Annotated in this window: 211 protein-coding genes and 22 pseudogenes (1 of these 233 running past the window's edge); 130 read left to right on the plus strand and 103 right to left on the minus strand. The window is 58.9% G+C overall.

Annotation, left to right across the window (positions count from 1 at the left end):
- The first annotated feature begins 339 nt into the window (after positions 1 to 339).
- The 7 genes from WI754_RS25375 to WI754_RS25405 all read left to right on the plus strand — a co-directional run bounded on the left by WI754_RS25375 (position 340) and on the right by WI754_RS25405 (position 6,081).
- Complete coding sequence (locus tag WI754_RS25375; RefSeq protein WP_341486778.1) at positions 340 to 636, plus strand: hypothetical protein; 297 nt, start codon at positions 340 to 342, stop codon at positions 634 to 636.
- Between the two features lie 165 nt (positions 637 to 801).
- The gene (locus WI754_RS25380; RefSeq protein WP_341486779.1) at positions 802 to 939 is read left to right on the plus strand and encodes a hypothetical protein; all 138 of its coding nucleotides are present in this window, start codon (positions 802 to 804) and stop codon (positions 937 to 939) included.
- A gap of 103 nt (positions 940 to 1,042) precedes the next feature.
- Entirely contained in the window at positions 1,043 to 1,879 is an 837-nt protein-coding gene (locus WI754_RS25385) for a metallophosphoesterase (protein ID WP_341486780.1), read from the plus strand.
- Complete coding sequence (locus WI754_RS25390) at positions 1,876 to 3,039, plus strand: ABC transporter ATP-binding protein (RefSeq protein ID WP_341486781.1); 1,164 nt, start codon at positions 1,876 to 1,878, stop codon at positions 3,037 to 3,039. The genes WI754_RS25385 and WI754_RS25390 overlap by 4 nt, the downstream gene beginning before the upstream one ends.
- The gene (locus WI754_RS25395; RefSeq protein WP_341486782.1) at positions 3,032 to 3,946 is read left to right on the plus strand and encodes a sugar ABC transporter permease; all 915 of its coding nucleotides are present in this window, start codon (positions 3,032 to 3,034) and stop codon (positions 3,944 to 3,946) included. The genes WI754_RS25390 and WI754_RS25395 overlap by 8 nt, the downstream gene beginning before the upstream one ends.
- Complete coding sequence (locus WI754_RS25400; RefSeq protein ID WP_341486783.1) at positions 3,943 to 4,776, plus strand: carbohydrate ABC transporter permease; 834 nt, start codon at positions 3,943 to 3,945, stop codon at positions 4,774 to 4,776. Before WI754_RS25395 ends, WI754_RS25400 begins: the two co-directional genes overlap by 4 nt.
- A gap of 39 nt (positions 4,777 to 4,815) precedes the next feature.
- Positions 4,816 to 6,081, plus strand: a complete 1,266-nt coding sequence (locus WI754_RS25405; protein ID WP_341486784.1) for an ABC transporter substrate-binding protein — start codon at positions 4,816 to 4,818, stop codon at positions 6,079 to 6,081.
- Between the two features lie 63 nt (positions 6,082 to 6,144).
- On the opposite strand, the gene WI754_RS25410 is transcribed toward WI754_RS25405, so the two are convergent.
- Positions 6,145 to 7,137 (minus strand): substrate-binding domain-containing protein, encoded by a 993-nt coding sequence (locus tag WI754_RS25410; RefSeq protein WP_341486785.1) that lies wholly within the window; start codon positions 7,135 to 7,137, stop codon positions 6,145 to 6,147.
- A gap of 423 nt (positions 7,138 to 7,560) precedes the next feature.
- Between WI754_RS25410 and WI754_RS25415 the strand changes: the two genes are divergently transcribed.
- Entirely contained in the window at positions 7,561 to 8,760 is a 1,200-nt protein-coding gene (locus WI754_RS25415) for an NAD-dependent formate dehydrogenase (protein ID WP_341486786.1), read from the plus strand.
- A 461-nt stretch (positions 8,761 to 9,221) separates the two neighbouring features.
- Positions 9,222 to 9,581: an SPW repeat protein gene (locus WI754_RS25420; RefSeq protein ID WP_341486787.1), complete on the plus strand. Its 360-nt coding sequence runs from the start codon at positions 9,222 to 9,224 to the stop codon at positions 9,579 to 9,581.
- Positions 9,582 to 9,925: 344 nt separating this feature from the next.
- Here the strand turns inward: WI754_RS25420 and WI754_RS25425 are convergent.
- Both WI754_RS25425 and WI754_RS25430 read right to left on the minus strand, forming a co-directional pair.
- Positions 9,926 to 10,333: pseudogene (locus WI754_RS25425) on the minus strand (PIN domain-containing protein).
- A complete protein-coding gene (locus WI754_RS25430) occupies positions 10,330 to 10,584 on the minus strand; it encodes a plasmid stabilization protein (protein WP_341486788.1) in 255 nt (84 codons plus the stop codon). The pseudogene WI754_RS25425 and the gene WI754_RS25430 overlap by 4 nt, the downstream one beginning before the upstream one ends.
- Before the next feature lie 181 nt (positions 10,585 to 10,765).
- Here WI754_RS25430 and WI754_RS25435 point away from each other — a divergent pair, with 181 nt between their 5' ends.
- From WI754_RS25435 to WI754_RS25495, 13 genes and pseudogenes are all read left to right on the plus strand, one after another.
- On the plus strand, positions 10,766 to 11,188 hold the full coding sequence (locus WI754_RS25435; protein ID WP_341486789.1) for a transposase: 423 nt from the start codon (positions 10,766 to 10,768) through the stop codon (positions 11,186 to 11,188).
- Positions 11,185 to 11,532: pseudogene (gene tnpB, locus WI754_RS25440) on the plus strand (IS66 family insertion sequence element accessory protein TnpB). Before WI754_RS25435 ends, tnpB (WI754_RS25440) begins: the two are co-directional and overlap by 4 nt.
- Before the next feature lie 160 nt (positions 11,533 to 11,692).
- Positions 11,693 to 13,984 (plus strand): SEL1-like repeat protein, encoded by a 2,292-nt coding sequence (locus WI754_RS25445; RefSeq protein ID WP_341486790.1) that lies wholly within the window; start codon positions 11,693 to 11,695, stop codon positions 13,982 to 13,984.
- Between the two features lie 370 nt (positions 13,985 to 14,354).
- Positions 14,355 to 14,951 (plus strand): DNA polymerase III subunit epsilon, encoded by a 597-nt coding sequence (locus WI754_RS25450; RefSeq protein WP_349437943.1) that lies wholly within the window; start codon positions 14,355 to 14,357, stop codon positions 14,949 to 14,951.
- A 65-nt stretch (positions 14,952 to 15,016) separates the two neighbouring features.
- Positions 15,017 to 15,679, plus strand: a complete 663-nt coding sequence (locus WI754_RS25455; RefSeq protein WP_341488005.1) for an acylneuraminate cytidylyltransferase family protein — start codon at positions 15,017 to 15,019, stop codon at positions 15,677 to 15,679.
- Complete coding sequence (locus WI754_RS25460) at positions 15,676 to 16,653, plus strand: phosphoglycerate dehydrogenase (RefSeq protein WP_341486792.1); 978 nt, start codon at positions 15,676 to 15,678, stop codon at positions 16,651 to 16,653. The genes WI754_RS25455 and WI754_RS25460 overlap by 4 nt, the downstream gene beginning before the upstream one ends.
- Positions 16,654 to 16,939: 286 nt before the next feature.
- Positions 16,940 to 18,058 (plus strand): GDP-mannose 4,6-dehydratase, encoded by a 1,119-nt coding sequence (gmd, locus tag WI754_RS25465; protein WP_341486793.1) that lies wholly within the window; start codon positions 16,940 to 16,942, stop codon positions 18,056 to 18,058.
- Between the two features lies 1 nt (position 18,059).
- Positions 18,060 to 19,004 carry a GDP-L-fucose synthase gene (locus WI754_RS25470; RefSeq protein ID WP_341486794.1) on the plus strand — a complete coding sequence of 315 codons (945 nt, stop codon included), beginning with the start codon at positions 18,060 to 18,062 and terminating at the stop codon, positions 19,002 to 19,004.
- 2 nt (positions 19,005 to 19,006) lie between these two features.
- The gene (locus tag WI754_RS25475) at positions 19,007 to 19,960 is read left to right on the plus strand and encodes a glycosyltransferase family 2 protein (RefSeq protein ID WP_341486795.1); all 954 of its coding nucleotides are present in this window, start codon (positions 19,007 to 19,009) and stop codon (positions 19,958 to 19,960) included.
- Positions 19,961 to 20,200: 240 nt separating this feature from the next.
- Positions 20,201 to 21,493: a hypothetical protein gene (locus WI754_RS25480; RefSeq protein WP_341486796.1), complete on the plus strand. Its 1,293-nt coding sequence runs from the start codon at positions 20,201 to 20,203 to the stop codon at positions 21,491 to 21,493.
- Positions 21,490 to 22,272, plus strand: a complete 783-nt coding sequence (locus WI754_RS25485) for a glycosyltransferase (RefSeq protein ID WP_341486797.1) — start codon at positions 21,490 to 21,492, stop codon at positions 22,270 to 22,272. The genes WI754_RS25480 and WI754_RS25485 overlap by 4 nt, the downstream gene beginning before the upstream one ends.
- Positions 22,269 to 23,360, plus strand: coding sequence for a hypothetical protein (locus WI754_RS25490; RefSeq protein ID WP_341486798.1), 1,092 nt, complete (start codon positions 22,269 to 22,271; stop codon positions 23,358 to 23,360). The genes WI754_RS25485 and WI754_RS25490 overlap by 4 nt, the downstream gene beginning before the upstream one ends.
- A gap of 41 nt (positions 23,361 to 23,401) precedes the next feature.
- Positions 23,402 to 24,526 carry an O-antigen ligase family protein gene (locus WI754_RS25495; protein WP_349437944.1) on the plus strand — a complete coding sequence of 375 codons (1,125 nt, stop codon included), beginning with the start codon at positions 23,402 to 23,404 and terminating at the stop codon, positions 24,524 to 24,526.
- 743 nt (positions 24,527 to 25,269) lie between these two features.
- On the opposite strand, the pseudogene WI754_RS25500 reads toward WI754_RS25495, so the two are convergent.
- A pseudogene (locus tag WI754_RS25500) lies at positions 25,270 to 25,424 on the minus strand (integrase core domain-containing protein); the annotation flags it as partial.
- 390 nt (positions 25,425 to 25,814) lie between these two features.
- On the opposite strand from WI754_RS25500, the gene WI754_RS25505 reads away from it, so the two are divergent.
- From WI754_RS25505 to WI754_RS25555, 11 genes and pseudogenes are all read left to right on the plus strand, one after another.
- Complete coding sequence (locus WI754_RS25505; protein ID WP_341486800.1) at positions 25,815 to 26,273, plus strand: transposase; 459 nt, start codon at positions 25,815 to 25,817, stop codon at positions 26,271 to 26,273.
- Positions 26,254 to 26,574: an IS66 family insertion sequence element accessory protein TnpB gene (gene tnpB / locus WI754_RS25510; RefSeq protein ID WP_341486801.1), complete on the plus strand. Its 321-nt coding sequence runs from the start codon at positions 26,254 to 26,256 to the stop codon at positions 26,572 to 26,574. Before WI754_RS25505 ends, tnpB (WI754_RS25510) begins: the two co-directional genes overlap by 20 nt.
- A gap of 357 nt (positions 26,575 to 26,931) precedes the next feature.
- Positions 26,932 to 29,019 (plus strand): recombinase family protein, encoded by a 2,088-nt coding sequence (locus WI754_RS25515; protein ID WP_341486802.1) that lies wholly within the window; start codon positions 26,932 to 26,934, stop codon positions 29,017 to 29,019.
- A gap of 108 nt (positions 29,020 to 29,127) precedes the next feature.
- Positions 29,128 to 30,837 carry an IS66 family transposase gene (locus tag WI754_RS25520; RefSeq protein WP_341486803.1) on the plus strand — a complete coding sequence of 570 codons (1,710 nt, stop codon included), beginning with the start codon at positions 29,128 to 29,130 and terminating at the stop codon, positions 30,835 to 30,837.
- A gap of 22 nt (positions 30,838 to 30,859) precedes the next feature.
- On the plus strand, positions 30,860 to 31,114 hold the full coding sequence (locus tag WI754_RS25525; protein ID WP_341486804.1) for a hypothetical protein: 255 nt from the start codon (positions 30,860 to 30,862) through the stop codon (positions 31,112 to 31,114).
- A gap of 74 nt (positions 31,115 to 31,188) precedes the next feature.
- Positions 31,189 to 31,511 (plus strand): annotated as a pseudogene (locus WI754_RS25530) (transposase); the annotation flags it as partial.
- 217 nt (positions 31,512 to 31,728) lie between these two features.
- Positions 31,729 to 32,091, plus strand: a complete 363-nt coding sequence (locus tag WI754_RS25535; RefSeq protein ID WP_349437945.1) for a transposase — start codon at positions 31,729 to 31,731, stop codon at positions 32,089 to 32,091.
- Complete coding sequence (gene tnpB / locus WI754_RS25540; protein ID WP_018240454.1) at positions 32,088 to 32,435, plus strand: IS66 family insertion sequence element accessory protein TnpB; 348 nt, start codon at positions 32,088 to 32,090, stop codon at positions 32,433 to 32,435. The genes WI754_RS25535 and tnpB (WI754_RS25540) overlap by 4 nt, the downstream gene beginning before the upstream one ends.
- Before the next feature lie 72 nt (positions 32,436 to 32,507).
- Entirely contained in the window at positions 32,508 to 34,073 is a 1,566-nt protein-coding gene (locus WI754_RS25545; protein WP_341486806.1) for an IS66 family transposase, read from the plus strand.
- Positions 34,073 to 34,378 carry a hypothetical protein gene (locus WI754_RS25550; protein WP_341486807.1) on the plus strand — a complete coding sequence of 102 codons (306 nt, stop codon included), beginning with the start codon at positions 34,073 to 34,075 and terminating at the stop codon, positions 34,376 to 34,378. The genes WI754_RS25545 and WI754_RS25550 overlap by 1 nt, the downstream gene beginning before the upstream one ends.
- 48 nt (positions 34,379 to 34,426) lie before the next feature.
- Positions 34,427 to 34,755: pseudogene (locus tag WI754_RS25555) on the plus strand (transposase); the annotation flags it as partial.
- A gap of 1,625 nt (positions 34,756 to 36,380) precedes the next feature.
- On the opposite strand, the gene WI754_RS25560 reads toward WI754_RS25555, so the two are convergent.
- A complete protein-coding gene (locus WI754_RS25560) occupies positions 36,381 to 36,548 on the minus strand; it encodes a hypothetical protein (protein ID WP_349437946.1) in 168 nt (55 codons plus the stop codon).
- 61 nt (positions 36,549 to 36,609) lie between these two features.
- A complete protein-coding gene (locus WI754_RS25565; protein ID WP_349437947.1) occupies positions 36,610 to 36,909 on the minus strand; it encodes a hypothetical protein in 300 nt (99 codons plus the stop codon).
- Between the two features lie 744 nt (positions 36,910 to 37,653).
- Here WI754_RS25565 and WI754_RS25570 point away from each other — a divergent pair.
- From WI754_RS25570 to WI754_RS25600, 7 genes and pseudogenes are all read left to right on the plus strand, one after another.
- Positions 37,654 to 38,004, plus strand: a pseudogene (locus tag WI754_RS25570) (IS21 family transposase); the annotation flags it as partial.
- Positions 38,005 to 38,434: 430 nt separating this feature from the next.
- Positions 38,435 to 38,938: a transglutaminase-like cysteine peptidase gene (locus WI754_RS25575; protein ID WP_341486810.1), complete on the plus strand. Its 504-nt coding sequence runs from the start codon at positions 38,435 to 38,437 to the stop codon at positions 38,936 to 38,938.
- A 333-nt stretch (positions 38,939 to 39,271) separates the two neighbouring features.
- Positions 39,272 to 39,886 carry a type IV toxin-antitoxin system AbiEi family antitoxin domain-containing protein gene (locus WI754_RS25580; protein WP_341486812.1) on the plus strand — a complete coding sequence of 205 codons (615 nt, stop codon included), beginning with the start codon at positions 39,272 to 39,274 and terminating at the stop codon, positions 39,884 to 39,886.
- Positions 39,883 to 40,794: a nucleotidyl transferase AbiEii/AbiGii toxin family protein gene (locus WI754_RS25585; RefSeq protein WP_341486813.1), complete on the plus strand. Its 912-nt coding sequence runs from the start codon at positions 39,883 to 39,885 to the stop codon at positions 40,792 to 40,794. The genes WI754_RS25580 and WI754_RS25585 overlap by 4 nt, the downstream gene beginning before the upstream one ends.
- Positions 40,795 to 41,220: 426 nt before the next feature.
- The gene (locus tag WI754_RS25590; protein WP_341486814.1) at positions 41,221 to 41,418 is read left to right on the plus strand and encodes a hypothetical protein; all 198 of its coding nucleotides are present in this window, start codon (positions 41,221 to 41,223) and stop codon (positions 41,416 to 41,418) included.
- Between the two features lie 251 nt (positions 41,419 to 41,669).
- Positions 41,670 to 42,002 (plus strand): annotated as a pseudogene (locus WI754_RS25595) (IS21 family transposase); the annotation flags it as partial.
- Positions 42,003 to 42,733: 731 nt separating this feature from the next.
- Positions 42,734 to 42,970, plus strand: a complete 237-nt coding sequence (locus tag WI754_RS25600; protein WP_341486815.1) for a hypothetical protein — start codon at positions 42,734 to 42,736, stop codon at positions 42,968 to 42,970.
- 532 nt (positions 42,971 to 43,502) lie between these two features.
- Here the strand turns inward: WI754_RS25600 and WI754_RS25605 are convergent.
- Positions 43,503 to 44,162: an RES family NAD+ phosphorylase gene (locus tag WI754_RS25605; protein WP_341486817.1), complete on the minus strand. Its 660-nt coding sequence runs from the start codon at positions 44,160 to 44,162 to the stop codon at positions 43,503 to 43,505.
- A complete protein-coding gene (locus WI754_RS25610; RefSeq protein WP_349437948.1) occupies positions 44,137 to 44,964 on the minus strand; it encodes a hypothetical protein in 828 nt (275 codons plus the stop codon). Before WI754_RS25610 ends, WI754_RS25605 begins: the two co-directional genes overlap by 26 nt.
- A 380-nt stretch (positions 44,965 to 45,344) precedes the next feature.
- Here WI754_RS25610 and WI754_RS25615 point away from each other — a divergent pair, with 380 nt between their 5' ends.
- The 6 genes from WI754_RS25615 (at position 45,345) to WI754_RS25640 (ending at position 51,277) form a co-directional block, all read left to right on the plus strand.
- Positions 45,345 to 46,235 (plus strand): AraC family transcriptional regulator, encoded by an 891-nt coding sequence (locus WI754_RS25615; protein WP_341486819.1) that lies wholly within the window; start codon positions 45,345 to 45,347, stop codon positions 46,233 to 46,235.
- Between the two features lie 268 nt (positions 46,236 to 46,503).
- Positions 46,504 to 46,917, plus strand: coding sequence for a heme-binding protein (locus WI754_RS25620; RefSeq protein WP_341486820.1), 414 nt, complete (start codon positions 46,504 to 46,506; stop codon positions 46,915 to 46,917).
- 43 nt (positions 46,918 to 46,960) lie between these two features.
- Positions 46,961 to 47,764, plus strand: coding sequence for an SDR family oxidoreductase (locus WI754_RS25625; protein WP_341486821.1), 804 nt, complete (start codon positions 46,961 to 46,963; stop codon positions 47,762 to 47,764).
- A gap of 105 nt (positions 47,765 to 47,869) precedes the next feature.
- Positions 47,870 to 48,370, plus strand: a complete 501-nt coding sequence (locus WI754_RS25630; RefSeq protein WP_341486822.1) for a nuclear transport factor 2 family protein — start codon at positions 47,870 to 47,872, stop codon at positions 48,368 to 48,370.
- A 69-nt stretch (positions 48,371 to 48,439) separates the two neighbouring features.
- Positions 48,440 to 49,279 (plus strand): oxidoreductase, encoded by an 840-nt coding sequence (locus WI754_RS25635; protein WP_341488006.1) that lies wholly within the window; start codon positions 48,440 to 48,442, stop codon positions 49,277 to 49,279.
- A gap of 156 nt (positions 49,280 to 49,435) precedes the next feature.
- On the plus strand, positions 49,436 to 51,277 hold the full coding sequence (locus WI754_RS25640) for a monovalent cation:proton antiporter-2 (CPA2) family protein (protein ID WP_341486823.1): 1,842 nt from the start codon (positions 49,436 to 49,438) through the stop codon (positions 51,275 to 51,277).
- A 125-nt stretch (positions 51,278 to 51,402) separates the two neighbouring features.
- Here WI754_RS25640 and WI754_RS25645 read toward each other — a convergent pair whose 3' ends face one another.
- Entirely contained in the window at positions 51,403 to 53,415 is a 2,013-nt protein-coding gene (locus WI754_RS25645; RefSeq protein WP_341486824.1) for a BTAD domain-containing putative transcriptional regulator, read from the minus strand.
- Between the two features lie 175 nt (positions 53,416 to 53,590).
- Here WI754_RS25645 and WI754_RS25650 point away from each other — a divergent pair, with 175 nt between their 5' ends.
- The 3 genes from WI754_RS25650 (at position 53,591) to WI754_RS25660 (ending at position 55,323) form a co-directional block, all read left to right on the plus strand.
- Positions 53,591 to 53,833, plus strand: coding sequence for a DUF1127 domain-containing protein (locus WI754_RS25650; RefSeq protein WP_341486825.1), 243 nt, complete (start codon positions 53,591 to 53,593; stop codon positions 53,831 to 53,833).
- A 414-nt stretch (positions 53,834 to 54,247) separates the two neighbouring features.
- The gene (locus tag WI754_RS25655) at positions 54,248 to 54,484 is read left to right on the plus strand and encodes a hypothetical protein (RefSeq protein ID WP_341486826.1); all 237 of its coding nucleotides are present in this window, start codon (positions 54,248 to 54,250) and stop codon (positions 54,482 to 54,484) included.
- A 32-nt stretch (positions 54,485 to 54,516) separates the two neighbouring features.
- Positions 54,517 to 55,323 (plus strand): DUF3800 domain-containing protein, encoded by an 807-nt coding sequence (locus WI754_RS25660; RefSeq protein ID WP_341486827.1) that lies wholly within the window; start codon positions 54,517 to 54,519, stop codon positions 55,321 to 55,323.
- A 654-nt stretch (positions 55,324 to 55,977) separates the two neighbouring features.
- Here WI754_RS25660 and greA read toward each other — a convergent pair.
- The 4 genes from greA to WI754_RS25680 form a co-directional block, all read right to left on the minus strand.
- Positions 55,978 to 56,460 carry a transcription elongation factor GreA gene (gene greA, locus WI754_RS25665; protein ID WP_341486828.1) on the minus strand — a complete coding sequence of 161 codons (483 nt, stop codon included), beginning with the start codon at positions 56,458 to 56,460 and terminating at the stop codon, positions 55,978 to 55,980.
- Positions 56,461 to 56,808: 348 nt separating this feature from the next.
- A complete protein-coding gene (locus WI754_RS25670) occupies positions 56,809 to 57,279 on the minus strand; it encodes a cupin domain-containing protein (RefSeq protein WP_341486829.1) in 471 nt (156 codons plus the stop codon).
- 1,239 nt (positions 57,280 to 58,518) lie between these two features.
- A complete protein-coding gene (locus WI754_RS25675; protein WP_341486830.1) occupies positions 58,519 to 59,484 on the minus strand; it encodes a phytanoyl-CoA dioxygenase family protein in 966 nt (321 codons plus the stop codon).
- A 196-nt stretch (positions 59,485 to 59,680) separates the two neighbouring features.
- The gene (locus WI754_RS25680; protein ID WP_341486831.1) at positions 59,681 to 61,831 is read right to left on the minus strand and encodes a mechanosensitive ion channel family protein; all 2,151 of its coding nucleotides are present in this window, start codon (positions 61,829 to 61,831) and stop codon (positions 59,681 to 59,683) included.
- Between the two features lie 240 nt (positions 61,832 to 62,071).
- Here WI754_RS25680 and WI754_RS25685 point away from each other — a divergent pair.
- Positions 62,072 to 62,305 (plus strand): annotated as a pseudogene (locus tag WI754_RS25685) (LysR family transcriptional regulator); the annotation flags it as partial.
- Positions 62,306 to 62,633: 328 nt separating this feature from the next.
- On the opposite strand, the pseudogene WI754_RS25690 reads toward WI754_RS25685, so the two are convergent.
- A pseudogene (locus WI754_RS25690) lies at positions 62,634 to 62,899 on the minus strand (ISNCY family transposase); the annotation flags it as partial.
- A 373-nt stretch (positions 62,900 to 63,272) separates the two neighbouring features.
- Here WI754_RS25690 and WI754_RS25695 point away from each other — a divergent pair.
- The 3 genes from WI754_RS25695 to WI754_RS25705 are packed head-to-tail and all read left to right on the plus strand — an operon-like array spanning position 63,273 to position 66,598.
- A complete protein-coding gene (locus tag WI754_RS25695) occupies positions 63,273 to 64,631 on the plus strand; it encodes an LLM class flavin-dependent oxidoreductase (protein ID WP_341486832.1) in 1,359 nt (452 codons plus the stop codon).
- A gap of 4 nt (positions 64,632 to 64,635) precedes the next feature.
- Positions 64,636 to 65,163: a flavin reductase family protein gene (locus WI754_RS25700; protein WP_341486833.1), complete on the plus strand. Its 528-nt coding sequence runs from the start codon at positions 64,636 to 64,638 to the stop codon at positions 65,161 to 65,163.
- Between the two features lie 19 nt (positions 65,164 to 65,182).
- Positions 65,183 to 66,598, plus strand: a complete 1,416-nt coding sequence (locus WI754_RS25705) for an FAD-binding oxidoreductase (RefSeq protein WP_341486834.1) — start codon at positions 65,183 to 65,185, stop codon at positions 66,596 to 66,598.
- Positions 66,599 to 66,678: 80 nt separating this feature from the next.
- Here the strand turns inward: WI754_RS25705 and WI754_RS25710 are convergent, their stop codons facing one another.
- The 4 genes from WI754_RS25710 to WI754_RS25725 all read right to left on the minus strand — a co-directional run bounded on the left by WI754_RS25710 (position 66,679) and on the right by WI754_RS25725 (position 69,705).
- The gene (locus WI754_RS25710) at positions 66,679 to 67,470 is read right to left on the minus strand and encodes an amino acid ABC transporter ATP-binding protein (RefSeq protein WP_341486835.1); all 792 of its coding nucleotides are present in this window, start codon (positions 67,468 to 67,470) and stop codon (positions 66,679 to 66,681) included.
- Positions 67,467 to 68,135, minus strand: a complete 669-nt coding sequence (locus WI754_RS25715) for an amino acid ABC transporter permease (protein WP_341486836.1) — start codon at positions 68,133 to 68,135, stop codon at positions 67,467 to 67,469. The genes WI754_RS25710 and WI754_RS25715 overlap by 4 nt, the downstream gene beginning before the upstream one ends.
- Positions 68,132 to 68,773: an amino acid ABC transporter permease gene (locus WI754_RS25720; protein WP_341486837.1), complete on the minus strand. Its 642-nt coding sequence runs from the start codon at positions 68,771 to 68,773 to the stop codon at positions 68,132 to 68,134. The genes WI754_RS25715 and WI754_RS25720 overlap by 4 nt, the downstream gene beginning before the upstream one ends.
- A gap of 98 nt (positions 68,774 to 68,871) precedes the next feature.
- Positions 68,872 to 69,705, minus strand: a complete 834-nt coding sequence (locus tag WI754_RS25725; RefSeq protein WP_341486838.1) for a transporter substrate-binding domain-containing protein — start codon at positions 69,703 to 69,705, stop codon at positions 68,872 to 68,874.
- Between the two features lie 250 nt (positions 69,706 to 69,955).
- Between WI754_RS25725 and hutC the strand changes: the two genes are divergently transcribed.
- Entirely contained in the window at positions 69,956 to 70,669 is a 714-nt protein-coding gene (hutC, locus tag WI754_RS25730) for a histidine utilization repressor (protein WP_341486839.1), read from the plus strand.
- Positions 70,670 to 71,165: 496 nt separating this feature from the next.
- Here hutC and WI754_RS25735 read toward each other — a convergent pair whose 3' ends face one another.
- From WI754_RS25735 to WI754_RS25755, 5 genes and pseudogenes are all read right to left on the minus strand, one after another.
- Entirely contained in the window at positions 71,166 to 71,603 is a 438-nt protein-coding gene (locus WI754_RS25735; RefSeq protein WP_341486840.1) for a type II toxin-antitoxin system VapC family toxin, read from the minus strand.
- Positions 71,600 to 71,902: a hypothetical protein gene (locus WI754_RS25740; RefSeq protein WP_341486841.1), complete on the minus strand. Its 303-nt coding sequence runs from the start codon at positions 71,900 to 71,902 to the stop codon at positions 71,600 to 71,602. The genes WI754_RS25735 and WI754_RS25740 overlap by 4 nt, the downstream gene beginning before the upstream one ends.
- A gap of 368 nt (positions 71,903 to 72,270) precedes the next feature.
- Positions 72,271 to 72,482 (minus strand): annotated as a pseudogene (locus WI754_RS25745) (hypothetical protein); the annotation flags it as partial.
- Positions 72,460 to 72,858, minus strand: coding sequence for a DUF983 domain-containing protein (locus tag WI754_RS25750; RefSeq protein ID WP_341486842.1), 399 nt, complete (start codon positions 72,856 to 72,858; stop codon positions 72,460 to 72,462). The gene WI754_RS25750 and the pseudogene WI754_RS25745, both read right to left, overlap by 23 nt.
- A gap of 142 nt (positions 72,859 to 73,000) precedes the next feature.
- The gene (locus WI754_RS25755; RefSeq protein ID WP_341486843.1) at positions 73,001 to 74,404 is read right to left on the minus strand and encodes a PLP-dependent aminotransferase family protein; all 1,404 of its coding nucleotides are present in this window, start codon (positions 74,402 to 74,404) and stop codon (positions 73,001 to 73,003) included.
- Between the two features lie 379 nt (positions 74,405 to 74,783).
- On the opposite strand from WI754_RS25755, the gene WI754_RS25760 reads away from it, so the two are divergent.
- Genes WI754_RS25760 through WI754_RS25800 form a run of 9 tightly spaced genes read left to right on the plus strand, consistent with a single transcriptional unit; the run spans position 74,784 to position 82,512 of the window.
- Complete coding sequence (locus tag WI754_RS25760) at positions 74,784 to 75,266, plus strand: MSMEG_0572/Sll0783 family nitrogen starvation response protein (RefSeq protein ID WP_341486844.1); 483 nt, start codon at positions 74,784 to 74,786, stop codon at positions 75,264 to 75,266.
- Positions 75,267 to 75,324: 58 nt separating this feature from the next.
- Complete coding sequence (locus WI754_RS25765) at positions 75,325 to 76,368, plus strand: Nit6803 family nitrilase (protein WP_341486845.1); 1,044 nt, start codon at positions 75,325 to 75,327, stop codon at positions 76,366 to 76,368.
- Positions 76,301 to 77,413 carry an MSMEG_0568 family radical SAM protein gene (locus WI754_RS25770; RefSeq protein WP_341486846.1) on the plus strand — a complete coding sequence of 371 codons (1,113 nt, stop codon included), beginning with the start codon at positions 76,301 to 76,303 and terminating at the stop codon, positions 77,411 to 77,413. Before WI754_RS25765 ends, WI754_RS25770 begins: the two co-directional genes overlap by 68 nt.
- Positions 77,410 to 77,952: an MSMEG_0567/Sll0786 family nitrogen starvation N-acetyltransferase gene (locus tag WI754_RS25775; protein ID WP_341486847.1), complete on the plus strand. Its 543-nt coding sequence runs from the start codon at positions 77,410 to 77,412 to the stop codon at positions 77,950 to 77,952. Before WI754_RS25770 ends, WI754_RS25775 begins: the two co-directional genes overlap by 4 nt.
- A gap of 2 nt (positions 77,953 to 77,954) precedes the next feature.
- Complete coding sequence (locus WI754_RS25780) at positions 77,955 to 78,929, plus strand: sll0787 family AIR synthase-like protein (protein WP_341488007.1); 975 nt, start codon at positions 77,955 to 77,957, stop codon at positions 78,927 to 78,929.
- On the plus strand, positions 78,926 to 80,083 hold the full coding sequence (locus tag WI754_RS25785) for an MSMEG_0565 family glycosyltransferase (RefSeq protein ID WP_341486848.1): 1,158 nt from the start codon (positions 78,926 to 78,928) through the stop codon (positions 80,081 to 80,083). Before WI754_RS25780 ends, WI754_RS25785 begins: the two co-directional genes overlap by 4 nt.
- Positions 80,076 to 80,363, plus strand: coding sequence for an MSMEG_0570 family nitrogen starvation response protein (locus WI754_RS25790; protein ID WP_341486849.1), 288 nt, complete (start codon positions 80,076 to 80,078; stop codon positions 80,361 to 80,363). Before WI754_RS25785 ends, WI754_RS25790 begins: the two co-directional genes overlap by 8 nt.
- An 11-nt stretch (positions 80,364 to 80,374) precedes the next feature.
- Positions 80,375 to 81,649 carry an MSMEG_0569 family flavin-dependent oxidoreductase gene (locus tag WI754_RS25795; protein ID WP_341486850.1) on the plus strand — a complete coding sequence of 425 codons (1,275 nt, stop codon included), beginning with the start codon at positions 80,375 to 80,377 and terminating at the stop codon, positions 81,647 to 81,649.
- A 2-nt stretch (positions 81,650 to 81,651) separates the two neighbouring features.
- Positions 81,652 to 82,512 (plus strand): Pnap_2097 family protein, encoded by an 861-nt coding sequence (locus WI754_RS25800; RefSeq protein ID WP_341486851.1) that lies wholly within the window; start codon positions 81,652 to 81,654, stop codon positions 82,510 to 82,512.
- An 8-nt stretch (positions 82,513 to 82,520) separates the two neighbouring features.
- Here the strand turns inward: WI754_RS25800 and WI754_RS25805 are convergent, their stop codons facing one another.
- From WI754_RS25805 to WI754_RS25820, 4 genes and pseudogenes are all read right to left on the minus strand, one after another.
- On the minus strand, positions 82,521 to 82,772 hold the full coding sequence (locus WI754_RS25805) for a hypothetical protein (RefSeq protein WP_341486852.1): 252 nt from the start codon (positions 82,770 to 82,772) through the stop codon (positions 82,521 to 82,523).
- A pseudogene (locus tag WI754_RS25810) lies at positions 82,769 to 82,933 on the minus strand (transcriptional regulator); the annotation flags it as partial. The pseudogene WI754_RS25810 and the gene WI754_RS25805, both read right to left, overlap by 4 nt.
- Before the next feature lie 29 nt (positions 82,934 to 82,962).
- Complete coding sequence (locus WI754_RS25815; protein WP_341486853.1) at positions 82,963 to 83,982, minus strand: helix-turn-helix transcriptional regulator; 1,020 nt, start codon at positions 83,980 to 83,982, stop codon at positions 82,963 to 82,965.
- Between the two features lie 252 nt (positions 83,983 to 84,234).
- On the minus strand, positions 84,235 to 84,825 hold the full coding sequence (locus WI754_RS25820) for a TetR/AcrR family transcriptional regulator (protein WP_341486854.1): 591 nt from the start codon (positions 84,823 to 84,825) through the stop codon (positions 84,235 to 84,237).
- 385 nt (positions 84,826 to 85,210) lie between these two features.
- Between WI754_RS25820 and WI754_RS25825 the strand changes: the two genes are divergently transcribed.
- Entirely contained in the window at positions 85,211 to 85,618 is a 408-nt protein-coding gene (locus WI754_RS25825) for a hypothetical protein (protein WP_349437950.1), read from the plus strand.
- Between the two features lie 338 nt (positions 85,619 to 85,956).
- On the opposite strand, the gene WI754_RS25830 is transcribed toward WI754_RS25825, so the two are convergent.
- Both WI754_RS25830 and WI754_RS25835 read right to left on the minus strand, forming a co-directional pair.
- Entirely contained in the window at positions 85,957 to 86,199 is a 243-nt protein-coding gene (locus WI754_RS25830; protein WP_341486855.1) for a hypothetical protein, read from the minus strand.
- Positions 86,200 to 86,507: 308 nt separating this feature from the next.
- Positions 86,508 to 87,227: a GntR family transcriptional regulator gene (locus tag WI754_RS25835; protein ID WP_341486856.1), complete on the minus strand. Its 720-nt coding sequence runs from the start codon at positions 87,225 to 87,227 to the stop codon at positions 86,508 to 86,510.
- Positions 87,228 to 87,685: 458 nt separating this feature from the next.
- On the opposite strand from WI754_RS25835, the gene WI754_RS25840 reads away from it, so the two are divergent.
- The 10 genes from WI754_RS25840 to WI754_RS25885 all read left to right on the plus strand — a co-directional run bounded on the left by WI754_RS25840 (position 87,686) and on the right by WI754_RS25885 (position 98,016).
- Positions 87,686 to 88,375: a GntR family transcriptional regulator gene (locus WI754_RS25840; RefSeq protein WP_341486857.1), complete on the plus strand. Its 690-nt coding sequence runs from the start codon at positions 87,686 to 87,688 to the stop codon at positions 88,373 to 88,375.
- A gap of 17 nt (positions 88,376 to 88,392) precedes the next feature.
- Positions 88,393 to 89,304, plus strand: coding sequence for a dihydrodipicolinate synthase family protein (locus WI754_RS25845; protein WP_341486858.1), 912 nt, complete (start codon positions 88,393 to 88,395; stop codon positions 89,302 to 89,304).
- The gene (locus WI754_RS25850) at positions 89,297 to 90,814 is read left to right on the plus strand and encodes an aldehyde dehydrogenase (protein WP_341486859.1); all 1,518 of its coding nucleotides are present in this window, start codon (positions 89,297 to 89,299) and stop codon (positions 90,812 to 90,814) included. Before WI754_RS25845 ends, WI754_RS25850 begins: the two co-directional genes overlap by 8 nt.
- Positions 90,811 to 92,157: an FAD-binding oxidoreductase gene (locus WI754_RS25855; RefSeq protein WP_341486860.1), complete on the plus strand. Its 1,347-nt coding sequence runs from the start codon at positions 90,811 to 90,813 to the stop codon at positions 92,155 to 92,157. The genes WI754_RS25850 and WI754_RS25855 overlap by 4 nt, the downstream gene beginning before the upstream one ends.
- 78 nt (positions 92,158 to 92,235) lie before the next feature.
- Positions 92,236 to 93,087 carry a glycine betaine ABC transporter substrate-binding protein gene (locus tag WI754_RS25860; protein WP_341486861.1) on the plus strand — a complete coding sequence of 284 codons (852 nt, stop codon included), beginning with the start codon at positions 92,236 to 92,238 and terminating at the stop codon, positions 93,085 to 93,087.
- Positions 93,088 to 93,180: 93 nt separating this feature from the next.
- On the plus strand, positions 93,181 to 94,272 hold the full coding sequence (locus WI754_RS25865) for a glycine betaine/L-proline ABC transporter ATP-binding protein (protein WP_341486862.1): 1,092 nt from the start codon (positions 93,181 to 93,183) through the stop codon (positions 94,270 to 94,272).
- Positions 94,273 to 94,285: 13 nt separating this feature from the next.
- Positions 94,286 to 95,131 carry an ABC transporter permease subunit gene (locus WI754_RS25870; protein WP_341486863.1) on the plus strand — a complete coding sequence of 282 codons (846 nt, stop codon included), beginning with the start codon at positions 94,286 to 94,288 and terminating at the stop codon, positions 95,129 to 95,131.
- Positions 95,131 to 95,976 (plus strand): ABC transporter permease subunit, encoded by an 846-nt coding sequence (locus WI754_RS25875; RefSeq protein ID WP_341486864.1) that lies wholly within the window; start codon positions 95,131 to 95,133, stop codon positions 95,974 to 95,976. The genes WI754_RS25870 and WI754_RS25875 overlap by 1 nt, the downstream gene beginning before the upstream one ends.
- 28 nt (positions 95,977 to 96,004) lie before the next feature.
- A complete protein-coding gene (locus tag WI754_RS25880) occupies positions 96,005 to 97,003 on the plus strand; it encodes a 4-hydroxyproline epimerase (RefSeq protein WP_341486865.1) in 999 nt (332 codons plus the stop codon).
- A gap of 23 nt (positions 97,004 to 97,026) precedes the next feature.
- On the plus strand, positions 97,027 to 98,016 hold the full coding sequence (locus WI754_RS25885) for a GlxA family transcriptional regulator (protein ID WP_341486866.1): 990 nt from the start codon (positions 97,027 to 97,029) through the stop codon (positions 98,014 to 98,016).
- Between the two features lie 427 nt (positions 98,017 to 98,443).
- On the opposite strand, the gene WI754_RS25890 is transcribed toward WI754_RS25885, so the two are convergent.
- Both WI754_RS25890 and WI754_RS25895 read right to left on the minus strand, forming a co-directional pair.
- Positions 98,444 to 98,608: a hypothetical protein gene (locus tag WI754_RS25890; protein WP_341486867.1), complete on the minus strand. Its 165-nt coding sequence runs from the start codon at positions 98,606 to 98,608 to the stop codon at positions 98,444 to 98,446.
- Between the two features lie 73 nt (positions 98,609 to 98,681).
- Complete coding sequence (locus WI754_RS25895) at positions 98,682 to 99,422, minus strand: Hint domain-containing protein (RefSeq protein ID WP_349438068.1); 741 nt, start codon at positions 99,420 to 99,422, stop codon at positions 98,682 to 98,684.
- 243 nt (positions 99,423 to 99,665) lie between these two features.
- Between WI754_RS25895 and WI754_RS25900 the strand changes: the two genes are divergently transcribed.
- On the plus strand, positions 99,666 to 100,211 hold the full coding sequence (locus WI754_RS25900) for a hypothetical protein (RefSeq protein ID WP_341486869.1): 546 nt from the start codon (positions 99,666 to 99,668) through the stop codon (positions 100,209 to 100,211).
- A 438-nt stretch (positions 100,212 to 100,649) separates the two neighbouring features.
- Here WI754_RS25900 and WI754_RS25905 read toward each other — a convergent pair whose 3' ends face one another.
- The 6 genes from WI754_RS25905 to WI754_RS25930 form a co-directional block, all read right to left on the minus strand.
- The gene (locus WI754_RS25905; RefSeq protein WP_341486870.1) at positions 100,650 to 100,916 is read right to left on the minus strand and encodes a hypothetical protein; all 267 of its coding nucleotides are present in this window, start codon (positions 100,914 to 100,916) and stop codon (positions 100,650 to 100,652) included.
- Positions 100,913 to 101,188 (minus strand): hypothetical protein, encoded by a 276-nt coding sequence (locus WI754_RS25910; RefSeq protein WP_341486871.1) that lies wholly within the window; start codon positions 101,186 to 101,188, stop codon positions 100,913 to 100,915. The genes WI754_RS25905 and WI754_RS25910 overlap by 4 nt, the downstream gene beginning before the upstream one ends.
- A 286-nt stretch (positions 101,189 to 101,474) precedes the next feature.
- Positions 101,475 to 102,203, minus strand: coding sequence for an SOS response-associated peptidase (locus WI754_RS25915; protein ID WP_341486872.1), 729 nt, complete (start codon positions 102,201 to 102,203; stop codon positions 101,475 to 101,477).
- Between the two features lie 13 nt (positions 102,204 to 102,216).
- Positions 102,217 to 102,927: a hypothetical protein gene (locus WI754_RS25920; RefSeq protein WP_341486873.1), complete on the minus strand. Its 711-nt coding sequence runs from the start codon at positions 102,925 to 102,927 to the stop codon at positions 102,217 to 102,219.
- Positions 102,928 to 102,933: 6 nt separating this feature from the next.
- On the minus strand, positions 102,934 to 103,149 hold the full coding sequence (locus tag WI754_RS25925) for a hypothetical protein (protein WP_341488008.1): 216 nt from the start codon (positions 103,147 to 103,149) through the stop codon (positions 102,934 to 102,936).
- Between the two features lie 367 nt (positions 103,150 to 103,516).
- Complete coding sequence (locus WI754_RS25930; RefSeq protein ID WP_341486874.1) at positions 103,517 to 103,954, minus strand: Lrp/AsnC family transcriptional regulator; 438 nt, start codon at positions 103,952 to 103,954, stop codon at positions 103,517 to 103,519.
- Positions 103,955 to 104,101: 147 nt separating this feature from the next.
- Between WI754_RS25930 and WI754_RS25935 the strand changes: the two genes are divergently transcribed.
- The 4 genes from WI754_RS25935 (at position 104,102) to WI754_RS25950 (ending at position 108,200) form a co-directional block, all read left to right on the plus strand.
- Positions 104,102 to 105,157, plus strand: a complete 1,056-nt coding sequence (locus tag WI754_RS25935; RefSeq protein WP_341488009.1) for an ornithine cyclodeaminase — start codon at positions 104,102 to 104,104, stop codon at positions 105,155 to 105,157.
- Between the two features lie 13 nt (positions 105,158 to 105,170).
- Positions 105,171 to 106,100 (plus strand): arginine deiminase-related protein, encoded by a 930-nt coding sequence (locus WI754_RS25940; RefSeq protein WP_341486875.1) that lies wholly within the window; start codon positions 105,171 to 105,173, stop codon positions 106,098 to 106,100.
- A gap of 269 nt (positions 106,101 to 106,369) precedes the next feature.
- Complete coding sequence (locus WI754_RS25945) at positions 106,370 to 107,275, plus strand: adenylate/guanylate cyclase domain-containing protein (protein WP_341486876.1); 906 nt, start codon at positions 106,370 to 106,372, stop codon at positions 107,273 to 107,275.
- A 283-nt stretch (positions 107,276 to 107,558) separates the two neighbouring features.
- Positions 107,559 to 108,200, plus strand: coding sequence for a peroxiredoxin-like family protein (locus tag WI754_RS25950; RefSeq protein WP_341486877.1), 642 nt, complete (start codon positions 107,559 to 107,561; stop codon positions 108,198 to 108,200).
- A 96-nt stretch (positions 108,201 to 108,296) separates the two neighbouring features.
- On the opposite strand, the pseudogene WI754_RS25955 reads toward WI754_RS25950, so the two are convergent.
- Positions 108,297 to 108,436 (minus strand): annotated as a pseudogene (locus WI754_RS25955) (winged helix-turn-helix transcriptional regulator); the annotation flags it as partial.
- A gap of 84 nt (positions 108,437 to 108,520) precedes the next feature.
- Here WI754_RS25955 and WI754_RS25960 point away from each other — a divergent pair.
- From WI754_RS25960 to WI754_RS25980, 5 genes and pseudogenes are all read left to right on the plus strand, one after another.
- Positions 108,521 to 108,700, plus strand: a pseudogene (locus tag WI754_RS25960) (Gfo/Idh/MocA family oxidoreductase); the annotation flags it as partial.
- Positions 108,687 to 108,908, plus strand: a complete 222-nt coding sequence (locus WI754_RS25965; RefSeq protein ID WP_341488062.1) for a hypothetical protein — start codon at positions 108,687 to 108,689, stop codon at positions 108,906 to 108,908. The pseudogene WI754_RS25960 and the gene WI754_RS25965, both read left to right, overlap by 14 nt.
- An 18-nt stretch (positions 108,909 to 108,926) precedes the next feature.
- Positions 108,927 to 109,715 carry a Gfo/Idh/MocA family oxidoreductase gene (locus WI754_RS25970; RefSeq protein ID WP_341486878.1) on the plus strand — a complete coding sequence of 263 codons (789 nt, stop codon included), beginning with the start codon at positions 108,927 to 108,929 and terminating at the stop codon, positions 109,713 to 109,715.
- Positions 109,712 to 110,023 (plus strand): hypothetical protein, encoded by a 312-nt coding sequence (locus tag WI754_RS25975; protein ID WP_341486879.1) that lies wholly within the window; start codon positions 109,712 to 109,714, stop codon positions 110,021 to 110,023. Before WI754_RS25970 ends, WI754_RS25975 begins: the two co-directional genes overlap by 4 nt.
- A 9-nt stretch (positions 110,024 to 110,032) precedes the next feature.
- Positions 110,033 to 110,686: a ThuA domain-containing protein gene (locus WI754_RS25980; RefSeq protein ID WP_341486880.1), complete on the plus strand. Its 654-nt coding sequence runs from the start codon at positions 110,033 to 110,035 to the stop codon at positions 110,684 to 110,686.
- Positions 110,687 to 110,720: 34 nt separating this feature from the next.
- On the opposite strand, the gene WI754_RS25985 is transcribed toward WI754_RS25980, so the two are convergent.
- The 7 genes from WI754_RS25985 to WI754_RS26015 all read right to left on the minus strand — a co-directional run bounded on the left by WI754_RS25985 (position 110,721) and on the right by WI754_RS26015 (position 118,652).
- Positions 110,721 to 111,755: a LacI family DNA-binding transcriptional regulator gene (locus tag WI754_RS25985; protein ID WP_341486881.1), complete on the minus strand. Its 1,035-nt coding sequence runs from the start codon at positions 111,753 to 111,755 to the stop codon at positions 110,721 to 110,723.
- Positions 111,756 to 111,759: 4 nt separating this feature from the next.
- Positions 111,760 to 112,803: a carbohydrate ABC transporter permease gene (locus WI754_RS25990; RefSeq protein WP_341486882.1), complete on the minus strand. Its 1,044-nt coding sequence runs from the start codon at positions 112,801 to 112,803 to the stop codon at positions 111,760 to 111,762.
- A 1-nt stretch (position 112,804) separates the two neighbouring features.
- A complete protein-coding gene (locus WI754_RS25995; RefSeq protein WP_341488010.1) occupies positions 112,805 to 113,749 on the minus strand; it encodes a sugar ABC transporter permease in 945 nt (314 codons plus the stop codon).
- Positions 113,750 to 113,820: 71 nt separating this feature from the next.
- Complete coding sequence (locus WI754_RS26000; protein WP_341486883.1) at positions 113,821 to 114,024, minus strand: hypothetical protein; 204 nt, start codon at positions 114,022 to 114,024, stop codon at positions 113,821 to 113,823.
- A complete protein-coding gene (gene ugpC, locus WI754_RS26005) occupies positions 113,990 to 114,928 on the minus strand; it encodes a sn-glycerol-3-phosphate ABC transporter ATP-binding protein UgpC (RefSeq protein ID WP_341486884.1) in 939 nt (312 codons plus the stop codon). The genes WI754_RS26000 and ugpC overlap by 35 nt, the downstream gene beginning before the upstream one ends.
- A 68-nt stretch (positions 114,929 to 114,996) precedes the next feature.
- A complete protein-coding gene (locus WI754_RS26010) occupies positions 114,997 to 116,061 on the minus strand; it encodes a glycoside hydrolase family 88 protein (RefSeq protein ID WP_341486885.1) in 1,065 nt (354 codons plus the stop codon).
- A complete protein-coding gene (locus WI754_RS26015; protein ID WP_341486886.1) occupies positions 116,058 to 118,652 on the minus strand; it encodes a hypothetical protein in 2,595 nt (864 codons plus the stop codon). Before WI754_RS26015 ends, WI754_RS26010 begins: the two co-directional genes overlap by 4 nt.
- A 153-nt stretch (positions 118,653 to 118,805) precedes the next feature.
- On the opposite strand from WI754_RS26015, the gene WI754_RS26020 reads away from it, so the two are divergent.
- The 3 genes from WI754_RS26020 to kduD all read left to right on the plus strand — a co-directional run bounded on the left by WI754_RS26020 (position 118,806) and on the right by kduD (position 121,803).
- Entirely contained in the window at positions 118,806 to 120,089 is a 1,284-nt protein-coding gene (locus tag WI754_RS26020; RefSeq protein ID WP_341486887.1) for an ABC transporter substrate-binding protein, read from the plus strand.
- Between the two features lie 124 nt (positions 120,090 to 120,213).
- Positions 120,214 to 121,050 (plus strand): 5-dehydro-4-deoxy-D-glucuronate isomerase, encoded by an 837-nt coding sequence (gene kduI / locus WI754_RS26025; protein ID WP_341486888.1) that lies wholly within the window; start codon positions 120,214 to 120,216, stop codon positions 121,048 to 121,050.
- A gap of 3 nt (positions 121,051 to 121,053) precedes the next feature.
- Positions 121,054 to 121,803, plus strand: coding sequence for a 2-dehydro-3-deoxy-D-gluconate 5-dehydrogenase KduD (gene kduD / locus WI754_RS26030; RefSeq protein ID WP_341486889.1), 750 nt, complete (start codon positions 121,054 to 121,056; stop codon positions 121,801 to 121,803).
- Between the two features lie 116 nt (positions 121,804 to 121,919).
- On the opposite strand, the gene WI754_RS26035 is transcribed toward kduD, so the two are convergent.
- From WI754_RS26035 to WI754_RS26045, 3 genes and pseudogenes are all read right to left on the minus strand, one after another.
- A complete protein-coding gene (locus WI754_RS26035; protein ID WP_341486890.1) occupies positions 121,920 to 122,231 on the minus strand; it encodes a helix-turn-helix transcriptional regulator in 312 nt (103 codons plus the stop codon).
- A 21-nt stretch (positions 122,232 to 122,252) separates the two neighbouring features.
- On the minus strand, positions 122,253 to 123,575 hold the full coding sequence (locus tag WI754_RS26040) for a HipA domain-containing protein (protein WP_341486891.1): 1,323 nt from the start codon (positions 123,573 to 123,575) through the stop codon (positions 122,253 to 122,255).
- Positions 123,576 to 123,759: 184 nt separating this feature from the next.
- Positions 123,760 to 124,038, minus strand: a pseudogene (locus WI754_RS26045) (amidohydrolase); the annotation flags it as partial.
- 328 nt (positions 124,039 to 124,366) lie between these two features.
- Between WI754_RS26045 and WI754_RS26050 the strand changes: the two are divergent.
- Positions 124,367 to 124,735 (plus strand): annotated as a pseudogene (locus WI754_RS26050) (tyrosine-type recombinase/integrase); the annotation flags it as partial.
- A gap of 50 nt (positions 124,736 to 124,785) precedes the next feature.
- Here WI754_RS26050 and WI754_RS26055 read toward each other — a convergent pair.
- A complete protein-coding gene (locus WI754_RS26055) occupies positions 124,786 to 126,171 on the minus strand; it encodes a diguanylate cyclase (RefSeq protein ID WP_341486892.1) in 1,386 nt (461 codons plus the stop codon).
- Positions 126,172 to 127,015: 844 nt separating this feature from the next.
- Here WI754_RS26055 and WI754_RS26060 point away from each other — a divergent pair.
- Positions 127,016 to 127,255: an RES family NAD+ phosphorylase gene (locus tag WI754_RS26060; RefSeq protein WP_349437955.1), complete on the plus strand. Its 240-nt coding sequence runs from the start codon at positions 127,016 to 127,018 to the stop codon at positions 127,253 to 127,255.
- Between the two features lie 581 nt (positions 127,256 to 127,836).
- Here WI754_RS26060 and WI754_RS26065 read toward each other — a convergent pair.
- The 6 genes from WI754_RS26065 to WI754_RS26090 form a co-directional block, all read right to left on the minus strand.
- Positions 127,837 to 128,118, minus strand: coding sequence for a hypothetical protein (locus WI754_RS26065; RefSeq protein WP_341486894.1), 282 nt, complete (start codon positions 128,116 to 128,118; stop codon positions 127,837 to 127,839).
- Positions 128,119 to 128,152: 34 nt separating this feature from the next.
- Positions 128,153 to 130,288, minus strand: coding sequence for a beta-galactosidase (locus WI754_RS26070; protein WP_341486895.1), 2,136 nt, complete (start codon positions 130,286 to 130,288; stop codon positions 128,153 to 128,155).
- Between the two features lie 17 nt (positions 130,289 to 130,305).
- Positions 130,306 to 131,442 carry an ABC transporter ATP-binding protein gene (locus WI754_RS26075; protein WP_341486896.1) on the minus strand — a complete coding sequence of 379 codons (1,137 nt, stop codon included), beginning with the start codon at positions 131,440 to 131,442 and terminating at the stop codon, positions 130,306 to 130,308.
- A 26-nt stretch (positions 131,443 to 131,468) separates the two neighbouring features.
- Positions 131,469 to 132,320, minus strand: a complete 852-nt coding sequence (locus WI754_RS26080) for a carbohydrate ABC transporter permease (protein ID WP_341486897.1) — start codon at positions 132,318 to 132,320, stop codon at positions 131,469 to 131,471.
- Positions 132,320 to 133,204, minus strand: a complete 885-nt coding sequence (locus tag WI754_RS26085; RefSeq protein ID WP_341486898.1) for a sugar ABC transporter permease — start codon at positions 133,202 to 133,204, stop codon at positions 132,320 to 132,322. The genes WI754_RS26080 and WI754_RS26085 overlap by 1 nt, the downstream gene beginning before the upstream one ends.
- Before the next feature lie 151 nt (positions 133,205 to 133,355).
- A complete protein-coding gene (locus WI754_RS26090) occupies positions 133,356 to 134,630 on the minus strand; it encodes an ABC transporter substrate-binding protein (RefSeq protein WP_349437958.1) in 1,275 nt (424 codons plus the stop codon).
- A 211-nt stretch (positions 134,631 to 134,841) separates the two neighbouring features.
- Between WI754_RS26090 and WI754_RS26095 the strand changes: the two genes are divergently transcribed.
- A complete protein-coding gene (locus WI754_RS26095) occupies positions 134,842 to 135,999 on the plus strand; it encodes an ROK family transcriptional regulator (RefSeq protein WP_341486900.1) in 1,158 nt (385 codons plus the stop codon).
- Positions 136,000 to 136,110: 111 nt separating this feature from the next.
- Here WI754_RS26095 and WI754_RS26100 read toward each other — a convergent pair whose 3' ends face one another.
- Positions 136,111 to 137,037, minus strand: coding sequence for an SMP-30/gluconolactonase/LRE family protein (locus WI754_RS26100; protein ID WP_341486901.1), 927 nt, complete (start codon positions 137,035 to 137,037; stop codon positions 136,111 to 136,113).
- Between the two features lie 134 nt (positions 137,038 to 137,171).
- On the opposite strand from WI754_RS26100, the gene WI754_RS26105 reads away from it, so the two are divergent.
- The 10 genes and pseudogenes from WI754_RS26105 to WI754_RS26150 all read left to right on the plus strand — a co-directional run bounded on the left by WI754_RS26105 (position 137,172) and on the right by WI754_RS26150 (position 145,522).
- A complete protein-coding gene (locus WI754_RS26105; protein ID WP_341486902.1) occupies positions 137,172 to 138,200 on the plus strand; it encodes a LacI family DNA-binding transcriptional regulator in 1,029 nt (342 codons plus the stop codon).
- Between the two features lie 127 nt (positions 138,201 to 138,327).
- Positions 138,328 to 138,411: pseudogene (locus WI754_RS26110) on the plus strand (gluconate 5-dehydrogenase); the annotation flags it as partial.
- Positions 138,380 to 138,922 carry a gluconokinase gene (locus WI754_RS26115; protein WP_341486903.1) on the plus strand — a complete coding sequence of 181 codons (543 nt, stop codon included), beginning with the start codon at positions 138,380 to 138,382 and terminating at the stop codon, positions 138,920 to 138,922. The pseudogene WI754_RS26110 and the gene WI754_RS26115, both read left to right, overlap by 32 nt.
- Positions 138,923 to 139,064: 142 nt before the next feature.
- A complete protein-coding gene (locus tag WI754_RS26120) occupies positions 139,065 to 140,561 on the plus strand; it encodes a sugar ABC transporter ATP-binding protein (RefSeq protein ID WP_341486904.1) in 1,497 nt (498 codons plus the stop codon).
- A gap of 22 nt (positions 140,562 to 140,583) precedes the next feature.
- Entirely contained in the window at positions 140,584 to 141,648 is a 1,065-nt protein-coding gene (locus WI754_RS26125) for an ABC transporter permease (protein ID WP_341486905.1), read from the plus strand.
- 48 nt (positions 141,649 to 141,696) lie between these two features.
- The gene (locus WI754_RS26130; RefSeq protein ID WP_341486906.1) at positions 141,697 to 142,797 is read left to right on the plus strand and encodes a substrate-binding domain-containing protein; all 1,101 of its coding nucleotides are present in this window, start codon (positions 141,697 to 141,699) and stop codon (positions 142,795 to 142,797) included.
- Positions 142,798 to 142,878: 81 nt separating this feature from the next.
- Complete coding sequence (locus WI754_RS26135; protein ID WP_341486907.1) at positions 142,879 to 143,211, plus strand: hypothetical protein; 333 nt, start codon at positions 142,879 to 142,881, stop codon at positions 143,209 to 143,211.
- Between the two features lie 85 nt (positions 143,212 to 143,296).
- Positions 143,297 to 143,518, plus strand: a complete 222-nt coding sequence (locus WI754_RS26140; RefSeq protein ID WP_341486908.1) for a hypothetical protein — start codon at positions 143,297 to 143,299, stop codon at positions 143,516 to 143,518.
- A 451-nt stretch (positions 143,519 to 143,969) separates the two neighbouring features.
- On the plus strand, positions 143,970 to 144,620 hold the full coding sequence (locus tag WI754_RS26145) for a type IV toxin-antitoxin system AbiEi family antitoxin (protein WP_349437962.1): 651 nt from the start codon (positions 143,970 to 143,972) through the stop codon (positions 144,618 to 144,620).
- A complete protein-coding gene (locus WI754_RS26150) occupies positions 144,620 to 145,522 on the plus strand; it encodes a nucleotidyl transferase AbiEii/AbiGii toxin family protein (RefSeq protein WP_349437964.1) in 903 nt (300 codons plus the stop codon). Before WI754_RS26145 ends, WI754_RS26150 begins: the two co-directional genes overlap by 1 nt.
- Before the next feature lie 146 nt (positions 145,523 to 145,668).
- Here WI754_RS26150 and WI754_RS26155 read toward each other — a convergent pair whose 3' ends face one another.
- From WI754_RS26155 to WI754_RS26210, 12 genes and pseudogenes are all read right to left on the minus strand, one after another.
- The gene (locus WI754_RS26155; RefSeq protein WP_341486911.1) at positions 145,669 to 145,929 is read right to left on the minus strand and encodes a ribbon-helix-helix protein, CopG family; all 261 of its coding nucleotides are present in this window, start codon (positions 145,927 to 145,929) and stop codon (positions 145,669 to 145,671) included.
- Between the two features lie 232 nt (positions 145,930 to 146,161).
- Positions 146,162 to 146,734, minus strand: coding sequence for an SMC-Scp complex subunit ScpB (locus WI754_RS26160; protein WP_341488011.1), 573 nt, complete (start codon positions 146,732 to 146,734; stop codon positions 146,162 to 146,164).
- A gap of 125 nt (positions 146,735 to 146,859) precedes the next feature.
- Complete coding sequence (locus tag WI754_RS26165) at positions 146,860 to 147,810, minus strand: DUF1403 family protein (protein WP_341486912.1); 951 nt, start codon at positions 147,808 to 147,810, stop codon at positions 146,860 to 146,862.
- Positions 147,811 to 147,915: 105 nt separating this feature from the next.
- A pseudogene (locus WI754_RS26170) lies at positions 147,916 to 148,038 on the minus strand (nucleotidyltransferase); the annotation flags it as partial.
- 97 nt (positions 148,039 to 148,135) lie between these two features.
- Positions 148,136 to 148,792 (minus strand): dihydroxyacetone kinase subunit DhaL, encoded by a 657-nt coding sequence (dhaL, locus tag WI754_RS26175; protein ID WP_341486913.1) that lies wholly within the window; start codon positions 148,790 to 148,792, stop codon positions 148,136 to 148,138.
- Between the two features lie 61 nt (positions 148,793 to 148,853).
- On the minus strand, positions 148,854 to 150,878 hold the full coding sequence (locus WI754_RS26180; protein ID WP_341486914.1) for a bifunctional sugar-binding transcriptional regulator/dihydroxyacetone kinase subunit DhaK: 2,025 nt from the start codon (positions 150,876 to 150,878) through the stop codon (positions 148,854 to 148,856).
- A 240-nt stretch (positions 150,879 to 151,118) separates the two neighbouring features.
- The gene (dhaL, locus tag WI754_RS26185; RefSeq protein WP_341486916.1) at positions 151,119 to 151,760 is read right to left on the minus strand and encodes a dihydroxyacetone kinase subunit DhaL; all 642 of its coding nucleotides are present in this window, start codon (positions 151,758 to 151,760) and stop codon (positions 151,119 to 151,121) included.
- A gap of 13 nt (positions 151,761 to 151,773) precedes the next feature.
- Positions 151,774 to 152,766 (minus strand): dihydroxyacetone kinase subunit DhaK, encoded by a 993-nt coding sequence (locus WI754_RS26190; RefSeq protein WP_341486917.1) that lies wholly within the window; start codon positions 152,764 to 152,766, stop codon positions 151,774 to 151,776.
- Positions 152,767 to 152,798: 32 nt separating this feature from the next.
- The gene (locus tag WI754_RS26195; protein WP_341486918.1) at positions 152,799 to 153,572 is read right to left on the minus strand and encodes an SDR family oxidoreductase; all 774 of its coding nucleotides are present in this window, start codon (positions 153,570 to 153,572) and stop codon (positions 152,799 to 152,801) included.
- A 61-nt stretch (positions 153,573 to 153,633) separates the two neighbouring features.
- The gene (locus tag WI754_RS26200; protein ID WP_341486919.1) at positions 153,634 to 154,623 is read right to left on the minus strand and encodes a substrate-binding domain-containing protein; all 990 of its coding nucleotides are present in this window, start codon (positions 154,621 to 154,623) and stop codon (positions 153,634 to 153,636) included.
- 84 nt (positions 154,624 to 154,707) lie between these two features.
- On the minus strand, positions 154,708 to 155,712 hold the full coding sequence (locus tag WI754_RS26205) for an ABC transporter permease (protein ID WP_341486920.1): 1,005 nt from the start codon (positions 155,710 to 155,712) through the stop codon (positions 154,708 to 154,710).
- A gap of 54 nt (positions 155,713 to 155,766) precedes the next feature.
- A complete protein-coding gene (locus tag WI754_RS26210; RefSeq protein ID WP_341486921.1) occupies positions 155,767 to 157,245 on the minus strand; it encodes a sugar ABC transporter ATP-binding protein in 1,479 nt (492 codons plus the stop codon).
- Positions 157,246 to 157,463: 218 nt separating this feature from the next.
- Here WI754_RS26210 and WI754_RS26215 point away from each other — a divergent pair, with 218 nt between their 5' ends.
- Positions 157,464 to 157,904, plus strand: coding sequence for an RpiB/LacA/LacB family sugar-phosphate isomerase (locus WI754_RS26215; protein WP_341486922.1), 441 nt, complete (start codon positions 157,464 to 157,466; stop codon positions 157,902 to 157,904).
- Positions 157,905 to 158,381: 477 nt separating this feature from the next.
- On the opposite strand, the gene WI754_RS26220 is transcribed toward WI754_RS26215, so the two are convergent.
- Complete coding sequence (locus WI754_RS26220; RefSeq protein ID WP_341486923.1) at positions 158,382 to 159,146, minus strand: DeoR/GlpR family DNA-binding transcription regulator; 765 nt, start codon at positions 159,144 to 159,146, stop codon at positions 158,382 to 158,384.
- A 179-nt stretch (positions 159,147 to 159,325) separates the two neighbouring features.
- Here WI754_RS26220 and tkt point away from each other — a divergent pair, with 179 nt between their 5' ends.
- From tkt to fba, 3 genes are read left to right on the plus strand one after another with little or no spacing between them, the layout of a single operon-like run.
- Complete coding sequence (gene tkt, locus WI754_RS26225) at positions 159,326 to 161,323, plus strand: transketolase (protein ID WP_341486924.1); 1,998 nt, start codon at positions 159,326 to 159,328, stop codon at positions 161,321 to 161,323.
- Positions 161,320 to 162,360 carry a class 1 fructose-bisphosphatase gene (locus WI754_RS26230; RefSeq protein ID WP_341486925.1) on the plus strand — a complete coding sequence of 347 codons (1,041 nt, stop codon included), beginning with the start codon at positions 161,320 to 161,322 and terminating at the stop codon, positions 162,358 to 162,360. The genes tkt and WI754_RS26230 overlap by 4 nt, the downstream gene beginning before the upstream one ends.
- Before the next feature lie 25 nt (positions 162,361 to 162,385).
- On the plus strand, positions 162,386 to 163,471 hold the full coding sequence (gene fba / locus WI754_RS26235; RefSeq protein ID WP_341486926.1) for a class II fructose-bisphosphate aldolase: 1,086 nt from the start codon (positions 162,386 to 162,388) through the stop codon (positions 163,469 to 163,471).
- Between the two features lie 231 nt (positions 163,472 to 163,702).
- Here fba and WI754_RS26240 read toward each other — a convergent pair whose 3' ends face one another.
- Both WI754_RS26240 and WI754_RS26245 read right to left on the minus strand, forming a co-directional pair.
- A complete protein-coding gene (locus WI754_RS26240) occupies positions 163,703 to 164,311 on the minus strand; it encodes a hypothetical protein (protein WP_341486927.1) in 609 nt (202 codons plus the stop codon).
- Positions 164,312 to 164,424: 113 nt separating this feature from the next.
- Positions 164,425 to 165,354, minus strand: coding sequence for a calcium-binding protein (locus WI754_RS26245; RefSeq protein WP_341486928.1), 930 nt, complete (start codon positions 165,352 to 165,354; stop codon positions 164,425 to 164,427).
- 858 nt (positions 165,355 to 166,212) lie between these two features.
- Between WI754_RS26245 and WI754_RS26250 the strand changes: the two genes are divergently transcribed.
- From WI754_RS26250 to WI754_RS26275, 6 genes are all read left to right on the plus strand, one after another.
- On the plus strand, positions 166,213 to 168,141 hold the full coding sequence (locus WI754_RS26250; protein WP_341486929.1) for a HAMP domain-containing methyl-accepting chemotaxis protein: 1,929 nt from the start codon (positions 166,213 to 166,215) through the stop codon (positions 168,139 to 168,141).
- Between the two features lie 348 nt (positions 168,142 to 168,489).
- Entirely contained in the window at positions 168,490 to 169,506 is a 1,017-nt protein-coding gene (locus WI754_RS26255) for an AraC family transcriptional regulator (RefSeq protein WP_341486930.1), read from the plus strand.
- Between the two features lie 69 nt (positions 169,507 to 169,575).
- Positions 169,576 to 170,709 (plus strand): efflux RND transporter periplasmic adaptor subunit, encoded by a 1,134-nt coding sequence (locus WI754_RS26260; RefSeq protein WP_341486931.1) that lies wholly within the window; start codon positions 169,576 to 169,578, stop codon positions 170,707 to 170,709.
- Entirely contained in the window at positions 170,706 to 171,413 is a 708-nt protein-coding gene (locus WI754_RS26265; RefSeq protein ID WP_341486932.1) for an ABC transporter ATP-binding protein, read from the plus strand. Before WI754_RS26260 ends, WI754_RS26265 begins: the two co-directional genes overlap by 4 nt.
- Entirely contained in the window at positions 171,413 to 172,555 is a 1,143-nt protein-coding gene (locus tag WI754_RS26270; protein ID WP_341486933.1) for an ABC transporter permease, read from the plus strand. The genes WI754_RS26265 and WI754_RS26270 overlap by 1 nt, the downstream gene beginning before the upstream one ends.
- A 5-nt stretch (positions 172,556 to 172,560) precedes the next feature.
- Positions 172,561 to 173,760: an ABC transporter permease gene (locus tag WI754_RS26275; RefSeq protein WP_341486934.1), complete on the plus strand. Its 1,200-nt coding sequence runs from the start codon at positions 172,561 to 172,563 to the stop codon at positions 173,758 to 173,760.
- Positions 173,761 to 173,769: 9 nt separating this feature from the next.
- Here WI754_RS26275 and WI754_RS26280 read toward each other — a convergent pair.
- From WI754_RS26280 to WI754_RS26290, 3 genes and pseudogenes are all read right to left on the minus strand, one after another.
- Positions 173,770 to 173,975, minus strand: a pseudogene (locus WI754_RS26280) (helix-turn-helix domain-containing protein); the annotation flags it as partial.
- A gap of 480 nt (positions 173,976 to 174,455) precedes the next feature.
- A complete protein-coding gene (locus WI754_RS26285) occupies positions 174,456 to 174,962 on the minus strand; it encodes a GNAT family N-acetyltransferase (protein ID WP_341486935.1) in 507 nt (168 codons plus the stop codon).
- A gap of 3 nt (positions 174,963 to 174,965) precedes the next feature.
- Positions 174,966 to 175,265 carry a DUF1778 domain-containing protein gene (locus WI754_RS26290; protein ID WP_341486936.1) on the minus strand — a complete coding sequence of 100 codons (300 nt, stop codon included), beginning with the start codon at positions 175,263 to 175,265 and terminating at the stop codon, positions 174,966 to 174,968.
- A 364-nt stretch (positions 175,266 to 175,629) separates the two neighbouring features.
- On the opposite strand from WI754_RS26290, the pseudogene msrB reads away from it, so the two are divergent.
- The 3 genes and pseudogenes from msrB to WI754_RS26305 all read left to right on the plus strand — a co-directional run bounded on the left by msrB (position 175,630) and on the right by WI754_RS26305 (position 178,040).
- A pseudogene (msrB, locus tag WI754_RS26295) lies at positions 175,630 to 176,071 on the plus strand (peptide-methionine (R)-S-oxide reductase MsrB).
- Positions 176,072 to 176,575: a peptide-methionine (S)-S-oxide reductase MsrA gene (gene msrA, locus WI754_RS26300; RefSeq protein ID WP_341486937.1), complete on the plus strand. Its 504-nt coding sequence runs from the start codon at positions 176,072 to 176,074 to the stop codon at positions 176,573 to 176,575.
- 226 nt (positions 176,576 to 176,801) lie between these two features.
- Entirely contained in the window at positions 176,802 to 178,040 is a 1,239-nt protein-coding gene (locus WI754_RS26305) for a bifunctional alpha/beta hydrolase/OsmC family protein (RefSeq protein WP_341486938.1), read from the plus strand.
- 300 nt (positions 178,041 to 178,340) lie between these two features.
- Here the strand turns inward: WI754_RS26305 and WI754_RS26310 are convergent, their stop codons facing one another.
- From WI754_RS26310 to WI754_RS26325, 4 genes are all read right to left on the minus strand, one after another.
- Positions 178,341 to 178,766: a VOC family protein gene (locus WI754_RS26310; protein WP_341486939.1), complete on the minus strand. Its 426-nt coding sequence runs from the start codon at positions 178,764 to 178,766 to the stop codon at positions 178,341 to 178,343.
- A 254-nt stretch (positions 178,767 to 179,020) separates the two neighbouring features.
- Positions 179,021 to 179,719, minus strand: a complete 699-nt coding sequence (locus tag WI754_RS26315; RefSeq protein WP_341486940.1) for an RES family NAD+ phosphorylase — start codon at positions 179,717 to 179,719, stop codon at positions 179,021 to 179,023.
- Complete coding sequence (locus WI754_RS26320) at positions 179,713 to 180,126, minus strand: MbcA/ParS/Xre antitoxin family protein (protein WP_341486941.1); 414 nt, start codon at positions 180,124 to 180,126, stop codon at positions 179,713 to 179,715. The genes WI754_RS26315 and WI754_RS26320 overlap by 7 nt, the downstream gene beginning before the upstream one ends.
- A gap of 53 nt (positions 180,127 to 180,179) precedes the next feature.
- A complete protein-coding gene (locus WI754_RS26325) occupies positions 180,180 to 180,311 on the minus strand; it encodes a hypothetical protein (protein WP_341486942.1) in 132 nt (43 codons plus the stop codon).
- A 397-nt stretch (positions 180,312 to 180,708) separates the two neighbouring features.
- Between WI754_RS26325 and WI754_RS26330 the strand changes: the two are divergent.
- Positions 180,709 to 181,772 (plus strand): annotated as a pseudogene (locus WI754_RS26330) (ATP-binding protein).
- A 356-nt stretch (positions 181,773 to 182,128) separates the two neighbouring features.
- The gene (locus WI754_RS26335) at positions 182,129 to 182,887 is read left to right on the plus strand and encodes a GGDEF domain-containing protein (RefSeq protein ID WP_349437966.1); all 759 of its coding nucleotides are present in this window, start codon (positions 182,129 to 182,131) and stop codon (positions 182,885 to 182,887) included.
- A gap of 205 nt (positions 182,888 to 183,092) precedes the next feature.
- Here the strand turns inward: WI754_RS26335 and WI754_RS26340 are convergent, their stop codons facing one another.
- The 9 genes and pseudogenes from WI754_RS26340 to WI754_RS26380 form a co-directional block, all read right to left on the minus strand.
- Positions 183,093 to 183,803 (minus strand): sugar nucleotide-binding protein, encoded by a 711-nt coding sequence (locus WI754_RS26340; protein WP_349437967.1) that lies wholly within the window; start codon positions 183,801 to 183,803, stop codon positions 183,093 to 183,095.
- A 22-nt stretch (positions 183,804 to 183,825) separates the two neighbouring features.
- Positions 183,826 to 183,963 (minus strand): annotated as a pseudogene (locus WI754_RS26345) (sugar phosphate nucleotidyltransferase); the annotation flags it as partial.
- 90 nt (positions 183,964 to 184,053) lie between these two features.
- Positions 184,054 to 185,214, minus strand: a complete 1,161-nt coding sequence (locus tag WI754_RS26350; RefSeq protein WP_341486944.1) for a glycoside hydrolase — start codon at positions 185,212 to 185,214, stop codon at positions 184,054 to 184,056.
- Positions 185,189 to 186,361, minus strand: a complete 1,173-nt coding sequence (locus WI754_RS26355) for a polysaccharide pyruvyl transferase family protein (RefSeq protein ID WP_341486945.1) — start codon at positions 186,359 to 186,361, stop codon at positions 185,189 to 185,191. Before WI754_RS26355 ends, WI754_RS26350 begins: the two co-directional genes overlap by 26 nt.
- Before the next feature lie 39 nt (positions 186,362 to 186,400).
- Positions 186,401 to 187,579 (minus strand): polysaccharide pyruvyl transferase family protein, encoded by a 1,179-nt coding sequence (locus WI754_RS26360; protein ID WP_037133412.1) that lies wholly within the window; start codon positions 187,577 to 187,579, stop codon positions 186,401 to 186,403.
- Between the two features lie 38 nt (positions 187,580 to 187,617).
- Positions 187,618 to 190,296, minus strand: a complete 2,679-nt coding sequence (locus tag WI754_RS26365) for a glycosyltransferase (RefSeq protein ID WP_341486946.1) — start codon at positions 190,294 to 190,296, stop codon at positions 187,618 to 187,620.
- Positions 190,286 to 191,755 (minus strand): DUF6212 domain-containing protein, encoded by a 1,470-nt coding sequence (locus tag WI754_RS26370; protein ID WP_341488012.1) that lies wholly within the window; start codon positions 191,753 to 191,755, stop codon positions 190,286 to 190,288. The genes WI754_RS26365 and WI754_RS26370 overlap by 11 nt, the downstream gene beginning before the upstream one ends.
- Before the next feature lie 198 nt (positions 191,756 to 191,953).
- Positions 191,954 to 193,198, minus strand: coding sequence for a glycosyltransferase family 4 protein (locus tag WI754_RS26375; protein ID WP_341486947.1), 1,245 nt, complete (start codon positions 193,196 to 193,198; stop codon positions 191,954 to 191,956).
- Between the two features lie 44 nt (positions 193,199 to 193,242).
- Positions 193,243 to 193,815, minus strand: a complete 573-nt coding sequence (locus WI754_RS26380) for a MarR family transcriptional regulator (RefSeq protein WP_341486948.1) — start codon at positions 193,813 to 193,815, stop codon at positions 193,243 to 193,245.
- Positions 193,816 to 194,011: 196 nt separating this feature from the next.
- Here WI754_RS26380 and WI754_RS26385 point away from each other — a divergent pair, with 196 nt between their 5' ends.
- The 10 genes and pseudogenes from WI754_RS26385 to WI754_RS26430 all read left to right on the plus strand — a co-directional run.
- Positions 194,012 to 195,772 carry a type I secretion system permease/ATPase gene (locus tag WI754_RS26385; RefSeq protein WP_341486949.1) on the plus strand — a complete coding sequence of 587 codons (1,761 nt, stop codon included), beginning with the start codon at positions 194,012 to 194,014 and terminating at the stop codon, positions 195,770 to 195,772.
- Positions 195,769 to 197,169: an HlyD family type I secretion periplasmic adaptor subunit gene (locus WI754_RS26390; RefSeq protein ID WP_341486950.1), complete on the plus strand. Its 1,401-nt coding sequence runs from the start codon at positions 195,769 to 195,771 to the stop codon at positions 197,167 to 197,169. The genes WI754_RS26385 and WI754_RS26390 overlap by 4 nt, the downstream gene beginning before the upstream one ends.
- A 273-nt stretch (positions 197,170 to 197,442) precedes the next feature.
- Positions 197,443 to 198,102: a calcium-binding protein gene (locus WI754_RS26395; RefSeq protein ID WP_341486951.1), complete on the plus strand. Its 660-nt coding sequence runs from the start codon at positions 197,443 to 197,445 to the stop codon at positions 198,100 to 198,102.
- A gap of 65 nt (positions 198,103 to 198,167) precedes the next feature.
- Positions 198,168 to 200,423: a glycosyltransferase family 2 protein gene (locus tag WI754_RS26400; protein ID WP_341486952.1), complete on the plus strand. Its 2,256-nt coding sequence runs from the start codon at positions 198,168 to 198,170 to the stop codon at positions 200,421 to 200,423.
- Positions 200,420 to 201,259, plus strand: coding sequence for a class I SAM-dependent methyltransferase (locus WI754_RS26405; RefSeq protein ID WP_341486953.1), 840 nt, complete (start codon positions 200,420 to 200,422; stop codon positions 201,257 to 201,259). Before WI754_RS26400 ends, WI754_RS26405 begins: the two co-directional genes overlap by 4 nt.
- Entirely contained in the window at positions 201,256 to 202,506 is a 1,251-nt protein-coding gene (locus WI754_RS26410) for a glycosyltransferase family 4 protein (RefSeq protein ID WP_341486954.1), read from the plus strand. The genes WI754_RS26405 and WI754_RS26410 overlap by 4 nt, the downstream gene beginning before the upstream one ends.
- Positions 202,507 to 202,514: 8 nt before the next feature.
- Entirely contained in the window at positions 202,515 to 203,252 is a 738-nt protein-coding gene (locus tag WI754_RS26415; protein ID WP_341486955.1) for a hypothetical protein, read from the plus strand.
- An 86-nt stretch (positions 203,253 to 203,338) separates the two neighbouring features.
- Positions 203,339 to 205,507 (plus strand): hypothetical protein, encoded by a 2,169-nt coding sequence (locus tag WI754_RS26420; RefSeq protein ID WP_341486956.1) that lies wholly within the window; start codon positions 203,339 to 203,341, stop codon positions 205,505 to 205,507.
- Entirely contained in the window at positions 205,504 to 206,823 is a 1,320-nt protein-coding gene (locus WI754_RS26425; protein WP_341486957.1) for a glycosyltransferase family 4 protein, read from the plus strand. Before WI754_RS26420 ends, WI754_RS26425 begins: the two co-directional genes overlap by 4 nt.
- Positions 206,824 to 206,934: 111 nt before the next feature.
- Positions 206,935 to 207,042, plus strand: a pseudogene (locus WI754_RS26430) (UTP--glucose-1-phosphate uridylyltransferase); the annotation flags it as partial.
- A gap of 523 nt (positions 207,043 to 207,565) precedes the next feature.
- Here WI754_RS26430 and WI754_RS26435 read toward each other — a convergent pair.
- The 8 genes from WI754_RS26435 to WI754_RS26470 all read right to left on the minus strand — a co-directional run bounded on the left by WI754_RS26435 (position 207,566) and on the right by WI754_RS26470 (position 214,144).
- Positions 207,566 to 207,913, minus strand: a complete 348-nt coding sequence (locus WI754_RS26435; protein WP_341486958.1) for a type II toxin-antitoxin system RelE/ParE family toxin — start codon at positions 207,911 to 207,913, stop codon at positions 207,566 to 207,568.
- Positions 207,900 to 208,190 (minus strand): ribbon-helix-helix domain-containing protein, encoded by a 291-nt coding sequence (locus WI754_RS26440; RefSeq protein ID WP_341486959.1) that lies wholly within the window; start codon positions 208,188 to 208,190, stop codon positions 207,900 to 207,902. The genes WI754_RS26435 and WI754_RS26440 overlap by 14 nt, the downstream gene beginning before the upstream one ends.
- A gap of 252 nt (positions 208,191 to 208,442) precedes the next feature.
- Entirely contained in the window at positions 208,443 to 208,931 is a 489-nt protein-coding gene (locus WI754_RS26445; protein WP_341486960.1) for a hypothetical protein, read from the minus strand.
- Positions 208,932 to 209,071: 140 nt separating this feature from the next.
- Positions 209,072 to 210,073 (minus strand): ABC transporter ATP-binding protein, encoded by a 1,002-nt coding sequence (locus WI754_RS26450; protein WP_341486961.1) that lies wholly within the window; start codon positions 210,071 to 210,073, stop codon positions 209,072 to 209,074.
- A gap of 28 nt (positions 210,074 to 210,101) precedes the next feature.
- Complete coding sequence (locus WI754_RS26455) at positions 210,102 to 210,926, minus strand: carbohydrate ABC transporter permease (RefSeq protein WP_341486962.1); 825 nt, start codon at positions 210,924 to 210,926, stop codon at positions 210,102 to 210,104.
- Positions 210,927 to 210,939: 13 nt separating this feature from the next.
- Positions 210,940 to 211,812, minus strand: a complete 873-nt coding sequence (locus tag WI754_RS26460) for a sugar ABC transporter permease (RefSeq protein ID WP_341486963.1) — start codon at positions 211,810 to 211,812, stop codon at positions 210,940 to 210,942.
- A 50-nt stretch (positions 211,813 to 211,862) separates the two neighbouring features.
- Entirely contained in the window at positions 211,863 to 213,158 is a 1,296-nt protein-coding gene (locus WI754_RS26465; RefSeq protein WP_341486964.1) for a D-tagatose-bisphosphate aldolase, class II, non-catalytic subunit, read from the minus strand.
- Positions 213,155 to 214,144 carry a sugar kinase gene (locus tag WI754_RS26470; protein ID WP_341486965.1) on the minus strand — a complete coding sequence of 330 codons (990 nt, stop codon included), beginning with the start codon at positions 214,142 to 214,144 and terminating at the stop codon, positions 213,155 to 213,157. Before WI754_RS26470 ends, WI754_RS26465 begins: the two co-directional genes overlap by 4 nt.
- 301 nt (positions 214,145 to 214,445) lie before the next feature.
- On the opposite strand from WI754_RS26470, the gene WI754_RS26475 reads away from it, so the two are divergent.
- The 4 genes from WI754_RS26475 to WI754_RS26490 all read left to right on the plus strand — a co-directional run bounded on the left by WI754_RS26475 (position 214,446) and on the right by WI754_RS26490 (position 218,870).
- Positions 214,446 to 215,768 (plus strand): sugar ABC transporter substrate-binding protein, encoded by a 1,323-nt coding sequence (locus WI754_RS26475; protein ID WP_341486966.1) that lies wholly within the window; start codon positions 214,446 to 214,448, stop codon positions 215,766 to 215,768.
- 155 nt (positions 215,769 to 215,923) lie between these two features.
- Positions 215,924 to 216,694, plus strand: a complete 771-nt coding sequence (locus tag WI754_RS26480; protein WP_341486967.1) for an L-iditol 2-dehydrogenase — start codon at positions 215,924 to 215,926, stop codon at positions 216,692 to 216,694.
- Positions 216,695 to 216,713: 19 nt separating this feature from the next.
- The gene (locus WI754_RS26485; protein WP_341488013.1) at positions 216,714 to 217,736 is read left to right on the plus strand and encodes a zinc-dependent alcohol dehydrogenase family protein; all 1,023 of its coding nucleotides are present in this window, start codon (positions 216,714 to 216,716) and stop codon (positions 217,734 to 217,736) included.
- 120 nt (positions 217,737 to 217,856) lie between these two features.
- A complete protein-coding gene (locus WI754_RS26490; protein ID WP_341488014.1) occupies positions 217,857 to 218,870 on the plus strand; it encodes a LacI family DNA-binding transcriptional regulator in 1,014 nt (337 codons plus the stop codon).
- Between the two features lie 96 nt (positions 218,871 to 218,966).
- Here the strand turns inward: WI754_RS26490 and WI754_RS26495 are convergent, their stop codons facing one another.
- The 6 genes from WI754_RS26495 to WI754_RS26520 form a co-directional block, all read right to left on the minus strand.
- Positions 218,967 to 219,641, minus strand: coding sequence for a 4-carboxy-4-hydroxy-2-oxoadipate aldolase/oxaloacetate decarboxylase (locus WI754_RS26495; protein WP_341486968.1), 675 nt, complete (start codon positions 219,639 to 219,641; stop codon positions 218,967 to 218,969).
- Positions 219,642 to 219,724: 83 nt separating this feature from the next.
- Positions 219,725 to 220,561 carry an ABC transporter substrate-binding protein gene (locus WI754_RS26500; RefSeq protein ID WP_341486969.1) on the minus strand — a complete coding sequence of 279 codons (837 nt, stop codon included), beginning with the start codon at positions 220,559 to 220,561 and terminating at the stop codon, positions 219,725 to 219,727.
- A 31-nt stretch (positions 220,562 to 220,592) separates the two neighbouring features.
- On the minus strand, positions 220,593 to 221,357 hold the full coding sequence (locus WI754_RS26505; RefSeq protein ID WP_341486970.1) for an amino acid ABC transporter ATP-binding protein: 765 nt from the start codon (positions 221,355 to 221,357) through the stop codon (positions 220,593 to 220,595).
- Positions 221,354 to 222,112: an amino acid ABC transporter permease gene (locus WI754_RS26510; RefSeq protein WP_341486971.1), complete on the minus strand. Its 759-nt coding sequence runs from the start codon at positions 222,110 to 222,112 to the stop codon at positions 221,354 to 221,356. The genes WI754_RS26505 and WI754_RS26510 overlap by 4 nt, the downstream gene beginning before the upstream one ends.
- Positions 222,109 to 222,816, minus strand: a complete 708-nt coding sequence (locus tag WI754_RS26515) for an amino acid ABC transporter permease (protein WP_341486972.1) — start codon at positions 222,814 to 222,816, stop codon at positions 222,109 to 222,111. Before WI754_RS26515 ends, WI754_RS26510 begins: the two co-directional genes overlap by 4 nt.
- Entirely contained in the window at positions 222,813 to 223,592 is a 780-nt protein-coding gene (locus WI754_RS26520) for an SDR family oxidoreductase (protein ID WP_341486973.1), read from the minus strand. The genes WI754_RS26515 and WI754_RS26520 overlap by 4 nt, the downstream gene beginning before the upstream one ends.
- Before the next feature lie 264 nt (positions 223,593 to 223,856).
- Here WI754_RS26520 and nac point away from each other — a divergent pair, with 264 nt between their 5' ends.
- Positions 223,857 to 224,762 carry a nitrogen assimilation transcriptional regulator NAC gene (nac, locus tag WI754_RS26525; RefSeq protein ID WP_341486974.1) on the plus strand — a complete coding sequence of 302 codons (906 nt, stop codon included), beginning with the start codon at positions 223,857 to 223,859 and terminating at the stop codon, positions 224,760 to 224,762.
- A 38-nt stretch (positions 224,763 to 224,800) separates the two neighbouring features.
- Here nac and WI754_RS26530 read toward each other — a convergent pair whose 3' ends face one another.
- Positions 224,801 to 226,003, minus strand: a complete 1,203-nt coding sequence (locus WI754_RS26530; protein WP_341486975.1) for a pyridoxal phosphate-dependent aminotransferase — start codon at positions 226,001 to 226,003, stop codon at positions 224,801 to 224,803.
- A 60-nt stretch (positions 226,004 to 226,063) separates the two neighbouring features.
- Positions 226,064 to 226,757, minus strand: partial view of a 5-oxoprolinase subunit PxpA gene (locus WI754_RS26535; protein WP_341486976.1) — the 3' portion only. Its footprint extends 74 nt past the window's final position; the window shows 694 of its 768 coding nt (coding positions 75-768); the start codon falls outside the window, past its right edge; it ends in the stop codon at positions 226,064 to 226,066.

Genomic DNA, 226,757 nt, shown 5'->3' on the forward strand with positions numbered 1-226,757 from the left:
TCCCGGAGCTGGCAAGGTCCATGATAGCCTTGCACACAGGCGCTGTCACTTGGTTTGAAAATCGTCAGCGCTGGATCATGGGAATACACCCAGACAGACGCACCGGTCCATTGTGCCATTGCTTGAGGCGGTGGGATATGGCGAGAGCAGGCGGTTTGCAACTCTGAGCATTGGAAGTACCTTTGCTTTTATCGGGAAGCACGGGAGCAATGCATGTCGAACACTTGGCGGGGAATGAGGACGCTGGCGGATACATCATCGCGCTGTCGATCGAGATCAGCGTGGTGTCCCCTTTGATGGAGGAATGCGTGGCGCAAACCGTGCGATCGTTGCGGGAGCTTGCGATCGGATCGAAGGGGTGAAGAGGCAGGGAAAATCCTCAACAACGACGGTGACGAGATCGGCTGGTTCGATTGCCTGCCGCAAGAGACCGACGAGATCGGCCAGGCCGGAGTGGAACCCAACATGAAGTTGCTCGAATATGCTCCGTTCGCCGTCGGATGTGTGGTGGGCCTGGCTCTCGCTTTCGCCTTTACTGCGCTACTGGCGATACCGGACCCTGCAAGATTGCTGGTCTTCGGGTTCTTGCCGGCATTCGGCGGAGCGGTTGCGCAAAAGCTATGGGAGGAGCCGTAGGTGGTCGCAGCCTGATTTAGATCGTCGGCCGTGGCTCACGCCGCGGCGCTTCACCGTGCCGTTCGGCACTACGGTGCTCCTCACTTCGGCTTGTTGTCGTTGTCGGCTGTCGCGTTGAACTCGCACTGATAGCCAACCTCGACCTTCGCGATGCGTGGAGGCGAGATGGCGACAGAGATCTGGCCCTTATGGGACAGTTTGGTGATCGCCCTCGTCGGGGTTCAAGGTCTGATCGCGGCCGTCCCGGGTACGCCGATTGCCGTCTATTTTGACGACTCTGTGACAAACCTGAAAATCATCTGAAAACGCCGGTCAATCGCCTGACATGTGCGGGCTCTACAGAGGCTGCGAAAGCGCCGGGTCACTCTTTGGCGCGGTTGCAGAAGCCGATGCGGAGGGACGCACCATGAAGATCATTCAGATCACCGATACTCATTTGAGCCCCAACAAGGCGCATTTCAACGGCAACTGGGAACCGCTTGCCGCCTGGATCACCCGGACGGGTGCAGATCTTGTCGTTCATACCGGCGATCTCACGATTGATGGTGCCGACCAGGAAGACGATATCGCCTTTTCGATGGAGGTGATGCGTCAACTTCCCATACCGATGCTGATCGTGCCGGGGAACCACGATGTCGGCCATCTGCCGGGCTCCGACCAACCTGTGGATGCCGCAAGGCTGGAACGGTGGCGCCGCTTGGTCGGACCTGATTATTGGGTATCGGATCACGATAACTGGCGATTGATCGGGCTGAACAGTCTGCTGTTCGGCCAGGACGATGCCGAGGAAGAGGCCCAGTTTTCCTGGCTTTCAGACATTCTGTCGGCTCGCGACGGCCGGCGGGTGGCGATCTTCACCCACAAGCCGCTTTTCGTCGATGATCCGCATGAAGGCGATACGGGCTACTGGAGCATCCGTCCGGCTCCACGCGGGCGCCTCTACGACCTGTTCGCTGCACATGATGTGGCGCTTTTTGCGAGCGGCCATCTGCATTGGGCCTGGAAAGGCGCATTCGAAAACACCTCGCTCGTCTGGGGGCCTTCGTCGGCCTTCATCATCGGTACGCTGGAGCGGGAGATGCCGGGCGAACGGGTAGTTGGCGCCGTCATCCATACGCTTAGTGAGGATGTTTCGAGCGAGATCGTCGCCTTGCCTGAGCTCACTGCGCATTTCATCGACGAGGTGATCCACGAGGTCTATCCGCGTTCCGTTTCAAAGCAGGCGGCGGAGGCGGCACAATGAGTGTCTTTTCGCTGCGTGACATTCGCAAATCCTTTGCCGGAAACGCCATTTTGAAGGGTGTGTCGCTGGAGGCGGAAGCTGGTGAGTTCATCGCTCTGGTCGGCCCGTCCGGCTGCGGCAAGAGCACGCTGCTGCGCATCGTCGCCGGGCTCGATCATGCCGATGGCGGCGAAATCCGCATTGCAGATCGCGACGTGTCGCAGCTGAGAGCTGCCGATCGCAACATCGCGATGGTGTTCCAATCCTACGCGCTCTACCCGCACCTCAGCGCCGGCCAGAACATCGCCGTGCCGCTTGCCATGCGCAAGCTGACCGGCGTGCAGCGGCTGCCCTTCGTCGGCGCGTTGCTGCCAGGCCAGCGCCAGATTTGCACTGATATCCAGAGGCAGGTCGCAGCCATCGCCGCGTCTCTGAAGATCGACCACCTGCTCGATCGCAAGCCGGGCCAGATGTCGGGCGGCCAGCGTCAGCGCGTTGCGCTTGCCCGCGCGATGGTGCGCAATCCAAGCGTCTTCCTCATGGACGAACCGCTCTCCAACCTCGATGCCAACCTGCGCGTCCACGCCCGCGGCGAGATCGTCGAGCTGCACCGCCGCGCCGGCGTGCCGACGCTCTATGTCACCCACGATCAGTCCGAGGCCCTGTCGATGGCCGACCGGGTGGCGGTGATGATCGGCGGCAATCTGCTGCAGCTGGCCGCCCCCCAGGTGATCTATGACGATCCGAGCCATGTCGAGGTCGCCCGTTTCATCGGCCAGCCACGCATCAACCTGCTGCCGGGCAAGAAAGACGCCCATGGCATCGTTCAATTCGGCGCGTTGCGCGTTTCGTCATCTGCAACCCCGGCAGGCGCCGCGAACGTCACGCTTGGCATCCGCCCGGAATTCGTGCAGTTCCGCGCCGAGGGCCAAGGCACGCTCGCGGCCCGGGTCGAGCGTCTGGAGTTCCTGGGCTCTGAAGTCATCGTCTTTGCCAAGCTGGCCGCCATCGGCGAGACCGTCCTCGCCAAGGTCTCTCCCGCCGAAGCGCGCGGCCTTGTCGCCGGACAGGCGATCGGTCTCCACATGGATCCTTCGCGCATCATGCTCTTTGCCGAGGATGGCCGTCGCGTTGCGTGCGCGCCAGTGTCCGCAGCCATGCGGGAGGCTGTTCATGGCTGATATAGCCCTCCAGGTTTCGGCGGTTGAAACGGCAGGGCGGCGCGAGGCGCAGATCGCCTGGCTGCTTGCTGCACCCGCCATTGTGCTGATGATGCTGTTCATCGTGCTTCCCACCCTCGCCGTGATCGTTCTCGGCTTTACCGATTTTGAACTTGGCTACGGCAGCTTCCGCTTCGTCGGCCTGGAAAATTATGCCGACCTGATCAGCGACCGGACCTTTCGCCGTTCATTGTGGAACACAGCCGTCTACACGGCGATTGTGACGCCGGTGTCGATCCTGCTTGGTCTTGGCATAGCGCTGCTGATCGAGTCAGAACCACGCGGTCGCGACTTCTTCCGAACGGTCTACTTTCTGCCCGTCGCTTCGTTGCTCGTCGCCATGGCGACTGTCTGGCAATACATCTTCCATCCGAGCATCGGCCCGCTCAATAGCTTCCTTGCGCTGTTCGGCATTCCCGGCCCGAACTGGCTGGGCGCCTCAAGCACGGTCGTCTACGGACTTTCGATCATCGGCATCTGGCAATCGGTCGGCTTCAACATGGTGCTGTTTCTCGCCGGTCTGACTGCCATTCCACGCGAACTGTATGCGGCAGCCGAAGTCGACGGGGCAAAATCCGCGATCGACCGATTTCGTCTGGTCACCTGGCCGATGCTCGGGCCGACCACGCTTTTTGTCGGCACGATCAGTGTCATCAACTCGGTCAAGGTGTTCGAGACGGTTAAGACCCTCACCGAAGGCGGGCCGAACAAGGCCTCGGAAATGCTGCTCTTCACCATCTACCAGGAAGGCTTCGTCTACCTGAGGGTCGGCTACGCCTCGGCAATGACGGTGGTGTTTCTCGCCATCCTCGTCGTCCTGATGATCCTTCAGTATCGCTTCCTCGACCGGCAGGTGCATTACACATGACCCAGGCCCTGACACTTGGACGTTTGTTCCGGCTATTTCTGCTGTCGCTCGGCGCCCTGATGTTCCTTGCGCCCTACATTTTCATGATCTCGACTGCCGGCAAGGACCAGAGCGAAATCTTCTCCGCGTCGCTGTCGCTGATCCCGCAGCATTCGGCCTATGTGGCCAATTTCACGAAGGCCCTGATGCGGGTGTCGATGCCGAACCTGCTGTTGAACGGGGTCATTGTCTGCGGGCTGATCCTGGTGCTGCAGGTGGCAGTGGCGGTACCTTGCGCCTATGCCATGGCCAAGCTGAAATTCGGTGCTGCGCGTATCATGATGGCACTGGTGATGCTCGGCTTGCTGGTACCGATCCACGCGACCGCCCTGCCCCTCTACGTCGCCTTGGACAACCTGTCGCTGCTCAACAGCTACACAGCGCTGGTTGCGCCATTCTCGATCTCGGTGTTCGGCATTTTCCTGTTTCTGCAGTTCTTCCGTGCGATGCCGGACGACCTGATCCATGCCGCCCGTCTCGATGGCATGTCGGAGGCCGGCATCGTCGCACGGGTGATCGTGCCCAATGCCTGGCCGGCGGTCACCGCGTTCGCCATCTTCTCGGTGGTCGCGCATTGGAACGACCTGTTCTGGCCGCTGATCGTCGTCACCAACCAGTCCTACGCGACGCCTCCTCTCGGCCTGTTGTTCTTCCGGGCGGCCGAGGCCGGCGACGACTACGGCGCGCTGATGGCCGCCACCCTCATCATCACTCTTCCCCTCGTGATTGCCTTCCTGCTCGCGCAGAAACGCTTCGTCGAGGGTATCACCATGACCGGTCTCAAAGGCTGACCGGTCGCAACCCAAGCCGTAACTCAAGGAGACCACGCGATGAAGCGTATCAGCCAAGCCCTCGCCGCCGCCGCGATGTCGATCGCCATGTCGATCCCGGCACATGCCGAAACGACCCTGACGGTCCACTACCCCATGCCCGGCTTCTTCAAGGACGTGATGGACACGATCTCGAAGAAGTTCATGGAAGAGAATCCGGATATCAAGATCCAGTTTGCCAATCCGTCGGCGACCTACGAAGAAGGCATCCAGACGATCATGCGTCAGGCCGGCACGGCCGAAATGCCCGACGTCACGTTCATCGGCCTCAACCGCCTGCGCATGCTGAACGAGCGCGACATCCCCGTCGATCTCGGCCCGCTGGTTTCCAAGGAAGCCGACATGGCTGCGCAGGGCTTTTCCGAAAACATCCTGAAGCTCGCCCAGGTCAAGGGCAAGCAGGTGGGCCTCGCCTTCGCCACGTCCAATCCGATCATGTACTACAACGCAGATCTGGTGCGGGCTGCAGGCGGCAATCCGGACGTTGCGCCGAAGACCTGGGATGAGGTGATCGCGCTCGGCGGCAAGATCAAGGCGCTCGGCGACGGCAATGAAGGCATCGATTTCCGCTGGCAGGGCGACGACTGGATGTTCTCCGCGCTTCTGTTCGGCGCCGGCGGCACCATGCTCAACGAGGACGAGACCAAAGTGACCTTCAATGGTCCTGAAGGTCAGAAGGCCGTCGAAGTACTGGACCGCATGGTCAAGGAAGGCGGCCTTCCGGTGTTGACCAAGCAGGCCGGCGAGCAGGCCTTCGTTGCCGGCAAGATCGGCTTCGCCTTCCAGACGACCGGCGCGCTGCGCAACACGATCAAGAATGTCGGCACCAAGTTCGATCTTCGCACGGCCCATATTCCGCTGATCGATCCGGTCAACGGCAAGCTGCCGACCGGCGGCAACGCCGTCGTCATCCTGACCCATGACGCCGAAAAACAGGATGCGGCCTGGAAGTTCGCCAAATTCGCCGCCGGCCCCTATGGTGCCTCGGTTGTGGTTCCCGGCACTGGTTATGTTCCGAACAATGAACTGGCCGCCGCTTCGCCGGACTATCTCGGCACCTTCTACAGGGAGAACCCGCTGTTTCGTGCCGGCCTCGAGCAGATGCCGCTCATGAAGCCCTGGTATGCTTTCCCGGGCAGCAACGGCGTGAAGGTCACCCAGACCATCGTCGAGAACCTGTCGCGTGTGGTCGAACAGTCTGCAACGCCGCAGGAAGCACTGGACGACGCAGCCGCCGACGTCGAAGACCTTTTGCCGCGCAGCTAAACAGACTTGAGATCAGACAACGGCCACCTCTCTCCGAGGCGGCCGTTTTGCGTTGTGCGCTTGTCAGCCCTCATTGCTGATGTCGCGTACCGTCCCGCCGTGACGCAGCCGGTGTGCCACCTGCAGGTGGCGCGGCGCGGCGGCATTTTCCGCCATGTCGAGCAAAAGCGATGCGGCAGCGGCCCCCATCGTCGCATCCGGAATCTCCACCGTCGTCAGGGCCGGATGGGTGAGCCTGCCGATTGCAATGCCATCAAAGCCAGTGACCGAGATATCGTCCGGAACCGACAGTCCGTGACGCCTGACGGCTGCGATGACGCCAAGCGCCAGAAGGTCATTGGAGGCGATGATCGCCGAGGGCGCAATGCGCGAAAGGGTCGCCGACAGATCGAGCGTTTCGAACCCGTCGACGAAAGGGATCTGCGTGGCTTCGAGCACAGTCATGCGCGCTGCTTCCATCGCATCACAATATCCGACATAGCGCAGCCTTGCCCGGTCGGAAGCCGTGAAATAACCAGAGACGAACAGGATGCGCCTATGGCCGCAGGACAGGAGATATTCGGTGATATCGCGGCCAGCCTGACGATTGTCAGCGCAGACGGCTGCGGGAAAGCGCGCGGTCGTGGGATTGCCGAGCAGCACCGTAGGCGGCAGGTCTGCCGACAGGGCCTTGCTGCGGTGCGCATCGCAGACAGTGAGGATCAGCCCGGTCGGCTGCTGGTTGAGCAGGGACGCGACCGCATCCGCCTCGCGCGCCGGATCATAGTCCGACTGGGCGATCAGCACGCCGTGGCCGGCAACCAGCATGCGGTTCTGAATGCTGCTCAAAGAGGCGGCAAAGACAGGGTTGGTGACGCTGGGAATAAGAACGCCGATGACCGGCCGGCGCCTTGAGGAACCCGACGGCCCTCCCGCCGGACGATAACCGACCTCGGCCGCAGCGCGCCGGACTTTCCGGACCATCTCGTCGCTGACGGGGCCGGTCCCGTTCAAGACCCGCGAGGCTGTTGCAAGCGAACAGCCAGCGCGGAAGGCAACCTGCTGAAGGGTCGTCATGACAGGGGTCCAAGTTGTAAGCTGCCACAGAAAGTGCGCCGCAAGGCCATTACCTACGATGAACCCGGTGGAAGGCGCAACTAGGCCCTGCTGCTCATGCTGCTACCATCTCGCATAACGCGTCCTGATGCTTGGGGCGTCCGGTTCCCGAAACAGGGCTTTAACGCCGCCGTCATTAAAGTACTGTCTTAGACACCCATCCCAAATCTTTGATTTGTGTGCATCGGCCTGTCGTGAGAGAATGACCACATCCCGCAAAAGCAGCTTCGCGAAGCTTGCGCTACAGGGACGGGAACACAAAGAGCCGGAGTCTCTCGGGCTCGACCCGAGACGTTTCGCTCGCCCATGACGATCCAGATCACTGACTTTGCTCCGGCTTTGTCAGCGGCGTTTTCTGTTGTCAGCATCAGAAAGGAAACGACCATGGCCAAAATAGTTTGTGTTCTCTATGACGATCCGGTCGATGGATATCCGACATCCTATGCACGCGACGGCCTTCCAAAGATAGACCACTATCCTGGCGGCCAGACACTCCCCACACCAAAGGCGACCGACTTTCAGCCTGGCGTATTGCTTGGAAGTGTTTCGGGCGAACTGGGACTGCGACAATATCTTGAATCGCAGGGCCACACGCTCGTCGTCACGTCCGACAAGGATGGTCCCGACTCCGTCTTCGAAAGGGAACTGCAGGACGCCGAAATCGTGATTTCGCAACCCTTCTGGCCCGCATATCTGACTGCGGAACGGATGGCCAAGGCGCCGAAGCTCAAATTGGCGATCACGGCGGGCATCGGATCGGACCACGTCGATCTTCAGGCTGCGATCGACCGCGGCATGACCGTTGCGGAGGTGACGTATTGCAATTCCATCAGCGTCTCGGAACACGTCCTGATGATGATCCTCGGCTTGGTGAGAAACTACATTCCGTCCTATCAATGGGTGGTCAAGGGCGGGTGGAACATTGCCGATTGTGCCGCCCGTTCCTATGACATCGAGGGAATGCATGTGGGAACGGTCGCGGCCGGGCGTATCGGCCTTGCCGTGCTGCGCCGCCTCAAACCTTTCGACGTACATCTTCACTATCATGATCGGCACCGGCTTCCCGAAGCGATCGAAAAAGAGCTGGACGTCACGTGGCATGCGACTGTCGAAGATATGGTCAAGGTTTGCGATGTCGTGACCATCAACTGCCCGCTTCATCCCGAGACGGAAAATCTGTTCAACGAGAAAATGCTCTCGCAGATGAAACACGGCGCCCATCTGGTCAACACTGCCCGCGGCAAGATTTGCGATCGCGATGCTGTCGCCAAGGCATTGGAAAGCGGCCAGTTGGCCGGCTATGCGGGCGATGTCTGGTTTCCGCAGCCAGCACCAAAGGAACATCCCTGGCGAACCATGCCCCATCACGGGATGACGCCTCACATTGCCGGCACATCCTTGTCCGCCCAGGCGCGTTACGCAGCCGGGACGCGGGAAATTCTTGAGTGCTGGTTTGAGGGACGGCCCATTCGCGAGGAATACCTGATCGTCGACGGCGGAAAACTCGCCGGCACCGGGGCCCACTCCTATAGTGCGGGGAATGCGACGGGCGGCTCCGAGGAAGCAGCCCGCTTCAAGACATGATCGTCAGTTGGGTGGGTTCTATCCAGTGACGCAGCACGCCGTGAACCGATGCCGGCCGGATTGAAATGTTCCGGCCAGGCAGGGAACGGCTGCGCGGCAGGGTATCTGGAATGTCTCAGAGAGCCGGAGCGTGATCCACACCCAAATCGGAGAAAAGGAAGGGCTGGCATGTGCGAGTGTCGAAGCTTGCTCCTATAGATAAACGGCAGCGCAGCGGATGTCATGGAACAACGTTTTCGCCTGCGCTGCTCCCGTCACTTGCGGATCCTGATTAAATCTTGGCCATGTCAAGAATATTGCTCGCTTGAAAGAACTGTTCAAGACAACTCGTGACTGCGCGACGGCGAGGTTCCGCCTCTGCCATCTCTTGATGGTCGCCGCACTCAAAATAATTCTTATTGTTAAAAGTGCCGTTCACGCGGTATAATACTTTAGTTAAACTTCAGGCTTGGAGGTCTGATATGCCAAATGCTCTGATGGAAGGAAAGAAGGTACAGGATTGGGCCAATGTGGTCTTGGCGGTATGCGTGTTCATCTCGCCGTGGGTCATCGGCTTTTCGGCCGAAGCGATCCCAACCTGGAACTCGTGGATCGTCGGTATCGTGCTCGGCGCGCTGGCGGTCGCGGCGATTTCGGCCTTCGCCGAATGGGAAGAATGGGTCAATCTGGTGCTCGGCCTCTGGCTGGCCGCGTCTCCCTGGCTGCTTGGCTTTACGGCCAATGTGAACCTGATGTGGACCAACGTGGTGCTTGGATTGCTCGTCGCCGTCGTGTCGCTCTGGGCAGTTTGGGATCATCATCATCCCCACGCCCACGCCTGAGCCCGGACGGGGCTATCTCGACAAGACCCGCCGCATAGAGAGCGGCGGGTGCGGACTACGATTCAAAGCCTGCTACCCGACGGATGCGTTCCTGTCTCGGGTGAGTATGAATTGATGTGTTTGACGAGGACGGCTGAATAATTCGCAATAACTCAACCACTTAGCGCCGATAACTGACACCCTACTTCATAGATTTCAGATCATTTGAAAACCCGGCGGCCCCTTTTTCCGGCCGATCGCGCAGGGTTTTATCATGTTGCTGCGACAGGGAGTTGCCGGTGACAAGACCCGGACGAACCCAACGCCTGTTCTTTCGCTAGAGCCCGGGTCCGGTATCTCTGGATCTATTGGTTATTCCAAGGGTTTGAAACGGCAAGTCCTGCCGCTTCAAAGGGACTGATATCGCGCATAGCTATGATAAATCCCTTGGAAGCGGCAATAGCGGCAATCCGTCGGGGGTCGCAAACCCCTCGCTGGCCGCCCTCGCCTTCAACACTAAGTTGGCGTATTTTCGGCGGCCCCGGTGTCAAACGGCAATACACGATCAGCGAACAATTCGAACGCACCGGCCAGCGTTTCGCTCAGGGCCTCCTTTCGCCGCCCGCCCGGCAACGCCCGATGCCAAACTGCAGAACGGCCAGCGTCACACTGGACAGGTACGGCGTTTCAGCTCGTTCAGCCAGGAGTGCACGGCAAGAATGGGGTTCTGGTTTCATCGCCTCGGAGACGACATTGGTATCCAAGACGATCATTCAAACCTCATGGGCTCCGCCGGCGCCTTGTCGCGTACCTGGTCAAACACTGCGAAATCATCATTGGTCAGTCCCAGCCGTCGGCCGAGCTCCGCCAAGGCATCGCCTATGCGGACGCGCTGCTCCGGCTTCACGACGCTTTCCAGAATGTCGCGGACTTCTGCCTCCGTGCTGCGGCCGTGCATGGCGGCCCGCACGCGTAGAGCACGGTGCACTTCATCGGGCACATTGCGCACGGTTAGGATAGCCATAGTCGAAACCTCGTACTTGCTTTCAATGATTGCAATATTACTATTATGCAGTTATATCGCGAGTTTTCCGCGGCCGCACCTCCCATTTTACATTCCGCGCCGGCGAGTTTTTCAGGACAACAGCACGCTTCCGAGGAAGGCCGTCTTGTGAGGCGTCTGCGCTGTCCTGATTATAGGTCGTATGGACACCTATACGACCAAGAACGATTTCCAGCTCATGGAGATCGTGGACATGGGCCGGCGGCGCCGGTTAAGCATTAAAGCGAAGCGGCAGATCGTTGATGAAAGCTATACGAGCGGCGACAGCGTTTCGACCGTTGCTCGTCGACACGGCATATTTCCAGCCCAATTGTTTGGTTGGCGTCGAGCGGCCCGCGATGGGGAATACGGGGCATGGAGCGAAATCGCATCCGGGACCGGTTTTACAGCCGTGCGAATTGCGGACGAGCTGCGCCCTCGACGGCACAACCAGAGCCATGACCTAAACTCCGGCAAAGGTCGTTTCGAGATTGTAAGCTCAAACGGCCGGCGAGTGATTGTTGATCGGGATGTCGACATTGACGTACTGTTGCGGATCGTGCGCGGCCTGGAGAAGTTACGATGATCCCGATCCCGGCAGGTGTCCGGGTTTGGTCGGCGACAGGTTATACCGACATGCGGTGCGGGTTTCCGTCGCTGGCGCTCCGGGTGCAGGAAGTTCTGAAACACGACCCTCTCGGCGGTCATTTGTTTTGATTCAGGGGCCGCCGCGGTGATCTGATAAAATTGATTTGGCATGATGGCCAGGGGGCCCGCTTGTTCAAGAAAAAATTGGAACGAGGCAGGTTCATATGGCCGTCTGCGGCCGATGGCACGGTAACGATTTCCACGGCGCAGCTCTCGTATTTGCTGTCTGGAACCGACTGGCGAAACCCGCAGGAAACATGGCGCCCCACGCGGGTCGGCTAGCATTATTCGAGCCGGCCGGATGTGATTTGAAGAGAAGTGGTGGTTCGAGTCAGTTCGAACACGTATCTCGGTGTCATCAAGCTGGACGTAGCTGACAAGCTGTTGTATCGAAAAACGACGAATTATTTCGTCTTACTCGAATATTAGGGAAGGAAATTCCATGAAAAATTGGTTCTTTTTTACCTCACTTCTTTTGACAGTTTCTTTGAGCGTTGCGTCGATCGGGCACGCATTTGCCCAAGACACATCTATTGCTGAATCACTCAAAGCGGTTAAAACATTTGAAGAATTGCGGAATGAAATTCAGCAATCCAAAGATCCGCAAAAAATTAAAGGAGCCCTTGCCGAGTTGGAAACGCTGGCTGCGGCTGGGGATGCAAAGGCTTCCATTCGTGTCGGTGAAGTCTATCGCGATGGTACGATTGTAACAGCCGATCCGCAGAAGGCATTCGAAGCGTTTCAGCGGGCCGCCAATGCCGGAAACGCTACAGGCAAGATTCGTCTGGGTGATGCCTTTATTAAGGGTATCGGTGTTGAAGCAGATCCTGCCAAAGGTATTTCGCTTATCGAAGAGGCTGCTCAAACGGGCAGTGGCGGTGCCTTGCAAGCTCTTGGTGATGCTTATTCGCAAGGGGGCGCGGTTGCAGTAGATGGTGAGAAAGCACTGAGTTATTATCAGCGCGCGATCGATGCCGGCAACACAAATGTTCTTGTTCGTGTCGGTGAAGTCTATCGCGATGGTACGATTGTAACAGCCGATCCGCAGAAGGCATTCGAAGCGTTTCAGCGGGCTGCCAATGCCGGAAACGCTACAGGCAAGATTCGTCTGGGTGATGCCTTTATTAAGGGTATCGGTGTTGAAGCAGATCCTGCCAAAGGTATTTCGCTTATCGAAGAGGTTGCTCGAACGGGCAGCGGCGGTGCCTTGCAAGCTCTTGGTGATGCTTATTCGCAAGGGGGCGCGGTTGCAGTAGATGGTGAGAAAGCACTGAGTTATTATCAGCGCGCGATCGATGCCGGCAACACAAACGTTCTTGTTCGTGTCGGTGAAGTCTATCGCGATGGTACGATTGTAACAGCCGATCCGCAGAAGGCATTCGAAGCGTTTCAGCGGGCTGCCAATGCCGGAAACGCTACAGGCAAGATTCGTCTGGGTGATGCCTTTATTAAGGGTATCGGTGTTGAAGCAGATCCTGCCAAAGGTATTTCGCTTATCGAAGAGGTTGCTCAAACGGGCAGTGGCGGTGCCTTGCAAGCTCTTGGTGATGCTTATTCGCAAGGGGGCGCGGTTGCAGTAGATGGTGAGAAAGCACTGAGTTATTATCAGCGCGCGATCGATGCCGGCAACACAAATGTTCTTGTTCGTGTCGGTGAAGTCTATCGCGATGGTACGATTGTAACAGCCGATCCGCAGAAGGCATTCGAAGCGTTTCAGCGGGCTGCCAATGCCGGAAACGCTACAGGCAAGATTCGTCTGGGTGATGCCTTTATTAAGGGTATCGGTGTCTCAAAGGATGCAGAGCGTGGCATTGCACTGATTAAAGACGCGACGACGCGAGATAGTCGAGCCCTAATCTCTCTCGGAGATTATCTTTCTCGCGGGGACTTTGTTCAGGCGGATGCAAAGGCAAGCCTTGATGCGTTTTTGACGGCAGGGGAGGCAGGCAATGCAGGGGCCTACTTACGTCTCGCGGAAATTTATCGTGACGGCATGTTGGTGCCTCGAAATGTAGAGAAGTCAGTCGAATACTTTCGAAAGGCCGCGGGCATGGGGCAACGTTCTGCTCTGTTATCGCTTGGCGAGAGCCATGTTTATCAGCGCTACGGAAGAAAGTCTGACAGGAATGCAGGTCTTAAACTTATCGCGGATGCTGCAAAGCTGGGAAATGAGCAAGCGGTCGTGATCCTCGCAAATCTACAGATTTCCGGAAACGGCGTTTCGAAAAATCCAGCCAAAGCTGTCAAAGCGCTGCTGGAAGCGGCAGACGCGCGCAATGCGCGGGCTGCAAATACGCTTGTCGCGATTTATAGAGATGGTCGAGGCAAGGACATTTCCAAAAACCTCGTTAAAGCCCGTGAGTATCTCTCACGCTATGAAAATCTCTATTCTCCGACTGATCTCACAAGGGAGAGAATTGTGCTTCTGGCGGCATCTGCCAGCTCAATCGCCGATTATAGGCAATTGTCGGAATCTCTCAGTGCAGCGCCGCCGGTGATACAATCCAGTACGATATCGCGACTTCGCGCGAGTAACCCCAACGCCTATGTTTATGTTGTGCAGGATCGCTTGAAGCAACGGGGCTTGTATTCAGGTCCGCTCAACGGCATGCTGACACGATCGACGATCCAGGCATTAAATAAATTATGCCAGAAAAGTCCGGCTACCAACCGTTGCGACAGAGGGCCTCTGAATAGCGCTGCAGCAAATCTGGTCTCTGTTCTTCTCAATTAACGCCCGCCGGAGCCAGTGCCACCCGTTTGAATTTAAACTCATGCGGGTGGCTTATCTGCATGAAATCATCCGGTTCATGCCGCTGCCGCGTTGTTATCGGGCCTGTCTTGTGATTACGTGCAATATGAATTCCACTGATTGGCCCAGTTAAAAAACGGGGGACTACCCTGACGTTAACCGATTCTTAAAGTCGCCTGAATTTTGCGTTGCAAAATATAATTTTGCGTTGCAATATATCTCGTCCTTTGGCATTTCTGAGGTCTGTACAAACAACCTACCGGGATTTTGCCAATCCAGCTGCTCTATGACCACCAAATTCTTTCAGCGTTGCTCAAAGACTTTTTAATATTGATTTTGAAACAGGGCCAAGATGACTGGCGTGGTGTACATAGTAACTGATATTGAGGCCGATGGCCCCTATCCTGAAGACAACTCGATGCTCAGCATTGCGTCCGTGGCCATTGACGCAACCGGTAAGATCCTGGATCACTTTTCAGCGAATCTTATCGAGCGCGAGAACGCCAAACAGGATTCGGGAACGATGCATTGGTGGGGACACAATGACGACGCTTGGTCCAAGCTTCAGGTGGGGCGTGGCGAGCCAGGCAAGTGCCTCGCCTTGTGGTGCGATTGGGTGCTAACCCACGCCGGAATAAAGGTGTTTGCAGCACATCCTTTGGCCTTTGATGGCCATTGGGTGGATTGGAATATTAAGTATTTTCTTGGACGCCGCCTTTTTGACAGGCCAAGGGAGCCTGGGCTCTGCGCGGGAAGTGGGCTTGATATCATTTCGCTGTTGATGGGTAAGTTAGGTTGGAATTATCAGGAATGTCGCCGGGAAAACTATCGAGACGCGTGGCTTGGTAATATTCCTCACGATCATAGCGCGCTATCGGACGCACGAGGTTATGCCCATTTGCTTGGACTGCTTTTGACAAGAGATCGTGCTGAATTACTGTCCATGTAAAATGGTTTGGAATATTTTAATAAAATTAGAAGGGATTCACTTTGAAACATAAATTAGTTGCTTTGATGCCCATGCGTCACTCCTCGGAGCGTATAAAAGGCAAGAACTATCGGGCGTTTGGAGATGGCAGACCGCTTTTTCAACATATGCTGGATCTACTGGTATCGACCGAAGGCGTAGATAAAGTCGTTATCGATACGGATTCCGAGGTGATATTCGACATATGCAGGCGAGACTATCCTCAAGTCGTTCTTATTGAGCGCCCACTTCATCTTCGCGATGGCTCTACACCAATGAACAATGTGCTCCTACATGACATCAATCAGGTTGATAGCGAGTTCTATTTGCAGACACACTCCACCAACCCGCTGATGACCAAAGACACCCTGAAGCGGGCGGTGGACACATTCTTAGCAAAATATCCCATCAACGATTCGCTCTTCTCCGTAACCCGCATGCAGACGCGACTTTGGGATGAGTTAGCACGGGCGATCAACCACAACCCGTCGATACTCTTAAGAACGCAAGATCTTCCACCCGTATATAACGAAAATTCCTGCATCTACATTTTCGAGAAGAGAACTCTCGTTGAACGCCAGAACCGCATTGGCTATAGGCCAATCATGTTCGAAATGGATCCGTTCGAAGCTCAGGACATTGACGAGGAAATCAATTTTCAGGTTGCAGAAGCGATATTTCATGCGCAGTCCGCGAGGATTGTGGAATGAAGACCATCCTCATTACATGCGGACATCTGCAGCGCCACATCGCCCGCTTTCAGGCGGATATTCACGCTCATGGTATTCATGTCTGGGTCCCTGCTCTGAGCGGTCAGCAGTTCACCGAAACAGAAATGATCGCGATGATTCCTGAGGCAGACGTGGCCATTGCTGGCGACGATCCGCTCGGTCGAACCGTGTTGGAAGCGGGTGTCGGAGGCAAGTTAAGGGGGCTAGTGCGCTGGGGAATAGGGACCGACAACGTCGATAAGCCGGTCGCGACGGCGCTTGGCCTTCCAGTCTACAATACGCCCGGCATGTTTAACAATGAGGTGGCGGATCTGGCACTCGGCCATGTGTTGACTCTGGCGCGCCATCTTCACAAAATGGATCGTGACGTCCGCGGCGGCAAATGGACGCGCTACGAAGGCATGTCGCTTGCTGGCAAGACGGCGGGCGTAGTCGGGCTCGGGGGCATCGGCCGCGAAATCGCGCGGCGCTGCGCGGCTTTTGGCATGAAGGTAATCGGTTCGGATATTGTTAACCTCGATAATGAGCTGTTGAACAGTGTCGGCGCCCGGCAGGTGTCGTTCGAGGATGTGGTCTCGCAGTCCGATATCGTCATCCTGGCCTGCAACCTAACACCCCAAAACCATCACCTTTTTAATGCGTCGATATTTGAGGCCATGAAGCCGGGCGCGATGATCGTGAACGTGGCTCGTGGTCCGATCATCGACGAGGCGGCACTGGTGGATGCACTTCGTTCCGGCAAGATCGCGGCGGCAGGCCTCGATGTGTTCGAGATCGAGCCTCTTTCGGGAGATAGCCCGCTGCGCGGTTTCGACAATTGTCTGTTCGGTACCCACTCCGGATCGAGCACCACAGAAGCAATCCAGCGCACCAACGCAATCAGCGTTAATATTGCGCTCGCCATGCTCGGTATCAACCCGGATTTCCTGGAGACCTGCAACCGTGTCGCGTGACGGCGGTCGTACCCGATTTGACCAAGACGGCCGGACGACAAGCTTGAAAGCATAGAACATGGATAATTCTTCTGGACCGAAGCGGATTCTCTTGACCGGCGGATCGGGCGTTATCGGCACCCATCTCGTCCAACCCCTCAGCAAGGTGTGTTTAGGCATGGAATGCTGACCACACTGGCGGGATGATACTTATCCAATTTTGCCCCCCTTGGGTCACATCATCCGATACGAAGATGTGTATGCAAGAGGACGGGGCGCTAAGAGGTAGCTTGGGACAGGATAGAGAATGAAGAAAGCACTGATAACAGGCATCACCGGGCAAGACGGCTCCTATCTGGCGGAGTTTCTGCTGGAAAAGGGGTATGAGGTCCATGGTATCAAGCGCCGGGCCTCCCTGTTCAACACCCAGCGGGTAGACCACCTCTATGAGGATCGGCAGAAGGACAATGTCCGGTTCCGTCTCCATTACGGGGATCTGACTGATACCTCCAACCTCACCCGCTTGCTTCGCGATATTGAGCCCGATGAGGTCTATAACCTCGGGGCGCAATCCCATGTGGCGGTGAGCTTTGAGACTCCGGAATACACAGCAGATGTCGATGCGATCGGCACCCTGCGTCTGCTGGAGGCGATCCGCTTTCTCGGCCTGGAGGGGAAGACACGTTTCTATCAGGCCTCCACCTCAGAGCTTTATGGGCAGGTGCAGGAAATCCCGCAGACAGAGACCACGCCCTTTCATCCCCGTTCCCCTTATGCGGTGGCCAAGCTGTATGCCTATTGGATCGCGGTGAACTATCGCGAGGCTTACGGTATATATGCCTGCAACGGCATCCTCTTTAACCACGAAAGCCCCCGGCGGGGAGAAACCTTCGTTACCCGCAAGATCACGCGGGGCCTGGCTAATATCACTCTTGGGCTCGAAGAGTGTCTCTATATGGGTAATATCGACGCCCTGCGGGACTGGGGCCATGCGAAAGATTACGTGCGGATGCAGTGGCTGATGCTTCAGCAGGAGGAGCCGGAGGACTTCGTGATTGCCACGGGCAAGCAATATTCCGTACGCGAATTCATCTCTTGGAGTGCTGCAGAACTGGGTGTGACGCTGGCGTTCACTGGTGAGGGTCTGGATGAGGTTGCCACGGTCACCGCAATCGCAGGGGATAACGCCCCGGCGTTGAAGGTGGGCGATGTGGTGATGCGCATTGACCCCCGCTACTTCCGACCTGCTGAGGTAGAGACCCTGCTGGGTGATCCGGCCAAGGCAAGGATAAAGCTCGGCTGGGTGCCGGAAATCACCGCCCAGGAGATGTGTGCAGAGATGGTGGCCGAGGATTACAAGGCCGCACGCCGTCTGAAACTCTTGAAAGAGCACGGGCTGGATCTACCAGTGAGCTTGGAGGGTTGAGATGTACGATCTGAGTGGGAAACGGATCTGGGTGGCCGGACACCGGGGCATGGTTGGCGGTGCGGTGGTGCGTCGCCTGGCCTCTGAGCACTGTGAGGTGATCACGGTGGGGCGGGAGGTGGTCGATCTCACGCGGCAGGCTGAGGTTGAAGACTGGATGACCGAGACCAAACCTGACGCTATCGTCATGGCTGCGGCCAAGGTGGGCGGGATTCTGGCCAATGATACCCACCCGGTGGACTTCCTGGCCGAAAACCTCGCCATTCAGACCAATATCGCAACTGCCGCCCATAAGGCAGACGTAGAGCGCTTCCTGTTCCTTGGCTCCTCCTGCATCTACCCCAAGCTCGCACCCCAGCCGATGGCAGAAGACAGCCTTCTGACCGGGCCGCTGGAGCCCACCAACGAGTGGTATGCGATTGCCAAGATCGCCGGCATCAAGCTGTGCCAGGCCTATCGCAAGCAGTACAGGCGGGATTGGATTTCTGCCATGCCGACAAACCTCTATGGGCCCGGCGACAACTATGATCTGCAGTCATCTCATGTGATGCCAGCGCTGTTGCGCAAGTTCCATGAGGCCAAGGAAAGCAGGTCAGCGGAGGTTACGGTTTGGGGCTCTGGCACGCCGCTGCGGGAGTTCTTGCACTGTGACGACCTTGCCGATGCGCTGGTCTTCCTGCTGAAAACCTACTCTGGCTACGACCATGTGAACGTCGGCTCCGGTGTCGAAGTGTCGATCCGGGAGCTGGCGGAAACCATCGCAGAGGTCGTGGGGTACGAGGCCAAGCTGACCTTCGATGCCACCAAACCCGATGGCAGCCCACGCAAGCTGATGGACTGCTCCCGGCTCCATGCAATCGGCTGGAACAATGTCCGTAGTCTCAAGGATGGAATTGCAAATGCCTATGCCCATTGGCTGGAACGTAAAGAGCCGGTGAGACCCTAAAAATGACAGATATTTCCATCGTCATCCGCACCCTGAACGAAGATAAATATCTAGGTGATTGCCTTGCTGCTATCGCTATGCAGGAAGTCGGTGATCTATCGGTCGAGGTCGTGGTAATCGATTCAGGTTCCACTGACCGGACCCTCGAGATCGCCAAGGCACACGGTGCGCGCATTACCCATATCAAGAAGTCCGAGTTCACCTTTGGGCGTTCGCTGAACCGCGGCTGCGCTTTTGCGCGCGGTGAAATCCTCGTGCTCTTGTCCGGGCATTGTATACCAGTAGGTCCAAACTGGCTAACCGAGCTCACAGCCCCTCTGAGCAATAACCAAGCCGTCTATAGCTATGGAAGGCAGATCGGACGGCAGCGCATAACCAAATTCTCTGAACATCAGCTCTTTGCCAAGTATTTCCCACCCGAAAACAAAGTGCCCCAAGAGGGTTTTTTCTGCAACAACGCCAATTCCGCGCTGCAACGTAGGATTTGGAGCGAGACTCAGTTCGACGAAACGATCACCGGCCTTGAAGATATGGCGCTTGCCAAGAGGTTGGTTGCTCGGGGGGAAAAAATCTCCTATATCGGCACTGCGGCTGTCGAGCATCTGCATGAAGAAAGTTGGAGAAAGGTATGCATCCGCTTTGAGCGTGAAGCTATAGCGCTGCGAGGTATTATGCCGGACGTTCATCTCAACTTTGGAGATTTTTTAAGATATACAATCAGCGGAATTCTCATTGACTGTGGGCAGGCCCTCGATCAGGGATGTTTCCATCGCGAGGTTGCAAGTATTATCGCTTTCCGGACGTGTCAGTACTGGGGGGCATGGCGCGGAAACGCGGCAACACGTGAAATCTCGCGCGCCCGTAAGGAGCAGTATTTCTACCCAAACTACACTCTTGCCAATGAAAGCACACCGCGCCCGCGTGAGGTCGAAGAACTTCCGTCAACTAGCCGGTAAGCCGCTCTATGCTTGGATTCTCGACACATTGAAGAGGATAGACGAAATCGACCAAATTGTAACCAACACCAATGCTCGCGACATTCTTGCCGATAGCGGCTTGACTGAGGGCGCGCTGGGAAATCAAGGTAGCATGAGCTCGGCCGCCAACGTCCTCTCACCAGGGCGCTGTGGCACAAGTGCCAACCCCCATAACACTTCCATGCCAGGGCAAAGGCCTTCGGCGTCACCGGTGCCCTAATGCAGAAAATCACGGCAGCTGTGACCGGAATCACAAAAGATATGCGTGTCCTGAGCACCTGGTTTTCCACCGGGACGAAGCTGCTTGGCCTCGCGGTCATCCTTCCCATCGCCATCGTGAAGCTTACGGATATCGAACTCAATGTCTGGATGCTTGGACTCGTTGCAATCAACATCATCAATCTGCTTGAATTCTCGATCACACCCACCACCATCAGGCAACTGTCCTACCAAAAAGGCATGGCCGCAGAGAACAGAACCGACTCTATGGTGACGGCTGCCTATACATTGCACCAAACCGCCGCCCTTTGCGTCACGCTTATTGCTTGCATTACAATTTTCTCTCAATTGCGGCTCAGCGATGCGGGCGTAGTTCTCTCGCCACTTGTCTGGGCGATACCGTTGTTGCTGTATTTCAAAGTGCTCAACTCATTTTACGCTGCGATCTTGCATGCAAATGACAGGATTCCGTATCACCGAATGGTCGAGGCTGCCGCCAACATCGCGTTAACGCTTCTGACAATCGCCATTTTGACCGTCACAACGGATGTCGCACTGCTGCTATGCATGCAGATCATTCCACAAGCGGCAATTCTTCCTATCATTCGCAAAGCAGCAAGACAGTACCAAAAGACCGAAAAGTTCCGAGTCTCATCTCTGATCGCTCATAAAGCTGATATTATTACACCGACCCTGAACCAGGTGGGCGCTTCGCTTCTCGGCTTCGGCACACTGCAAATCGTGGCTATCTATATCAATGCGACAAACACCATTGCTTATGCCAATACATTTTTGCTGAGCCTACGAATGATCCAGTCGATTGCAACCTTCACCAACCCGATTTTCTATACCTACATCCCACAACTCGCCCGAATCTATAAATCCCAAGGGGTCGGCACACTTCAGACCTTGGCGCGGCAAAAGCAAAGGTATACGGTTATTGCTTTCATCGTGGCAACGCAGACAATAACGGTTGCGCTTCTTGCGATTCCGTCCGCAGCCTTTGGCTTGCAAGACAAGCTTCCAGATCCAGAAATGTGGATCGTGCTGTCAATCGCCTTCACGTTCTACAGGATCGGGGCTACCAATCTGCAGACCTCGGCGTTGATGGGATTCGTCAATTTCCAAACTGCGGAGTTTGCGGCGACCTTGGCGCTTCTGGTGCAGGTTGGCGTACTGGCCATCATCTGGAATTATCAGAATATCCCAATCAATCTCCTTCTTACATATTTAATCATTTATCTTCCGATTACCATTCGGTTAAGTCGGCAATCTGAAAGTCAAACTAAATGATCTCTGTTGTAATGCCCATGAAAGAGCCAGGCCAGTTTTACGAACAGGCCGTCCGTTCGATACTTACAAATTTCCCAGATGCAGAAATTATCGTTGTAGGCCCCACCAGTGCGGGACGAAGCCCAGTAGTGCGGGCCGATATCGAGAGTGGTCGTATTCTTTTTTTCCAGGAACCCAAAAAAAATCTATATAGCGCGGTGAATCTCGCAATCTCGAAAGCCTCGTCAGATTATATTGCCTGGCTGAATGTGGATGACGAAATGGCTCCGATAAGCGATGAAGTCATCGCTGCAATTTCGCAAGGCACCCATGACATTCATGCCTTTAACGTGCAATTCATTGATCAGAACGGCGATACCTCAAGCGAGATAGTATGCTACCGGTCTGGTTCATACGGCGCGCGACTGATGGATACTTGGTATTGCTATGTCAACTCAATGATCTTCCGAAAATCCGTGCTTCAAGCACTGCCGTTTGATGACAGCTACCGCATCTGCGCCGATCGGAAGTTCCTGTTCGATCTAGCCCAACTCGCGCCAAGCGTGTGCAAACACTCCGAAACATTGGTGCGATATCGCCGCCATGAGGACTCGTTAACCTTCAACAGTCAGAGCAGGTTCGTGCGGCGCACCAACAGCCCAGCGATCAACAGCGAGCTGCGCGAGATTTATCGCGGACAACTCGCAGCACCCGCCTCGGTTCGCACTTTCCTTGTCGCGGCCACGCGATACGTCCGTAACCTCGCCGAGCCGGCCCTGTATTTCATGGTGAAGCGATGAGTTCTCTCTTCACAAAATTTCGCGAAACACGCAGCAAATACGGTACGCTTTACGCACTGGCGCGCCTCCGCAACTTTCTCATGGCCACGCTCAGGTTGCTCCTGCGCAGCCGTGGAGTCTTGTCGCACAACAAGACCGTAGGAGAGTCGGGAAATAAGGCGCGACGAGACAGGATTATCGTTGTTGGAAACGGCCCCTCGTTGAACAAGCTACCGATGCACTTACTAGAAGGTGAGGATGTCTTCGTTTCCAATAATTTCCATCTGATGTTTCCCCGCATCGCATGGCGCCCACGCTTTATGGCAATTAGCGATGCTTACGTTCTGATTGAATCCCACACCAAAGTTATAGAGCATGCCGAATCCTACGAAAGGATCTATGTGCCGGCAATGCATGCCTCTAACGTTGACTCATTCAAAATCTATAAAAAGCTTAAGAATTCCTATTTCTTCAATGTGATGCCAATCCCAAAGGTGCGCGATCTTGCCTATGTTCCCATCAACAAGACAGTCACAAATTTCATGCTCGGTATCGGCGCACGGTTGGGTTATCGTGAAGTCCTGTTCATTGGCTTGGATCTATCCTACCCATCAGTCAACGACTACGATCAGAGCAAACGGATCATCCAATCGCAACGGGACGACAAGGATCATTTCTCGCCAGAGTACTTCAATAAGGGAAAGCATTTTCATGCGCCCGAAGTCGACGAGATGCGCAACCAGATCCGCTTAACCATCGAGCGACTAGACGGTATCAGCTTCAAAAATATCGGCGTTGGGGGGCGCCTCGATTTTATCGAACGTGCGGCGCTTCGGAGCGCGCTGGTCATAGACCACGAGACCGAAATTTCCCTTCTACGGCGTCATCTCCGCTACCGGTTGCCTCTGCTGATGCCAAATGCAAACCACGACGCGTTAACTGAAGAGATCATTGAACGGCTTCTTGAATTTTCGACCTCTCCCGATGTCCCCCAGACCGCTCCTAAGGGCATCTCATTCCATCCGACAGGCCATGAAAGCGCAAAAATGCCCGGGGAAATCATTGCGGTTGATGCGCTCGGGTTCGACATCCGGGCAAACTACCCGTGATACTGTGGCCTCTAGCACTTCCTGTATTTCCGTTCTCACCCATGCTCGGAGCACTTCTGCTCGGCATGTTCTGCACGCTTGGCCTTCTGAGGATACTGCATATTCTGCGCACCCAGTCGCTGATTGCGTCAATTGTTTTGAGCCAGTTCATCTTCCATGCGCTCTGCCTGCTCGTTACTTTGAACAATGGCCTTCCACTTTACATTCCCGTGGCTTTCGCGGCTTCGAACGGAGGCGCCCTTCTTATCGCTCTAGCGGATAAGAGGAGTTTTGAACAACGGGGACGAACTGTCTTTCTGTTTCTTCTCTTTTTCCTCGTCGCAGTGGTCTGGGACTTCACGACGCGCTATCCACTTAATGGAGTTGCTACGTTCGTCAGGAATTTCAGGTACGGGCTGGAACTCTCAGGACGTATTGTCGGCCCCAACGTATTCGCCTATTCGCTCGTTCTTACAACGGTCGTCGTGTTCAATTTCACACGCTATCATATCGCCCTCAAACGATTTGTTGCGGCAGCCTGTCTGTTGGGCCTTGTGATGGTTTCCGCGCGCCTAGCAACCATTACCATGACACTCTTCATGACACTGCTCTGCGAAGATCGGCGCACACGGCGCTACTGGATTCCAGTCATCATTGTTCTGGGTGTACTCGTGTTATGGTCTCTCCCAGACTTCTTGTCATCAACCCGTTTCGTGACACTGCTTGAAGACCGCGACACATCGAACTCGACACGTGCGGACATCTACTCCGACTTCCTATTTCAATTCGACCATCTGCTATTCGGAAGTGGTCAGGGAGCATATTTCCAAGACCATGGATTAAGTTTTCACAATGACTTCATGGAGATCATTTACTCGTCCGGAGCAGTCGGATTCCTTCTCTTCTACGGCGGTCAAATTGCCACCTATCTCATAATCATTAGCAAGCGACACGTGATTGACCGAAAGGTGATGTCCCTTTTCCTTGTACAATTTGCGTTCAGCATGACCGAATCTCTAAGCATCTCTTCATCGTCGTACACCGGAATTGCTTTTTCCTATCTGCTCTACAGCTTTGCCGTTGTTCGCTATCCAATCGAGGAAGCCCTGAATGAAATCGATGTATCGTCACAGCATCGCGACACTCGTGAGGTCCCTGACTTGGGACTTAAACCCGTCCAACATTAGACACGTACGAAAGCTTGGAGAATTAAAGCAAAAGCATTCGGGTGAGCAGGCGGTTATCCTATGCAATGGGCCCAGTCTGAACGCAGTAGATTTCTCCCAACTCGCGGACGCGGGCGTCACGACTTTTGGTCTCAACAAGATCAACCTACTATTCGACCGGACGACGTTCCGTCCAGATTACATCGTAGCTGTGAACCGTCATGTCCTTGACCAGAACCTAGATTTCTACTCGGAAACCGAGATCATTTGTTTCCTCGATCGCATCTGCGACACCTCAGCTTTTCGAAACCCCAATGCAATCCGTATCAATGCGAACTCATACAAGGGGTTCTCGTTCGACTGCCCTCGCTACATTTGCCAAGGCAACACTGTGACATTTGTTGCGATGCAGTTGGCTTTCCACCTCGGCTTCAGGGACATTGCTCTTGTAGGGTGTGACCATAATTTCGGAACGGTGTCGGGACGGAACAAGAAGGAAATTAAAACCGGTGAAGACGTTCATCACTTCTCTAAGGATTACTTCCGGGACATTGTCTGGGACACCCCCGACATCGTAGAGTCAGAGTGCTCCTACTTACGTGCCCGCGCGGCATTCGAAGAGAATGACGGTCGCATCGTAAACTGTACGTCAGGCGGGAAGCTAGAGATTTTTGAACGAATGAGCCTCGAGAATTTCCTATCAGATCGCAAACGTCAGGTGCCCCGGTAGTCTCCCCGTTTTTAACGGGGCTCTGCAGTAGAATTCACGCAGCTGTTTTCAGTTTCTGTGCGGGTGTGATACCGCCGATGCCCATGTTGGGTCGTTCCGTTCGTTGTTGTAGGTCCATAGCCATTCCGTGGCGAATTCCTGTGCCTCCTCGATGCTTTCAATGATGTATTGGTCGAGCCATTCATGTCGTGTGAGCGATGGGGTGGACGCTCCCACTCAACGGCATCTTCGTGCCAGAATGGTTGTGTTGGAACCATTACAAGGGAGAGCCTCCATGGAAAAGGTTAGCATAATCGGCTTGGATTTGGCCAAGCGCATAATTCAAGTTCACGCGGCCAGCGTAGATGGATCGGTGCTTTTTCGGCGGAAGATTTCAAGCAAGAAATTGCTGGCCTTCCTGTCGGGGCATGATCCGTGCATTGTAGCAATGGAGGGTACGCATACGCGGAAGGCCGCCTTGAGAGATGTCCGGAAACGTAGCTGACTGTGGGTATGGAGTAACCGCTAATTTCCCGGCACCTTTTCGCGCTGAGGTCTCTGCCGCATGAAGTGTCCACTTAAAATAGGTGGACACCAAATATGAGTGACGAAGAGCAGAAACTGCGTGTGCGGCTGGTGGGGCGTGATGGGCGACGCCGCTATGATCCAGGATCAAAGGAGCGGCTCGTTGCGGCCTGCCTTCAGCCTGGTGTTTCGATGTCTGGCCTTGCGCTCGCCCATGGGATCAATGCCAACCTTCTACGCAAGTGGGTCAAGGATGCCAGGGAGGCTTACTCCTCGGCGGTATCTGCCAGCTCGGCGTTTATCCCGGTCGTCGCAGCAGACTGCAGCCTGCCTGTCGGGATGCGCTCGCTGGATATACCGGTCGCGTATGGTGAAGAACAACCGGCATCACTGGAGAAGACGGCCCATCTGTCAGGTTTTTCCAAAATCAGCGCGTTGCTGCCGAACGGCGTGAAGCTTTCGCTGGAATGCGGTGATGTGGATGCGTTGACGGCGATCATCGGAGCTCTGGGTCATGTTCAGACTGGGCGCTGATCTCAAGGTTTACCTGCACCGCGAGCCGATCGACTTCCGGGCCGGCATCAACAGCCTTGCGGTCCTGGTGCAGGAGGTGATGGAGCTCGATCCGTTTGGGCCTGCGGTCTTTGCCTTTTGCAATCGCCGCCGCGACCGGATGAAGTTGTTGTTCTTCGATCGGTCCGGTTTTGTGATGGTCCTGAAGCGATTGACGGAAGACAGGTTCCGATGGCCGCGTCGGGAGACGACGGTGGTGACGCTGACGACCGAGCAGCTCCACTGGATTCTCGAAGGCATACAGAAATATCCCTGCTTGTGAGTCTGACGAATCATCACCGGACAAGATCGAGGTGCTGGATCCGAGCCATCCGTTATTTGGACGCTCCTTTAGTGTGATCCGTGAAGTGGGACGTAGAGGCGGCAACTTCGCGCCGTCGTATGAGGTTGAACATCGTGGTGGATCGACCTTGCTGATACCCGTGTCTGCGACACAGGGATATGTCGAAGCCACGAATCAGATTAAACTTAGCGTTGAGGCAGTTCGGGATCTTATCGCGGTGGCGGAAACTCTCGAAGGTCATGATGATCGAACCGAAGAACCTGTGGGCGACGTTATCACCCGCGTTGCGGCGTCAGATTCTCGACGACGTCGCCGCAGTTCTGGCGGAGGTGTGTCATGAAGTCCGAACTGGTCAAGCCCACCCATCTGGCACGCAGAGCGGTTGTTTACGTCCGTCAGTCGACACCGCATCAAGTCATAAGCAATCAAGAGAGCCTACGGCTACAGTACGCGCTCCGCGAGCGCGCTCGTGAACTTGGCTGGCATGAAGCCGATATTGACGTTATCGATGCCGATCTCGGCATCAGTGGGGCCTCTACGACCGGTAGGAACGGCTTTAAGGAACTCGTCGGGCGGGTTGGTCTGAGTGAGATCGGCTTGATCCTGTCGATCGACGTGACCCGACTTGCTCGCAACTGCTCGGATTGGTATCCGCTACTTGATATCTGCGGCCTGCGCGGCTGCCTCATTGCCGATCGCGATGGCGTCTATGATCCCGGCAGCGCCAATGGTCGTTTGCTTCTCGGTCTGAAGGGAACCATCTCCGAGCTTGAGTTGCATACAATCCGAAGCCGTTTGACGGCAGGTCTGCTTGCCAAGGCTGAGCGCGGCGAACTTGCCCTCATGCTGCCGGTTGGTTTGGTGCGCGATCCGAGCGGGGTGGTCGTAAAAGATCCTGATCTCGGTGTTCAGGAACGGCTGGAGCTTGTGTTCCGGACATTCCTGAAGGCCCGGACCGTCGCCAAGGTCATGCGCGTCCTAAATGATCGCGACCTTCCCCTGCCGCGCCGCGACCGGTTTGGCGAACTACGCTGGGCGCGAGCAACGGTCTCGGCGGTGGCCCGGATCTTGAAGAATCCCGCCTACGCCGGTGCTTTCGTCTATGGACGGACCCGCTTTCGTGCCGCCGGGCGTGAGGGCGGTTCAGAGGCGAAAATACCCAAGGATATTAAAGACTGGCGGATCATCGTGAAGGATCGCTACCCCCACTACATCGACTGGTCAACCTATGAGAAGATCCGCGATATTGTGCGAGACAACAGAGCCGAATACATGCGTGCCAAAACCAGGGGAGCACCCCGTGATGGCGAATTGCTGTTGCACGGCATCGCCTGGTGCGGGCGATGTGGCTACAAGATGTACGTCCGCTATAAAGGTGGCGGAGAGTATGCCTGCAACCACCTGCATTCTCACTCTGGCCTGCCGGACTGCCAGCGTGTCCGTGCGGCTCAGATCGATGCAGCTGTGGCGGACGCTTTCCTGGCCGCGTTGGCGCCTGGGGAGCTTGACGCGCTAGCGCGGGCTCGGCAGGCACAACAGCAGGTCAATAAGGCCTTGCGCGCTGGCGCTGAACATGAGCTTGAGCGCAAGCGCTACGCCGCGGCGCTGGCAGAACGCCAGTTCAATCGCGTTGACCCTGATAATCGTCTGGTCGCCTCCGAACTCGAGCGTCGATGGGAAGCTGCGTTGAGCGAACTTCGCGCTGCTGAAGATGCCGTTGCCCAACGTGCATCGGCTGAACCCGCCAAGCGCACTGGGTTTAGCAAAGACCTCAACAACAAGGTCGTTGCGTTATTCGATAGCCTTCCCCAAATCTGGGCCAACGATGCGACGACCGACGCTCATCGCAAGGCACTGTTGCGGTGCCTCATCGAAAAAGTTGTCCTTGACCGCGGTGAGCGCGACATTGCTTTGGCGAGGATCGTGTGGCGTGGCGGCGCCGTGACTGATCTCCGCGTCAAAATGAAAGTCAATTCCGTCGCCAAGCTCACACGCGGTGAAGAACTGCGCGCGCGTCTGCTGGAGCTCGCTCGGACGGGCATGCCTGACGATGAAATCGCTGAAATACTGACGCGCGACGGACACCATTCACCCAATTGCGAGGACAAGGTTTTGCCGATCACGGTGCAACGTCTCCGCCTTGCAGCGGGCATCAAGGCAAAGGCGCAGCGCAACAGATGGACGCATGAACCTACTTTGCTCAGCGCCGTACAACTGGCCGCCAGGCTCGATATTCCCGTCAATTGGATTTACGTCCAAATCAGGCGGAAGCGCCTGCTCATCGACCAGCAGTCAACCGGTGCATATTTGTTCCAAAATTCCCCAGCGGTCGTCAACGCGGTTCGCGACCTTCGCAACCACACCATTCATCACCTCGATCTGAGAATCAATCAGCCTCACCAGGAGGGGCATCAACATGCGTAGTCGCTGTCGGGGATCGACTGGCGCAATCCGCAGGAAACATGGCGTCCGACGAAGGTTGGATAGCATTATTGCATTGAAAATATTGGGTGAATCTGATCGAATGGCTTCATGACTTCGAAGCCTGTCGATCTTCCCGGGGACCTTGCGAGCGCCTATCTGGCGCTGCTTTCCGAGCGTGAGATGTTGCAGGCTGAACGCGATGTCGTTGTTGCCGAACGCGATCTCATCGTCGCCGAGAGGGACATGGCTGTGGCGCAAGCTGCCAATGCGCAGGCCATGTTGTCCGACAGCGAGGCCCTGATCGCCAGTCTGGAACTGGCGATCGAAAAGCTGAAGCGCGAACTCCGCGGCCAGAGATCCGAGCGCACGGCGCGCCTGATCGACCAGATGGAATTGCAGCTCGAAGAGCTGGTGATGGCGGCGACGGAGGATGAGGTTGCGGCGCAGGCGGCTGCCGCCAAGGCCTCGAGCGTGCGTTCGTTCACGCGCAAACGGCCGGTCCGGAAGCCCTGGCCGGAGGATATCGAGCGCGAGCGTGTGGTCATCGATTCTCCAGCCACCTGTGCATGTTGCGGCGGGTCGCGCCTGTCGAAACTGGGGGAAGACGTTACCGAGACGCTGGAGGAGATTTCGCGCCGGTTCAAAGTGATCGAGACGGTGCGGGAGAAATTTACCTGCCGTGACTGCGAGGCGATTACCCAGCCGCCGGCGCCGTTCCATGCCACGCCGCGCGGCTTCATCGGCCCTCATCTGCTGGCGACGATCCTGTTCGACAAGTTCGGAATGCATAGCCCGCTCAACCGCCAGAGCACCCGGTTCAAATGCGAAGGCATCGAGCTTTCGACCTCGACGCTGGCCGATCAGGTCGGGTTTGGTACAGCCGCGCTCATGCCGGTCTTCGATCTGATCGAGAAGCATGTCTTTGCGGCCGAGCGCCTTCACGGCGATGACACCACCATTCCCATTCAGGCCAAAGACAAATGCACGACCGGGCGCATATGGACTTACGTATGCGATGACCGCCCCTATGCAGGTGTGACAGCGCCGGCGGCGATCTACTATGCTTCAAGCGACCGCCGCGGTGAGCACCCGCAGAAACACCTAGCCGGGTATGGCGGCATTCTGCAGAGCGATTGCTACAATGGCTTCGAGCCGCTCAGTGTCGCCGAGAAGAAAGCGGTGCCGATCACCTTTGCCTTTTGCCATGCGCATGCGCGGCGTAAATTCTTTGAACTGGCCGATATCCAGAAAAGTGCGCGTGACCGCAAACGGAGAGGCAAGCCGATCTCGCCGATCGCATTGGAGGCCGTCCAACGGTACGATGCGCTGTTCGAGATCGAGCGCCAGATCAATGGATTGAGCGCCGAAGAACGACTGGCCGCGCGGCAGGAAAAGAGCAAGCCGCTGTTCGATGACATGCACGAGTGGCTGAAACGGGAGCGTGCTACGCTCAGCAGATCGTCCGAGGTGATCGAGCCGATCGACTATATGCTGAAGCGCTGGGATGGTTTTGCCCGTTTCCTTGACGATGGCCGGATTTGCCTCACGAACAATGCCGCCGAGCGGGCGCTGAGAGGTATTGCCCTCGGTCGCCGCAACTGGACCTTCGCCGGTTCCCAGCGTGGGGCAGATCGTGCCGCCATCATGCTCACCTTCATCACGACCTGTCGCCTCAACGACGTCGACCCAAAGGCATGGCTTGCCGATGTGTTCGCCCGCATCGCTGATCTTCCCGCCTCCCGCCTGCACAAACTACTTCCCTGGGAATGGAAAAGACTGCGGCAGGCCGAGAACCCGGCCTCTCAGCAGGCTGCCTGACAACAAAGAAAGGGATCGACGAATGGGATATCGCAGCTCAACACTGTACACGCTGAAATACGTGGCCGAGATGCTCGGTGAAGACGAGGACTTCCTGCACGAGTGCTCCATCGAAATGTTCTCGGAAGACGGCTGCCTCAGTGCCTACGACAACTTTCCGGCCTCCGAACTGAGCGAGCACATTGTCCTCTTCTCCGAAGATGGCATCGACAACCTCAAATATATTATCGAGGCTCGCAGGGACGCTGACGACGCATCACAAAAAACGGTCCCTTGAACCCGCGTGCCAGGCTACCTCAGGCCCACTTAACGCGTGAGACTTTATCCCGCGTCCTTCCTCGGATGCATACAATGGAGGCGTGTGCCGGGAGCCATCATTGGGGCCGCGAGATTGCCAAGCTGCCAAGCTTGGGCATCGAGTGAAGTTGATCGCACCAATTTACGTCAAGCCGTTCGTAAAGCGCCAGAAGAACGATGCGGCCGATGCGGAAGCCATCTGCGAGGCGGCTATGCGACCAACTATGCGTTTCGTAGCAGTTAAAAGCGAGGAAAAGCAGGCTGCGGCGACGGTATTCAAGGTACGTGACCTTCTCGTTCGACAAAAGACCCAAATTATCAATGCTTTGCGTGGTCTAATGGCAGAGTTCGGAATTACCGTTCCCCAAGGCCCTTCGCATGTCGGTATTCTGATCAGTCACGTTGGAGACGATGGCTCCAGCTTGACAGAGGAGGCACGCGCACCCTGCTTAGCATTGGTTTTAACATTGCGGGCACTCGTTGATAAGGTGTGAGCGTCGGTGAGCGGATTTTGCTGAACGAGCCAGTTAGGCGATGTTCTGGCATTAGAACCAGCATTAGTGCTGACACTAATATCAGATCTGAGAGGTTGGCATGGCTCGCATGGAGATCATTTCCGGCGTTGAGCGTAGGCGGCGGTGGTCGAAGGAAGCGAAGCTGGCGATATTGGCTGAAGCCGATCAACCGGGCGTTCGCATTGGTGATGTCGCTCGTCGCCATGACATTTATCCTGCGCAGATCCGTTTATGGCGGAAAACGCTTAGCCACTTCGATGTGTCAGCAACGTTCCTTCCGATCCACCTGGTCAACGAAGTAAGCCTCGGGCAGATGCCGGCGGCCGGCGGGGCGCCCGCGCTTATCAAGATCCAGCTACGAAATGGTCGCAGCCTGAAAGTTCCGGCGGACATTGAACGCAAGACGCTGTCATCGTTGATCGCGTGTGTTGAGGCTGCATGATCGGGCCGACAGGAAATGTGCGGGTCTACTTGGCTTGCGGGGTGACCGATATGCGGCGCGGTATCGATGGTCTGTCTGCTATGGTCGAGGCGGTGATCAAGGAGGCGCCGGGTTCCGGAGCGATCTTCGGCTTCCGTGGAAAGCGCGCCGACCGGATCAAGCTTCTATGGTGGGATGGCCAAGGGTTCTGCCTATTCTACAAGATTCTCGAGCGCGGATACTTTCCTTGGCCGACGGCGAAAGATGGTGTTGCGCATCTGACGCAGGCTCAGTTGTCGATGCTTGTTGAAGGGATTGACTGGCGCCGACCAGCGTGGACTTCCGCCCCTGGCCGCACGGGTTAAAAGCTATATTTTACAGGGACATCCGGGGCAAAACGCTAGTGCTTTCGCTGCAAATCGGCTATGTTTTTGGGCATGAAAGCACCGCCGCTGGACAGTCAGGACGAGCTATTGGCATTGCGCGCGCTCGTCGCTGAACAGGCGGCGAAACTCAGTGCGCAAGAAGCCGAAGTCATCAAACGCGACTCGATCATCGGTCTTCTGCGCGCGCAGCTGGAACTGCTCCGACATCGGCAGCACGGCGCATCCTCGGAAAAGATCGATCGGAAGATTGAGCAATTCGAACTGATGCTGGAGGAGATCGAAGCCTCTCGCGCCGAAGCTGATGCTCGTTCCGGAAAAGGCCTGCTGCCAGATCTGGATGATGCCCCGGAAAAGCCGAAACGCAGACCTCTGCCGGATGACCTTCCAACCGAAGAGCGGGTGTATGCAGCGCCCTGCAGTTGTCCGACCTGTGGCGGCAAGTCCTTCCTGAAGGCGGCCGACAAGGTGGTCCAGGTGATGGAGCATGTACCGGCTTCTGTGAAGATCGTCCGCCATATCGAGAAGCGCTTGGTCTGTAAGGACTGCGATACGACCGTCTCGGGTGAGATGCCGACCTTGCCGATCGAGCGAGGCAAACCCGGACCAGGACTGCTCGCACACATCATGGTCGCCAAATTTGACGATCATATCCCGCTCTACCGTTTGTCCGAGATGTACGACCGGCTGGGAGTAGACATCTCCCGCTCCGTCATGGCGGACTGGGTAGGCCGCGTGTCAGTTCTGCTGGCCCCGCTTATCCTGCTGATCAGAGCGCATATCGCCGCGGTCGATCGAATACACACGGACGATACCCCGGTCGATGTCCTCGACCCTGGGCGAGGAAAGACGAAAACCGGCAGGGTCTGGGTCTATGTCTTCGATGGCAGCGGCTACCAGGATCCCACGCCCGGAGCGATCGCCTATTACTATAGCCCCGACCGAAAGGGCGTGCATCCGGCTGAACACCTCGCTCACTTCAGCGGCGTAATGCATGCGGATGGTTATGCTGGCTATAGCAAGCTTTACGGCAACCAGATCATCGAAGCTGCCTGCATGGCGCATGTGCGCCGCAAGTTCCATGATGTGATCAAGCTCAAGCCATCTCCGATCGCCGACGAGGCTCTGTCGCGCATCGGTGCACTCTACGATATCGAGGATCGTATCCGCGGCATGTCGGCTGACGAGAGGCGAACACTGCGCCAGCAACACGCCAGACCCATTCTGGCGGACCTCAAGGCCTGGATTGAAACGACGCTTTCGACGCTGCCACAGAAACAGAAGCTTGCAGAAGCGATGCGATACGCTCTCTCGCGATGGGCAGCATTGAGCGTCTACATTGACGATGGCCGTGTCGAAATCGATAACAACATAGCTGAGCGCGCCATGAGACCACTCGGAATTGGAAGAAAAAATTGGCTCTTTGCCGGGTCAGACAAGGGCGGCGAGCGCATCGCCAATATCCTGACCATCATCGAGACAGCTAAACTCCATGGCCACAATCCAGAGGCCTATCTGACAGACGTCCTGACCAGGATCCAGAGCCATCCGAAGGATCAACTTGAGGAACTGCTCCCGTGGCAGTGGACTCCGGCAAAAGACCGATGCGAGGCTGCGTGATGGCACGCTCAAGGATCATCTATACCCTCAAAGAGGTCGCTGAGATGATCGGCGAGAACCTCGAGTTGATCGAAGAGGTGACCGCCAACTCGGATAATATCAGCGAGGGCGAATTGCTTTATGTCCGCGATGGCAGTGAAGATGGCACAAAAGGCCTGACCGAAAATGGAATTGACGACCTTCAAAATCTCCTCGCCGACATACGGACGTGGGATGGTGGAATCCGCCAGTTCCTCGTCGATAACCAATGCGATGCCGAGATGATCGAGCGCGTCATGGCAGATGAGGTGAAGCGCGTCCTATAACTTCGGCCGCTCGACCAAGCGAAAAAGCTTTCGCCGGACGCTCACGATAAGGTTCGGGAACTTGACCTGGAAATTGGTCGGAGGGCGCGGCAGGATGACGTTGCCAAGCGGCTCATGAGCATTCCAGGAATTGGGCCTGTCATCGCGACGGCGCTCGAAGCTTTGGCGCCGCCTGCAGAGACGTTTACACGAGGTCGCGATTTCTCCGCTTGGATGGGTTTGACACCGCGGCAGCATTCTTCTGGCGGCAAACCCCGACTCGGCAAGACCTCGAAGATGGGGCTATCACTGTTGCACTCGCCAATAGGATGGGGCGGATTGCTTGGGCGCTTATGACAAACGGAGGTCGCTACGAGGAAAAACGGCTAGCAGCATAAGATCAGCTCTGGCGGAGAGGATTTCTAACCGCCATTGCGAGTGTAAGCAGGTCGAACGAAGGATATGGACAAACGGTCAAGAGACGGGGTTAGGAAAACCAGTTCTGCCGGACGGCACCTCGAGTGCGCGTGAGCGTTTTGGACCTGATCTGCGAACTCCCATATGGGCCCGCGGCGTATTAAGGTCGCAACTAGAGGCCGGACACACGTCAGCACCCGACCACCGTGCAAGACTGAGTGAAGATTTTGTTTGCATTCTAGGGAGCGTACACACACACGTCCGGCGAAGGCATTTTTCGGCTTGGGTTGAGGCGTTGGGTTGGAGTTGGCGGCTTAACGTTTTGGCTCGTCTGCCATTACGCGCTCGATCACAAAGCCGTCGATGACCTGGCTGCCAAATGGGCCCGAAGAGCGCGCCGGAAAATCTAAAGGCATGCAAAAGAACCCAACTTGAAACCTATCACTCGACCATAACCCGGCTGAAGTTCACGCGCGAGACTTCATCCCGCGTGATTGCTCGGATGCATACGGACAACACGGTGATCTATTAGATCAACAAGTAGCCTCATTTGATCAGAGGGCGATCGGGGTTATCTGGTCAAGCCGATCTTCTCTTTGATATGGAGATTTGGGATCACGCCAAACTCGTGTGCTTCACGGTAAGCGGCCCTGGTGACATAAAACCAAGCGCCCCATAGGAGGAGCCCTGACAACAACGCGATGATGAAAACCTGTAACCGCATGTCACCGTTGAAATTCAAAACTGTGACTATCGTGGGGCGAGGCCAGGGTGATGAGTGAGCGCTTCCATTAGAGGGCGTTTGCTCGCGGCTGATATCGGTCGACATCAAGCAGAGTACGATCCTTAGACAAGCGTCCCCATCGTTTACGATCAGACGGTGACGGGGCAATTGCAATCTTGCAATCCGCGTTTGCGCCTGTATCTTAGCGATTAACCTTGAATGCGGAGAGGGTTATGTTGATTTTATTTGGATTGGCGGCCGCAATCGTCGTTCTGTTTTTTGCATTGATTGCGGGCATTGCGTACTTCTCGCGCAACACTAATAAGCCGCCGTCTTTGGAGTGATCCTACCGTGGCAAGTGTCCTGTCCGGAAAGCCCCTGCGCTAACTACATGCATTGCGCAGGCGCTAAAGCATGAGGAAAAGAGCGCGAACTCGCCAAGCGCGACAGCCTGATCGACCTTCTCAAGGGACAGTTGGCACTGCTTCGCACCAGATCGAACAGCTTGAACACACCACAAGTTTCAGATCTCTTCGGTAATTCGAATATATAGACCGACGTCGAAATTGGCGGGCAATTCGCTCGATGTCTGCTGAGCCCCCGAGCCGGCCAATTCGACCGAAAAACCCTCATTTATGCGAGTAGACGGCGCATGACCTTTCGCCTATCGATTGTCTATGAAGTAGAGCTCTCGCTTGGCTGGTCGAGCGAACTGCTCGGCTCCAGGCGATTGTGGAAGCGATCTGCACCGAGCGCCTTCAAGTGCTGCACACGAATTTTGGCTCAGAGTCTTAAGCTCTCAACTTTCGCGCCATCATCCGTAGCCAAGAACCCTCTGGAATCGGCATTAATCGTGACCGATGTGCCCAGTCCCACATTCCGTCAGAGAGATATCGCCATCGAAGTAATGCCCAGTTTGTCTTTGAGATGGAGATTGGGGATGACACCAGACTGTTGCGCTTCGCGGTAGACGCCGCGTGTCACGAAGAACAGACCACCCCAGGCAAGAAGCCCTATCAGTATCGCTATCGTGAATATTTGCATACGCATAGCCAATCGAAGCCGAAGATTATGACAATCATGCGGCCATGCTGCGCGCGGGCGCGCCCAGCTAAGACCGCGGGGTTTCGGCGACCTTGGCTGAGTGCAGCACGTCATCGGCGGGAACCATTTGGAAGCGCTGGCGAATTTCGCGGCCAATCTGCTTAGCCATGGCGTGGATTGCAGCTTCCTGAACTAGCCAATCTTTCGCGCCAAAATTTTTCTTTTGAACATCTTCAACTTGCGTCAAGGCCAACGCGATATACAGGTCAAGGTCTTCTTGCGTAACCGACATTAAAAATCCTTCTGGAATACCAGCCCTAGCCCATGCAGACAGGCCAAAAGTTAGGTGCTCAAATGCGCCGAGCACCTGTCACTCGAACGTTCTCAATATGACAGAAAGGTTGTAGTTCGCAAATGATACTCGCCGTTGAAAAGATCGACGCGAACAGCGAGTCCGTAAATACCGCGCCGACTTGCGCAGGTCATCGCCAACGTCATCCGTCCGAAGCCGAAGTGCTGATCCTATGCCAAACCTCCCGTTTGGGTTGTATCGGGATGATCGAAGCTGACGAAGGCTGGGAACCTTCCTCTTCCATGGTGCGCGACGAGATCGAATTGGGGCTTCGTCTGCCTGACGGAAGTCCAGCGGACGTCGCTCGCACTTAGTTGACGGGTGAAGGGCCCTTCTCTGGGCAGAGAAGGGCCGAATGTCTACGTGCTCAAATACACTGGATTATGCATCGCAATTCAACTATCGCCAAACTTGCCGCAACCGTCAACTACAATCGCGTAGATTGCGACGCCTTTTTTGGTGCGAATCGATTTTCGGGAGACAGACACCTTGCAGAGCGGGTGCGACCGAACATCAACCCATCAACTAATGGAATCTTCCGCTGGTCTAATTCAACTCGAAAAAGCTAAAAGCGATGTCGCGGCCATAACAGGCCTGATACATGACCGCACCCGATCACACGTTCAAATCGTTCGATGAAAGCCCTGCATAAACGGGGTATCCATACATGACCCGGGATGCGGGAAATTATCACTGAGAATTGACTCATGTTTCAATCATCCCCTGCTTGGTTTCAGCGGGGGCTCCGGAGTGATCGACATGACGTTATTGAGCGTAATCCGACGCTGGCATTTTCGAGAGCAGATATCGATCTGGGAGATTTGCCGCAGGACTGGCCTATCCCGGAATACCATTCGCAAATACCTACGCCTTGATGGCGTGGAGCCGAAGTTCAAGGTTCCGGAGCGACCGAGCAAGCTTGACCCGTTCGCGGATCGGTTGTCGGCCTGGCTGAAGACGGAAGCCAAAAAGCGCCGCAAGCAAAAGCGCACCCTGAAGCAGCTACATGCCGACCTGGTGAGCGTGGGGTACGACGGCTCCTATTGCCGCGTTGCAGCCTTTGCTCGGGAATGGAAAGCGGATCGGCAGAGAGAACTTCAGACGACGGGCATCCATGCAGACAACCGGAAAACCCAGACCCTTCAGCTCGTGGTAAAGCCAAGGTGTCATCGAACCCGTCTCAAGCCCGACCTTGCACAAAACCTCTTCCACTTCTTCGGCCGGACGGCGATCATGGACGGCTGCGTGTCCGCGCTCCCGCGCTACACCACCTGTCGATCCTGGTTCATGACGCAGATATGTGTGCTCTTGAGACTGACGTCCAATCCAACGTAATATTCCATCGCTGCTCTCCTTAGGTCCTCGACAAACCAAGGCAGATGGTCTCATCCGCCGTGGGGAGCAGCAACCTCATGTATGGGATGTATAACAGACTATTTTTGCCATATTTCTATTTATCACTGCGATAGATGATTCAGTCCGGGAGCTTGGGAGGGCGGAACTGCGTTTACTTTGCAACGAAAATTAGAAGGAAACAGAGATGTCATCTTCACTGCCTAGCATAGTGCTTGTCGGGGCAATCTTGCTTGCAATTTCTGCCGCTCCAGCGACCTCGAGCGCTCCTAACGCTAAGACAAGCCTTGTTCCGATTGCCTTCTCTCTGTACTGCCTCGATCACCTTGAAGAATGCAAACCCTCTGAGGTGAAGGCAGTGAATCTGACGCCCCGTGTCGAGGAATTGCTGCTGAAAGTCAACAACCGGGTGAACAACGACATCAAGCCTGCGCACGAGAAATTTGATACTTGGACGTTGAACCCTAGAATGGGCGACTGCGACGACTACGTCATGACGAAGCGCAGCAGACTAATTCATGCGGGTATACCGCCCAGCGCGTTAGAAGTAGCGGTCGTAAAAACACCAGCCGGAGAAGGTCATGCGGTTCTGTTTGTGAAGACGTCCGCTGGCGAGTTGGTCTTAGATAATCTGAGAACTCAAATTGTTCGGCGATCGCAAATTCCTTACCGCGTCCTTAGCGTCACTTAACCGGCCCGTGACGCCAGCCAGACTGCACATACAAGTCAGGGGGACATCGCCATCGGAGCAAGGCCGAGTTTGTATTTGAGGTAGAGATTGGGGATTGCACCAGACTGCTGCGCTTCTTGGTAGACGTCGCGTGTCACGAAGAAAAAACCACCCCAGGCAAGAAGCCCTAGGATAGGGCTAGCTTCATGGCGTTCAATTCGTTGCTTCATAGTTGGCGTTTGTCGGCGCGACGGGCCTCGCTCGCAAATGATCCTTGAGCACACATCTATCCGATCCTTCTGTTATGAATCCTTGTATATTGCAAATTAAGACCGAGGGTTTATAACGCCCATTATGATTGCCCAAACCCACCGAGATCGCGCCCTGGAGGTTGCACGTCGACAAGGAATCGCGCGGGGTCGAGATTTCGATGCCGCCGGCGTGCCGCGTGTTTACCTGCAAAGGCTGCGCGACGAGGGAGTACTCCAGCAGGTCGGTCGTGGCCTCTATAAACTGGCGAATGCTGAGGTCGCCAGTGCCACCAGCCTGGCTGAAGCCGCACGCATACAGCCAAAAGGGGTTATCGGCTTGCTGTCGGCGCTGCAATTCCACAATCTCACGACCCAGACGCCGCATGCCGTGTGGATGCTGCTCGGGCCAAAGGACTGGGCGCCGACCAATCCATCGGTCTCGCTGAAGATCGTCCGCGCCAGCGGTGAGGCGCTGACGGCCGGCATAGAGACCCATCAGGTCGACGGTGTGCCTGTTCCGATCACGTCGCCAGCGAAGACCGTCGCTGACTGTTTCAAGCACCGCAACAAAATCGGCCTCGACGTTGCGATCGAGGCACTGCGGGACCTCATCAAATCGCGAAAGGGGCGGGCAAGGCTAAACGAGCTTTGGCGCTACGCTGAGATCGATCGCGTCCAGACCGTGATGCGTCCCTACATCGAGGCCATGGTTTCATGAAGGCGCCGAAGAATATTGGCGTCTCTGTACGCGATCGGCTGACGCAGCGTGCTCGCGAACGTCGTGAGAACGCCCAGCTGCTGATGACGCGTTATGCCATCGAGCGTGTGCTCTATCGTCTGAGTGTTTCGCCGTACCGGGATCGCTTCGTCCTAAAGGGCGCGATGCTGTTCAGCCTGTGGGCGCCTGTGCCCTACCGTGCTACCGGCGACCTTGATCTCCTCGGTTTTGGAGAGAACGCTCCTGCTGCAATCGCCGCCATATTTGTCGAAATCCTTGCCACACAGGTTGAAGATGATGGAGTAATCTTCCGGCCTGAGACGCTGCGTGCCGCCCCGGCACGCGAGGAAGACGAATATGCTGGCGTGCGGTTGGACTTCGTGGCCGAACTCGCTGGCGCGCGCCTTCCCATGCATGTTGACATTGGATATGGCGATGTGATCACGCCGGAGCCGGTCGACATCGAATATCCTGCACTTCTGGGACAGCCAGCGCCGCACCTTAGAGCCTATCCACCCGAAACTGTTGTGGCGGAGAAGTTCCAGGCCATGGTGGCGCTCGATATGCTGAATTCGCGCATGAAGGACTTCTTCGATCTCTGGGCCATCGCGGGCGCCTTCGCCTTTGAAGGAGAGGTTCTGGCGCGGGCGATCCAGACGACCTTCGCGAGCCGCGAGACGCGGCTTCCCACCGAAACGCCGCTGGCGCTGACGGCGGGCTTCGCCGACGCAAAGCAAGTCCAGTGGGCGGCGTTTCTGAGGCGAACCGAGATCGCCCTCGCGCCGGAACCCCTTCCGGAAATCCAGGCGCGTATCGCCGAACTTGTCATGCCGCCCACGATCGCAACGACTGAAGCTACTACTTTCAATGCGCAGTGGGTCGCCGGTGGTCCCTGGGTCGACGCATAGCATTTCGAGGTTGCACATAGAACTCTACGCACAACTGCGCAAATACCAGTGCACCTAGTGCCGAGATCCGATAGCATTAGGTTTTCTAAGCGTGATATGATCGGAGTGACGGTACTTTTCGAGGCAGAGGCAGGTGCACCGCCGAATGACCCGAAGGCAAAAACTCGTCCGACTGGTCCCGATAGTTAGCGAAACCTCAAAAAATTTTTCACGGCGATTTTCCCTTTAAATTCAATAGCGTAACCTTTTGACGGCCTCGGCGTCGAAGCTTTTTCGCCGCCAGAATAAATTTGCACGCAATTTCAATGCGTTATATGCTGCTAAAACAATCGAGTAGGCAAAGCTGTGTAGCTTAACCGCCAAATAATGTGGTCCACAGCCACCCCACGACTACCCTTTCGGTCACACTTGATTAGGCCAAGGCACTTGTCCGTATCCTACTTTCTCGTCAGGCGACGAAGCTGCAAGACCATCGTGCTCAACGGCCGCAATGCGCTCGTTCCAGCTCTCAGCCGTCCCGATCTTCGCCGCCGTGTCGAGGAGGACAAGACCGAAATCCCGTCGGGATGTCGATCTGCGACCGGCATCGCGATCATGCCACCCACTGAAACACCGCAGAGATAGACGGAGGACCAGCCGATGTGGTCAATCAGGTCAACCAAATCGTCACCCAACTGCGCGATAGAATACGGCTCCTCAGTCACCTCGGAGAGCCCGTGCCCGCGCGGGTTGCAGACGCCGAGGCAATCCGCCCCCGCATTCCGAAATGATGCCGCCCCCTGATTGGGCTGTTTGTCGGGGTGTCCTGCTGGTGAGACGTTCGTCCTTTCAGTTGCCTGAGAAGAAGGAACGCGATGCCAGCGGAGAGACTAAAGATGCGGCGTGTCCGCGAGATTCTGAGATACAGATTTTCGGAAGGTCTTGGCCACAAGTCGATTGCGGCGCGCGTTGGTGGGGCCCCCTCGGCGGTGCGTGAGACGCTGCGTCGTGTGGAGATTGCCGGGCTTTCGTGGCCGTTGGGCGACGATGTCAACGATGCGGTTTTGGAAGCGGCTCTCAATAGAGCTGCCGGCACGAAGACCGGTCACCGTCGCAGCGTTGAACCGGATTGGGCTCATGTTCATCGCGAGCTGAAACGCAAGCATGTCACGCTGCAGATCCTTTGGGACGAGTATATCGGCCTTCATCCCGATGGCTATCGCTACAGCTGTTATGTTGCGGCCAAATTTATGTTGCGGCAGCAGGGAATGAGCCAAGGATTTCGGTGATTTCCTTGGCCCAAGCCGTCACATAAGATAGTTGCCTACAATGCTTTCAGGAATGCCACCAATGACGGCAGGGATCGCACCGTGGGGTGCCTCTCAAGCCGCTGATATCAACCTTTTCCAACGCCTTGGCCTTTCTGAACCCCATCAACGGGATCGCTTATGGCGTCGACCCTGAGGTGCTCCATCAGTATGAAGCTTCGAAGGCATCTTCTCCAGGCATGTAGATAACTGCATAAAAGCGTTTACCTAAGCTACTGTTTCTACGAATCTTTCCGAGGCACCTAATAGACGTGCATAAAATATGCAAAAAAGACGCATAGAGTATCCGTCTTGATCAAGCCATTTTAGGCACCCATTTTCGGTGCGCCTTGAGTAGGGCGTTTGCGAAATTTCTAGTGTGAGCTACATCCTTTCTGCCCTCGCCATCATCTCCGGTGGCCTGGCTTTCGTGCGACCTACGCTATGGGCCTGCTTTGCTGCGTGCCTGCTCAATGCTGTGGCGTTTTGGTTCTTCTGGGGGATACTGACGTTTCCGATCGCCATCAGTTTCTGAGATCGGCTCGTGGGTAAGTCGTTGCCCGCCCTCCCCTTGAGCAGCGCCTGCCACGCAAACAGGGCTATCTACTGGGCCAGCTTACTGGTAGCACCACGAAAACCACCGGAGTGCCACCATGACCCTCAACGACAAGTACCAAATCATCGTCAACGCTTTCCACAATACCAGGTGGGGCGTTTCGCCGACCGCGACACGTGGTGCGGTCGAAAGTCATGCCAAAAAGCATGGGCTCGAAGGGGCGGAATACACTGAGGCCCTCAACGGCGCGATGGCAGCGGGGCTTGTTGCGCAAATGGCGGATTCGGCTCTGACGATCCGGAACGCCGGCCGGAACATGCTGCCTAAGCGATAGCATGAGCGTTGGATAGCTGTAACCTCGGTCCTGCAACGGCGCCGGCCTTCGACCGGCACCCTCAATGCCCCAGCGTCCACGGCGGCGCCACGCCGCACGCGCCCCGACATCAACTATCCTTGCCCGCCACCATGTTAACTGCCGTCGGCCGCCAGGCGGGGCGGCAAAAAGGCGTGGCTGTTCTACCCGTTCACTACGCCTTCACATACCGCGGCCCGTCTCGGGCGACTGCGCGATCGGGCTTGAATCGGCGCCAGGATCGTATAGACAGCCCAGCGGATCGCGACTGCCATTAAATTAAGAATGGGGTCGGGCGGCAGATTGACGTCAAACCGCTGCCGCGAGACTGCGTTGCCGCTCTTCAGCTTTTCGACAATGGCATTCAGGATCGTCGGCACGCTCCGGAATGGTCGGAGCAAGAAATCTCCTCTCATCCTCAACAGTCCATTCATCCCGAAAATATGCGACAGCCCCGGCTGGGCTAGCAGCATCGCCGGCGCATTTCCAAAATAGCTTTGCAAACACTTACTCGTCACATCGTGATCGTAATGCCGGCCCGCCGGCCGAATTCTCTGATCTCAGCCAGGTGTTGAGCGGATCGCGAGATTTCAGTGCTATTTTTGACGATAAGAGATCCGGCGGGAATACGATCTTTGAAGAAAATGAAAGCTCTTTGCGGATCGCATCGCCGTGAGGTCCAGACCAGTCCCGCAACGCCCGGGTCGGCGCGGTGAAAGGCCTCAGCCCAACGTGCGGTTTCAGCATATTCCGACCGTGGTGTGTCGATCAGTTGGGTCCGCGTGAGGTCAAGCTTGTTAAGATCAGGCTCGTGCAAGCCAGCCAGAACGATGTCGGTGGTCAGTTCCAACCAGCTTATGGATCGAGAGGTCACTTTATCGAGCCGAATGAACTTATCGGGCGCATTATAAGCAAGATCGTGAAAAATGGATTCATGAACCGCGCATTCAAGCGTCTCGGCAGCATAGAGTGTCGGAAGACAATCGCCCGAAGCTGTTGACACCGGGGCGAAGCGAGTGTTCCCACCGAGACACGGATTAAATCCCGCGCCATTAAAGCGTGGGTCATGAATGCGAACAAGAAGCGTACCTGCGGCTAGCCTCTTCTTGTTGAAGTCTGGGAAAGGCGACGGGGGAGCCGGTATCAATTCAGCCCATCCATCTCTGCTCTTCATTCGCCGCCGCTTCGATCACGGCTTCCTCGTCACCCAGGGTCTCGACTGGCGATGCATCGTTCAGGAAGGTGTTGGGACCAACAAACCAGAATGCGGTTTGCCACCCGCTCATATCTTTCGGAAGCGCCCCGAGAATTCGCGCGATCGCCGGGTGCGGCAGCCCTTCCCTGAACTGAAAGGCCGGATAAACCTCTCGGCGGCCGACCCGAACTCCAAAAATCCTTCCAGCCGCCTTCCATCGATGAGCGGTAGCACTCTTGTTCGTCGACTCGTGCCCTGCTCGCTCCGCTATCTGCTCTGCAGTGAGGACCGGCCAACGTTGTACAAAGCGAGCCTGAGCCTCGGCGTTATCGCGCTCGATATCAGGTAAAGCCGCGGACAAGGGATCACTGGCCATATAAATGTCAGCGAGCGCATCGATATGCTGTTCTGACAGCGCTCGCCGGCGCACTCTCACAGCTTCCGGGACCTGCTCGATGACAGCTTTTATGACAGGGCCAAGTTCGGCATCGGCATTGCGCAAAACGAGTAGCTGGGATTTATCGCCGAACAGTTCGCCGATCGCAGCATCCACTGCTTCGAGCAATTGAGCGCCAGTCACGGTCTGTGTTTTGAAATCGAGCGCGTATTTGATGCCGTTAAAAATGATCTCGGAGTCGGGCTCCTTCTTCGGATTTCTGGTTGACGCCCGTTTACTTGAGGACGGCAGCGACATTGTCATAAGACGCTGCGCAATAAGCCGTGTCACGGAATCGCGAAGCTGATCTGCCGGCAGGGATCTTAGAACTGCCTCTGTGGACATAGCTACACTCCAAGTGAAATGGGATAACTCATCTGTGATTAACTTAGTTAATTTCAAGCGTTTTACAAGGCTTATAACCCGGAGTCTTCTGTCGAGGATTGCTCCCGCACAAGCAGGTTCTGCGGCAGACTGAACTCCGCCGGGTTTTGTCGATCTCGCAGAACGCGATCTCCGCGTGGCACTGCGACTTCGGACGACCGCTTCCGTTAACTTGAGAATGGGCGCAAGGTCCTATTCAAGCGCCTTCAGGCGCTCGCAAGGGCCAACGCCAGACCAAAGCAAAGGACCCGCGCGATACCGCCGGATATTTCCATAAATCCCAATAAATGGTAACCGTTGCCGAGCGTGTACGGCCTTACCGATCGACAAGAGAACTCTCCATGAGCGGCAAAGCGCTTGCCGATACGACGTTACACATTCGCCGTTTGCAGCGAGGCCTTTCGCCGCCCGTAATCCCGGAGACATTTTCGGGCGGCACCCGGCTGGTGGGCCGGTGGCTGAACAAGCCGTTCGAATACAATCTGCCGCCGTTGAAGGACCATATCCTTTCGGCGAAGTACGCCGGGAATGGTAGTGCATCGGTTAAAATCGGCCGCGACATTATTTCAGCGCCCGCGGCCATCGGGACGATAACCTTGGCACCAAGCGGGCATAGTGGTCTCTGGCGCGCGGACGGCTCCGTCGAAGTATCGAACATCTTTTTGGGTCATAATCGACTACTGGCTTGTGCGGACCAGGTCAGTAATGGCCGTGAGCCCGAGCTGCTCGATCGCGTGAATTTCGATGATCCAAAACTGTTCACGTTCATGAAGCTTATCAATGACGAGATCAGCTCGGCAGACGCAATGTCGCATTTGTATATTGAGCAACTCCTCGATCTTGTATGTCTTCAACTCCTCAGGGCGCACTCAGCAACGTCGACACCAATCTCGCCTGGGCCGCGACGCGGTCTTTCGGAATGGCAGGTCAAACGCGTCACAGGTTATATGCGGGAGAATATCGCGGAGGATATCAGGGTGCAGGAACTGGCCGATCTGGTCAATTTGAGCCGCTTCCATTTCTGCACAGCCTTCCGCATGGCGACCGGGCAGACACCCTATGGATGGCTAACCCGCCAGCGCGTCGCCTATGCCAAGACCCTGCTTAAGGACCGGACGCTACACATCGGCGATATTGCCGTCGTTGTCGGATACCAAACACAATCAGCCTTCTCCGCAAGCTTCCGCAAGGTGGCTGGCATCACGCCGCGCGAGTTCCGCAACCGGTTCTGATATCCAGCACCATCTGACCAAGCCGTCTCGTAAATCGGACGGCTGATGGCGGGGCATCTGCCCCGATCGCTCTATTTTGTCGATCGCCGCAATATCCAAACAATTCCAAAACATCGCGACAGCAACTCCGAAGGAACCGTGCAACCACCACTGTTGGGAGCTGTCATCCGCCATGCAAGACGTCTCCCGGATCGGAAAGCATCGTGTGGCCGGACGGCCCACCAGGTGACGGCTGACCGATTTCATACGCACAAGGGAGATCGGCGCCATGCAACTCACCTCTTATCAGGCGCAGGCCATCATCGACGGAGCGAAAGCCAAGGCTCACCAACTTGCCTTTCCCGTCGTCATCGCGGTGCTCGATGCGGGCGCTCACTTGAAAGCCTTAGAGCGAATGGACGGCGCAGTTCTCGCCTCGATCGACATCGCCATGCGCAAGGCCGCGACGGCCGTATTGTTTCAAGCCAACAGCGAGGCCGTCTGGGAATACTGCAAGCCAGGTGCGCCAGCCCAAGGGCTGCAACTGACGAACGGAGGCCTCGCCACCTTCGGTGGAGGCATTCCGCTCAAGTCCCCAGACGGCACGGTCATCGGGGCACTCGGAGTTTCGGGAGGAACCGTGGCGCAGGACGTGGAGGTCGCACAGGCAGCCCTGGGCGTTTTCGAAATGCTCCTCCACTGAAATCCTAGGTCCTAACCGCCATCTAACCAGGAAAGGAAATAGCATGTCCAAGACCATCCTCATCACCGGGGCAGGCTCGGGTTTCGGTAAGGCTGCCGCCATCGGCATGGCCAAGAACGGGCACAACATCATCGCCACCGCGCAGGTTTCATCGCAGGTCACGCCGCTGCGCGAAGAGGCTGCATCACTTGGCCTGAAGAATTTCCGGGTCGCGCGGCTCGACCTCACCGATCCCTATGACATCAAGCAGGCGGAAGGCTGGGACTTCGACGTTCTCTGGAACAACGCTGGCATGGGCGAAGCTGGCCCTGTCTGGGAAATCCCCGTTGATCTTGTTCGCAAGAACTATGAGATCAACGTCTTCCTTCCGCTCGCCCTCACTCAGGGAGTGGTCCAGAAGTGGGTGGCGCAGCGCAAGAAGGGCAAGGTGGTCTTCACCTCCTCCATGGGCGGCCTCTTCACCCCGGCAAACTGGGGAACCTATGTCTCGACCAAGCATGCGCTGGAAGCGATCGCCGAAGCATTGCAGCAGGAGTTGGCACCCTATGGCATCAGGATCCAGACCATCAATCCAGGTGCCTACTACACCGGCTACAACGAAACCATGGCAGACAACCCGTTCCGCTGGCTGGACGACGCCAAGAACTTCACCAAGCGGGCGGACCTGCGCAAGGGCTTCGATGACTTCTTCGCCACCCCGGAAGGCAAGATGGATCCACGGGAGATGATCGATCGGATGATCGAGATCGTCCCCGCAGACACCGGCAAGTTTCGCAACGTCGTCCCGAAAAAGATCGAGGAAATGCTCAAGGCGCATCAGTTGGCCGCCTGGGAAAACCAGATCTGAGGTTCCGCGAGCGGCGGCTGTCTTCCCGCTCGTTCGCTTGCGTAAAACCGCCGGATGAGACTTCGATCGGACGGGCGTTTCAAGAAGAATGGAGAGATCACGGTGATGAGTATTGGATTCGATGCTCAGATCGCTGTCGCAGCAGCAAGCCTCACACTGGCGTCGTTCACCCCGGTTGCGCACGCTCAGACGGCTGGCGACGAGGCGGGGAACAAGGCAATCGCTCAACGCGCCTTCGACGCTTGGGCTGCCGGAACCGGAAGTCCATACGATCTGCTTGCGGAGAACGCGAACTGGACCATCACCGGCAACTCACTTGCGTCGAAAACATATCCCAGCCGCGAAGCGTTCTTGAGTGAGGTCATCCGTCCATTCAACGTCCGCATGGGCAGCGGTTTGAAACCAAGCATCCGTAACATCTATGCGGACGACAGCACTGTGGTGGTCTTCTTCGACGCGAGCGGCACCGCACGTGACGGCCAGCCGCACTCCAACACATACGCATGGTTCCTCAACATGACGGATGGCAAGATAACCGATGCGGCGGCATTCTTCGACAGCATTGCGTTCAACGATCTATGGAATCGAGTGCCGCCAAATCAATGAGTTCCCGCTACCGTGGAGGCGCAGTCTAACCGCGGTCGCTACGCTGACAAAAGGACGATGATGATGATGATGAAGACCTGGTTCATTACCGGTGCCTCGCGCGGCTTCGGAGCGCGCATCGCCGAACTGGCATTATCGAGGGGAGACAACGTGGTCGCGACCGCGCGCAACCCGCGCACAGTTACTGAGCGTTTCGGCCAACGAAACAACTTACTGGCGACTGCTCTCGACGTGGCGGATGAGAAGCAGGCAACCAACGCCGCCGCTGCGGCGGTCGAGCGTTTCGGCCGCATCGACGTCCTGCTCAACAATGCAGGCTACGGCCTGCTCGGTGCAGTGGAGGAAGCAACGACCCAGGAAGTCGAAGCGCTCTATCGCACCAACGTATTCGGTCTGCTGGCGGTGACGCGTGCGATTTTACCCCACATGCGGGCGCAGCGCGCGGGCCGCATCCTCAATATTTCTTCGATCGGCGGCTATCGAGCGGGGGCCGGCTTCGGCGTCTATTGCTCGACCAAATTCGCCGTCGAGGGACTGTCTGAGGCGCTTCATGCGGAACTCGCGCCCCTCGGCATCCACGTGACGGTTGTGGAACCCGGCTATTTCCGTACCGACTTTCTCGACTCGACATCGCTTGCGGCCAGCAGTGTTGCAATTGCGGATTACCATGCGACCGCAGGCACGGTTCGGGGCGTGGCAGCGGATCTGAACCATGCGCAACCGGGCGATCCAGACCGGCTGGCGAAGGTTCTGATCGACTTCGCCGACTCCCCGAACCCGCCCGTCCGACTGCCGCTCGGCAGCGATACGGTTGCGGCGATCGAAGCCAAACATCAGTCGGATGCCGCAATCCTTGCTCAATGGCGGAGCGTCTCGATATCGACGGATTTCACCGCGTCCGACGTTTGAACTTTCCAGGCAGGGTCTGACACCAATGGCCGGCCTGTCACTGGGCCGAGGCATCTATCCGACGCATCGCTCAGGGAATGCCGGTCCTGCCTTAGCGACGAGACGGCGACGGGCGGCTCAGGTGTCATCTGCCGACACGATCCGGGAGACTTGTCTATGGCCGCCGCTGAAACTGTGTCGCACGGAATAAATCTTTCGCCGGTGGTGAGCCTTCTTGCCGCGGGCGTCACCGCTGTTCCGTTGTTCAAGCGGTTCGGGCTTGATGCCGTGCTTGGTTACCTTGCTGCCGGTATCCTGATAGGTCCGTCCGCCCTTGGGCTTTTCAATGATCCCTCGAGCATCATGCATGTTGCAGAGCTTGGCGTGGTCATGTTCTTGTTCGTTATCGGGCTAGAGATGCAGCCGTCGCGCCTCTGGGGTCTTCGGCGAGATATTCTCGGTCTCGGTCTCTTGCAGGTGATCGTGTGTGGTCTCTTGCTGACAGGCGCAGGCGTCTTGCTCGGCTATCCAATTCCGTCGGCATTCGTGTTCGGTATGGGCTTCGTACTGACGTCCACCGCGATTGTTTTCCAGATGCTGGGTGATCGTGGGGAGCTCTCGACATCAAAGGGACAGAGGATCATCTCGATCCTGCTCCTGGAAGACATGGCAATCGTGCCGCTCCTTGCCGTCCTGGCGCTGATCGCGCCCGGCGGCGGCACTACAACAGCCCACGGCGAATTGCTCCAGGTCGCAATCGGCATCTCAGCGATCATCGGCGTCATTTTGATCGGGCGCTATATGCTCAATCCGATGTTCAGAATACTTGCCCAGGCGAATGCGCGCGAAGTCATGACGGCCGCGGCTCTGCTGGTCGTTCTCGGCGCGGCCTTGGCAATGCAGGTGGGCGGTCTCTCCATGGCCATGGGCGCGTTCCTTGCAGGCGTTCTTCTATCCGAGAGCTCGTTTCGGCACCAACTCGAAGCCGATATCGAGCCTTTCCGGGGAATTCTGCTTGGCCTTTTCTTCCTAGGTGTCGGCATGGCGCTCGACGTTCGGCTCGTGGTGGAAAACGCGGCCCTAGTCGCGGCCTACGTCGCCATTTTCATGACGGTGAAGGGGATCGGGATTTATACGGTCGCGCGGTTCTTCGGTTCGTCCAACGGCGAGGCTATCGAACGAGCGGCCCTCATGGCACAGGGCGGCGAATTCGCCTTCGTTCTCTACGCCGCGGCGACATCAAGCGCTATCATTGGTCCCGAGACCGGGGCCATCTTCACGACGACAGTCATCATATCCATGGCGCTTTCCCCTATCATAACAAACGCCGCGCGTAGGATCGCGCCAACGACCACGCTATCCATGGATGGCGTGCAGGAGCCGGACGGGCTCACCGGTAATATCTTGATCATCGGTTTTGGTCGCTTCGGCCAAATCGTCAGCCAACCGCTGCTGGCTCGCGGGCTCGACGTCGCGATCATCGACACCGACGTCGAATTGATTGAGGCTGCCACCCAGTTCGGTTTCAAGGTTTACTACGGCGACGGAAGCCGCCTCGACATCCTGCATGCCGCAGGCGCTGGGCAAACGCAGACAATCATGATCTGCGTGGACAAGCCGGAGGTCGCCGTGCGCATTGCGACGCTCGTGAAGGCCGAGTTCCTCCTTATACCCGTGATGGCGCGTTCCTTTGATCGCGGAGCTGCTCTGGCGCTACTCGGTGCCGGGGTGGACTATGAGATGCGGGAAACGCTCGAATCTGCCTTTGCCTTCGGGTTTGACGCTTTGAAGCGATTGGGGATATCGGAACAAGACGCGGAGCGCACCATGACGGATGTGCGTCGGCGGGATGCCCAGCGGTTCGAACTGCAGATTGCCGAAGGGCTATATGCTGGCGGAGAGTACTTTCAAGGTAACCAGCCGACGCCAACACCTCTCACGGTACCACGTCGGCTTGCAAGGGCTGGCAATGACGAAGCCGCAGCTCTGCTTGGTCGATCTGCGCAGGAGGATCGGTAGCCCACAACGCGCCTCAGGGCACAGGCAATCTATCGAAAGCAGATACGATCTTTGGTCGCAGTGCGGGGTGACGCACCACGTGCTGAAGCTCTCACGGAACGCCCTCGCTCCACGCTGAAACGGCATTACTCCGGCAGTCCCGCCTTCCGAAGAGCTTCTGTATACCTATTCCGATCGTCCAGTCGCCGGAACGGCGGCAGTATATCGGCAAGATTCGAAAGCCGCAGCGTGGGATCGAACTCGCACAGGCGAGTGATCATTTCCTGTGCTTCCGCAAGACGGCCCGCCAGGGCATGACCCGCCGCCATGACACGCATCGCACTCGGGTAGTTCGGCTGGTGCCGCAACGATTTTCCCGCCCAGGCGGCAGCGTCGTCATAGTGGCCGGCACAAAAATGAGCGAGCGCCGTGTTGAACTGCCAGGCAAACAGGCGCGGATCCAATGGGCTGAGGCGCATTGCAAGCGCGGCATGTTCGACTGCCTTGTCCGGCTCGCCCAGGCAAGCCTTCACCCAGCTGCTGACGCCCAGAGCAGCGGCCAGGTTCGGGTTGAGAAAGAGGGCGCGATCGATGCAGGCCGCACTGTCGTCGAGGTTACCGCCGACATAGCCGATGACATATCCGCCGTAGGAGAGCGCAACAGCATCGTCCCAGCCGAGTTCGACCGCTCTTCTGGCTAGCCGGCTCGCTTCGGCAATCTCTTCTGCGGGATCGAGCATCCAGCCGTTGCTCTTTCGGGTCGCGTAGCACCGCGCCGCCCGGGTATAGGCTATAGCGAATTCCGGGTCGCGATCGATTGCCTTCATGAAGAGCCGCAAGGCATCGTCGATGACCGGTCTGCTGGTGATCGACCGGTCGAACGCCGCCAGCCCGCGGAGATAGTAGTCGTAAGCGTCAAGGCTCTCCGTCGGCTTACGTTTGGAACGCTCGATCTCGGCCTCCTCCACTCTCGGCGTTATTGCACCGACGATGCTCGAGGCAACCTGATCTTGAAGATCGAATACATTGGCCAGCGTTCCGTCGAAACGATCTGCCCAAAGGTGCGCACCCGTCGATGTGTCGATGAGCTGCCCGGCAATGCGCAGGCGGTCACCCGTCCTGCGAACGCTTCCCTCGACCACATAGCGGACGTCCAGCTCGCGCCCGACCCGCTTTATGTCGACAGCCTGCCCCTTGTAAGTGAAGCTCGAATTCCGTGCGATGACATAGAGGTGGCGGGATTGAGCCAGGGCGATGGTGATGTCCTCCACGATGCCGTCGGCAAAATATTCCTGCTCCGCATCACCGCTCAAATTCTGAAATGGCAGCACCGCCAGCGACGGCCGATCGTGATGCTTCGCAGGGGCTGAAAAGACCTGCGGCTGCGAGGCGACGTCAGGCCCTGGAGCGGTCCACTGATATTCGCTTCCTGCCCGTGATTGCAGCGAAGCCGCAAGGGAGGCCGTCTGCGCCTCGGGTTCGGCGCCGAGATGCTTCTTCAAGAGAGCCCGGCAGGCCTCGAACTGGCGCAAGGCTGCGTTTTCCTGCCCCTTGAGAGCGTGGATCCGCATCAACGCCCGATGGGCGGCCTCCGCTGTCGGGTCGTGGGCAAGCAACCTCTCCGCGAGCCCTTCGCAGGCTGCCTCTTCCCGGGAGCCAGGCTCGGAGAGCGCGAGGCTCAGCCGCTCCGCCAGCTGCAACGCCTTGCGTTGATATCTGTTCTGGTAAGGCCCGAACCAATCATCCAGTCCATCTGGAATGGCTTCCCCTGCAAGTACCTCGCCGCGGTAGAGATCGGCGGCGAAGGCGAGATCGGTGGTCCGGCCCTCCGCCAGTTTCCGGTCGAAGACCGAAAAGTCCGCTTCTTCAGGACCGGCAACCAGCGCGACGGTCTCCTGATCCCCTTCGATGTAGAGGGTGGCATCCTTGCCGGCCGGGAACGACCGCCTGATGTCGACCAGCGCCTGCCGCAGACTGTTGCGTGCCTGCCCATTGCCTCGTCCTGGCCAGAAGGCTTCGGATAGCTGTTCGCGACGATAGGCGCGGCCGCCTGCAAGGACCAGGGCCGCAAAGAGAAGCGAAGTCTTGCGCGTGGCGAAGCGGACTTGCCCTTGGTCCGGGGAAGTAACGTCGAGGCCGCCCAGCAACCTGATGCGCACAGATCGTCTCCAGATTTTGACCGCCGCCGCAGAATAGCATTTCGGCCGACAGATTTAACATCGATTTAGCGGCAGTCTGTCGAAGTTTTCTTGCCTGTTAACGCTGAGCAGAACAGCCCGAACACACCAGCATGGCACGCTCCCACCCGTAAATCTCGAAGATGGGAGACTGAAAATGGCTCACACGGAAACTCGCGCCGGCGCCGGCCTGTCGAAAGGACAGTCGTTTGGATCCGGGCTGAATGGCGTGACGATAATAGTCGCCGCCCTGAGGAAGTGGCGGCGAGCCGTCGCGAGCCGGAAGGCGCTGGCGGATCTGACGCCCGATCAACTGCGGGACATAGGTCATCCCGAGGTCAACCGACCCGCGCTCGAAATTAAAGCTGGCCTGATGACGAACTTAATGTCGATGAGGTAATCAGCAAAATTCAACTGCTCGGAAGCGTCAGTTGCTGGTCAACAACGAGAGGATCCAAAACAGCCGTTTCCGACGCTGATGGGTGTTCCTGCCCAGGCGGCTCTTTCCCGCCTGGTTGCCGACCGTGTCGCTGCGACGAAACAACGGCTGCTCAGGGCCGTCAACCTTGGCAGAGGCCTCAAATGCGCCTCGAAGCGGAACTTGAGTACTTGCCGCGCTGCCCCGTGTGGCCGATCGAGACAGCTTCGCTTACCGCCAACTCCGCCATGGCGAGAGCAGCCTCGCGGGTCTTGGCGGCGGCGATGAAGCGGCCATTTGAGCGCGAGCGCGCTGCGCACAGGGAGGCGCAGCATATCGTGCTGACCTGGCTGCAGACGATTGCGACCGCCCAACGCACGGGCGAGGAGTTGGCCGTTGCTGGGATACGGTGTCGAAGGCATGGATATCGCGCTGGCGGGCGCGACCCCTGGCTCACTAGGGGAATTCCAGGCCTTGTCGATCGCCGGATGGATCGCAGGAGCAGTCCCCGGCACAAGCCCCGGCTGTCGGCCGCTTGGCGCTAAGCTGGAATGCAATCCGCCAATCGAGTTCCTGCAGCGCCTGATGAGCTGGCGGGACAGTGACATGCCGAAGTTCGAACCAAGGGGCTAGGGAAATCCGACCGATCCGATTATATGCCCTGTATGACCCGTCTTCCTGAATATCATCTCTTTATCGACGACAGCGGCAGCCGTGACCCCGACCGTCGGCCAAAGCTCGACCGCAACGACCGGATGGACTGTTTTGCCCTTGGCGGGGTCCTGGTCAAGGAAGAGGACATTGACGACCTGAAACAGCGGCACGCCGACTTCTGCGCCAGTCATGGCATTACCTATCCGCTGCATTCGAATCCCATCCGGGGTGGTCGCGAGAATTTCGGCTGGCTGAAGAACCCGGAAAAGGCCCGTGCGTTTTTCCCGGAGCTGGACACCTTCATGCTGGGCTTGCCCGTGCTGGGGATCGCGGCCGTGATCGACCGGGCGGGATACGTTGCCCGCTACAAGGGGCACTACGCCGATCGTCTCTGGCTGATGTGCAAGACGGCCTACTGCATTCTGATCGAGCGTGCCGCTAAATATGCTGACAGCCAGGGCCGCGTGTTGCGCGTGTTTTTTGAGGAGACCGGTAAGGCCGAAGACCGCGCGCTGATCGCCTACCACAAGAGCCTCAAAGAGGTGGGGATGCCCTTCGACGGCGACAATTCAGCAAGCTATCGCTCGCTCAGCGCCGCCGACTTCCGCCGCATCGTCATGGGCGATGCGAAACGTCGCACCAAAGAGACGGCGATGATCCAGGTTGCGGATCTGGTGCTCTATCCCATGGCCAAGGCAGGCTATGACCCGACCTATCGGCCCTACGTCCAGCTGATGGAGGCAGGCCGGCTGGTTGACGCACACCTGAAGCCGGAAGATCGAGCACTATTGGGGATAAAATACAGTTGTTTCAAATGAATAAGGCCCGAATAATCGGGCCCTAGACATTTCGGCCGGCGCCTAGCGCTGACCCCGGAGCGTTGCTCTAGTTATAAGATACGACGGGTTGCCACCTTTTTCAAGTGTAATTTGCATAAATTGAATAAATTCAATGGAATAGCGCAGATTTGTGCGCCTCTTCGCCGGTTAAGTACATATACGCAAAAAGAAAATGCTTTCAAGATGTTGCCGCTCATCAGCTGGAAACGCTGCCTTGCGGAACCGGCGACGGTCCCAGCGGTGGATTGACGGCCCGAGCGAGGGGAGCGCAGCGCTCACGACTCGGAGCGCAGCGAGCGACGGCCTGAAATCCACGGCTCGAAGCGTCATGGTGCCTTGCTGGGTTTTCCAACCCACATATACTGCTTCCCAGGGGACGCTGGGGGCAATCTTGATTTTAACTGTCACTCCGACTGAACATCTGTGGACGGCCATCTTCTCGTCGACGCCGACACGAGACAGATCGATCCGCATTTCGGCGTCTCCAACACCGTACTCCGGAGCCGTGACCTTTGACCCGGCGTCAACGCCTTCGTCCTTCAACAGCGGCCGGACGGGATAGTGCCTTCTCTGCTTTTCACGATGCCCTCATGTATAGAGCCGTTGCATTCGCAGGGCAGCCATATCGGCGTTCTACGAGATGGCAATGATCTCGAGCTCTTGACCTCCTACGCTCACGACATCGCCAACCGCTTTACCCACTAGAAACCTTGCCACCGGGGATACGAAGGAAATCGATCCGGCCTTAGGATCCGCTTCGTCCTCTCCCACGATACGATACGTCTGCACGCGCCCATCGTCACGTTTGAAGGTCGCCGTGCTCCCAAAGGCAACAGTGTCAGTTGAAGTAGGGTCAGCGACAACCTGAGCCGTGCGAACTCTTGCCGCAAAGTAGCGCGTATCACGCAAGGGGCCAGCTGCTTGCCGCCGTCGTTCATTCACGTCGTCGATCGCGCTCGTAGCATCGTAAGCCTCGCGAGCTTGTTGGAGTTGCAACTCCAGGGCCTTCAATCCCGCTTCCGTCACAAGGTTCGGGTGAGGTGAAATTGGACGGTCAGGCAGCAGGGTTTCCGAAGCAGTTTCGGAACTCTCTTCCTTGGTGAAGGCAACGCTCAATCTCGAACTCCATTTAGCGGCGGTGCGCTGTTACAGCGCATGGGGTGATTGCCCCCCACGTTTGTCAGAACCATGGATACGATGACAATAGACGAATCGCCAGTCTTGACCCATCGGTAGCGACGCCGGGTCATGCTATGCGGCTCGACGAGAGGTTGCTGCGGAGACGATCGACCGCATTAGCCGCCTGCCCTTGCGGAAATGAGGCCAGACCGACTACTCCCAATCAAGAACGCGAGGCTCTGGTCCGCAGGCTCCTGGTGACACCGTTTTTCTTGGCCGCCTGACAGTTGGTTCGCCCCGCCGCGTTGGGCGGCGGGGGCAGTTGGCCTTCAAGCCCGCGACGACCTATTGCGACTTTTGAGGATCGTCCGCCGGATTAACATACTTGAGGCCCCACGGGCCATTGGTGGTGACTTGGACGACAGTCTCCTCATCGAAGTAAGCGAAATGCGCCATGTCGGGCGGCAGCGCAAAGAAACTGCCCGCAGGCAGTGCCTTGGTGGCGCTCCGATCGGCGGTTTCGCCCATCCCAAGATTGATCGTCCCTGATATGACTGTGACCACCTCATCTGCAGGATGCGTGTGCGGTGGGATCGCATACCCGGACGGCACCTTGAGCCGAAGGGCAAACAAACCCTCCTTGGTGGGATCGCCGAACAGGACTGCCGCTTCTGCACCGGCAGGAAGCACTTTGGGGGTCGGGGCCCATTTGATATCGTTGGGAGCGATCATTGTGTGCGCATCCTCCGCCGAGGCAAAGGAGGCGATCCCGCAGAATCCGATCCAGCCGATTGCAACTATCGATGCGATTTTCATGATAAACCTCCCTGCGTCGCCAGGCCTTACGCCTCGGCTGCGCGCTGGGGCAGGCTCGCGAAACGCCCAGAATAAGCCCGCAGGCCCCGTCTGAGCAAGCACTCCTCGGTCATCCGATCGATCACGTATAGTTCGTCCGCTTTCAGCGGTTATGCAGCGGCGTTGCGGGCGGTCACCGTCATTGACGGGTTGGAAATCGGGCGCCCCTTGAAGTCGCCGTCGCCGATCCTCGTAGCCCCGTCCGGATTGATGATCTGGTATAGCCGATGTCAGACCGACCCTGCGCCTCGTGGACGGTCACGATACCGCTGCGCCTCTTGTCCCCTGCGGGTGGCGTAGGGGTCACACACACGACGTCAAGCGTCGTTGGCTCGCGAACCATCGTGATGATGATAGTTCTGATATTGTAGTTATATTGTAGTTTGCTAAAATTATGGCTGCCGATCAGAGCGCTCCTCCCTTTCGATCGGCTGGAGGTTTTGTCGATTCCCCTCATGAAGCCTCTACAAGGTCGCCGCCATTATTAGTGGAGGAAGCGACCCGCGGCCCGGGCGGTGCTCCTCGAAAGCCGCTCGGGTCTTGCTATCTCCGCTAACGCCTCTGCCGACTGCTCGCCGTTGGGGGCTCCTCGTTCCATCAGCAATTCTACCAATAGACGCAGTTGCAAGATTCCTGCACAACAACACTAGGTTCGGAGCGACACCTTCGAGCAGGATCAGCGCATCCTGGCGGCCGGCACGCGCGGAAACGTTCCGACCGCTCTATCCTTTGCTACCTACGGACAGACCGGCACGCCGGCGGGCGCACCCTAATGCCCGGCGCTCCGCACCGGTGTCTCTGTGTACTCGGATGGACGAGCTTCAAGGGCATTTCTACCTCGTCCGGTCAAACCAAACCTCATAAGCGCCGATATGACATCGCAGCCCGAAAAGCTCATGCTCAAGAGTCTACGTTTGGCACAAGGAGGCCATGATGACATCAAGAACGTTAGTGCAATCTGTCGCTCTCAGCATCGGGATACTGTTTTCCGGCGCGAGCGTTGTAGCCTACGCAGGTGATTACTGCCTGCCTGACACCACCGCCAAGGGAAACAACGGCTGGGGACAAGAGAAGAACAAAGGTCAGCGACGGTACCAACACTGGCAGTGATGACCGCGCCACGGCCGACACGAAAACGGCCAGCACGGAGCGGTAGTTCCGATGCAATCGCTCGGCGGCGGCTTGCAGTTGCCGCCGAGTTCAGCGGATGACGGGTTCACCGTGATAACGCCGCTTTGACGGCGTCGACACGCCAAATCCGACCTCCATCATCAGGCGCGGGGACTGTTTTGCCAATGTCCCCATATGAAAGCCAAACGGATCCTCGACAAAACCCGTACCCGCCTTTCCGGTCAAGGTAACGGCGCTATCTTCACCATAGAAACCCAGCACTTCATCCGCCGGATGCCCCACGAGCAACGTCAATTGGTGCTTGATGCGCCGGCGGTTGTGACTGCCCCGCACGTAGACATGCGGGCCGGCATCGGCATCGACGTCGGTGAGGTAGAAAAAGAATTTCAACATCCGCCAATCGTCGAGATCGAAATGGAACTTGAACGAGGCGCGGCTGAGATCCGCCTCGGAGGCAGACTTCGTCGGGAAGCTCCACCATGTCCGTGTCGTGATCAATTTGGCTTCACCGCCGAGATAGTGTTTTGCCACGTCGAGAAGCAAAGGGTCCTGCTGCACCGCCAACGCGGCGTCGCAATGCAGAACCCGCTCGAAATGATGGCCGCTCAGTATCGTGCCGCCGAAGCGCCGCTCAGCGTCTGCGTGCTCACCGGCGAGAAACTCAAGCTTGCGATCGAAGTTGCCAAAACACGGTGTTTCGTGCCCGAAGCGGGCGATTTCCTCGTGGATCGGCGCAGGCAGTGTGAGACCGGTAGCGATACCTGTTCGCCTGAGTTCGGCCGCGACAGCTTCCGCTTTCAGGTCACCGAACATCGAAGGCGCAGCGCCGGCGGTGGATCGCACGCGTCTGGCGGTCAGCCAGTGCGCCTTGCGGAACGGCATTGTCCGCGCCAGCAGGAACATCGGCAGCCAGGCGGGATTTTCCCGCACATCCGTCAGATAGGTTGGTATACGTGCAGCCATGCGGCGGAGGGCCCCGCCGCTGCGGGCGATGGTTTCCAGGTCCTGCGGTCTGGATTTTAGTGCGTCAAGCATCTGATATCCTTACACTGTGACAAGGTTTTTTCTAAGGAAGCCTTGTTCTTGAACCCCACAGTCCTGGCCCTCGGTACGCGCCATTATTTGTGTTGCAATGCAGCAAAAGTAAGATCGATTGCGTGACGACGCGCGGATATCTCAAATGACGTCCGAAAAATCGGCGGGCCTGACTGAGCGGCTCGGCTAGACGACATTACTCCTGGGGTGCCGGGACGACGTTTGATGGCTTCTGCAGCTGTGCAGCGGCGGCGGAAGCCGCCGCATCGGCCGTTCCGCTGGAAACATGGACCGTTGGCGTTGCGAACTGGATGCCTTTTTCAGCGAATGTTTTCTTGAGCATGGCAAGGGCTTTTCTACGAACGCCGAACTGCTCGCCGGGTTTCGTCATGAACTTCAGCCGGATTTGCACACCATAGTCCGCCATCTGCTCAATCCCCTGCATTTTCAGAGGTTCGATGATACTTGGCCCGAGTTCGGGATCCTCCAGAAGCTCGGCGCCAATACGTTTTATGGTTTTGCGGACCACTTCAAGGTCGCTGTCATAGTCCAGGGTGAGAGCAATGATGTCGATTACCCAGTCGCGGCTGAGGTTTTGTACCGCGCCGAGTTCGCCGAACGGAACGATGGTGACCGGACCTCGATGGTGTCGTAGGCGGATCGATCGAAGCGAGAAACCCTCGACCGTGCCTTTATATTTTGCCGACTGGATGTATTCGCCAATGCGAAAGGCATCGTCAAAGAGATAGAAGACGCCGGAGATGATATCCTTGACGAGCGTCTGGGCACCGAAACCGACGGCAATGCCGACAACTCCGGCGCCGGCCAGCAGCGGTCCGATCTGAACGCCAACAGCGTCGAGGATCATTAGGAAACCGACAGCTCCGATCACCATGAACAGCACATTGCGAAGAATAGGTAGGAGGGTATTCAACCGCTGACGACGTCGCGCGTCGGATCCGTCCTGATGTCCCCCCTGCTCGCCTCTCGACGCCGCCGCCATCTGGCTGTCGATCAGGGTGCTCGCAAGCTTCCAGATAACATCGGTCACCAGGAGCACGATAACGATGCGGATGCCAGAACGGATCAAACGCGTGATCAAGGTCTCGCCGGCGGCAAGGTCGCTCAGATTGACGTCCCATGAATTTGCGATGAGGAGCGCGGCAACGACAATGAGCCCATTGCGCAGTGTTTGCATAATAACGACGGACCATCCGACGATGGCTGGGTCTTCCGTCGCCTGTTTCTCGTCGGATTGAATGATGCGACGAATGATATCATGAGCTACCGAAACGGTGAGGGGCAAAAGGGTGATGATGATCACCGTCCAGAATGCGCTGCGGAGCCCTGACACCCATAGCAGCCACGATAGCAGGATGCTCGCGGTCAACCCGACACCAACCAGCCGGTTCATTGGCGACCCATCCGACCGAAACTGCCGCAACCAAATCATGGTGATCAGCGCGAATGAAACGACGCCAAGCCATGCCGCGATAAAGAGGTCAATCAGGATGGGTGGTGCGTCGATCGTTCGCATCACTTCGATGGCAGCCCAGCCCACCGCCAGGACCGCGACAATACCGACGAGCCAATAGTACCAGAACCAGGCAAGCGACGTGACAAGTGTCAAAAGACGCATATGCGGTAGACGGGCACCGGGTGCGATGACGATGCGACCGACCAGCACGGCAAGGCGAACCATGAGCGCGGCAGACAGCAGGATGAGCGCAACATCACGGAACACGGCAGGCCATGGAAAGAGGATAAATGCGCCGAGGCTACCAACCAGATAGCCGGTCAAGGCGAGCACACCCATTGAGAGCCTGCCTGCATGGAGCTTGATCCGCTGCCGAACGGTATCGACTGGCGCAGTCATCACAAAATGGAGAAGTCCGCGTCCTGACCACCAAGCAAGGCGCTGTGTGACGAAGCCGCCCGCAATGAAGAGTGCGACCGCAAGAATCAGGCCGACGGGTTCGATACGATCATCGGTCTGAAAGACCCGGATCGCCGTCTGGATCTGCCCCGGAAGGGTCGGCACCGCATTGACCAGTGTGAGGAGCCTCAAACGCAGATCCTGTAGCGACGTGGCAATGGACGGCTGCGCTGGCTCTTGCAAGGTAGACACCGGCTGCGCAGGTTCCTGAGTGCCGGGGACTATCCGATCGACCAACGCTCGCCCGGAATTGTCATTTGGTAGTTCGACAATAATGCGAATTGGTGTTGAGGAACTGGTCGGTTCAGCCGCGATGATCGGATTTGTCCCCATCAGAAAAAGGGTTGAAAATACAGCGGCCAGGAATGCAGACGCTCTGCGAAGGGAGTGGCGGTCGTCGATAACGCGCATTTAACCGTGGTCCTCGCGAAGTTGTCGTCGCTTATGCTTGGGTGGGAGCAACGGGAGTCGTTGTGGGGCGTCGCGCCGTCAACGTCAATGGACGACGAGTACAGACCTGTTGTCGGGGTTCAATGCAATTTGCCACTTTTACACTACGCCTGCCTTTGAGAGGTCATGACTTGTTTCGCAAGTAGAAAGGGAATTATCGGCAATATTCTCGCGCAATTCGGATAGTGGTAGCCCGCTTCCCTGCGCGAGATCCAGACGGCGCTTGGGATCGTTGCGGCGGGCGTCAGCCTCTGCATCATTCCCGCGGCTTCGCAGCGCCAGCGACCTGACGATGTCTGCTACCGCATGATCGCCGACGAAAAAGCCACCTCGCCGGTGATCATGAGCTATCGCCGCAATGATGCCCGCGGACGCATCGAGGAGATCAAGCAGATCATCCGCGAAATGTATGCCGACAACCCGCCTTGGCTTCAACATTTCAACTGTGCGGATCGATGCTTGATCTGTTTGATGATTGGCGTGACGCAACCAACAGCCAGATCCACGCATCGGCCGAGAAGGGATTCTCAAGATGCGGTTCGTCGGCGGGCAAACTGTCGCATTAAATGGCATAGAAACAATGACATACTATCATCCGGTACGTCAAAACGTTAAGAAACGTGATTAGCGATATAAAAATGCAACAATAATATCTTTTGTTATTAGGGGCTGCAGGCAATCTTTCTTTTCAAAGAGCAGCAAAGCCAGCCGCCGACCGGGCAAAGCTGGTTAGGGTTGCGTAGCCCTGTCGGCGGCGGATGGCTTAAAGCGCAAAAACAACTTTAGCTTCGCCCGCCTTCGTCCTCGCACGTGCTTGCTCCCGCCGCGCAACGACCACAGGATCGTTCCTGAAATCCGTCCTGGGGCCTGGCTTGCGCCCGCGCTTTTGACAGCCATGCTTTGGCTGCCATCCGGAACCCCGAACATGTGGTTCGTCTGACCGGTTCTGCGCGGTCCACTCTGGCTGCGATTGAACTCGCGAGCGGCCAGCATCTCCGAGACGTATGCAAGAACCGCGTCTAGGTGCTGCTAAATTTGACTCGTTCAACTTCGCCGGCAGCATGCCGAGCGCGGTAGCGCAATCGGGCCGGCGATACACCGGCGAAGACGACACCGTTTTGTGCATCATTGTGGCGACGCAAGGGTGCGGCTATGAAAGACAGTCGAACGGACATTTTTGCGTTCAGCGACTTGTCCTTTGAAATCGAACTCTGATTTCCAGGAGCATCGATTGAAAACAGCTCCGCTTCGGGGATTGCCTGAGGTTTCCGATATTTTAGAAAAACTAAACCAAATCGCTGCGCACACTTGTTCGCACCTGCAATACCTTCATACTTTCCTCAGCGACGGGAACGATGAACTGCACAGCAGCATCGGACCACGGTAGAGAAAAGGGGATGTCATGACGCGGGAAGACAAACTGAAGCTTGGAACCTTCGTCTACACGTTCGGGTTCCATCCGGCATCCTGGCGGCATCCGGCGAGCGACGTGCGCGGCGCCAATGATTTCAGCCATTTGCTGAACGTTGCTAAGCTTTCGGAGGAGGCCAAGTTCGATTTCATGTTCCTGGCGGATTCGCCCGCCGCCGGCGTTGGCGATCCCGATGCGCTGGCCCGCAGCCCGACGAAGATGAACCGCTTCGAGCCGCTCTCGCTGCTATCGGCTCTGTCCGTCACGACCGAAAAGCTCGGGCTGGTAGCGACCGTCTCCACCAGCTATTACGAACCCTTCAACGTCGCCCGCCTGTTTGCCTCGATCGATCACCTCAGCAACGGACGGGTTTGCTGGAACGTCGTCACCTCCGACCATGACGAGACAGGCTACAACTTCAATCGCGAAGGGTTGGATCCGCATGCGCTGCGCTACGAGCGCGGCAACGAGTTCGTCGACGTGGTCTTCGGACTCTGGGACAGTTTCGAGGATGACGCGCTGCTGCTCGATCGCGAAAGCGGCGTCTATTACGACAAGACGAAGCATCATACGCTGAACCACAAGGGTAAGCATTTCCAGGTGCGCGGTCCCCTCAACATCGCCCGCTCGCCGCAGGGGCGCCCTGTCATCGCCCAAGCCGGCGGCTCGGAACCCGGCATGGACATGGCGGCCCGCACAGCGGAAGTGGTCTTCAGCCTTGCTTCCAACATCGACCGCAACCGGGCTTTCTATCAGAACGTCAAGGGCCGCATGCCGGCCTATGGGCGGGACCCGAACGATCTAAAAATCATGCCCGGCGTTGTCATCAATGTTGCCGAAACCGAGGCTGAGGCAAGGGCGAAGGTCGAGTTCCTGATCGACAAGCTGCACCCGGATGTCGGGCGTTTGATGCTGTCGGAGTTTCTGGAGGCGGATCTCCGGGGCGTGCCGCTCGACAAGCCCTTCCCGATGGACCGCCTGCCGGAAGCCCCGAAGGGGTCGCGCGCCTTGTTCGATGAACTGGTCGATTTCGTCAAGAAGGGCCGCACAGTCGGCGAGCTGATCCGCCACTATGCCGAAAAGCATACTGGCAACGGTATGACCGGAACGCCGAAACAGATCGCCGATTTCATGGAAGAATGGTTCGAGACGCGCGCCGCGGACGGCTTCATCCTGATGTTTCCGACACTGCCATCAAGCCTCACCGATTTCACCGAACTCGTCTTACCAGAGCTGCGCCGCCGCGGCTTGTTCCGCGATGAATACGAAGGGCCGACCTTGCGGGAAAACCTCGGCCTGTCCATGCCCGGCAATCGCTTTGCGGTTGCCCGCGCGAAAGCAGAGGGATGAGACCATGAACGCTGCGACCGCGATCATTCCGGGCCGCGTCGACGAGCCACACTTCAAGATGTCCATGCGGCAACTGGCGGCCGCAGTCAGCGTCATAACGGTTGGGCATGGCGACGACCGGACAGGATTCACGGCCACGTCGGTGTCGTCGCTTTCCGCCGATGTCCCTTCGGTCATTGTCAGCGTCAACCGTACCTCATCCTCGTGGCCGGTGCTCGAACGGTATCGCCGCTTTTGCGTCAACGTTCTTGCCCATGATCAGCAGCATATTGCACGGTCCTTTGCCGGCCACGATGGACGCCAGGGGGTGGCGCGCTACGCCGATGCGGATTGGCACACGCTTACGACCGGCACGCTGGCGCTCAAGGATGCGCTGACGGTCCTTGACTGCGACCTGGAGCAGGCCATCCATCATCATTCGCATGCGATCCTGATCGGCCATGTTCGGGCCATCACCGTGCGGCCCGGCGCGCAGCCGCTCCTCTACTGGCAAGGCGGGTTTCAGCACCTAAGCGCGGCACGTGAGACCTAACGATGGAGACGGTAGAGGTATGACAGCGCCCACGCAGGACACAAAGCCCTTCGATGAAGCGCTTGCGGAAATAGCAGCCACCATTGGAAGCGGCAGAATTCGCAGTGGGGCTGCGATCGCCGATCTCGATCCCGGGGAACATCCGGAAAACCTGCAAGCTTCCGCAGTCGTTTCGCCGGCATCGACTGCGGAAGTTGCCGCCATCGTGCGAATTTGCGCCCGACATCGGATTCCGATCGTCCCGCAGGGTGGACGAACCGGATTGGTCGGCGGTGGTATTTCGAACCGCGGCGAGTTGGTGCTCTCCCTGCAAAAAATGAACAGTGTCGAGCAGATCGACCCGATCGAGTGCATCGCCGTCGTGGAAGCCGGCGCGACCCTGCAATCCCTGCAGGCGGCAGCCATGGAGCACAGACTGGAGCCGGGGATCGACCTCGCCGCGCGGGGATCGGCAACGCTCGGCGGCATGGTCTCCACCAATGCCGGCGGCGTCATGGCATTTCGCAACGGCGTCATGCGGCACCGTATTCTCGGCCTGGAAGCGGTTCTGCCCGATGGCTCAATCTATTCCGATCTAACACGGGTGGTGAAAAACTCGGCCGGATACGACCTAAAGCATCTGTTCATCGGCGCCGAAGGCACGCTCGGTGTGGTGACGAAGCTGGTGATCAAGCTGGATCCGGTTCCCCTTGCGACCGCAACGGCGATCTTCGGCCTTCCTTCAACAAGAGCAGCTCTGGATCTTGTATCGCTGGCGCGCGCAACCGGAAAACTTCGGGCCGCCGAGGTTCTCTGGTCGCGCTATTTCAAGTTCACCTCCGCACATTTCAGCTGGAACGCGCTCGACTACGACGGAGACAGCCCGGCACATCTGATTGTCGGCCTTGGCGGAGACGACGAAGGGAGCCTCAATGAAGCCTTGATGGTCCTGTTCGAGGCGATTACCACGAGCCATCGCGGCACGACGGCGGTTCTGGCAACATCGACCACGCAGGAACAGGAAATCTGGCGGCTGCGGGAAGAGACGGGCCTGATATACCGGGATTATCCGGCAGCGCCGTCCTATGATATCTCCGTGCCACTTGGTCAGACGGAGGCTTTCCTCGACAGGGCAATTCCAGTTTTATCCGCAATCGAATCCGGCCTGTCGCCATTCGTCTTCGGCCATCTCGCCGATGGCAACCTGCATATCGTTCTGAACCGGCCCGGTGGCTGGCTGACCGATGAGCGGCGCGATACGATCGAGGCCATCCTTTACGCGGATATCAGGGCGATGGGCGGATCGTTCTCCGCCGAGCACGGCGTCGGCTCAAAGCGCATTCACGCTCTGCAAGCGACCTCCGACCCGACCAAGCTCGTCCTGATGGCCCAAATCAAGAAAGCGCTCGATCCGGCCATCCTTTTCAATCCCGGCAAGCTGTTCGATCGATCATAAGAGCACGGTTTCGGCCCCTTACCCTAGCCGTCTGCGCACAAACGGGGAGAGGGCAAGGATCAGGGGCGGATCGACTCGTATCAGACCAGCATCGACGCGCCGCGGTCGAGATAGGTATCGAGAAACTGTTCGAGCCGGGAATTGCGCGGCTTGCGAAAAACATCCCCCGGAGCGCCGGTGAACAGCAGCTTTCCCTGATCGAGGAAGCTGATCTGCTGGCCGACGGTGGCCGCAAAGCCGATTTCGTGCGAGACCACGACCATGGTCATGCCCTCGGCAGCCAGATCGCGCATGACGTTGAGAACCTCGCCCGTCAGTTCCGGATCGAGCGACGACGTCGGTTCATCGAACAGCATGATCTTGGGTTTCAGCGCCAGTGCGCGGGCGATTGCCACGCGCTGCTGCTGGCCGCCGGAAAGCTGGGCGGGGTAGTGACCCGCGCGGCTTTCAAGGCCAACCTTGATCAGTTGCGCCATCGCCCGGTCCTCGGCGTCCCCGCGGCTCATCTTATGGACCGTCTTCAGTGCCTCGCTGACATTACCGAGCGCCGTCATGTGCGGCCAAAGATTGAACTGCTGGAACACCATGCCGATCCGTGAGCGGATCGCGCGGTTGGTCGCAGCGGGCAAACGTTCGCGCACGCCTTGGGCATTTTCGGAAAAGCCAAGGACCTCACCATCGATGGTGATCGTGCCGCGCGTCGCTTCCTCCAGAAAAGCCATGCAGCGCAACAGTGTGCTTTTGCCGGAGCCTGAAGGGCCGATCAGGCAGGAGACCTTGCCCTGCGGAATATCGAGGTCGATGCCATGAAGCACGGTGGTTTCGCCGAACTGCTTGACCAGATTTTTGACTGCGATCGCTGGAAGACTCATGATTGGGAAAACCTGTATCTGGACAATCGTGTTTCTGCGAAGTGGCCAAGCCACCCGGCTGCTTCGACCAGCGCCCAATAGATCAGGGCAAGCAGGAAGAGCGATTCGACGAAGGCATATTGCTGGGAGCCGATGGCGCTGACCGTGAGCGTCAGTTCCGGCACGGTGATGATCGACAGGATGGCCGTTTCCTTGAGGATGATCACCGCCATGTTGACCGATGGCGGCAGCACCAGCATTGTCATTTCCGGCAGCAGGATACGACGGATGATCTGGCCCTGGGTGAGGCCGACGCATTGGGCTGCTTCGATATGGCCGATGGGTATGGCTGCAAATCCCGACCGGAAAATCTCGCTGAAATAGGCCGCGCCATAGACAGTCAGCCCGAGCAGCCCGGCGGGGACCGGATCGAGCGAAAGTCCGATGAAGGGGCCGCCATAATAGAGCAGGAAGATCTGGATCAGGAACGGCGTGCCGCGCAGGATCTCCACGCCGACACCGAGCGGCAGATCGATGAGCCTGCCGCCATAGCGCCGGCCGACCGCGACGAGAAAGCCGAAAAAGGCGCCACCGATGGTCGCTGCGATCCACAGGAGGATGGTGACACCAGCGCCTCTGAGGATTGCCGGCAACTGGTTGAAGATGACGTTGACGTCGAAGATCATCGCGGTATCCCCGGAAGCGACCGTTCGATCAGGCCGCCGGTGCGCGCCACCACCCAGTTGATCAAGAGATAGATGAGACCGGCGCAAGCGAAGATATCGAGTGGCAGGAAGGTACTGCCGGCCAGATCCTGCGCCATGCGCGTCAACTCGACGATGCCGACGACAGATACCAGCGACGAGGCTTTCAGGATGAGGATCGCTTCATTGACGAGGGCTGGAAAGGTCAGCCGAAGTGCGATCGGAACCTTGATACGCCGGAACGCCTGGCCGGGCGTCAAGCCGACCATCTCGGCGGATTCGATCAGGCCGCGCGGAACGCTGGCAAAGCCACCGCGCAGGTTTTCCGCCTGATAGGCGGCGGTACACAGGGACAGGCCGACAACCGCCGCGACGATGCTCGGAACGTTGATGCCGATTACGGGCAGGAGATTGTAGATCAACAGAAGCTGCACCAGCAGGGGCACGCCACGAAAGAAGCTGATGAAAATCTGTGCAGGGACGCTAAAGAGTTTGCGGCCGGACAGCATCGCACCAGACAACAGAATGGCGATAGCAAAACCGATGAGGATCGATATCAGGCTGATGCCGATGGTGTAGAGCGACGCTTTCAGGAGAAGCGCAAAGAGTTTCAGGGACATTGCATACTGTTCCGTCCGGTGGAGGCAAGCGCTTCAGCGCTGGCAAGGGATGCGCGTCGCTTCACAGGCCGGCGCGCATCGAGACTTGCAATGTCAGATCAGAATGCCGGATCCGGTACGGAATCCGGCGTATCGAAGCTGGCGCCGAACCACTTCTTCTGCGCTTCAGCCAGACGGCCGTCGCCCTTCATCTTCAGGAGGGCTGCATCAATGGCATCCATCAGCGGGGCATGGTCCGGATCCTTGGTGCCGATGAAGCCGAAATAGGACTTCTGGCCGAAAGGTGGCAAGACGACCTCGAACGTATCCTTGCGCTGGCTGGCGACGAAGGCGATGTTTGGCAGCGAATTGGCAACACCGGCGATACGGCCGGCTGCGAGATCGGCATAGGATTCGGTGAAAGCCGGATATTCGCGCACGTCCACCTTTGTCGGCAGCGTGTCGGAGTAGGCCGTCAGCTGCGCAAGCTGGGCGGTTGCCTTGCCGACACCGATGGCCTTTCCGGCAATGTCTTCAGGCTTGGTGATCGTCGTGTCGCCCGCCTTTTTAAGGATCGCAACGGTTGCTTCGGCGATCGGCGGCGTAAAGCGGTAACGCTCCATGCGTGCCTTGGTGATCGTCGCCGGACCGGCGACCATATCGAATTTTCCGGCTTCCAGCCCCGGCAGCACGCCTTCCCATGGAAGGGCCACCCACTCGATGGTCACCCCGAGCTCCTTGCCGATCTCGGCAAAGAGATCAACGTTCAATCCGGCATGTTCGCCGGCGTCGATGAAATCGAACGGCGCAAACGCGGTCTCCGTTCCGACCTTCAAAGTGCCTGCTGCCTTGACGCGCGCCAATGCATCGTCGGCATGCGCCGAAAATGCCGTGCCCAGCATAAGGGCGGCGGCGGTGAGACCCCGTACCAAGAAACCTGCTCTCATTGTCATCTCTCCAGTTTTACCCCTTCCATGATGGATCAGGGGAACGTTCCCTTTGGTTATTGAAATCTGCAGGTTTCTTTGTCCCGCATTTGACTAGACAAATAGACAGCGTCATACAGGGAGTGTCAATGCACCCTGTTTTGCAATTTTTGTGCCGGGATGTTTGACCGCTATGAAGCTCAATCGGAGTGGGCCAAAAAGCAGGTCCGATAGCCCCGCTTAAAACAGTGCACCCATACGAACGTCGAGGTGATATGTGACGCCGCTTCATCAGCGTATCTTCGAGGAGATCGAAGCAAATATCATGAGTGGCGCCTGGAAGCCCGGCCAGCGCGTTCCCACCGAGCAGGAACTGGTGGAGCAGTACCAATGCTCGCGCATGACGGTCAGCAAGGCACTAACCGTTCTGACCCGCCGCGGCATGATCGTACGCCGCCGCCGTCACGGCACCTTCGTCAGCGCGCCGCAGATCGACAGAACCGTGATGGATATCCAGGACATCGGCGTCGAGGCGCAGCTGGCCGGCCACGAATATAGCTATTCAATCCTCACCCGGAGCATAGAGCGTTTGACGCCGCATGAGGCGATGAAGCTGGCCGAGACACCGGATATGGAGGTGCTGCGACTGCTGTGCCTGCACGTCGTCGACGACAAGCCGAATGCGATCGAGCGGCGGGTGATCATGCTCGACGCCGTTCCAAGTGCTCGTGATGAGGCCTTCGCTTCCAGGCCACCGGGCGTGTGGCTGCTGGAGCAGGTCCCTTGGACCGAAGCCAAGCACATCATCCGAGCCATTCCGGCCGATGCAGCGACAGCACAGCTGCTGGAATTGCAAAGAGGAGAGCCCTGTCTGAGCCTGACGCGGCAAACATGGCAGAACGGCCGCACAGTGACCCATGTCGAAGTCACGCATCCGGGCGATCGCTATCAATTTGCCGGCGTTTTCCACCCCTCGGCGCAGGATGTATGACGAGCGAGTCCAGGTGTTGTACGGAGCCGAGCCGCCTGTTTTTTAAGCTCATTTGGCGCTTGAGTGCATCAGACACATTTGCCGATTGGGTCAGTGAGCAAGATCAGCTGGACGCGATATCTTTCAGCCTTGACGATCCACGCAATTGAAAAGGGCGTTCGCCTATTGGAAGCGAAAGGCGCGAGGCAAAAGCGGCAGGGATTCACATGTGGCTGCATGGCCTGATCGCTGAATATGGTGACCATATTTTGCCGGTCGACAACGACGTCGCTCTTAATCTTGCAAGCTGGAAACCAAAGCGATCACCGCCGGACATAGTCCAGGTGCGGCCGACGCGATCATTGCAGGGACGGCAAGCATTCACCGTTGTCACTGTAGGCTCTGTCCGTGCGCGATCTTGCCGTTCTGTTTGCAGCAGTTTTCGAGGGCCGAGCTACGACAGGCCGCTCGTGGAAATGTATTGGCGGGACAATCCGCGCGATATTCATGGTTTCGATTACCTCTCGCCACCGATTCTGAGTGGATTAAGGATGTTCAATCCGTGAAAATCTCTCTCATTATCCGTGATGACAATACAATCGTTGGCCTGAGCTATGGCGGCGATGATCATATCGAGGGCGCTACGCGGGCGCCCGGCAAGCCTGCCATTTGCCATGATCCGCGCCCAGATAAGACCCGCACTCTCATCGAACGAAAGGATGCGACCCGCAAATAAAGCCTGTGGGCCTTCAGGGCCAACGAACCAGGCATCGAGTGCGTTTCGTTTCTTGCCCGCCGGTTTTTCGAGGATGCCGCGTTGAATCTCGGCGACCGTAAGGGAGGCAATGAACAGATCCCCGTCCTTTTGCGCCGCCATCCATGCGAGCAGCGATTCCGACGGCTCGGGCTTGACGACATTACTGATAATGCTGGTGTCAAGAAGATAGCGCGTCACAAATCGAGCCTGCGTCCCTCTTCGCGCGGACGCCCAAGGTCAAGTTCGGCTCCGACCAGCGGTGAGCGGCGTAGCGCCGCAAGAACGCCGCCGGTCTTGGGTGGTTCCCCGGATAGAATTTGTTGCACGACCGAGCGCACCTGTGTCGCCCCCGGCCCCTCCTCGGCGAGTTTCCGAGCCAAGGCTCGGATCAGCTCGCGATCGGAATTCAGTGCCTGAATCTCAAACCGAGCGACGCCGCGCTGGGTGAGACGCGTGCGATAGTTTTTCGTCGCTCTTTTTTGTGCCGCATTGGCCATCATCGGCCTCCATGATATAACCAGATATATAGACCGGAAGCTGGCTCGTGACAAGGCGGAGAGACACCGAGGATCAAAGCCATGATGGCGTCAACGGCACTTAACGACATGGCGATGTCCGACTGGACGCTCTTCGTCACTCCATCTGAAGCCAAGCATCCTGTCGGACGTGGGATTTCCGGCAAGTCTTTGCGCTGCTCCATGATGCGCCTGCCAGAGTACACGCGCAGGCAGCACAACAGCACCCAATTTATGCCCCTGATTTCAGTTGTTCACATTGCAGTTGCTTGCAACCTCGACAGCGAAAGGCTTTGTGTCGCAAAACGCGTCGCGCGGCCCAGCTTCGCAGCGATTATCCGCTGTCTCGAGGAGACAGAGACATCATCGCAGATGTCGTCGAGCCAGTCATACATCACCATCCAGTTGCGGGTCGCCTCGACAACCGCATGCGAGTTCTCGCGGTATCCTTCCAGGAAGCCGCCCGGCGACTGGCGGTCGTTCTTCACCCTGCGGATCGCAACGTCTGACCGGCGCTGTCCTGGACCTCGAGATGGAACTTAAGCGCCCTCTTTCGGCGCAGGCAAGGTGCGGTCTAGCTTCCCCTCTTCCGCCTTGTAGAAATATTGGCTGGCAACCAGCCATCCCTTGAGAGGCCGCAAGGGCGGGATACAGGTAGCCAGCATAAAGGGACCGGTAACCAGCAGATGGACCCACAAGGGCGCGCTGTACTGGACCTCGAGCCACACGCCGAGCAGGACACTTGGCACGCAAGCGAAGCAGATGACGAAAAATGCGGGACCATCTGCCGGATCGGCGAAACCGTAGTCGAGGCCGCAGACTTCACATTCGGGCCGCATTTTAAGAAAGCCGTTGAAAATGTGCCCCTGGCCGCAACGCGGGCATCGGCCTCTCAGCCCAGTTGTCGTTGGGGGGATTGGTGGCCACTCCGTTTGCATGACGAATGCTCCCATATACGATCAATGTTATTATTGACTGCAATCAATATAGATACATTATTCCGATTGATGCGATATGGCATAGTGACGCAGAGCCCGTTCACCCGCGAACGAGAGCAAATTCGCTGATGCGAAGACAAATCTAGAAGAAGGATGCCGCGAGCTCGGGCGGGCCTTCGAGCGCATGCCCCATGAATTCAAGAGCACCCTGGAGCTTTTCCCGGTCGATAGGGCCTCCAAGGCAGACACGAACCGCTTCTGGCGCCGGCCCCTCGACCGTGAAGGCATCGCTGGCAACAACGCCAATGCCGGAGGAGCGCATATGGCTGCCGAAGGTCGACCGCGTCCAGCCATTTGTCAGTGGCAGCCATATGTTGAAGCTGATCGGATCCCCGTGATAGCTGCCAGCCGGAAGGATAGCCGCGACCATCTCCTGGCGTGCCGTTGCCTCCTTTCGGATGAAACGGAGGATCGTATCGGCCGTGCCATCCTCTATCCAACGCGTGGCAAGGGCCATGTTGAGCGGCGACGCCATGACATTGTTGGCACGCATGGCGCTGACAAAGGGCCAGATCGCCTTGGTATCCGGCGCAACGACATAGGCCAGCCGAAGACCGGCACCAATGCATTTCGCAAGGCCGCCGATATGCCATGTGAGGTCCGGAGCCATTGCCGCAAGCGGCGGCGGCCCATGCAGCGGGATGAAGCCATAGGCGTCATCCTCGATGATCGGCACGTGATACTTGCGCGCCACCGCGCAGATCTCCTCGCGCCGTCGCTCTGGGATCGTCAGGGTCAGCGGGTTCTGCAGGGTAGGATTGAGATAAAGCCCCTTGGGGCTCAATCTTTGGCAGGCCTCGGCAAAGGCGTCCGGCAAAATACCGTCAACATCCATCGGCAAACCCGAAAGATTGAGACGCAGTTGTGCCGCAATCGAGCGGATGCCGGGATAGGTGATGCTTTCCGACAGGATAGTTTCACCGGGCTTTGCCAAGAGGCCGCAAATCGCCAGCAGCGCCGGATGGGCGCCTGGCGTCACGAAAATGCGCTCCTGCGAAGGGACAAGGCCGCGACGGCTGAGCCAGGCCGCGGCGGCCTCCTTGTCCATCCCCGAGCCGCCAAATCCCTGATAGCGCAGGAGCGGGATAAGGCTGGAGGCCACTGCCGAAATCCCCTCGCGCATCCGTGCGATCAAGTCCGGATCGGCAGGCTCCGGCGGCATGTTCATTGACAGATCGATGGCGGACGTGCGGCGCGGGTCAGGCGTTGTATCCGACGCAAAGCCGCGTCGCTCCCTGTCGGCACCACCTGTGACGAAGGTGCCGCGGCCGACATGCGAATCCACCAGTCCGCGCTTCTGCGCCTCGACATAGCCCCGCGCGACCGTGGTGAAATCGATATCCAGGCGTTTGGCCAGCTCGCGCTGTGGCGGCAGACGGTCCCCGATGACCAGCTGACCGCTGCGCAAATCCATCTCGATGAGGTCGGCAATGGCCATGTAGCGAGGGCTGTTGCTGCGGCTCAGATCGGGTCGCCAGTCTTTCATTGTGATATCGCCATGTCCTTCGTCATCGACATTGACTGTATATTGTTGCAACCGCCCCCTGTCACGAAAAATGTCTCAGCTGCAAAATCTCAACCGCAGAAAATGGTACGCCCGGCGCGCGAAGTAGGTCTATACGCCATCATCACCGACCGATTGATGGTATATTGAATGTATTCATTTTAAACTTTCATGCATTCGCTTTTTGCACTGGATCGCCTAGAAAATCGGCCCTCAAAATTTCCCTGCGGTAATTGATCGCATAATTGAATGTATTTTCGTGGTATTTGACTGCCATTTGTGCAAAATCAATCTGGCACGCGGCTTGCAATTGGATGGATGCTCCCCGGATGGGGATCGGATTTCAACCAAGGAGCCATCCATGCCCGCAGTGACCAAACCAGCCAACCAAAAAGGCGACTTTCTTGTCGATTACGAGGAAAAGGTTTTTGAGGACGTTCAAGCGACAGTGGGTGAGAAAGCCCTCGTCACCTTCCATACCGTCGCCTTCGAAGGATCGATCGGATTCGTCAACCTGCTGCAGGCGACGCGTCTGAAGCGGAAGGGTTTCGAGACCTCGATCCTTCTCTATGGCCCCGGCGTGACGCTCGGCGTTCAGCGCGGTTTTCCGACCCTCGGCGCGGAGGCCTTTCCAGGCCATCTGAATTTCAACAACCAGATTGTCAAGTTCATGGAAGAAGGCGGCAAGGTCTACGCCTGCCGTTTTGCCCTTCAGGCGCTCTACGGCCATGGCGAAGGCGCGCTGATCCCTGGCATCACGCCGATCAGTCCGCTCGACGTGCTCGACCTGATCCTCATCCATCGCCGCGACGGCGCCTTCATCCTCGATACCTGGACCCTTTGACCCACCGGGGCGGAGCACCCTGCTCCGCCCTCTCAATTCACCGACCGAGGATTTCGTCATGGAGAAAAAGTCGACCGTCCGGGTTGCCGCCGCGCAGATCGCGCCGGATCTGACTTCGCGAGAGAACACGCTCACCCGCGTACTGGAAACGATCCGCGAGGCGGCTACCAAAGGCGCCGAGCTGATCGTCTTCCCGGAGACCTTCGTTCCCTGGTATCCGTATTTTTCCTTCGTCCTGCCGCCCGTCCTTTCCGGCCGCGAACACATCCGGCTCTATGAGGAAGCGGTCACCATCCCGAGCGTGGCCACGGAAAGCGTGGCTGCCGCGGCGCGCGAACACGGCATTGTCGTGGCGCTGGGCGTCAACGAACGGGATCACGGCACGCTCTACAACGCCCAGCTTCTGTTCGATGCTGACGGAACGCTGATCCTCAAGCGTCGGAAGATCACCCCGACCTTTCATGAACGGATGATCTGGGGTCAGGGCGATGCATCCGGCCTGAAGGTCGTCGACAGCGCCATCGGCCGGCTTGGCGCGCTTGCCTGCTGGGAGCACTACAATCCGCTGGCCCGCTACGCGCTGATGGCGCAGCACGAGGAAATCCACATCGCCCAGTTTCCGGGCTCCATGGTCGGCCCCATTTTCGCCGAGCAGATGGAAGTGACGATCCGCCACCATGCGCTTGAAAGCGGCTGCTTTGTTGTCAATGCGACGGGATGGCTGACGGAGGAGCAGGTCGTCTCGATCACCCCGGATCAGGGTCTGCAGAAAGCCCTGCGCGGCGGCTGCATGACGGCGATCATTTCTCCGGAAGGCAAGCATGTCGTTCCGCCGCTGACCGAAGGCGAAGGCATCCTGGTTGCCGATCTCGATATGAGCCTGATCGTCAAGCGCAAGCGGATGATGGATTCGGTCGGTCACTATGCCCGGCCGGAACTGCTGCATCTGGTGATGGACGGCCGCGCGACCGCGCCGATGGCCGATACCTCCCTTTCCTCAACATCTGACATCGCACCGACAAGGACAAAGACCGATGGCGAATTCCCTTTCGACAGAGACGCTGATAAACGAGTTGCAGTCCTTCGGAGCCCGGCTCGTTGACCCGAAAGCCGGCCATGAAAGCCGGCGCGGCGGCGCAGGTCCATCCGACCACAAGGCGCTCACCATCGACGGTATGACCGTGATGGTGCCTGTGCACACGGCACCGGCCTTCGAAAGCCCCTATCTGGTGGAAAAGCCCGACGATGCCGGCAAAAGCCGGATCAGCCGCAACGGCCGTGTCATCGGAGAAGTCTCCTTTCCCTTGCGGCCGCGCTTCTACGAGCGCTCGACGGCGGAGGGCATCCCCTATTCGCAGATCGCCGTTCTGCACGGCAAGGACGTGCTGGCAACGACCGTTCTACAGACCTGCACCCGCTATCAGAGCCGGACGAAGACCTGTCAGTTCTGCGCCATCGGACAGTCTCTTGCGGCCGGCCGCACCGTCGCGCACAAGACACCGGCGCAGCTTGCCGAAGTCGCCAAGGCTGCCGTCGAGCTCGATGGCGTCAAGCACATGGTCATGACGACCGGCACACCGAAGGGCGACGACCGCGGAGCTGCCGTTCTGGCCGAAAGCGCCCGCGCCATCAAGGCTGCCGTCGACCTGCCCATCCAGGCGCAATGCGAACCGCCCGAAGACGATATCTGGTTTAGCCGCATGAAAGACGCCGGGGTCGACGCACTCGGCATGCATCTCGAAGTCGTCACGCCCGAAATCCGCGCCCGCATCATGCCCGGCAAGGCGCAGGTGCCGATCGAGAAATACATGCGCTCCTTCAGCGCAGCCGTCGAGGTTTTCGGGCGCGGACAAGTCTCCACCTACATCCTCGCCGGCCTTGGCGATACGCGCGAAGCCATCCTCGCTACATGCGAAAAGCTCGTCGCACTCGGCGTCTACCCCTTCGTCGTGCCCTTCGTTCCTATTTCCGGAACCCCGCTCGAAAGCCATCCGGCGCCGAAGCCTGAGTTTATGCATTCGATCCTCGCGCCGCTCTCGAAAATGCTAGTCGACAGCGGCCTGAAGGCGGTGGACATCAAGGCCGGCTGCGGCAAATGCGGCGCCTGCTCTGCCCTTTCCACCTATGAAAGGATGCTGACCAAATGATCCTTGAACCTTTTGTCCCCTATCGCACCAGCGAATTCCAGGTGAAGTTCGCCACCTCCAATTGGGAGCGGCAGGAAGCCCATGCGTTGCGACGCGCGGTCTTCTGCAAGGAGCAGCACATCTTCGAGGGTGACGATCGCGACGAGATCGACGATCACGCAACGCCAATCGTTGCCCTCTCTATGCTCGGCGTCGCCGCTGACCGGCTCGTGGGTACAGTTCGCATCCATGAGGCGGAGCCCGGTGTCTGGTGGGGCTCGCGTCTCGCCGTCCACGAAGATTTCCGCAAGATCGGCGCGCTCGGTGCAACACTCATCAGGCTCGCCGTCTCCTCTGCCAACGCGATGGGCTGCCGCACCTTTCTGGCCAATGTGCAGGTCCAGAACGGCCTCTTGTTCCGGCGCATGCATTGGGACCTGCTCGACGAAATCGAGATCCACGGCAAACCGCATCTGAAGATGAAGGCCGACCTCAATTTCTATCCGCCCTGCATCACACCGAAGGCCGGTTTCGTCGCGCTTGCGAAGAAGGCGGCATGACCATGAGCCTGATCGACATCAAAGCTCTGGCTGCGATATTGGCCGCAAGCAACGGCATCGCCGCCAAGCAGGATATCGGCTCGGTCGCCGCAACCCTCGGCCTTCAGGGTCAGTCGATTGCGGTCGGCGACGATTGCGCCGCCTTACCGGATGGCGACGGCTATCTGCTCTTTGCGATCGAAGGCTTCATGAACGAGTTTGTCGCAGCCGATCCCTGGTTTGCCGGCTGGTGCGGTGTCATGGTCAACATCTCTGATGTGGTCGCCATGGGCGGGCGGCCGGTCGCCGTCGTCGATGCGGTCTGGGCGAACGGCGAAGCCAGCGCCGCTTCGGTTCTCGAAGGTATGCGGGCAGCGGCAAGGAGCTTCGGCGTGCCGATCGTCGGCGGCCACACCAATATCCGAACCGATCGTGGCCAGCTTTCGGTCGCCATTCTCGGCCGGGCAAAAAAACTGCTGACCAGTTTCGATGCAAGGCCAGGCGATAGTCTCATCGCTGCCATCGACCACCGAGGGCGCTACCGCGAACCCTTCAATAATTGGGAAGCTGCAACCGACGCGCCGTCCGCGCGGCTGCGGGGCGATCTGGAAATTCTGCCCGAGATCGCAGAAGCCGGACTGGCGCTAGCGGCCAAAGACATCAGCCAGGGCGGTATCGTCGGCACGGCCATCATGCTTGCCGAATGTTCCTGCGTCAGCATCGAGATCGATGTTTCGGCCATTCCAGTGCCGGCTGGCGTCAGTCTGGAGCGCTGGCTCGCAACGTTCCCGAGCTTCGGCTACCTGCTGTCGGTTTCGCCCGAACATGAGGACGAGATTCTCCGCCGCTTCGCCGAGCGAAATATCACCGCCGCCATCGTCGGCAAGGTTCAGACGGGAACTGAAGTCGCCATCACAGACGGTATTCAGCGTGCCCTGATCCGCGACTATACCGACATGCCGCTGTTGCGTCTCGGACGCCAGGAGGACGCTGCATGAGCCGTCCCTTGCGCATCGCCATGCTCACCCATTCGACCAATCCGCGCGGCGGCGTCGTGCACGCCATGCAGCTTTCGGAGGCTTTGTCGGCATTCGGTCATGAGGTCGTGCTGCATGCGCCGGATGCCAAGCGAGCGGGTTTCTTCCGCGAAACCGCCTGCAAGACACTGTGCATACCCGTCGAGCCGGCCCCTGCGGACATGACCGCGATGGTCGAGCAGCGGATCGCGGACTATGTCGCCCATTTCGACATGTCGGGAACCGATCGCTTCGATCTCTTCCACGCGCATGACGGCATCTCGGGAAATGCGCTCGCAACATTAAAGCAGAAGGCACTCATCCCCGGCTTCGCGCGCACCATTCACCACATCGACCACTTCGCCGACCCGCGACTGATGAGCCTGCAGGATCGCTCGATCGATGAAGCCGATGTCTTCTTCACCGTCAGCAGCTTGTGGCAGAAGGTGCTCAGAGACGAACGCGGGGTGGATGCTACGATCGTCGGCAACGGCGTGGATACCGGACGTTTTTCCCCGGCGTGGAACGGCGAGCAGGCGGCGCTCCGCGACACCTTGAAGCTCACGAGCGGTCCTATCTTTCTCAGCGTGGGCGGCATTGAGGCGCGAAAGAACACCCTCGGCATTCTCGAAGCCTTCCGGCAGATCCGTGCCATCCGGCCGGATGCGCAACTGGTCATTGCCGGCGGCGCTTCCCTGCTCGATCATCACGGTTATCAGCAGGAGTTCCACTTGGCGCTTGCAGGCCTCGGCAGCCATGCCGCAGCCGTTCATATCACCGGCCCGATTGCCGATCCGGACATGCCCAATCTCTATCGGATGGCCGACGCGCTGGTCTTTCCGTCCATCAAGGAGGGATATGGTCTTGTCGTGCTGGAAGCGATGGCAAGTGGCGTGCCCGTTGTTGTCTCCTCGATCGCACCTTTTACCGAATATCTGGGTCCGGAGGATGCCATCTGGTGCGATCCGCATCACCCGGCCTCGATTGCCGAAGGCATGGCATTGGCGCTTGTCGCGCCTGTGCGGGAGCGCGTTATTCCGCGGGGTCTCGAGGTTGCTACCCGCCATGGCTGGCAGCAGACGGCCGCAGCGCATATCGGCCCCTATCAACGCCTGCCGGAGCCCGCCCATGCCTGAGATGCGTTTTGTCATTGCCTGGCCGGATGGCCGCAAGGAATGCTGCTATTCGCCATCGCTCGTTATCAGAGACTTTTTCACCGAGGGGCAAACCTATGCGCTCACCGATTTCCTCGACCGCAGTCGAAACGCGCTGACGATTGCCAGCGACCGCGTCGAGGCGAAGTACGGTCGTCCGTGCGCGCTTGCGCTTGGACAGCTAGCCCATATCGAACAAGCCGCCGCCCCCTTTTTAACCGACACGGATGCCACCGTGCGCTGCGAAATCTTCATCCTGTGAAAGGAACTCCCATGGCCAATCAAATCCTGAAGCCCCACTACAGCACCGTTGTCATCGGCGGCGGCCAGGCCGGGCTTTCGGCCAGCCATTATCTGAAAGCCCACGGCCTCGATCATGTCGTCTTCGAGAAGAAGACTGTTGCCCACAAATGGAAGAACGAACGCTGGGACGCCTTCTGCCTGGTGACGCCCAACTGGCAATGCCAATTGCCGGATCATCCCTATGACGGCGCAGACCCGCACGGCTTCATGGTCAAGGATGAAATCCTCGCCTATGTCGACCGTTTCGTCGCCAAGGTCGATGCACCGGTTTTCGAACAGACCACCGTGGCCACTCTGGAGCGCTATGGCGATCTCTTCCGCATCGAGACGTCGGCCGGAACGGTAACCGCCAATAGCGTCGTCATCGCCACCAGCCTCTACGCTGACCCAACCATTCCCCGCGCCGCCGAGCGGTTGCCGGAAGATATCCTGCAAATGCATAGCGCGGCCTATCGCAATGCCGGGCAATTGCCGGAGGGCGGCGTCATCGTCGTCGGCTCCGGCCAGTCGGGCTGTCAGATTGCAGAAGATCTCCATCTTGCCGGACGTAAGGTCCACCTCGTCACCGGCAACGCCCCCCGCTGCGCCCGGTTCTATCGCGGTCGGGATGTGGTCGACTGGCTTTCCGACATTGGCCAGTACGACATCACGGTCGAACACGACGGCATGACGAAGAAAAAGCACGATACCAACCACTACCTGACCGGCCGTGACGGTGGCCGCGATATCGATTTGCGCAAGTTCGCTCTGGAGGGAATGGTCCTTTATGGCCGCATGTCGGGTGTGGCCGGCGGCAAAATGCTGTTCGAGCAGAATCTGAAGGCCAATCTCGACGGCGCTGATCGCGTCTACAACGGCATCAACGCCCTGATCGACCGGCATATCGCCGAGAAAAACATCAAGGGCCCGGCCGGCTCCGTCTACACGCCTTTGTGGGCGCCCGAAACCGAGATTGCCGAACTCGACCTGAAGGCAGCCGGTGTCAGTTCCGTCATCTGGGCCACGGGCTTCACTCCCGACTGGTCATTCGTCGGCCTGCCAATCTTCGACGGAAATGCCTATCCGGTCCACCGCCGCGGCGTCACCGCCGTCGATGGTGTCTACGTGCTCGGCCTTCCCTGGCTCTGGACCTGGGGATCGGGCCGCTTCTTGAGCGTCGGCAAGGACGCCGAACACGTGGTCGGACATCTCGCAGCACGGCTTTTGGCACAGGCGCCGTCTCTCAAGCAAGCGGTCAACGCCTGATCATGAGCGCAGCCCTTCTCGATTTCCCAACACCCGGACCTTCCGTACGCGACCTCGTGGAGCGAGCCGTTGATCCGCATATCCTTCTCGGCATGCCCCATTTGAACAGCTCGGGGCTGTCGGAAACCTGGCTGATGAAGGAACTCGGCCATCGCCACTGGCTGATGCTTGCGCGTCATCTCGGCTTGGACACCGCTGATTTCAGAACCGCCGATGGAGAAGAAGCCTATGCCGCGATCTGTGCAACGTCACTGACGGCTGCACGCTTCAACGTCGCGCGGGCGAACGACATTCTGTCCATTCATTCGAAACTTTCCGCAGTCTCGCGGACCCAGACATCGACCCGACACGAGTTGTCTGTTGATGGCAGGCGCATCGGCACGGTCGAATTGATCTCAACTTTCGTTCACAGAGCAATCAAAGGCAACAATCACTCCATCGCACGTGTGACATTGCCCGAGCCACAGGGACAGCGGTTCGAGTGGAGCGCTCTGGCGAAGAATGCCGCGGACATTCGAAATGGCCGGCTAAGGACACATTTTGGGATTCCTGTCCTTGCTGAAAAAGCACTCCGAACGTTCAGGTTCAACCCTAGCATCTCGCAGGAGTTCAACGGCGCAGGATTATTCTACTTTGCCGAGTTTCAGGCACTCGCCGATCGCGCCTTGGAGAATTGGTTTCCCTCCAAAGGCCCAGTCAGTCGAAGGGAGGTTTTCTTCCTCGGTAATATCGAGAAAAATGAAAGCGTTCTCTTCGACCTTATTGATTGTTATAGCGACCCAAAAACTGTCTATGGGCAACTAAGACGCGAAGATGGGAAAGTGATCGCCAGAATGTTCAATACATGTGCAGACGGCGCATGACCTTTCGCCTATCGATTGTCCACGAAGTCGAGCCTTGCCCCCTCCCCGAAAAGAAGCAGCGCGAGTTTTCCCGCGTCGTCAGCAGGTTGGCGCGCCAGGGCAAGAGTCTTTCCGCGCACCGGTCCCGATCGAAGCGGCATGGTGAGCGACACGGGGAAGGCTGAGCTTCGCGCTTCCCATGACGGATCGCAGTTGAGACGCCATTCCTCCACGAAGGTCAGATGCGCGACGAGCAAGGTCTCGTAATAGATGGATGTCATGGCTTGTCACCGAAGGTCGGCAGGAAGCCGAGTTCGTCCTCCTCCGGGGGCATCGGTGATGATGGTGCTGCAGACTTGAGGTCGCCGAGTTCAAAGCCAACTGTTCGGGCGACGGTGAGGGCCTTCTGGAGCTGACAGCTCGGCTTGCCGGATTCGAGCTCAGGGGCCTGTTTGGTTTATGCTCGGCCGGCTAATCAGCGTCGCCGCGATACAGGGTAACGTCACAGGACACGCGTTTCCTCGTGTCCGATGGGTTCTCTCCGTAGGTCATCCTATAGATCGCGGAAAAACGGCTGAAATGGAAGAAACCCCATTTCAGGCATATGTCTCGCAACGATTGCCGGTTTGAAGGATCCAGCAGATCCTCTCGAACCGCTCGCAAACGCATGGTCCGCAGGAAAGTTGCCGGCGTGGTTGCCTTGAAGGTACGAAAGCCTTCTTCGAGAGAGCGAATGGAAACACCCACCGTCTCGGCAACCTTCTGCATCGTAAACGGCCGGTCGATGTTTGCGTGCATGAATTCGATGGCGCTGCGCACATGCCGTGGCGCGATCATGTGGATTTTCTTGTCCAAGAGATGTGACAACCGATGAGGGATTGATCGCACGATCATGTCGGCAAGCGCTTCGGTCAGGTTCGACATGGCTATTGGGGAATGACGCAACGGTCCGGCGTCACGTAGGCCGAGAATGATCGTCTGGGCCAGACTGCCGATGACCCGGCCGGATGATGTGGAAAGATCCACGACCGGCGACAATTCAAGTGCTCGGTTCAGCGGCGTGTCCAATATTGCGGCAACCTTCTGCGCAATTGCTGCCCAGCTCAGACGCAGCACATGGGACTGGTGGGGTTCCCCTCGCACGAAAAAGCGCTCTGCTTCGTGATTGTTTACCAGCAGCATCTGCCCAGGCATACCTTCGACGACGCTTCGACCAAGCGCCACATCGATGGCGCCGGCAAGTGGCATGGGGATTGAAAGCCACTCCTGCGTTTCCGGTACCGCTCTGACGCTCCACTCGAAGTGGTACTGGCCGGTGATCAGCGACAAGATGCCATCGGACCAGAAATCGGCCTTCCAATCGAATGTTCGCCCCCGACCAATGGGCGACGCATCAAAGGGACCGAAGGTCCCGGAAAAAGTCTCGACCATATGCTCAAAGGTTGAACCCTGGAGGCGCGACACAAGATCGGGTGGAGCGTTTTCTGACATGCACAAACTCAATCACGGCGAATGAAACCATGCGGTAGTCGATGAAGGCTCATCCTCATGCACCATCGAACCGCGCCACATATAAATCAAGATCTCGTCGTTTCTGTGCTCGTGCATGCCGACCACCAGGGGACCCGGACACCAAGCTGAAGTGAATTGCGCCGCGCCATGAGCCGGTGATCGCATTCGTAGTCATTATCGTTCTCCCAAATTACGAACTGATCGCTCTATAACTACTAAGATTTTTTGCTCTCAGTCGTTGCGTGCGTCGAGATTGGAGAGCAGCATATCCAGCGCAGTTTCAAGACGCGCCTTGCCGGCGCCTGCCCGCACCATGACCTGGAAGCCGGGGAAGGCGACGACGAGAAGGCGTGCGATTTCGCGAGCCGACCTGCCATTCTTGACCGAACCGTCGGCTTGACCCCGCTCGACAGTGCGGGCGAAAGCGTCTTCGATGAGCTGAAAATCCGCTTCTACTCGATCACGCACCTGCGGATCGTGAGGGGCCATTTCAACCGCCTGGTTGGTACTCATGCAGCCATGTGAAAACTCAACCGCTCTCGCATCGGCGATGATCTTGCAAAAGAAGGTCTCAAGTGCTTGCCGCGCCGACCCCTCATTGAGTATGGCATCCATCTCACGTGCTCGCGCCGCCCTATAGGAATCGTAAGCGGCCAGAAACAACTCCCTCTTGTCGCCGAAAGTGCCGTAAAGGCTGCTTTTGCTCAGTCCGGTCGCGTTGAGCAGGTCCACGAGGCTGGCTGCCTCAAAACCCTTGTTCCAGAATACCTGCATGGCCTTGTTTAGCGCGTCGGCGGTATTGAACTCCTGCGGGCGGGCCATTGCAAAATCCTATGCTGAGGAGCAATTAAGGACCGATCGGTCCTTTATCGCTTAGCAATTCCGAACCAAAAGGTCCAGAATTTTATTGAGAACGCCACCGGTTTGGCAGACCGATCCCGGTGGCTGGATCCAAAAGCCATTCGATCCCGACGCCGTTGGACCCACTTTGCCAGTCAACAGCATGGTGCCAATGAGATTAAAGGATTGATCCCCCAATGTCTTCGTGCTCTCATACATTGCAAACAGGTCGCTTTTATCGCTGCTGCTGAAATCGTAAATTGTGGACTGTCCCGCGACTGGGCCCGGAAATCGGGTCGGTGAATAGAGAGATCAACGCAATAGCACCGAACGCAACCTTTCATTAATGCAATTCAAATAGCTGGCCATGCCCCCGGCACCTTGCCGGCTGCGCAATCTAATTCGAGTTGTGAATGACATGCCCCGCCTCCCCGCCTCTTCATCCGTCTTTAGCCAGAAAATTTCATCCTTTTGCGATATGCGTCTCGCCTGCGCGCTTTCGAGCCACGACCACGAAAATCTCCGCAGTTACATGCTTGGCTTCGTTGCGCGCCGAGCGAGACCGCCACAGAACGCTGGCAAGCTCGACTGGAAGGAAATTGCAGTTGCTTGCGATCTCGACAGTGAAAGCCTTCGTGTCGCAAAACGGGTCGCGCAGCCCGGCTTCGAAGCGATTATCCGCTGGCTCGAGGAGACGAAGATTGCCTCGGCCAATACTCGCGGTCACTCTGGCGAACTGACGTTGGTAGATCGATCCGTTGTTGGCCACAATTGAGTATATGGCGGAGCGGCTCCGTTGCCCTAGGGATCCAATTATCGCCAGCACAATGACGCGCGGTTCTTTGCGGCAGCTCGGTCCACGACGGCCGGAGGAAGCGGTGGAAAGTCTCGCCCGGGCCAAAACGTGTAAGCTTCACCCGCGCGCCGTTACCCAGATCCCGGATATAGGCTGGGACAGCTTCGACATGCCCTCCGCGACGAATTCGGCCGCCGTCTTATGATCGCAGTCCTTGAATCGATACGCTCGACGCGGCAAAAAGCGCGGGTAGTTGCTGATCGAGTAGGGATGGTGTCGATAGGCGAACAGAGGCCCGGCTGCGTCGCTGACGACACCTACTCCGACAACCCCTGCAATCCGAGCGCCGCGTTACGACGAAGGTCAGCGATGGCTGTCCGCAGTTCGCCTTCTTCCCAACCTACCTCAAGGCCGGCCTCAACGAGCTTGGCTTCGATTTCTTCTTCGCCGAGTGTGTCGTCCTCCGCCAGCTGAGCAATTGCTGGTGAGAGGGCCTCCTCGCAATCGAGGGCTCTCTCGGGATGACCGATCGGACGCTTGGGGGATGCAATATTGATCATATTCACTTTCTCCTAAACGACAGATTGAAGGCATGTATATGGGCTGACTGTTGGTAGTCTACACTATGAAGTAGCTCCTTTGCAGGGTCACAACATATGGGCCTGACTTGGCATCGCTGGAACCGATCCGATTGACGTCAATCTGGTGTGGCGGGGCTAGAATCGTACCTCGCCGCAGAAGATCATCGTGACCGGCAGCGCGTCGTATAAGTGATCTGCCAGACTGATCGGATCATTCCGGAAACTTTTGGTCCTATCGCATGGAGCCAGCCCCCTGGGGAACTCGGTTCTTCCGGCCCAAGTATGGCTCAGACTTGCTCGCCGCGTTTCTCTTCAGACGGGGTGGGAGTTTCGACAGGCGTATCTGCCTTCATATCGACGGGAACGACATACATTTCCATGTTTTCGCGCGACAGTTCCCAATGCTTAAAGACCAGATCGACAACAGTATGTTCGTCGTGCGCCTTTATGGCTGCGATAAAGCCGTCATGGTGTTCCACCGCCAATTTAAGGCGCTGCCTCATGTCATCATTGCGCGGATGAAAGAAGGTGTGCCCTATACGGGCATGGTCCACGAGTAGGCGTCCCAAGCTGGGTTGCAAGTAAACATTGCCGGACATCTCGCCCATGATCTCGTGGAATCTGTTGTTCTCCAGGACCATCTCAAGTGTGTCACCGCTCTGGCTTGCAGTGCGAAACCTTTCCTGCGTATCGCTCAACTCAGACAGTTGCTTAGGCTTGAAGTTCTGAACCGCCAGCCGTCCGATCGCCGCGTAGATCATTGGCGCGACCAGGAAGAAGTGGCGTAGCGTCGAATGGTTCAGAGGAATAACGCGCGCGCCCCTATTTTCTCGGATGTCAATGTACCCTTCACCCGCGAGACGACGAAAAACGTCCCTCACAGGCGTACGCGACAAACCATATCGCTCGCTGATGCTGACTTCATCCAAATCTTCATCGGGATCGAGTTCCATTGTCAGAATCTGGCGCTTGAGATCGTCGTAGAGACTGTTCTTGCCGGCCTTCATTTCGATTCCTCATCAATTCCTGGCTTTCACTTCCCTAGGCGTGACCGCTTGGGATTCCATCACGACTTCGGGCCGTCTCAATTGCAGTATTGGTACACAATATTTGCACAGAGAAAATACCGAATATCCTGAGTGCCATAACGGCCCCGTACATCAATAGCAATGCGCCAAACATCAGCGGTCAACGATGCACTAAAGATCGTTCGCAGAGGACACGCCAATCCAAAGGCGTTCAGACATCCGATAACGCGTCGGTCCCTTCTCGATGATGCAAGACTATACAATCGCGCCACCACGAACGGTTCAGGAGCGCCTCAAAGCGTTTGTATTTTTTAAGTGCTATTATTGTGTACTTTAAAAACACAATTCTATTGACTCTGAAACATGCTCGTGCGAATTTCGCGCTCATGAACCGGCTGCGCTTTTGCGAGCCGCAAAATCGACCTCGGGGATTTCGGATGAAGGGTGGCAAGAGCGAACTCTACGACGATCTCAAGCGCCAGATTCTGACGATGGAGCTCGATCCTGATGAGGATTTGGACGAAGCAGCCCTGAGCGAAAAGTACGGCGTGTCGCGTACGCCAGTCCGAGAAGTCTTTCGCCGACTGGAGGGCGAAGGCTATGTGGATATTCGTGCGAACAGAGGCGCTCGGGTCATTTCGATGAACCATTCGACTCTGCGCCACTTCTTCCTAGTCGCGCCAATGATCTACGCGGCGATCGGACGCCTAGCGGTCCGGAACTTCAAGCCCAAGCAGTTTTCCGATCTACAGATCACACAGGAACGGTTTCGCGACGCAAGTGCCTCGAATGATGCCCTTTCCATGACACTCGCGAACAATCGGTTTCACGAGATCATCGGCGAGATGTCCGGCAATGACTACCTTCAGCCGAGCCTTGGCAGGCTGCTGATCGATCATGCTCGCATCGGCCACACGTTCTTCCGGCCACGCAACGAAGACATGCGCAAGCGGCTTCAAACCGCAGTCGAACACCATGACGGCTTCATCGCGGCGATCGACGCTCGCGACGAGGATGCTGTCGTCGACCTCGTGTTCGAACACTGGGAATTATCGCGCGAGAACATGGAGATGTTCATCGCCCCGCAAGCACTCAAGGCGGACGCGTTGGTCGAAACGCCGAAGTAATCGATGGAGAAGTCGTCATGAAATTCGAAGGTATTTACACCCCGGCGGTAACGCCGCTCAGCCCGGATGGGCAGATCGACCGCGAAGGATTTGCGGCCATTCTCGAGTCCCTCATTGAGGCCAAGGTTCACGGCATCGTCGTTGGCGGTTCGACTGGCGAATACTATGCCCAGAGCGCACAGGAACGCTACGATCTAGCCGCCTACGCAAAGGACGTGATCGGGTCAAGAGCACAACTCATTGTCGGTACTGGCGCGGTCAGGACAGAGGACTCCGTTGCCTACGCCACCGCCGCGAAGGAGATCGGTGCAGACGCGATTTTGGTTTCTTCACCTCCATACGCTCTGCCAACGGAGCGTGAGAACGCCGTTCATGCTCTCACGATCGATCGCGCGGCCAATATGCCGATCATGCTCTACAACTATCCGGCCCGCATGGGCGTCACGATGCGAGACGAGTATTTCTCCCGCGTAGGCAAATCCAAGAACGTCGTGGCGATTAAGGAAAGCTCCGGCGACATGGCCAACCTTCACCTGCTTGCCAGAAAATTCCCGCATATCGGCCTTTCCTGCGGTTGGGACGATCAGGCGCTCGAGTTCTTCGCCTGGGGCGCAAAAAGCTGGGTCTGCGCCGGCTCCAACTTCGTGCCGCGCGAGCACGTTGCACTTTACGAAGCCTGCGTTCTTGAGAAGAATTTCGACAAGGGCCGCGCGATCATGACCGCGATGCTGCCGCTCATGGACTTTCTCGAATGCGGGAAATTCGTTCAGTCCATCAAGCATGGTTGCGAATTGATCGGCTTGAAGGCCGGCTCCGTGCGAGCGCCGCTGCGGCCGCTTAACTCCGAAGAGAAAAGAACCCTTGAGACCGTCGTCGCTACTTTGAAGCGCACGGTCGCCCAGATCACGTCGGGAGCTAACCATGCATGAACCTCTGACCGCCGCCGAATACAAAGCGATCGCCGCTAACCTTCAGTTGCCGACTAACGCCTTTATCGACGGTGCATTCCGTCCGGCAAACTCTGGAAAGACCTTTAAATCGACAAACCCCGCGACCGGAGAGACTTTGGCGGAGATAGCCGCCTGTGACACCAGTGACGTGGACGACGCGGTCGCCAAGGCGAAGCAGGCATTCGATGATGGTCGTTGGCGTCTTCAATCTCCCGGCGACCGGAAGACTGCGCTGTTGAAACTTGCCAAGCTGATGCAGGAAAACCGTCATGAGTTGGCCGTTATGGAAAGCCTCGATAGCGGCAAGCCGGTCCGGGAATGCCAGACTGTCGATGTACCGGATACAATCCATACCATCCGCTGGCATGCCGAAGTCATCGACAAACTGTACGACAACACAAATCCTGTAGGGCCAAACGCGCTGGCGATGGTCGTTCGCGAGCCAATCGGGGTTGTCGGTTGCGTGCTTCCCTGGAACTTTCCTCTCCTGATGTTGGCTTGGAAAATCGGTCCGGCGCTCGCCTCCGGATGCTCCGTGGTCGTAAAGCCCGCTCAGGAAACCACCCTGACGACGCTTCGTGTGGCCGAACTGGCCCTCGAAGCGGGGATTCCTGCGGGCGTCTTCAACGTCGTCACCGGCAGCGGCAAGGACGTGGGCGAACCGATTGGCTTGCACATGGACGTCGACATGGTGGCCTTCACCGGTTCGACGCCGACCGGACGCCGCTTCCTCCACTACTCGGCGGATTCCAATCTCAAGAAGGTTGTCCTCGAATGCGGCGGCAAGAACCCCGCGGTTGTTCTCGACGACGCGGAAGACCTCGACCTAGTCGCCGAGCAGGTCGTCAACGGTGCGTTCTGGAACATGGGCGAGAATTGCTCGGCAACATCACGCCTTATCGTCGACAGCAAGATCAAGGATGAGTTGCTCGAGCGGATCGGTGCCTACCTGCGCGAATGGAAGACTGGGGACCCGCTCGACCCGGAAAACCGCATCGGCGCTCTCGTAAGCAAGAACCACTTCGAAAAGGTGAAGTCGTTCCTCGATGATGTGAAAACGGAGAAGCTCGCGGTCGCCCATGGCGGCGAGACCCTGAAGGGCATCTATATTGAGCCAACAGTTGTGGATGGTGTCACGCCTGAAAGCCGCCTGTTCAAGGAGGAGATTTTCGGCCCGATCTTGTCCGTCACCACCTTCGAGACGCTGTCTGAAGCCGTGGCGCTGGCCAATGACACGAACTATGGCCTCACTGCTTCGGTTTATACCGGAAGCTTGCGCAAGGCGATCAGGCTGTCGCGCGATATTCGAGCTGGTCTTGTCACGGTGAATTGCTTTGGTGAAGGCGATGCATCGACCCCGTTCGGTGGCTACAAGGAGTCTGGCTTCGGAGGCCGCGACAAGTCGATCTTCGCGCACGACAATTATTGCGAGCTGAAGACGATCTGGATCGATATCTCCGAGCGCTCTGTGGACGAGACGATCCGATGATCACTCAGTCGGTCAAGCGGTTGCCTGTTGAAAATGGCGTCTCGGGCTGGGAGGCGATCAGTAAGCGTTCGTTCCCAGTCAGGTGCCTCGACGGCAATGTAACCGCGGACTGGCTGATCATAGGTGCGGGCTTTGCGGGCCTTTCCGCTGCCCGCCGTCTGCTGGAGCTCCGTCCGGACGACAAGATCGTCATCCTGGACGCGAGCGAGGTTGGAAAGGGGGCGTCGGGAAGAAACTCCGGTTTCATGATCGACGTCCCGCACAATCTCTCGTCCGGCGAGTATTCGAGCGGCAGTGTCGACGACACACGTATCGAAATGGCCCAGAACCGCTCTGCGATCGCTTTTGCGACGCACGCCGCCGCGGAATACGGAATGTCCCGCGAGACGTTCGATCCATCCGGAAAGATCAATGCGGCCGCTACCTCGCGCGGCATGAAGCTGAACACGAGTTTTGGCGAGTCCCTGAGGAGCGCCGGTGAGAAGCATACCTTCCTGGATGCCTCGCAAATGCGTGAAATCACCGGGACCGATTTCTATCTCGGTGGCATCTACACGCCAGGCGCAGTGCTCATTCAGCCTGCTGACTACGTTCGAGAGTTTGCAGCCGGGCTCTCGCGGAATGTCGACATCTTCGAACGGACTCCCGTCACGTCTTTAAAGCGAGAGAACGGTGCGTGGACGGCAGCGTCACCGCGCGGGAACGTGTCTGCGCCAAAGGTCATATTGGGCGTCAACGGCCATATCAACGACTTCGGTCATTTCAACGGTCGCCTCATGCACTTCTTCGGATATGCCTCGATGACCGCTCCGTTCCCTGCGGAAGATTTCGGGCGAGAAGCCAGTGGGCGTGACCGATGGGCTCTCCTTCCAGCGGATCCCATGGGTGCGACAGTCCGGAAGATCACGGCGAATGGCAAGTCACGAATCGCTCTGCGAACCAAGTGGACATACGACACGACCGTAAAGCTGACGGAACAGCGTCTCCTGAGAATGGCGAAGGTACATCGTGCGTCGCTGGAAAAACGGTTCCCGGGGTTGAAGGATATACCCTTCGAACATTGTTGGGCCGGCCGTGTTTGCCTGAGCCTGAACCATGTCCCTGCCTTCGGTGAGATTGAAGAGGGATTGTTCTCGGCTTGCTGCGAGAACGGCCTCGGCACGGTCAAAAGCACATTGGCTGGAATGTTGGCAGCCGAACTCGCCACTGGGAACACGTCGAGGCATCTCGAGGAATTCAAGTCCAATCCGAGTCCGAGCAGGATTCCGCCGGAGCCTTTCGCCTGGCTCGGCGTCAACGCCGTTATCAAATGGCAGGAATTGCGTGCAGGCCGCGAGGGATGATCCCTCGCCTCGCAATGATGAAGGTCGTCTCAAAAAGTGGCCTTTGTGAAGATGGGAACGAAAAACTAGGAGCAAAAAATGAAGACTCTGTGGAAAGCGCTATGTGCTGCGGCAATGGTCGGAATGACCATGATGTCTGCGCATGCGGAAGAGAAGTCCATCACCATCGGGACGATGTCGTGGGAAGATCTGACCCCGATCACCGGCATCACAAAAAAGGTTCTGGAGGATTCTGGGTACACTGTGAAGGTGGTGCCGTTCTCCGAATGGGGCATCGCTTACGCTGCCCTCAGCAAGGGTGACATACAGATCCTCGCCTCGCAGACGGACTATGTCGCGCAGGATTACTGGGAGAAGAACAAGAAACGCCTCGAGAAAATCTCGCCGGTTTCGCATGGCCTGTTCCAGGGCGTCGCGGTACCTAAATACGTGACCATCGACTCGATGGACCAGTTGAACGATAACGCCGACAAGTTCAGCGGCAAGATCGTCGGCATCGAACCGGGCTCGGGCCTGATGCGCGACACAAGCAATTCCGTAAAGGAATATGGCCTCAAGCTCCAGCTCGTCGAAGGCAGCACCGCGGCAATGACCGCCGCACTCAAGTCGGCAACCGACCGCAAGGAATGGATTGCCGTGACGATCTGGGAGCCGTCCTGGATGATGCAGAAGTACGACGTGAAGTTCCTGGCTGATCCGAAAGGCGTATTCCCGCCACCGCAGAGCTACTACTGGATCGGCCAGAAGGGCTTCTCGGCCGAAAATCCTCACGCCCGTGAGGTCATTGCCAGCGTGTACGTCCCGCTTGCCGACATCACTGCGATCAACAGCGCGGTCAACGACGGCAAGACGATGGACGAGGCGGTCAAGGACTGGACCGACAGCCATGCCGATCTTCTGAAGCGTTGGGAAAATATCAAATCGGAGTAACGCATGACGGTCGGGCCGCTGAGGAATTCGGCGGCCCGGGCCCGAATTTCCACGAAAAGAACGCCGGTATCAAACTGGTTCGCGGGGAACGCTATGAACAGTAAGATGAACAATGCCAACGATGTTTTGATCGACTGCCAGTCCGTTTGGAAAATTTTCGGAGCCCGCGCGAACGCGGCGGTTGCGGCGGTAAAGGCAAATGGCTTGTCGAAGAAACAGGTGCTCACGGACTTTGACTGTGTGGTCGGCGTGTCCGACGCCAGCCTGCAGGTCCGCCGCGGAGAGATTTTCTGCATCATGGGACTTTCCGGCAGCGGAAAGTCGACCCTCATCCGCCTTCTCAACAGGTTGATCGAACCGAGCCTTGGCAAGATCTTCGTCAAAGGCAGGGATATCTCGTCTTTGAATGCCGCCCAATTGCGGGACATACGAGCCCGGAACATCGGAATGGTGTTCCAAAGCGTTGCGCTTCTGCCTCATCGTACCGTGCTGGAAAACGCCGCCTTCGGTCTTGAGGTCCGAGGCGTTCCTAAGGACGAGCGATACAAGACGGCCCGTGCGGCGCTGGATAAGGTCGGCCTCTCCGACTGGACCGGACGATATCCGGCAGAATTGTCGGGCGGCATGCAACAGCGCGTCGGTCTGGCGCGCGCCATCGCCGCCGATCCCGAGATCATCCTGATGGACGAGCCGTTCAGTGCGCTCGATCCCTTGATCCGCCGCCAACTCCAAGACGAATTCCGGCAGCTCACCAAGTCGCTTGGGAAATCTGCCGTGTTTATCACCCACGATCTCGAGGAAGCCATCCGGATCGGTGACCGCATCGCCATCATGAAAGACGGTGTCATCGTCCAGGTCGGCAATGCCGAGGAGATCGTAACAAAGCCCGCCGACGCCTATGTCGCCGAATTCGTGGCCGGCATCTCCAGAATTCACCTCGTCAAGGCGCACTCCGTCATGATGGCGGTCGCCGAATACGCGAGCAGTCAACCTGGTGTCGACGTGGGTTCGTTGCTGCGCACCACACCTGAGGCCGACATCGGCGAACTCATCGACCTGACCATGCAGTCCAACCGGGATGCGGTTGCCGTCGTTGAAGACGGCAAGGTCGTCGGTGTCGTCACCACGCGCGGACTGCTGTGTGGCGTGGCCGGAAATCCAGGCAACGTGCCAGCAGCGGCATAGATCGGGGAATGTCATGGACACGTCAGTCATAACGGACAGCTTCGATGAAAAGATCGACGATGCGCTCAACTGGATCAGTGACAATGCCTCATGGCTGTTCGACAGCATTAGGGCAGTACTGGAAGGCACCTACGAGGGGGTCCTCTGGCTGGTGCAGCTCCCGCCCTTTTATGTGGTCGCGATCATCGCGGCGGCACTGGGATGGCGCCTGATCAACATCACGGCTGGATTACTGATCGGATTGGCTCTGATCGGCTGCGCTGTGATGGGCCTGTGGGCGGAGACCATGAGCACGCTGGCCCTGGTCATCACGGCTACTGTCCTGGCGCTTGTCATCGGTATCCCGCTCGGCGTCGTGGCCGGGTTCGTCAAGACGTTCGACAGGATCGTCGAACCGGTGCTCGATCTCATCCAGACCCTGCCGCCGTACATTTACCTTCTGCCGGCGATCGCACTGATGGGATACGGACCTGCCACTGCCCTGATGGCGACTGTCATCGTCGCGATGCCTCCGGCGATCAGATTGACTTCTCTCGGCATTCGCAGGACCCCGCACGAGTTCATCGAACTGGGCCAGGCAAGCGGCCTGACGCCGTGGCAGATGTTTTCCAAGATCAGGCTGCCCTTCGCTATTCCGAGTGTCATGGCCGGGATCAACCAGAGCCTGATGATGGCGTTCGGCATGGTGGTAATTGCCGGCATCGTCGGTTCCGGCGGCTTGGGCGAAACGATCTACAGTGCGGTCAGAACACTCGACATCGCAACCTCGATCAACGCCGCCATCGCGATTGTGATCCTCACCATGGTGATCGATCGACTGACGCAAAGTGCAGCACGCAGCACCAATGGAGGCAAATGATGAACCTGGAATCCATTCGGTTTTCTCCGGGCGCATACCTCGCCCCTGTCGTCGACTGGCTGAACGCGAATTTTCATCCCTTCTTCGACATCGTGACAAGGGTGATCGAGGCAGTCCTGGGAGGCATTGAATCTGCGCTGCTTTATCTGCCCTATTACGCAGTCATCATTGTCATCGTCGCCTTCGCTGCAATCTTCGTGAATATCCGCGTCGCGGTCACCAGTGGGATAGCACTGGCATTCTGTTTCCTGGCGGGTCTTTGGGAAGCATCGATGCAAACGCTTGCGCTGGTGACAGTGTCCGTGTGCATTTCGGTGCTGATTGCGTTTCCGCTCGGCATCTTGGCATCCCGGTATCGGAAGTTCGAGGCGGCGATCCGTCCCGTGCTGGACATCATGCAGACGGTTCCCCCGTGGGTCTATCTCATCCCGGCCGTGATGATCTTCAGCCTCGGGCGGGTCCCGGCGATCATCGCCACGATCGTCTATGGCATACCGCCAATGCTGCGCCTGACAACTTTGGCGTTCAACCAGGTTCCGAAGGACCTGTTGGAACTCGGACAAGCAACCGGCGCTTCGCCGCGCTCGATCCTCTTCAAGATCGAAATCCCGGCGGCCACTCCGACACTGCTCGTGGGACTGAATCAATGCATCCTCCTCTCGTTGGCCATCGTCGTTCTCGCAGGGCTTGTTGGAGCAGGTGGACTAGGTGCCGAGGTGACGCGCGGGCTGACACGAATGGAAATGGGCCTGGGCCTTCGGGCCGGGCTTGCCATCGTGGCGGTCGCGATTTTCCTCGACAGACTGTCGCGCGGTGCGCTGCAAGGTCGTAGGGCACGCGCCTAGCAACTGACGAGACTCGAAAGGATCCATCATGCGGCGCAGCTTCTTCTGCATCGATGCCCACACCTGCGGCAATCCGGTTCGGCTTGTCGCCGGCGGCGGCCCTCTCCTGCCGCATCTTCCGATCGCCGAGCGCCGGGAGCTGTTCGTCCGTGACCACGACTGGGTGCGCCAGGCGCTGATGTTCGAGCCGCGTGGCCATGACATCATGTCGGGCGCGATCATCTATCCGGCCTATCGCGACGACTGTGACTTCGCGGTCATTTTCATCGAAGTCAGCGGATGTCTGCCAATGTGTGGCGCGGGCACCATCGGTCTCGTGACCGCCGGCATAGAGGAGGGCCTCATTACTCCAAGGGTCGACGGGCAGCTTTCAATCGAGACCCCGGCAGGTCGCGTGGATATCAAGTACGAGAAGCCAGGCGAGTTCGTGGAATCCGTAACGATGTTCAACGTTCCCAGCTATCTGCATGCGGCAGACGTCGCGGTCGACGTCGCGGGTGTGGGACGTCTCATTGTCGATATTTCCTATGGCGGAAACTATTACGCTGTGGTCGAGCCGCAGGATTCGTGGTCAGGACTGGACGGCCTGTCAGCCGGCGACATTGTAGACCTCAGCGTAAAACTGCGAGACGCCCTGGCCGATGTCTGTGCTCCAGAGCACCCGGACGACAGCAGGATTCGGGGCGTTCATCATGCTCTCTGGTGTGACAAACCCACCAGCGACAAGGCTGACGGGCGTGGAGCCGTCTTCTATGGCGACAAGGCGATCGATCGATCGCCGGGTGGAACAGGCACGTCTGCCCGGATGGCCCAGCTCCACGGCAAGGGTCGATTGCAACTCGGCGAATCCTTCCGTCAGGAAAGCCTGATCGGCACGGTGTTCGAAGGGCGTGTTGAGGAAGAGCTCGACGTTGGTCAATTCCGAGGTATCAAGCCAAGTGTCGGCGGCTGGGCCCGGATCATTGGCCACAACACCATCTTTGTAGATGACCGAGACCCATTGGCGCATGGTTTCCAGATCAAATAAGCGGAACCCGTAGAGGAGATAAAATGAAATCCCCGGATGCCAGCACCCCTGTCGAGCGGCTGAAAATTGGCTTTGTTCTCGCGAAATCCTTCACTCTCTCTGCGTTTGCACTGTTTGTAGACACGCTGCGCCTTGCCAGTGACGAATTCGACAGGTCGGGCCGCGTTCTCGCCGATTGGGAGGTGCTCGGCAGTACGCGGCATCTCATAACATCGAGCTGCGGTGTCAAAGTCGCACCGACGTCGGATTTTGTCGACCCGAGCCAGTTTCACTACATTGTGGTGGTCGGCGGCCTGCTGAACAACGAGTTTTCGATCGATCTCGACACAGCAACCTTCTTAAAGAAGGCAGCCTCAAAAAACGTAAAGCTGATCGGGGTATGCACCGGCTCTTTCATCCTTGCCGAAATCGGTCTCATGCGGGAGCACCGGACATGCGTTAGCTGGCTTCATTACAACGCGTTTCGCGAGCGCTTCCCCGACCATCAAGTTCGGTCTGACAGGATATTCAATCTCGACAGAACAAGAGGTTCGTGCGCGGGGGGAAGCAGCGCTGCGGACATGGCGGCTTCGATCGTGCGACGTCACATCAGCAAGGAGGCCGAGCGGAATGCTCTTGAGGTTCTGCATATAGAAAAGGCGCGCACCGCCCTCGCGATTCAAACTCGCAAGCCCCTATCGATCGAATGCAAGGATCCCAGAATTAGAGCCGTGCTGATCATGATGGAGCAGCATATCGAGGGAACTGTTCCTATCCACGAGCTCGCGGCATCGGTTGGTCTTTCCAGGAGACAACTCGAGCGCCTCTTCATGGGTGAAACCAAAAGCTCTCCTGCTCTGGTTTATCGACGTGTGCGGATGGAGCGGGCAAAGCAACTGCTCATCAGAACCAAATCATCGTTGATTGAAATTGCCCTCGAAGTTGGCTTCGAGAATGCGTCGCACTTCTCTCGGGCCTTTTCGCAAACATTCGGACAAAGCCCCACGAAACTTCGCGCCGCCGAATTGAATTGAATCGAATTTGCTGCTTTTAGAGGACCCTGATCGAGGACGCACGTTATTCCCTCAGTCAGATTTGTTATGTCTTCCGGCAGAGGAACGCGAGCTCAGCTCCGTGCACTCCTCGATACGGCTCTTAAGAAAGCGCCTCTTCGCCGGACCGGCCGTTTTTTTGCGACACTCCCTCAAAATCGAAGCCCAACCCGGATAACCCGTTCATATCAAGTCGGCGGCCAAGAAGAGGTTGAAATTCAGACGCACCGAGGAACAAGCCGCTGCCGTGGATGCATTCCTGAAGGGCAGTCCCTGAAGATCAATGCCTTTGCTGGAAGGGGAACAACATCGACCCTACAGCTCTTCGTCTTGCATACCTTCGTCCACGTCGCAGCGAAGCGCCGGCATCTCCGGTTTAGTGTATTTCGGTCACCTTGGAATCCCGATTTTAACCGGCAAACCTTTCCATATCGAAGCCACCAGTTGCTGGCGTGATGTTCAGGCGATCTGTCTTAACCAGACTTGCGTCCTCATGGCGGGTATTGGTTAGCATCACGGTGACGCCGACGGCCATAGCAAAGCCGAATGCAAGATATAATGTCTTCCACAGCATCGAAAGAACTCCTGTTAACTACGCTTTTGAATATAAGATCCGATTAAGAATTCCGTACCTAAATCGCCAGTTTTCAGCTAACCAGTTGCCCGGCCCGTGTCGCAATTCGCTCGAAGGTGTCACGAACTGGTTCGCGCATCTGAAAAGCGCGACGTAGCGGAGAGGGTAGCAGCGCCTTCAAATGCTCCCGGCCAGAGTCCAGGCTCACGATTGGCGCGCAAGGCGTCATCGCCGTATGCGAAGCAAAGGGATAGAGACGCGCAAATTCAGCGAAGTTCGTGAAATCCTCGTGGTTGCGGTCCTGGAGCAAGAATGTTTCGGCGGGAGCGCCTTCGGCCAGAATCACATCGTGGCTATCAAGTACGATGTGGAAATATTCGATCGTCTCGGTGTCTGCCGGAAGGACATGCGCGATCGAAATTCCATTGACCAGATCCTTTGCCCTGATGAGAACGCCGCCGATGAAAAGAGCGTGACCGGGCGAGATATAGAGGTCCCTGTGGGGGGTCCGCTCATCGAGCGCGTGTTGTGCAACCCGGATCGGTATCACGCTGTTCCACGCCTGGCCGCCGCGTTTGTAGACACTGTGGCCGATCCATTTGACCGCCCTGGCTTCGCCGCGTACCGTCTCAACGAGATCGCCGGGCCGAAGATCCTCAATGCAGACCTCGCCCGTCGGAGTCTTGATGGATGTGCCTCGCAGAAAGCACATCGGGCTACCCCCGGACTGGCCATGCCCCCCGGAGTTGCCTCCGGGCTTGCCGTCATGTTTCCACCACTTCTTTCCCTTGGCCTGGGCGACCAACGGAAACATTGCCGCCGCCGCACCAACCAGCCCGACAAAATGCCGCCGCGCGCGATTGTGCAGATTTGGTTCGTTGCCTGGCATCGTCCTCTCCTCATCGGTTTTGCGCCGGTGAACACGCAGGGCCTCGATTTTGCATCAGGTGCGACTGTCAGGATATCGCCCTTTTCGTGCAAGCTCGGTAACTCTCGCGGATAGCTGGGGCGCGCAGCCTGCGGAATGACGCATTCCTTTGATGGAGGGCTTCTACCAATGGAAGTAGACCGTACCTCGCTACGCGCCTGGGGAGGTGCCAGGAGGCAAGCGGACACGATCAGCGCTTCCTTCTCAGCTGGTGACTACCCTGTGCTGATCCCCTCCGATCATCATCGCGTCGGATCAAACAGCATCAGGTGGGGCGAAGAAGCAATTCATATGGTCTTCGGTTGGATAAAGACAAATGTGATAGTTTTCATCGCCGGAGGGAATCTCGTCTCCATAGGGGACAAAAAATGCGTGGTATCTGGTCGCGAGATGATGGTCTCCAGGATGAATGAAAACGGAAAATCCGTGCGTGGCACGGGTTACGTCAGAGCTCGGTATCGCTTCGCAATGTCCACCCGCGTCACTGGCTTTGCAGCATGCGGGCGGGTAGACCCAACCGCTGCTGGCCTGGTGAGCATCGCTCTTGACGGTGAAGCCGACCAATATGGCTGCGCAGAGGATTGCCGGCGCCGTCAACGTTGTGAAAGGCATCTGACTGCTCCGATTGACATCTCGCCTGAACAAATGAATTCTGCGCTGATTGTTCTGCGATAGAGGCGAGGCCCGCGCCGCGGTGACAGCCCGGGCCTCTTGTCGCCTCTTCCAGCGATGATGGCGGCGACTTGTAGAGGCTCTGTGAGGGGCTCGACAAAAACCTCCAGCCGATCGAAAGGAGGTTGCGGCTCTGACCGGCGATTGTATTTTAGCAAGTTGAAATATATGCACAATATCAAGAGCTATCATCATGATGACGGTTCGCGAGCGAACGACGTTTGACGTCATGCACGCCACTCTACGCCTGCCGTGTAGGAGAAAGGTGCTCGTTGGTGTCCGGGCCATCCAAAAGGTGCACGCTGGCCTAACATGGCATACAACGAGATCATCAATCCGGATGGGCCCTTCGATGGTCGGCGCCGTCGACTTCAAGGGCTGCCCGATTTTCAACACCATAGGGACTCGCAGTCTGGTGACGACGTAGCCGCCAGCCCGAGGTCATTTGAAGTGGGCTAAACCCTTTCGTTTCGGCGAGACATCCATCTTCGTCCAGATCAGGGTCCATGCGTCTTTGCCGCCCTCGTTGTGCGTGTAGCGGCCGTGGCCTGCGATCTCGTTGCCTTCCGCGCCGGCAATGATCCAGTCGGGTGGCGCCTGACCAGGCATGCTTAGAATCCGCAGCACGTCTTGCATCTCCCCCAGCGTGGTGACTCTCCGGATATCCTCCCTTCCTCTGGCTTTGATCGTCCAAGCATAGTGGGTCATGGCGCTGCCGCCGGCCAGTCGTTGGACGGGTCAGGGTCGCCGGAGGGGGCGGGATCAAGTTCTTCCATTTCGTCGGCAGGGTCGGGGTCTTCCGCGTAGGCGATCCGTAAGTCCTTCAGCACCGCCTCCATAGCGTTGATCGTCTCGATCGTGCCCCAGCCCTTCGTGTTCGCGTCTGCGACGACCTGCTGCATGGCGCCTTCAACGGCCTCCTGGCAGGCAAGTTGACGATCTGCGTGGCTAACCGGATGTTTTGCTGCCTCGATTTTCATTGTACCCTCCTTTCGCAATGAAACATGAGGAGAGCCTAAATTGTTCCTTGGAAGACAAGTCGGACAAGATAGGTCGGGCCGACCTCGCGGCTAGTTCCGCGGGTTCGACCTTCCGTCCCAATAGTCAGCGGCCAGGTGCTCCCCGCAGCGCCATTCCGTTATTCCCCGGACGCGCTCCTTCCCAAACGACCCCCATTTAATGCAGCCGGGATAGTCGCACCAGTGCTCGAATTGGACGGGCGCGGCTGGCATGGTGGCGGTTCGGTCGTCGCGCATTTCGCTATTCCTAAAGCAGCTCGGGCTCTTCCGGATCGATCTCTTCGATGATGTCTGGGCTGTCGTTTTTGGGCGATCCCACGTTTCTGCCGATCTTCCACATGGTCATTAGCTCGGGCGGAAACGGTTTCATCAGGTCGTGGGGATCCTCGTCACTCGAAATCCAGTGCTCATAGCCTTCCGGGTGGAGCAGCACCGGCATGCGATCATGGATGGTCGCCATCATCTCGTTGGGCTCGCAGGTGATGATGGCAAACGACCGAATGTCTTCTCCCGTCTGCGGGTCGCGCCAATATTCCCAGATGCCGGCCAGCGCAAAGGGCGCACCCGACTTCAGGGCGATCGCGTAGGGCTGCTTGTTCTTGCCGGTGCCATAGATGTCCTTCCATTCGAAGAAACCATCGATTGGCACCAGGCAGCGGCGTGAGCGATAGGCCGCCTTGAACAGGCCGTTCGTCGAGATGGTTTCGCATCGGACGTTGATCGGCGGTGGCCGGCCACCGCCCTTGGCATCCTTCGCCCACCGCGGGATCAGACCCCATCGGGCCGAAACGAACACCGGCCCAAACAGGTCGGGATCGCGAATTACGTCCCTGATGATGATCGGATAGGTTTGCGTGGGGGCGCCGTTGTAGCGCGGGAACTGATTGGCGAGACCTTCGACGCCCTCGCTGCGGGCGAAGGAAAACGCCCGCATCAGGCCTTCAAGCGTGCTTTTGATGTAGACGCGACCGCACATGGCTTTCTCCCATTTATGCCGACTTGGCGCGGTTTAGGTCGGTCACGGCTTTATAGCACCGTTCGACGCGACACGCCGCCTGGCGCATCGTTTCTTCCCACCCGCTGGCCGGACATTCCCGCCGCATTCTCGAGCCCGGATAACCGAGCAACCAGAACCATTTGTCATTCTGCTGGATATTATCGATGCGAAAGATGCGGCCGATCGGCAACTCCTTGTCGAAGCCGATGAAATCATCATCCGCTTTTCCCGACCATGTGCGGTGCCATCTATAGGACGGCTGCTCGCCGGCCGGGATGACATCCCACATCTTCCATCCGTTCGAAAGAGATGCCGTGCACTGCGGCTCGCGTTCGATTTCAACCGCGGTAAAGGACTGCAGCAGGTCCAGCGTAATCTGTTGCGTCAATTTATGGCGCGCGGCTTCAGCCTCATTGGTATCGTCACTGGCGATGCGGAAAGCTTCGGCTTCGGGGAAGGCAAGAAGCAAAGCCTCAATCCGCTTTGCGACTGTGGCCGCTTCCACGGCTTTGCCGGCATCTTCGAGGACGACCTGCTGCAAGATCCTTATTGCCATCTCCCGCGCGACAAACGGCATGATCTCGAGCTTGCGCCGCTTGCCGACAGCAAAGCCAGCATAGTCACGCCGGGTCTGACGGCTCAGAAGGTTGAAATGAATGCCGACAGCCTGACGGATCGCCTCAGATGGCGGTATCTCGTACATGGATGTTTACTCGACGTCCCGATCAAGACTTGGTGTCCAACCACGGGTAAAGCCGATGCTCATTGCACTCTGGGTTAGGGCAAGCTGCTCGCGCAGATGACGGCAGTCTTTGAGAAGCGTGCCGATCGTGGCGCGAACATCGCCTTCGTGAAACGCCAGCGCCGCGGCGATCTCATCGGCCGGCTCTAAGAATTGAGCGTCATGCACAGTAGCGCTGATCATAGGCACGGCTTCTCCTTTCCAGTGTCAAAGACAGTGGATATCCGGTGGACAGATGTTCAGATTGGCGGCCGCATCACCAAAGATGTTCCCATTATGTTCTCGCTTAGGCTGGAGTCAACCCCGAAGCTACATCAAATCGCGCAATCCCCCTCGTCTCCCCGCTCGATCCGATCGGGAAGCTCCCCGGTAGCGAATTGTCTCTGACTCGAACGGTTCTCAAGAACAAAAGTACCGAAATGCGTTCATGGCCCGGGCAGGATACTGACTGCCATACCGATCGCTCCCCCCGGGCTTGAGTTCACGACCTCGCAACAAGATCGGCCGCTGCACCGTAATCGCGCCGCGCGGTGACGCCCGTTGATCGGTATCAAACGCTGCTGAGAAGGAGGCTGGTTTCGCTGTTCGCGACGCCGTCGATCACGCGCACTTCACGCAGAACCCGGTCGAAATCCGCAAGGCTCGCCGCCCGAATATTGGCGACAAGATCCCAGTTGCCGTTGGTCGTGTGCAAAGCAGAGATTTCCGTCAGACCGCGCAGCTTGCGGATGACCTGCGTCGTCGATTTACCGACGACCTCGATCATCATTACCGCATGCACCGCATTGACGTCGTAATCCTCCCTCACCCGCACGGTAAAACCGAGCAACGTACCTGTCTCGATCAGGCGATCGAGCCGGTTTTGCACAGTACCGCGCGCAACGCCGAGTGCATCGGAGAGCTTCGTCAGCGAGGCGCGTCCGTCGGCTCGAAGATGGGCGATGATGCGGCGATCCAGATGGTCAGGCGAGTATTTCGCGATCTCCATGTCATCTCCTCCGAGGTGATAATTTCGTACAAATGATCTGATCATATTGCGCAATCTTATGCCGGATTTAGCACAGATTTGACCTTTCGGCCAACACGTCCGATCGCTAGCATTTCCTGATCAAGCCTATGCAGGAGGAACCCAATGATGCCGTCACCCCTTCCCTCGGAAAAAGCGCTCGTACCATTCGTCAGCGTCGAGAACATGATGCGCCTCGTGCATCGCATTGGCATCGAAACCATGCTGACCGAACTCACCGACGTTATCGAGGCCGATTTCCGCCGCTGGGAGCTGTTCGACAAGACGCCGCGGGTGGCCTCCCATTCCCGCGAAGGCGTGATCGAATTGATGCCGACGTCGGATGGCGAGATCTACAGCTTCAAATATGTGAACGGCCACCCGAAAAACATGGCGCAAGGCCTGCAGACGGTCACCGCTTTTGGCCTTCTGGCGGAAGTATCAACCGGCTATCCGGTACTTTTGACGGAAATGACACTGCTGACAGCGCTTCGGACTGCCGCCACCTCGGCAATGGCTGCACGGCACCTCGCGCCGAAGGATGCCCGCACGATGGCTATGATCGGCAATGGCGCGCAGGCGGAGTTTCAGGCGCTCGCCATGAAAGCTGTGTGCGGCATCGACCACCTCCGGCTGTACGACATCGATCCGCTGGCGACGTCCAAAATGGTTCGCAACCTCTCCGGCTCGGGCTTGACGGTGACCACCTGTACCTCGTCCCAATCGGCGATCGAAGGCGCCGAGATCATCACCACCTGCACTGCGGACAAGCAGTATGCCACGATCCTGAGCGACAACATGGTTGGCGCCGGCGTCCACATCAATGCCATCGGCGGTGACTGCCCCGGCAAGACAGAACTGCATCGCGATATCCTGCTGCGCGCTGACACTTTTGTCGAATATCCGCCCCAGACCCGCATCGAGGGCGAGATTCAGCAGATGGATCCGGACTATCCCGTCACCGAATTCTGGCGGGTCATTACCGGTCAGGCCCCAGGCCGCCGCGATGCCAGGCAGATCACCCTCTTCGACAGCGTCGGCTTTGCGATCGAGGATTTTTCCGCCCTTCGGTACGTCCGCGACAAACTCAAGGGAACCGGACTTTACCAGGAACTCGACATCATCGCCGATCCCGACGATCCACGCGATCTGTTTGGTATGCTGCAGCGGGCGAAGCAGGCCTAGGAGGAGCACAACGATGCCAAGACATTTCCCATACTCCATCCAGGCACCCTCTGCAGTCGTCATGGTCCGGCCTCACCACTTTACGGTGAATACCGAGACGGCCATCGACAACCTGTTCCAGTCCAGCCCGGATACGAAGGAAGACCTTTCATTGGCCGCCTATGACGAAATCGCCAGGGCGGCTGATACACTCAGAAGCCACGGCGTGAACGTGCATCTCTTCGAGGACACCGATACCGAGACACCGGATTCGGTCTTCCCCAACAACTGGTTCTCCACCCACGCTGGCGGTCATGTGGCGATCTATCCGATGAAGGCCGTCAGTCGCCGGCGCGAGCGGCGTAGCGACGTCATCGAAATGCTGAAGAGCCATTATCGGGTGCAAGAGGTGATCGACTACTCGGGCCTCGAGCCTGATGGGCTGTTTCTCGAGGGCACCGGCGCCATGGTTCTCGATCATATCGACCGTGTGGCTTATGCTGTTCGCTCCGACCGCACCGACCCGATCGCACTGGAACGCTTCTCGACCCATTTCAACTTCGAGCCGATGGTGTTCGACGCCCGCGACGGGAACGGTGTTGCCATCTATCACACCAATGTCCTGATGTGCGTGGCAACCGACTTTGCCATGATCGGCCTCGACATGATGACGGATCCCACAAGGAGGCAGGAAATCGTCTTAAGGCTCGAGCGCTCCGGCCGCCGCGTCATCGCGCTCACGAACGATCAGATCGCCTCCTTCGCTGGCAACGCTCTCGAACTCCAGGGAAAGGACGGCCGTATTCTTGCCCTGTCGACGACCGCCCTCGCCGCGCTCAGCAGGGAGCAGATCGCGACGATCGAGGAAAGTGCGACGCCAGTCGCGCTCGATATTCCCACGATCGAGCGCGCCGGCGGATCGGTCCGCTGCACGCTCGCCGGCATCCATCTGACGCCACGCTGATGGCCGCGCAGGCAGACGTGCCACCAACAATGCGGCAGCCGTTTCGACGGCGTGAACGAGGAGACCGTCCACTCAAGCGCTCAGGGCACCAACGTCCGCTTCGATCAGAGCCGAACCGATTTCCGACCGTCCGCCTTGAGCCTACAAGCCGGCTGTCAGAAATATGAAAAAAACGACGGCGTTCATTTGTTTCATGCAATCTCGAATATTCATTCGGATGCAATCAGGCTAGTTTCGCTGGTTGACGACACAAAGCGCAGCGAGACATGATGAGCGATACGCGACGCAAGCTGACGACGATCTTTTCCGCTGATGTGCAGGATTACACGCGCTTGATGGGCGCGGACGAGGAAGGCACATTGGCCATGCTGAAGCGGTATCGGGACGCGATGTCGCGCCTCATCGGGTCGCATGGCGGGCGGGTGATCAATACGTGGGGCGACGGGTTGATCGCCGAGTTCCCGAGCGTGGTCGAGGCGGTGCGTGCGGCAGTGGACGTTCAAAACGAGCTGGCCGGTATGAACGCTGCGCGGCCGGCGGATGGGCGCATGCTGTTTCGGATCGGCATCAATCTCGGCGATGTGATCGTCGAAGGTGACGATCTCTATGGTGACGGCGTCAATATTGCGGCGCGACTGCAAGCTTCGGCCGCCGCTGGCGGGATTGTTATATCGAATACCGTCTACGATCAGGTCCGCAACAAGGTGGCCGTCGGATTCGAATTCCTTGGACCGTTGACGGTGAAGAACGTCGCGGACACTGTGCCGAGTTATGCCGTGCGCATCGGCGACGGAACAGGCGGGCCACCGCCGCCGCCGGCAGCAGCACACCGTCTGGAGGCCGCCCCTGCGACGTCTGGCCAGCAGCCAGGTGCAAGAGCCCGCAGGACACCTCGTCTATTCGCCGTGGCCGCCGTGGCTTTGGTCGCAATCAACATCCTGTCCTGGAGCGGCGTTTTCTGGGCCGCCTGGCCAATTCTTGCCCTTGCCTTCCTGTGGGCAATGATCTGGGTTCGCACCCAGAACCGCATCGAAAAGCGCCTGGCCGGCCTTGCTGTCGTCGGGCTCGGCATTGTCGCAATCAATCTTCTGTCGTGGCAAGGGACATTCTGGGCGGTATGGCCACTTCTGGCCATAGCTGTGGCTGTCGCCGTTCGATGGCTAACGCGCAGTTGAGCCGAGTATATGCCCCTTCGCGCCAGTCCCCTGATCCGAACTTGCAGCGTTTTTGGCTTTCTCTGAGCGCCCATCGGCCATGCCAGCGGAAGTCTCGAAGTCGATACGGCTAGCGAAACGGGCGACCTGCAGATGCTTTTTTCGTGTTATGATGGGCTTGCAACGCGCGTAACCTCGACCTCGGCATATGGCAGAGGCCGAAAGCTATTATGCCCTGGCGCCTCCCAGCACGGGCTCAACTGCGAAGCGCTGGGTGTGCTTATCCAGGGCGAGGAGGTTGTCGATGTCCACGAGTAGTGTCGACCGCCCGCTGCAGCCGGGCGACCGGGCACCGAATGTTGTGCTCGATGCGATCTCGCGTGAAGGCAAGATCGCGCTCGATGATTTTCGAGGCCGTAGCCCGTTATTGATCGGTTTGTTTCGAGGCCTGCACTGTCCGTTCTGCCGGCGCCATGTCGCGGCAATGGCGCAACTCAAGCCAGCCCTGCGTGAGAAAGGCGTCGAATGCCTGGCGGTGGTCAATACGCCGGTCGAGCGGGCGCGGCTCTATTTCCGTTACCACCCGGCACCCGATCTTCTCGCAGCATCCGACCCGGAGCGGGCCTCGCACCGTGCTTTCGGCTTGCGCGAGGTCGGGATGGATACGGTCATGGCGATACTGATCCATCTCCCGGGCGAGTTGCCCGAGCCTATGGACGTCATGGCAATGGACGAGTTTCTCAACAAGAAGGAAGGATATGAGATTACGGAAGCCGATCAGCAGGCGATGGCTTCCGGCCAGGGGCAGCTTGTCGGTCAGTTCCTGATCGACCAGGGAGGCATCGTACGCTGGAGCTTCACTGAAATTCTGGAGGATGGCCTCAATACGTTCAGGGCGCCGAATCCCGAGGAATTGATGTCGGCAGCTTCCCAAGTTGCACATTAATAGGCTGCGGAAAACTCGCTCGACGACCGCCGTCCTGTCTTGATATCGAAACACCGAAATGATCCGAACCACGTGTGAGCTGCGCACCGCTTTCAACACAACGAAGGTAACCGCTGGACTGAGGCCGGTCGCCGTGGCGATGTCGGCACGGCTGCGTGGCCCCTCCTGGCGCAAGAGGTTGAGGATCAAACGGCGGTTCATCGCCGGGCCGTGCTCTGATCATCGTTCAGCTTCACAGATTTTCGTTCTTTATTTTGTAAATTAATTATTGCGTGTCGCATGAACCTATGCATAACTTCGCCCGACTGACCAACAACCGCAAGCACGTCCTGTGCGAGAAACCCATAGGCCTTTCCGCGGCGGAGGCCGAAGCCATGCAGGCGCCGGCCCGCAAAGCCGGTATCTTTCTCGGCGAGGCCCATATGTACCGGCTGCACCCACTCACGGCGAAACTGATCGAAATTCTCAAGGCCGGAACCATCGGCGATGTGCGCATGGTCAGCCGCGATCGACCTCGACCAGTGCCTTGGCAAGGACCCCATCCTGATCGCGCTGGCTTACGCCATTGCACAGCAAGGCCGGGTGGTTCCGCTGATCGGCCCAGGATCGGTGGCCGAACTCGAATACAGTCTCGCTGCTTTCGCCATCAGCCCGCGCCAAAGGACGTGCGTTGGCTGGAGACCGGGCGCCAATGATCCCTCAGGTTGATCTAGCGAGGAAAAGGCAATGCGGAAAATAGGAATCGGCATCATTGGCTGCGGCAATATCTCGGATGCATATCTCAAAGCTGCGCCCGGTTTTCCGGTTCTCGAGATGATCGGCGTCGCAGACATCAACAGCTCCGCAGCAGAAGCCAAGGCCGCGGCTTATGGCCTGAGTGCCATGCCGTTGGAGGCGTTGCTCGCCGACCATGGGATCGAGATCATCCTGAACCTCACGACGCCGCAGAACCACGTACAAGTCGGACTGCAGGCCGTTGCCCACGGCAAGCACGTCTACTGCGAAAAGCCGCTCGCCACGACGCTCGCCGACGCGGAACGTCTGATCTCGGCCGCCCGGAACGAGAATGTAAGGGTCGGCTGCGCACCGGACACCTTCCTGGGCGGCTCCCACCAGACCGCGAGACGGCTGATCGACGATGGCGCCATCGGAACGGTGGTGGCCGGCTCGGCCTTCATGCAGGTTCCCGGCCACGAACTGTGGCATCCCAATCCTGATTTCTACTACAAGCCGGGCGGTGGTCCGCTGATGGACATGGGGCCGTATTACCTGACTTGCCTCGTCAACCTTCTCGGGCCGGTGAAATCCGTCGTCGGGCATGCGAATCTGCGTATGAAACCCGGACGATCGGTTCCGGCCCCCGGGAAGCTGAGGGGATCGACGTCGAGGTCGCGACACATGTCTCCGGACTGCTGGAATTCGCAAGCGGCGCTGCCGTATCGCTCACCACCAGCTTCGATGTCTGGAAACATGATCACAATCATATCGAGCTCTATGGCACGACCGGTTCGATGATCGTACCTGACCCCAATAACTTCCAAGGCGATGTGAAGACCGCCCATCGCAAGGAAGACTGGATGCTGGCGAAGCAGATCCATCCCTATGGCGACGGTAACTACCGCATTCTCGGTTTGGCCGACATGGCGCAAGCCATTGTCTCGAACAGGCAACACCGCGCCAACCAGGACGTCTCGCTGCACGTGCTTGAGATCATGGAATCGATCCTGCGTTCGGCAAATGCGGGGCGCCGCATCGAACTGAAATATAGCTGCGCACGGCCCGAGCCCATGCGCGCGGACCTGCCATTCGGCATTCTCGAATAGGAGCACATCATGAACAAGAAGGCCCTGATCTTCTGGGGCGGCTGGGAAGGCCACACTCCGGAGCGAAGCGCAAATATCGTCAAGGACATCCTGACGCGCAACGGCTTCGGAATCCGGATCGAGCAAGGTACCTCGGCTCTCGCCGATCCTGCCATAGCCGATCTCGATCTCATCGTACCGATGGTGACGATGTCGACGATCGAGAAGCCAGAGCTCGATAACCTGACGCGCGCTGTGCAAAATGGCACCGGGCTCGCCGGCTTTCACGGAACAATGTGCGATAGCTTCCGAAATGAACCGGAGTACCAGTTCATGACGGGCGGACAATGGGTCGCGCATCCGGGCAATGTCATCGACTACCGGATCGACATCACCAAGCCGCAGGATCCCATTGTCGAAGGGATCGCCAGCTTCCCCTACCGGTCCGAACAATATTACCTGCATGTCGATCCGGCGAACGAAGTGTTGGCGACGACGACCTTTTCCGGCGAGCATCTCGCCTCTATCGAAGGCGTCGTCATGCCGGTCGTCTGGAAGCGCCGGTACGGCGCGGGCCGGGTCTTCTACAGCGCCCTCGGACACACGGCCGACGAATTCGAGGTGTCGCAAATGCGCACGATTTTCGAACGCGGCGCTTTATGGGCTGCACGAACGTCGCGCTAACCTGATCTTGCGAACGTCATCAATTCTTCGCCGGTTACCGAGCTGCGGCTATCGGCGCGCATGATCCTCGCTCGACGATCGTACAGCCAAGTTCAACGCGGCGTGCGGGTAGTTGGTCGCCAAGGGTGCGCAGGCAGTATTCCATTTCATCGAGCGCCGTGCGACCGATTTGAGCGAGCGGCGCATGGACCGTGGAAAGCGGCGGATCCATCATCTGGCCGCGCAGAATATCATCGAAACCAAGGACCGAGACATCCCGTGGAACCCGGTAGCCCCGCTCCTTCAGGGCCTGGATAGCGCCGATGGCGATGTTGTCGGCGAGACAGAACATTGCCGTCAGGTCCCCAAGGCCGTCATTGTCCTCCAGCCAGCGCCGCATGCTGCGCGCCGCCTCCTCCGGCTCGAAACTGTCGATCATGATGATAGAGCCGCGCGCGCCGATTGCCTCGTGGTCACGGATCGCCTCGCTGTAGCCATCCTGCCGCTGGCGGATCGTGTATCGCCCCGGCCAGCCGACCAGCGCGATATTGCGATGTCCCAGATCCAGCAGGTGCTGCACACCGAGGCGCGCGCCGTAGCGATTGCCGATACCGACGGAACCGACCCGCATCGTCGGATCCTGCCCCGCCAGAAGCAATGCCGGCCGGTCGAGCCGCGACACGGCTTCGAGCAGTTCCGGATTCTCGTCGAAATAGACGATGATCCCGTCCGATGCTGTTTCCTTGATCCGGCTCAACACCGGCCCGGGCGTAAGCCGCTTTCCTTCCGTCACCAGCGGCTTGATCTGGACGCCACGGGCCGCGCATTCCTTCCTCAGGCTCTCCAGAATGGTCCACGAGACGTAGTTGGTATCGTTCTGAGGCAGCATGTCGGCCGAGGCCACGAGCATGACGGACTTCAGCGTCGGCTGCATGGCACGGCGGATGCGCGAATCGAGATAACCGCTTTCGCGCGCAACCGTCATAACGCGATCGCGCACGCCTTCGGAGATCTTCGCAGTGCCGTTCAGCACATGGCTGACCGTGCTGACGGAGACGCCGCTCTGCTCCGCTATCTTCTTGATGCTCACGAGGTCATTTCACTCCGCTGCTGGCCACACCTTCGGTGATATATTTCTGCAGGAAGAGGAATACCACGGTTACCGGCAGCAATGTAACGACAGTCATGGCGAGAATATAGTGCCATTGCACGTTGAATTGCCCTTGCAGGGAACTGAGCCCGATCTGCAGCGTATAGTTGTCGGGGCTCGACAGAACGATCAGTGGCCAGAGGAAATCGTTCCAGCGCCAGATCACCGAGAAGATCGCAAGCACCGCGAGCGCCGGAGCGCACAGCGGCAGCACGATGCGCCAATAGATTCGGAATTCCGACGCGGCGTCCACCCTTGCCGCCTCGATCAGATCGTCCGGAATGGTCAGCATATATTGGCGCAGCAGAAAGACGCCGGTGGGCGTCGACACCGTCGACAGGATCACGCCCCACAGATTGTCGGCAAGGTTCAGTCCGACGATCACCATGAAGGCCGGCACCATGATCACCGAAAGCGGGATCATCATGGTCGACAGGATGAGCGCGAACATGGCGTTGCGGCCGGCAAAACGGTATTTTGACAGCGCAAAGGCCGCCATGGAATTCAAGAGCAGCGTCAAAACCGTGGCAACCACCGTGACGAACACCGTGTTCCAGAGATAGCGCAGGAAATTGAACTGCTTCATCGGCTCGCTGTAATTCGACCATTGCAGGTGGAGTTCCTTGAGCTGGCGCAGCTCCGCCACCGGAACGCGGAAGGTTTCGCCCGGCTTGGATGGGTCAAGCACCGTTGCAGACAGCCCGATGCGGCGCACAAGCGCCACCGTCTGCTCGCTGCCATCCGGCATCGTCCGTATCCACATCGACAACGGTTTTGTCTGGCCTTCAACGGTGATTGTCTGGGCGGCGCGCGGCACGAGCGCCGGCGGAAAGGAATTGATCTCGGCTTCCGTCTTCAGGGAGGAGATGACCGCCCAGGCGATAGGGATAGCAACAACCAGCGTGCCGAGAATGGCCCAGCCCCAGGCTAGCCAATCTGTCATGTCCGTCCGGCCTGGGTGGCGCGTGCGTGTGAGAAAGGCAATCATGTCAGACCTCCGCTTTCTTGGCGAGCCAGAGTTGCGAGAGCGTAAGGATGAGCAGTGCGATGCCCATCAGAACGGAGGCGGCGGACGCCAGGCCATAAAGCCGCAGTTCCTGCGCGAACGCCGTCTGATAGATGAACTGGACGATGAAGGTATTGGCCGTTCCGGGGCCGCCGCCATTGGTCAGCACCCAGGCCTCGTCGAAGACCTGTACGGAGCGGATGAGGAGCAGCACGGTCACCACCAGCAGGTTGGGGGTCAGCAGCGGCAAGGTCAGGCACCAGAATTGGCGCCATTGCGAGGTTCCGTCGATCTCGGCAGCTTCGTATATATCGCGCGGGATTGCCTGCAGCCCCGCAAGGATGATCAGCATGTAGAAGCCCATGTGGAACCAGATGGAGACATAGACGACCCAGGCACGCGACCAGCCGACTTCGAGCAGGAAGATGATCCGCGTGTCGAACCAGTCCGTCAGGAAGCCGTTGAGCAGGCCTTCGCGCGCCAGGAACCATTGCCAGATCAGGCCGACGACGACCGGCGACAGAAGCACCGGATAAAAAAAGACGGCCCGGAAAAACCCGCGTCCCCGCGTCAGCCGGTTGAGCACCAGCGCCGTCACCAGCGCGAAGAAGAGGGTGCCGAACGTATTGAGGAGAGTATACCACCAGGTGTTGTGGACGGCGGTCCAGAAGAGATTGTAGCGGCAGGTGGACGGCTCCAGATAGCTGCCGCAATCCAGCAGCGCCCTGAAATTCTCAAGCCCGACATAGGGCCGGTCCCAGATCAGGAGATTGGTGCCGCCGGTAAACGCATAGGCGATGGCGAGACCGACCGGCACGAAGACGAAAACGGTAAACAGCAGCATGTTGGGCAGGATGAAGATATAGGGCATGCGCGCAGCGCCCAAGAGCCGCTGCAGCGCGGCCATCGGCACCTCCACCATCCTCATCACCGCGTCAAGCCCGTCGCCAATGCGTTCGCCACGCGCGACGACGGCAGGCGCTACACTCGTTGGCGCGCTCATATCCGCGCTCCCTTGAGCGACCGGCCATCCACGGATGAAAACAGGTGAGCAAAGACGGGATCGAAGGTGAAGGCGAGGCTTGCTCCCGGTTCCGCTTCGAAATGCCCCGGCACGTGGACGATCGTCAATTCGTCGCTTTGACCGGTGCGGCCGTAGACGAAGGTTTCATGGCCCATGCTCTCGACCTGTTCCACGGTCATGCGCGCCGCCGCCTGATCCGGCCTCGGCGGAACCGAGCCTCAGATGCGACGGGCGCAGACCGATGGTGACGTCATTGCCGGACTGCACGTCGATCCCGGCAGCAGGCACGACGAAACGGCCAAGCTCGGCACTGTCGAGCGTCACACCCTCGCTGCCGGTAGAAATGACCTTGCCCGGATAAAGGTTCATGCGCGGTGAGCCGATGAAGCCGGCGACGAAGAGATTGGCGGGTCTTTCGAACAGGTCGAGCGGACGGCCGATCTGCTCGACCTTGCCCTTGTTGAGAACGACGATCTTCTGCGCCATGGTCATGGCTTCGACCTGATCATGGGTCACGTAGATCATCGTCGTTTTCAGTTGCTTGTGCAGCTTGGTGATTTCCGAGCGCGTCTGGACCCTCAGCTTCGCATCGAGATTGGAGAGCGGCTCGTCGAACAGAAAGACGCGCGGTTGGCGGACGATCGCGCGGCCGATCGCGACCCGCTGACGCTGGCCGCCGGAAAGCGCCTTCGGCCTTCGATCGAGATACCCGTCAATCGCCAGCATCCTTGCAGCGGCATCGACCCGGCGATTGATCTCCGCCCTGTCCATGCGCAGGTTCTCAAGCCCGAAGGACAGGTTCTTGCGCACACTCATATGCGGATACAGCGCATAGGACTGGAACACCATTGCGATCTGGCGCTGGGCCGGCGAAAGCTCGTTCACCCGCTGGTCGTCGAAGCTCATTTGCCCGGCCGAAATAGGCTCAAGCCCGGAGATCATCCGCAAAAGTGTTGACTTGCCACAACCTGACGGCCCGACCAGCGCGACGAACTCGCCGGATTCCACGTCGATATCGATGCCGTGGATGACTTCCAGCGATCCGTAGGACTTGCGCAGGTCCTTCATGGATATTGCGGTCATTGTGTTTTCCTCCCAATCTCCGTGGTGGACGCGCGACCCCTGGCGAAGCAAGGGGCGCATCCCGTGCGTCAGCGCGCGTGCCGTCTCGATTCCATCAAGAACAGCCCTCCGAGCGCCTGACCATAAGGTGTCGGCAGATTCTTGATCCGGCGATAGAAATCGAGATCCTCACCCATCGGCGTGCCGTCCGAAACATCCATCAAAAGGCCGGTTTCATCGATCCGCGACAGGATGGCGCTGAGCGATCGTTCCGCCGTGTCCCTGAAGCTTTCATCGATCAGTCCCTGCCGGATGCCGGCAAGAATTCCGTAGCCGATACCCGCCGTGGCCGAGGCCTCGATGGGACTTCCAACATCGTCGAGCAGCGTATGGAACATGCCCTGCTCGTTCTGAAGCCCCTGAAGTGCCGCGACCTGGGTGCGATAGACTTCCCTCAGGTAGCGGGCAATGGCGCCCTCGGGCGGCGCGATGCGGAAGAGTTCGGGAATAGCGATGGTGATCCAGGCATTGCCCCTCGCCCACAGCGCGCGCGCATAATTGTGCCGGCCGAGAAAGGTCCACCCATGGAAGAACAGCCCGCTCGGTGGATCGCCCAGAAACCGGATATGGCAGAGAAACTGGTAGTGCGCGTCCTCGATCCAGTCGGGCCGCTGGCACAGCCGGCCGGCCGTCGTCATGAACAGCACGGCCATGAACAAGGTATCATCCCAGAGCTGGCCCTCGTTGTCGCGCTCCTTGACGAGATGCTGGTAGCCGCCTTCTTCGGTGCGGGGCATCTCTTCAAAAATCCACTGCGCCCAGTCCCTGACGATCACCCTCCAATCTTCCCGCTGGAACTTCTCCGCCAAAAGGGAAAACACCAGCATGGGTGACGTGGAGTTGACTTGGCGGCGTGGCAGGCCGCGGGCGAGCTGATTTTCGTACCAGCGGATCAGTCTGCCGAAGGCGGCATGATCGTCTCGTTCTTCCGCGTCGCGAAAATAGCCGTAAAGCCCGACGCCGACCTCCCAGTCCCACTCATCGAAAATGATTTCGCCCGTATCGGCGTCGGCGGCGTCGCCGATACCCTTCAAACGGCGAAAACCTCGGGAAATCTGCGTAATGGCTGATGTGATATCCGCGGCCGGGATCATGCGGAAAGCTCCTTCATTTCAGTCCAGGGATGAAGCGCACCGCCATCAACGCCGATATGCGGGACGGTGGAAAGCGGCGCGAAAGGCAGGGGTGTTCCGGCGCGCTGCAATTCCCCCTCGAATGGCAGCAGCAGTTTACCGTCGGGGTGATCGAGCGTCAGGCTCACCGCATCCGCGTCGAAATGCGGCGCAAGGGCAAGGCAGCTTTCCCGGAATGCGGAAAACCCGCCATGCACATCCGCGCTTCCGGCAATCATCAGCCAGCCCGCTTTTTCCGCGTGCATGCGCCATTCCATACCGGCAAACAGGCCTTGCTGGAGAGCCTCGAGCGCAGAAGATCCGTAGATGCCGACATAGCCGTTCGCGACCCGCGCAAAAATCCAGTTCGTCTCGACGACGACTTCGTCGCAAAGCTCGACCGGCAGAAAGACATGGGTAAAGCGGATAGCGTGGGGTTGGCGTGTCAGGTCGAACAGCATGAGTGCCACGTTGTCATATTGGGCGACACGCGGATTGATGCCGTTGCCGGCCCAGTAGGATGGCCGGCTGCCACCCCAGACCTTGAGGTCGCCCGGGTGATTGATCCAGAAACGCGCCAGCATGTGGCCGGAAAGCTGGATATCGGCCATGTGCTGCTGATGGCCAAGCTCGCCTGTCTTGTACTGCGCGACGCTGGACAATTGCGCATCCGCGCATTTCCAGAGCGAAAGCTTGGCGTTCATGTTCAGCCCTTGCGTATAGCGGGCAGCCAGCCGCTTGCCTTTGAGCGGGAACGCAAAGTCGGTGGCCAGCGGCGGCGGCTCGTAGTCCGACAGCGCAAAGAGAGCGGCTGCGCGATCATGCCCGGCGTACCAGGTACCGCCAAAGGCGATTGCCGCAACCGAGGCAAGTTCGGTTGCCGTTCCGGCAAAGAGCTCCTTTTCGTAGATGCGGCCCTGCGATCCGGATGGGACGCTTTCAAGCGTGTGCAGTGCGGTCATGACGAAGATCTCGTCCAGCAGCTTGCCTGTCCGTTCCTTCAGGCGCGGATCATCGGTGTTTTCGAACAGCGTGAACAGGCCGAGGAAGTCGATCGGATAGTAGGCCGCTGAATTCCATTCCGCGAGGCCGTGCTCGTCGATCGCATCGAACCAGCGGTGCAGCCGCGCCTCGGCCTGCGCCCGATGCTGAAGTCCGGTCTTGCCGCTGTTGGGAAAGACATCGTTCGGAAATAGGTCGCCCGCCAGATACTGGGCGATATGAAAGCAGAGCACGTGGTTCTCGCTCCAGTACCACATCACATCGTCGCCCGGCTCGTCCAGCCAGTAGCGGAAGTTGAGGATGACACCACGCAACCTCTCCCAGAGCTCGTCCGGCAGCTGGGTCCAGGCATGCGCTCGAAAGATCCAGAGAAGCGGAAGCAGCCAGAAATCGGCGCAATCGTGGCGCTCGATGACCGGCGGCAGCGCGTGCTCGATCAACCGTGCTGCCTGCTCCGGCTCCTTGCCGAGCGCCAACAGTACGAGAGCGCGCGACGGCTCGTTCTTGCCACCGGCGACCATGACATCAAGGGCCGCCCGTTTGCGGCCGGATATGTGGTTCTGATCGAGCGATAGCGGCGGCGGGAGGATGGAGGTGCCAAGCCCGCGCTCGATCCGAACGCCGCCAACCTGAACGACAAATGTCAGAGAAATGCACCCGGCCCTGAGGCCAGCGATGTCGAACAACGTTGCCGTCGGATTATCCTTGGAGATCGTGAAGCGGATCGGCTGCGCCGTCTTGCCTACCCCGTCCGGCAGCACATTCATCGTCACCGTTTCGGACGGATGCCAATCGGGTCCGAGCTCGATCTCCACCGGACGATCAGGCAGATAGTCCGCGACCACCCGCACCGTGCCTTTATCATAGAACAGACGATCGGTTCGCAGGCCGTTCAGCGTTGCCTCCACCTCGCGCATGGAGTGACTGTCGATCCTGGCCTGGATGCCGGCAGCGACACCCTTTCCTTCAAGCAGCATCAGCTTGAAGAAACAGCTTGTGTCGCGCTCGTGCAGATCCTCAAGAAACACGGTCAAGAGGCTCTCGCCGTGGGGAATATCCGCCGAAAACGTGGCCGAATGAGCGATGTTGCGATCATAGGGCTCGTGTGTCAGCACCTTCGTTTCATTGAGCCAGACATGCATCCCGCCGCAGGTTTCAGCGGCAAAGCGTACGGTCTGCGCCGTATCCGCCGTGACGACACACCGCATCCAGCGGCGGATGAGCAGGGGGCGAAAGCAGAAGGTGGAAAAATCGACGCGGGGATCTTCGCCGCCGAGATAGATATTCGAAAAATCGATCAATGCCGGCAGCTGAACGTCGCGGATTAGAAGTCGGGCGCGCAGCGCTTCGCGGCAGGGCAGATCGCCGGTTGCGACCCATCCATTGATGAAGCGGTAGTCGATCGCATCCGGCATCGGGCGGGCCGCGCCGGGGAAATATTCAACCTCAGCCTGGCTGACATGCCAGCGGTTGAGCGCCTCGCCCGGCGCAATGGGCCACAACGTCGCCCCAGCCAATGGCCCACCCTCATCCGCTTGATCGCTGCGAGACTTTAATGAAATATTTTTCATTAGTTTTCGTCTCCTCCACCTTCAATATTTTCATTTTTGTTTGACTTATGGGCAAAAATAGCCATTAAATTACCGCGAGGCAATGAAATTCGAACAGTTCATCAATGAAATTATTTTCATTGATGTCTTAAGGGCCTACAACGGGAGGAATGCATGACCTTGAAAACGCTGAAAATTACCGCCCTCGCACTCGCCTTGAGCACGGCGGCCGCGCCGGCCTTCGCCGAGACGATCACCTTCGCCTTCACCGATGACGATCCGAATTATATCGCCATGATGGAAAAGCTGGTCGATCAATTCGAGACGGAGAACAAAGACATCACTGTCGATTTTGTTACCGCCGGCTATGCGCAGATGATGGAGCAGCTGCCGCTTCAGCTGTCGGTCGGCAAGGGGCCGGATGTGGCGAAGATAACCGCCACCGACCTCCTCCGATACACGGCCGACCTGCGGCCTTACATGAAGGATCCGGATGGTTTTGCGAAGCTTCACGGAAAGTCACTGGATCTGATCCGCACGCCGGGTGCGGCAGCCGACAAGATCGGTGGCTATGTCGCCTCGCAGACGCTCAACCAGCCGTTCGTCAACGTGACCCTGTTCGAGCAGGCCGGCGTCCCGCTTCCCGCCAAGGGGGCGACGCTCACTGAAATCGTCGATGCATCCGTCAAGGTTGCCAAGGCCACCGGCGCCGAGATTCCCTTCACGATGGACCGTTCCGGCCATCGCTTCGCCGGACCGGCATTTTCCTATGGGGCGCACTTCCTGAAGGACGGACAGCTGATCTTCCCCGATGATGGGGCCAAGCGCTATATCGCCGATCTCTATAAATGGACCCAGTCCGGCGCGTTTCCCAAGGAAATGTGGGGTGCTGCAGGCGGGACGCGCTACAAGAACATGGGAGACGAGTTCGCCAGCGGCAACGTCGTGACGTATCTGGCCGGAAACTGGATGGTCAATCCATTCGTCACGAAGATCGGCGACGCCTTCGACTGGACAGCGATCGATCCGCCCTGCGGTGACGCCGGCTGCGTGCCGATGCCGGGATCGACTTTCATCGTCGCCTTCCAGCATACCAAGGCGCCTGAAGCCGCAGCCAAGCTCATCGAATTCCTGGGATCGGAAAAGGTTCAGCGTGACATTGCCGAGCAGTTCCTGATTCTGCCAGGCGCGCAGATCGACAACCCGCAATACAAGACCGACAATGCGAACGCGAAATCCTCGATGGAGGCCTTCGCCCGCAATGTCGGCAACGTTCCGGAAGAAGCGCGCACGATCGAACGGACGCAAGGGGCAAGTGCTGTTTATGGCTCCATCGTTCAGCGCATGAGCCAGTTGATCGTCGGCGAACTGTCGCTCGAGGACACCTACGCTCAATTGGCCGCCGATGCCAAAGGGGCGAATGTCGAAATCGCCAAATTTGCCGCTGCTGCCAAATAGTCTCGGCGCCTGCAATCGGCGCCGTTGTCAGGCCGCGGCGCCGATTTCACGCCGCAGCAGAGCGCCGCGCACCCGGGCGGATGCGCGGCGCTCTGCCTGTATGAAAACATCAAGGAACAGACCCATGGACATTCGCGACACGATTCACCCCGAGCATGCCAAGACGCTCGATACGGAAGGCCTGCGCGCCCATTTCCACATCTCGGGTCTTTTTGCCCCAAACGCCATGAACATGACCTATACGCACTACGACCGCGTGATCGTGTTCGGCGTCTGCCCGGTCTCAGGAGCGGTGGAGGCGCCGAACGACGTTTCCGGCGTGACCGGCACCGATTTCCTGCTCCAGCGCCGCGAAATGGGGATCATCAATATCGGTGGTGCGGGCAAGGTCGACGTTGACGGCGAAACCTACAGGCTCGGACAGCAGGAAGGTCTCTATATCGGCGCCGGCGCCAGGAGCATCACCTTTTCGAGTGACGATGCGGCGCATCCCGCCAAATTCTACGGCAATTGCGCGCCCGCACACACGCACCATCCCAACAAGCATGTAACGATCGAGGAAGCCTCGCCGGTGACGCTCGGTACGCGCGAAACCAACAACGAGCGCACGATCTACCGCTACCTCCACCCCAATGTCATGCCCACCTGCCAGCTCTTGATGGGGCTGACCAAGTTAGCGCCTGGCAGCAACTGGAACACCATGCCCGCCCATCTGCACGACCGGCGGATGGAGGTCTACCTCTATTTCGACATGGCACCGGAAGCGGTGGTTTTCCATATGATGGGAAAGCCGCAGGAAACCCGCCACATCGTCATGCGCAATGAGGAAGCTGTCATATCGCCGCCCTGGTCCATCCATTCCGGCTGCGGAACCGGCAATTATACCTTTATCTGGTCGATGTCCGGCGAGAACCAGGTCTTTGAAGACATGGACATGGTGCGGCCGCAGGACTTGAGGTGATCGATGTTTGATCTGACAGGACAGGTGGCGCTGGTGACAGGCGCCCGCACCGGGCTTGGCCAGGCCGCGGCAATCGCCCTTGCCCAGGCCGGAGCCGATATTGCGGCGATCGGGTCACAGGAGATGCCCGAAACGGCCGAGCGGATCGCTGCCATTGGACGGCGTTTTTTCGCGATAAAGCAGGATCTCGGATCATCTTTCGAAGGCGCGGCACTGATCAGAGCGGTGACGGAAGCACTCGGTCGGATCGACATTCTCGTCAACAATGCCGGCATTATCCGGCGCAACGACCTTGCCGACTATTCCCTCGAAGACTGGGATGCCGTCAACGCGGTCAACTTGCGCGCCGTCTTTCAGTTGTCACAGGCGGCCGCGGCCGAAATGGTGCGAGTGGCGCACGGCGGCCGCATCATCAACATCGCCTCGATGCTCTCCTATCAGGGCGGCATCCGCGTCGTCGCATACACTGCGTCCAAGCACGGGATCGTCGGCCTGACGAAAGCCATGGCAAACGAACTGGCCGCTCATGGCATAACGGTCAACGCCATCGCGCCTGGATACATGGCAACCGACAACACATCAGCGCTCCGACAGGACGCGGGCCGGTCGCGCGACATTCTGGCGCGTATACCGATGGCGCGATGGGGCACACCGGACGATCTCGCAACGGCCATCCTTTTCCTAGCTTCACCGGCTTCGAGCTACGTCACCGCGACGACAATCCCCGTCGATGGCGGCTGGCTGTCACGATAAAAGGCTGATCGCGGCTGATGACTGATTTGGCCGCTAGCTTCTCGCGCAGATCGGCAGCGGCGAATTCACCAGTCAGGCCTTGTTTTCTGGGGCCTGACCCTCACGACCTTCCGACTTCATACAGCGAGCGGCGATTTCGGTTCATCCTCACGCGGTGTCCTCGGCACAAAGCCAACGGTGAAGCCGAACAATTTGGCGACCTTTTCCAGCGTTTCGAGGGTTGGGTTTGCTGTTCCCGATTCGATTTCGCCGATCTGCCGACGGGTGAGACCGAGGGTCTTGGCAAACTCTTCCTGTGTCATGCCAAAGCTCTTGCGGATTTCAACCACCGCGCCTGGCAAGCGCAAGGCACCATGACGTGCCCGTTCCGCCAGAACTTGTCGCAGTTCTCGTACTTGCTCTTTTGTGGGTTTTTTCCATCGCGGCATACCGCTGATCCCTTGCCATTCTCATGAGGACGCAGCCGAGACGCTGTCAGCAATCTCGTTGCATCGCGACATAGCGCGTTCAAGAATTTCGGATGACGCACCCATCTCTTTCGCCATCTCAGGCACTTGCCCCAGGCGTTCGGCAAACTTGCGAAGTTCGCAGAAAAGGAGCGCTTGGTCATCTGGGGCGGTCACAAGATCCGCGCAGATCGCTTTCCAATCCGGCAGGTGGTCGCGGCCGCTTTCTCGCATCGAACCCCATATCGTAGAACGAATAACGCCCTCCTTCGCCAACCGCATGGGCGCGAAATCGAAAAGCGGCGAGAGCCGTATGGTCCCATCAGGATATTTGTTCAGCGCTGAGTTCCGCCCATGATTGTCGGGATTACCGAGCGCCAGGTTGGCGATGTCTCGTTTCAGGTACTCCGTGATGTCGGCAACCGGATCAGATGAGAATTGTTTCAGAACGTCGATATAAGCCTCGTGCGTGCCGATATGGCCGAAGTCGGCGACGCCGATTGCCGACACCAGGCTTTCCTGCCCGAGACGCGCGACCTGGTCATCTTTGCCGTGTTTCCGGTCAAATCGGGATATGATCAGTACGCCCTCTGCGTAGGTGGACGTCTCCCACACGTTCAGGCCTATCGCTTGGGCAACCCGAGAATAGAGAGCTTCGCCTTCGAGAATGAGGCGGTCCGCGGGCTCCGTGCTGCGAACGAGTTTCACAATGATGTGGCGCACGGCTTCTTCATCGGCAACGAAGGTGTCAGGGTAATACAGCCCGTCTGCGGCTTGCGTCATCGCCACCTTCGGCCATTCGCCTTGCAGGCCGCTCGACCCCGAAGCCAGCATGCCGAAACGGTCCGCGACTTCCATGAAGCGATCCGAACGCTCCAGAATATCCTTCTGGGTTACGCCTTGGCGCTGAACACCGCGTAGCCGTTCTGCCTCCGCGTCGGCTGCTTCCTTGATGCGTATATTCCCGATTCCACCTGTTGCCGCTCGAAGCAGGAGCGGAAGATCAGCCTCGCGAGAAGCTTCGCTCAAGCCCAAGTGTTGAGCCAGCTTCCGGCGCGCGTGACCTTGCGGCATGAGATCGAGGAGAAAGGGCGGCCAGTGACGACTGTAGCGGTTTTCGAGGTCGACGGGGTAGCGGACGGAAAGCGCGCGGTGGTCGCAAACGGTTTGGTTCTTGCCAAAATCGATCGATGCAGCGGAAGCAAAGTATTCGAGTTCGTAGTCAAGGACCGAAGCGCCCGCATAGCCTGCCACTTCATCACGCAGTTGGAGGGTTGCAGCCTGTTGCCACTCGCCGTCAATGTGAATCTGAAGAGTCAGCCGCATATTGAACCCCTATAATGGTTCATTTAACTCGCACTTGAGGAAAAATCAAACCATCATTATGGGGCAATTAATATTGCCTCCTGAACTCATACTCTCAACGGAATGTTTGCAGCGTTGCCGTTAAACCCTCTCCTCCGCGCCTCGCGGCTTGGACAGAATTCTAAGAAAGCTCCCCGCGCTGAACTCATAGTGGCCCCTGGGTGAAACACCACGACAGATTAGGTCCTTCGACGAGAGCGCCGTTCCATACCGCAACATCTCTCTTGATCATGACGTGACGGACACGGTTGAGATTATGGTTCTCTGAGATCGCCAGGTCCGCTCGCCTCCCTTCTTCGATCAGCCCACGATCGGAGGCAAGCTGCGGGAAAGTCCGGGCGACATTGCCGGTGGCAAGGGCCACCGCTGCTGGCGCCGATAACTGTCGCTTCGTCACCGTGCGTTGCAACGCCGGCAGGATGCTGCCTGATGCATAAGACCGAAATGCTTCCGATACCTCAGATCTATTTAGGACCGATCACCACAGAGTCGCCACCTGAGCGACACTGGTCTTGATCGCCTCAATTTTTTGTTGTCTATTCCGCGTCACCCTAATGCTCCATTGCTCCGGCAGCGATTGAACCTTTCATTGAGGCGCGACGATGACCTACGACTGGGACGGGAAGCGCACCAGGCGCATGAACATGATGCAGAGCATCGCCATCGGCGCAGTGATCTTGCTCGGGTCCACTTTTTTCGCCGCAGCTACAGCACTCGTAATGGAGTAGCGACCGGTTGAGTGCTGCATCGATAATGACGACGAACACGTCGTGTTGATCGGCCGGCCAGTGACCGCCTTGAAGCAATGGCTGGCGGCGGCCGGCATCGAGAGCGGACCGGTATTCCGAAAGATCGACCAGTGGGGCAACGTCGATCGCCGCGGGTTGACGCCGCAATCCGTCAACCTGATCCTGAAGGCGCGCGTCAAGCAGGCCGGGCTCGATCCCGCGGCGTTTTCGGCGCACGGGCTACGCTCAGGCTATCTGACCGAGGCCGCCAATCGCGGTATTCCGCTACCGGAAGCCATGCAGCAATCACTGCACAAGTCGGTGACGCAAGCGGCAAGCTACTACAACAATGCTGAACACAAAAACGGGCGCGCGGCACGATTGGTTATTTAGATCGGGCTCGGCGCTACTGCGCCGGCCCAATCTCCCCCGATGTGGATGCCCTAAACGACCGCGCGTTCGGCCAATCCCATATGGAAACGCACTTCTCCCTTCCCCCCACGTTTGCCGAGGTAAAGAGCTTGGTCGGCGTTTCGGAGAAGGAAAAGGGGGTCGACGCCGTCGGCAGGTGCAAACGTTACACCGATCGTTGCACTCACCGAAACCGTCGTCGCCGGGTCAACGTCGATCGGGCCCTCGATCGCACGGATAATGGTTTTCCCGATGGCTTGGATCTCTTGTGGTTTCTTCCGTCCGGGCAAGACCAGGACAAACTCGTCCCCGCCGAGACGGGCGACAAAATCTCGTGGCTCAACTGCCTGGCGGATCCGCTCAGCCACCCTTTTCAATACCTGGTCGCCAGCATTGTGCCCGTAAACATCGTTCACAGCCTTGAACCCGTCGAGATCGAGATAAAGAACGGCGAAATCCGATTGGTCGGTCGCTCTTGCCAGTTCCCTCGAGGCTTTATCGAGGTGCTCGAAAAGGTGCACACGGTTGGGAAGCTGCGTGAGCGCGTCATGCGTGGCGCGCCGTTCACTCTCGCCGATCATGTGTGCGGCAGAACGGGCTTGGCGAAAGATGAGGACGGTCAGGAAGCAAAAGCCGAATGCCAGAAGACCCCAAACCGGGACCGCCGTCCGGAGAAGCGCGTTACCGGGGCGCGTTTCGTCCCAGGTAAGCGCGCCAACCGACGAGCGGTTGGCCGTCAGCAAAGAAATAGACGCTGCACCAGCCGCTTCTGCGCTCTCAATCCGAAGGTTGGACAAAAGATAGATGTGGCCAAGATCGGCGAGAAGTACATCGTCAATCGCATCGATGAAGATAAGAAGGTGTTGGGGGTTCTTTTGTTCGGGATCGGGTTCCAATGGCCGGATCGGCACGACTGCGGCAATGGCCGGCCTACCATTGGCAATTATCAGACCGGAGGTCGATCCTTCACGGCTGCCGGCCCGCTGCTGGGCGAGTAATTCAGAAAAGCCGCTTGTGAGGACCTCCGTGAAAAGCCGTTCGGTTCGATTGCCTTCGATCATGCCGTAAGTGGTCGCATCGTTGGGCGCAATGACGAAAGTCATGTCGAAGCCAAGGTTCTGGAAGGTCGGTTTGCCGATATTCTCGTCCGCCCACTCGAGATTGGGAGCGGTCACCAAATTTGCAACCGCTTCGTCCCAAGCGCCATAATCAAGCGCCGATTTTTCGATGTGTTCACCGCGAACCTTGATCGCGCCCTCGGCCAGCCGGGCCTGCTCCCTCCGGGCAACATCGGTTTGATACCATGCGACCACCAGAATAGTAACAAGCAGCGCAGCCAGTAGCAGGCTGACGAGGCTGGCGATCGGAACGGTAACCCTGACCAGAAATTGTTTGTAAGCTTCCTGCGAACTCGACATCGAACACCCTACGAATGTCCTTCACTATCGGCGCGTTTTCTAAATAAACGATGTCTAACATCGAGAGGATTTGAGAAAGAGGTGCAGTCGAAGAATTGAAATGCCCTGCTTCTACCAAACATAGGCGTCTCGCGAATGCGCAGCGATCTCGCAGACGGCGAGTGTGCGCAAGTGCAGAGATGCAACGAAAAAGCCCAGCGCGGGAGGAGGTGCGCCGGGCTCGATTGGTGACCGACAGCTTGGGAGGAGGAGTGCTGTCAGTCGGACCGAAGCGGCTCGGGAGGAGGTGAATCGCTTCGATACACAGGAGTTAATGCTGCAGCGCAACAGGTTCAAGCGTGACGTGTCACCAAAATCCGAAAAAATAGCCTGAAAGGTCAGAAGTCCCTTCAGGCTATTTTACCTGTGCCAGACCGCCCGCCGGCACGGGTTGGAGTGACATCATGTCACTGTTTTGTAAGAATACTTACGAGTTCGATTTTGGAAAACCAAGCTTGCGCCAGGCTAGGACATGCAACGTAAAGATGTTCATTTTGCGCAGGCCCTATCCCTTTCCCGCAAATTACTGCCTCTCCCCTGCACGTGCCGATTGAATTGCCGTGAACCCATGAAAGGCGAGTGAGATCCCCGGAACTGAAAAAGGCTGGGGTCGATCCGGCTTCTCACAAAAGTGTCACTATCACAGAAGTTTCAGGCCTGAAGATTGTCCGCTGACATCTTGCCCGACTTGCGGTCCTTTACCAGCTCATAGCCAAACAACTTCGTCGCACGCTCCCCTATAGAGTTCCAGCCGCAATCCTATCTTCGCTTGATGCCGATTGTTCACACTGCGACACCGCTCGGAATGGGCTTCGGCAATACGCGATTCTCGAGCCCCGATCGCAAATTTCGCCTCGTTTACATTGCCCGCGATCTTCCTACGGCGATCGCCGAGACAATAATCCGTGACAGGTTCGAGGGCGCCACGAAACGTGTGCTCGACGACAGCGAGGTTGAGGAAATCACCGTGGCGGAAGTGACCGCCACTGCTCCTCTCCTGGTTCTCGATCTCCGCACCACCGGGGTTTGCTCAGCCACGGGGTAAGCACTGATGCAGCCCGCGCGAAAGAGCACAGTGAAGGGCGATGGCTCAGTCAAACCATCTATGACTCATTCGCCGTCAATGGGATGCTCTACTCGTCACGGTTGACCTCCGTCGAGTGTCTGACCGTCTATGATCGGGCAGTCAATGAAAAGCTGGCTTCCACGCCAGCCGTCGGACTTGTACGCCAACAGGAACTTGTCCCTGCTCTACGGTCCATTGGCGTAGCGATCAGGCGGGGGCCTTGATGTGTAGATGATGAATAGTCTCGGTCGCGGGTGTCGGGCGGTCTGGAGCCCGATCAGAAGTCATCCTTCACCTCCGAACGCGGCTGCCGGATCGAGTGCGGCAGCAAGGCCAGCTTGTCGTCACGCGGGAATAGGTGCGAGTATGTGCGCTGATATCGACCTCGATGGCGGCTATAACGGTCGTAAAACTACTCTACGACTGCCATAACGGTCAAATACCGCGCAGGCCTTTAGAAATCAATGAGGCGACCGATATGACGTTCTCCTTGGCAATCGGCATGGTGACATAGCCAGTCATTGCGCATGACATCGTCAATTTCTTCTGCGGAATGGCCGTTAGGATGCAAGCAAAATGGCCGCTAGAATACCTGCGATATGGCCGATAAGGCCCCAGCGCAATTGGAGCCGCGTTCCCTGCCAATCATACGCAAAACAAACAAAAGCGTGGGGATTTTGCATATGGTTGGCAGATCCGGCCTTGCTCTTTTTGCCGATCACGGGCAACTCCCATCCAAAAATCGAGCGTCCCCCGAGGACGCTAGAATGGCTAAATTCGCCGGCGACAATTTCCTTACGCGAGGCGAGAGCCGTGCCTCCCAAATCGCGCCGATAAGCCATTGGCGCGATCGTTGGTGGATTAGACCTGAGTTACTCAGAAGCGTATGACCGCACAGCCATGCGGTCCAAGCGAAAGGCAACCGTTCACCTCCTTGCCGGTGAGCAAGTCGATGCCAACCGGCAGTGACGAAATCTCGACTGTGCCTTCATCCGTATTGAGCACGAACAGGAGTTTCCGGTCGGCAGCTTCGCGGACGGTCACTTCCACATTCGCGGGAAGGTCGGCGATCAGCGGCGCAATACTGGCATGTGCGAAGAGCAGGTTGGCCAGGCTTTCGACCAGGGACTCTGTGAGATAGGTGCCCATGTAGACGGCACTGCCCTCCCCCACTTTGCGACTGGTAATGGCCGCCCGCCCGCTGACGAAACGGCTGCTCCAGCGGCCAAGCACCTCGACGTCCGCATCCACGTCGAGCAGTTCGTAGAGATGGGCGGCTTCGTGCTCCCGATTGCCGAGCACGAACTTGTACCGTCGTGCGGCAGAGCTGGCTGGAAGTTGCGCTGCGGGACTGTGTAGCCCGAGTTCCGTGCCATGCAGGCCAAACAGGCCATCGGCGCCGGGTTCGGCCACGCGCCCGAATTCCTCAACCCGAACACCGCAGAGCTCGGATAGGCCAGGTCCGGGGGCGAGAATGGTGGGGATGTGATTGTTCCCGTCCCGCGTTCCGGTCATGGCGCCGATCACCAGCGTGCCGCCGCTTTTGACGAAAGCCTCGACGTTTGCGTTCCATTCCGGCTTCCACATCACCCAATGCGGAACATAGAGAAGCTTGATCCGCGACAGATCGTCCTCGGGATGAATGAAGCCGCAGGCAATGCCGTTTGCATGGCAATAGCGGTGCAGGTGCACGGCATCCTCGAACGGGCTCGGCATCCCCATCGGATAGGTCTTGTAGGCTTCCTGATTGTCGAAATCGGCGCCAGCGATGGCCACGTCCATGCGCACCGTCGTGCCCAGAAGGTCCTGCTTGATCTTGGCGATATCGCCCGCGAATTCCATCGCTTCCTGGTAGCGCCGGCGCGGCACGTCGTCATGGTCGATGAGGCCCATCCAGTAGATTTCGGCGCCGTAATGCGCCGGGCGCCAGCGGAACAACATCAAGCCGTCGGCGCCGCGCGCCACCGAACTCAGCGCCATGCGGCGCATCTCGCCCGGCTCGGGTGTCATGGTAGAAAAACCCGGCTGGCTGCCGAAGCCCGAGGCCTGCTCCGGAACGATGAAATTGCCGCTGTAGGCGCGGCAGACATCGAGATGCAGCGCCTGTGTTGCCGCATGCCCGCCAGTGCGACGCATCTCATCGTAGAGCATCGGATAGATATCGAAGCCGATGAAATCGAGGTCCTGGCCGAACTGACCGCGGAAGTCGATGTCTTCCAGACGGCCGAGATTGTGGAAGATGAACCAGTCCGGATTGACCCGGCGCAGGATTTCCACCTGATCGTGCTGGAAGGCCGCCGTCGCATGAGCGAGAAAGCGGTGGTAGTCTTGGAAATGGCCGGGGCTCGGGAAGCCCGGATTGTGGGGGCGCGGCACCGTGATCTGGTCGAAATTGTCGTAAGCCGTTGCCCAGAAATTTCCTCCCCAGGCAAAATTGAGCGCATCGATCGTCTCGTAGCGATCCCGGAGATAGCGTCGGAATTCTCGTTCCGTCGCTTCGGAATAGGAGGTCGAAGACGTGGTGTTCAGCTCGTTGTCGGTCTGCCAGCCAATGACATGCGGATTGTCGCGATAGTGGTTGGCAAGCGCTTCGGTGATCCGGCGGCTGTGCATTCGGTAGACAGGGCTGTTGGTGTCGGCATGCTGGCGCGAGCCATGGGTGGCGACGCGGTCATTCACGTCAACGCGCAACACTTCCGGATAGGTCACGGTCAGCCACCGCGGCGGGGTCGCAGTCGGCGTGCAGAAGATTGTGTTGATGCCACAGGCGCCCAGAACTCCGATCGCCTTGTCGAAGAGCGAGAAGTCGAACATGCCTTCGCGCGGCTCCATGATGTGCCAGGCGAACTCACCCAAACGCACGACATTGAAGCCGGCGGCGGCCATGCGCACTGCGTCACGCTCCCAGTAGCTCTCGTCGACATGCTCCGGATAATGCGGAACGCCAATCAGAAAATCGTCAAGATTAAGGGTGCGCCACACCGAAAGGGGCGCAGGAGCTATACGCTTCATGTCATTCTTATCCTTGTTCAGAGACTTGCGACGGGCTTGGGAGAGCTGATGGTTCGGCCGTCGGCCGCAAAGAGGTAGGCATCGCGCGCGTCAAATCCGATAGAAACCGATGCCGCGGTCTGGAATGGTCGGACGTCGCCGATCTGGGCGGTAAAGACCCCGGTTCCGCTATCGGAGCCGGTCGTCACCAAATCTCCGGCATCGACATAGACGATGGTCTCGCGGCCGAGATATTCGGTAAGCCGCACCTGCCCGCCGAAGGTGAAGGCGGATCCAGCCTGATCGATCGCAAGCTTTTCGGGGCGGATGCCGACCGTGACCGTGTCACCCTTGGTGGCGGGCACGACGAGATCGTCGAAGGCGACCGTCAGCCCACCGGCACAGGCTACGCGGGCGCCGCGTCCCGAAACTTCCGCGACCGTGCCGGTGACGAAGTTCATGCGCGGAGCACCGAGGAAGCCGGCAACAAACAGGTTGGCAGGATTGTTGTAGAGATCGAGCGGCGCGCCGACCTGCTCGATGCCGCCGCGATTGAGCACGACGATGCGGCTTGCCATGGTCATGGCCTCGACCTGGTCATGCGTCACATAGATCATCGTCGAACCGAGTTCGGCATGCAGGGTCGACAGTTCGACGCGCATTTGCGTGCGCAATGCCGCATCGAGATTGGACAGGGGCTCGTCGAACAGGAAGACGTCGGGCGAGCGGGTGATGGCGCGGCCGATGGCGACGCGCTGGCGCTGGCCGCCGGACATTTGCTTGGGGCGCTTTTCGAGTTGCTCCTCGAGCCGCAGGATTTTTGCAGCCCTCGCGACCGCCGCATCGATCTCCGCCTTCGGGCGCCCGGCCATCCGAAGGCCGAACCCCATGTTCTGCGCGACCGTCATGTGCGGATAGAGCGCGTAGGACTGGAAGACCATGGCGATGCCGCGGTCACCCGGCTCGAGCCTGGTCACATCCCGTCCCTTGATCAGCAACTGGCCGGACGTCACCGTCTCGAGGCCTGCGATCGTCTTCAGGAGCGTGGACTTGCCGCAGCCGGACGGTCCCACCATGACGACGAACTCGCCCTCTTCAACGGAAAGGTTGATGTCGTTGAGCGCATGGTAGCTGCCATAGTGCTTCTGGACGTTCTGGATTTCTACGCTGGCCATTTGAGCCATCCTTTGATCTTTGCGCATCAGCCCTTCACTGCTCCGACCGTGAGGCCGGCGATAAAATGGCGTTGCATGAGGAAGAACATCACGACGGGCGGGATCGCGACCATGATCGTGGCGGCGGCCACGAGGTTCCATGCCGAGACCCATTCGCCGCGCAAGTTGCTGAGGCCTGCCGTCACCGGCTTTACCGCCTCGCTCTGGGTGAGCACGATCGCCCAGAAATAGTCGTTCCAGACGAAGGTGAAGGTCAGGATCGCAAGCGCGGCCAGCGCCGGCCGAATCAGTGGCAGCACCACATGCACCAATGTCTGGCCGGGCGAAGCGCCTTCCGCTCGTGCCGCCTGGAACAGCTCATCCGGCAGAGCCGCGATGAAATTGCGCATGAACAGCGTTGCAAAGCCGGTCTGGAAGGCGACGTGGAAGATGATCAGCGCATAGTACGTATCGTAAAGGCCGATCGACACCATCAGGTCGCGCACCGGGATCATCATGATCTGCGCCGGCAGGAAATTGCCGCCGACGAAGAGCGCGAACATCAGGTTGGCGCCACGGAAGCGGTGGCGCGACAGCACGTAGCCGGTCAGGGTCGACAGGATCAGGACGCCGAGCACCGACGGCAGGGTGATGATCAGGCTGTTGAGGAAGTAGCGCGCCATGGCCGTCTGGGTGAAAACGGCGGTGTAGTTTTCGACAAAATTGAAGCTTTTCGGCCAGCCCCAATAGTTGCCCGCCATGACCTCCTCGAAGGACCGCAAGGAAGTGGTCATCACCGCCATCAGCGGCACGAGCCAGAGGACCAGGACAAGCGCGACCATGCCGGCATAGGCAGCACGGCGCCACGGGGAGTCTTCGGGGATCGGACGCGGATACATCAGGCGTTCTCCTGTTCCGGTTTGAGCAGGGTGCGCAGGTACCAGGCGATAAAGACGGCCATCATGACGAAGAGTACGGTGGCGATGGCGGCTCCATATCCGAAGCGATAGGAGAAGATGGATTGCTCGTACATCTGATAGGCGAGCACGGTAGACGAGCCGAACGGTCCACCCGATGTCATGACCGCGACCATGTCGAATGAACGCAGCGCTCCGATCACGGTGACGGCAAGCGCGATGAAGCTGACCTCGCGCAATTGCGGCAGCACCACGTGCCAAAGCATTGGCCAGCCGCGCGCGCCGTCGACGCGCCCGGCGCCGATTAGATCCTCGCTCAGGTTGTTGAGGCCCGCAAGGAACAGCACCAGGCAGAAGGCAATCTGCGGCCAGAGTGCGGCAGCGACGACCGCGAAAGTCACGAAATGCTCATCCGAAAGCAGCGCGGGTGCCGTGGCTCCGAAATAGCCGAAAATCAGCGACAGCAGGCCGAAACTCGGGTCGTAGACCCAGGTGAAAACCACGCCGACCGTCACCGATGCGAGCACCAGCGGCACGAAGAACAGGGACTTCATGATGCGCATGCCCCTGATCGGCTGGTTGAGCAGCAACGCCAGGGCCAGGCCCAGCGGCGGCGCCAGCATGAACATGCCGAGCCAAATCAGGTTGTTCTTGAGCGAGATGTAGAATTGCGCATCATCGAACAATTGCACATAGTTCGACAGTCCTACCCACTGCATCTCGCCCACGCCATCCCAGTCGAAGAACGAGACCCAGACCGTCTGGATGGAGGCCAGGATGATCACGATGCCGAATAGCAGGGCACCGGGCAGGATGAACATGGTTGGAGCCACCCATGAGCGGTGGCGTCGCCAGAAACTGGACATCTCTCTTATACTTTCCAGGAGCAAGGTTGCTTTCCTTGTGATCCGCACGACCCCTGCGTCGCCGAAATTCCGGACAGGAGTTGCATCGAGTGCAGCCCCTGTCCGAAGTGCGGCCAGCCTAGGGAGGGTGCCTGACCGCAGGTGATGCGGATCAAGCCTTGAAGATGCGCTTGCGCGTTGCTTCTAGGTGTTCCAGGATCTGGTCACGCCGTTCCGGCCTGGCCATAAATTCCTGGAAGCCCTTCAGGCCTTCCTGGGCCATATCGGGATCGGTGTCGCGGTCGTAATATTGAGCGGAGCCGACGACCGTCTTCAGCGATTCCACGGCTGCGTTGACCAGCGGATCCTTGCTCGGCGGGCAGTCGTTGCGCGGCGGCACCGCACTTTCGGTTTCGAGGAAGGCAGAGAGGTTCTCCGGCTTATAGAAGTAGGCGAGGAAGTCGCGTGCACTTTCCTTGTTCTTGGCGTTCTTCGGCACATGGATGGAGTTCAGGGCGAAATCCTCGTAGCGCGCCGTGCCGGAGGTGATTTCCGGGAATGGCGCAAAGGCGATCTGGTCGACCTGATCCTCGGGGAAGCCGTATTTGATGAAGCCGGCGAGGTCCATCATTGCCGCCTTTTTCTGGGCTAGCGCCGCGGCAGCCTGTTCCCAGCCGAAGGACGTGTGGTTCGGGCTGAAGAGATCAGCCTTGATCAGTTCCTCCCACGTGTCGAACACCGGCTTGAGGGCGTCGTCCATATAGGACATCTGGCCGTCCATCAGCGCGATGTGCTTATCGAGACCGTTGATGCGAAGGTTCATATGGTCGAACCAGCCGGCCGCGGGCCACATTTCCTTGGTACCCATGCTGACCGGGACCATGCCTGCCGACTTCGCCTGCTCGCCGAGCGCCAGCAGATCCTTGAGGGTCTTGGGCGCCGTCCAGCCCTTTTCGGCAAAGACGTCCTTGCGGTAGAACATGCCCCAAAGAAGGCCCCCGAGGGGCAGTCCATATTGCTTCCCGTCGACCGTCACCGCTGCAGCCGACGGACCAAGCACGCTTTTGTAGTTCTCGCGCTCAAAAAGGTCGGAAATGTCGTCGAACAGATCGCGCTTGACGAAGGCTTTCATGCGATTGCCGGAGAACCAGAAGCAGAGGTCCGGCGCGCCGACGACGAGATAGCTGCGGATTGCGGTCTTGTGGGCCTCATGGTCCATATTGTTGATGGTGACCTTCACCCCGCTTGCTTTTTCATACTCACTCGCAAGCCGCTGCAGCACGTCGCGTTGCGCGGCGTTGCCGATATTGGAGATGATCGTCAGTTCTTTGGACTGCGCGACTGCCGGGCAGCCAAGCGCAATGCCGGCCAGCGCCGTGCCTGCGCCAATCACGAACTGGCGGCGCGACGGGGACGCGCCTTGCATCAACGACGTTAGATCTTTCATTGCCATTCTCTCCTCCCAAGACAAAGCTTCGCCATCGCCGGACAGGGCGTTGCCCGGACCTATCGGATTGCTGTGAATTCATTGAAAGCACGCAGGGCCGAACAATTCGCGCGCCTGCGCACTCCTCCTCGATTGCCAACGATGGAAACTTAGCCTAGCTTTGCGATTGGAGCAATAGTTAATTTACGAAATAAATTAATGAGGGAATGAAGTGAGAGGAAATGCCAGCACGTCGCGCGCGCTCAATCGCCGACTGATCCTGAACCTGCTGCGGAACCGCGGGCCGATCTCGCGCGCCGAGATGGCTCAGATCACGGGATTGAGCCCGGCGGCGGTGACCTTCGTTACGGCGGAGCTGATGGAGGAAGCGCTCGTGGTCGAGCGCGAAACGGTGTCGGGCACCTCGGGCGGGCGACGGCCCGTACCGGTCGACATCAATTACGAGGCTCACCTGGCGCTCGGTTTCAAGCTCAATAGGTACAGCATCGAGTGCGTGCTGACCGATCTGGCGACCTCGCCGCTCGCCACTCTGGAGGCAAGCGTCGCGGATACGACGCCTGAAGGCATGATCGAGACCATTGCCGCGACCATCCCTCGCCTTATCTCCCAGGCCAATCGGCAGGAGAGTGAAATTCGTGGCATCGGCGTCTCTATCCCCGGCGAAATCGACCCCGCCACCGGCACCTGCCTGCAGAGCCCGCGCTTCGGCTGGAAGAACCTGCCCTTTGCCGAGATGCTGGCTGAACGCGTCCATGTGCCCGTCTGGATCGACGACGATGTCAATGCCTTTGCCGTCGCCCAGCGGCTGTTCGGCGTCGGCCGCGACCATCACAATTTTGCCGCCCTTGCCATCGGCACCGGCATCGGCTGTTCGCTTGTCATCAAGGACGAGATCTATCACGGCAGCCATAGTGCCGCGGGGAAGATGGGCCACATCACCTCCGTTCCGAATGGGCGCTTGTGTGAATGCGGCCGACGTGGATGCCTGATGGCGCATGCAGCCGAGCCCTACATGCTGGACGAATGGCAAAGCCGGACGGGCTCCGCGATAAGCCGCGATGAGTTTGCCAACTCCGTCGAACATCGAGATGGCCTAGCGCTTTCTATTCTTTCGGACTGCGGGTCGCGGATCGGGCGCCACCTGGCCGACATGGTCAATTTGTTCGACCCGGAGATCATCGTCGTTGGCGGAGAAGCCGTGCAATTCGGTGATGCGCTTCTCGCCCCGATCCGGAAAACAATGGAAGAATTTACGTTCTTCACCAAGCCGGAACTCGTCGCCGATTGGGTTCCGAGTTCATGGGCACGGGGCGCTGCCGCACTCGCGACGCAGAACATTTTCGACTTCGAACGCTCGCCGAGTGGGTGATGGGTCGGGGTTAGCTGACCGAAAAGGAACTACAGATTCCGGACAAGCAAAGATCCTGTGACAGATACCGGTCGACCGCAGCAACTCTGCGCCTCGAGCACTTCCAAAGCCTCAGCCGAGTTTGAGACCATTTGCCGTCAGATAAACGGCATAGAGCGAACTCGTCGCCGTGATAAACAGCCGGTTGCGTCTGGCGCCGCCGAAGGTGAGGTTCGAGACAATTTCGGGAATGCGGATCTTGCCGATCAGCGTTCCGTCCGGATCATGGCAATGAACGCCGTCTGCCGCACTTGACCAGACCCGGCCCAGCCGATCGACCCTGAAACCGTCGAACAGGCCGCTTGTGCAGGTTGCGAAAACCTCGTCGCCGGAAAGCTCTCCGGCATCTGAAACCGAAAACCGGCGGATATGGCGCGGCCCATTTTCCAGGTGGCTGGCGCCGGTGTCGGCGACATAGAGAAGCCGCTCGTCCGGCGAGAAGGCAAGACCGTTCGGCTTTTCGAAATCGCCGGCGACCTTCGTCACGTCGCCGGACTGCGGATCGACGCGATAGACGTGGCAACCGCCGATCTCTTCCTCCCCGTATTCGCCCTCGTAGTCATGCATGATCCCGTAGGAAGGATCGGTAAACCAGATCGAGCCGTCGGATTTGACGACGACGTCGTTGGGCGAGTTGAAGCGCCTTCCCTCGAACCTATCGGCGATGACGTCAACGGTTCCGTCGAAGTTCGTGCGCGTCAACCGTCTCGTCAGGTGCTCGCAGGTTACCAGGCGACCCTGGTTGTCCACCGTATTGCCATTGGAATTGTTCGAAGGCTGGCGGAAGACGGACACGGAACCGCTGGTTTCGTCGAACCGCATCATGCGATTGTTCGGAATGTCAGACCAGACGAGAAAACGGCCGGGAGCGAACCAGGCCGGTCCCTCCAGCCAGCGCCCGCCTGTCCACAAGCGTTCGACGCGGGCATGACCGACAAAACACGCGGCGAAGCGCGGATCCAGAATTTCGAAGCCGGTGCCCTCAATCTCTCCGAACATGTTTTTTTCCTTTTCCCTAAAAATGTTTGTCGCCGTGCCGATTACCAGCCCACCGGTTGTTTCCTTGCGATGATAGCGATAACATTATCAGGGATAAACAGGTTTTTGCAGCGGTCACCCACGCGGAAAAGGCAATGACGAAGATACCGGACGGCAAGATGCCCGAAGCCCCGACGATGAGCGATGTGGCCCGCCGCGCCGGCGTTTCGGCAATGACTGTGTCGCGGGCCCTGAAAGAAGGCAGCCATGTTTCCAAGGAAACGCGCGAGCGGATAATGCAGGCGGTCAACGAACTCGGTTATGTTCTCGACCAATCGGCCGGCAGCCTTTCGTCCCGGCGTACAGGCTTCGTCGCCGCCATCATCCCTTCGATCAACAATTCGAACTTTTCCGACACGGCGCGCGGCATCACCGATGCGCTCGAGGGAACCGGCCTGCAATTGCTGTTGGGCTACACCAATTATTCGGTCGAGCGGGAAGAAGAGTTGATCGAGGCTATGCTGCGGCGCCGGCCCGAGGGTATCATCCTGACCGGCGGCTCCCACACGCCGAAGGGCCGACGCATGCTTGAACAGGCCGGCATCCCGGTCATCGAGACCTGGGACAGGCCGGCCCAACCGATCGACAAGGTCGTTGGCTTCTCCAATGGCGAGGCGATGGAGCTCCTTGTCGAAACTCTTGCTGCCAAGGGTTACCAGCGCTTCGGCTATATCGGCGGCACGACGGCGCGCGATACGCGCGGCAGCCAGCGCCGGGCGGGTTTTGTTCGCGCTTTGGAAAGACTGAACCTGCCAGCGGACCGCCTGATTTCCTTCGGCGTCCCGCCAATTTCGATGGAACAGGGTGCGCAGGCGGTCGTCAACATGCTGGAGCGCTGGCCGGACACGCAGGTGGTGCTTTGCGTTTCGGACCTTTCGGCCTTTGGCGCGCTCATGGAATGTCAGCGCCGGGGCATGAAAGTCCCGGAAGACATTGCCATTGCCGGTTTCGGTGACTACGAAATCGCCGCCTGCTGTCACCCGCGCATGACGACCATCAACGTCGATTGCTACGGCATCGGCCGACAAGCAGCGCTCAAGCTGACGCAGACCATCCAGGGCATGGGGATGCCGGAAGCCATCACCGTCACCGGCTTTCGCGTCATCGAGCGCGAGAGCACGTAATTCCATGTTGGGTAGACCGCTAGAACGCGATCTGTACCTTCATCGACCGGCTGCGGTCGGATCTTTCCAGCTGGCTGGGAAACGCCCTCCGGCCGCCGCTTGGCAATGCCGATGAACTGGCCGGTTGGCGGTCTTTCTTGTCGGCAAGGCATCCTCTATCGTGAACGGACACACACTCTATGTCGATTGTGGCATCACCACCTGTCTTTAAGGGCCTGATCATCGTGATGGGCGTCAGTGGCTGCGGCAAGTCTTCCATCGGGGAGCGGCTGGCGGATCAACTCGGCCTGCCCTTCGTCGAGGGCGACAGCCTGCACCCGGCAGAAAACATAGCCAAGATGTCGGCCGGCATTCCGCTTGACGATGGCGATCGCTGGCCCTGGCTTGAGATCATCGGGAAACGCCTCGAAACAGCGCGTGCGACAGGCATTGTCGTTTCCTGCTCGGCGTTGAAGCGTGCCTATCGAGACCGGCTGCGGCAGGCAGCATGCGAGCGCCTCGCCTTCGTTTACCTCAAGGGTCCGAGGGACATCTTGCTTAACCGGATGACCGAGCGGCCGGGGCATTTTTTCAAGGCCTCGCTGCTCGACAGCCAGTTGGCGACCCTGGAGAGCCCGGAAGGCGAGGCGGGCGTTGTCACCGTCGATATCACGCCGTCCCCGGATATCATTGCCGGAAAAGCCCTTGACGGCCTCGCCGCCCTCGACGGAGTTGAATCATGACCCGACGGGCTGCAGGGTCGCCGTCATCGGCGCCAAGTCTTGGGGTCGGCGGGAAAATTCGGACCGAAACATTTCGGCCCTTGACTATTCCGATATGTTATCGATAACATGATCTCCAGTCGATGCTTTGGGAGGAGCGGGGATGGACGATCGCAAACTCATCGAGTTCAACGGAATCACCAAGGTCTTTGGTGGCACCCGCGCGCTCGAAAATGTCTCCATCAGCCTCATGCCGGGCGAAATCCTCGCCCTTCTCGGCGAAAACGGCGCCGGTAAATCGACACTCATCAAGACGCTTGCCGGTATCTACAAGCCTGATGGCGGCCAGATCCTGTTTCGCGGCGAGCCCTATAGCCACCGCCCGCCCAAACCGAACGAGCGCCAGCCGGTCGCCTTCATTCACCAGGACCTGGGTCTTGTCGAATGGATGACCGTTGGCGAAAACGTTGGCCTTGCACAGGGCTTTTCCCTGCGTTCGCGACTGATCGATTGGCGCCGGACGGAAGACCGCGCTCGCGAGGCGCTGGAGCTAGTCGGTTGCAACTTCGATCCGAGCACACGGGTGCAGGACTTGACCCGCACCGAAAAGTCGCTGGTCGCGATTGCCCGCGCGCTGGCTGTCGAAGCCGACGTGCTGGTGCTCGACGAGCCGACCGCAAGCTTGCCAGCCGACGAGGTGGAGCGGCTCTTCAATGCCATCCGCCCGCTCAAGGAACGCGGCGTCGGCATGATCTATGTGTCGCATCGTCTGGACGAGATCTTCCGCATCGCCGATCGGGTCGCCGTACTGCGCGACGGCAAGCTGGTGGGCCAGCGGTCGGTGGCCGAGACAAGGCCCGACGACCTGATCGAGATGATCGTCGGCCGCCCCGCCGATCAGCTTTTCGTCAAGGCCGCCTGCACGCCAGGCAAGACGGTCGTGGCCGCCCGCGATCTGGTCTGCGCAGGCACAGGACCGATCTCCTTCGATATCCGCCAGAACGAGCTTCTGGGTCTCGTCGGCCTGCGCGGCGCCGGCCAGGAACTCATCGGCAGGGCGCTATTCGGTTGCGAGGCCTTCGGTGGCACCATCCACCTGAATGGTGATATCCCGGACCTGGCGAACCCCGTCGCCGCGATGAAATCCGGTGTCGGACTGATCGCCCGCGACCGCACGGAGGAATCGGTGGCAATGTCGCTGTCGCTTCGGGAAAACACTTTCCTTAATCCGGGTGCGTCCGGCCGCGGCCTGTTCTCGTTCCTGTCGCCGGCGAACGAAGCCGAGCAGGCACGCAAGATCGGCGAGACTGTTGGTCTTCGTCCGAACGACCAGAGCCTGCCGATCGAGGCGCTGTCGGGCGGCAACCAGCAAAAAGTGGTCGTCGGCCGTTGGCTGCGGACAGGCCGCAAACTGCTTGTGGCCGAAGACCCGACAGCCGGTGTCGATATCGGCGCCAAGGCCGAGATCTACAAGCTGATCGCCCGGGCGCTCGAGGCGGGCCTTGCCGTCGTCGTCGTATCGACCGACTTCGAGGAAATCGCCCATATCTGCCATCGCGCACTGGTGTTTTCACGCGGCCGCATCGTCGCCGAACTTCAGGGCGACGCCCTTACCACATCCGCCGTCATTTCCGCCGCTTCGGCATCGGAAGCCGCCTGAGAGACCACGGGAGCTTTGAACCATGCAATCGATCGAATCCACCGCGCTTGAGCCGACGCGCAGCGAACTGGCGGGGCTGACCACGAGCCAGAAGATTGCTCGCTATATCCCCGTCTACGGCCTGGTCATCCTGACGGTCTTCCTGATCGTCCTGTTCTCGCTGCTACTGCCGCAGACCTTCCCCACTCTTCTCAACCTGCGCTCGATCGTTTCCGACAAGGCGATCATCGCACTTCTGTCGCTGGCGGCGATGATCCCGATGGCATCCGGCCGGATCGACCTCACTGTCGGCTACGGCATCGTTCTCTGGCACATTCTGGCGATCAGCCTGCAGACCATGTTCGGCGTGCCATGGCCGATTGCCGTCGTTATCGTGCTTGCGCTCGGCGCCCTCACCGGTTTCCTCAATGGCCTTCTGGTCGAGGTCGCGCGGATCGACAGTTTCATCGCAACGCTTGGCACCGGCACGATCCTTTATGCGCTGGCGCTCTGGCACACGGGTGGCCGACAGGTGGTCGGCGTCCTGCCCGAAGGCTTCTATGCGCTCAACGGTACGATGGTTCTCGGCCTACCGATCACCGGTTTCTACGTCCTGCTGTTTGCCGTCGCGCTTTGGATCATCCTCGAATATCTGCCGATCGGCCGCTACGTCTATGCCATCGGCGCCAACCCGAAGGCGGCGGCGCTGAATGGCATCCCGGTCCGCCGTTTTGTCATCGGCGCCTTCGTCTCGTCGGGAACGCTTGCGGCGCTTGCCGGCGTGCTCCTTGCCTCGAAGCTGCGTATCGGCCAGGCAAGCGTCGGGCTCGAATATCTCTTGCCGGCGCTCGTCGGCGCCTTTCTCGGCTCCACGACCATCAAGCCCGGCCGCGTCAATGTCTGGGGCACGATGACGGGCGTCATCATTCTCGCCGTCGGCATCTCGGGCATCCAGCAGACAGGTGGCTCGTTCTTCGTCGAGCCCCTCTTCAACGGCGTCACCCTGCTCGTTGCCATTGGCATCGCCGGCTACGCCCAGCGCAAGCGGGGCGCCGTCGGCAAGGCGGCCGCACCCGGCCTGGTGCCCGCAAGAACACCGAAAAACTGACGGAACATCGATTGTGCGAAACGCACGTCTTCAAAGGGAGGAAGAACCATGAAACGCAGAACAATGATCCAGGGATCGGTCGCCATGCTGGCGCTGATGCTGGCCGGCCCGGCACTGGCCGATGCCACGGCGGACGCCAAGGCCTTGGTCGACAAATACGCCACCCGCGTCACGGCCTGGGACGGCCCGAAGGCAAGCCCGAAGGCGCAGGACGGCAAGACAATCGTCGTGCTCGCCGGCGACCTGAAAAACGGCGGCATTCTGGGGGTCACCACCGGCGTCGAGGAAGCAGCCAAAGCAATCGGCTGGGAAGTCAAGGTTCTCGACGGCGCGGGCTCGATCGGCGGCCGCACAGCAGCCTTCGGACAGGCCATGGCTTTGAAGCCGGCGGGCATCATCATCAACGGTTTCGATGCGGTCGAGCAGGGTCCGGCGCTGGAGCAGGCCAAGGCTGCGGGCATTCCGCTGGTTGCCTGGCATGCGGGTCCGGTAATCGGCCCGGACGAAAAGACCGGTCTCTTCGCCAATGTCAGCACCGATGCCATGGAAGTCTCCAAGGCTGCGGCCGACTATGCCTATGTCGACGCTAAGGGTAAGCCAGGCGTGATCATCTTCACCGACAGCACCTATGCTATCGCTATTGCCAAGGCCGACAAGATGAAGGCCGAGATCGAGGCGCTCGGCGGCACGGTGCTCGAATATGTCGATACCCCGATTGCCGAAACCTCGCAACGCATGCCGCAGTTGACGACGTCTCTGTTGCAGAAATACGGCGACCAGTGGACCCATTCGCTCGCCATCAACGACCTCTATTTCGACTTCATGGGCCCCTCTCTCGCCGCAGCAGGCAAGGGCGGCACGGACGCGCCGATCAATGTCGCCGCAGGAGACGGCTCGGAATCGGCCTATCAGCGCATCCGCGCTGGCCAGTTCCAGAAAGTGACGGTCGCTGAACCGCTCAACCTGCAGGGCTGGCAGCTCGTCGACGAGCTGAACCGCGCCTTCGCTGGCGAACAGTGGTCAGGCTACCTCTCACCCCTCCACGTCGTCACGTCTGACAATGTCGAGTTCGATGGCGGACCGAAGAATAGCTTCGACCCGGACAACGGCTACCGCGACGAATACAAGAAACTCTGGGGCAAGATTTAACGACCTCCCAGGAGCTGGGCACCGCGAATGGTGCCCCTTTTTCTTCCGCCTTGTGAAATCCCGCCAGCCGAAGGCAGTATCATGATCATTCGCTATGCCCTCTTCGAAGGGGAAATTCATCCAGGCAAGGAAGCCGCATTCCGCGCTTATGTGAAGGAAAGGCTCGTGCCACTCTGGACCCGGTTTCCGGGCGCCGAGGAGGTCCGTGTGCTGGACGGAGCCGATCGCGACGAGGGAGCACCAGCCTTCGCCATGGCGCTCGCCATACGCTATCCCGACCTCGAAACCTGCAACAGGGCGCTGCAGTCAGACGTGCGCTTCGAAAGCCGCGCTGTAACCGGCGGACTGCTTGAGATGTTCTCGGGGCGCGTCCATCACCATGTTTTCACGGCGAACGAATATCCGACGGTGTAGAACGACGGTGCATCGCTGAAATCCGCGTACAGCGCCGCGCGCATAATTTTACGCACCTATCTACCAAAGAAAGGTGGATACAATAATGAACGGCAAGAGGCGCATGTCTCTCGCCGTGAAAACGGACGACATTCTTACCGTGTCGGCTTGGGTCGTTGTAGCTGAAATGTTCGTCGGCGTGGATGGTCGATCCCTTCCTGACGTGATCGCGAACGAAAGCCCAGGCCTCATCGCCGTCCTCGGCGCGGTGTGCTTGGTTAATTCCTATTCAAACGGCATCTTGTGCCCATCCAAGCATCAGAATTAGGTATGCTCATGGACCGGAATTCGGGAATTTTGCGGAAGCAACTTTGTGACGGCTTCGCGGTCGCGGTCGGACTGCTCCACCGCAGGAGTCTTTATCAGGCCCCCGGTACCCCGTTGGCATATCGAGTTTCTCGCGATTAATTTATATTGTTTTTTTGTGGTAGAACAACCAACTCAAAATACAAATTAATCTCTGCCATTGACGAAAAGAATTGGTGAGATTATATTGTATTCGATTTTGGTGGTTACAGAGCAAAAACGAAATGAATTTTAATCTACGCACATTGGGGCCCTCGGAAGCCAAGGTAGTGCTCTCCCTCATAGAGGAAGGACGCACGGTCGTACGTCCTGGCGACGCCAAACGTATCCTCGGCTCCGAGATGACGAGCCGAACAGTGGTGCGAGGTCTCGCGGACAAGGGCTGGCTAGCACGCGTTATAGGTGGTCGGTACATGCTGCTGCCGCCCGAGTATGGGCCGGAGAACCTTGGGGAGAACAACATTCTGGCTATGGCCGCGGCAGCCGTGGACCCGTCCTATATAGGCTGGTGGTCCGCCGCCTCGTGGCATGGCTTTACGACACAGCGGCCCATGACCGTTTTCGTAGCAACGAAACGGCAGGTTCCAGCCAAGGTCATCGAAGGTAACGATGTGCGTTTCGTCAAGGTCGCAGAGAGAAAGTTCTTCGGCTTCGATACGTATGATGTGTACGGCCGAGATGTTGCCATCTCCTCGCCCGCAAAAACGGTCGTGGACTGCGTGGACCGCCCGGACCTCTGCGGCGGTCCATCTGAACTGGCCAGGATCGTGTATGCGGCGCTCGCTGACATCGATCCTGAGGACCTGCTCAATGCTGCGATGATGTTGAAATCCAAGGTGGTCATGCAGCGATTGGGCTTTCTTGCCGACCTCGTGGGAAGGCAGCTCCCTTCCGATATTCGCGCGGCCATGCGTTCTGCCATTCCAAACAGTCAACGCTCTAGCTTCGGGCGACCCGAACGCAAGGATGGAGACATTGGATATGTTTCAAGCTGGGGGCTTTTCGTCAATGCACGCGAGTCTGACTTGCTCGCCGAAGTGCTAGCTCCTCAGAGCGTCTCCTGATGTTGTCCGCGAATGACCTTCGTAAAGTTGCAGCTCGATCCGGGGCGCGCGACATCGGAAACGTTGAGATCGACGTCACCCTGACGTACCTGCTTCAGCTCTTCGTCGACAAGGGGATCATGAATCACGTAGCCTTCAAAGGCGGCACGATGCTTCGCAAAATGGTGTTCGGCCCGCGAGGCCGTCTATCTACCGATCTCGATTTCACCCGCTGCAACGACATTGATCTTGATGACCTGATGATCATGATGCTCGACGCACTGGGGCAACCCTACCACGGATTAAGTTTCCGCTTCGACAAAGACAAGGATTGGTACACGACGGACGACGGTTGCGCCGCCAACCCAGTTTGCTTCCACGACGCCAATCCGAGAGGGCTGAAAATCAAGCTCCAGGTCAGTACGCGCGAGCAACCTGTGTTGCCAGTCCTGCCTGTCGAACAAATCAAGCAGGACTACTTCGATCTGCTCCCGTTCGCGCCGGCTCCAATAGCTTCTCTGACATTTGAAGAAGTCGTTGCCGAAAAAATCCGCGCGGCGAGCCAGCGATCCAAGATTCGAGACTTGCACGACCTATCGGAAATCGCCCTTCGCCCTCTGAACCGAGAACTTGTTCGGTCCCTTGCCGTTTTGAAACTATGGAACAGCGGCGGCGAGGGACTCAATTACGATCGCTTCTCCGATCGGGTGCGGGGAAGTGCCGACTACGAGATCGCGGACCTCGCGAGCCTCCTGCGAAAAGACCAAAAGCCAGACTTGCCGAGTATGATTAATCGAGTGGTGGAGAGTTACAGATTCCTCCTCGATCTAACTGATGACGAGCGAATTTTGGCAGTGGATAACGCAAACAAGAGACATCGTGAGGCGAATTCGCTTGTCGCAAAGATCAGGCTCGCTGCCTAGACCTTGACGACGTAAGCACAAATGCGCCACGATAAATTCAATCTCTGATTGCTGCGGGTGTTTGGTGGGTGTTCCTACATAACTCCGCAAATATTCCGATTCATTTCTGATACAATTTGCCGCATCCCTCGAAAGTTTGATCGGGATCATGCAACTTTTCCGGCAATAATGCGATCCATGTCAGCAATTACATCATCGATATCCTCGTACTCGCCTGCGGCGACTTGTTCTCTTCCTCTCCTTGCCGCGAGGATGTCAGAGCCTTCATTCAAAAGGTATGTTCTCAGCGCCCGAACGATGATGTAACTTCTGGAACGTTCGGTCGATTCAGCAATCAGCTCGATATCTGACAAAACATCCAGCGGAATTCGCAGCGTTACCGATTCTGACGTATTAGGTTTCGTCATCTGCAACCCCTTTTTGAATTTGTAAGACAATGTAAGACATTCGGGGTCCATGAACTCGTCTATCGCCGATTGGAAGCCGACCGATGCCCCCCACTTGGAATCCTCGACGTCATCGACCCAATCAGGATTAATATTAAATTATCAGACGGAATGCCTTTGTTTGGTAGATAGGTGCGTAATTTTATCGTTAAATCGATTTCGATTTAACGAATTGCGCAGCCGTCGCGTCTGCTCATTCCTCGCCGCTTTCGTCAGATATTGTCGTGCCGATGTCCGCGGCCATCATCCGATCGCGGCTGAGAAGCCCTGCGTCCTCAAGCATCTCAATATCAGGCAGATCGCGCAGGGTGTCGAAGCCGAAGGCTGACAGGAATGCCTGCGTCGTGACGTAAGTGTAAGGCGCCCCGGGCTGCGGGCTGCGTGGGCCCGAAGCGATGAGCTCAAATGAACGCAGGTTGCCGATCAGGTCGCGGCTGATCTCCTTACCGAAGATCTTCGAAAGTTCTGCACGCGTCACCGGTTGGAAATAGCCGATCGCCATCAACACGGCCGCCTCATCGGCACTCAGATCGGCGGTTGCCCGCGTTGGCGCCCCGGATGCACGGATGACGCCGGCATAGGCGGGTTTGGTACGATGCTGCCAGCCGCCGGCGATGGATACCAGCTCATACGGCCGGCCGCGCAGCTCCTCGCGCAGATCGTCGATCAAAAGGTCGATGCTGCAATTGCGGCCAACGACCCCGGCCAGCGTTTCGCGGGGCACCGGCGTCGCCGAAGCAAAGATGACCGCCTCGACGCGCTGCATCCATTCGCGCCAGCGCAACTCCGGTGGCAGATCGGCGAGCTCGGTGTCGAGCAGCGCATTGTCTGAACGCCTCCGCTGACGATCCGCCCGTCCGACCCTGGCCGCGTTTGCTTGTCTTGCCACGTTCACAACCCGTAGATCCGGAACGTCGATCGCCCGGACAATTCGCGCACAGCGTCGAATTCGATCAGGCGCTCAAACAGTCGGCGGCTGGCCCAGCGCGACAGCTTTGCGGTCCGCAACGCGCCGGAAACGGCGTCCTCGTCGAGCAAAAGGCGGATTGCCTCGCCTGCCCCCTTGGCCCGCAGCTTCGGCGCAACCGCCGCCAGCCGATCCGCACGCCTGGAAACCTCCGCCGCCAGCCGGCACGCTTCGGTCGACGCCTGCGCCAGAGCCAGACACACCGCCCGCTCAAATCCCAGCTCGCCCGGACGCATACGGCCCCTGCCCGTCTCAAGACGAAACGCAGTCGAAGTACGCTGCGCCATCAGGAGCGGGATCGGACGGTCCCATCGCAGTCTTTGCGCCAGCATCCAGTCGGCCAGCCACCAGGCGAGCACTTCGGCATCCGGCCGGATGGTGTAAAGCTCCGTGACGATGGCTGCGGCGGCAAAGGGAGCCATCGTTCCCGCTTGATTGATTGCATCGATCATGGCCGGGATGGTGGCAAGTTCATCACCCCAGCGGATAGCGAAGAGGTCGGCGAGTTCGCGCAGTACCTTTGTATCGATCGTCGTTAGCCGGGCCGCCAGCCGTTTATAGGCCGCGAAGATGTCGCCGGCCGGGCCCAAATCATCGCCGGAACCGCGCAGAACCCAGACATCGCGCAAGGCCGCCTCGTCCTCGGATCGGCCGGCAAGCCGCACTGCCGATACGGCACATTTCAACGCCAGGCGCTGACGCCAGACACCGGCCCAATCCGGCTGCATCCGCACCAGCGTGTCCAGCGCATTCAATGCTGCGCCTGCCAGGAAGGCCGCGTCCGTGTCGCTGGTAACGGGTCCGCGCGGGACCGCCCACGCAGGAACAACGGGCATTGGATCGGGCCGGGCAGTCTGGGAATCGAATTTCGACATCGGTGAAGCTTAGGTCAAGAGATCGCTTTTCACCACAGAATTGTTGAAAACCGCACAGCATGATAACCGGCAAGGAACGACCGATAAGCTGGCGGTCTCTCCGGCTCGCTCCTCGGCAAGCCCGCGAAGAAACCGTAGATTATGTGAGGAAGGACTGTCGTTGGTCAGAACCAAAAGAAGCGTAGCGTAGGCTTGCTCGATTGCCTGGTGAAGGAAAAATGCCGACATCGCCTTCGGATTGATAAAACCTGACCCCTTCCAAGAATTTGTGCGCATGCGTGCTTTGGCCGTACCGGGTCGAGCAGTGACGTTTAGGGTGAATGTACTAATCCCCGACGCCGCAGTCAGCAAAAGTGTCCTTCATAGCAAGCAGGATGATAACAGCCGAGGCTGCACCTGGATCTACGTGCCCGAGGGACCGCTCTCCCAGTCGTGCCGCCCGTCCGCGCGCCGCAACCATCGAACGTGTGGAGTTTGCCCCGGTTTCCGCTGCCTCTACTATCCTGTTCCACATTTCCGGAATCCCGACATCATTTGCCCGTGCACTGACAGCCGCTTCCGTAGCCGGCACCCAGGCGTCCAGCATCGTCTTGTCGCCGCGTTGCCCCTTGCCGCGCTGTTGAATGCCAGCCGTCATTGCCTCTACAATCGCGGCCTGGCCGGAAGCCGAAAGAGATTCGTCTTGCTTGAGGGCTTGGGCGGCCCTTCGGAATGCCGTCGCATAAAGGGGGCCAGTGGACGCGCCGACTGCATCGAGAAAGGCCGAGGCTGCAATCGTAAAAATCTCTGACGGAAGGGTGTGATCCAGGTCGACTTTCGCCAGTTCAGCGTTTACGGCCATGAAGCCCAGAGCCATGGTGATCCCATGGTCAGCATCGCCAATGGCGCCATCCAGCTCAGAGAGATGATCCTTCTCGGAGTTGATTGCAAAAGATATGCGCTGAAACATCCCGCTCAAGCGTCGCGCCGCTTTTTCCGACATAGTCTTTCTCCCAACCCCATCAGGTTGCGCCCTTACTTGGCAGGGTGCATCTCGTGTGTATTTAGCCGACCCTCAGAGCGGCGGTGTCGCAAGGGTGGCATAGTAATTCCGTCAACTCGTGGTCGAGGTGCAAAACTGATATGGATGCACCGACCATATCGAGTGAGGTGCAGTAGTGCCCCACCCAGTTCGCTTCTATCTTGATGTCCTTTGCGCTCAGCCGCTGTTCGACGCGTCTGAACAGAATGTAAAGTTCCATCAATGGCGTGGCTCCGAAGGAATTGATCAGCACCGCAACCCGGTCGCCCGAAGAAGGCTTCATCTCGGCGAAGATGCGGTCCATGACCCTGTCTGTGATTTCGTCGGCGCTCATCATTTTTTCGCGGATGACGCCACGCTCTCCGTGGATACCCATACCGATCTCTATGTCATCGGGACCAATCTCGAAATTGTGTCGTCGGGTCTGGGGCAGTGAGCAGGGCTCTAGCGCAACACCCATGGTAAAGGTTCGCTCGTTGGCCTTGCGCGTTACCGCCTCGCAGGCATCGAGCGACATTCCCCGATCGCAGGCAGCCCCGGCAATCTTGAAGATGAAGAAGTTTCCAGCGACACCTCGACGACCTTCCTTATCCTCCACAGGAGAGGAGGCAATATCATCCGTCGTCAGTACAGTTCGGACATCAATCTTCTCTTCCTGCGCCATCTCGGCGGCCATCTCGAAATTCATGACGTCGCCGGCATAGTTGCCATAGACAAAGAGCACGCCTTCTCCACCGGACGCAGCCTTTGCACACTCAAGAATCGGTGTGGGAGGTGGCGATGAGAAAATATTGCCTATGGCGACCGCATCGGCGAGACCCTTGCCGACGTATCCGAGGAAGCAGGGCTCATGGCCAGTGCCGCCGCCGATGACAAGACCGACCTTTCCCGGACGCGGTCCTGTGCGTGCGACGAGCGTCCGATTGGACCCCTTGATCGGCGCAATATAGGCAGAATGGGCTTTTACTACGCCGTCAAGCATTTCGTCGACGACGTGATCAGGATTGTTCAGGAACTTCTTGATATGCGTGCGAACGCCGCTGGGCAACTGAACGGTGTTGTCAAATCTGGGGCGTTGCGAATTCTTCGGGTCAATCTCCTTCACGCCGTCGGCGTTCAGGATACCTCGGCCAGTCGCAGCATCGGTGATGAGAACGTTGATGTAGCCGCCGCGAAGCGCCGCGAGGATAGCGGGTACTTTGTCGAAACCGCCGGCGACGGCAATACGCAGCCCTATCGATTTCAGCATATCGAGGGATATCCCGATCATTCGGTCGTCGAGCGGACCGGCGACCGGTTGTCCCTGCGGGTCGATGAAACGCCCTGCGACGACCCCGACTGCATTCTTCGCCAGATATTCCTGGAGCGAGACTGACTCAAAGTAACCGCTGGTGTGAATGGTCGAGTTGGGGCGCAGCGACGAGACGCCGAACAGCGCTTTGTTGGCTTTGGAAAGGATCGCAAACTGGTCTTCAATAAGTGACTCACGTAGCAGGACGTCGCGAACCTCCGCAGTCGAAACGATGGCCGGCGTGGTCAGATTGATCAATTTCCCGCTGACTGCACCGGCGAAGGCGGCTGCACAGAGTTCCGGCGTGTAGGCAAAACGCGCCCGCGTACCACCGGTCGCCTGAACAACCGTAACATCCTGGAGATTGGTTACGGACAACTGTTCGGCGATTGCAAGGACCGTTCGGCCCCAGGCAACGGCTAATGTATCACCAGATTTCAGAAGCTTGGCGACAGCTTGAGCGCCCGCCGCGCCGAGCCGGTCGATCAATGGCCGCGAACCGTCGTCGCTGGGTACAACAAGACAGTCATTCAGCCCGAAATGGCCTTTGAGCTCCTGCGCGACCGAGAGTGAACTCAGACGCGACGGTTCCAGAGAGATATTGACAATCCCACGGCTGCGGGCGTCGGCCAGATAGCTGTTTACAGTCGCCCGCGAGATACCCATGATTTCCGCGATATCGCCTTGTGTCCTGCCATCCTCATAGTAAAGCCAGCAGGCCCAGACGTAGGGATCATCTCCATAGCGCAGCGGCATGGCTTCAAATCCCTCCACCACGCCCGTCTTGCTTGCACCGGCTTTGCCAACTGAAGATGTTTTGCCTATCATGACTACCAACGGTTCCCTTTTGTCGCCCGAAGATGAATGCAATACAGCATGTTTGCAAATTCTTCCTCAGGCAAAGGGAGCGGCGCGCGACGCCACTGGAGACAGCAGCATCGCGCAGCCTTGGGAGTTTCGCCTGCGGGGAAAGAAGCCCCGCGAAGTCACGCCATTCTATTGAAGCCGGGTGCGGGCGCCGAGAGAAAGTTCTTTCAGGATGATTGCACAAGAGGTCGCCCCGGCATCCAGCACACCAAGCGAGCGCTCGCCAAGACGGCTTGCACGGCCGATCTTGGCCACCAGATTGAGTGTCGAGTCGCGGCCCGCCTCGGCTGCTGCCACCAATGCGTCGAGAGCTTCGGCAAACGACTTGCCGGCGGCCACGGAAGCATCAAAAGCTTCAACGGCCGGCACCAGCGTGTCGAGCAGCGTCTTGTCACCAACTTTCGCCGAGCCGATTGACTGGATGCCTTCTAGTCCAGCGTGCAACATCCGGCTAAAGGTATCGCTGCTTATGGCTTCGACACCCTCGAGCTTCTCAGCAAACTCAGTAAACATCACGCCGTAAAGCGGTCCCATCGACCCGCCAATCTCGGTCATCAAAATGGTACCCAATGTCTCAAGTGATGCGGCAAGCGGCAGATCTTTACCCTTGAGGCGTTCAGACGCCATGCCGAACCCCTTGGCCATATTGACCCCGTGGTCACCGTCACCAATTTTACCGTCGATCTCACTGAGATAAGCCCGGTTTTCCACGATCCGGTCGGCCATTGACAGGATGATATCGCCGGCGGCGGCATTGTTAAGTGTCTGCATTGACCTGTCTCCCTCAGAGTAATGTTGTGCAACGGACTTCGACGTCGAGAAGCCCTTTCAGTTCGTCGTCAAGACCCATCACGGTCAGCGTCGCGCCGACCATTTCCAGCGAGGTGAAATAATTGCCCACATAGGTCTTGTAGACCTTGAGGCCACGACCTGTGATCTCGGTCTCGATCGTGTCGTTCAAAATATAGAGTTCATTGACCGGTGTAGCGCCGAGACCCGAAACGAGCACCGCAACCTCGGTACCCACGGCCAGATTGTGATCGTCAAGTACAATCTGGCACATGTCCCTGGCGACCTCCGCAGCCGTTTTCAGCGCTTCCACCCGAACTCCCGGCTCGCCATGGTGACCGATACCGACTTCCATGGTGCCGGGCTCGATCTTGAAATTCGGATGGCCGACGGCCGGAAGGGTGCAGGGTCCCAGACCGACCCCGATTGATCGGCAACTATCGATCGCCCTCTGGGCGGTAGCGCGGACTTCCTCGAGGCTTGCCCCCTGCGCGGCCTTTGCGCCGCCGATCTTCCACATGAAGATTTCGCCTGCGACACCGCGGCGCTTCTCGCGTTCCTCGGGCGGGGCGGAGCAAACGTCGTCATTGGCGACCACCGTTGCCACCTCGATACCGTCCTTGGCCGCGAGCTTGACCGCCATCTTCACGTTCATGTTGTCGCCTGCATAGTTGCCATAGAGGCAAATAACGCCCTTTCCACCATCGGCTTCCCGAATTGCGTCATGGAAGCTTTTGGCTGTCGGCGAGGAAAACAGCTCGCCGACAGCGACCGCGTCGAGCATGTTCTTGCCCGCGTAGCCGATGAAGGCGGGCTCATGTCCAGAACCACCGCCGGTGACGACGCCGACCTTTCCGACCTTCGGTGTATTTCTCGCGGCGATCACACGCGGGTTTTCGGCAATGCGTACGATATCCGAATGTGCCTTGACGAAGCCTTTTACCGTGTCTTCAACGACTTCGTCGGGATTGTTGATGAACCGCTGCATGATGTCTCCTGTCGTATGCTCGAGCGCTTGGCTCAAAGAATTGTGTAGCCGCCATCGATCAAGAGATCAGCGCCGTTGATCATGTCCGCGCCCGCGGAGGAGAGGAAGATGGCGGCAGCCGCGATCTCTTCCGGGAACGCAAATCGGCCCGAAGGGATGCGTTTTTTCGCCGCTTCACCCTTTTCGCCGGACCAGGCCTTCTTGCCGAGTTCCGTGAGCACGATGGTTGGGGAAATGGTGTTGACGCAGATGCCGTGCTTGCCCCATTCGGCCGCAAACGTCTTGGACATCCCGATAACGCCGAACTTGGAGGCACAGTAGGCGACGTGCTCCTCGATTGCGACGGTGCCAGCCTGCGAGGCAAGGTTGATAATCTTGCCGCCCTTGCCGGCCGCGATCATCACCCGACCAACGGCCTGGGTCACGAGGAAACTGCCCTTGAGGTTGATGTTGATGGTCTTTTCCCAGTGATCCAGCGACAGGTCTTCTGCCGGTGCAAGAAAAGCCACACCCGCGCTGTTAACGGCGATATCGATGCCGCCTAACGTTGATACGACGCTAGCAATTGCTGCATTGACAGAGTCCGCATTGGAGACATCGCAGACGAAGGGGCTTGCAGCGCTGCCCAACTGCGTTGCCTTCGCCTTCGCAAGGTCGACATTGATGTCGAGAACAGCGACCTTTGCGCCCTTGGAAACGAAGGCTGCCGCGACGGCAGCGCCAATGCCGGATCCGCCGCCCGTAACGACCGCGACCTTGCCGGAAAGCGGAAAGTTCAAATCAATTTCTGGAGCTGTATCGGTCATCTCACTCAAACCTCGGTATGTTGGGAAGCGGGGCGAGCTTGCCGCCCCGCCGGATCGGTTTTTACTTGCGTGTTTCGAGCAGCTTGTCGACGTTCCTATTCGTCACCGGAGTCCACGGGACGTTGTAGTTCTTTTCCTTGCCGTCATTGAACGGCATGTCCGGATACTGGGCCCAGATAGTCGACTCCGGCTTGTAGGCGCCATTCTTTGCATTGAGGATGGCCAGATCGAGCGCGCCCTGTGCCTGCGCACTGGCATCCTGAAGTATGGATGTCATGGTGCCATCTTTGACTGCACGAAGCGCATCGGTGATGCCGTCAATACCAGCGATTGCGAAGTCGCCGACATTGAGCTTGGCGGCCTTGATCGCTTCGATTGCGCCAAGCGCCATTTCATCATTCTGGCCGATCACCCCATCGATCTGACCCGGATGGGCGGTGAGCCAGTTTTCCATCAGGGTCTGAGCCTCGGCACGCGACCAGTTCGCCGTCTGATCCTCAATGACTTTCACATCTGGGCATTCGGCGAGCGCCTTTTTGTTGCCTTCAAGGCGCGAAATCTGTGCCGACTGCCCGATAGGACCTTCAAGAATTACAACGTTGCCCTTGCAACCGATTTTGTCGAGCACCGTCCTGGCTTCCATGTAGCCGGAGATGGTGTCATCCGAGCCGACATAAGCCGACAGGAGGTCGGAATTAACGCGGGTGTTGGAGCCGACGACGGGAATACCGGCATCATGCGCGGCCTGAACCGCAGTTGCACCCGCTTCGATGTCGATCGGAACGAAAATGATCGCGTCGAATTGCTGCGTGATCATCGTGTTGAACTGCTCCTGCTGAACCAGGGCATCGTAGCGCCCGTCAAAGACAGTCAACTCGACTTCGCCGCTCTTTACGGCAGGGTGCTGCTGGAGCGCCGCTGACCAGATCTGCATAAATTCTGCGTTGAGGCCGTAGGGGGCAGCGCCGATTTTCAGTTTCTTGTCTTGCGCCAAAGACGGTGAAGCCAAGACCGCCGTCGTGACAGCAAGGGCAATAAGCAGTTTCTTCATTGTTAGTCTCCTCCGTTGGAACTCCGGCGACCGTATGGCGCGCCGTTTGGGCTCCGAATGCGAAGCATCCGGATTTCGTCGGGTTCAAGCGCCCTGATTTCGTTTCTGGTCGAGCATCACGGCGCCAACGATCAGCGCGCCTTTAAGGACCTGCTGGTAGTAGGATTGGATCCCCATTAGATCGAGGCCGTTGTTCATGACGCCAATAATCAACGCGCCGATGAGTGTGCCGGTTATGCGCCCAACACCACCGGAGAGGCTGGTTCCTCCAATGACAACGGCAGCGATTGCGTCCAGCTCGTATGCAATACCTGCCTGAGGCAGCGCAGATCCGGTGCGTGCCGAGAGGATCATGCCAGCCAATCCCGAAAGGCTGCCTGATATCACATAGACGAGAAAACGCAGTCGGGTGACATTGATGCCCGATGTATTGGCAGCATGCGGATTTCCGCCGACAGCATAGATGTAGCGACCGAAACGCGTGCGCGTCAGAACCCACCACGAGACCGCAAAAACGATCGCAAGCAGGATCACCGGCATGGGCACACCCAGGACATTACCGGTTCCAATCCAGCGAAACTCAGGCGTCAGGGCTGGAACCGGCTTGCCGCCGCCGTAGATGAGCGTCAGTCCTCGGGCAGCGGAGAGCATGCCAAGCGTCGCGACAAACGCCGGTACAGCAAAACGTGAGACGATCAGTCCGACCAACGAACCACAAGCGATACCGACGATCAGTCCGATTGCGAGAGCGAGGTAGGCCGGATAGGGCGAGCCCAATATACCGGCCGTCGCGGACGTGGTCGCAAAACTCGCGCTGACAATACCGGCGAGCGCGACGACAGAGCCGACGGAAAGATCAATGCCACGCGTCAGGATGACGAAGGTCATACCAATCGCCAGGACACCGTTGATCGATGTCTGCAGCAGGACATTTGATATATTACCTGGGGTCAAGAAGTATTCGTTCGAAACCGAAAGGATCAGGGCAAGCAGCAGAAAAGCCAGGAAAATCCCGTATTCCTGAATGATCAGCCTGCGCCGGTTGGAACTGAACCAGGCGCTGGACGCATTGTTGTCGGTGGCGGACATGTGAATTACCTCTCAATTACCGGACGCATCTGTGTTTGACGTCTGCCCTTCCTGTCAGGTCGACAGGTGGACAAGCGACTGCGCGTCGGTTTCCTCCCTGCGATAGATTCCGGTGGACCGGCCTTGGCGCATCACGAGAATTCGGTCCGACATGCCGAGGACTTCGTCGATTTCGGAAGAAATCATCACGACAGTCCCGCCAGCTTCCGCGAAGTCACAAATGATGCGGTAGATCTCCCGCTTGGCACCCACGTCGACGCCGCGGGTAGGTTCATCAAGGAGCAAGACCTTGGGATTGCGTAGAAACCATTTGCCAAGCACGACCTTTTGTTGATTTCCACCCGACAGGCCCGAAACGGCCATCGTGTCTCTCGCGGCCTTGATGCTGAAGTGCTTGATCATTTCCTGGCTGGCGGCCATTTCCGATCGGCGATTCATCGAGAAATTCGGACTCATTTCGGGCAAACTGGCCAGGCAGATGTTGTTGCGCACGCTGTCTGTCAGATTGAGACCAGTCAGCTTCCGATCCTCGGTAACGAATGCCAGACCATGCGCCATGGCGTCGGCAGGCCTGCTGACCGATATTGGCTCTCCGTCCAGTTTGATGCTGCCGGTTGACGGTGAATCAAGTCCGAAAAGGCAGTTGAAAATTTCGGTGCGGCCAGATCCCATCAGGCCATAAATGCCAAGAATCTCACCCTTGTGGGCGGTAAACGAGATATCGTCGATTTTCCCAGGCGCGGTCAGGCCCGTCACCTCCAACCCCGCGACGTCCGTCGGAGCATTGGTTTTAATGTATTCCTCTCCAAGCTCACGGCCGACAATCAGGCGGATCAGTTCTGGGCGATCAATCTGGTCCAACTCGCCGCTCCCGACATAACTCCCATCGCGAAACACGGTGTAGGAGTCTGCGATCTGAAAGATCTCAGAGAGCCGATGCGAGACATAGACGATGCCTTTGCCCGCTGCCTTCAGCCGTTCGATTGCCGAAAACAGGTGCTGCGCTTCCTTCTCGCCTATGGCGGATGTCGGCTCATCCATGAAAATGACTTCGGCGTCATGACTGAGCGCCTTGGCGATTTCCACGAGCTGAACCTGCGCAACCGAAAGGTTCATCATGAACTGGTTTGCACGAATATTGAATTCGAGTTGGTCGAGGAGAGCCTGGGCATTGCGGTTCATCGTCTTGAAGTCGATGCCGCCAAAGCGGCCGGAAGGCTCCCGGCCGAGATAGATGTTCTCGGCGACAGTCATATGAGGGATTGGGCTCAGCTCCTGCTCGATGATGGCGATACCAGCTGCCAAAGCCTCTGCGGGTGACGAGTAGACAACCTCATTGCCACGGCGGCGGATGAAACCGCCGTCCCGGGCGTGAATACCCATCAGGATTTTCAGAAACGTGGACTTGCCGGCGCCATTGCCGCCGCACAACGCATGCACCGAGCCCTGTCGCAACTGCAGGCGGCCGTTTCGCAATGCTGCGACGCCACCAAAGGACTTCTGCAGTCCTCCTACTTCAAGCAGGTATTCCAACTGTCTCTCCTCCTCAGCCGGCCCAATCAAGTGTGGGCCACCGATGCCTGGAGCCTCCATTCAGCATCGGTTTTGACAATATTCAATTAGCTATCGACAAATGTCAAGTGTTGAGTGAGAATATGCATGCTGCAGCGAGGAATGGTCGCCCGACGCGTTACGCAGCGACGTTCCGCGCAGGTCTGCGAACCCAAGAGAGCTTATGAAAGGAAACACCAATGAAGATTGTGATCGGCGCCGATAGCGCAGGCAAACCGCTGCTGGAGGTAATCTCCGCATATCTTTCCAATAGGCCAAACGTTACCGTCACCGACATCAGCCAGCCTGGCTTTTATGCTGATATTTCAAAGGCAGCAGGCGAAATGCTCATGGCCGGCAAGTTCGACCGCGGGCTGCTGTTTTGTGGTACTGGGATCGGCGTGGCAATCTCCGCAAACAAAGTGCCGGGAATTCGCGCAGCCCTTACACATGACACCTATTCTGCCGAGCGCGCTGCAAAATCCAACAACGCGCAAATCATCACGATGGGTGCGCGTGTCATCGGGCCAGAACTGGCAAAGGCGATTGTCGATACGTACCTGGCGTCGGACTTCGATCCGAATGGACCATCCGCGGACAACGTCAAGGCAATCGACCGGCTCGATGAAGCCAAGCACTGAGCTTCAGTCTCGCTTCGACGTCGTCGACCGGTTTAGGTGGTGCCAGGTGCGCTTGCTGGCGCGATCCATATGTTTGCTCTTGGGACGAGGTGAAAGTCCTCGCCGGCGGTATCGGGAGTCGTCCCGGAGCCCGAACGTTTCTGCCGCAAGGCGGAAGATCAGCAGATCCGGCGAGCCGGAGCCAACGGTATAGTCCAGATGGAAGAGGATATGCGCAATCACCTGCCGTTTGGCAGGTGATACGCCGCCTTTTCACCCAAGGGACGTTGGCGCTCCGGACCTTTGACCGGCATGTCACCGTCGCAACAAAAACCTTTAAAGGGCAAGACGATGACTGTCTTCGGTTGAGCCCGACCATCGACAGAGACCGACTGCGCTAACGTGACCAGTCAATAGACATGGACAATGGCGAAAGTAGGCGCAGACTTACATTGAACGTCGCAGAAATCGCGAACAGCAGGGCCTTGGCCCCGACCTTCACTCGGCGACAACAGTGATCGGTATGCCAGCCGACCTCAAGCTCTCAAGAGAACCCTCATCCGGTTTGCTTCCAGTCAAAACGCCCGTGAACTCGTCCAGTTCACACAGAAATTGAAGCGCTCTTTTACCGAATTTGCCGTGGTCGACCAACAGGAACGTTCTCTCGGAAGCCCGCATCATCAAACGTTTCGCCTGTACAGACTCCTGCTCCCGGTGGAAGGCCGATGTCCCATAAACCGATGATGCCGACATGAATGCGATGTCAGCTCGTAAAGAACGCAGCGCCTCTTCAGTCAAAAGCCCGAAAAACCCGTGAAACTTCTTGCTGTACTGGCCTCCGAGGGTAATCAGGGTAATTCCTTCTTTCCCAGCAAGAAGTTCAATCACGGCAAGATTGCTTGTGATCACTGTCAGCGGTTGCTTGTCGGCGATGTAGCGGGCAACACCTCCCGCAGTTGACCCGTCATCGATGATGACTGTCTGACCGGATTCGATTTGATCGGCTGCTGCTTTCGCGATGCGATCCTTTTCCTTCGCGGCCAAGCGTTGGCGGAACCTAAAATCGACTTCGAACTGATTGTTCGGCTCAATCGAAGCCCCCCCGCGAATCCTACGCAGCAGCCCGTCTCCCTCAAGATCGTTCAGATCGCGGTGAATGGTCATCTCCGACACGCCAAAGCGCGTTGAAAGCTCCTCGACCGTTACCGTCCCGGCTTCCATGAGGAGGTTCATGATGCTCTGCCTGCGGCTATTTAGTTTCATCTCTCGCATTCCTCGTTTTCAGGCAGCTGGCTTGTTTTTATGGCGAGCAAGGCCCGATGTAAACAAACACAATCTACAACATATGAAACAAAAATAATGTTACTTTGTTATTTTTGGTTGTTAGAGAATACGGCTCGTGATATCCCGCGTCATCCAGAAAACTCCAGGAGGCAACAGTCGTGACTCTACCCAGTAGTGAACTCTTCCAGTTGGCGAATTGTATTCGAGCGCTGTCCATCGACGCTGTCGAAGCCGCGAATTCGGGGCATCCGGGTATGCCGATGGGCATGGCTGACGCGGCAGCAGTACTCTTTGCGCGGCACCTGAAGTTCGACGCTGCAAACCCGTCGTGGCCTGACCGCGATCGATTTGTTTTGTCCAACGGCCATGGCTCGATGTTGCTCTACAGCGTTCTTCATCTGACCGGCTACACCGATATGCCCATCGAGGAGATCAAGAACTTTCGCCAATGGGGCTCAAAGACGCCGGGCCATCCCGAGTATGGTCACACCGAAGGTGTGGAAACCACGACGGGGCCGCTTGGCCAAGGTCTGGCGAGCGCTGTTGGCATGGCGATTGCGGAGCGTGCACTCGCCGCTCAGTTCGGGAGCGATGTCGTAGACCATCGAACGTACGTCTGTTGCGGCGACGGATGCCTGATGGAGGGCGTTGGACAAGAAGCCGTCTCCCTCGCGGGGCATCTGCGCCTTGCAAAGCTGACGGTTCTCTACGATGACAACAACATCACGATCGATGGATCAACCAGCCTTTCCCTCAGCGACAATATTCCGGTCAAGTTTGAAGCTTGCGGCTGGAGCGTCGAACAAGTTGATGGTCACGACCATGAGGCAATCGACGCCGCGTTGCGACGCGCCAAGGAATCCAATCGCCCGACCTTGATCGCTCTCAAAACCATTATCGGCTACGGTTCACCGACCAAAGCCGGAAAGAACTCTTCACACGGCGCTCCGCTCGGAGCCAATGAGGCAGCAGGTGCAAAAGCCGCCATCGGCTGGACGGCCGCGCCTTTTGAAACTCCCGAAAGTCTGTTGTCCACATGGCGGGAAGTTGGCCGTCGCGGTTCGGTGACGCGGGAGCAATGGAAAGGCCGATTTGCTGCCCAAACCGTTGAGGCACAAGCAGAGTTCCTCCGCCGAATCAAAGGTGACTTGCCGCAGTTCTTCGATCATGCGGTTGCCGCAGCGAAGGCGAAGCTCATTGAGAATCCACAAACCGTTGCGACCCGTAAGGCAAGCCAGATTGCGCTTGAAACCCTTACAGCCGCCCTCCCCGAAATGATTGGTGGCTCTGCCGATCTCACGCACTCGAACCTGACCCGGGTTGCCGCGGTTGACAGCGACTTTGGCCCGGATCGTGCTGACGGTCGCTACGTAAGCTACGGTATCCGGGAATTCGCAATGGCTGCCGCAATGAATGGCATGGCGGTCCATGGCGGATTGATCCCCTTTGCCGGAACATTTCTGGTTTTTTCCGACTACGCACGCAACGCAATTCGTCTTTCCGCACTCATGGGGACCAGGGTTGTCTACGTCTTGACACATGACTCCATTGGGCTGGGGGAAGACGGCCCGACCCACCAACCGGTCGAGCACCTGGCAAGCCTGCGGGCTATGCCCAACCTGCATGTATTCCGTCCCGCTGACACGATCGAGACCCTTGAATGCTGGGCGATCGCACTTCAGTCGCAACGCACGCCATCGGTTCTTGCGCTCTCTCGTCAGAACGTGCCGCAATTACGCACCGATGCAGGGGGGCAAAACTTCTCCGCCCATGGAGCCTATGTCATTCGTCAGGCGGACGGCCCTCGTGACGTTAGCCTTCTGGCGACCGGAACCGAGGTTTCTCTCGCTGTGGAAACTGCCAAGCGCCTTGAAGAAGAAGGGCTTGCCGTCGCCGTTGTTTCAATGCCGTCCTGGGATCTCTTTGAAGCGCAGTCGGCAGCATACAAGCAAGATGTTCTCGGAACGGCACCCAGGATCGCCATCGAGGCCGCAGGCAAATTTGGCTGGACCCGTTATGTCGCGAGCGAAGACGACGTCATTGGAATGCCCGGCTTTGGCGCATCCGCTCCGGCCGAAACCCTTTACAAGGAGTTCGGCATTACCTCTGAAAATATCATTGCGCGTGCCAGGTTGCTGCTGGGGCGCAACCGATGAGAAACAGCCAACCGAACGATCGACTCGTTCTCGAAGGAGACAACGTCCGAATATCAGGCCTGCTTGTTGCCGACTACCTATACGGATGGGCCAAGCAAGATCCGCTCCGAATGGAGACGAGTGCCATGATACTGGCAATATTGGAAGGCGCCCGTCGTCTTGCCACCCGATTGTCCCAAGGTTCGCTACCCGGAGATCCCGGACAGCCGTCGGGCTCAAACGCTGATGGTGACACGCAGAAGCGCATTGATGTCGGTGCCCACCTCCTGTTTGTCGACCTCTTGCTGAAGGCAGGTGTTGGATCGGTACTGTCCGAAGAGGCGGAGCTGCCGATAGCTGGTCGTCCGGGAGGTAAGGTCGTCGTTGCAATCGACCCACTGGACGGCTCGGGCAATGTCGGCATTGGCGCCCCATTGGGCACCATTTTCTCCATTCTGCCGGCCGCTACTGTCGTGGCAGGGGATCACTTTCTTCGGCCCGGCAGAGACCAGATCGCGGCCGGCTATATCTCATACGGCCACACTGTCGATCTTGGCTTCTCTGTCGGAGATGGCGTGGTTCTTGCCACGCTCTGCCCCGACAGCCGTCAGTTCCATATCGTCAAGAGGTCGGTTTCTCTTGACGCTGAGACGACGGACCTCGCCTTCAATGCATCAGTACATCGGCATCTGACGCCGGAAATGAGGAACTATGTTGATGATTGCTTCGCTGGCCGGGATGGTTCCAGAGGGAAGAATTTCAACATGCGCTGGCTCGGCGCGCTTGTCGGGGAGCTTCACCGAATACTCATGCGAAATGGCCTCTTCTTCTACGTGAGCGACCAACGGCCCGGTTACGAGCAAGGTCGGTTGCGATTGATTTATGAGGCAAACCCGGTGGCGTTCCTATGCGAGCAAGCTGGGGCACGTGCGTCAGACGGACGAGACGCAATACTCGACAAGAAGGCCTCCGCTTATCATGAGCGCACGCCGCTTGTGTTTGGTGCATCCGCCGAGGTCCAGACCGTGTCCAGGTATCTGAACCGGCGTATCCCGTGATCTAACAAATGAAAGGAGCAGATCCATGCCCCGGATCACCCTCAGACAGTTGCTCGACCATGCGGCCGAGAAGAGCTATGGCGTGCCAGCCTTCAACATCAACAACATGGAGCAGGCACTTGCGATCATGTTTGCCGCGAATGATTGCGATGCGCCGGTTATTTTGCAGGCGTCACGCGGCGCGCGAAACTATGCAACAGATATCATGCTGAGGCACATGATCGATGCGGTAACTGAAATCTATCCGAACATTCCCGTTTGTGTGCATTTGGATCATGGAAACGAACCAGAGACTTGCAGGACCGCGATAGAAGCCGGTTTTACGTCGGTTATGATGGATGGTTCGTTGCTCGCCGACGGTAAGACACCCGCAGATTGGGCGTACAATGTGGCAGTCACTCGATCGGTGACAGATGCGGCTCACGCCAGGGGCGTATCGGTGGAAGGCGAGCTTGGCGTACTTGGCTCCCTCGAGACGGGAATGGGTGACCAGGAGGATGGTCACGGCGCCGAAGGGCAGTTGAGTCACGACCAGCTTTTGACTGACCCCGACGAGGCGCTAAAATTTGTCGAAGCCACCAAGGTCGATGCTCTGGCGGTCGCAATGGGGACGTCACACGGCGCCTACAAGTTCAGCCGCAAACCAGACGGGTCCGTTCTTGCAATGAACGTTATAGAAGCGATCCATCACAAATTGCCAAACACACATCTCGTCATGCATGGATCCTCGACGGTCCCGGAAGAACTGCAGGATATCATCAACCGGTTTGGCGGCGAGATGAAGCCCACATGGGGCGTCCCTGTTGACGAGATCCAGCGCGGCATCAAGAGCGGTGTGCGCAAGGTCAATATCGACACCGATTGTCGGCTTGCCATGACCGGACAGGTACGCAGGGTTCTGATGAGCGACCCCGCCGAGTTCGATCCGCGCAAGTATCTGAAACCGGCCATGGACGCGCTGACACGCCTGTGCAAACAGCGTTTCGAGGAGTTCGGGACCTCAGGCAACGCCTCCAGAATTCGTCCCCTGCCGCTTGCTGAAATGGCAAAGCGCTACGCGACGGGAAGCCTTGACCCGGTGCACGTCGCAGGTTGCGTTTCGGGCGAGTAGTCTGACGTTGATTGCATGGATGTGTGCGATTGTGGCGCGCAGGAGGCCGCACCAAAACGCCTGCGCCTCAATGTTGAGGCACAGGTGCAAGAATGTGCGCGACTTAAGCGGCGCGCGCCATTGGGCTGATGCAGCGCATAAGGATGACGTTCGCTCCCCCTCGGCTGACTTCGTTGGGATAAATCACAGCAGAACCCGACGGGACGCTCACCGCGTGCCGAGACGGTATCATCAGTCGGAGCGGACGATGCCATAGATAATATCGCGGCCTTTTCTGAGCGCTGCACGCGGCATGGCTACGGTGCGGCCGAGAAGGTGCCCTGCTCTGTGCAGGGACGACAGATCGAATCCTACATCCACTGCATCGTTCGCTGTTGACTGCGCGACTGCTGGATCTGGGCTCGGCCCGGAATAACCCACAATCAGCGGATCCTGCGTTTCGCACTTTGGAATGCAGCGATCAAACCGTAAAACGCCTTGAGGCATCTTTCCCCTAGCGGCTACCCGTCTGCCATCGGCACTGGATGTCGTGCGCTTCTGCGAAGCAACGGGCTTCAGCGTGGGGATGACCGTCGCGCGAAGGTCTGATTTCGTTGCAAGTGTTCCTTCAAAAGCGGGACTCGCATCGATAGCGGCCTGTAGTCTGGTCGGCTTGTCTTCGCGGAGGCCACTGGCGCCCGCGACGTGCTCTTTGGTGTCGGCTGGCCTGACCGCTACGTGGCGGGCGACAGCGAAAGACAGACCGATGACGATGGCGCAAGCACCGATTTTGATGCCTGCTCGCCGACCCGTCTCAGGTCGGACCCCATACCTCGTCGCCTGTTGCGCATTCATCGTCATCGTACGTCCTCATTCCTGTGTCTGGGATGGTTTGTTACAGCCCCGGAATTTTTGGATAGTTGTCGCCGAGACACGTTCGCACACGTGGCGTGCGACACGTCCTTCTTCACCCATCATAGGATGAAATCACCCTTGGCAAGCTCGACCACGTGGTCCAGATGGATGGTGAAGTCAGCGGCCCCATCGCCGTTGGTATCGCCGTAGATGAAGGTGTCCGAACCCTTTGTCTCGTAACGAAGCTCTCCGGCCGTGCCGTGGAACTTTTCAGAACTGATGAAGGTGAAAGTGTCATTCGGGTTCAGACCGTTGCGAGAAATCGCATCGATGTCCGCAATATCGATACGGTCGCCTTCGTTGCTGGAAAAGTCGGTGATGGTGTCGCTGCCGAGACGGCCGGATTCGGCTGCAGTCTTGTAAACGAACACATCGTTGCCCGAGCCACCGGTGAGGAGGTCCTTGCCAAGACCGCCCCAGAGAGTGTCGTTGCCGTCTCCTCCTGTCAGGGTATCCTTGCCGAACCTGCCATAGAGCTTGTCATCGCCAGCGCCACCATTCAGGCTGTTGTTGCCCGCGTTTCCAAGCAGGGTGTTGTCAAGATCGTTCCCCGTGCCACGAAGCGCCTTCGTTCCTGTCAGACTTAGGTTCTCGATATTCGAAGACAGGCTATAGCTGACAGAACTAATGACGGTGTCCGTGCCGCCCTCATCGACGTCCATTGCTTTGTCGCGGACGTCGTCAACGATGTAGGTATCGTTGCCGTCGCCCCCTTTGAGGATATCAACCCCTCTTCCGCCGTCCAGAATGTCGTTGCCACTGCCGCCGCTGATCGTATCGCTGCCGCGCCCCCCAAACAGAATATCCGCTTTGGCTGTGCCGTTTATCACCTGATCGCCGCGGCCAAGAAAATCATCCCACCAGTCGGGCGTATCATAATTGTTCAGGTCGATATCGTCAGGATTCCACCACTCTGTTGCAGCGCCATGTACAGCGGCTTTAGACGTCTCGGATGTAATCGATTCGTAGTTGGTTTGGGTCATTGCCATGACAGTGCTTCCTTGTGCGAACCACCGATACGTGGTGGTAGCCAAAGCCATACCAAGAACGAGCGTTTTCAAATGTTCTGTTATGTTGGGTTATGTTGCCGAGCCGGTCGTCAGAAGTTCGACGGCGCGACCATCGCCATTTTACCCGGTGACGACCTTCACCACAGCGACAGTGCTGTGATCTACGAAGCCAGCGTTTCGAGCAGCCGCGCGCCTCTGGCGCCAGCCATGATCAGAAACGTCTCGTCCGCGTTCTTAAACCCAAAGCTCCAGCCCGCCGCCGTGATCGGCAGACTGGTAGGATTTTGATGGATGCCGACGCCGCCCGAGCAGTGCCCAATTCGCGTTCCACCAGGACAACATTGGCGAGATCCGCCTGGTCGATCTGCGCAAGGGGTATCCGAAAGGCGCAGCATATATCTCCAACCACTTAAAGATCTGAAACTGTTAACTATTTTACAGCGCTCCTTGTCCAAGTGTTGAAACCGGAACCGAGGTCGGTACAACTAAAGCGTTTCCCGAAACAGTGCTCCTTGCGGAAACCGCCTCAGCTGAAAGTGGAGATCGACAATCTCCGCGCGGCTACCCCCCGCGAAATGATTTCGCTCGGCTTAACAATGATCGCGTCCAGTGAACGCCTCGTATCATTCCGCCTTGCTAAATGATGCGAGCTATTTCCAGCGTTCCAACCAGATCCTTGCGCTCCACTGAATGCCGGTGGAACACAAGGCGCTCCTCTAAAGCAGTGGCTGGAAGAGTGACGCCTCGGCATGGACCGGCAGCACACGCAACTGCCGATTCAAATATTGAGACCGCGACGATCCACGTTCGCCGCACCAAAAATTAAAGGAATTTGCAATGAAACGACCCAGCGTAAAATCGTCCTTGATCGGCATCGTTGCCGGCATGTTTTTTATTGCGGCCATACTGTCCTGGGTGTCGATTTCCTCGATGAGCGAAATCGGTGCCAACAATGACGAGGTCATCGACGTCTGGTTGCCGAGTGTCGAGCGGTCGAAAGAAATAGACACTGCACTTTCGGATATGCGGATCGCTTACATGAAGCACGTTCTGGCGAGTAGTGCCGACGAAGAAGCCGCGGCGACCAAAACGATTGCCGATGAAACGGCGCGCTTTGCCAAAGCGGTCGACGACTTTGCCGCTCTCGTGCCCGAAGGTGCGGCCGGCGAAAAAGCTGAGCTGAAAAAGATACGGGATGCCAGCGAAAAATATCAGGCGGCCGGCGCCAAGATGGTGGCTGTCTCAGCCGCGGGAAAGGACGATGAAGCAAAGCAGATCATCTCCAAGGAAATGCTGCCGCTCGCAACCGAGATGGCGAAGTCGATCGACGTCATCACAGGCATCAACAAGGAAGGAGCGGCTCAATCGGGCGCGGACAGCCAAGTGCTTACGGAGCACTCGCTGAACATGGTCTATATCCTGTGCGCGGTTGCGCTTCTGGTCGGCGCGGCCGCCATCTTTTTTGCCACTGCCGGCATTGCCAATCCCATTCAGCGGATCACCGGGGCGATGCGCATTCTCGCTTCCGGCGATACCGCTGCCGAAATTCCCTTTGCCGGCCGCAACGACGAAATCGGCGCGATGGCTGCGGCCGTCAACGTATTCCGCGAGGCCGCCATTGCCAACAGCCGACTTGAAGGCGAAGCGCATGCCACGCGCCAGCGCCAGGAGGCCGAACGGGCGGCGGTCCAGAAACGCACCGACATGGAAGCTGAACAACTGCGCTTTGCCTCCGACAATCTTGGTGCCGGCCTCAAACGTCTCGCCGCCGGCGATCTGGCCTTCCAGTTGAACGAGGCCTTCGCGCCGGACTTCGAGCCGCTGCGCCACGACTTCAACCAGTCCGTCCGCCAGCTCGGCAGTGCACTTGCGGCGATTGCCGAAAGTATAAGCACCATGGACAACGGCACCCGCGAGATCGCCTCCGGCGCCCAGGATCTCGCCAAGCGGACCGAACAGCAGGCCGCCTCGCTCGAGGAGACCGCTGCCGCCCTCGATCAGATCACCGCCAATGTCGGGTCGTCGACGAAGCTGACGGAAGAGGCCCGCACGGTTGCAACGCAGGCCAACCACAGTGCCGCGAAATCGGCCGAAGTCGTCTCGCATGCCGAGGAGGCGATGCGCCGGATCGAGGAGAGCTCGCAGCAGATTTCCAACATCATCGGCGTCATCGACGAGATCGCCTTCCAGACCAATCTGCTGGCGCTGAATGCCGGCGTCGAGGCAGCGCGGGCCGGTGATGCCGGCAAGGGCTTTGCGGTTGTCGCCCAGGAAGTGCGCGAACTGGCGCAGCGTTCCGCCCAGGCCGCCAAAGAAATCAAGGGACTGATCCGCAACTCGACGAGCGAAGTGGAAAGCGGTGTCAAGCTGGTGCGCGACACAGGCGAGGCGCTAAACGTGATCGGCGGCTTCATCGGTCAGGTCAATAACCATATGAACGCGATCGCCGTTTCGGCAAAGGAGCAGGCGACGGGACTGGCCGAGATCAACACCGCGGTCAATTCGATGGACCAGAGCACCCAGCAGAACGCGGCGATGGTCGAGGAATCGACGGCGGCGGCCTCGAGCCTGGCGCTCGAAGCGGGCAAGCTGCGCAATCTCGTTGCGCAGTTCACGCTCGAAGGCGCCGCCGCGCAGCCGCGCGCTGTGGACCGGACCAGCCGGCCGGTCATTTCGCCGGCCCGTGCGCTGGGTAACAAACTCGCCAGCGCCTTCGGCGGCAGAGCCGCCACCGCCGCGGCTGTACAGGAGTGGGAGGACTTTTGAGGATGGCTCCGCTTGCGCAATCGCCGGCGGAATCCGGCAGCGGTACCTGATCATTCGAGCCACCGACCAGGAAGTCCGCGTCAGAACGACCACCATCCGCGAGACTCGCGGATGGCCCCCTCAACCCCGGTACCGCATTCGCCGCCGGACATCGTCGGCGTGAGCCTTACAAGAGGGCAGAGTGCTCGGTTCCGGACAACGGGGCTAGGTAATTGGCCGCTGCGAGGTGGCTCCCGGCTCGTAGAACGCTACAATTTTAGGCCTGGAACGCGATCTAGGTCGCGTAAAGTTGTCCTTCGTGCATGATAACAGAGACTGCCTCTCTGTCATTCCTGCTGCGGATTTTTCATGCCGTTCGTCCCGCTCCCCTTCGTCGTCGCCATCCTACTGATCGCTCTGTTCACCACCGTTGTGCGGCGAGACGACGAGAGGCCTGCGAATCGTCCGTTTCTGGTACTCATTCTCGTCAGCGTGTTCCAATCGGTCCTCTCCGGCCTGCGCTGGGGGTATGGCGTGCAGGAGGTCATGTATCTTGCACCCGTGGGAGCCGCCACCGTGCCGCCGCTTGCCTATGCGGGGGTAGCTGCTCTGGTGCGCAAAAACCACCAGCCGCTGTTGCGGCGTCTTGCTCTTCATGCCGGCCCCGCTATGGTCATCGTCGTCCTGCTGGCGACGTGGCGGGGCGCCATCGACGTGGCGCTCGTTGCAATCTTCGTTGCTTATGCGGTTGCGATCCTGCTTCTGATGCGGTCGGGGACCGATGCTTTGCGTCTAGCACCCTTCGAGGGGGCCGCACCCGCCTACCGCGCCATCCTGTTTGCAGCCTTTGCGCTGCTTTTCTCGGCGGCGGTCGATACCTTCGTCTTTCTCGATCTGGCCTGGACGCAAGGGCAATACGCCCGGCCGGCAATCGCCATCGGTAATCTCGCGTTGCTCGCGATCCTGTCGATCGCCGCCGCTGCCGCTAGCGCGAGCCAAAGGCCTGTCGAGACGGTCGATGCCGGGTCAACACCCGAGGTGGCGGATGACAAGGAAACTATCGATGCAGTTCAGGCGCTGATGGAAACAAAGCGTGTCTACCGCGACGTCGATCTCAATCTCGACCGGCTGGCCCGCAAACTGGGCATCCCCGCCCGCCAGATTTCTACGGCGATCAACCGGGCGACAGGCAAGAATGTCTCGCAATATGTCAACGAGCACCGGATCGCGGAGGCCTGCTGGCTGCTTTCGGAAACGGGCGGGTCCGTGACCGAGATTATGTTCGACGTGGGTTTCCAGACCAAGTCCAACTTCAACCGCGAATTCCGCCGCGTAACCGAGATGACGCCGCTCGAATGGCGCGAGCGGAAGGCATCGAAGTCCTAGATCACGATTGAGCACGGCATCAAACACGTTTCAGGTCTCGTTTTCGCTCCGGCCGGTCATCATGGCCGAATGAACACACATCTCAACCTCGGCACCGAACACGACCGAAAACTCGCCCAGACGCTCAAGTCCCTGTCGCTTGAAGCCGTCGCTCACGACATCGAGCCGCCGAAGCCAATGCTCCGGCGTCTTGTCCTTCTCGCCTCGCTTGCTGCGCTGATTTCCGCAACCGCCCTCGGTATCGTTTTCTATCGGCCGGATGTGGTTCGTCACATAGACACCATAGTCACCGCCCTGCCAAATCCGGCGAACACGACGGCCGACTCAGTTCCCGTGCCCGGAGAGGTGAAGCTGCCTCAAGGCGAGCGCAACGTGGAGCAATCCGCAATTCGCAATCCCATCCCGGTCAGCCGCGAGATCACCGGCTCCGGCTTCGTAGTCGCGCCCCGCATGACGACAGTCTTCTCGAAGTATGAAGGCAAGATCACGAACATCGTGGTCGAAGCGGGTGACCGCGTCGAGGCCGGTCAGGTTCTGGTCATGCTCGATGATGCCGGCGCCCGTTTCGCGCTCGAACAGGCAAAGGCGACGAAGGCGGCGGCAGACCTTGTGCTTGCTGCCCGCACCATCGATCTCGCGCAGGCCCGCTCTTCTTTGGATCGCACCGAAACCCTTGTTGCGCGCAACGCAGCCTCGCGCCAGCAGTTCGAAGACGCGCGCACTGCCGCCGAGCGGGCATCCAATGCCGTCGCACAGGCCAAGCAGGAGCTTGCCAGCGCCGAGCTCTCCATCCGCATCGCCGAAGAACAGCTGGATGAACTCACCGTCCGCGCGCCCTTCGCAGGCACCGTCACGCGTCTTGACGCCCATGTCGGCGACACGTTGCTGGCGCGAGTCGACAGCGTTCGCGAAAGCCAGAGCCTGCTAACGATCACCGATGCCACAAGGCTGATGATCGACGCCGACGTGGCAGAGACCAACATTGCGGCGCTCCGGCCCGGGCTGCACGGCGAAGCGGTGCTCGACGCCTTTCCCGACCGGCCCTTTGCCGTCGCGGTGCTGCGGCTGGCAGCGGTCGCCTCGGCCGAGAAGGGCACCGTGACGCTACGCCTGTCGCTCTCCGATCCGCCCGAAGGCATCCGGCCGAACATGGCTGCGCGCATTCGTATCGCCCTCAACGAAGCAGGAGAAACCACGCGATGACACAAACCATCCACCATGACCCCTATATCGCGCTCAGCGGTATCAAGAAGGGATACCGCATTGGCGGAGAGGCGATCCCGATCTTCTCCGGCCTCGATCTCGCCATCCCGCGCGGCGATTTCGCCGCCGTCATGGGCCCGTCCGGATCGGGAAAATCAACGCTGCTCAATATGCTGGCCGGCATCGACCGACCGGATGCCGGAACCTTGCGCATCGGCACCAGCCGGCTCGATCAGATGGGCGAAGCCGCGCGCTCGTCCTGGCGGGCGCACAACATGGGCATCGTCTTCCAGTTCTACAATCTACTGCCGATGCTCAACGCCGCGCAGAATGTCGAACTGCCGCTGCTGCTCAAGCCCCTGTCGGCCAAGGAGCGGCGCATAAGGGTCGAAAAAGTTCTCGATCTCGTCGGGCTCGCCGGCCGGGAGAAGCAATATCCGGCGATGATGTCCGGCGGCCAGCAACAACGCGTCGGCATCGCCCGCGCTATCGTGTCCGATCCAGGCCTGTTGCTCTGCGACGAGCCGACCGGAGACCTCGACCGCAAATCCGCCGATGAGGTGCTGGAGATGCTGCGGTATCTCAACCGCATGCTGGAAAAGACCATCGTCATGGTGACGCATGATCCGCAGGCAGCCCTTTATGCCAGGCGGACACTGCATCTCGACAAGGGCGATTTCGTCGAAGAGAAGGGGGCCGCCTGATGACCTTCTTCGATCTCGCCCGAAGGAATGCCTGGCGAAAGCCGCTGCGCACCCTGCTCGTCATGGTCTGCGTCGCCGTCGCCTTCCTGATCTATGGCCTCACGGCCAGCTTCCTCGCCGGCGCGCAAGGCGCATCGGCCGCGAGCGACGAAATCCTCGGCGTCATGAGCGCCAGCGGCCGCACGCAACCCCTGCCGATGGCCCACATGTCCCGGCTCGCCGCCGATCCCGGCTTTGCGGCATTGGCTTACATGACGCGGCTGCGCGGCTTCGTTGAGGTCGAGAAGAACGTCGTCGCCGTCAGTGCCGCCGATCCCGAACTGCTGATGGCCGCCAACGGCAGGGGCCTCGGGCTGACGCCTGATCTCGTGGCGGCAATCGGGCAGGGACGCGACAAGGTGCTGGTCGGCCGAGCGCTTGCTGATGCGCAGGAATGGACTGTAGGCCAGCATATCACGGTCACCGCCTTCGACACGGCAAGACAGGACGGCAGCCGCGACTGGCGCTTCGAGGTCGCCGGCATCTTCGAGGGCGAGAACGCCTCGACCGATACCTACTTCATCATCGCCCGCTACGATTATGTGAATGCTGTGCGGGCGAAGGGCAAGGATACGGTGGATGCCTTCATCGTCCGTCCGCGCGCCGGCGTGCCGCCGGGGGAGATTGCCGCCCGGATAGATACCCTCTTCGCCAACTCTGTCGCACCAACGCGCACACAATCGGAAAAGCAGTTTCTCGAAGCCTTCTTGCGCCAGTATGCCGATATCGGCCTGATCGTGAACCTTGTTGTGGGAGCCGCCTTCGTTACCCTTCTGATGATCGTCGCCAACACCATGGTTCTTGCCGTACGCGAACGCACCTTCGAGATCGGCGTGCTGAAGACGCTCGGTTTTTCGCGGTTGCGGATCATGGCGCTGGTTCTCGGTGAGACCCTCTTCGTCTTTGCCGTCGGCGGGGCTGTCGGCCTTGCCCTGGCCAAGCTCGCGACCGCGCTTGCCGGCCCTGAACTCGGCCTGGTCTTCTCCCCGCTGATCTTCGCCAAGGCGCTTGCGATCATCGCCGTCTTCGGTCTTGCCACCGGTGCGTTGCCGGCCTTCAACGCGATGCGAATCTCCATCATCGAAGCTTTCAGAACGAGGTAGTCCCCATGTCGTCCCACACCAAACAAGCGCTCGTGATGATCCGGGCTAGCCTCTCCAGCCTCCCGCGCCGTCTCGCGATTTCACTCTCCATGGCCCTGTCGGTCGCGTTTGTGGTCTGCGTGCTTGCCGGGTTTCTTTCCATGGCGAAAGGCTTCGAGACGGCGCTGGCCGGAGCCGGCTCGCCCTTGGTGGCCGTCGTTCTCGGCGGCGGCACCAATCAGGAGACGGGCTCGGACATCCCCGCAGCCATCATCCGTACGCTTGATGCCATGACCGGCGACATGGGTGTTACTCGAGATGCCAAAGGCAATCTCGTCGCGTCCCGCGAGATCGTTGTGCCCGTCGACGTCAAGGAGGCGGCGGACGAAGCCACACGGACGTTGGCCCTGCGCGGCATGGATGCGGCAGGAACAGCGATCCGCGATGGCATCACCCTCTCGGCGGGGCGCGACTTCACGCCAGGTGACCGCGAGATCGTGGTCGGCGACCGTCTCGCCGGTGAATTTGGTTTGGGCGTCGGTGACTCCGTCCGGCTCGGTGCGGTCGACTGGACGGTAGTGGGTCATTTTTCCGCCCATGGCAGCGCCTTCGAATCCGAACTATGGGCCGATCTTGATGCGGTACGCTCGGCCTTCGACCGGCAGGGGCAGGTCCAGAGCCTCCGGCTTCGCCTCACCGATCCGGCCTCCATCAAACTGTTGCAGGACAAGCTCGCCACGATCACCACCACGCCTTTGGTGGCCTTATCCGAAGCCGATCTCTATTTCGCGCAATCCGGACGAACGGCAAGTCTGATCCGCATGTTCGGCTGGCCGGTCGCGCTGCTGATGGCCTTGGGTGCGACGGCGGGCGCACTCAACACAATGATGAGCTCCGTTTCCGACCGGACCGTCGAGATCGCCACCGTCCGCGCGCTCGGCTTCAGCCGGCTCTCGACCTTTCTCGGAACATGGGTCGAAGCCATATTGCTCGCAAGTGCCGGTGTCATCCTCGGCCTCTTGGCATCTTGGCTGATCGTCAACGGCTGGCAGGCGAGCACCATCGGCGCGAACAACGCTCGCATGGCCTTCCAGCTCACAGTGACATCGGACGTCATTCTGACCTCAGGCCTTCTCGGCCTCGCGATCGGTATCCTCGGCGGCGCGCTTCCCGCAATCGCAGCAACGAGGCTGCCGCTGACGGCGGCGCTCCGGGCACGAGGTTAGCAAAAATGTTTATTGAGCCGGCCGGCTCATACCCAAACGGCGCATTTCCCGATAGACGGTGGAGCGTCCAAATCCAAGTTGCCGAGCCGCTTCGGCAGGCGGCGTTCTCGCCTCGATGAGTTTGATCGCCGCTTCGACCCTTTCATGTCGCGCGGCTGCCTGCCAGGCTGTTTGCCTTTTGCCCGCGCGGCCGCGATACCGCCTTTTGTTCGCTCCTGTCGCGCATGGCCAATGCCAGACTGGGCCAGGGACGCCTACATCCGCGAGGACCTTGTTCATGCTCGACTGGCTTGAAACTCCTGCACTGCGCCTGGGTCAGTGAAGTGCGTGTTTGTGATGGTGCATTCGGTTTTCGAGGTCGATCATCCTCATTTTCACGAGGTTATTCGGCGCATTGATGCAGCGCGTGTTGTTAGGAAATTCAGCTATCATCAGGATTCTTCTGCGGTCCTTAGCCAAGTCGCCGAGCTCGGCTTGGACAAAGCCCTTATCGAGTACGCCCCTCTGAGCGAGTTCTGAGTAACGATCCCTCACATCCTGCGGTGGCGAGATAGACCGGTTGTACATCAATTTCATCAGAGACTGCGTGGGCTTCACGCGAATCTCATCGATGCGTCCGTATGATCGGCGAGGATACGGACGCGTCCACTCCGGAGGCAAGTCGCGCGGATCGGGACGGAGCCGCCATTGAACGGTTACCTGAAATCCGCCAGCGATGCGGCGATGTCTGCGATGGAGCGGAAGAGGATGAGCGGATCGTCCTTCGAAGGCATGAAACCTCGCCGCCGCCAGAATTCAGCGGCCTCCTCGTCGACGGCATTGACCATCAAGGCCCGCCCGCCGATCAGTGCGGCAGCCTGAACGCAGCGCTGGAGGGCGTGCTTCACCAGACCCGTGCCAATGCCGCACCCCGCCCATTCCGTATCGGTGGCGAGTTGACCGAGAAGCAGGCAGGGGACCGGATCGGGTGGTTGCCCCGTCCGAATTGAGCGCGGCAAGATCGAGGGAACCACAGCCGTAGGGGCAAGACCGTAGTAGCCGACCACCCGCCCGGCCTCGTGGACGACGAGAACGGCCGTGAAGCCCCTTTGCTGATTGGAGAGGGCGCGCGTCTTCAGCCAGCGATCGAGCGTGGGTTTGCCGCAGGAGAAGTCGGAAACGTCATGCGTGGCGGTAAGCGGTTCGGGAGCCGATAGCGACACGTCTCACCGCTTCGCCACGTAGCCGGGTTCCCAGGGTGCGGGCCGCTTGGCAAGCTCCACCATCTCGGGAACCGGAGCTGCCGGACGGGACAGGACTTCCATGAAATCGGCGAATCCTTCAGGACTCATGCGGACCAGCCCCTGCTCCATGACGACTTCTTCGGCCGCGCGCACGGCGGCGTCGCGCACAAAGTCCGTGCGCGAGCGGCCGCGTAGGCCGGCAGCACGATCGATCATTGCAACGTCCGCGGCGGGCAGACGCATTGCGATCGGGTATTCCTTGCGTTCGACGGTGGTGGTCATGGCTTATCTCCTTGAGCGGAAGATAGGGCCTTGTATCGCTAAATGCAATACGCCAACGTGAATTCCGTTCGAGGGTTGCTCAGCATCGATAAAAGGGCATTCTGAGAACAGCCACCGAGGAGCTCGCATGCGTCAGGAACCGGTTTCGCGGAGTTTTCATGGGTCATTCACTATGCCAGCGCACGCTGTTCTTCGCTGGCATACTCCGTGATGCGCGCATCCACTCCTGCTGACGCCGACTGTTCGCCTTTGAACCGGCGCGTCCGTCGAGGACACCATCACGGCGATCCCCAACGATACGCGCCTTGATCGCGAGGGCCTTCGCCATATTTGGGTAACAAATCCAGGAACGGAGATAGGGCAAATGACCTATACAAAAACTGACGAAGCGGTCAGGAAGCTTACGCCCGAGCAGTATCGGGTAACCCAGCTGAACGGCACCGAACGCCCCTTTACAGGAGTATCATGACAACAAAGTGCCGGGGATCTACGTCGACGTCGTTTCCGGCGAACCGCTTTTCGCCTCGGCCGACAAGTTCGATTCCGGCTGCGGCTGGCCGAGCTTTACCAAACCGATCGTATCGGTAAATATCAAGGAACTGCAGGATGACTCCTACCGCATGACCCGCACCGAGGTGCGCTCCGAGCATGGCGACAGTCACCTCGGCCATGTGTTTCCCGACGGCCCTCCAGACCGGGGCGGCCTGCGTTACTGCATCAATTCTGCAGCGCTCCGCTTCATTCGGCGCGGGGAAATGGAGGCTGAGGGCTACGGCGCGTTTATCGACCAGGTAGAGGAGATCTAAATGACCGAGAAAGCTGTTTTGGCTGGTGGTTGCTTCTGGGGGATGCAAGACTTGATCCGCAAGCTCCCCGGGGTCATTGCGACCCGCGTGGGCTACACCGGCGGCGATGTACCGAACGCGACGTACCGCAATCACGGCACCCACGCCGAGGCCATCGAGATCGTCTTCGATCCCGAGACGATCAGCTACAGGCGGATACTGGAGTTCTTTTTCCAGATCCACGATCCCACCACCAAGAACCGGCAGGGCAACGACATCGGCGTTTCCTACCGGTCCGCCATCTACTACGTCGACGATGAGCAGAAGCGAATAGCCGAGGACGCCATCGCAGACGTCGATGCTTCGGGTCTGTGGCCGGGCAAGGCGGTGACTGAAGTCGAGGCGGTGGGAGACTTTTGGGAGGCGGAGCCGGAGCACCAGGATTACCTGGAGCACTACCCTAATGGCTATACCTGCCACTACCCGCGTCCCAACTGGGTGCTGCCCCGGCGGTCGGCGGCCTAATAGCCGGCCGCCTATCTTCGGCCGGCGATTACTGTCGTCTTGGTGTCAACTCCGAATGGCCCGGCGATACGCAGGGCGCACGGAAGTGAGTACGCCATGCAGTTTGCCACGTCTTCCGAGCGCGGCACAGATATACGAGCGAAGGTTGAGCTTGGAACAGGCGTCGGGACGGTCGATCTTGTTGCCGATGTGGATTGATCAGTGCCTACAGCGAAGGAGCTTCACCATGGCCTTCAACACGCAACGGCTTCAATTTGCCGGCCATTCCGGCGCAACCCTGGCCGCCCGCCTCGACCTGCCAAGCGGGCCTTTGCGCGCCTACGCACTGTTTGCCCATTGTTTTACCTGTTCCAAGGATTTGGCGGCAGCGCGCCGCATCGCAGCGGAACTGGCGCGCGAAGGCATCGCTGTCCTGCGCTTTGATTTCACGGGTCTGGGATCGAGCGAAGGCGAATTCGCCTCGACAAATTTCTCCTCCAATGTTGCCGACCTGCTTTCGGCCGCCGATTATTTACGTGATCGTTATCAGGCACCGTCGTTGCTGATCGGTCACTCGCTCGGCGGCGCGGCTGTCCTGGCCGTCGCCAAGGACATTCCTGAAGTGCGCGCCGTGGCAACGATCGGCGCGCCGGCCGATGCGGCCCACGTGTTGAAGAACTTCGGAACGAGCCTCGAGGAGATCGAAAAGAGTGGTGCGGCCGAAGTCGATCTTGCCGGACGCAAGTTCCTTGTCAGAAAACAATTTGTCGAGGATACGCGCGCACAGAGCATAAAAGACGCTGTTGCAAGCCTGAAAAAGCCGCTCCTCATCCTTCACGCACCGCTGGACCAGTCGGTCGGAATCGAAAACGCCACGGAAATCTTCCTCGCGGCTAAACATCCCAAGAGCTTTATATCGCTAGACAAGGCCGACCACTTGCTTAGCAACCCGGAGGACGCGGCATTCGCCGGACGGATCATTTCGGGATGGCTGACGCGCTATCTCGCCGCCGACACGCCGCATGGCACGGGGCCGATCGAACATGTCCGCGTGACGGAGACCGGGGAAAGCAGGTTTCAGAATGCGGTTCAGGCCGGCAGCCACCGTCTCTTCGCCGATGAACCCGAAACGGTGGGCGGGCTCGATTCTGGACCATCGCCCTATGACTTTCTGTCTATCGCACTTGGCGCCTGCACGTCGATGACGCTACGCCTATATGCCGATCACAAGAAGCTGACGCTCGGGCGCATCGGCGTCGACGTGTCGCATGCGAAGATCCATGCCAAGGATTGCGAGGAGTGCTCCGAAACGGAACGCAGCGGCAGCGCCCGGATCGACCATTTCGAGCGTGTCATCTCCATCGATGGCGAGGTCTCGGAGGAGTTTCGCGACAAGATCGTCGAAATTGCCGGCAAGTGCCCAGTCCATCGCACGCTCGAATCCGTCGCAAAGATAAAAACCGTCGTGAAACAGAATTTCAAATGACAGGACGATAGCTTCAGCGTCGGGGCCCTTGATTGTAAAACGATAATACCGCCGCCGGCCAAGCGGACGTCATCCTTGCGCGAGATGGACATGCGAGGCCTTGCCCGGTCAAGGCCGGCCGTCTTGTTGGTATATCCGACCCTACGAGAAGGAAGATGCCCCCAATTGAGCGGCACCTGAACGGATGCCGGCCGTCGAATGCGGCTGGCACGACACTGTTTGGGTTCAAGAATTCGGTCTGCAGCCACCGGATCATCGCTCTGAAGATCCAGTGGCCCGGTCAAAGGTGATACCCGATGGTCAAGCCTCGTCAGGCCCCTTCCTGTACACTAGGAATTTGTTGCCTTCAGGGTCGCGGAAATATGCGCAGTACGGGCCGTCGGAGTTTTCCCCTCTCGGACCAGGAGCGCCCTCGTCAGAGCCGCCAGCCGCCAAAGCGACCGCATGCGCCTCCCGAACCTGAACACGGGAACGAGCTTCGAACGCGACCATCCCGCCATTGCCGACGTTTGCCGGCTCGCCGTTGAAGGGGCTGATCACACCGAATTCGAGGGTCTTGTGACCATAATAGACAGCCCTACCGGGCTGAACGAGAACGCGCCCGATTCCGAATACGGCGAGCAGCATGTCATAGAATGCCGCTGCAGCATCCAGATCATTGGTGCCTACGGTGGAGTGCCCCGGCAGCCCGCGCGGCTTCTCGGGCTGAGCTGTGATATCGTTCATTACGATCTTCCTCTTACGTTACAGGCGGCTAGGGTGGTGACACCATCCCCGGCTCGCAGAGGAGATTTGCGCGCTTCTTGTGTATCGAATTTTTCACAAATGCAGCTAGTGTGTATCGACCTGTGTCAAATTGCCGGGCTGATACACACTCATACAACTCCCTTTATCGCAATGCAGACCCGGGAAGAGAGCGGCGATACATGCCGTTACAATGGCCCGCGAATGGTTATGGAGCAAGTGCCACAAGCCACCCGTTAAATTACCGCCAGTACTGCCCCGGTGTCGTACTGACGCACGAAATCTACCCGCATGCCGTTCCAGTGATAGCAGTAGTGCCGCCCTTGGACAGGAATGGTTATGGCGTTTGGCCAGAAGATGCCGATGCAACGTTGACCAGGCATTCGAACGCTGTTCCACAAGAGACCATCGCTTCCCGCTGCCCGAAGTCCACGTCCCTCAACTTGGGAAGCGGTGTAATCGTGCGGATGCAGGACGTCAGGCACCGCGTTCACGTCGTCTAGTGCCCGGTCCACGCTGCCCACCAAGACACGAAAGTCCGATGTCCACCCCGGAGGCTGGGGCGTTGAACTCATGAACTTCTGATGGTGATGTATTGTTTCGGCGACAGCGACTTCTTCACTGTCGCCTGCATAGTAGATACCATAGCCTCCGTCCGTGAAGCGTCCCGGCCGCCCTGTTGAGCAATGGACAAATGGGGCCATTACATAACTAGCGCCGGTGCCCGAAACGCGACGGTTCGCGGGCACCTTGCCAAGATCGCCCACCTCAAACCGAATGCGTGGATTCGTTTTCGCCTCGACGGCGACAAGGGCCTCCCAGTCGCGGGGGTCGGCGATGTCCTCGAACAAATCGATAGGCGGATGGATCGATCTAATGATGCGGTAGGTTTTAGGCCACTGTACATGGGAACGGACAGCAAGGCCACTTACCATGCGCTCCGCTCCGCATCGAGCCATTCACGCATCACGGCAAGATCAGAAAGCTCGCCCTGAAGCATCACGTCTAGCGCCGACTTGCCGCCAAAGGCCGTATTAGGCGCTTTGATCCACTCATATCCCCTTGTTGCGTCCTTAAACAGGTGTCGCACCCCCTTATGGATACCCATCAGGTGAGCCATCCGCATTTTCAGGTCTCGATCGACACGTCCCACGTTGCCTTCTTTCCACCGTGCCCAAGTGCGGGCTGACAAACCACCCAGCAAGGTGCAAGCCTGCGCGTCTGTGAGCTTCCAAGCGTTGAAGAGGTTCACCGTCGTGCGGGCGAGCGCCCCTGCTTCCACATCGGTGATTTCAGCCGATGCTCTGTTGAAGGGAGTCGACGCAATAGGTTGGAGCAGCATGGCATCCTCTCTTTCTGACAGAAAACTAGCACATTGTTGCCAATTGGCAAAGCCTATTCTCTTTCGTACGACCGCATCACATCGACAGCGGACGGGCTTTCGAGAACGACGATCTCGTCTCGCTCCCATTGGATTTGGGCGGCTAGGTCCGCCAGTTTCTGCTCAAATTCCTCGACAACTGCCATACGCGATACTCCTTGGGCCAGGCCCAGGAGATAGCATCAGAGGTTACGGGAATCTTGTGGCACTTGCCCCATAACCATTCGCGGGCCGGTATCCCGCCTGCGGGTGTAGGGCTGGAGAGGAGAGGCCGTCGGCATTTTGGTGGTGTCTAACCCCGTCCCATAACGTGGTCCATGGGCTGCTGTGGTTGGCTACGCGCCTCACACGCCGCTTGATCGCAAAATTGTTGGGTCCCCCAAGTCAATTTTCAGTACCGGCCTCTACGGCTGGCAACGAACAGCCGGCCGGGGGGAAGGCGTTCTTCCTCCAGATTGCGATCTTACAAGTTCCAATTAGCGGCAAGTTGACTTCCAATTAGCCGAGAACGATAGTTCCAATCGTCCGAGATTCGTGGAAGACATGTTCGAGAGGTTTGTAGAGCAGCGCGCGGAGGAAGCTCGACGACCAGACGGTTCTCGAAGCCGCGCAATCCGATCCTGCTGGCTTCATTCGGGGCCTTGATCGAGCCAGCATCGACGAGATCCAGCGCGCACCCGACCTACTGCTGGCGATCAAGAAGACAGTCGATGAGGACTATCGTCCGGGCAGGTTTCTGCTTACCGGATCGGCGAACGTGCTGACTTTACCTCGGATTGCGGACAGTCTGGCCGGACGGATGGAGACCATTCGAATGCTGCCGCTGGCGCGGGCCGAGATCGAAGGCCGGACGCCGACCTTTCTGGAACGCCTCTTCGAAGGGAAGCTACTGAGCCAACGGAACTCTCAGCCGCGACAGCGAACGGCGGCGGCAGGACTGGGGCCGTTCCTATCTAACTTCGATCCTGACCCGAGATTTGCGGGACATTGCCGATGTGGAGAAGCTGACCGAGTTGCCGAAGTTCGTGCGGCTATTGGCCGAACATTCCGGTCAATTGGTCAACTACTCGCAGTTCGGCGGCAGCATCAACGTCAGCCACAAAACGGGGCAGCGTTATGTCGGGCTGCTCGAACAGGTGTTCCTGGTCGCGACGCTGCAACCATGGTTCACCAATACACTGAAGCGCATCGTCAAGACACCCAAGCTGCATTTCCTCGATTCAGGTCTGCTGGCCAGTGTGCGCGGGCTCACCTTCGACCGAGTGAAGGCGGATCGCGGAACATTCGGCGCGCTGCTGGAGAGCTTCGTGTTTTCCGAAGTCCTGAAGCTAATGACGGCCTCGGACCTGCGGCTGACACCATATCATTTCCGGGATCGGGACATGCGCGAGGTGGACATCGTGCTGGAACGCGACGACGGGATAATCGCTGGCATCGAGGTCAAGGCCAGCGCCACGGTCAAGGCCGGCGATTTCGGAGGGCTCCGCGCACTTGCCGAGGCCTGCGGCGATCGTTTCGCCTTCGGCGTCGTCCTCTACGACAATACAGATGTCGTGCCGTTCGGCGACAAGTTGGCCGCGGTGCCGCTGTCCAGCATGTGGGGCTGAGAATGATTGCAGAAGCCAACGGGATGAATCGTAGTTTCGGCTAGCGTGGCGTGCTGTAGCGTGGTTGCAGGGGGCCTGATTGCGCAGAGACTTGTGATTTCTCGCGTTGATGGGAATCGAACTGCGGGTCTTGAGAGTTTTCTGTGTTAGAAGCAAATACTCGCGGTGCCAGCGCAGCAGGTGCGAATGGTTTTTTTGAACGAGCGCATTGGCCTGGGCCTCACGGGCCCGCAATCTGGTTGGCGTGATGGTCAAGTTTTGCGTGGACCATTGCTAAAATGCCATCAGATTTATTCACCTGATATTTTCACCGAATCCCTCAAAGATAGCGACCCCTGCAAAAGCTCCGTTTACCGATGACTCTGCAATTTTGTTCTCGCCAAGCCGTAATCGTCCCGCATATCAAGATAGCAACGCTCGGCGCCCTTGCCTGTGCCGTTGGAGCGATCGCAGCCGTTTGCGTAATAAGCCTGCTTATTCCCGACCGTCCGTTTTGGGCAGAATTGACCGCCGTGGCGTCAATAACGGCAGCTGCTACATTTCCGCTTCAATTTGCGCTTTGTCTACGCAACGAAGCGCTTCGTGAGATCCAAAAAGAACTTCAGCACGCACTCCGTCATGATCCCGTCACGGGTACACTGCGCGCCAACGCATTTGCGACCTCGGTCGAGCATGCGATAGACCGCAGGCGCCTGAGCACTGCTGAAAGCCCGGATGGCGTCATGCTCGTTCTCAGGGTCGGCAATTTCGATGAGATCGGTCGCCGCTATGGCCCGCAATGGGCAGATACGCTGCTTCAATCGATTGTTCGGATCGTACATTCTTCCGTGCGCTATGGTGATCTCGTCGCCCGCCTTGCCTCCGACGAACTCGGGATCTATCTGCCAGGCACAACAACGGAAGACGCCAGAGACATCTGCGAGCGCATCCGCGCGCGGATAGACGAGACCACCTTCACAGCCGGGCAAGAGCGCCATATATCGGTGACGGTGCGGCTTGGCGGTACCAGGGTCGGGGACCAGGCCGACTTTCAGGCACTCCGCGAGGCAGCTAACCACGCCGCCCTTGCGGAGGAAGCGGCTGGCCCCCTCCTATTCCGGGAGCTGTTTTCGTGACAGGGAGGCTTTCGGGCCTGCTCTGCGGGGCGTCGCCTTATTCTGTACAGGGGCGCGGAATGCGAACCGTTGTGGCCGCCTATGCAACGCTTCCACTGTCGGGCAATCGACCCTGAGGTATCGACGCGGCAGCCACGGACGCCGTTGCCCATCATCTGAATGCGGCGCGCCGCGGAGTTATGGGTATGTGCTAACCCGCGGCGTCCTAGAAGATCCGTCCCACCACCTCGTCAAGCGACCGCGGCCAATGCGGCATGGTCCAGCCGAATGCCGCGGCGAACTTGGTGGTGGACAGTTGCGTGTTCAATGGGCGCGGTGCTTGCACGGGAAATTCGGCGGCTGTTATGTCACGAACCTCCGCCCACGGCCCCCCACGAGCGCGGCTTGAGGAGAACACATGACGCGCGAAATCGGCCCATGAAGTAATGCCGCTTCCCGCGAGGTGATAGGTACCGTACGCCCCGCCCTCACCCATCGCAACGGCGGCGCGCAGAACGGCGGCTGCAATGTCGAGCGCCGACGAGGGATTGCCGCGCTGGTCTGCGACGACCGCGATTTCCTTACGTGCGCTTGCCAGCCGCAGCATAGTTTTAACGAAGTTCGTCCCGAACGAGCTGTACACCCAGCTCGTCCGCAAGATGAGATGGCGAGGGCTCGCCGCCGCCACGGCGATTTCGCCCGCGAGCTTGGAAGCGCCGTAGACGTTCAGGGGCGCCGGCGCATCCGTCTCGCGGTCGGGGACGAACGCGATGAGATGGCTATAACTTCTGCCCAGCTCGCGCGGTCGCCGACCGTCGAGGAGATCGCAGATGCGCTCAACAACGGCAGCATTGCAGCGCTCGGCGCGTGCGCCGATGTTGTAGCTTTTCAGTGCGCGTACATGGTCCTCCACATGCAGCCAATCCCGCACATTCATCCCAGTGCCTTAGTCCGGCAGTGATACCCGCCAGCGTCAGCGTGCCCAGTGGATAGTAGATCATCGGTTTGTCGTGCATGGGCAGCAGTTGCTTCGAAACCGATATGGTAACGGGCTAGAGCCGCGTTCCGCTGCCGCCTGCCAGAATGATCTCTTTCATGCAGTTTCTCCCGTTGCCATTTCCACGCACCACCCACCGCGGTCACGCTCGGACCGAGAATACAGGACGGGACGGGACAGATCACATTGATCATCTCACCGATCCTTCACCGGTATCTGGTTCGGTGGCCGCAACGCCGGCCGGGCTCAAGGCGCCGCAACGCCAGACGCTGTAGACCGGTTGGGTGTCCCAGTCATAGTAGAAGGCCGCTTTCAGCCTTCCCTTCTCCATCAGCTCCGCGAAGCTGCGGCGCACGGCACGGATCGCTCCTTCACGCTCGCGATCGTCGACCGGGCAGGAAAGAGCGGTGTTGGCAATGCCCCATTCGGTCACCCAGCACGGCTTACCTTCCCCTTCAGGCCGGCAAAAGTCGAGAAGCGTCGTCACATAGCGTGCAAGCGCCGCGTCACCTTTGCGCCCCGGATAGACATGAATGCCATAGCCATCGATCAACGCGTCGATCCCCCGTTCCCGCAGGAGTGAGACAAACGCGCCGGGATCGAGCCGTTCCATCCCGCGATAGTCGGCCTCGTCTGCGCCGACATCGGAAAGTCCGGCAGAAATCAGAAGCGCGCCGCGGCTATGCACCGTCCCCCGCAATTCCTCTCGGGTGATCCGGACGGCGCCGACATATGCGTCGAGCCCGCGCTCGAAGGCCGAGCGATTTGCGACTTCCGAAACGTTGCGCGGCGTCTGCCACCCAGGTTTTTCATAGACGACGAGGTCGCCGTTGTAAGCGCTGTAGTTTATTTCATTTCCGGGCTCGACGGCGTCGATGCGGATGCCCATTCCGTCAATGCGGCGAAGCGCCGAGCGCAGGTGCGCTCGGTAGAGATCGAGATCGAGATCCGAAAGCCGCTGAACATCCCAGATGCGGCCGAAACCGGTGCGAGGGCGCACCTCCGCCGGATAGTAGTCCTTGTTGCCGAGCTGGATCTCGAGGAGGATTTTCAGCCCCAGTCGGTCCGCCATCTCCAGCGCTTCGATGCTCTTCTCCACCGGCCTCGACAGCGAAAGCCGGACATGGGTGATGCCGCTTGCCGCGATTTCCTTCAGCACGCGCTCCTGATCGCCGCGGGAAAGCCAGGCTAGGTTTACGCGGTTGATGCCGATGCGACCGGAGAGCACATCGTCAGCGCCCGCCGGCAGCGCCGGGGCAAAGGCCCAGAGCACTGCCAGCGCGCAGGCAAGGGGCACGCGCGTTTGCGCCACCCCCCTCATCCGCTCAAAGTCCGATCTGCCCCAGAGCATTGCGGAAATTCGCCTCGCATGCGGAATAACGGTCGATCACGGCCTGCGTGTCGATCTTGCCGAGGAAGTTGGCGAGATAGGCGCGCTTGTCCGCCTCCCTGTTCCAGGTGGCTGCCTCGATATAGGGGAAGCCGATGAACTCCAGCATTTCCCGCATGCGGTCGTCGACCGCGATCATGAGGGCGGGTGTGCCGGCCTGCATACCGATGATGCAGCCGTGGAAACGGCGGCCGAAGCAGAGATCGCGCGAGGACATCGCGCCCCGCCACTGGTTCGTGTCGAAATAGACCAGCAGCTCGGATTTCCGCTGCCATTTTTCCGAATGCTTGTATTCGGTCGCGCCAGTGATGCGCCCGCTCGCCCGGTCATAGACGATGTCATTGTCGTCGCCGGTCAGGGAGAGGTTGTAGGCAACGATCTCGTCCTGGACGACATAGCTTGCCACGCTGTCGGGCTTAAGCAACGCATGGGCGTCGACGATCGTATCGGCAACACTGCCGAGATAGCCGCCGAAGGCGATCTTCTGGGCTTCTACCAGTCCCGGATTGGCAAGCGCGGAAAGTGACCGCTTCATCTCGTTCGGAGCGAAATAGAGCGATGGGCAGCCGGTCGGCTTGACGAACTTCATGCCCTGCTCCCTGAGAAACTCGGCAGTGAAATAGCCGCGGGTAAGGAAGAAGCTCTCCTTTTTCCTCAAAACCTCAAGGAACTGGAGCGTACCGGCCGGCAGTAGTTCCTTGAGACCCTCCTTGCGCTGGATACCGATGCCCATCACCACGACCGGCATCTTCAGCTTGGCGAAGACTTCGGCTTCCAGGTCCGCGGAGTAGCCGGGCCGCAAGAGGTTGGCGGAGGCGAAAACGCAAATATCGAACTCGCGGTTGACGCGCTCGTAGACGTCTTCTGATCCCCGGTTGTTGGCGAGGTGCCAGAACGGCAGGTAGGTGACGTCATGACCGCGCAGGCTTTCGGCTGCGCCCTCGCCGATCAGGTAGTTGCCGGTATTGGCGATCCGCCTGACCTGGGAAATCAGGTCCTTCTTGGTGCTGGTCTCGTCAAAATAGGGCCGGTGGACGACAGTCGTGCCCGAAACCTGCGCAATCGTTCTCTGCAGATAAGACGGAATTCCCGTTAGCAAAATACGCATAACTATCCTCTGAACCGATAAATGGTGGCCTTCGGGCCATTAATTCGCGATGCCGATTTCACGAAGCGTCGTGCGGAAGGCGCGCTCGCGGTCGGAATACCGGTCGACAAGTTCGGTCGTGTTGAGCTTTGCCAGATGATCGGCCACGAACTCGGCGCGGTTCTCCGCCTTGTCGATCTCGGTGACGTCGACGGCGGGCAGGCCGGTGAAGCCGAGCATCTCGCGCATGCGGTCGTCCACAGCCACCATCAGGCTCGGCACGGCCGCCTGCATGGCAATGATCGATCCGTGGAAACGTCGGCCGAGGTTGAAGTCCATCGACGAAGCCCAGGCGCGCCACTGGTTGGTGTCGAAGAAGGTGCGAACCTCAAACCGCTGCTTCTCCCGCTCCGTGCCGGGATAGGCCAGATCGCCGATCATCAGGCCCGATGCGGAATCATAGACGCGCCCCTCATCTTTGGGCTCCACCTTCATGTCGAAGTGGAGGAACTCGTCCTGCACCACGTATTGCGGCACAGTGTCCTGCGGGGCCAGCGCATTCGCGTCGAGGATCGCATCCTGGTTGCCGCCGAGGTAGCCTGAAAAGATCGTCCGCGCCTTGCCGATCTTCACGCTCGACAGCTTCTTCATGGACCGGCGCATATTGTCCGGCATGAAATAGACGGAAGGGCAACCGGTCGGGCGCACGAAGGAGAAGCCCTGGTCCTTCAGGAAGCCGGCCGACTCGTAGCCGCGCGTCAGGAAGTAGTGCTCACGCTCCTTCAAGACGGCCAGGAGCCGCTTCGTTCCCTCCGGAAGATTGTTCTCCAGGTCCCTGCGGTTTTGCAGGCCGATGCCCAGCATGACGATCGGCATGTTGAGCCGGCTCAGGACCTCCGCCTCGGCGTCTGCGGAGAGCCCCTTGCGCAATAGGTTCGCGCAGGTAAAGACGCAGATGTCGAAGTTGCTGTTGAACTCATCGAACCCGCTGCCGCTTTTGCTCAAATTGTATAGATGCCAGAAGGGAACCTGCTTCGCATGCGGCGCGAGCGCACGCAGGGCGCCCTCACCAATGAGGTAGTTCCCGGTGTTGCTGATGTTGCGCAGCTCCTGCAGAAACTCCTCTTTCGTTTCCGGCTGCCTCTGCCGCTCCGCATAGGAGACGGACAAGCCGTGGGCGCCATTGGCAAGGCGCGTGTAGTGACCAGGAATACCCGTCACGAGAATTCGTGGACGCATTCGACTAACCTTTCTGTTTCAGAGAAGCGGCCCGGCAATCAGCCGATCGCCGCGACCACGGGATTTGCCGCCGCCTGCTCGCGAAAGACCGCGGCGCGGGACAGTGACGAATTTTTCACGGACCGATCGCTCCATGAGATGAAATCCGAGAAGGAGGAAGCCCATGACCGGCGTGCGGCGGTCCTGATGCAGCCCTCCATAAGCGGAGCGAGCCTTTCGCGATTGTGCGCAACATCTTCGATGATCCGCGCCATCTCCCTCACGACCTGAGGATCGGAAGCCGCGTTGATGAGTATACCGTCCTCGCCGTCGGAAATGAGCTCGTCTACGGCGCCGACCGCGGTTGCGATGGGCACGCAGCCGAGCTGCTGCGCCTCGGCGATCATCAACGGCGCGCCCTCCCACCGCGAGGGCATGACGAGAACGTCGGCCCATCCCAGGGCCTTGATCAGATCCTTGCTGGCGAAGACGGGCGGGCGCACGTCGACGCCCATGTCCTTCAGTCGTTCGCTCCAGGAGACGCTGGAATCGGCGAGGATTTCCCCTCCGATGGCCCGGGCGTCGAAGGGGACGTTGGAAGCCCGCAGTTCCGCGAGCGCCGCCGCCAGTCGATCGATCCCCTTCTGCTGATCGAGCCGGCCCATGTAGAGAAGCCTCAATCGGTCGTCCTTGCGCTCGATCCGTCTGACCGCCAGAACCTCCGCCAGGACCTTGGGTGGCACCGAGAAGCTCGCGCCATTCGCAACGGCGAAGACTTTCTCGTGCGGGACACCGTAGCTGTGCAGATAGATCTTGAGCTGTTCGGAGCAGGTCAGGAAGGCATCGTAGCAATGCTCGTGGGCAATCGCTGCGAAGGGTTGACCGGCGGGCCTCTTGAAAGCCGTGTTGTCGACGACGTGAAGATAGCAGGCGGTGCGCGTGCCTTCGGAGCGCAGTCGCGCGATGAGGGGATGGGCGGCCATCACGTGGTTGTTGATGACCAGGTCGAAGCCGGAAAGCTGTCCCTTCAGCGCCTCCCAGTCGACCGAATGCCCCTCGGCAATAAAGTCCTGCCCCAGGAAGGAGCCCGACCCTCCCCAGGCCGGAACTCCCTCGTCCCAGAAGTGAATGTAGTCGAAGCTAGAATCGAATTCATCGATCACGTCCATCCGGGACGTGCCGAGCACGAAGAGATGGGTTTCGTAACCCGCCGCCTTCAATTCTCGGGCGGCCGCATAGACGACTTTCTCGGCCCCGCCAAACGAGGCGTTCGGCACGAGCAGCGCTACGGTCCGTTTGCCTTCGCTGTGCCCGAGCGGCAGGACCGGTGATCCCCCGACTTCCTTGCGCAGCGCCTTGTGCAGTTCGGTGTAGGGCACGAGCCGTGCCGGACGCCAGGTCCACCGCCTGCCCGCCGTCTCGCGCAGAGGACTCGTGGCAATCGCGTTGACGCAATTGATCATCACCTGCTGAGGCGTGATGAGAGAGCGGCGCGGAAGGCTTCTTGGAAAAGGGAAGCGCACTTTCAGAACAGTCAATGTCGGCCATACCTGCTGGCTGCCGATCGAAGCAAACCAGTCCACCGCATTGTTCTGAACCACGTCCTGGACGAGCCGGGTCGAAAGGAAAATGAGATCGGTAGGGCCGATTTTTTGTCCGCCCGCGCCATGAGCGATCGGCTCGATCTTGCGCTGGACGGCATCGTTGGCGAGTTGGACGAAGACGACGTTGCTGTTCTCGCTCAGGCGCTCAAGGTGGGCAAGAACGTTCGGCAGCATGCGCGAACGCCGGAGCAAGTCGAGCGCCGCACCGCTTCCTGCGACCAGGAACGGCGGGAAATGCTCATTGTCGGGCTCGCCGATATTGCCCCAGAACGCCGGGATAATGTCGTCGAGGCGAAGCATCATCGGTGGCTTGGTGGGATCGGTGAAGAAGGAGATCGCCGTATCTTCCGTTCGCGCAAACAGGTAGCGCGGGCACTCCTCATGCTCGAAATCCACCAGCATCGGGCGCTGGAACAGCGGCATGTGGCGCTTGCGCAGGAAGCTTACCGACGTGGCGCGGTCTCGGTTCGCCTCCTTGAAGCGGCTCTCCGCCCTCAGCCTGTATTCGAAGACGGTGTCGTGGCAGGGCGTGCCGACGAAACCATGCTCGATGCAGGACAGCCAGAACTCCCAATCCTCGAAGCCGTTCTGCCTGTCGTCGTTGAAGCGGACGCCTTCCTGAAAAACATCGATCGAGATCATCGATCCCGTATCGCAGATATTGTCGGTGATGCAGTGGGCCAGCCGCGAATAGCGGTTGCCGTAGTGGGCGCGCCAGCTTACCGAGAATGTGTCAATATTGGTGTAGACCCACCCGCAACCACTGAAGAGGAGTTGCCGGTAAAGCGTCTCGATGGTGCCGGGAAGGACGCGATTGTCGGCATCGAGGAAATAGACAGCCTTCGCCTCGGGAAAGCGCTCGAGGACGAATTCGATGGCGCGATTGCGTGCGCCGCCCGGCCCCGCATTCTGACCGAACACGACATGGACGGAAGGATGGGCCGCGGCGTAGAGCAACAGTTGATCGAACGTCTCGTGCCGTGGATCGCCGTCGACCGAGATGACTATGACGACCCGGCAGCTACTAAAATTCGAGGCAAGTACGGACTCTATCGCCTCCAGGGCGAGTGCCGCATGACCGTAGAGGGGCATGGCCACGGCGATCAGGTCCGCGAACTCCCGGTTACCGGACATCGGCGGCCTCCGTCGATTGCTTGACCAGCCTGAAGCCGGACACCTTGAGCCAGGAGAAATCGACCGAATCCGTGACTGCGCGGCTGAGGATCATCAGATCCATCGGGCCGCGTACCGGCTCGTCCAGCTGGATGTTGATGTTGACGACCTGATTGGGGGTGACTTCGCGCCAGCCGCTGAAGAATGCCGATGGCTTGGCCACGCCCTTTCGCGCAAGCTCGGCCACTTCGGAACGCGCATTCGAATTCGCCGGGGCGAGCAGGAAGCTGACCGCCGCGGGCTGACCTTCCGGATGATCGATAACGGCACTTGCCGAGAAGGATATCGTTCCGGGCTCGACAGCGCGACTGACCGCGCCTGCTGATATACCGCTCGGCAACGGGTGGCAGACGATGGCATGCTCATGCTCAAGGAAGCGCACCGTCTGGAATTCCGGGACGATGGGCGTGATCGAAACGTCCGCGATCTGGCTCAACGTGTCGACCGCCAGGCGATAATCGACGATGTACTGACCCTCGAGCAGGCTACTCGGCGCAATCATGTTGGGCGCACTGGCGGGCTTCACCCCGGGCAGTCCCGTGAACACTTTGAACGCCAGCGGGCGCAGGTCGAGATCCGGATGCGAAAGTTCCGACCGCGCCGAATAGCGCTCGCCGGCGATCGGATAGCCAAGCGAAAGGCCGACGGTCTCGGGTCCGGTCGCGGATATCCGCAGCCGAAGTGTCCGTGCCGCGCCGCCGCAGGCCCGCGGCAATGAGAAGAAGTTCCAATTAGGGACGAGTTGCGCATAGGGCACGATCCACTCGGCCACGCCCTCCCCGCTTTCAAGATACCTCAACGCAACGACGAGCTCTCCACTGGCTTTCGGTACAGAATGCAGGTGAAGCGCGAGCCCGGCCACGCCGCGGCTGGACACCGGCAGCAGTTGCTCGACAAAGGCGTTGGCGAGCAGTTGTCCTATCCCTTCATCCTTTGGGTCGGCATAGGGATCGTGGGAAAATGTCTCGGAAACCGGCTCCCAGCTTCGCGCCTGGAACGCGTCTTCGAGAGCCCGGTAATTTTCCAGCAGCGTCTCGCGTTCCCGCCGCAGAATTGAAAGCTCCGAGGTGATCGATGTGCTGTATCGGGCGAGCCGGCCGACGCCGCCCTCGGCCAGCGTTCGCAGAAGCGCAAGACTGTCTGGCTTGTTGGCGGGATCAAGCCGCTGGAGGGGAACTGCGGGGACCGTAGCCAGCGACCCCAGCAGCGCCAGGCGCTCTTGCAGATCCGCCTCGCCCTCGTCGGAAAAGGCGATGGCGATCAACGGAAAGGCGTCCTGCAAGGTCGCCTGAGGGCGCCCGTCCATTTCGAGGTAGGTGACCAGATGCTCTATATCGCTTCCCTCGAAGCACGACCGGTCCCGGTCCGATGCCGCCACCAGTTTTCTTGCCGCTAGTCGCCGCCCTATGCCGGAAGACATCAAATGTTGCACGCACCGCCTCTGAAGAATTATTTCGGAACAAAAAATCAAAGACACTGGATAATCAGTTGTTTATTCAAACAATCCGGCATCGTCCACGAGAACCTAGCAACTATTTTTGCGGCGCACAATGATAAAATTCGGATTACGACAAGCAAAATATTTCATATATACTTTAAAAATCAAATTAATACTTACTCATTTTACAACCTCGTGACGGCAAAGCGATTTTCCACTCAATCTTTCAAGCAGATCCTGCTGGCGATCGAGGCAGTCAGTCAGTCGGAAACGACGCTCGACCGTCCGGCGCGCCGCGGCACGCATCCCGATGTGGTGTTCCGGATTCTTCAGGGCGCCGAGAATAGCCTCGGCGAGCGCGTCCGCGTCGAAGAATGGCACCAACAGGCCGTTCCGGCCGGCGCGTATAACCTCCCGGACAGGCGCGGTATCTGATCCAATGACCAGGGCGCCGCACGCCATTGCCTCCAACACAGACCAAGACAAAACGAACGGATAGGTCAGGTAGAGGTGCGCGGCCGAGATCTGGAAAAGCTGCCGCAGAACAGAATGCGGCACCACGCCGGGAAAGAGGATATTTTCCCGCGGTATGTCCAGCGATTCCAAGAGGTGGTCCTTCCACGCCCCGCCGCCGGGCGGCGGCACACCATAGCTGGTGCCATCTCCGCCGACAAAAACGAACAGCGCATCGGGACGTTGCCGCACAACCTTCGCGGCAGCCTCCAGAACCTGTGGAAATCCGCGATACGGCTCAAGGTCGCGCGCGACAAAGGTGACAATGGGAGAACCACCAGCCCTGAGCACACGTCCGTCCGAAAGCCTGACCGAAGTTGTCGGGTCCGGTCGAAACCGCGCCGTATCGATGCCCTCGTGACACACCGAAATGCGGCCCTGGGCGTCGGCGGGGTACAGACTTCTCTGCCAATGGGTGGGGCTGATGCCGGCCTCAATGGCCTCAAGGGACAAGAGCTGCGCGATGTTACGCAGCCGCAGCCTCTTTCGCGTCTCCAGATCGGGCCGATCGTCGGGGGAGAACCCTATGTCCGCCCCTTCCGATCGGTAGAAGAACTCGCAATATCCCAATGCGGGCACCCGCGGCAGCACGTCCTTCAAGAACATCATGCTGCCCCAGCCGATATGGCCGACGACAATATCGGGCACCAGCCCCTGCCGCGCCATGGCGTCGAGCGTTTCGGCGACGCGATGGCCGATTCGCGCGTGATGATCGGGAGTACCCATGTGCCGGGCCATGTGTGGATTTGCGCGCGGGCCCGATTCCGCTCGATGTCGAACGACGCGAACGGATGGGATCTTCTGATCTATGGTTTCGGTGACGAGGCTTACCTCATTGCCCGCCTGCGTCAGCTGGGCGGCCAAGGCAGCGAACTGGCCGAAGCCCCGCCGATGAACAAACGCCACGTGCATCGCGCCTAGTCCGCCATTGCCGGGCCCACGGCATCGCTCACCACTTAGACGCCGTACCGTGAAGCGGTGCCCCAGGCCAGTTCGAGCTGGTGCAGCGTCTGGAAAGCCGTCTCAAGCATCCGCTGGTCCTGGTCGCCACGATTCACCGCGCGCTCATAGCTCATGGCCGCGTCGCGGAGATTTGCCCTCAGTTGCCGCCCCTTCTCTGTCAACTTGATACGTGCGGACCGCTTGTCGCGCTGGGAGGCAACGCGATCAATATAGTCGCCGTCGGCAAGCTGCTTCAGATAGTAGGAAACATTGGAGCCAACATAATGCCCACGATCCAGAAGCTCGGCGACCGAGAGCTCCGAGTCGCCGATTGCCAGTAGAATCATCGCCTGTGCCGGCCCGACGTCATCGACACGAAGCTTGGTCAGCTCCGCCCGAATCAGGCCCGAAAACCGTCGGCTTGCCCGCTCCATGAGGCGAGCAAGCTCGAAATACGTAATCTGCCGGAGGTCACCAAACTCGGCATCCTGAGGATAGCCGGGGTCCGTTTGTGCTGCCTGCCCCTTATTTCGAGTTCCCAGATCGCCATTCAGTTCGGACAGCATGAGCACATTATCTTCTTTCACTTCACTCTCCATCTCGGAAAAGTACTTCAAAAATTGAAGTAATCTTCAAATATGCCCATCACCCCGGTTTAACCTGAGCTTGCACAAGCCCTCCCTTCTGTGCCAGATTGGCAAAAGCAATACTACACTTCCGCCCAGTTATAACCAATTCTGCCCTCCAGAAGATGGCTCTAACGTTAACACAAGGCAAATTGCCATGCGTGATACTGTTCAAAATGAGACAAGAAGCAAGAGTCAAATTTTGGGAGGCAAAGATCAAAACAACCCGGAATTGCTGATATCGCAAGCAAAGCGTGTATTCTTGTCCGGGTTACTATATGCGGCGGCGCTTAGCGTGTGTCTTAATTTACTACAACTCACGATGCCTCTGTTTATGCTGCAGGTTCATGACAGGGTGCTCAATAGTCAGAGCATGGACACGCTCGTCATGCTGACCATTTTGGCGATCGGCGCCCTTGTGGTGCTCGGTGTGCTGGAATTCATCCGAGCCCTCTCTTTCCAAGCCATCGGTGGCGCGCTCGTGCGCCGTTTAAACATGCCAGTCCTGGCCGCCGCCGTTCAGGCCTCGGTCGACCAGGGCCTGTCGCGCGCGACCCAGTCGCTTCGAGACATCGCAGAATTGCGAAGCTTCCTGACCTCGTCAGCGGTGACTGCGCCCCTCGACGCGGCCTGGTCACCGATCTTCCTCGGCGCCCTTTTCGTCTTGCATCCGCTTTTCGGCCTCATTGGAGCGGTCTCCGCGGCGCTGCTCCTTTGCGGCGGCTTGGTCACGGACATGTTGACACGCCAACTCACCAAGGAAGCGAACCAGACAAATATCGAGGCCGTGTCCAAGATTGGCGCATCGCTGCGACATGCCGAGGCTATCGAGGCAATGGGTATGCTGCCGGCCCTGGCGAATCGTTGGCGCGCCCTGCAAATGCAAGCCCTCAGCGCCTTTGAAACGAGTGGGAGCAGGAGCAAGGCGATGTCGTCCATCACCCGCAGCCTGCGCTATTCCATCCAGATCGTCACCCTGGCAGCCGGAGCGTTTCTAGTGCTGGAGCAGGCAATCACGCCCGGCGCGATGATGGCATCGAGCATTCTTGTCGGACGCCTCCTGATACCCTTCGATTCGATCATCGACAATTGGCGGCAGTGGGTTCTGGCGATCGCCGGCTGGCGTCGCCTTGAGGCCACCCTCAAGGCGGACCTTGCGATCCGCCAAACGATGCCCACGCCGCATTCGTCGGGCGACATCGTGGTCGACAAGCTGGTCTACGCAGCCCCGGGACTGGATGTGCCGATCATCAAGGGCATTTCTTTCTCCCTCTCTCCGGGCGAGGTTCTGGGCGTGGTCGGTCCCTCCGCGGCAGGCAAATCGACCCTCGCGCGCCTGCTGGTCGGCATCTTGCGACCCACGTCCGGCGGCGTCTTCCTCGACGGCAACAACACCTATCTGTGGGAGCGCGCCTCGTTCGGGCAAGTGGTCGGATATCTGCCGCAATCCGTATCGCTTTTGGAAGGCACGATTCGAGAAAACATTGGGCGGATGGCGGACAGCGATCCATACAAAGTGCTGGAGGCGGCGCGACTGGCCGACATCCACGAGATGATCGGACGCCTACAACTCGGCTACGACACGCCCGTCGGCGATGGACACCTGACCCTTTCCGGAGGGCAGCGGCAGCGCATAGCGTTGGCGCGCTGCCTATACAACAGGCCTCGTCTCATCGTGCTCGACGAGCCGAACGCAAACCTGGACGCGATTGGCGAGCAGGCCCTCATCCGCGCGATCCAGCACGCACGCGGCGACGGCGCCATCGTCATCATAATCGCTCACAGGCCAGCCATCATGCAAGTCGCCGACAAGCTGCTCGTGCTCGAAAACGGCCGCGTCACACAGTTCGGGCCGCGAACGGACGTGATTCCGGCCACAATGCCGGGCGAAGCACGCCGCGAGGTGGCCGCGATATGACGGAGAAGAAGCCTCTTGCGGTCCGCCCCGAGCTTTCCGAGCGTCGCATGCCATTGCATCAGCCGGTGTCGCTGAATATCAGCCCCTCGGACTTGGAATTCGAACAACTTGATACCCGCTCGCCGCTCCGCCGTCTTGTCATCGCGGGGATCGCCACGATCCTGGTGTCCTTCGGTGGATTTTTTGCCTGGGCGTTTTCGACCGAACTCAGCAGCGCGACGGTCGCCAACGGCACGGTCATCGTCGATTCGAAGAGAAAGACCATCAGCCATTTTGAAGGCGGTGTGATGCGTCGACTGCTCGTTCAGGAGGGCGACAAGGTTTCTGCCGGGCAGCCCCTGATCGAGTTGGAGGATACGCGAGCCCGTTCCAGCCTGCGATCGCTCCAAATCCGGCGCATTGGCCTAATCGCGAAACTGGCGCGACTGAAGGCCGAGCAGACCGACGCGCCCCGGATCAGCTTTCCACACGATTTCGGCGACGCCCCGGACGCCGCGATCGACGACGCCGTCATGGCGGAGACGATGTTTTTCGAAAAGCGGCGCGAGACCCAGGGGGGGCGCATAGAGGTCCAGAAAAAAACCATCGAGGAGCACCTCGAACAAGCGAAGTCACTCGGCATCCAGATCCAGGCGACGGACCAGCAAATCGACCTTATCGACGAGCAGCGGACGGCGATAGCAACGTTGGTGAAAAAAGGTGCCTTCTCGCGCACGCAACTCATCGAGATCGAGTCCCGGCTCAGCGCGCTTGCGCGGGAACGGAGCGAACTCGTCGGTGACAAGGCCCGGGCAGAAAAAGCCGGAGCGGGCGCGCAACTCGCACTGACCGGAATCGAAAGCGAGTTTCAGTCGACGATTGCCGGCGAAATCACGACGACACGCGTCGAGCTCGCGGATGTCGAAGAGCAGATCACCGCCTCGAAGGATGTGCTGCGGCGCCTTGAGATCCGCTCTCCGCAGGACGGTATCATCAGCAACATCTGGCTGCGCACCCCTGGCAGCGCGGTCACGCCCGGCCAGGCGCTGCTCGAGATCGTTCCGGAAAATGAGCCCCTACTGATCGAGATGCGCGTCAATCCTCGTGACATCGACAGCATCGCCATAGGCTCCCAGACGCAAATCCGGTTGACGGCCTATAATCAGCGTTCCCGCCTGCCAATGGAAGGCGCCATCACATATGTCGCGGCAGACCAGTCGGTAGATGAAGCGTCAAACACCGCGTTTTTCGTCGCGCGCGCCAAAATCGACGCGGCATCGCTCAAGGCAAACCCCGATGTCCGCCTCTATCCCGGCATGCCCGCGGAGGTGCTGATTATCCACAAGTCACGCCTTGCGATCGACTACCTTACCTCTCCCGCCGTCGAGAGTTTCAATCGCGCCTTCAGGGAAGACTAGCACTCGGAAACACAATAGAGACATTTCGCGTGTAAATTGTTTCCATTTTTGAAGTTATTTCAAAACAAAATAGATGAATTTTACTTCATAAAACTGCAATTGTCGAAATAATGTACCATTACGACGCACGTCAGGAAATTTATTTCTCAATATTGAGCGCTTTCTCTCTTTTAGATGCTTGCGTTGTTCTTTGTTGCAATGCACAGTCCAGGCGCGCAATCGTCGCACCCAGCGCCGAAAACGCGTTCATATAAACCTGAGAAGGAGAGGCAGATGGCCACATTGGAAGGCGGCGCATACGACGACGCCCTGTTCGGCTCCCGCTTCAGCGATTTCATTCGCGCCCATGGGGGCGATGATTTCGTGAGCGGCGGCAACGGGCACGACCTCGTGTTCGGTGGTGACGGTGACGACCTGTTGTTCGGCGGAAAGGGAAACGACACCCTGTTCGGCGACGAGGGCAGCGACTTGCTGAACGGTGAAAACGGCGACGACACCCTCGTCGGCGGCTGGGGTGATGACCTTCTCTACGGCGACAAGGGCAGCGACATCCTGTTCGGCGGACAGGGAAGCGACCTTTTGTCCGGCGGCAAGGGCGCAGACATACTTTATGGCGGCGATGGTGCCGACATCATCGATGGCGGTGCTGGCAACGACATCCTGGCTGGCGGTGCCGGCCACGACATCTTCGTCTTCGACGGCGGCGGCGGGAATGACGTCATTCTCGACTTTACCGCGGGCGAGGATCTGCTGCAGATATCGAAGGGCATCAATGGCCTCGACGTGTCTTCGCCCGAAGACCTGGCCTCGCGCGTCACGCAGGTCGGCGGCAATGTCGTCGTGGATCTCGGTCATGGCGACACGCTCACATTGGTAAATGTCGATGCCGACGACATCCAGGCCAATCCCGATAACTACTTCACTGTTCACTGAATATGACTTCTGCGCGCTCTGCCTCCTCCCGTGGGGCGCGCAACTCCGATCCAGAGGGGTAGCGTGTGACGTTCGACGATTCGATAGACGCCACTGGCGTTTTCAGGAACGCAAGGATCTTTCGGCTCGGCACAGAGCTGGCCGTCCTTGTCTGGGACCTCCCCCCAGCCCTTCCCGCCGCCACAAGGTGCCTGCTGTCCATGGACCAGTCGCCGATACCGCTTGTCAGCATGATGCTTCCGCTTGCCAACGGACGGCAACGCATGTTCTGGGCGATGAGACCAGGAAAGAAGCCGGAGAGTGTGGGCATTTGCACGGAAGACGGCGGCACCTTTGACACCATCGTGATGCAGCCTGCGCGCGCGCTCGCGCCACTCGATGTGGAGGCCCTGTTCGCCGATCTCGCGCCAGAAGCCCGTATCAAGTTCGTCAACAACCTACTGACTGTGTGGCGAAGCGCCTTCCGCATCGCCGGCGACCATCTTTTCAGCATGGTGGTTGAAGACGCCCTTCACGCGCTCGTGCCCGAACCGCAGGCCGCCAGCATCGTCTGCCAGATTGCGCAAGGACGCCATCTGATTGAGACGGCTATCAATCCGGATCTGGGCGAGATCACAGCGATCTATGCGATCGGCGCAGTTTCGATTACACGCATGGCCGTAAGGCTTGTCCTCGGACGCAACGCGAAAAACGGCCTGCAATCGTGCCATTTCATCGCAGAGGCGCCTTCCCCTTCCCCTCCGTTTCTCATCGTCCTCCTGAGCAGGAACGGCGTCGCCATTCGCCAGCTTGCTGACGGCAAGCCTCGCCATCCCAGCCTTCAGAGTTGGTGGGGCAAAAACCCTGAGGCGGTGGAACTGCGCGAAATGATTGTCCGTCGACTCGCCACGTTGCCGGAAAGCGGCGCCGCCACGGCGATCGATCTTCAAGTTCGTGCACCACTGGCGACAAGTCGGATTGCCAAGTCATCGATGCATCCGTCCGGTGAGGTCGATCTCGCTCTGGCGCTCGACGACGGTCTGCTGGCCGGCGGCTGGTTCCACGCGCCGTCATCCGCGTTCGCCGGCATCGACTACGTCAAAGAGGACGGCACGGCAGTGCCGCTCGACGGTAACAGCTACGAATTTCCGGCGTGGGCGCAAGGGAAGGATGAGAAGAGTAAGACCGATGTGACCGGTTTCGTTGCCTGGGTGCCGCTGTCGGAATCGCCCGGGCCGCTCCTGCAACCGCGATTTCAGATGCGCCTTGCCTCGGGAGCGGTCAGGCCGCTGATACCGACGCCACAGCCTTTCGAGCCCGCGACACAACGAAACCATGTCCTGCGGGCCGTGCCGCCACAGCATGCGGTCGACGGTGCCTTCCGCACGATCCTCGCCCCTGCCCTGCAGGACATAGAACGACGATTGGGCAAGACCATAGAGGTCGACTGTACAAAGGACTACAGCCTGCCCAAAAGCGCGCCCCTCGTTTCCATTGTCGTGCCCCTCTACCGGGTTCTCGATTTCCTGCGCTTCCAACTGTCGGGGATGGCCACGGATCCGTGGCTCGCAGCGAACGCGGAGGTCATCTATGTCCTCGATTCACCGGAAATCCAGGATGAGACGGAGCACCTGCTGGGCGGCCTGCACCTTCTGCACGGGCTGCCGATGAAGTTGGTCGTAATGAATCGCAACGGCGGCTATGCGCGTGCTTGCAATGCCGGCGCACGTTTTGCACGCGGCGCCATACTGGTCATGCTCAATTCGGATGTCGTGCCTTGCGCGCCAGGCTGGCTTCAGGTGTTGTCGCGAGCGCTGTTGGAAAGCAACAAGCTGGGTGCCGTCGGCCCGAAACTGATCTTCGAAGACGGATCGCTGCAGCACGCCGGGCTGTACTTCGGCCGCGACCAGCGCGGGATTTGGCTGAACCACCATTTCCACAAGGGCATGCCTGGCAACTACGCGCCTGCGCAAAATGCCCGCGACGTTCCCGGCGTTACCGGCGCTTGCCTCGTGACCCGCAGGGACACTTACGAGCGTGTTGGCGGGTACACCGAGGACTACGTGATCGGCGACTATGAGGACAGCGACCTGTGCCTCAAGATCCGCCGCCTGGGGCTCCAGATTGCCTATGAGCCGGCTGCGTGCCTGTATCATTTCGAGCGTCGCTCGATCCGCCGCAGCCAGGACTACATGCGCGGCGTTGCAAGCCAATACAATTCATGGCTGCACACGCAGCGCTGGGAGGGCGATATCGCCGAACTGATGGCGAACCTATTCGATAGAGACCACGATCGACCCGCCGCCGCGGGTGTGAGAATCCGGGAAAGGAACGCGGCGTGACTCATGCGGCACTGCTGCACCCCACCAAGCCGGCCCGGCTGATCGATGAAGACCGTGTTCGCTGGCTAATCGAATCCGTTCGGGGCAATCGTTTTCTGCCGCAACCGGAATCCACCAACGTCTTCGTGGGAGACGGTGATTTTCGCGCGATAGGAGCGGAGTTTCTCGGTTACTTCATTCGCATCGGCGGCCTGCGCGAAGACAGCCGCGTTCTCGACATCGGGTGCGGCATCGGCCGGATGGCCGTGCCGCTGACTCAATATCTCGATCCGCAAACGAGCCGCTACGATGGTATCGATCCAGTCGAGAGCGGTATTGGCTGGTGCCAGCGAACGATCGCGCCTGCCTACCCCAATTTCGCCTTCCGGCAACTGGACATCGCGCACGAGCTCTACAATCCGAACGGCAAGATCAGCGGGATGGCCTTGACGCTTCCCTTTCCGGATCGTCATTTCGACTTTGTCATCATGACGTCCGTGGTCACTCATCTGCCGCCCGCGGAGGTCCTTGTCTACCTCGCCGAGGTCCGCAGAATCCTGTCACCCGGCGGCCGCCTGTTCATGACCGCCTTCGTGGTCGACCGGATCGCGACGGCAAACGAACACGGGCGGCGCGATCCGCGTCTCGCCTTCCGCCGCTATGGCGAAAGCCCATGCTGGTTCGTACCCAACCAGCCACCGCTTGCCGCGGTCGGTTTCGAAGACGGCTTCCTGGACAAGGCGCTCGAACGGGCAGGCCTCTCCGTCGCTCTGAAATCGCTTGGCCATTGGCGCGGCACCAACGCGGGCCACCATCAGGACTTCATCGTGGCGAAGCGCCGGGGAAACGGTCGATGAGCAAGCGCATTCTGGTGGCAGCCCACAACCATCCGTCCCTTCACCCGGGTGGAACGGAGATATTTGCTCACGACTTGTTTCGTGCCTACCAGCGCGAGGGGCACGAAGCCCTGTTTCTCGGGGCCACGAACCAAGTCCATCGCGAAGCCAGACCGGGCACGAGCTTTCAGAGCATCGGCTCGGCGGGAGATGAGGTCCTGCTGTGGTCCGGACACTTCGACCGCTTCTTCATGAGTCAGATCGACCTCTATGGTGTTGTGCCGGATGTAGCGGAGTTGCTGCGCGATTTCCGGCCAGATGTGGTTCACCTCCATCACCTGCTGCTGCTTGGCGCTGAGTTCCCTCACATCGTCCGCCGCACCTTACCCCACTGCCAGATCGTCATGACGCTCCATGACTACTACCCCATTTGCCACCATGAAGGCTTGATGGTGCGCACTGGCAGCAAGGAGCTTTGTCACCAAGCCAGCCCGGACCGCTGCCATGGCTGTTTCAAGGACATTCCGCTCGATCGCTTTGCCTTGCGCGAACGCCACCTGAAGGCCCTGCTGAGCACGGTTGACCACTTCGTCTCGCCAAGCGCTTTTTTACGGGAGCGCTTCGTGCGGTGGGGACTGGACGAAGATGCGATTAGCGTCATTCCCAACGGTATCCCCACCCGAAATGCCGGCGCGCGAAGGGAGCTGCTCCAGGGCAGGAGGCCGGTCTTCGGATATTTCGGAAATCTCAACCCCTGGAAGGGGGTGACCGTATTGCTCGACGCTGCGCGCCAGCTTCTGGCCGATGGCCTTGATTTCGAACTCCGCGTCCATGGCGGAGCGCCCTTCCAGAGCGAGGCCTTTGTCGATGAGATCAATCGGCGCTTTACCGAAACGTCAGAATCCGTGCAGTCCCGAGGCCCCTATCGACGCGAAGATATTGGCGATCTGGTGGCCGCGGTCGATTGCACCATAGTTCCTTCCGTCTGGTGGGAGAACGCGCCGCTTGTCATTCAGGAAGCCCAGGCTCAAGGCCGTCCGGTCATCGCCAGCAACATCGGGGGAATGGCTGAAATGATCGAGCATGGCGTCAACGGCCTGACTGTTCCACCCAACGATGCCCGAGCGCTCGCCGCGGCGATGCGGAACATACTGGAAGAGCCGAACCTGCTGCGCCAGCTCTCCGAAAACGCTCGCAAGCCCGACGACATCGACACGACCGCCCGCCGCTACCTCAAGTGGATGGAGACGGCACAGGTTCAGGCATAGGAGAGCTTATGACTAGTCCCGCTGAACGACCGGATGCCGCATCCGAACAGGACAACGCCAAGCCGATGAACGGCCGGGTGGATGCCGTTGACATGGGCAGGATCTTCGGCTGGGCATTCGATCCGATGGCGCCGGATCAACGGCTGACCATTCGTGTCCTCCTCGATAGCAAGGTGATTGCCGAGGCTGTTGCCGACCGCAATCGTCCCGACTTGCGGCGCAACGGTATCGGCGACGGCAAACACGCATTTGAAATCGCACTGCCCGAACCCGTCCAGTCGCGGGCGAGCGATCTCGTCGTCGTGGCGCGAAATGGAAGTGGTTCCGAGCAAGCCTTGCGCGTTCCCCAGCCAGATGAGCAAGCGGCCGAAGCCCTTATCGCCGCGCCGCTGACGAAAGTGCTCGACAAGCTCGATTTGCTGATGGCGGCGCAGCGGCAGTTGCAGGTCTCACAGCGCTCAGTGCAGCGCACACCACAAGTCGATGCCGACAAGTCCGAGACCGGGACCGTCGGCCTGACCGATGTCAGCAACGCCATCGAAAGCCTCAGGGTGGATATCAGCCAACGGCTGAATGATCTCGATGTCCATCTGATGCGGCTGGATGGGGTGGTGGCAGGAATGGAGAAGCGCCAGAATACGTTGCAGAAACGTGCGAACGGCGAGTTGAAGCCCCTGCTGCTGCTTTTGTTCGTTCTTGTGGGATTTGCCGCGGGCGCCAGCCTTGCGCTGGTTGCCAGAATTTGATCCAGGGAGGGTAAAGCGTGCTGGTTAGAGAACAATCCCCCGCTGTCATTAGCCCCTCGGCAGGCGGGCATGGGGCGAGCAGGGCAATGCGCTCTGGAAGGGTTGTCGGCTGCCGCGTCGACGAGACAACCTCGCTGATCATCGGCCTCGGCCGTGTCACGACCGGCAACGTGGTAGTCGGCGTCGGCGAAGATCAAGCAGTCACGCGAAGCTTGTTTGTCTCGGAATGGCGATTGGCCGGATCCTCACCGCGGGCCAAGCACGGCTTCGCAGCGCTCCTTCCGGTTGTAGGCACGGACCTGGCCATGACCACGATCCGGTTCGGAGAGGAGGAGACGGGCGCACGCTACATCTTTGCGCCCCGACTTGCCTCCGCGGAGGAAACAGCCGCGCTCGTGGCCGAGTCCGCGGGATCTCAGTCGGCCGCGGTCATTGACCGGCTCGTGGACGTTCTGATGGTCGGCAACGTTAACCGCCGCAGACTTCTGACCATCACGGCACTTTTGCAGGCAGCCCACGCAAGTGATGGTTTCGTCGAGTTGATTGGTGAAAGCCATGACGGCGCGACGTTCCTGCAGGGCTGGAGCCGCAGCATGGCGCCCGGGCCTTGCCGGGTGTCCGTGGTAGGCAACGCGACACCGGTGGTCGAGGAGTGCGGCATCGCCATCTTTCCCCGCCCGGACGCTCCCGATAGCGCCTCGGGTTTTGTTGGTCTGCTCGAGGCCAACCAGGCTGCCCGCGCTCTCGACATTGAAGGTCTGGTCTATCGAGGGCGCGCCGGTTGGCGGTATGCCGCGGTCCACCCCCGAAAGCGCATCGCCGGCCCGCTGGAGACGCCCGAACACATCCGGTCGATCCTGCTGCGGACCCATAGCGCGCCAGACGTGCTCCTGTCCCTGCGAGCGGCCGCCAACAGCTTTGAGGGCAAAGAAACCGTCTCCAGCCTGCCGTATCCCGTCCGGATGGGAACGGACAACACCTTTGAGGCCGATGGAGGAAATCTCCTTGTCTCCGGCTGGCTTTATGACCCCGACGACCACGTCGCAGCGGTAAGACTGCGTCGACGCGAGGCCGCGGCACGCGTCGACGAACGCTGGACGCGCCTCGATCGCCCCGATGTCACGGACAGTTTCAACGACCAGCAGCACTTCGCGCCGAGCCTTCGGAGCGAACAGCATGCGCACGGCTTCATCGCCCACGCCCACTTGCCGAGTGAAGATTCTGGTGCGCCTCTCTACTTCGAACTGACGCTGCGCGATTCGCGCCGTGCGTTTTTGCCGGTGAAACCAACGCGGGTTTCGCCGCGCTTGGCGGCATTGCGCCAGATCGGCTCCATCGATCCCGCGAACTGTGCGTTGCCGGCGATCATCGATACACAAATTGTCCCATTCCTCAGCGAAACCGGAAGGTCGGCGCCGGTCATTGACGCAATCCTAGATGCTGGATCCTTCGATCAGGAAAGCAGCCCGCCGATCGTCATCGGCGCTGGGGAGACAGAGGAGAACATTTCCCCGCTGCTGGCCTTGCTTGCGCTCGATCCTGAAACCCGGCGCGCGCCGATCGTGATCGCCATGCCTGCCGAGCGCTATCGCAGGCAGGCCGCCCGCCTCAGAGAACTTGCGCGGTTCTATCGCCTTTCGGCCAGGCTGGTATCGGTGAAGGGAACAGCCGACTTCTACGACTTGCTTGAAGCCGGCACGCAAGCACTCTCCTGTGAAACGGTCGTGTCGCTTTCCGCCTCTTTGATCCCGCACGGGACAGGCTGGTATGGCAAGCTCTTGTCCACGGCCGCGACGCTCAAAGGAAGCGTCGTCTCGCCCGTCCTGACTTACGAGGACCATTCCATTCGCTGGGCGGGAAGCTGGATCGATGACGGCAACTGCGACGAACCAGTCGTGGGCCGCTATACTGGATATCCGCTCAAAGCAGTTACCGGGATGACGCTGACCCGTATCGCGGCAGCCTCACTCGAGTGCTGCGTCATGCCCCGCGACGCCCTGGTGCGCGCGGGCGGCTTTTCCGGCGGCTATCTGGGCGCGCAGGAAAAAGGCCTGGATCTCGGCCTCCGTCTCAGCCGGTCCGGCATCGACTCCTATTTGCTGCCATCGGTGCAGATGTGGGGCTGCGACGACGCACGCGACGGCGACGGTCCGGCGATGGCGGCTCTGGTGGAGGAGATCGATCGAAAGATCTTCAAGAGCCAGTGGGCGCCTGTCCTCGCCGTTGAGAAGCACCCAAAAAGGAGGCCCGCATGAAAGAGCAGCTTCGCGTCCTTGTCGTCTCGCATGCGCACCCGACAGTCTCGCTCGGTGGAGCGGAAATCGCATCTCACAACCTGCATCACGGCCTGAAGGCTTTACCGAACGTGGAATCGGTTTACCTGGCCCGGGTCGGCCATCCTGTACCGCGGCATGCCTCGTCCGCGCTGATGAGCCTTCGCCTTGCCGAGGATGAGTTGCTGTTCCACGCGGACGACTACGACCACTTCTTTTTGTCCAACGGCGATACCCAGGCGATCAGCCGAGACCTTTTGCGTTTCGCGCGCGATCTCCGGCCCCATGTCGTGCATTTCCATCATGTTCTCGGCATCGGTCTCGAAGCGCTCTACGCCCTTAGAGAAGCATTTCCGCACGCGCCCATACTCGTCACGTTCCACGAATATCTGTCGATCTGCCACAATCACGGGCAGATGGTGAAACGGCCTTCCGGCCAGCTCTGCGAAGCAGCCTCCCCCGTCGCCTGCCACGGCTGCTTTCCCGACATCCCCGTCTCGCGCTTCTTGAAGCGGGAGTTGTTTGCGCGCGGGATGCTTGGCCTTGCCGACGCCTTCGTCTCCCCCAGCCGGTTTCTGGCGGAGCGCTATGTCAAATGGGGCATCGAAGAGGACAAGCTCCGCGTCATCGAAAACGGGATCACCGTGGAAGCAGCTGTGCCCCCACGAGAGTTGCAAGGTCCCAACCCGCGCCGCAATCGCTTTGCCTATTTCGGCCAGATGACTCCGTTCAAGGGCGTCGACGTCCTGATCGACGCTGTTTCGCGCATCCCGAAGGAGATATGGGGGGAGGACTCCTGCTTGATGATCTTCGGCGGCAACCTCGAGCGACAGCCGATCGAATTCCAGGAACGGATGAAGAAGCTCATCGCGGACGCCGGCCACCGCGTCCGATTCTACGGCGCTTACCAGAATGCGGACATGCCACGCCTGATGCGTTCGGTCGACTGGGTGGTTCTGCCGTCCGTCTGGTGGGAAAACTCGCCCATTGTGATCCAGGAGGCCCTGCTCCATGGCAGGCCGATGATCTGCTCCGACATCGGCGGGATGGCCGAGAAGGTGCGTGACGGAAAGGACGGCCTGCACTTTCGCACAGGCAGCAGCCAGGATCTCGCGGACCGCATCGTCGAGGTATTGGGTGATACCCAAACCTGGGATCGGCTGCGCGTCTCCATGCGACAACCCGCCGACCACCTCGGCTGCGCGCGCGAACACCTCAAGCTCTATCGCGCGCTGCTGCGGCGGAAACTCGATGCCGCCATGGTCGAGAGCCCTGTGCTTCTCTCGCACTCGCTTTAACGACGCTCGTCTTGAGGAACGCTGAAACGGCTTCGACCAAGCGACGATCGATGCAACCAAACCCTTGAGAAAGACCATTCGCAAAGTCGTATGAACTGGAGGCTACCTACAATGCACAAGAAAGTCCGCAAGGCCATCATCCCCGCCGGCGGTTTTGGAACAAGGATGCTGCCGGCAACCAAGAGCGTTCCCAAAGAATTGCGCCCTATCGTCGATCGGACGCCAATAAGGGGTGAATTTTGGACGCCGATTGACAACCAGATGGGAGATGAGGGCATTTGAATGAGGACTGAACATCGGTGCAGCGACACCACAGACGGTATCAAGTCAGATCACGATATGACCATGCGCGTCCTAATCTGGCGGCTATGACGGAAACGGGACCTTCCGCCACATCGGCGGCTTGTGGCCACCTGCTCGTTTCATGCGCTCGTGTAGCTTGGCAAGAACCTCGTCGCCCGAGAGACCTGGACCTTCGTCAGCCAGACTCTTGCGGATCTCACGCCTCAATAGCTCTTCGCGCGAATCCGGATAGGCCTGCATGCATGGCGACGAATAGAGCTTCGGAGGGATCACGGAAATGGCCTTGCTCAACTTCGGCTAGGACCCACTTGGCAACCGAGCGGGACAAGATACCCCTCGAAGCGTAGGCCATGTTCGGCCGCTTGTGGCCTCAGCTCCGTCGCTTGTGCCTTGTTGGCCGCAACATACTCCGGCGGGAAAAAATCATCGTCCTCAGGGCTCAAGAAGAAGCCTCCTCGTCATCGCGATCCTCAAGTGGCCGGCCATGGTACAGCGCTTCAAAGTCGCGGCCCCCGTGGAAAATGTTACCGATGCGCACGGCATCCTTTTCCACCTTGTAGGCGATTACGGCGGATTTCTCGAACGGCACAGTGCGCAGGCCCGACTCCAGATCGTCACGGGATATCCCGCCAAGCGGGGCGTTTCCAATACGGCTGCATCGAGCCTTGATCCGCTCCACGAAATCCCGCGCAATGACACGGTTCTGGCCGCGCATCGCCACGAACCGATATATCTCCCCAAGATCGGCAATCGCCTCGGGACGGTAAAGGACCTTAAGACGCCGCACGATCGAGGTCTTCATCTACCTTGGCAAGGATGGCCTCAAGCGCTGCGCTGGCTTCGTCTTCGTTCAGGTCGGGACGCGGGTCTTCAAAGGAATGCCGTACACGGGAACGAATAGCATTCAACCGCTCGGCGTGCTCTTCACGATCCCGCTGCCACACCCGCATCGCATCGCGGACGACTTCACTCGTGGAGGCATATTCTCCAGCATTGACGATTTCTCGGATCACGCGCAGCATTTCCGGGGTCATCGTAATGCTGACTTTCTCAGCTGTCTGCATGTTTCAAACCTTTCCTCGCTGTCTTTTATGGAAAGTAGCATAAAATCCGACCTGACATCAAGGAATTTTATCCTACATCAGTCTGCCGGGAAGAATGGTATCGATCGGTCGACCGGGCGTTCGCATGAAGAATATCCGGCCACAAAGGCGAACCTGAGTGACCGGACGAGTGGGGCTAAACCCCTTTGAGCGCCCCGCCAAGCGGGCGCTGGCGAACCGGCAAGCGGTTCGCTGCGACACCCCTTCGGGTGTCTACCGGGCCGTAGCGCGCCGGATCTCTCGCGCGGGCGGCGGTGTCGCCGCCCTGTTTCCCTTCCGATCACAGTTGGCCCGCCTGGGCTTTCTCGCCTTGATCACGGAAGCGTCCAGCGTGGTCTTGATGTGCGCCGCGTAGAATTTTTCGATCATTTCAACGCTGGTGCGGCAATTTTTGGCAATCGCATAAACATCAGCACCTTCCATGAGGCGAAGGCAGATATAGGTATGACGTAAGCTGTAGGCCGCCCGAGGTTTTCCGTCGCGGTCCAGCTTGAGGTTCTGATCATCTAAAAGGTTATTGAACATCTTGAGATAATTGCCGGGAAACACAGGGTCGGTCGGCTGCGGCGACTTCATCACAATCGTCCCCTCACCCGCGTCGTCCTTCTTGCGTACCGGTTTGAGCCGATCGCGCAACCGCTCGTAAGGCTTCACTGCCCCCGGCATGGATTTGCGCCAGCCAATACCGCGCTTGCCGCGCACTTCGATTTCGAGAACCGTGAGCCTGCGTGATCAAACGTGATCCACAACCATCCACTCCGTCCTTGCTGACAGAACCGACGATCTGCCAAGAGCTCAACACGCCGCGCTTCAGCGCGAATGGCTTCTGAAGACGAGACACGTCATCGAATTGCCAGTCCCTTGTCATTGAAACGGTGAACGCGTCCCTCGTCGGGCGTCAGGAAGACCTGGTCGCCATGGTTGACCCCGAAATCGCCGCCGACGCGGGCCGTCACCAGGCCGATGCCCTCGACATGAATATGCAGGAAGGTGTCCGAGCCGAGATGTTCGGCGACGCCGACCACACCGCGCCATGTCCCGGATTGCGTCGACAATTGCAGGTGTTCGGGGCGGACGCCGATGGTATGGGCGTTGTACGGTTTGGAGAATTCGCCGGTCGCGAAGTTCATCCGCGGCGAGCCGATGAAGCCGGCGACGAAGAGATTGTCCGGCCGGTGATAGAGATCGAGCGGCGACCCGACCTGCTCGATGTTGCCGGCATTGAGCACGACGATCTTGTCGGCCATCGTCATGGCTTCGACCTGGTCGTGGGTGACGTAGATCATCGTCGTCTGCAACTGATGGTGCAGTTCGCTGATCTCCAGCCGCATCGTGCCGCGCAGCGCAGCGTCAAGATTGGACAACGGTTCGTCGAACAGGAAGGCCGAAGGTTCGCGCACGATGGCGCGGCCGATGGCGACACGCTGGCGCTGGCCGCCCGATAGCTGGCCCGGACGGCGGTCGAGATAATTCGTCAGGTTGAGGACGCGCGCCGCCTCCGTCACCTTCTTGTCGATCGCGCCGTGATCGAGCTTGGCCATCTTCAGCGGAAAGGCGATGTTGTTGCGCACCGACATATGCGGATAGAGCGCATAGGACTGGAACACCATGGCAAGACCGCGCTTGGCGGGTGCCGCCCCGGTGACATCGCGGCCGTCGATCTCGATGATGCCCGAGGTGGTGTCCTCCAGACCGGCGATCAGGCGCAGCAGCGTCGACTTTCCGCAGCCCGAGGGGCCGACGAAGACGACGAACTCGCCGTCCTTGATCGTGAGGTCAATGCCCGGAATGACCTGCGTCGCGCCGAAGGATTTGTTGACCTTTTTCAGTGTGATATTGCCCATGCGTGCTCTCCCCAAGTCTTTTCGTCAGTTATTTCACGGCGCCGAAGGTCAGGCCGCGGACAAGTTGTTTCTGGCTGAACCAGCCCATGATCAGGATCGGCGCAATCGCCAGCGTCGAGGCGGCCGACAGCTTCGCCCAGAACAGCCCCTGCGGTGAGGAGAAGGAGGCGATGAAGGCGGTGAGCGGTGCGGCGTTGGTGGTGGTCAGACGGATCGTCCAGAAGGCCTCGTTCCAGGCAAGGATGATGTTGAGCAGCATCGTCGAGGCGATGCCGGGCACCGCCATCGGCGTCAGCACGTAGATGATCTCGCCCCAGAGCGAAGCGCCGTCCATGCGCGCCGCCTCCAGGATCTCGCCCGGAATTTCGCGGAAGTAGGTATAGAGCATCCAGATCACGATCGGCAGGTTGATCATGGTCAGCATGAAGGTCAGGCCGATGCGGCTGTCGAGCAGGCCGAAGTCGCGGAAGATCAGGTAGATCGGCACGAGCACGGCGACGGCCGGCATCATCTTGGTGGAGAGCATCCACATCAGCACGTCCTTGGTCTTCTTGGTCGGCGAGAACGCCATCGACCAGGCCGCCGGCACCGAGATCAACAGCGCGAGCAAGGTCGAGCCGACCGACAGGATGACCGAGTTCATGAACGGCTTGAAGTAGTCCTTCTGGGTCTGCACCTCGACATAGCTTTCGACGGTGCCCGACGGGATCAGGCTAAAACCCTGGATCGCTTCGGTTTCCGATTTGAAGCTGGTGATGATCGTGTAGAGGATCGGGAAGAAGATGATCAGCGCGACGATCCATGCGGCGATGGTGAAAGCGACGGTTCTTCTGGTCGAGACTGCGCGGGCCATGGTCCTGCCTCCCTTATCTGTCGAGGTTCTTGCCAACGGCGCGCATCAGGAAGAAGGCGACGATATTGGCGAGGATGACTGCAATGATGCCGCCGGCCGAGGCACCGCCGACGTCGTAGCCGAGCAGCGCGGTGCGGTAGATCAGGAACGGCAGGTTGGTGGAGGCGTAGCCCGGTCCGCCATTGGTGGTGACGAGGATTTCCGCATAGACGCCGAGCAGGAAGATCGTCTGGATCAGGATGACGACGGTGATCGCGCGGGCCAGATGCGGCAGCGTCAGGTAGATGAACCGGTTGACGAAATTGGCGCCGTCCATCTCGGCGGCTTCCTTCTGCTCGCCGTCGAGCGACTGCAGCGCCGTCAGAAGAATAAGCGTTGCAAACGGCAGCCACTGCCAGGCAACGATGATGATGATCGACAACAGCGGATACTGCGCGAACCAGTCGACCGGCTGCAGGCCGAGCGCCCGGCTCATATCGGCCAGCACGCCATAGCCCGGATGCATGATCATGTTCTTCCAGACCAGGGCTGCCACCGGCGGCATGACGAAGAACGGCGAGATGATCATGATCCGCACGATCCCCTGGCCCAGCATCGGCTGGTCCAGCAGGAGCGCGATCGCCACCCCGCCGATGACGGTGATGAACAGCACGCCGACGACGATGACCAGCGTGTTCCAGATCGACTGGAAAAAGGCCGGATCCGTGTAGAAATACTGGTAGTTGAACAGGCCGGCGAAGCTGACATTGCCCGGATTGAGCAGATTGTAGTTCTGGAACGAGAACCACAGCGTCATCGCCAGCGGCACGATCATCCAGATCAGAAGCAGCCCGACCGACGGGGCCACCATGAGGCGCGCAAGCGCCCGCGTATTCTGTGTCGCCATTGGAACAACCCTCCCTATTCCTAGCCGTTCAATCGATCCGGTTTTTTGGTCTATCCCAAGCGATCCGCAGACTCGCCGGACGGAGAGGCGGCCTGATCATAGATCGAAAGCACCATGTCCACAGCGGCGATCAGGATCGCCTCCGGATCGCGTGTTAGCGCAGCTTGAGCCGGGATCAACGGCAGATACTGATGCATCAATGTCTCGGGGATCGCCACGTCCCGCAGCGCTTCGTTCAAACGATGAACGGCCGCGCGCCCCTCGGGCAGATTCCAATAGTAACGGACGCGGTCGCTGTAGCTGTAATGGCGCTGGACACGCAGGGCAGTTTCATCGCCGTGATAATGCCCGTGCCAATCTGAGGGCTCGGCCAGCATTGCGGCTTCGAGGGTCCGCATCAGCGGGCGGTCGCCGTAGCCAGCCACGATTTCCGAGGCAATGAGGTCGAGCGCATAGGCTGCTTCGCGGTAGGCGAACGTGAGGCCGGGTCCGACCTTGAGGATCGGAAAGCCGTCTCGCACCAGCGCCTGCAGCGCCTCCGCTGTCTGATAATCCGTCGAGTGAGCCTCAAAAACGAACTGCGTTTCCTCATTAAGCAACGCGGCCAAGCGAAGGGCCCGTGCCGGTTCGTAAGCCACCACATTCTCGCTGCCGAACTCGACGCCGGGCTGAACGACGAAAGCGATGACGCGCGAAAACGCGTCTGCCAATCCGGCTTCCTGGAAGACTTCGCGATGAACTGCGATCGTCGCTTGTGCGGCCTCCGGCGCGGTCGGTTCGACGTGATCCAGCACGTGATCGGCGCCGCCCGGCATTGGAACCTCCGTTCCCAAAATATAGACCGGCGGCACAAGTCCGGCAGACTTTGCGGCAGTCTCGGCAGCAAGCGCCAGTCGCGCGGCCCGCTTGGCGATCGTCGCGTCGTCGAGCGCTGCCGGTTCGCCAGCGCAGCCCATCGACGCGTCGAGATGGATTTTCGTGAAGCCTGCCCTCACATAGGCTTCGACCATGGCTTCGGCCTTGGCCATCGCACTTTCCTGAGCCTCCCGCTTCCAGGGATTGGGTCCGAGATGATCGCCGCCAAACAGGATCTTCGCAGCATCAGCGCCTTCTTCAGCGGCTATTGCGCGGACAAGATCCACGAACTTGTCCGGCGTCATGCCGGTATAACCGCCGAACTGATTGACCTGGTTGCAGGTCGCCTCGATCAGCACCTCGCGCTCCGTTCGCGCGGCCCGGCGGATCGCCGCTCTGAGCACGGTCGGATGGGCGGAGCAGACGGAGGTGATGCCGAAGGGCGTGCTGTCGCGCCGGGCGGATGCAAGGCGCAGGAGAAGATCGGTCATGCTAGAACTCCCGTTGTGGCGGAGGCGAGAAAGGTGTCGAGATCGGCAAGGCTGGACACACCCTCCATCGGCCCCTGGCGCGTAACGCTGCGGGCGCCGGCGGTGTTGGCGAGGAGAAGCGCGCGATCCGGCGCCATGCCCATACGCCGGCATGTGAGATAGGTGGCGCCGAAGACATCGCCGGCGCCCGTCGGGTCGATTTCCTTGACATGGAAGCCGGGCGCATCGATGCGGTGTGCGCCCGGGCCGAAGAAGGTTGCCCCGTCGCGACCCCGCTTCAGGACGATTTCGCTGATACCGGACTCGAGCAGATGGGCCGTGGCAGAGGCTTCGTCAGAATGGCCAGAGGCGACGAAAAGCTCTTCGCCTGAGGGAAGGAGGAGATCTGTTGCAGCAAGGATTTTGGCGAGCGGGCTTTGCCCCGAGGCATCCATCAGGAGTTCGGCACGGATATTCGGATCGAGCGAGACCGAGCCGCCCCGCGCCTTAACAGAGGCGGTCGCGATGGACAGCATGTCCAAGACCCCGGGGATGGTGAGGGCCGATCCCATGACATGAACGTGCCCCGCCCGCGCGATCAGGGCGTGCGCCGCATCCGTCATGCGAATATCGCCAGCCGCCGAATGGGCGATGTTAAAGACGAAATTGCGTGCGCCATCCTGACGATAGCGGACGAACGCGCTGCCCGTCGGTTTGTCGATGACGGAAATCGCCGAGACGTCGACACCGTCGCGTGCCAGGCGCTCGATATTCAACCGGCCGAAATCATCTTGGCCGACACTGGCGACGATACCCGCCGCCCCGCCGACCCGTGAGACCTGATCTATGAAGATCGCCGGTGCGCCGCTCGGATAGGGGCCCATCAAGGACTGCGGCTCGAGAAAGCCATCGCCGACTGTCGTCGCCATGATCTCCACGAGAATTTCCCCGATCGTGATCGTCGGGCCGAGAGCTTCGGGCGCAAGCCCTTTCGCAGTACCGGTCACATTCACCTCCGCTCATTGGCCGCTGCAAGAGTGGCGCCATTTCTCCTCTCGCCAGTAGCCAAAGCGAAGTTTAATGTCAACAATATTTTACATGCGTAAACTTACGCTGCGAGGCGCAAAAAACTGCGTATCGCAAGCAAAGGCTTCACGAATGTAACGAAATATCCGTGCTATTTCCGGCCACTAGCCTTGCTAGACCCAGTAGCCACCGTTTTTCTCTTGACAGATTTTATGGTTAGATCGATAAAAAGTTTACGCGTGTAGTGTTATACGTGGACATCCGTCAAGGAGGAGCGGGAAAATGAGGAAACAAACTGCAATTCTGTTGTCGTCCGTCGTCGGCGTGGGCCTGGTCGCCAGCTTGGCCGGCGTTGCGCAGGCGGAAGAGTTGACGATCGCCACAGTCAACAATGGCGACATGATCATCATGCAGAAGCTGTCGACCACCTGGGAAAAGGAAACCGGCAACAAGCTCAACTGGGTGGTTCTCGAGGAGAACGTGCTGCGTGAGCGCGTGACGACGGACATCGCCACAAAAGGCGGTCAGTACGATATTCTGACAATCGGCGGCTATGAGGCACCCATCTGGGGCAAGGCCGGCTGGCTAACGGCAGTCGACGATCTGGGCGATGACTATGATTATGGTGACCTCCTCGATCCCATCAAGAAGGGTTTGAGTATCGACGGCAAGCTCTATGCCGTTCCCTTCTATACGGAGAGTTCCTTCACGCTCTATCGCAAGGATCTGTTCGACGCTGCGGGCCTGACGATGCCTGAGCAACCGACCTACGACCAGATCAAGGAATTTGCCGCCAAGCTCACCGACAAGTCGAAGCAGCAATATGGCATCTGCCTGCGCGGCAAGCCCGGCTGGGGCGAGAACATGGCGTTCCTCGGCACCATGGTGAACACCTATGGCGGCCGTTGGTTTGATATGGACTGGAAGCCTCAGCTCAACTCCGAACCTTGGAAGAAGGCGGTCGACGACTACGTCAAGCTGATGACGGATTTCGGCCCTCCGGGCGCAACCGCCAACGGTTTTAACGAAAACCAGGCCCTCTTCTCCACCGGCCATTGCGCGATGTGGATCGATGCCACCTCGGCAGCGGGCCGCGTCTACGACCCAAAGCAGAGCCAGGTTGCGGACAAGATTGCATTCAGCCGTGCACCCGTCGCCGAAACGCCCAACGGATCCAGTTGGTCCTGGTCGTGGAACCTTGCCATTCCGCAGACGTCGCAAAAGGCTGAAGCCGCCAAATCTTTCCTGAAATGGGCGACCTCGAAGGACTATGTGAAGATGGTCGGCCAGTCGGAAGGATGGGTTGCAGTTCCGCCCGGGACCCGCAAATCGACCTATGCTTTGGAGGAGTACCAGAAGGCGGCGCCGTTCGCCCAGACCGTGCTCGATGCCATCATGTCGGCCGATCCGTCCAGGCCGACCAAGGATCCGGTCCCCTATACCGGCGTCCAGTTCGTGGCGATCCCTGAGTTCCAGACGATCGGCACTGTGGTCGGTCAGCAGATCGCCTCGGCGCTTGCCGGTCAGCAGACAGTCGATGCGGCACTCGACGCCGCCCAATCACAGGTCGAGCGTGACATGACGCGCGCCGGCTACATCAAGTAAGTGTTTCTACCCCGCGGCCCCGGCTGCGGGTTCCTCCCGGAGGAGGTCCGGCAGCCTGTCTGCCGGATCTTCCGTCAGCGATACGGCCCCTCACCACGGGAGCCGGTCCCCTTTTTTACCTTCCTCGACACCGAAGCTCGACCGGAGACTAACTTATGAAATTGCAGAACAAGATTGCGCTGATCACCGGCGGAGCACGTGGCATCGGCCTCGGCTTCGCGCAAGCCTTCGTGAAGGAAGGCGCTACGGTGGTGATTGCCGATATCGACATTCAACGCGCCACCGATGCCGCATCGTCGATCGGGCCTGCGGCGTTCGCCATTGCGCTGGATGTGACCGATCTTTCCGCGATCGAAGACGTCGTGCAGAAGATCGACCAGGATTTCGGCGGCATCGACATTCTCGTCAACAATGCCGCGATCTTCGACATGGCGCCGATCAACGCCATCACGGAAGCCAGCTATGAGCGGGTCTTCGGCATCAACCTCAAGGGTCCCCTCTTCATGATGAAGGCGGTCTCCAACGTGATGATTGCCCGCGGTCGCGGCGGTAAGATCATCAATATGGCGAGCCAGGCCGGCCGTCGCGGCGAAGCGCTGGTCGCTCTCTATTGCGCCTCGAAGGCGGCCATTATCTCCGCCACGCAGTCGGCAGCGCTCGCCCTCGTGAAGCACGGCATCAAGGTCAACGCCATCGCTCCCGGCGTGGTCGACGGTGAACACTGGGATGTCGTCGATGCCGAATTCGCCAAGTGGGAAGGCCTGAAGCCGGGAGAGAAGAAGGCGGCCGTCGCCAAATCCGTCCCGATCGGCCGCTTCGCCACGCCAAACGACATCAAAGGCCTCGCGGTATTCCTGGCTTCCGCCGACAGCGACTATATCCTCGCCCAGACATACAATGTCGACGGCGGAAACTGGATGAACTGAGACAAGGACGATGACCACCATGCAGGCGATCCACTATACGGCCAAGGGCCTCGCGGCGTCGGTTGACATTCCGATGCCGGAACTCCTTCCGGGACATGCGCTGATCAAGGTCCAGGCGGCCGGGCTCTGCCACACCGACATCGACGTGCTGCACGGCCGATACGGCGAAGGCCGCTTTCCTCTCGTGCCGGGCCATGAATATGCCGGCACCGTCGAGCGCGTGGCCGAAGACGTCACGTCGCTCAAGCCCGGCGACCGCGTCGCGGTCGATCCGAACCTCCCTTGCGGCGACTGCCCGGCCTGCCGGAAGGGCCTGACCAATCTCTGCGCCCATCTTGGTGCCTATGGCGTGACACAGGCAGGCGGCTTTGCCGAATACAGCGCCCTGATGGCCACGCATCTTCACCCGATTGGGGACCTCCCCTTCGATGTCGCTGCACTGGCCGAACCGCTCGCCTGCGTCGTCAACGGGCTGACGAGCGCCAGCCTTAAGACCGGTCCGACGGGGACGCAGACTGCGCTGGTCTTCGGCGCCGGGCCGATCGGCCTCCTGCTCGCCTTGTCCCTCAAGGCGCGGGGTGTGGAGATCGTGACCATCGCCGACATTAACGAGAGCCGGCTGGATTTTGCCCGTTCGCTCGGCCTCGAAACGGCGGTGTCGGGCTCGGCCGCGCTCTCGGAACAGCACCGGACATTCGATTTCGTTGCCGATGCCACCGGCATCCCCCGTGTGGTCGAAGGTATGATCGACCTGACGGCCGATGGCGGCACGATACTCGTCTTCGGCGTCTGCGCGCCGGATGCGCGGATCGCCATCGCGCCGTTCGAGATTTTTCGCCGACAGTTGAAGGTCGTGGGGTCGCATTCGCTAAACCGGAACATTCCACAAGCGCTGGAAACGCTCACGGCCGACCAGGCTGGCAGCGGTGCGATGGCGCGTCTGGTGTCACACCGCCTGCCGCTCGCCGAGATCCTGCCCTTCCTGTCAAAGGGATCCAGTGATGTGGCCACGATGAAAGTCCAGTTCGCCGCTGGCGCGTGACGAGGCAAGCGAGGAGTAGCGCCGCACGCTTTCATCTTGCCTACGGCGCGGCGTCCAGTACAACGAGACCATTCTCAGCTCGCCGAGTCGCGGAGGTTACAGGTGAAGAAGATCAGAACTATGGAAGATTTTTCCGAGTTCGTCGGTCTGTCTCGCCCAACCGTTTCCAAATACTTCAACGACCCCTTCTCCGTACGCAAGAAGACGCGGGATACGATCGAGGTGGCGTTGAAGAAATCCGGCTACCGGCCGAACATGTTCGCCGTCAATCTGAACCGCCGGCGCAGCAACATCATCGGCGTGATCATCCCCAACTCGGCCGATCCGTTCTACATGGCCCTCACCCGCCGGATCGAACTGATCGCGAACGAAGCCGGCTTCCTCGCCTTCGTCCTCTCCTCCGATGGCAAGGCCGAGATGGAGGATCAGGCTATACAGACGTTCAAGTCGATGAACGTCGCCGGCGCCATCATCGCCCCGCTCGGGATCAAGTCGCATCACGCGACGCTCGAGGAGCTCGGCCGGAGCATTCCGCTCGTGTACGTCGATTCACCACTCGACGAGCAGTCGGCCTTTGTCGGCACCAACAACCGGCAGAGCTTCGGCCTCATCGTCGACTACCTCTGCCGCTCCGGCGAGCCGCCCTGCTATTTTGGCATGCCGCATGTCAATACGAACGCCACGACACGACGGGCCGCCTACATCGAAGCCATGCAATCGTTCGGCCTGGAGCCCCGGATCATCGACATCTCGGATGCCGCCACCTGGGATTTCGAACGCTTCGCCTTCGAAGAGGCAAGTCGATTGTTCCAGCAGGAAACACCGCTGCCGACGAAGACCATCCTCTGCGCAAACGACCGGCTGGCCTTCGGTGTCATTGCAGCGGCCTATGAGATCGGCCTGAAAGTCGGGCATGGCAACGAGTGCGATATCCGCGTCGCCGGCCACGACGACCATCCCCTCTCCCGCTACGCCTGCCCCCCAATCACGACGGTCGCCCAAAATTATAACGAGATCGGCCGTCTTTCGATCGAGCTGCTGCTTCAAAAGGTGGGCGAGGCACCGGCCTCGGGACAAGCGGTTTCCGAGCGCACACTGCTCAGCGCTGAGATCATGCTCAGAAAGTCGGCGTAGTCTGTAGTGGCCTGATTGAGCTTCGGAATCCCTTTCGCTGCCCGACTGCCGGGATTGTCTTGAACGGCCTTCAAACTGCCGGCCTGACTTGGAGCGTCAGGAGCTGACAACCAGTCCTTTGGCTTTGAGCACTGCATCCAGATTACTGACTTCGATCACCGACTTGCCTTGCTTGTAAGCCGCAATGTAACCGGCTTCGGCATCTTCGCGTGCCTGCGAGAGCTTTGCGACGTCCTGGGCTTCCTGCTTGCGAACCACCACCAACCCGTCCGCGTCGCCAACGATGATGTCGCCGGGATTAATTAGCTCGCCGCCGACGATAATGGGGTCATTCAAGGCCGTCAGGCTTTCCTTGACCGTTCCCTTGATGCACACACTCAAGGAAAATACCGGAAAACCAAGTTCGCGGAGCTGAAGCGTATCGCGTACGCCCGTGTCGGTCACAAGACCACCAATCCCCTTAGCCAGGCAGGCATTGGCTAGCACATCACCGAAAGATCCGGCCTCTTCGTATTCGCCCGCCGATACGACGATGATATCTCCGGGTTGCGCGTAGTTGATGGCGAGTTGCAGCATGATGTTGTCACGCGGCGCCGATTTAACCGTGAAGGCGGGGCCGCATAGCTTCATGCGGTAGTCGACGGGCTTGATGCGGGACGACAATGCACCGCGACGGCCCTGCGCCTCATGAATTGTCGCCGGCGAGAATTTTGCGATGGCGTCGATGTCTGCCGGGCTGGGCCGTTCGGCAATGTTCTTGATGTGGATCATAAAACCTCCCAAGGGTAAGGATGACGGCGGGCAAAGCCCGCCGCTTCAAGTCTTTAGACGGATCGGTTGCTGAGTAGCGGGTCTTACGGGATCGGGTCGAACTTCAGCTCGGAGAGCGGGACGACCTTGTCAGTCCGGGTCATCTTGTATTCGGTGGTCGGACCAAGCCACTTGTCCCAGATCTTGTTGATCTCACCGGATTCATCGAGCGCGTGGAGCGCTTCGTTGATCTTGGCAGTCAGGGCCGGCTGGTCCTTTGCCATGCCAATACCGATCGGCTGGAAGAGCATCGGATCCTGGATCATCCGCATCTTCTTGCCCTTGGCCTGGGACTCGTTGACGAACTTCGTTGTGGTCATCGTGTTCGCCACCATGCCGCGTGCCTTGCCCTGCTGAACGGCAAGGTAGGCCGATGCGGTGTCTTGGAACGTCAGTGGCTCGGACTTATTGAGCTTGATCGACATTTCGGAGGTTGAGCCCTTCGTGGAGGCGATGCGCTGGCCGGCAAAATCGGCCTTGGTCTGGCCTGGATCGTCGGCCGGAACGATCAGCATTTCCTTTGCGAGGTAATAGGGGTCGCTGAACTGGATCTGTTCGGCGCGGCTTTGAGTGTAGGCGAGGTTAGCGACAGTTATGTCGACACGGCCGAGCTTGACTTCCGGCACGCGGGCTTCGACGGAGACGGGCTTGACCTCGGCCTTTACGCCGAGCTGCTTGGCGATCGCATTGCACAGATCAACGTCAAAGCCGGCCATTTCGCGGGTCTGCAGATCGGGAGAGGCGAAGGGCGGCACGTCGGCGAAGGTCGCGCAGCGGAGCGTCTTGGCGGACATGATGTCGTCCAGCCGGTCGGCCTTGGCGGGCGTGATCCCGGCGGTAGCCGCGAGGGCGAAACTGAAGGCGATGCATTTCAAGGTCATTGCTGTTCTCCTTTGGTTATTATTGACGTAGTCAGTGCCGCAGATCGGCGAGGAACCGCTGAGCGCGGGGATGGCGGGGGTTGCCAAAGAACTCTTCAGGCGTCGCCATTTCGAGGATCTGGCCGGCATCGATGAACCAGATCCGATCGGCGACATCGCGTGCGAAACCCATCTCATGGGTCACGCAAAGCATGGTCATACCTTCGGCGGCGAGGCTCTTCATGACGGCCAGGACTTCTCCGACCATCTCAGGGTCAAGCGCGCTGGTCGGCTCGTCGAACAACATGACCGGTGGCTCCATGGCGAGTGCGCGGGCAATCGCCACGCGCTGCTGCTGCCCGCCGGACAACTGACCGGGATAGGCATTGGCCTTGTCAGCCAGCCCGACGCGCTCGAGAAGGAGCAGTGCTTTGGCGTGGGCAACGTCCGGCGCGACGCCCTTCACCCGAATTGGCGACATCGAAACGTTGTCGACAACGGAGAGGTGCGGAAAAAGATTGAAACTCTGGAACACAAAGCCGATCCGGCTGCGCAACCGGTTGAGCTCGCGGGTCTTCATCGGCGCGTGGATGTTAAGGCCATCGAAGGAGATCGAGCCGCTGTTGATCTCCTCGAGACGATTGATCGTGCGGATCAGCGTCGATTTCCCAGAGCCGGACGGTCCGCAAATAACCACGACCTCGCCTCGGGTGACCTGAGCGTCGATCTCCTTCAGAACCTGATAGTCGCCATATTGCTTGGAGACCTTCGAGATCTTGATCGCATGCAAATCCTGCGGCAATTCTGACGTGGTCATGGCTGCTCCGATACGATTTTTGCGAGCGCGACCACCCCTGCGGGGCGGGCGCCAGTGAGGCCGGCGCGCCTGCGGGCAATGCGGCGCTCGAGACGATGGGCGACGTGGGTCAAGCTCCAGCAGATCGCGTAGTAGACGATCGCCAGGATGAGAAAGACCTGGAAGGGCTGCGTGAGGAGTTGGTTGTTGACCTGGCTCGCGGCGAAGGTGAGATCCGGCACGTTGATCACATAGCCGAGCGTCGTATCCTTGATCGTCGAGACGAAGGTCGACAGGATGCTCGGGATCATGTTGTAGAGCGCCTGGGGCAAAATCACGAAGCGCATCGCACCGAAATAGCTGTGACCCAGAGCCTTGGCCGCTTCCATCTGCCCGTGCCCGAGCGCGACGATCCCTGCCCGCACAACCTCACTGAGGAAGGCGCCTTGATAGACGACGAGTGTTGTCAGCATCGTCACAAAGCTCGGCACATCGGCGCCCGTCAGCAGGGGAACCAGGAAATAGCTCCAGAGAATGAGCATTAGGAGCGGCACGCCACGAGTGACGTAGACGAGTACTGTGACCGGCCAACGCAGGATCGGCCATTTGGACAGACGCGCCAGCGCCAGCAAGATGCTGATTGGAAATGCAAGAGCGATGCTCAAGGCCGACAGGATCAATGTGTTGGCAAGACCGCCCAGCGGACCGTTCGGAAACTGCCCGATCAACAGCAGGAGCCAGTAATCGCGAATGATGGCGAGGATGTCGTTAATCATGCCCGTGCCCTCCAGGCTGGATCGGCGCGCATGGTCACATAGGCGCCGCCGGCCATGATGAGGAGCGAGAAGAACAGGTAGAGCACGGTTCCGATCAGATAGATCTCAAAGGTCTGGAAGCTGAGGTTCTCAATCTCCTTGACAGCATGTGTCAGCTCGGACGCACCGATCACGATGCCCAGACTGCTGTTCTTGAAAAGCGAAACGCTGTGGTTGATCAACGGCGGCAGGGCGTTGCGGACCCCTTGCGGCATCAAGACAAAGCGCATCGCCGATATATAACCGTGACCGAGTGCCCGAGCAGCTTCCATCTGTCCCGGGCCGACCGAGCGAAGGCCCGAGCGCAAATCCTCGCTGAAATAGGCAGCCTGGCAGAGCCCAAGCCCGATGACCGCAAAAATCGCTTCTGCATTATGGCTCGCGAGCCAATAGGCCAGCCAATCTGGCATCAGCGTGAAGATGCCGAAGTACCACAGCATCAGTTGCACGAGCGTCGGCACGTTGCGGTGATAGGAGACGTAGCCGGCGACAAACGAATTGCCGAAGCGGCCGGGGGAGAAGCGAAGCGCAAGCAGCAGGATGGCCAGCGTCATCGCCAGCAACCAGGAGCCGATCGCGATGACGAAGGTCATCACGATGCCGTGCAGGAGCATCGCGACATAGTCCGGGTTGGTCAGGATAGCTGAAAGATCGAACCCGGTCACGGCTTTGATCCTTTCGAGGAAGCAGCCGGGCGGGGTGTTGACGGCTTGGCCGTCTGCAACCCGCCCATAACCTGAAGCGTCGGCGTGATCTCCATGTGACCGATGTTCACGGCCACCGGTGCGGCAATGGCGAAGGCGATCGCATCGGCGATGTCGGCCGCCTGGGGCAGTTCAAAACCATCTATGAAGCGTTCCCGAATGGACGGGTCATCCCCATGCACGTGAGCGAAAATATCGGTCGCGACGCGGCCGGGGCAGATCTCGGTCACCCTCACCCGCTTTCCGAACGCATCGAGGCGCAGCTGGTTGGACAACATGCTCACACCGGCCTTCGTGGCGTGATAGGATGAATTGCCCCCGAAATTGTAGGCACCGGCGATCGACGAGATGTTGATGACATGGCCGCAATCGCGCGCCACCATGCCTGGCACGACCATCCGGCAGAGATGCAGGACGGCGCGAAGATTGACGTCCACAAGGAGATCGATGTCGCCCTCGTCCGCCTCCAGGAATTTCTTGGGCCGATCGACGCCGGCATTGTTGACGAGGATGTCGAAGCCGACACGGCTTGTGAGTTCTGCCAGCGCCTGACGGTCGGTGACATCGATCACATGCGCAATACAGCCGGTACGCTCCGCAAGCCGCTTCAGCGGCTCGGCGCTGCGCGCGATCGCATGAACCTCAATATTTTCGCGGCGGAGCCGTTCCACCACAGCAGCACCGATACCGGAAGATGCACCGGTTACGAGAGCGGTCTTGTAGTCGGAAAATGGCATCTATTGTTCCCCTTGTATTTTGTGAAACATTAGCGGAGCTTTGAGGCCCTGCCTAAGACCGATTATCTCTGGAGCAATAAGCAAGCCTTATGGAGCGTTGTTATCGCCGCTGCGACCGGCATTCAGGGGGTCAGCAGCGAACGTCCGCGTCGGCTCGCCGCGAAGCTGCCGATCGCCGACAGCCTCGGCGTAACCGTCCAGTTGCAAAAGGTTTGTGGCTCTGTAACATGGCCAGATGCACACGGTTCAAGATCATAAACCCTGATGGACATAAGGCGTCTCAGATCATTCATTGTGATCGTCGATAGCGGCAGCATCACCCGCGCCGCGGATATCCTGCACATTGCGCAACCGGCCTTGAGTCAGCAGCTGGCTTCGCTGGAGGAGCATTTTGGCCAGAAACTGCTGATCCGCAGCCAGCAGGGCGTCAGCATGACGGATGCCGGGCATGCGGTCTACCGTCACGCGCAGATCATCCTGCGGCAGATGGAGCAGGCACAGGCAGATGCGTCAGCTGCGGGCAATTCTCTGGCCGGACGTGTGTCGGTCGGGCTGGTGCCCTTCAGCAGCGCCGCGACGCTATCCGTCGATTTGCTGGCCGAGACAAGAAAGCGCCATCCGGGCATCCTTTTGCATCTCACCGAAAGCGTTGGCCAGACCTATAGCCAGATGATCATGAACGGCCGACTTGAAATGGCTCTTATCCACGGATCCGGGCCAATCAAAGGCGTCCGTTTCGAGCCGCTCCTCAGCGAGGAGTTCTTTCTCGTCGCGCACCGGGACTTTGCGATCGAGGCCGACAACAAGCCGGTGCCGGTCACTGCACTGGACGGGATGCCGTTTTTGCTACCGCCCGCCTACAACTTCGTCCGTCGTGCGGTCGATACGGCGTTCACGCGTTCGCGCACCAATCTCAAGGTGGTCGGTGAGGTGGAGATCGTAAGGACGCTTACACGCGCCGTCAGCGGCGGTCTCGGCGCAACCATCATGCCGAAAGCCATCGCCGATCGGATCGTGACAGAATCGAGCGAGCCACTGATCTGTCGGATCGTCTCCCCAAAGATCGAGGAGACGCTTTCGCTCTGCGTGTCGGACCAGACGCCATTGTCGGAATCGGCGGTTGCCGTCAAAGATATTCTTCTGGAGCTGACAGCGCGGCTACGGCCCTAAGCTGCAGTGCAGCGGCGCCGAAGGGGTGATCTCGTTTCTTATTTCATATCCTTGCAGAATTGGGCGATCCGCGCGCATGCTTCCGCCAATTGCTCCATACTCGTGGCATAGGAAATGCGGAAGAAGGGACTCATTCCGTAGGCTGCGCCCTGAACGGTCGCGACATGATGTTCATCCACCAGAGCCATGACGAAATCGACATCCGTCTCGATCTTTCGTCCACCCTTGCTGGTCTTGCCGATAAGCTCGGCAATGTTCGGGAAAATGTAGAAGGCGCCCTCCGGCTTATGGCAGCGCAACCCCTCGATTTCGGCGAGCTTGCCGAGGACGAAATCGCGCCTCTCTTTGTAAATCTCGGCCCGCGTCTTTAGCAGGTCTTGCGGTCCCTTCAGCGCGGCCGTTGCTGCGGCCTGGGTCACCGTCGTGATGCCACCGCTATTCTGGCCGTTGACGTTGCTGATCGCGGCGATCAGGTCTTTCGGACCACCGCAGAAACCAAGCCGCCAGCCAGTCATGGCATAGGCCTTGGAGACACCGTTCATCGTCAACACCCGGTCGTAGAGCCTAGGCTCCACTTCTGCGATCGTGCAGAACTCGAAACCGTCGTAGACCAGATGCTCGTAGATGTCATCGGTCATGATCCAGACGTGCGGATGGCGCAGCATGACCTCGGCGATGGCGGCCATTTCGGCTCGGGAACATGCAGCGCCGGTCGGATTGCTCGGAAAATTCAAGAAGAGCCATTTGGTGCGGGGCGTGATCGCAGCCTCAAGGTCCTCAGCGCGCAGCTTGAAGCCGGCTTGCTGGGGGCAAGCAACCGGAACGGGAATGCCGCCCGCAAATTTGACGATGTCGGCGTAGCTGACCCACGATGGGGTTGGAATAACCACCTCGTCGCCGGGATTGCAGGTCGCCAGCATTGCGTTGAAGATCACCTGCTTGCCGCCGCCGGAAACGACAATCTGACTGGCATCGTAATTGAGATTGTTGTCCCGTTTGAACTTGTTGGCGATAGCAGCCTTCAGGGCGGGCGTTCCGTCCATCGGCGGATATTTCGTGTCGCCGGCAAGAGCCGCCGCATGGGCAGCCTCGATTGCATGGATCGGAGTTGGGAAGTCCGGCTCTCCGGATGACAGGCTGACCACCTTCACGCCCTTGGCGGCAAGGTCCCGGGCGCGCTGTGTCATCGCGGCGGAGGCTGAAATGGAAACGTTTTTCAGGCGTTCGGCAATTGCAGGCATGAACGTGACTCTCGATATGGATTGGAGTTGAGGGCGATTCACAGCGCGGCCTGAAGCTCGTCAGCCGACGATCTCGGCGGCGGGAGCTATAGTCGCGCCGGTGGCTTCGATCTCGCTACGCACAATCCGTGCGAGCTCGAGCGCGCCTGGCGTATCGCTATGGACAAGGATGGAGCGTGCCGGGATGGCGATCGTTCCGCCATCGACGGTCCTGACGGAGCCTTCGAGCAGAAATTGTCGCACCCGTTCTCGCACTGCGGCTTCTTCCTTGATGACGGCGCCGGGCAGCCCACGGGTAACCAACCTACCCTGCGCGTCATAGGCGCGATCAGCCAGAAAGAGCGCGAGGGTCTTCAAGCCGGCACGCTTGGCCGCCTGTTCGATCTCGCTTCCTGGCATGGCGAAGACGATAAGGTTCGGGTGCACCGTCCTGACGGCATCCATTATGAGGTCGGCAAGCACCGGGTCTCGATTGACCATGTTCCCCATCGCCGCATGAAAGCTAATGTGCGACACGGTCATATGTTCGCTCCCTGCAATGGCCGCCAGCGCACCCAGCTGGTAGAGCATCTGCTGGCGAAGTTCGTCGGCGCCGAATGGCATTTCGCGGCGGCCGAACCCCATCCGGTCAGGCAGGCCGGGGTGAGCGCCGATGCCGACGCCGTTCGCCTTGGCATGACGCACCATACGCGCCATCGTGTCAGGATCGCCGCCGTGGAACCCGCAGGCGATGTTGGCCGACGAGACGACCTTC

This window comes from Pararhizobium sp. A13 (genome assembly GCF_040126305.1).
In the GTDB taxonomy this organism is placed as follows: domain Bacteria; phylum Pseudomonadota; class Alphaproteobacteria; order Rhizobiales; family Rhizobiaceae; genus Pararhizobium.

Excerpts from the sequence above, each read along its gene's own strand:
- WI754_RS26075 (WP_341486896.1), bottom strand. The coding sequence starts at position 131,442 with ATGGCCAGCGTAGAAATCCAGAACGTCCAGAAGCACTATGGCAGCTAC.
- WI754_RS26160 (WP_341488011.1), bottom strand. The coding sequence starts at position 146,734 with ATGCAGCGCGTCGAGGCGGTCATCTTTGCTTCGGCGACGCCGGTGCCC.
- WI754_RS25925 (WP_341488008.1), bottom strand. The coding sequence starts at position 103,149 with ATGATCAGCGCTACTGTGCATGACGCTCAATTCTTAGAGCCGGCCGAT.
- WI754_RS25415 (WP_341486786.1), top strand. The coding sequence starts at position 7,561 with ATGGCCAAAATAGTTTGTGTTCTCTATGACGATCCGGTCGATGGATAT.
- WI754_RS25455 (WP_341488005.1), top strand. The coding sequence starts at position 15,017 with ATGCCCATGCGTCACTCCTCGGAGCGTATAAAAGGCAAGAACTATCGG.
- WI754_RS25750 (WP_341486842.1), bottom strand. The coding sequence starts at position 72,858 with ATGCAAACGGAGTGGCCACCAATCCCCCCAACGACAACTGGGCTGAGA.
- WI754_RS25705 (WP_341486834.1), top strand. The coding sequence starts at position 65,183 with ATGACAGCGCCCACGCAGGACACAAAGCCCTTCGATGAAGCGCTTGCG.
- WI754_RS25575 (WP_341486810.1), top strand. The coding sequence starts at position 38,435 with ATGTCATCTTCACTGCCTAGCATAGTGCTTGTCGGGGCAATCTTGCTT.
- WI754_RS26500 (WP_341486969.1), bottom strand. The coding sequence starts at position 220,561 with ATGACCTTGAAATGCATCGCCTTCAGTTTCGCCCTCGCGGCTACCGCC.
- WI754_RS25430 (WP_341486788.1), bottom strand. The coding sequence starts at position 10,584 with ATGGCTATCCTAACCGTGCGCAATGTGCCCGATGAAGTGCACCGTGCT.
- WI754_RS26410 (WP_341486954.1), top strand. The coding sequence starts at position 201,256 with ATGAGCAAGCGCATTCTGGTGGCAGCCCACAACCATCCGTCCCTTCAC.
- WI754_RS26180 (WP_341486914.1), bottom strand. The coding sequence starts at position 150,878 with ATGCCGCTGCGCTATGGAGATGATCCCTACGTCTGGGCCTGCTGGCTT.
- WI754_RS25630 (WP_341486822.1), top strand. The coding sequence starts at position 47,870 with ATGAGTATTGGATTCGATGCTCAGATCGCTGTCGCAGCAGCAAGCCTC.
- WI754_RS26455 (WP_341486962.1), bottom strand. The coding sequence starts at position 210,926 with ATGGCCCGCGCAGTCTCGACCAGAAGAACCGTCGCTTTCACCATCGCC.
- WI754_RS25825 (WP_349437950.1), top strand. The coding sequence starts at position 85,211 with ATGCCCCCGGCACCTTGCCGGCTGCGCAATCTAATTCGAGTTGTGAAT.
- WI754_RS26355 (WP_341486945.1), bottom strand. The coding sequence starts at position 186,361 with ATGCGTATTTTGCTAACGGGAATTCCGTCTTATCTGCAGAGAACGATT.
- WI754_RS26135 (WP_341486907.1), top strand. The coding sequence starts at position 142,879 with ATGATCATTCGCTATGCCCTCTTCGAAGGGGAAATTCATCCAGGCAAG.
- WI754_RS26255 (WP_341486930.1), top strand. The coding sequence starts at position 168,490 with ATGCCGTTCGTCCCGCTCCCCTTCGTCGTCGCCATCCTACTGATCGCT.
- WI754_RS26065 (WP_341486894.1), bottom strand. The coding sequence starts at position 128,118 with ATGGCTTATCGGCGCGATTTGGGAGGCACGGCTCTCGCCTCGCGTAAG.
- WI754_RS26450 (WP_341486961.1), bottom strand. The coding sequence starts at position 210,073 with ATGGGCAATATCACACTGAAAAAGGTCAACAAATCCTTCGGCGCGACG.
- WI754_RS25715 (WP_341486836.1), bottom strand. The coding sequence starts at position 68,135 with ATGATCTTCGACGTCAACGTCATCTTCAACCAGTTGCCGGCAATCCTC.
- WI754_RS25700 (WP_341486833.1), top strand. The coding sequence starts at position 64,636 with ATGAACGCTGCGACCGCGATCATTCCGGGCCGCGTCGACGAGCCACAC.
- WI754_RS25990 (WP_341486882.1), bottom strand. The coding sequence starts at position 112,803 with ATGATTGCCTTTCTCACACGCACGCGCCACCCAGGCCGGACGGACATG.
- WI754_RS25490 (WP_341486798.1), top strand. The coding sequence starts at position 22,269 with ATGAGTTCTCTCTTCACAAAATTTCGCGAAACACGCAGCAAATACGGT.
- WI754_RS26060 (WP_349437955.1), top strand. The coding sequence starts at position 127,016 with ATGGGCTTCGGCAATACGCGATTCTCGAGCCCCGATCGCAAATTTCGC.
- WI754_RS25875 (WP_341486864.1), top strand. The coding sequence starts at position 95,131 with ATGAACCTGGAATCCATTCGGTTTTCTCCGGGCGCATACCTCGCCCCT.
- WI754_RS25390 (WP_341486781.1), top strand. The coding sequence starts at position 1,876 with ATGAGTGTCTTTTCGCTGCGTGACATTCGCAAATCCTTTGCCGGAAAC.
- WI754_RS25670 (WP_341486829.1), bottom strand. The coding sequence starts at position 57,279 with ATGAAAATCGCATCGATAGTTGCAATCGGCTGGATCGGATTCTGCGGG.
- WI754_RS25720 (WP_341486837.1), bottom strand. The coding sequence starts at position 68,773 with ATGTCCCTGAAACTCTTTGCGCTTCTCCTGAAAGCGTCGCTCTACACC.
- WI754_RS25605 (WP_341486817.1), bottom strand. The coding sequence starts at position 44,162 with ATGAAGAGCAGAGATGGATGGGCTGAATTGATACCGGCTCCCCCGTCG.
- WI754_RS25770 (WP_341486846.1), top strand. The coding sequence starts at position 76,301 with ATGGCGAATTCCCTTTCGACAGAGACGCTGATAAACGAGTTGCAGTCC.
- WI754_RS25860 (WP_341486861.1), top strand. The coding sequence starts at position 92,236 with ATGAAGACTCTGTGGAAAGCGCTATGTGCTGCGGCAATGGTCGGAATG.
- WI754_RS26520 (WP_341486973.1), bottom strand. The coding sequence starts at position 223,592 with ATGCCATTTTCCGACTACAAGACCGCTCTCGTAACCGGTGCATCTTCC.
- WI754_RS25950 (WP_341486877.1), top strand. The coding sequence starts at position 107,559 with ATGTCCACGAGTAGTGTCGACCGCCCGCTGCAGCCGGGCGACCGGGCA.
- WI754_RS26145 (WP_349437962.1), top strand. The coding sequence starts at position 143,970 with ATGCTGCTGCCGCCCGAGTATGGGCCGGAGAACCTTGGGGAGAACAAC.
- WI754_RS26220 (WP_341486923.1), bottom strand. The coding sequence starts at position 159,146 with ATGAAACTAAATAGCCGCAGGCAGAGCATCATGAACCTCCTCATGGAA.
- WI754_RS26105 (WP_341486902.1), top strand. The coding sequence starts at position 137,172 with ATGACGAAGATACCGGACGGCAAGATGCCCGAAGCCCCGACGATGAGC.
- WI754_RS25935 (WP_341488009.1), top strand. The coding sequence starts at position 104,102 with ATGCCGTCACCCCTTCCCTCGGAAAAAGCGCTCGTACCATTCGTCAGC.
- WI754_RS25515 (WP_341486802.1), top strand. The coding sequence starts at position 26,932 with ATGAAGTCCGAACTGGTCAAGCCCACCCATCTGGCACGCAGAGCGGTT.
- WI754_RS25600 (WP_341486815.1), top strand. The coding sequence starts at position 42,734 with ATGACCCTCAACGACAAGTACCAAATCATCGTCAACGCTTTCCACAAT.
- WI754_RS26495 (WP_341486968.1), bottom strand. The coding sequence starts at position 219,641 with ATGATCCACATCAAGAACATTGCCGAACGGCCCAGCCCGGCAGACATC.
- WI754_RS25480 (WP_341486796.1), top strand. The coding sequence starts at position 20,201 with ATGCAGAAAATCACGGCAGCTGTGACCGGAATCACAAAAGATATGCGT.
- WI754_RS26415 (WP_341486955.1), top strand. The coding sequence starts at position 202,515 with ATGACTAGTCCCGCTGAACGACCGGATGCCGCATCCGAACAGGACAAC.
- WI754_RS26315 (WP_341486940.1), bottom strand. The coding sequence starts at position 179,719 with ATGGTAAGTGGCCTTGCTGTCCGTTCCCATGTACAGTGGCCTAAAACC.
- tnpB (WP_018240454.1), top strand. The coding sequence starts at position 32,088 with ATGATCGGGCCGACAGGAAATGTGCGGGTCTACTTGGCTTGCGGGGTG.
- WI754_RS26505 (WP_341486970.1), bottom strand. The coding sequence starts at position 221,357 with ATGACCACGTCAGAATTGCCGCAGGATTTGCATGCGATCAAGATCTCG.
- WI754_RS26080 (WP_341486897.1), bottom strand. The coding sequence starts at position 132,320 with ATGTATCCGCGTCCGATCCCCGAAGACTCCCCGTGGCGCCGTGCTGCC.
- WI754_RS26510 (WP_341486971.1), bottom strand. The coding sequence starts at position 222,112 with ATGATTAACGACATCCTCGCCATCATTCGCGATTACTGGCTCCTGCTG.
- WI754_RS25385 (WP_341486780.1), top strand. The coding sequence starts at position 1,043 with ATGAAGATCATTCAGATCACCGATACTCATTTGAGCCCCAACAAGGCG.
- WI754_RS26460 (WP_341486963.1), bottom strand. The coding sequence starts at position 211,812 with ATGGCGACACAGAATACGCGGGCGCTTGCGCGCCTCATGGTGGCCCCG.
- WI754_RS25795 (WP_341486850.1), top strand. The coding sequence starts at position 80,375 with ATGGCCAATCAAATCCTGAAGCCCCACTACAGCACCGTTGTCATCGGC.
- WI754_RS25895 (WP_349438068.1), bottom strand. The coding sequence starts at position 99,422 with ATGTTTCCGTTGGTCGCCCAGGCCAAGGGAAAGAAGTGGTGGAAACAT.
- WI754_RS25520 (WP_341486803.1), top strand. The coding sequence starts at position 29,128 with ATGACTTCGAAGCCTGTCGATCTTCCCGGGGACCTTGCGAGCGCCTAT.
- WI754_RS26140 (WP_341486908.1), top strand. The coding sequence starts at position 143,297 with ATGAACGGCAAGAGGCGCATGTCTCTCGCCGTGAAAACGGACGACATT.
- WI754_RS26360 (WP_037133412.1), bottom strand. The coding sequence starts at position 187,579 with ATGCGTCCACGAATTCTCGTGACGGGTATTCCTGGTCACTACACGCGC.
- WI754_RS25405 (WP_341486784.1), top strand. The coding sequence starts at position 4,816 with ATGAAGCGTATCAGCCAAGCCCTCGCCGCCGCCGCGATGTCGATCGCC.
- WI754_RS26365 (WP_341486946.1), bottom strand. The coding sequence starts at position 190,296 with ATGTCCGGTAACCGGGAGTTCGCGGACCTGATCGCCGTGGCCATGCCC.
- WI754_RS26205 (WP_341486920.1), bottom strand. The coding sequence starts at position 155,712 with ATGTCCGCCACCGACAACAATGCGTCCAGCGCCTGGTTCAGTTCCAAC.
- WI754_RS25755 (WP_341486843.1), bottom strand. The coding sequence starts at position 74,404 with ATGAAAGACTGGCGACCCGATCTGAGCCGCAGCAACAGCCCTCGCTAC.
- WI754_RS25740 (WP_341486841.1), bottom strand. The coding sequence starts at position 71,902 with ATGGCCAATGCGGCACAAAAAAGAGCGACGAAAAACTATCGCACGCGT.
- WI754_RS25615 (WP_341486819.1), top strand. The coding sequence starts at position 45,345 with ATGAGCGGCAAAGCGCTTGCCGATACGACGTTACACATTCGCCGTTTG.
- WI754_RS25635 (WP_341488006.1), top strand. The coding sequence starts at position 48,440 with ATGAAGACCTGGTTCATTACCGGTGCCTCGCGCGGCTTCGGAGCGCGC.
- WI754_RS25890 (WP_341486867.1), bottom strand. The coding sequence starts at position 98,608 with ATGCTGTGGAAGACATTATATCTTGCATTCGGCTTTGCTATGGCCGTC.
- WI754_RS26370 (WP_341488012.1), bottom strand. The coding sequence starts at position 191,755 with ATGTCTTCCGGCATAGGGCGGCGACTAGCGGCAAGAAAACTGGTGGCG.
- WI754_RS25395 (WP_341486782.1), top strand. The coding sequence starts at position 3,032 with ATGGCTGATATAGCCCTCCAGGTTTCGGCGGTTGAAACGGCAGGGCGG.
- WI754_RS26090 (WP_349437958.1), bottom strand. The coding sequence starts at position 134,630 with ATGAAAGATCTAACGTCGTTGATGCAAGGCGCGTCCCCGTCGCGCCGC.
- WI754_RS26070 (WP_341486895.1), bottom strand. The coding sequence starts at position 130,288 with ATGAAGCGTATAGCTCCTGCGCCCCTTTCGGTGTGGCGCACCCTTAAT.
- WI754_RS26015 (WP_341486886.1), bottom strand. The coding sequence starts at position 118,652 with ATGAAAAATATTTCATTAAAGTCTCGCAGCGATCAAGCGGATGAGGGT.
- WI754_RS26040 (WP_341486891.1), bottom strand. The coding sequence starts at position 123,575 with ATGCGGCTGACTCTTCAGATTCACATTGACGGCGAGTGGCAACAGGCT.
- WI754_RS25680 (WP_341486831.1), bottom strand. The coding sequence starts at position 61,831 with ATGCGCGTTATCGACGACCGCCACTCCCTTCGCAGAGCGTCTGCATTC.
- WI754_RS26200 (WP_341486919.1), bottom strand. The coding sequence starts at position 154,623 with ATGAAGAAACTGCTTATTGCCCTTGCTGTCACGACGGCGGTCTTGGCT.
- WI754_RS26000 (WP_341486883.1), bottom strand. The coding sequence starts at position 114,024 with ATGACCGTGGAACAGGTCGAGAGCATGGGCCATGAAACCTTCGTCTAC.
- WI754_RS25905 (WP_341486870.1), bottom strand. The coding sequence starts at position 100,916 with ATGACCCACTATGCTTGGACGATCAAAGCCAGAGGAAGGGAGGATATC.
- WI754_RS26250 (WP_341486929.1), top strand. The coding sequence starts at position 166,213 with ATGAAACGACCCAGCGTAAAATCGTCCTTGATCGGCATCGTTGCCGGC.
- WI754_RS26290 (WP_341486936.1), bottom strand. The coding sequence starts at position 175,265 with ATGACCACCACCGTCGAACGCAAGGAATACCCGATCGCAATGCGTCTG.
- WI754_RS25980 (WP_341486880.1), top strand. The coding sequence starts at position 110,033 with ATGAACAAGAAGGCCCTGATCTTCTGGGGCGGCTGGGAAGGCCACACT.
- WI754_RS25840 (WP_341486857.1), top strand. The coding sequence starts at position 87,686 with ATGAAGGGTGGCAAGAGCGAACTCTACGACGATCTCAAGCGCCAGATT.
- WI754_RS25965 (WP_341488062.1), top strand. The coding sequence starts at position 108,687 with ATGTGCGCATGGTCAGCCGCGATCGACCTCGACCAGTGCCTTGGCAAG.
- WI754_RS25495 (WP_349437944.1), top strand. The coding sequence starts at position 23,402 with ATGCTCGGAGCACTTCTGCTCGGCATGTTCTGCACGCTTGGCCTTCTG.
- WI754_RS25765 (WP_341486845.1), top strand. The coding sequence starts at position 75,325 with ATGGAGAAAAAGTCGACCGTCCGGGTTGCCGCCGCGCAGATCGCGCCG.
- WI754_RS26305 (WP_341486938.1), top strand. The coding sequence starts at position 176,802 with ATGGCCTTCAACACGCAACGGCTTCAATTTGCCGGCCATTCCGGCGCA.
- WI754_RS25830 (WP_341486855.1), bottom strand. The coding sequence starts at position 86,199 with ATGATCAATATTGCATCCCCCAAGCGTCCGATCGGTCATCCCGAGAGA.
- WI754_RS25900 (WP_341486869.1), top strand. The coding sequence starts at position 99,666 with ATGGAAGTAGACCGTACCTCGCTACGCGCCTGGGGAGGTGCCAGGAGG.
- WI754_RS26350 (WP_341486944.1), bottom strand. The coding sequence starts at position 185,214 with ATGCTCTGGGGCAGATCGGACTTTGAGCGGATGAGGGGGGTGGCGCAA.
- WI754_RS26275 (WP_341486934.1), top strand. The coding sequence starts at position 172,561 with ATGTCGTCCCACACCAAACAAGCGCTCGTGATGATCCGGGCTAGCCTC.
- WI754_RS25410 (WP_341486785.1), bottom strand. The coding sequence starts at position 7,137 with ATGACGACCCTTCAGCAGGTTGCCTTCCGCGCTGGCTGTTCGCTTGCA.
- WI754_RS25995 (WP_341488010.1), bottom strand. The coding sequence starts at position 113,749 with ATGAGGATGGTGGAGGTGCCGATGGCCGCGCTGCAGCGGCTCTTGGGC.
- WI754_RS25450 (WP_349437943.1), top strand. The coding sequence starts at position 14,355 with ATGACTGGCGTGGTGTACATAGTAACTGATATTGAGGCCGATGGCCCC.
- nac (WP_341486974.1), top strand. The coding sequence starts at position 223,857 with ATGGACATAAGGCGTCTCAGATCATTCATTGTGATCGTCGATAGCGGC.
- WI754_RS26475 (WP_341486966.1), top strand. The coding sequence starts at position 214,446 with ATGAGGAAACAAACTGCAATTCTGTTGTCGTCCGTCGTCGGCGTGGGC.
- WI754_RS25870 (WP_341486863.1), top strand. The coding sequence starts at position 94,286 with ATGGACACGTCAGTCATAACGGACAGCTTCGATGAAAAGATCGACGAT.
- WI754_RS26270 (WP_341486933.1), top strand. The coding sequence starts at position 171,413 with ATGACCTTCTTCGATCTCGCCCGAAGGAATGCCTGGCGAAAGCCGCTG.
- WI754_RS25865 (WP_341486862.1), top strand. The coding sequence starts at position 93,181 with ATGAACAGTAAGATGAACAATGCCAACGATGTTTTGATCGACTGCCAG.
- WI754_RS26100 (WP_341486901.1), bottom strand. The coding sequence starts at position 137,037 with ATGTTCGGAGAGATTGAGGGCACCGGCTTCGAAATTCTGGATCCGCGC.
- dhaL (WP_341486916.1), bottom strand. The coding sequence starts at position 151,760 with ATGCAGACACTTAACAATGCCGCCGCCGGCGATATCATCCTGTCAATG.
- WI754_RS26335 (WP_349437966.1), top strand. The coding sequence starts at position 182,129 with ATGACTCTGCAATTTTGTTCTCGCCAAGCCGTAATCGTCCCGCATATC.
- WI754_RS26320 (WP_341486941.1), bottom strand. The coding sequence starts at position 180,126 with ATGCTGCTCCAACCTATTGCGTCGACTCCCTTCAACAGAGCATCGGCT.
- WI754_RS26385 (WP_341486949.1), top strand. The coding sequence starts at position 194,012 with ATGCGTGATACTGTTCAAAATGAGACAAGAAGCAAGAGTCAAATTTTG.
- WI754_RS25640 (WP_341486823.1), top strand. The coding sequence starts at position 49,436 with ATGGCCGCCGCTGAAACTGTGTCGCACGGAATAAATCTTTCGCCGGTG.
- WI754_RS26165 (WP_341486912.1), bottom strand. The coding sequence starts at position 147,810 with ATGTCGAAATTCGATTCCCAGACTGCCCGGCCCGATCCAATGCCCGTT.
- WI754_RS26485 (WP_341488013.1), top strand. The coding sequence starts at position 216,714 with ATGCAGGCGATCCACTATACGGCCAAGGGCCTCGCGGCGTCGGTTGAC.
- WI754_RS25850 (WP_341486859.1), top strand. The coding sequence starts at position 89,297 with ATGCATGAACCTCTGACCGCCGCCGAATACAAAGCGATCGCCGCTAAC.
- WI754_RS26375 (WP_341486947.1), bottom strand. The coding sequence starts at position 193,198 with ATGCACGTGGCGTTTGTTCATCGGCGGGGCTTCGGCCAGTTCGCTGCC.
- WI754_RS25525 (WP_341486804.1), top strand. The coding sequence starts at position 30,860 with ATGGGATATCGCAGCTCAACACTGTACACGCTGAAATACGTGGCCGAG.
- WI754_RS25420 (WP_341486787.1), top strand. The coding sequence starts at position 9,222 with ATGCCAAATGCTCTGATGGAAGGAAAGAAGGTACAGGATTGGGCCAAT.
- WI754_RS25880 (WP_341486865.1), top strand. The coding sequence starts at position 96,005 with ATGCGGCGCAGCTTCTTCTGCATCGATGCCCACACCTGCGGCAATCCG.
- WI754_RS26125 (WP_341486905.1), top strand. The coding sequence starts at position 140,584 with ATGCAATCGATCGAATCCACCGCGCTTGAGCCGACGCGCAGCGAACTG.
- WI754_RS25460 (WP_341486792.1), top strand. The coding sequence starts at position 15,676 with ATGAAGACCATCCTCATTACATGCGGACATCTGCAGCGCCACATCGCC.
- gmd (WP_341486793.1), top strand. The coding sequence starts at position 16,940 with ATGAAGAAAGCACTGATAACAGGCATCACCGGGCAAGACGGCTCCTAT.
- WI754_RS25580 (WP_341486812.1), top strand. The coding sequence starts at position 39,272 with ATGATTGCCCAAACCCACCGAGATCGCGCCCTGGAGGTTGCACGTCGA.
- WI754_RS25760 (WP_341486844.1), top strand. The coding sequence starts at position 74,784 with ATGCCCGCAGTGACCAAACCAGCCAACCAAAAAGGCGACTTTCTTGTC.
- WI754_RS25790 (WP_341486849.1), top strand. The coding sequence starts at position 80,076 with ATGCCTGAGATGCGTTTTGTCATTGCCTGGCCGGATGGCCGCAAGGAA.
- WI754_RS25400 (WP_341486783.1), top strand. The coding sequence starts at position 3,943 with ATGACCCAGGCCCTGACACTTGGACGTTTGTTCCGGCTATTTCTGCTG.
- WI754_RS26035 (WP_341486890.1), bottom strand. The coding sequence starts at position 122,231 with ATGCCGCGATGGAAAAAACCCACAAAAGAGCAAGTACGAGAACTGCGA.
- WI754_RS26155 (WP_341486911.1), bottom strand. The coding sequence starts at position 145,929 with ATGACGAAACCTAATACGTCAGAATCGGTAACGCTGCGAATTCCGCTG.
- WI754_RS25475 (WP_341486795.1), top strand. The coding sequence starts at position 19,007 with ATGACAGATATTTCCATCGTCATCCGCACCCTGAACGAAGATAAATAT.
- WI754_RS25725 (WP_341486838.1), bottom strand. The coding sequence starts at position 69,705 with ATGACAATGAGAGCAGGTTTCTTGGTACGGGGTCTCACCGCCGCCGCC.
- WI754_RS26440 (WP_341486959.1), bottom strand. The coding sequence starts at position 208,190 with ATGCAGACAGCTGAGAAAGTCAGCATTACGATGACCCCGGAAATGCTG.
- WI754_RS25380 (WP_341486779.1), top strand. The coding sequence starts at position 802 with ATGGCGACAGAGATCTGGCCCTTATGGGACAGTTTGGTGATCGCCCTC.
- WI754_RS25585 (WP_341486813.1), top strand. The coding sequence starts at position 39,883 with ATGAAGGCGCCGAAGAATATTGGCGTCTCTGTACGCGATCGGCTGACG.
- WI754_RS26390 (WP_341486950.1), top strand. The coding sequence starts at position 195,769 with ATGACGGAGAAGAAGCCTCTTGCGGTCCGCCCCGAGCTTTCCGAGCGT.
- kduI (WP_341486888.1), top strand. The coding sequence starts at position 120,214 with ATGGACATTCGCGACACGATTCACCCCGAGCATGCCAAGACGCTCGAT.
- WI754_RS26420 (WP_341486956.1), top strand. The coding sequence starts at position 203,339 with ATGCGCTCTGGAAGGGTTGTCGGCTGCCGCGTCGACGAGACAACCTCG.
- WI754_RS25660 (WP_341486827.1), top strand. The coding sequence starts at position 54,517 with ATGACCCGTCTTCCTGAATATCATCTCTTTATCGACGACAGCGGCAGC.
- WI754_RS25445 (WP_341486790.1), top strand. The coding sequence starts at position 11,693 with ATGAAAAATTGGTTCTTTTTTACCTCACTTCTTTTGACAGTTTCTTTG.
- WI754_RS26115 (WP_341486903.1), top strand. The coding sequence starts at position 138,380 with ATGTCGATTGTGGCATCACCACCTGTCTTTAAGGGCCTGATCATCGTG.
- WI754_RS25485 (WP_341486797.1), top strand. The coding sequence starts at position 21,490 with ATGATCTCTGTTGTAATGCCCATGAAAGAGCCAGGCCAGTTTTACGAA.
- WI754_RS26240 (WP_341486927.1), bottom strand. The coding sequence starts at position 164,311 with ATGACGATGAATGCGCAACAGGCGACGAGGTATGGGGTCCGACCTGAG.
- WI754_RS25975 (WP_341486879.1), top strand. The coding sequence starts at position 109,712 with ATGATCGTACCTGACCCCAATAACTTCCAAGGCGATGTGAAGACCGCC.
- WI754_RS26260 (WP_341486931.1), top strand. The coding sequence starts at position 169,576 with ATGAACACACATCTCAACCTCGGCACCGAACACGACCGAAAACTCGCC.
- tnpB (WP_341486801.1), top strand. The coding sequence starts at position 26,254 with ATGTTCAGACTGGGCGCTGATCTCAAGGTTTACCTGCACCGCGAGCCG.
- WI754_RS25930 (WP_341486874.1), bottom strand. The coding sequence starts at position 103,954 with ATGGAGATCGCGAAATACTCGCCTGACCATCTGGATCGCCGCATCATC.
- WI754_RS25545 (WP_341486806.1), top strand. The coding sequence starts at position 32,508 with ATGAAAGCACCGCCGCTGGACAGTCAGGACGAGCTATTGGCATTGCGC.
- WI754_RS26530 (WP_341486975.1), bottom strand. The coding sequence starts at position 226,003 with ATGCCTGCAATTGCCGAACGCCTGAAAAACGTTTCCATTTCAGCCTCC.
- WI754_RS26265 (WP_341486932.1), top strand. The coding sequence starts at position 170,706 with ATGACACAAACCATCCACCATGACCCCTATATCGCGCTCAGCGGTATC.
- WI754_RS25845 (WP_341486858.1), top strand. The coding sequence starts at position 88,393 with ATGAAATTCGAAGGTATTTACACCCCGGCGGTAACGCCGCTCAGCCCG.
- WI754_RS25910 (WP_341486871.1), bottom strand. The coding sequence starts at position 101,188 with ATGAAAATCGAGGCAGCAAAACATCCGGTTAGCCACGCAGATCGTCAA.
- WI754_RS25970 (WP_341486878.1), top strand. The coding sequence starts at position 108,927 with ATGCGGAAAATAGGAATCGGCATCATTGGCTGCGGCAATATCTCGGAT.
- WI754_RS25780 (WP_341488007.1), top strand. The coding sequence starts at position 77,955 with ATGAGCCTGATCGACATCAAAGCTCTGGCTGCGATATTGGCCGCAAGC.
- WI754_RS26340 (WP_349437967.1), bottom strand. The coding sequence starts at position 183,803 with ATGAATGTGCGGGATTGGCTGCATGTGGAGGACCATGTACGCGCACTG.
- WI754_RS26020 (WP_341486887.1), top strand. The coding sequence starts at position 118,806 with ATGACCTTGAAAACGCTGAAAATTACCGCCCTCGCACTCGCCTTGAGC.
- WI754_RS25535 (WP_349437945.1), top strand. The coding sequence starts at position 31,729 with ATGGCTCGCATGGAGATCATTTCCGGCGTTGAGCGTAGGCGGCGGTGG.
- WI754_RS26490 (WP_341488014.1), top strand. The coding sequence starts at position 217,857 with ATGGAAGATTTTTCCGAGTTCGTCGGTCTGTCTCGCCCAACCGTTTCC.
- ugpC (WP_341486884.1), bottom strand. The coding sequence starts at position 114,928 with ATGACCGCAATATCCATGAAGGACCTGCGCAAGTCCTACGGATCGCTG.
- WI754_RS26195 (WP_341486918.1), bottom strand. The coding sequence starts at position 153,572 with ATGACCGATACAGCTCCAGAAATTGATTTGAACTTTCCGCTTTCCGGC.
- msrA (WP_341486937.1), top strand. The coding sequence starts at position 176,072 with ATGACCGAGAAAGCTGTTTTGGCTGGTGGTTGCTTCTGGGGGATGCAA.
- WI754_RS26230 (WP_341486925.1), top strand. The coding sequence starts at position 161,320 with ATGAGAAACAGCCAACCGAACGATCGACTCGTTCTCGAAGGAGACAAC.
- WI754_RS25945 (WP_341486876.1), top strand. The coding sequence starts at position 106,370 with ATGAGCGATACGCGACGCAAGCTGACGACGATCTTTTCCGCTGATGTG.
- WI754_RS26395 (WP_341486951.1), top strand. The coding sequence starts at position 197,443 with ATGGCCACATTGGAAGGCGGCGCATACGACGACGCCCTGTTCGGCTCC.
- WI754_RS26245 (WP_341486928.1), bottom strand. The coding sequence starts at position 165,354 with ATGGCAATGACCCAAACCAACTACGAATCGATTACATCCGAGACGTCT.
- WI754_RS26310 (WP_341486939.1), bottom strand. The coding sequence starts at position 178,766 with ATGAACGATATCACAGCTCAGCCCGAGAAGCCGCGCGGGCTGCCGGGG.
- WI754_RS25435 (WP_341486789.1), top strand. The coding sequence starts at position 10,766 with ATGGACACCTATACGACCAAGAACGATTTCCAGCTCATGGAGATCGTG.
- WI754_RS25675 (WP_341486830.1), bottom strand. The coding sequence starts at position 59,484 with ATGCTTGACGCACTAAAATCCAGACCGCAGGACCTGGAAACCATCGCC.
- WI754_RS26085 (WP_341486898.1), bottom strand. The coding sequence starts at position 133,204 with ATGTCCAGTTTCTGGCGACGCCACCGCTCATGGGTGGCTCCAACCATG.
- kduD (WP_341486889.1), top strand. The coding sequence starts at position 121,054 with ATGTTTGATCTGACAGGACAGGTGGCGCTGGTGACAGGCGCCCGCACC.
- WI754_RS25775 (WP_341486847.1), top strand. The coding sequence starts at position 77,410 with ATGATCCTTGAACCTTTTGTCCCCTATCGCACCAGCGAATTCCAGGTG.
- WI754_RS26190 (WP_341486917.1), bottom strand. The coding sequence starts at position 152,766 with ATGCAGCGGTTCATCAACAATCCCGACGAAGTCGTTGAAGACACGGTA.
- WI754_RS25560 (WP_349437946.1), bottom strand. The coding sequence starts at position 36,548 with ATGCGTATGCAAATATTCACGATAGCGATACTGATAGGGCTTCTTGCC.
- WI754_RS25505 (WP_341486800.1), top strand. The coding sequence starts at position 25,815 with ATGAGTGACGAAGAGCAGAAACTGCGTGTGCGGCTGGTGGGGCGTGAT.
- WI754_RS26130 (WP_341486906.1), top strand. The coding sequence starts at position 141,697 with ATGAAACGCAGAACAATGATCCAGGGATCGGTCGCCATGCTGGCGCTG.
- WI754_RS26055 (WP_341486892.1), bottom strand. The coding sequence starts at position 126,171 with ATGTCGAGTTCGCAGGAAGCTTACAAACAATTTCTGGTCAGGGTTACC.
- WI754_RS25820 (WP_341486854.1), bottom strand. The coding sequence starts at position 84,825 with ATGGCCCGCCCGCAGGAGTTCAATACCGCCGACGCGCTAAACAAGGCC.
- dhaL (WP_341486913.1), bottom strand. The coding sequence starts at position 148,792 with ATGTCGGAAAAAGCGGCGCGACGCTTGAGCGGGATGTTTCAGCGCATA.
- WI754_RS26325 (WP_341486942.1), bottom strand. The coding sequence starts at position 180,311 with ATGGCAGTTGTCGAGGAATTTGAGCAGAAACTGGCGGACCTAGCCGCC.
- WI754_RS25920 (WP_341486873.1), bottom strand. The coding sequence starts at position 102,927 with ATGTACGAGATACCGCCATCTGAGGCGATCCGTCAGGCTGTCGGCATT.
- WI754_RS25470 (WP_341486794.1), top strand. The coding sequence starts at position 18,060 with ATGTACGATCTGAGTGGGAAACGGATCTGGGTGGCCGGACACCGGGGC.
- WI754_RS26425 (WP_341486957.1), top strand. The coding sequence starts at position 205,504 with ATGAAAGAGCAGCTTCGCGTCCTTGTCGTCTCGCATGCGCACCCGACA.
- WI754_RS25885 (WP_341486866.1), top strand. The coding sequence starts at position 97,027 with ATGAAATCCCCGGATGCCAGCACCCCTGTCGAGCGGCTGAAAATTGGC.
- WI754_RS25835 (WP_341486856.1), bottom strand. The coding sequence starts at position 87,227 with ATGAAGGCCGGCAAGAACAGTCTCTACGACGATCTCAAGCGCCAGATT.
- WI754_RS25695 (WP_341486832.1), top strand. The coding sequence starts at position 63,273 with ATGACGCGGGAAGACAAACTGAAGCTTGGAACCTTCGTCTACACGTTC.
- WI754_RS25785 (WP_341486848.1), top strand. The coding sequence starts at position 78,926 with ATGAGCCGTCCCTTGCGCATCGCCATGCTCACCCATTCGACCAATCCG.
- WI754_RS25650 (WP_341486825.1), top strand. The coding sequence starts at position 53,591 with ATGGCTCACACGGAAACTCGCGCCGGCGCCGGCCTGTCGAAAGGACAG.
- WI754_RS25800 (WP_341486851.1), top strand. The coding sequence starts at position 81,652 with ATGAGCGCAGCCCTTCTCGATTTCCCAACACCCGGACCTTCCGTACGC.
- fba (WP_341486926.1), top strand. The coding sequence starts at position 162,386 with ATGCCCCGGATCACCCTCAGACAGTTGCTCGACCATGCGGCCGAGAAG.
- WI754_RS25620 (WP_341486820.1), top strand. The coding sequence starts at position 46,504 with ATGCAACTCACCTCTTATCAGGCGCAGGCCATCATCGACGGAGCGAAA.
- WI754_RS25710 (WP_341486835.1), bottom strand. The coding sequence starts at position 67,470 with ATGAGTCTTCCAGCGATCGCAGTCAAAAATCTGGTCAAGCAGTTCGGC.
- WI754_RS25550 (WP_341486807.1), top strand. The coding sequence starts at position 34,073 with ATGGCACGCTCAAGGATCATCTATACCCTCAAAGAGGTCGCTGAGATG.
- WI754_RS25855 (WP_341486860.1), top strand. The coding sequence starts at position 90,811 with ATGATCACTCAGTCGGTCAAGCGGTTGCCTGTTGAAAATGGCGTCTCG.
- WI754_RS26465 (WP_341486964.1), bottom strand. The coding sequence starts at position 213,158 with ATGACCGATCTTCTCCTGCGCCTTGCATCCGCCCGGCGCGACAGCACG.
- WI754_RS25610 (WP_349437948.1), bottom strand. The coding sequence starts at position 44,964 with ATGTCCACAGAGGCAGTTCTAAGATCCCTGCCGGCAGATCAGCTTCGC.
- WI754_RS26010 (WP_341486885.1), bottom strand. The coding sequence starts at position 116,061 with ATGATCCCGGCCGCGGATATCACATCAGCCATTACGCAGATTTCCCGA.
- WI754_RS26120 (WP_341486904.1), top strand. The coding sequence starts at position 139,065 with ATGGACGATCGCAAACTCATCGAGTTCAACGGAATCACCAAGGTCTTT.
- WI754_RS25625 (WP_341486821.1), top strand. The coding sequence starts at position 46,961 with ATGTCCAAGACCATCCTCATCACCGGGGCAGGCTCGGGTTTCGGTAAG.
- WI754_RS25940 (WP_341486875.1), top strand. The coding sequence starts at position 105,171 with ATGCCAAGACATTTCCCATACTCCATCCAGGCACCCTCTGCAGTCGTC.
- WI754_RS26150 (WP_349437964.1), top strand. The coding sequence starts at position 144,620 with ATGTTGTCCGCGAATGACCTTCGTAAAGTTGCAGCTCGATCCGGGGCG.
- WI754_RS25805 (WP_341486852.1), bottom strand. The coding sequence starts at position 82,772 with ATGACATCCATCTATTACGAGACCTTGCTCGTCGCGCATCTGACCTTC.
- WI754_RS25815 (WP_341486853.1), bottom strand. The coding sequence starts at position 83,982 with ATGTCAGAAAACGCTCCACCCGATCTTGTGTCGCGCCTCCAGGGTTCA.
- WI754_RS25915 (WP_341486872.1), bottom strand. The coding sequence starts at position 102,203 with ATGTGCGGTCGCGTCTACATCAAAAGCACGCTTGAAGGCCTGATGCGG.
- WI754_RS26215 (WP_341486922.1), top strand. The coding sequence starts at position 157,464 with ATGAAGATTGTGATCGGCGCCGATAGCGCAGGCAAACCGCTGCTGGAG.
- WI754_RS26480 (WP_341486967.1), top strand. The coding sequence starts at position 215,924 with ATGAAATTGCAGAACAAGATTGCGCTGATCACCGGCGGAGCACGTGGC.